At 71.7% G+C, this 193,681-nt stretch carries 165 protein-coding genes and 1 tRNA gene (1 of these 166 running past the window's edge); 106 read left to right on the forward strand and 60 right to left on the reverse strand.

The features are described 5' to 3' along the window. Window positions 1–1,103: the 3' portion of a sulfotransferase family protein gene (locus EMA17_RS25560; RefSeq protein ID WP_126639465.1), read on the forward strand. It extends 187 nt beyond the left edge of the window; 1,103 of the gene's 1,290 nt are visible here — the last part of the coding sequence; its start codon lies off the left edge, out of view; its stop codon occupies window positions 1,101–1,103. A gap of 52 nt (window positions 1,104–1,155) precedes the next feature. Next, window positions 1,156–2,322 carry a DUF1214 domain-containing protein gene (locus EMA17_RS25565; protein WP_126639466.1) on the forward strand — a complete coding sequence of 389 codons (1,167 nt, stop codon included), beginning with the start codon at window positions 1,156–1,158 and terminating at the stop codon, window positions 2,320–2,322. Window positions 2,323–2,815: 493 nt separating this feature from the next. On the opposite strand, the gene EMA17_RS25570 is transcribed toward EMA17_RS25565, so the two are convergent. From EMA17_RS25570 to EMA17_RS25585, 4 genes are all read right to left on the reverse strand, one after another. After that, window positions 2,816–4,285, reverse strand: coding sequence for an MDR family MFS transporter (locus tag EMA17_RS25570; RefSeq protein ID WP_126639467.1), 1,470 nt, complete (start codon window positions 4,283–4,285; stop codon window positions 2,816–2,818). A gap of 266 nt (window positions 4,286–4,551) precedes the next feature. Then, complete coding sequence (locus EMA17_RS25575) at window positions 4,552–4,875, reverse strand: DUF2470 domain-containing protein (RefSeq protein WP_126639468.1); 324 nt, start codon at window positions 4,873–4,875, stop codon at window positions 4,552–4,554. 47 nt (window positions 4,876–4,922) lie between these two features. Continuing rightward, window positions 4,923–5,561 (reverse strand): neocarzinostatin apoprotein domain-containing protein, encoded by a 639-nt coding sequence (locus EMA17_RS25580; RefSeq protein ID WP_126639469.1) that lies wholly within the window; start codon window positions 5,559–5,561, stop codon window positions 4,923–4,925. A gap of 56 nt (window positions 5,562–5,617) precedes the next feature. Further along, window positions 5,618–6,334 (reverse strand): neocarzinostatin apoprotein domain-containing protein, encoded by a 717-nt coding sequence (locus EMA17_RS25585; RefSeq protein WP_126639470.1) that lies wholly within the window; start codon window positions 6,332–6,334, stop codon window positions 5,618–5,620. 449 nt (window positions 6,335–6,783) lie between these two features. On the opposite strand from EMA17_RS25585, the gene EMA17_RS25590 reads away from it, so the two are divergent. From EMA17_RS25590 to EMA17_RS25615, 6 genes are all read left to right on the forward strand, one after another. After that, window positions 6,784–7,473 (forward strand): biliverdin-producing heme oxygenase, encoded by a 690-nt coding sequence (locus EMA17_RS25590; RefSeq protein ID WP_126639471.1) that lies wholly within the window; start codon window positions 6,784–6,786, stop codon window positions 7,471–7,473. Between the two features lie 148 nt (window positions 7,474–7,621). Next, a complete protein-coding gene (locus tag EMA17_RS25595; RefSeq protein ID WP_126639472.1) occupies window positions 7,622–8,605 on the forward strand; it encodes an ABC transporter permease in 984 nt (327 codons plus the stop codon). Further along, on the forward strand, window positions 8,602–9,543 hold the full coding sequence (locus EMA17_RS25600) for an ABC transporter permease (protein ID WP_160161548.1): 942 nt from the start codon (window positions 8,602–8,604) through the stop codon (window positions 9,541–9,543). Before EMA17_RS25595 ends, EMA17_RS25600 begins: the two co-directional genes overlap by 4 nt. After that, window positions 9,540–11,123: an ABC transporter substrate-binding protein gene (locus tag EMA17_RS25605; RefSeq protein ID WP_126639474.1), complete on the forward strand. Its 1,584-nt coding sequence runs from the start codon at window positions 9,540–9,542 to the stop codon at window positions 11,121–11,123. Before EMA17_RS25600 ends, EMA17_RS25605 begins: the two co-directional genes overlap by 4 nt. Then, entirely contained in the window at window positions 11,123–12,091 is a 969-nt protein-coding gene (locus EMA17_RS25610) for an ABC transporter ATP-binding protein (protein WP_246126888.1), read from the forward strand. The genes EMA17_RS25605 and EMA17_RS25610 overlap by 1 nt, the downstream gene beginning before the upstream one ends. Next, window positions 12,088–13,065: an oligopeptide/dipeptide ABC transporter ATP-binding protein gene (locus EMA17_RS25615; protein ID WP_126639475.1), complete on the forward strand. Its 978-nt coding sequence runs from the start codon at window positions 12,088–12,090 to the stop codon at window positions 13,063–13,065. The genes EMA17_RS25610 and EMA17_RS25615 overlap by 4 nt, the downstream gene beginning before the upstream one ends. Window positions 13,066–13,088: 23 nt before the next feature. Here EMA17_RS25615 and EMA17_RS25620 read toward each other — a convergent pair whose 3' ends face one another. Next, window positions 13,089–13,529 (reverse strand): pyridoxamine 5'-phosphate oxidase family protein, encoded by a 441-nt coding sequence (locus tag EMA17_RS25620; RefSeq protein WP_126639476.1) that lies wholly within the window; start codon window positions 13,527–13,529, stop codon window positions 13,089–13,091. Window positions 13,530–14,100: 571 nt separating this feature from the next. Between EMA17_RS25620 and hpnC the strand changes: the two genes are divergently transcribed. From hpnC to EMA17_RS25665, 9 genes are all read left to right on the forward strand, one after another. Beyond that, window positions 14,101–15,000, forward strand: coding sequence for a squalene synthase HpnC (hpnC, locus tag EMA17_RS25625; protein WP_371863039.1), 900 nt, complete (start codon window positions 14,101–14,103; stop codon window positions 14,998–15,000). A gap of 10 nt (window positions 15,001–15,010) precedes the next feature. Then, window positions 15,011–15,892: a presqualene diphosphate synthase HpnD gene (gene hpnD, locus EMA17_RS25630; RefSeq protein ID WP_126639477.1), complete on the forward strand. Its 882-nt coding sequence runs from the start codon at window positions 15,011–15,013 to the stop codon at window positions 15,890–15,892. Between the two features lie 90 nt (window positions 15,893–15,982). After that, the gene (gene hpnE, locus EMA17_RS25635) at window positions 15,983–17,356 is read left to right on the forward strand and encodes a hydroxysqualene dehydroxylase HpnE (protein ID WP_126639478.1); all 1,374 of its coding nucleotides are present in this window, start codon (window positions 15,983–15,985) and stop codon (window positions 17,354–17,356) included. Beyond that, entirely contained in the window at window positions 17,353–18,381 is a 1,029-nt protein-coding gene (locus EMA17_RS25640) for a polyprenyl synthetase family protein (RefSeq protein WP_078974790.1), read from the forward strand. Before hpnE ends, EMA17_RS25640 begins: the two co-directional genes overlap by 4 nt. 4 nt (window positions 18,382–18,385) lie before the next feature. Continuing rightward, window positions 18,386–20,299, forward strand: coding sequence for a squalene--hopene cyclase (shc, locus tag EMA17_RS25645; protein WP_126639479.1), 1,914 nt, complete (start codon window positions 18,386–18,388; stop codon window positions 20,297–20,299). 11 nt (window positions 20,300–20,310) lie between these two features. Further along, window positions 20,311–20,940, forward strand: a complete 630-nt coding sequence (locus tag EMA17_RS25650) for a phosphorylase family protein (protein ID WP_126639480.1) — start codon at window positions 20,311–20,313, stop codon at window positions 20,938–20,940. Then, entirely contained in the window at window positions 20,921–22,300 is a 1,380-nt protein-coding gene (locus EMA17_RS25655) for an aspartate aminotransferase family protein (RefSeq protein WP_126639481.1), read from the forward strand. Before EMA17_RS25650 ends, EMA17_RS25655 begins: the two co-directional genes overlap by 20 nt. 82 nt (window positions 22,301–22,382) lie before the next feature. Beyond that, window positions 22,383–23,258, forward strand: coding sequence for an amidohydrolase family protein (locus EMA17_RS25660; RefSeq protein WP_246126889.1), 876 nt, complete (start codon window positions 22,383–22,385; stop codon window positions 23,256–23,258). After that, on the forward strand, window positions 23,255–24,487 hold the full coding sequence (locus tag EMA17_RS25665; protein WP_246126890.1) for an amidohydrolase family protein: 1,233 nt from the start codon (window positions 23,255–23,257) through the stop codon (window positions 24,485–24,487). The genes EMA17_RS25660 and EMA17_RS25665 overlap by 4 nt, the downstream gene beginning before the upstream one ends. Before the next feature lie 54 nt (window positions 24,488–24,541). Here EMA17_RS25665 and EMA17_RS25670 read toward each other — a convergent pair whose 3' ends face one another. Both EMA17_RS25670 and EMA17_RS25675 read right to left on the reverse strand, forming a co-directional pair. Then, window positions 24,542–25,267, reverse strand: a complete 726-nt coding sequence (locus EMA17_RS25670; protein ID WP_126639482.1) for an SDR family NAD(P)-dependent oxidoreductase — start codon at window positions 25,265–25,267, stop codon at window positions 24,542–24,544. Window positions 25,268–25,381: 114 nt separating this feature from the next. Beyond that, window positions 25,382–26,272, reverse strand: coding sequence for an NAD(P)H-binding protein (locus EMA17_RS25675; RefSeq protein ID WP_126639483.1), 891 nt, complete (start codon window positions 26,270–26,272; stop codon window positions 25,382–25,384). A gap of 142 nt (window positions 26,273–26,414) precedes the next feature. Between EMA17_RS25675 and EMA17_RS25680 the strand changes: the two genes are divergently transcribed. Both EMA17_RS25680 and EMA17_RS25685 read left to right on the forward strand, forming a co-directional pair. Further along, window positions 26,415–27,335 carry a LysR family transcriptional regulator gene (locus EMA17_RS25680; RefSeq protein WP_126639484.1) on the forward strand — a complete coding sequence of 307 codons (921 nt, stop codon included), beginning with the start codon at window positions 26,415–26,417 and terminating at the stop codon, window positions 27,333–27,335. A 50-nt stretch (window positions 27,336–27,385) separates the two neighbouring features. Further along, window positions 27,386–27,871: a nitroreductase/quinone reductase family protein gene (locus EMA17_RS25685; RefSeq protein ID WP_126639485.1), complete on the forward strand. Its 486-nt coding sequence runs from the start codon at window positions 27,386–27,388 to the stop codon at window positions 27,869–27,871. A 124-nt stretch (window positions 27,872–27,995) separates the two neighbouring features. Here the strand turns inward: EMA17_RS25685 and EMA17_RS25690 are convergent, their stop codons facing one another. Then, entirely contained in the window at window positions 27,996–29,327 is a 1,332-nt protein-coding gene (locus EMA17_RS25690; protein ID WP_246126891.1) for an acyl-CoA synthetase, read from the reverse strand. Between the two features lie 508 nt (window positions 29,328–29,835). Here EMA17_RS25690 and EMA17_RS25695 point away from each other — a divergent pair. Both EMA17_RS25695 and EMA17_RS25700 read left to right on the forward strand, forming a co-directional pair. Next, the gene (locus EMA17_RS25695) at window positions 29,836–30,678 is read left to right on the forward strand and encodes a hypothetical protein (RefSeq protein WP_126639487.1); all 843 of its coding nucleotides are present in this window, start codon (window positions 29,836–29,838) and stop codon (window positions 30,676–30,678) included. 197 nt (window positions 30,679–30,875) lie between these two features. Then, window positions 30,876–31,457 (forward strand): TerD family protein, encoded by a 582-nt coding sequence (locus tag EMA17_RS25700; protein ID WP_126639488.1) that lies wholly within the window; start codon window positions 30,876–30,878, stop codon window positions 31,455–31,457. 54 nt (window positions 31,458–31,511) lie between these two features. Here EMA17_RS25700 and EMA17_RS25705 read toward each other — a convergent pair whose 3' ends face one another. Next, window positions 31,512–32,096, reverse strand: coding sequence for a sigma-70 family RNA polymerase sigma factor (locus tag EMA17_RS25705; RefSeq protein WP_126639489.1), 585 nt, complete (start codon window positions 32,094–32,096; stop codon window positions 31,512–31,514). Between the two features lie 380 nt (window positions 32,097–32,476). Beyond that, window positions 32,477–33,031: a DUF3558 family protein gene (locus EMA17_RS25710; protein ID WP_126639490.1), complete on the reverse strand. Its 555-nt coding sequence runs from the start codon at window positions 33,029–33,031 to the stop codon at window positions 32,477–32,479. A gap of 445 nt (window positions 33,032–33,476) precedes the next feature. Here EMA17_RS25710 and EMA17_RS25715 point away from each other — a divergent pair, with 445 nt between their 5' ends. Both EMA17_RS25715 and EMA17_RS25720 read left to right on the forward strand, forming a co-directional pair. Then, on the forward strand, window positions 33,477–36,851 hold the full coding sequence (locus EMA17_RS25715) for a pyruvate carboxylase (RefSeq protein ID WP_126639491.1): 3,375 nt from the start codon (window positions 33,477–33,479) through the stop codon (window positions 36,849–36,851). Window positions 36,852–37,164: 313 nt separating this feature from the next. Continuing rightward, window positions 37,165–38,052, forward strand: coding sequence for an RNA polymerase sigma factor SigF (locus tag EMA17_RS25720; RefSeq protein WP_126639492.1), 888 nt, complete (start codon window positions 37,165–37,167; stop codon window positions 38,050–38,052). 1,077 nt (window positions 38,053–39,129) lie between these two features. Here the strand turns inward: EMA17_RS25720 and EMA17_RS55430 are convergent. Next, window positions 39,130–39,921, reverse strand: a complete 792-nt coding sequence (locus EMA17_RS55430) for a PIG-L deacetylase family protein (RefSeq protein WP_126639493.1) — start codon at window positions 39,919–39,921, stop codon at window positions 39,130–39,132. Window positions 39,922–40,052: 131 nt separating this feature from the next. Beyond that, window positions 40,053–41,432: an MFS transporter gene (locus tag EMA17_RS25730; protein ID WP_246126903.1), complete on the reverse strand. Its 1,380-nt coding sequence runs from the start codon at window positions 41,430–41,432 to the stop codon at window positions 40,053–40,055. Window positions 41,433–41,812: 380 nt separating this feature from the next. Here EMA17_RS25730 and EMA17_RS25735 point away from each other — a divergent pair, with 380 nt between their 5' ends. Beyond that, window positions 41,813–42,274 carry a MarR family winged helix-turn-helix transcriptional regulator gene (locus EMA17_RS25735; protein ID WP_126639624.1) on the forward strand — a complete coding sequence of 154 codons (462 nt, stop codon included), beginning with the start codon at window positions 41,813–41,815 and terminating at the stop codon, window positions 42,272–42,274. A gap of 232 nt (window positions 42,275–42,506) precedes the next feature. Here EMA17_RS25735 and EMA17_RS25740 read toward each other — a convergent pair whose 3' ends face one another. Then, window positions 42,507–43,229, reverse strand: coding sequence for a hypothetical protein (locus EMA17_RS25740; protein WP_126639494.1), 723 nt, complete (start codon window positions 43,227–43,229; stop codon window positions 42,507–42,509). A 176-nt stretch (window positions 43,230–43,405) separates the two neighbouring features. On the opposite strand from EMA17_RS25740, the gene EMA17_RS25745 reads away from it, so the two are divergent. From EMA17_RS25745 to EMA17_RS25765, 5 genes are all read left to right on the forward strand, one after another. Next, window positions 43,406–44,425, forward strand: a complete 1,020-nt coding sequence (locus tag EMA17_RS25745) for a WD40 repeat domain-containing protein (RefSeq protein ID WP_126639495.1) — start codon at window positions 43,406–43,408, stop codon at window positions 44,423–44,425. An 81-nt stretch (window positions 44,426–44,506) separates the two neighbouring features. Further along, window positions 44,507–45,319, forward strand: a complete 813-nt coding sequence (locus tag EMA17_RS25750; RefSeq protein WP_126639496.1) for an ABC transporter ATP-binding protein — start codon at window positions 44,507–44,509, stop codon at window positions 45,317–45,319. Window positions 45,320–45,963: 644 nt separating this feature from the next. Further along, window positions 45,964–46,536 (forward strand): DoxX family protein, encoded by a 573-nt coding sequence (locus tag EMA17_RS25755; RefSeq protein WP_170222242.1) that lies wholly within the window; start codon window positions 45,964–45,966, stop codon window positions 46,534–46,536. Between the two features lie 136 nt (window positions 46,537–46,672). Beyond that, window positions 46,673–47,350 (forward strand): uracil-DNA glycosylase, encoded by a 678-nt coding sequence (locus EMA17_RS25760; RefSeq protein WP_126639498.1) that lies wholly within the window; start codon window positions 46,673–46,675, stop codon window positions 47,348–47,350. A gap of 195 nt (window positions 47,351–47,545) precedes the next feature. Continuing rightward, entirely contained in the window at window positions 47,546–48,208 is a 663-nt protein-coding gene (locus EMA17_RS25765; protein ID WP_160161550.1) for a hemerythrin domain-containing protein, read from the forward strand. Window positions 48,209–48,222: 14 nt separating this feature from the next. Here the strand turns inward: EMA17_RS25765 and EMA17_RS55435 are convergent, their stop codons facing one another. The 3 genes from EMA17_RS55435 to EMA17_RS25780 all read right to left on the reverse strand — a co-directional run bounded on the left by EMA17_RS55435 (window position 48,223) and on the right by EMA17_RS25780 (window position 51,435). Next, a complete protein-coding gene (locus tag EMA17_RS55435) occupies window positions 48,223–49,158 on the reverse strand; it encodes a TIR domain-containing protein (protein WP_160161551.1) in 936 nt (311 codons plus the stop codon). Window positions 49,159–49,228: 70 nt separating this feature from the next. Continuing rightward, complete coding sequence (locus tag EMA17_RS25775) at window positions 49,229–50,194, reverse strand: effector-associated domain 2-containing protein (protein ID WP_126639501.1); 966 nt, start codon at window positions 50,192–50,194, stop codon at window positions 49,229–49,231. A gap of 185 nt (window positions 50,195–50,379) precedes the next feature. Next, window positions 50,380–51,435 carry a toll/interleukin-1 receptor domain-containing protein gene (locus EMA17_RS25780; protein ID WP_160161552.1) on the reverse strand — a complete coding sequence of 352 codons (1,056 nt, stop codon included), beginning with the start codon at window positions 51,433–51,435 and terminating at the stop codon, window positions 50,380–50,382. Window positions 51,436–51,735: 300 nt separating this feature from the next. On the opposite strand from EMA17_RS25780, the gene fxsA reads away from it, so the two are divergent. The 9 genes from fxsA (at window position 51,736) to EMA17_RS25825 (ending at window position 62,742) form a co-directional block, all read left to right on the forward strand. Beyond that, on the forward strand, window positions 51,736–52,002 hold the full coding sequence (gene fxsA / locus EMA17_RS25785; protein ID WP_126639503.1) for an FxSxx-COOH cyclophane-containing RiPP peptide: 267 nt from the start codon (window positions 51,736–51,738) through the stop codon (window positions 52,000–52,002). A 14-nt stretch (window positions 52,003–52,016) separates the two neighbouring features. Continuing rightward, the gene (locus EMA17_RS25790) at window positions 52,017–53,174 is read left to right on the forward strand and encodes an FxsB family cyclophane-forming radical SAM/SPASM peptide maturase (RefSeq protein ID WP_126639504.1); all 1,158 of its coding nucleotides are present in this window, start codon (window positions 52,017–52,019) and stop codon (window positions 53,172–53,174) included. Then, the gene (locus EMA17_RS25795; protein WP_126639505.1) at window positions 53,171–54,532 is read left to right on the forward strand and encodes an HEXXH motif domain-containing protein; all 1,362 of its coding nucleotides are present in this window, start codon (window positions 53,171–53,173) and stop codon (window positions 54,530–54,532) included. The genes EMA17_RS25790 and EMA17_RS25795 overlap by 4 nt, the downstream gene beginning before the upstream one ends. A gap of 130 nt (window positions 54,533–54,662) precedes the next feature. After that, entirely contained in the window at window positions 54,663–55,421 is a 759-nt protein-coding gene (locus EMA17_RS25800) for a hypothetical protein (protein ID WP_126639506.1), read from the forward strand. 4 nt (window positions 55,422–55,425) lie between these two features. Further along, window positions 55,426–59,316 carry an FxSxx-COOH system tetratricopeptide repeat protein gene (gene fxsT, locus EMA17_RS25805; protein ID WP_126639507.1) on the forward strand — a complete coding sequence of 1,297 codons (3,891 nt, stop codon included), beginning with the start codon at window positions 55,426–55,428 and terminating at the stop codon, window positions 59,314–59,316. Window positions 59,317–59,666: 350 nt separating this feature from the next. Further along, window positions 59,667–59,861, forward strand: a complete 195-nt coding sequence (locus EMA17_RS25810) for a DUF2304 domain-containing protein (RefSeq protein WP_126639508.1) — start codon at window positions 59,667–59,669, stop codon at window positions 59,859–59,861. Window positions 59,862–59,993: 132 nt separating this feature from the next. Next, on the forward strand, window positions 59,994–60,866 hold the full coding sequence (locus EMA17_RS25815; protein ID WP_126639509.1) for a universal stress protein: 873 nt from the start codon (window positions 59,994–59,996) through the stop codon (window positions 60,864–60,866). Window positions 60,867–60,958: 92 nt separating this feature from the next. Further along, the gene (locus EMA17_RS25820) at window positions 60,959–61,573 is read left to right on the forward strand and encodes a TetR/AcrR family transcriptional regulator (RefSeq protein WP_126639510.1); all 615 of its coding nucleotides are present in this window, start codon (window positions 60,959–60,961) and stop codon (window positions 61,571–61,573) included. Beyond that, entirely contained in the window at window positions 61,570–62,742 is a 1,173-nt protein-coding gene (locus EMA17_RS25825) for an NADH:flavin oxidoreductase (RefSeq protein ID WP_218043025.1), read from the forward strand. The genes EMA17_RS25820 and EMA17_RS25825 overlap by 4 nt, the downstream gene beginning before the upstream one ends. Before the next feature lie 159 nt (window positions 62,743–62,901). Here EMA17_RS25825 and EMA17_RS25830 read toward each other — a convergent pair whose 3' ends face one another. Together EMA17_RS25830 and EMA17_RS25835 are read right to left on the reverse strand one after the other, a co-directional pair. Beyond that, window positions 62,902–63,360, reverse strand: coding sequence for a MaoC family dehydratase (locus EMA17_RS25830; protein WP_126639511.1), 459 nt, complete (start codon window positions 63,358–63,360; stop codon window positions 62,902–62,904). A gap of 95 nt (window positions 63,361–63,455) precedes the next feature. Continuing rightward, on the reverse strand, window positions 63,456–65,744 hold the full coding sequence (locus EMA17_RS25835; RefSeq protein WP_218043027.1) for a beta-propeller domain-containing protein: 2,289 nt from the start codon (window positions 65,742–65,744) through the stop codon (window positions 63,456–63,458). Window positions 65,745–65,970: 226 nt separating this feature from the next. Here EMA17_RS25835 and EMA17_RS25840 point away from each other — a divergent pair, with 226 nt between their 5' ends. Then, window positions 65,971–66,606 carry a DUF1707 and DUF4870 domain-containing protein gene (locus EMA17_RS25840; RefSeq protein WP_126639513.1) on the forward strand — a complete coding sequence of 212 codons (636 nt, stop codon included), beginning with the start codon at window positions 65,971–65,973 and terminating at the stop codon, window positions 66,604–66,606. A gap of 46 nt (window positions 66,607–66,652) precedes the next feature. On the opposite strand, the gene EMA17_RS25845 is transcribed toward EMA17_RS25840, so the two are convergent. Beyond that, the gene (locus EMA17_RS25845; RefSeq protein WP_126639514.1) at window positions 66,653–67,231 is read right to left on the reverse strand and encodes a hypothetical protein; all 579 of its coding nucleotides are present in this window, start codon (window positions 67,229–67,231) and stop codon (window positions 66,653–66,655) included. A gap of 149 nt (window positions 67,232–67,380) precedes the next feature. Next, window positions 67,381–69,195 (reverse strand): glycoside hydrolase family 3 protein, encoded by a 1,815-nt coding sequence (locus EMA17_RS25850; protein WP_126639515.1) that lies wholly within the window; start codon window positions 69,193–69,195, stop codon window positions 67,381–67,383. Window positions 69,196–69,468: 273 nt separating this feature from the next. Between EMA17_RS25850 and EMA17_RS25855 the strand changes: the two genes are divergently transcribed. Beyond that, window positions 69,469–70,083, forward strand: a complete 615-nt coding sequence (locus EMA17_RS25855; RefSeq protein ID WP_160161553.1) for a TVP38/TMEM64 family protein — start codon at window positions 69,469–69,471, stop codon at window positions 70,081–70,083. Window positions 70,084–70,163: 80 nt separating this feature from the next. Then, complete coding sequence (locus tag EMA17_RS25860) at window positions 70,164–71,405, forward strand: DUF418 domain-containing protein (protein ID WP_126639517.1); 1,242 nt, start codon at window positions 70,164–70,166, stop codon at window positions 71,403–71,405. On the opposite strand, the gene EMA17_RS25865 is transcribed toward EMA17_RS25860, so the two are convergent. Then, the gene (locus EMA17_RS25865) at window positions 71,398–72,807 is read right to left on the reverse strand and encodes a VWA domain-containing protein (protein WP_160161554.1); all 1,410 of its coding nucleotides are present in this window, start codon (window positions 72,805–72,807) and stop codon (window positions 71,398–71,400) included. The genes EMA17_RS25860 and EMA17_RS25865 overlap by 8 nt on opposite strands. Before the next feature lie 582 nt (window positions 72,808–73,389). Between EMA17_RS25865 and EMA17_RS25870 the strand changes: the two genes are divergently transcribed. Then, window positions 73,390–73,593: a cold-shock protein gene (locus EMA17_RS25870; RefSeq protein ID WP_078974744.1), complete on the forward strand. Its 204-nt coding sequence runs from the start codon at window positions 73,390–73,392 to the stop codon at window positions 73,591–73,593. An 84-nt stretch (window positions 73,594–73,677) separates the two neighbouring features. Here the strand turns inward: EMA17_RS25870 and EMA17_RS25875 are convergent, their stop codons facing one another. Next, the gene (locus tag EMA17_RS25875; RefSeq protein ID WP_246126893.1) at window positions 73,678–75,432 is read right to left on the reverse strand and encodes an MFS transporter; all 1,755 of its coding nucleotides are present in this window, start codon (window positions 75,430–75,432) and stop codon (window positions 73,678–73,680) included. 463 nt (window positions 75,433–75,895) lie between these two features. Between EMA17_RS25875 and EMA17_RS25880 the strand changes: the two genes are divergently transcribed. Next, window positions 75,896–76,534, forward strand: coding sequence for a hypothetical protein (locus tag EMA17_RS25880; protein WP_126639519.1), 639 nt, complete (start codon window positions 75,896–75,898; stop codon window positions 76,532–76,534). Window positions 76,535–76,635: 101 nt separating this feature from the next. Here EMA17_RS25880 and EMA17_RS25885 read toward each other — a convergent pair whose 3' ends face one another. Beyond that, window positions 76,636–78,981 carry a hypothetical protein gene (locus EMA17_RS25885; protein ID WP_126639520.1) on the reverse strand — a complete coding sequence of 782 codons (2,346 nt, stop codon included), beginning with the start codon at window positions 78,979–78,981 and terminating at the stop codon, window positions 76,636–76,638. Window positions 78,982–79,279: 298 nt separating this feature from the next. On the opposite strand from EMA17_RS25885, the gene EMA17_RS25890 reads away from it, so the two are divergent. From EMA17_RS25890 to EMA17_RS25905, 4 genes are all read left to right on the forward strand, one after another. After that, complete coding sequence (locus EMA17_RS25890) at window positions 79,280–79,978, forward strand: TetR/AcrR family transcriptional regulator (RefSeq protein ID WP_126639521.1); 699 nt, start codon at window positions 79,280–79,282, stop codon at window positions 79,976–79,978. Window positions 79,979–79,981: 3 nt separating this feature from the next. Beyond that, on the forward strand, window positions 79,982–80,575 hold the full coding sequence (locus EMA17_RS25895) for a TetR/AcrR family transcriptional regulator C-terminal domain-containing protein (protein WP_126639522.1): 594 nt from the start codon (window positions 79,982–79,984) through the stop codon (window positions 80,573–80,575). A 274-nt stretch (window positions 80,576–80,849) separates the two neighbouring features. Continuing rightward, window positions 80,850–81,173, forward strand: coding sequence for a hypothetical protein (locus tag EMA17_RS25900; RefSeq protein ID WP_126639523.1), 324 nt, complete (start codon window positions 80,850–80,852; stop codon window positions 81,171–81,173). A gap of 126 nt (window positions 81,174–81,299) precedes the next feature. Continuing rightward, window positions 81,300–82,046 carry a DUF7873 family protein gene (locus EMA17_RS25905; protein ID WP_126639524.1) on the forward strand — a complete coding sequence of 249 codons (747 nt, stop codon included), beginning with the start codon at window positions 81,300–81,302 and terminating at the stop codon, window positions 82,044–82,046. Between the two features lie 447 nt (window positions 82,047–82,493). Here the strand turns inward: EMA17_RS25905 and EMA17_RS25910 are convergent, their stop codons facing one another. Next, the gene (locus EMA17_RS25910) at window positions 82,494–83,234 is read right to left on the reverse strand and encodes a maleylpyruvate isomerase family mycothiol-dependent enzyme (RefSeq protein WP_126639525.1); all 741 of its coding nucleotides are present in this window, start codon (window positions 83,232–83,234) and stop codon (window positions 82,494–82,496) included. Between the two features lie 131 nt (window positions 83,235–83,365). Here EMA17_RS25910 and EMA17_RS25915 point away from each other — a divergent pair, with 131 nt between their 5' ends. Further along, the gene (locus EMA17_RS25915) at window positions 83,366–83,851 is read left to right on the forward strand and encodes a hypothetical protein (protein ID WP_126639526.1); all 486 of its coding nucleotides are present in this window, start codon (window positions 83,366–83,368) and stop codon (window positions 83,849–83,851) included. Window positions 83,852–83,912: 61 nt separating this feature from the next. Here EMA17_RS25915 and EMA17_RS25920 read toward each other — a convergent pair whose 3' ends face one another. Continuing rightward, complete coding sequence (locus tag EMA17_RS25920) at window positions 83,913–85,142, reverse strand: FAD-dependent oxidoreductase (protein ID WP_126639527.1); 1,230 nt, start codon at window positions 85,140–85,142, stop codon at window positions 83,913–83,915. 95 nt (window positions 85,143–85,237) lie between these two features. Between EMA17_RS25920 and EMA17_RS25925 the strand changes: the two genes are divergently transcribed. Beyond that, window positions 85,238–85,825, forward strand: coding sequence for a TetR/AcrR family transcriptional regulator (locus EMA17_RS25925; protein WP_126639528.1), 588 nt, complete (start codon window positions 85,238–85,240; stop codon window positions 85,823–85,825). A gap of 56 nt (window positions 85,826–85,881) precedes the next feature. Next, window positions 85,882–86,478 carry a pentapeptide repeat-containing protein gene (locus EMA17_RS25930; RefSeq protein ID WP_126639529.1) on the forward strand — a complete coding sequence of 199 codons (597 nt, stop codon included), beginning with the start codon at window positions 85,882–85,884 and terminating at the stop codon, window positions 86,476–86,478. A gap of 165 nt (window positions 86,479–86,643) precedes the next feature. Here EMA17_RS25930 and EMA17_RS25935 read toward each other — a convergent pair whose 3' ends face one another. The 3 genes from EMA17_RS25935 to EMA17_RS25945 form a co-directional block, all read right to left on the reverse strand. Then, window positions 86,644–87,417 carry a hypothetical protein gene (locus tag EMA17_RS25935; protein WP_126639530.1) on the reverse strand — a complete coding sequence of 258 codons (774 nt, stop codon included), beginning with the start codon at window positions 87,415–87,417 and terminating at the stop codon, window positions 86,644–86,646. Between the two features lie 53 nt (window positions 87,418–87,470). Then, entirely contained in the window at window positions 87,471–88,550 is a 1,080-nt protein-coding gene (locus EMA17_RS25940; RefSeq protein WP_160161555.1) for a DUF8094 domain-containing protein, read from the reverse strand. A 224-nt stretch (window positions 88,551–88,774) separates the two neighbouring features. Next, complete coding sequence (locus EMA17_RS25945; protein ID WP_126639532.1) at window positions 88,775–89,335, reverse strand: restriction endonuclease; 561 nt, start codon at window positions 89,333–89,335, stop codon at window positions 88,775–88,777. A gap of 561 nt (window positions 89,336–89,896) precedes the next feature. Between EMA17_RS25945 and EMA17_RS25955 the strand changes: the two genes are divergently transcribed. Continuing rightward, window positions 89,897–90,190 (forward strand): hypothetical protein, encoded by a 294-nt coding sequence (locus tag EMA17_RS25955; protein WP_126639534.1) that lies wholly within the window; start codon window positions 89,897–89,899, stop codon window positions 90,188–90,190. Here the strand turns inward: EMA17_RS25955 and EMA17_RS25960 are convergent. The 4 genes from EMA17_RS25960 to EMA17_RS25975 form a co-directional block, all read right to left on the reverse strand. Continuing rightward, a complete protein-coding gene (locus EMA17_RS25960) occupies window positions 90,159–90,404 on the reverse strand; it encodes a hypothetical protein (protein ID WP_078974732.1) in 246 nt (81 codons plus the stop codon). The two genes, EMA17_RS25955 and EMA17_RS25960, sit on opposite strands and share 32 nt — an antisense overlap. Continuing rightward, window positions 90,401–90,691, reverse strand: coding sequence for a DUF1759 domain-containing protein (locus tag EMA17_RS25965; RefSeq protein WP_126639535.1), 291 nt, complete (start codon window positions 90,689–90,691; stop codon window positions 90,401–90,403). The genes EMA17_RS25960 and EMA17_RS25965 overlap by 4 nt, the downstream gene beginning before the upstream one ends. 153 nt (window positions 90,692–90,844) lie before the next feature. Next, window positions 90,845–91,306: a hypothetical protein gene (locus EMA17_RS25970; RefSeq protein WP_126639536.1), complete on the reverse strand. Its 462-nt coding sequence runs from the start codon at window positions 91,304–91,306 to the stop codon at window positions 90,845–90,847. An 8-nt stretch (window positions 91,307–91,314) separates the two neighbouring features. Continuing rightward, window positions 91,315–91,824, reverse strand: coding sequence for a SigE family RNA polymerase sigma factor (locus EMA17_RS25975; RefSeq protein ID WP_126639537.1), 510 nt, complete (start codon window positions 91,822–91,824; stop codon window positions 91,315–91,317). 311 nt (window positions 91,825–92,135) lie between these two features. Between EMA17_RS25975 and EMA17_RS25980 the strand changes: the two genes are divergently transcribed. The 12 genes from EMA17_RS25980 (at window position 92,136) to EMA17_RS26035 (ending at window position 106,611) form a co-directional block, all read left to right on the forward strand. After that, a complete protein-coding gene (locus EMA17_RS25980; protein WP_126639538.1) occupies window positions 92,136–92,507 on the forward strand; it encodes a hypothetical protein in 372 nt (123 codons plus the stop codon). A gap of 274 nt (window positions 92,508–92,781) precedes the next feature. Further along, complete coding sequence (locus tag EMA17_RS25985) at window positions 92,782–94,071, forward strand: cytochrome P450 (RefSeq protein WP_160161556.1); 1,290 nt, start codon at window positions 92,782–92,784, stop codon at window positions 94,069–94,071. A gap of 519 nt (window positions 94,072–94,590) precedes the next feature. Beyond that, on the forward strand, window positions 94,591–95,343 hold the full coding sequence (locus tag EMA17_RS25990; protein ID WP_126639540.1) for an SAF domain-containing protein: 753 nt from the start codon (window positions 94,591–94,593) through the stop codon (window positions 95,341–95,343). Continuing rightward, window positions 95,340–96,320, forward strand: coding sequence for a CpaE/TadZ family protein (locus EMA17_RS25995; RefSeq protein WP_126639541.1), 981 nt, complete (start codon window positions 95,340–95,342; stop codon window positions 96,318–96,320). The genes EMA17_RS25990 and EMA17_RS25995 overlap by 4 nt, the downstream gene beginning before the upstream one ends. Further along, entirely contained in the window at window positions 96,310–98,217 is a 1,908-nt protein-coding gene (locus tag EMA17_RS26000) for a TadA family conjugal transfer-associated ATPase (RefSeq protein ID WP_126639542.1), read from the forward strand. The genes EMA17_RS25995 and EMA17_RS26000 overlap by 11 nt, the downstream gene beginning before the upstream one ends. 4 nt (window positions 98,218–98,221) lie before the next feature. Further along, window positions 98,222–99,193, forward strand: coding sequence for a type II secretion system F family protein (locus tag EMA17_RS26005; RefSeq protein ID WP_126639543.1), 972 nt, complete (start codon window positions 98,222–98,224; stop codon window positions 99,191–99,193). A gap of 8 nt (window positions 99,194–99,201) precedes the next feature. Further along, entirely contained in the window at window positions 99,202–100,065 is an 864-nt protein-coding gene (locus EMA17_RS26010) for a type II secretion system F family protein (protein WP_246126894.1), read from the forward strand. Between the two features lie 44 nt (window positions 100,066–100,109). Beyond that, on the forward strand, window positions 100,110–100,409 hold the full coding sequence (locus tag EMA17_RS26015) for a hypothetical protein (RefSeq protein ID WP_126639545.1): 300 nt from the start codon (window positions 100,110–100,112) through the stop codon (window positions 100,407–100,409). Window positions 100,410–100,506: 97 nt separating this feature from the next. Next, window positions 100,507–100,869 carry a TadE/TadG family type IV pilus assembly protein gene (locus EMA17_RS26020; RefSeq protein ID WP_160161557.1) on the forward strand — a complete coding sequence of 121 codons (363 nt, stop codon included), beginning with the start codon at window positions 100,507–100,509 and terminating at the stop codon, window positions 100,867–100,869. 2 nt (window positions 100,870–100,871) lie between these two features. Beyond that, window positions 100,872–101,321 carry a TadE family protein gene (locus tag EMA17_RS26025; RefSeq protein ID WP_126639627.1) on the forward strand — a complete coding sequence of 150 codons (450 nt, stop codon included), beginning with the start codon at window positions 100,872–100,874 and terminating at the stop codon, window positions 101,319–101,321. 5 nt (window positions 101,322–101,326) lie between these two features. Beyond that, the gene (locus EMA17_RS26030; protein WP_160161558.1) at window positions 101,327–101,794 is read left to right on the forward strand and encodes a pilus assembly protein TadG-related protein; all 468 of its coding nucleotides are present in this window, start codon (window positions 101,327–101,329) and stop codon (window positions 101,792–101,794) included. Next, window positions 101,791–106,611 carry a LysM peptidoglycan-binding domain-containing protein gene (locus EMA17_RS26035; protein WP_126639548.1) on the forward strand — a complete coding sequence of 1,607 codons (4,821 nt, stop codon included), beginning with the start codon at window positions 101,791–101,793 and terminating at the stop codon, window positions 106,609–106,611. Before EMA17_RS26030 ends, EMA17_RS26035 begins: the two co-directional genes overlap by 4 nt. A 78-nt stretch (window positions 106,612–106,689) precedes the next feature. Here the strand turns inward: EMA17_RS26035 and EMA17_RS26040 are convergent, their stop codons facing one another. Continuing rightward, complete coding sequence (locus tag EMA17_RS26040) at window positions 106,690–107,256, reverse strand: prepilin peptidase (protein WP_160161559.1); 567 nt, start codon at window positions 107,254–107,256, stop codon at window positions 106,690–106,692. Window positions 107,257–107,401: 145 nt separating this feature from the next. On the opposite strand from EMA17_RS26040, the gene EMA17_RS26045 reads away from it, so the two are divergent. Genes EMA17_RS26045 through EMA17_RS51960 form a run of 5 tightly spaced genes read left to right on the forward strand, consistent with a single transcriptional unit; the run spans window position 107,402 to window position 114,462 of the window. Then, window positions 107,402–108,343: an AAA family ATPase gene (locus EMA17_RS26045; protein WP_371863040.1), complete on the forward strand. Its 942-nt coding sequence runs from the start codon at window positions 107,402–107,404 to the stop codon at window positions 108,341–108,343. Next, entirely contained in the window at window positions 108,340–109,338 is a 999-nt protein-coding gene (locus EMA17_RS26050) for a hypothetical protein (RefSeq protein WP_126639550.1), read from the forward strand. Before EMA17_RS26045 ends, EMA17_RS26050 begins: the two co-directional genes overlap by 4 nt. Next, entirely contained in the window at window positions 109,335–112,223 is a 2,889-nt protein-coding gene (locus tag EMA17_RS26055; RefSeq protein WP_126639551.1) for a hypothetical protein, read from the forward strand. The genes EMA17_RS26050 and EMA17_RS26055 overlap by 4 nt, the downstream gene beginning before the upstream one ends. Continuing rightward, complete coding sequence (locus EMA17_RS26060; protein ID WP_126639552.1) at window positions 112,220–113,560, forward strand: toll/interleukin-1 receptor domain-containing protein; 1,341 nt, start codon at window positions 112,220–112,222, stop codon at window positions 113,558–113,560. Before EMA17_RS26055 ends, EMA17_RS26060 begins: the two co-directional genes overlap by 4 nt. Continuing rightward, window positions 113,557–114,462: a DUF4231 domain-containing protein gene (locus EMA17_RS51960; RefSeq protein ID WP_160161560.1), complete on the forward strand. Its 906-nt coding sequence runs from the start codon at window positions 113,557–113,559 to the stop codon at window positions 114,460–114,462. The genes EMA17_RS26060 and EMA17_RS51960 overlap by 4 nt, the downstream gene beginning before the upstream one ends. A gap of 54 nt (window positions 114,463–114,516) precedes the next feature. On the opposite strand, the gene EMA17_RS26070 is transcribed toward EMA17_RS51960, so the two are convergent. The 5 genes from EMA17_RS26070 to EMA17_RS51965 all read right to left on the reverse strand — a co-directional run bounded on the left by EMA17_RS26070 (window position 114,517) and on the right by EMA17_RS51965 (window position 118,247). After that, the gene (locus EMA17_RS26070) at window positions 114,517–115,632 is read right to left on the reverse strand and encodes a terpene synthase family protein (protein WP_246126896.1); all 1,116 of its coding nucleotides are present in this window, start codon (window positions 115,630–115,632) and stop codon (window positions 114,517–114,519) included. Window positions 115,633–115,799: 167 nt separating this feature from the next. Then, complete coding sequence (locus tag EMA17_RS26075) at window positions 115,800–116,945, reverse strand: FAD-dependent oxidoreductase (RefSeq protein ID WP_126639554.1); 1,146 nt, start codon at window positions 116,943–116,945, stop codon at window positions 115,800–115,802. Window positions 116,946–117,073: 128 nt separating this feature from the next. Continuing rightward, window positions 117,074–117,424: a hypothetical protein gene (locus EMA17_RS26080; protein ID WP_126639555.1), complete on the reverse strand. Its 351-nt coding sequence runs from the start codon at window positions 117,422–117,424 to the stop codon at window positions 117,074–117,076. Continuing rightward, window positions 117,421–118,083 (reverse strand): hypothetical protein, encoded by a 663-nt coding sequence (locus tag EMA17_RS26085; protein ID WP_126639556.1) that lies wholly within the window; start codon window positions 118,081–118,083, stop codon window positions 117,421–117,423. Before EMA17_RS26085 ends, EMA17_RS26080 begins: the two co-directional genes overlap by 4 nt. Then, the gene (locus EMA17_RS51965; RefSeq protein ID WP_160161561.1) at window positions 118,080–118,247 is read right to left on the reverse strand and encodes a hypothetical protein; all 168 of its coding nucleotides are present in this window, start codon (window positions 118,245–118,247) and stop codon (window positions 118,080–118,082) included. The genes EMA17_RS26085 and EMA17_RS51965 overlap by 4 nt, the downstream gene beginning before the upstream one ends. A gap of 242 nt (window positions 118,248–118,489) precedes the next feature. On the opposite strand from EMA17_RS51965, the gene EMA17_RS26090 reads away from it, so the two are divergent. Further along, window positions 118,490–118,573, forward strand: a tRNA-Leu gene (locus EMA17_RS26090). A gap of 189 nt (window positions 118,574–118,762) precedes the next feature. On the opposite strand, the gene EMA17_RS26095 is transcribed toward EMA17_RS26090, so the two are convergent. Continuing rightward, complete coding sequence (locus EMA17_RS26095) at window positions 118,763–119,485, reverse strand: TetR/AcrR family transcriptional regulator (protein WP_371863041.1); 723 nt, start codon at window positions 119,483–119,485, stop codon at window positions 118,763–118,765. Between the two features lie 531 nt (window positions 119,486–120,016). Between EMA17_RS26095 and EMA17_RS26100 the strand changes: the two genes are divergently transcribed. The 7 genes from EMA17_RS26100 (at window position 120,017) to EMA17_RS26130 (ending at window position 127,638) form a co-directional block, all read left to right on the forward strand. Continuing rightward, window positions 120,017–121,516, forward strand: a complete 1,500-nt coding sequence (locus EMA17_RS26100; RefSeq protein WP_246126897.1) for an MFS transporter — start codon at window positions 120,017–120,019, stop codon at window positions 121,514–121,516. A 39-nt stretch (window positions 121,517–121,555) separates the two neighbouring features. After that, window positions 121,556–122,563: an isopenicillin N synthase family dioxygenase gene (locus EMA17_RS26105; protein WP_126639557.1), complete on the forward strand. Its 1,008-nt coding sequence runs from the start codon at window positions 121,556–121,558 to the stop codon at window positions 122,561–122,563. 314 nt (window positions 122,564–122,877) lie between these two features. After that, window positions 122,878–123,873: an isopenicillin N synthase family dioxygenase gene (locus EMA17_RS26110; protein ID WP_078974705.1), complete on the forward strand. Its 996-nt coding sequence runs from the start codon at window positions 122,878–122,880 to the stop codon at window positions 123,871–123,873. A 91-nt stretch (window positions 123,874–123,964) separates the two neighbouring features. Then, window positions 123,965–124,729, forward strand: coding sequence for a class I SAM-dependent methyltransferase (locus EMA17_RS26115; protein WP_160161562.1), 765 nt, complete (start codon window positions 123,965–123,967; stop codon window positions 124,727–124,729). Between the two features lie 70 nt (window positions 124,730–124,799). Further along, the gene (locus EMA17_RS26120) at window positions 124,800–125,528 is read left to right on the forward strand and encodes an NAD(P)-dependent oxidoreductase (protein WP_078974703.1); all 729 of its coding nucleotides are present in this window, start codon (window positions 124,800–124,802) and stop codon (window positions 125,526–125,528) included. Between the two features lie 225 nt (window positions 125,529–125,753). Continuing rightward, window positions 125,754–126,638, forward strand: a complete 885-nt coding sequence (locus EMA17_RS56050) for a transposase (protein WP_160161563.1) — start codon at window positions 125,754–125,756, stop codon at window positions 126,636–126,638. After that, a complete protein-coding gene (locus EMA17_RS26130) occupies window positions 126,529–127,638 on the forward strand; it encodes an NsdA family TPR-like regulatory protein (RefSeq protein WP_503826238.1) in 1,110 nt (369 codons plus the stop codon). The genes EMA17_RS56050 and EMA17_RS26130 overlap by 110 nt, the downstream gene beginning before the upstream one ends. 80 nt (window positions 127,639–127,718) lie before the next feature. On the opposite strand, the gene EMA17_RS26135 is transcribed toward EMA17_RS26130, so the two are convergent. From EMA17_RS26135 to EMA17_RS26150, 4 genes are all read right to left on the reverse strand, one after another. Next, window positions 127,719–129,188 carry an FAD-dependent monooxygenase gene (locus EMA17_RS26135; RefSeq protein ID WP_126639562.1) on the reverse strand — a complete coding sequence of 490 codons (1,470 nt, stop codon included), beginning with the start codon at window positions 129,186–129,188 and terminating at the stop codon, window positions 127,719–127,721. Further along, window positions 129,185–130,771 carry a class I adenylate-forming enzyme family protein gene (locus EMA17_RS26140; protein ID WP_126639563.1) on the reverse strand — a complete coding sequence of 529 codons (1,587 nt, stop codon included), beginning with the start codon at window positions 130,769–130,771 and terminating at the stop codon, window positions 129,185–129,187. Before EMA17_RS26140 ends, EMA17_RS26135 begins: the two co-directional genes overlap by 4 nt. 53 nt (window positions 130,772–130,824) lie before the next feature. Then, window positions 130,825–131,364, reverse strand: coding sequence for an SRPBCC family protein (locus EMA17_RS26145; protein ID WP_218043030.1), 540 nt, complete (start codon window positions 131,362–131,364; stop codon window positions 130,825–130,827). A 77-nt stretch (window positions 131,365–131,441) separates the two neighbouring features. After that, window positions 131,442–132,464: a 3-oxoacyl-ACP synthase III family protein gene (locus EMA17_RS26150; RefSeq protein WP_126639565.1), complete on the reverse strand. Its 1,023-nt coding sequence runs from the start codon at window positions 132,462–132,464 to the stop codon at window positions 131,442–131,444. 264 nt (window positions 132,465–132,728) lie between these two features. Here EMA17_RS26150 and EMA17_RS26155 point away from each other — a divergent pair, with 264 nt between their 5' ends. Continuing rightward, window positions 132,729–133,745 carry an amidohydrolase family protein gene (locus EMA17_RS26155; RefSeq protein WP_126639566.1) on the forward strand — a complete coding sequence of 339 codons (1,017 nt, stop codon included), beginning with the start codon at window positions 132,729–132,731 and terminating at the stop codon, window positions 133,743–133,745. Further along, window positions 133,742–134,542: an arylamine N-acetyltransferase family protein gene (locus tag EMA17_RS53375; protein ID WP_218043032.1), complete on the forward strand. Its 801-nt coding sequence runs from the start codon at window positions 133,742–133,744 to the stop codon at window positions 134,540–134,542. The genes EMA17_RS26155 and EMA17_RS53375 overlap by 4 nt, the downstream gene beginning before the upstream one ends. 151 nt (window positions 134,543–134,693) lie before the next feature. Here the strand turns inward: EMA17_RS53375 and EMA17_RS26165 are convergent, their stop codons facing one another. From EMA17_RS26165 to EMA17_RS26175, 3 genes are all read right to left on the reverse strand, one after another. Continuing rightward, on the reverse strand, window positions 134,694–135,095 hold the full coding sequence (locus tag EMA17_RS26165) for a transposase (RefSeq protein WP_126639568.1): 402 nt from the start codon (window positions 135,093–135,095) through the stop codon (window positions 134,694–134,696). Between the two features lie 142 nt (window positions 135,096–135,237). Further along, window positions 135,238–136,026 (reverse strand): VOC family protein, encoded by a 789-nt coding sequence (locus EMA17_RS26170; protein ID WP_126639569.1) that lies wholly within the window; start codon window positions 136,024–136,026, stop codon window positions 135,238–135,240. Between the two features lie 60 nt (window positions 136,027–136,086). Continuing rightward, a complete protein-coding gene (locus EMA17_RS26175; protein WP_160161564.1) occupies window positions 136,087–136,755 on the reverse strand; it encodes a flavodoxin family protein in 669 nt (222 codons plus the stop codon). 200 nt (window positions 136,756–136,955) lie between these two features. Here EMA17_RS26175 and EMA17_RS26180 point away from each other — a divergent pair, with 200 nt between their 5' ends. The 9 genes from EMA17_RS26180 to EMA17_RS26220 all read left to right on the forward strand — a co-directional run bounded on the left by EMA17_RS26180 (window position 136,956) and on the right by EMA17_RS26220 (window position 149,063). Beyond that, on the forward strand, window positions 136,956–137,351 hold the full coding sequence (locus EMA17_RS26180) for a YybH family protein (protein WP_126639571.1): 396 nt from the start codon (window positions 136,956–136,958) through the stop codon (window positions 137,349–137,351). Between the two features lie 333 nt (window positions 137,352–137,684). Then, on the forward strand, window positions 137,685–138,926 hold the full coding sequence (locus tag EMA17_RS26185) for a 3-deoxy-7-phosphoheptulonate synthase (protein WP_126639572.1): 1,242 nt from the start codon (window positions 137,685–137,687) through the stop codon (window positions 138,924–138,926). After that, on the forward strand, window positions 138,923–139,693 hold the full coding sequence (locus tag EMA17_RS26190; protein ID WP_126639573.1) for a 2,3-dihydro-2,3-dihydroxybenzoate dehydrogenase: 771 nt from the start codon (window positions 138,923–138,925) through the stop codon (window positions 139,691–139,693). Before EMA17_RS26185 ends, EMA17_RS26190 begins: the two co-directional genes overlap by 4 nt. Window positions 139,694–139,706: 13 nt before the next feature. Further along, window positions 139,707–140,408, forward strand: a complete 702-nt coding sequence (locus EMA17_RS26195) for an isochorismatase family protein (protein WP_126639574.1) — start codon at window positions 139,707–139,709, stop codon at window positions 140,406–140,408. Next, entirely contained in the window at window positions 140,405–142,357 is a 1,953-nt protein-coding gene (locus EMA17_RS26200) for an anthranilate synthase family protein (protein ID WP_126639575.1), read from the forward strand. The genes EMA17_RS26195 and EMA17_RS26200 overlap by 4 nt, the downstream gene beginning before the upstream one ends. Continuing rightward, entirely contained in the window at window positions 142,354–144,339 is a 1,986-nt protein-coding gene (locus EMA17_RS26205; RefSeq protein ID WP_126639576.1) for an FAD/NAD(P)-binding protein, read from the forward strand. The genes EMA17_RS26200 and EMA17_RS26205 overlap by 4 nt, the downstream gene beginning before the upstream one ends. Next, window positions 144,336–145,721 (forward strand): nitrosuccinate lyase, encoded by a 1,386-nt coding sequence (locus EMA17_RS26210; protein WP_126639577.1) that lies wholly within the window; start codon window positions 144,336–144,338, stop codon window positions 145,719–145,721. The genes EMA17_RS26205 and EMA17_RS26210 overlap by 4 nt, the downstream gene beginning before the upstream one ends. A gap of 953 nt (window positions 145,722–146,674) precedes the next feature. Next, on the forward strand, window positions 146,675–147,811 hold the full coding sequence (locus EMA17_RS26215) for an IS701 family transposase (RefSeq protein ID WP_443093121.1): 1,137 nt from the start codon (window positions 146,675–146,677) through the stop codon (window positions 147,809–147,811). 271 nt (window positions 147,812–148,082) lie between these two features. Next, window positions 148,083–149,063 (forward strand): NADPH:quinone reductase, encoded by a 981-nt coding sequence (locus EMA17_RS26220; RefSeq protein ID WP_126639579.1) that lies wholly within the window; start codon window positions 148,083–148,085, stop codon window positions 149,061–149,063. 18 nt (window positions 149,064–149,081) lie between these two features. Here the strand turns inward: EMA17_RS26220 and car are convergent, their stop codons facing one another. Then, complete coding sequence (gene car, locus EMA17_RS26225; protein WP_126639580.1) at window positions 149,082–152,621, reverse strand: carboxylic acid reductase; 3,540 nt, start codon at window positions 152,619–152,621, stop codon at window positions 149,082–149,084. A gap of 67 nt (window positions 152,622–152,688) precedes the next feature. Next, the gene (locus EMA17_RS26230; RefSeq protein ID WP_160161565.1) at window positions 152,689–154,113 is read right to left on the reverse strand and encodes an MFS transporter; all 1,425 of its coding nucleotides are present in this window, start codon (window positions 154,111–154,113) and stop codon (window positions 152,689–152,691) included. Window positions 154,114–154,438: 325 nt separating this feature from the next. Between EMA17_RS26230 and EMA17_RS26235 the strand changes: the two genes are divergently transcribed. The 12 genes from EMA17_RS26235 to EMA17_RS26290 are packed head-to-tail and all read left to right on the forward strand — an operon-like array spanning window position 154,439 to window position 166,842. Next, window positions 154,439–156,115, forward strand: a complete 1,677-nt coding sequence (locus tag EMA17_RS26235; protein WP_126639582.1) for a 2-isopropylmalate synthase — start codon at window positions 154,439–154,441, stop codon at window positions 156,113–156,115. After that, window positions 156,112–156,615 (forward strand): MaoC family dehydratase, encoded by a 504-nt coding sequence (locus tag EMA17_RS26240; protein ID WP_126639583.1) that lies wholly within the window; start codon window positions 156,112–156,114, stop codon window positions 156,613–156,615. Before EMA17_RS26235 ends, EMA17_RS26240 begins: the two co-directional genes overlap by 4 nt. Continuing rightward, window positions 156,612–157,565, forward strand: coding sequence for an isopenicillin N synthase family dioxygenase (locus tag EMA17_RS26245; RefSeq protein WP_126639584.1), 954 nt, complete (start codon window positions 156,612–156,614; stop codon window positions 157,563–157,565). The genes EMA17_RS26240 and EMA17_RS26245 overlap by 4 nt, the downstream gene beginning before the upstream one ends. After that, window positions 157,562–158,410: an HpcH/HpaI aldolase/citrate lyase family protein gene (locus EMA17_RS26250; protein WP_126639585.1), complete on the forward strand. Its 849-nt coding sequence runs from the start codon at window positions 157,562–157,564 to the stop codon at window positions 158,408–158,410. The genes EMA17_RS26245 and EMA17_RS26250 overlap by 4 nt, the downstream gene beginning before the upstream one ends. 46 nt (window positions 158,411–158,456) lie before the next feature. Then, window positions 158,457–159,359, forward strand: a complete 903-nt coding sequence (locus tag EMA17_RS26255) for a hypothetical protein (protein ID WP_126639586.1) — start codon at window positions 158,457–158,459, stop codon at window positions 159,357–159,359. Then, window positions 159,356–160,276: an alpha/beta hydrolase gene (locus tag EMA17_RS26260; RefSeq protein WP_126639587.1), complete on the forward strand. Its 921-nt coding sequence runs from the start codon at window positions 159,356–159,358 to the stop codon at window positions 160,274–160,276. Before EMA17_RS26255 ends, EMA17_RS26260 begins: the two co-directional genes overlap by 4 nt. Next, a complete protein-coding gene (locus EMA17_RS26265; protein ID WP_126639588.1) occupies window positions 160,273–161,499 on the forward strand; it encodes an aminotransferase class I/II-fold pyridoxal phosphate-dependent enzyme in 1,227 nt (408 codons plus the stop codon). The genes EMA17_RS26260 and EMA17_RS26265 overlap by 4 nt, the downstream gene beginning before the upstream one ends. Continuing rightward, window positions 161,496–162,383: an ornithine cyclodeaminase family protein gene (locus tag EMA17_RS26270; protein ID WP_126639589.1), complete on the forward strand. Its 888-nt coding sequence runs from the start codon at window positions 161,496–161,498 to the stop codon at window positions 162,381–162,383. Before EMA17_RS26265 ends, EMA17_RS26270 begins: the two co-directional genes overlap by 4 nt. 45 nt (window positions 162,384–162,428) lie before the next feature. After that, window positions 162,429–163,904, forward strand: coding sequence for an aminopeptidase P family protein (locus tag EMA17_RS26275; protein WP_218043036.1), 1,476 nt, complete (start codon window positions 162,429–162,431; stop codon window positions 163,902–163,904). Then, a complete protein-coding gene (locus EMA17_RS26280) occupies window positions 163,901–164,095 on the forward strand; it encodes a hypothetical protein (protein ID WP_126639590.1) in 195 nt (64 codons plus the stop codon). Before EMA17_RS26275 ends, EMA17_RS26280 begins: the two co-directional genes overlap by 4 nt. Next, on the forward strand, window positions 164,088–165,602 hold the full coding sequence (locus tag EMA17_RS26285; protein WP_126639591.1) for an amidase: 1,515 nt from the start codon (window positions 164,088–164,090) through the stop codon (window positions 165,600–165,602). Before EMA17_RS26280 ends, EMA17_RS26285 begins: the two co-directional genes overlap by 8 nt. Next, on the forward strand, window positions 165,589–166,842 hold the full coding sequence (locus EMA17_RS26290) for a hypothetical protein (protein WP_126639592.1): 1,254 nt from the start codon (window positions 165,589–165,591) through the stop codon (window positions 166,840–166,842). The genes EMA17_RS26285 and EMA17_RS26290 overlap by 14 nt, the downstream gene beginning before the upstream one ends. On the opposite strand, the gene EMA17_RS26295 is transcribed toward EMA17_RS26290, so the two are convergent. Both EMA17_RS26295 and EMA17_RS26300 read right to left on the reverse strand, forming a co-directional pair. Next, a complete protein-coding gene (locus tag EMA17_RS26295) occupies window positions 166,832–169,699 on the reverse strand; it encodes a helix-turn-helix transcriptional regulator (protein ID WP_126639593.1) in 2,868 nt (955 codons plus the stop codon). The two genes, EMA17_RS26290 and EMA17_RS26295, sit on opposite strands and share 11 nt — an antisense overlap. After that, window positions 169,696–171,099, reverse strand: a complete 1,404-nt coding sequence (locus tag EMA17_RS26300) for an aminopeptidase P family protein (RefSeq protein ID WP_371863042.1) — start codon at window positions 171,097–171,099, stop codon at window positions 169,696–169,698. The genes EMA17_RS26295 and EMA17_RS26300 overlap by 4 nt, the downstream gene beginning before the upstream one ends. A gap of 345 nt (window positions 171,100–171,444) precedes the next feature. Between EMA17_RS26300 and EMA17_RS26305 the strand changes: the two genes are divergently transcribed. Next, the gene (locus EMA17_RS26305) at window positions 171,445–172,059 is read left to right on the forward strand and encodes a zinc ribbon domain-containing protein (protein WP_126639594.1); all 615 of its coding nucleotides are present in this window, start codon (window positions 171,445–171,447) and stop codon (window positions 172,057–172,059) included. A 64-nt stretch (window positions 172,060–172,123) separates the two neighbouring features. On the opposite strand, the gene EMA17_RS26310 is transcribed toward EMA17_RS26305, so the two are convergent. Continuing rightward, complete coding sequence (locus EMA17_RS26310) at window positions 172,124–172,975, reverse strand: acyl-CoA thioesterase (protein ID WP_126639595.1); 852 nt, start codon at window positions 172,973–172,975, stop codon at window positions 172,124–172,126. 1,089 nt (window positions 172,976–174,064) lie between these two features. Here EMA17_RS26310 and EMA17_RS26315 point away from each other — a divergent pair. Together EMA17_RS26315 and EMA17_RS26320 are read left to right on the forward strand one after the other, a co-directional pair. Beyond that, window positions 174,065–175,018, forward strand: coding sequence for an ATP-grasp domain-containing protein (locus tag EMA17_RS26315; protein WP_170222245.1), 954 nt, complete (start codon window positions 174,065–174,067; stop codon window positions 175,016–175,018). Between the two features lie 16 nt (window positions 175,019–175,034). Further along, window positions 175,035–175,901 carry an ATP-grasp domain-containing protein gene (locus EMA17_RS26320; protein WP_246126898.1) on the forward strand — a complete coding sequence of 289 codons (867 nt, stop codon included), beginning with the start codon at window positions 175,035–175,037 and terminating at the stop codon, window positions 175,899–175,901. 252 nt (window positions 175,902–176,153) lie between these two features. Here EMA17_RS26320 and EMA17_RS26325 read toward each other — a convergent pair whose 3' ends face one another. Next, window positions 176,154–179,306, reverse strand: a complete 3,153-nt coding sequence (locus tag EMA17_RS26325; protein WP_126639596.1) for an AfsR/SARP family transcriptional regulator — start codon at window positions 179,304–179,306, stop codon at window positions 176,154–176,156. Between the two features lie 354 nt (window positions 179,307–179,660). On the opposite strand from EMA17_RS26325, the gene EMA17_RS26330 reads away from it, so the two are divergent. Both EMA17_RS26330 and EMA17_RS26335 read left to right on the forward strand, forming a co-directional pair. Continuing rightward, window positions 179,661–180,884, forward strand: a complete 1,224-nt coding sequence (locus EMA17_RS26330) for a hypothetical protein (protein WP_126639597.1) — start codon at window positions 179,661–179,663, stop codon at window positions 180,882–180,884. Between the two features lie 164 nt (window positions 180,885–181,048). Next, window positions 181,049–181,351, forward strand: a complete 303-nt coding sequence (locus EMA17_RS26335) for a hypothetical protein (RefSeq protein WP_126639598.1) — start codon at window positions 181,049–181,051, stop codon at window positions 181,349–181,351. Between the two features lie 9 nt (window positions 181,352–181,360). Here EMA17_RS26335 and EMA17_RS26340 read toward each other — a convergent pair whose 3' ends face one another. The 5 genes from EMA17_RS26340 to EMA17_RS26360 form a co-directional block, all read right to left on the reverse strand. After that, window positions 181,361–183,502 (reverse strand): ATP-binding protein, encoded by a 2,142-nt coding sequence (locus tag EMA17_RS26340; protein ID WP_246126899.1) that lies wholly within the window; start codon window positions 183,500–183,502, stop codon window positions 181,361–181,363. A 174-nt stretch (window positions 183,503–183,676) separates the two neighbouring features. Next, window positions 183,677–184,633, reverse strand: a complete 957-nt coding sequence (locus tag EMA17_RS26345; protein WP_126639599.1) for an ABC transporter substrate-binding protein — start codon at window positions 184,631–184,633, stop codon at window positions 183,677–183,679. Between the two features lie 77 nt (window positions 184,634–184,710). Continuing rightward, on the reverse strand, window positions 184,711–185,508 hold the full coding sequence (locus EMA17_RS26350; RefSeq protein WP_126639600.1) for an ABC transporter ATP-binding protein: 798 nt from the start codon (window positions 185,506–185,508) through the stop codon (window positions 184,711–184,713). Beyond that, on the reverse strand, window positions 185,505–186,578 hold the full coding sequence (locus tag EMA17_RS26355) for a FecCD family ABC transporter permease (RefSeq protein ID WP_126639601.1): 1,074 nt from the start codon (window positions 186,576–186,578) through the stop codon (window positions 185,505–185,507). Before EMA17_RS26355 ends, EMA17_RS26350 begins: the two co-directional genes overlap by 4 nt. After that, window positions 186,575–187,546: a FecCD family ABC transporter permease gene (locus EMA17_RS26360; RefSeq protein WP_126639635.1), complete on the reverse strand. Its 972-nt coding sequence runs from the start codon at window positions 187,544–187,546 to the stop codon at window positions 186,575–186,577. The genes EMA17_RS26355 and EMA17_RS26360 overlap by 4 nt, the downstream gene beginning before the upstream one ends. 207 nt (window positions 187,547–187,753) lie before the next feature. Here EMA17_RS26360 and EMA17_RS26365 point away from each other — a divergent pair, with 207 nt between their 5' ends. Then, window positions 187,754–189,430: an amidohydrolase gene (locus EMA17_RS26365; RefSeq protein WP_126639602.1), complete on the forward strand. Its 1,677-nt coding sequence runs from the start codon at window positions 187,754–187,756 to the stop codon at window positions 189,428–189,430. 377 nt (window positions 189,431–189,807) lie between these two features. Here EMA17_RS26365 and EMA17_RS26370 read toward each other — a convergent pair whose 3' ends face one another. Next, window positions 189,808–190,557, reverse strand: coding sequence for a hypothetical protein (locus tag EMA17_RS26370; RefSeq protein WP_126639603.1), 750 nt, complete (start codon window positions 190,555–190,557; stop codon window positions 189,808–189,810). Window positions 190,558–190,722: 165 nt separating this feature from the next. On the opposite strand from EMA17_RS26370, the gene EMA17_RS26375 reads away from it, so the two are divergent. Next, a complete protein-coding gene (locus EMA17_RS26375; protein ID WP_126639604.1) occupies window positions 190,723–191,484 on the forward strand; it encodes a bestrophin-like domain in 762 nt (253 codons plus the stop codon). Window positions 191,485–191,572: 88 nt separating this feature from the next. Here the strand turns inward: EMA17_RS26375 and EMA17_RS26380 are convergent, their stop codons facing one another. Then, window positions 191,573–192,343 carry an ABC transporter permease gene (locus tag EMA17_RS26380; RefSeq protein ID WP_246126900.1) on the reverse strand — a complete coding sequence of 257 codons (771 nt, stop codon included), beginning with the start codon at window positions 192,341–192,343 and terminating at the stop codon, window positions 191,573–191,575. Beyond that, a complete protein-coding gene (locus EMA17_RS26385) occupies window positions 192,340–193,242 on the reverse strand; it encodes an ABC transporter ATP-binding protein (RefSeq protein ID WP_126639605.1) in 903 nt (300 codons plus the stop codon). The genes EMA17_RS26380 and EMA17_RS26385 overlap by 4 nt, the downstream gene beginning before the upstream one ends. Between the last annotated feature and the right edge of the window lie 439 nt (window positions 193,243–193,681).

Below are 193,681 nucleotides of genomic sequence, written 5' to 3' on the forward strand. Positions count from 1 at the left end.
ACACCGACCCGGTCTTTCGCGAGGGCCTGGACCGCCTCCTCCACTCCCTCGAACACGAGGCCGACCTGGACCGGGTCGGCCGCTGGTGGGCGTACACCTGGGTGAATCGGCTCCTGGACGTCCGGCTCCGGATCGCCCGCTACGTCCGCGACGACCCGGGCGTGCGCGACGAGCGGATCGAGCGCCCGATCTTCGTCACCGGCGGCCCCCGCACCGGCACCTCGATCCTGCACGCGCTGCTCGCCCGCGATCCGGCCAACCGGGTGCCCACCACCTGGGAGTTCCTGCGTCCCGTTCCGCCGCCGGAGCCCGCCACGCGCGACACCGACCCGCGCATCGGACTCGCCGAGCGGGAGATTCGCTTCGTCACCGCGGCCGTTCCGGCGATGGACGCGATCCACGAGAAGAGCGGCACGCTGCCCAAGGAGTGCATCAGCGCGCACGCGCTCGCGTTCCGTTCCGAGGACTTCACCGGGCAGTTCGCGATCCCGTCGTACGCCGCGTGGCTGGCCGACTGCGACATGCGGCCCGCGTACGCCTATCACCGGCTGGTCCTGCAGATCCTGCAGCGACGTACGCCGGGGGCGACCCGCTGGGTGCTCAAGTCGCCCGCGCACCTGCTGACCCTGGACGCGCTGGTCGACGTGTATCCCGACGCGCGCCTGGCGGTGACCCACCGTGATCCGCTCACCGTGCTGGCCTCGCTGAGCAGCCTGATCGCCACCATCCACCACGCGTACGGGAATCGTTCCGACATCCGGGACGTCGCGCGGACCCAGAGCGACCTGTGGTGCACCGCCTATGCCCGGCTCACCGCGTTTCGCGACGCGGGCCGGGTCGCCGAATCCGACTGGCACGACTCGACCTACGCGGACTTCATGCGCGATCCGATCGCGGTGGTACGGGAGTTGTACGCCGGGTTCGGGCTGGAATTCGGTGCGGAGGCGGAGGGGCGGATGCGTGCGTATCTGGCCGCGCGCCCGCAGGGGCGGCACGGGCGGCACGCCTACACGTTCGACGACCTCGGTCTGGATCGGGAGGACGTACGATCTCGACTGACGGACTATCAGAAGCGGTTCCGGGTTCCGACGGAAGAGATCTGACGTGCAACTGGACCCGAACGACCGTCCCCGGCCGGATACTTCCGCATCCGACGTGGTCGACGGCAGCGCCTGGCGCGCCTATTGCGAGCGGATGGCCGCGCTGGGCGATCGTATTCTCGAGGCCGACTTCCCGGGCGCGACCGACGCCGATCGGGCCGAGGGCATCCGGCACCTGGCCAATCAGGTCGCCTGCTGGCTGACCTACCAACTCGCCGCGACCGACCCGGAGAACCCGGCGTTCTTCACCCACAACGACCTGGCCTACCGCTGGGGCGGCCCGAACGTGGACCAGAACGCGCGTCGTGCGCCGATCGCCGGGGACGGCGTGTACCGGCTCACCGTGACCATGAACGCGTGCGAGAAGTTCGTGCTCCAGGTCAAGCCGGGGGACATGCACGCAGGGCGCACCGAGGTGTTGGCGGAGACCTCCTCCGCCGCGCTGGGCGTGGGGCCGGGCGATACGGTCGAGATCGTGCTGAGTGCCGACCGGCAGCCCGGCAACTGGATCGAACTCACGCCGGACGCGCGGGTGTTGCATGTGCGCGACTACTACTTCGACTGGACGCCGGAACAACCCGCGATGCTCGCTCTGGAACGCCTGGACACCCAGGGGCGACCGGCCGAGCGGGTCACCCCGGAGCGGGTCGCGGGCATGCTGGCCGGCGCGGCGACCTCGGTGGAGAACTCGATCGAGGTCTGGAACGACTGGGTTCGGGCGACGGGTGATCGGCAGCCGGTGAACACGTTCAGCACGCCCTCGACGGTGGCGGGTGGGGTCAAGGAGGTCGTCTACGGCTTCGCGCGGGTGCGGTTGACGGATGATCAGGTCCTGGTGGTGGAGACCGATCCCCGGGTTTCCGGGCAGTGGGACCTGCAGCTGTACAGCCCCGGCTGGTTCGAATCGCTCGACTTCGCCAACCGGCAGACCTCGCTGAACCACGTGCAGGCCGAGCACGATCCGGACGGGTGGATCCGGGTCGTGATCGGGGCGGTGGATCCGGGCGTGCCGAACTGGCTGGACACCGAGGGGCGGGCGGAGGTCTTCGCCACGCACCGGTGGCTCGACCCGTACGCGCAGCCGGGAGTCCGGGCGGTGGTGGTTCCGCACGAGTCGGTGCGGGAGTACTTGCACCCGGACACGCGCACGGTCGGGGCCGGGGAGCGGCACCAGTCCTTGCGGAGGCGCGCGGAGCACGTGGCGTGGCGGTTCCGGGCCTGAGCCCGGCCCCGGCGGCGGCCCGGGACGGGCGTCCTCGAACGCCGGACGGGCCGGGATCGGCCGCGTTCGGTGCCTCCGGTTGCGGCCCGTTGCGCCTGCGGCGGGCGTCCTCAAACGCCGGACGGGCTGTATGGATGCGGTTCCGTTTGGGGTGTGTGTTTCGTATCGGGTGGGTTGGGGTTGGTCGCGTTCGGTGCCTCCGGTTGCGGCCCGTTGCGCCTGCGGCGGGCGTCCTCAAACGCCGGACGGGCTGGATGGGTGCGGTTTCGTTTGAGGTGTGTGTTTCCTATTGGGTGGTTGGGGTTGGTCGCGTTCGGTGGGCCTGGTCGCGGTTCGTTGCGCTTGTGATGGGCGTCCTCAAACGCCGGACGGGCTGGATGGGTGCGGTTTCGTTTGAGGTGTGTGTTTCGTATCGGGTGGGTTGGGGTTGGTTCGTTGCGCCTGCGGCCGGTGTTCTCAGGCGTCGGACGGGCCGCGATGGTGCGGCGTCGTCTCAGACCTTGGCGGGTTCCGTCGACGGGTTCGTGGGTGTCGGCGTGACCTCGGTCTTCTTGCGGAGCGTGGAGGCCGCGTCGCCGTCGCGGATGGTCAGGGCGGCGACGGCGCCCAGGACTGCCAGGGCCGCGGCGACCAGGAAGGCCACGTGGTAGGCGTGCAGGTTCGGGCTCGGCGCGCCACCTCCGCCGGTGGTCATCGTGCCGATGCCGGCCAGGACGCTGGCCAGGAGGGCTACGCCCAGGGCCGAGCCGAGTTGGCGCTGCACGTTGAAGATCGTCGAGGCGCGGCCGTTGTCCGCCAGCGCGGTCCGCGCGAACGCCGCCGCCTGCATCGGGATCATCACGTGCGCCATCGAGGCGCCGGTGCAGAACATCAGCACCACGATCAGTACGGCCGCGGTGTCCCCGTCGACCAGCGCGAGCAACGCCGCACACGCGCCGATCCCGAGCAGCCCGCCCGCCATCAGCCGGCGCGGGCCGATCACCGGGTACAGGCGCGAGACCCATTGGGTGGCGATCACCACGCCGAACGCCTCCGGGAAGGTGAGCAGGCCGGTCTCCAGCGCGGACTTCCCGAACGCCTGCTGCTGCATCAGCGGGAAGACGTACAGCACGCCCAGGAACGCCGCCGAGTTGACCATCGACACCACGTTGGTGCTGACGAACAGCCGGTCCCGGAGCAGCCTCAGGTGCAGCATCGGCTCCTCGACCCGCAGCTCGACGAAGACCATCGCCACGCACAGGATCAGACCCGCGATCCCGGTGGACAGGATGATCGGCGAGCCCCAGCCCTTGGTCGCGCCCTCGCTCAGCGCGTACATCAGCAGTGCGAAGCCGGCCCCGGAGAGCACGAAGCCGGGCAGGTCGAAGCGGCCCGCCTTGGGGTTGCGGTACTCCTCCAGGAACATCAGGCCGAACACGAATGCGGCCACGCCCACCGGCAGGTTGATGTAGAAGACCCAGTGCCAGGACACCTTGTCCACGAGCAGGCCGCCGAGCACGGGGCCGAGCGCCGGGGCCAGCGCGGTGGGCACCATCAGGATGCGCGAGGCGCGGACCCGCTCCTCGGGCGGGAAGACCCGGAACATCATCGCCATGCCGACCGGCGTCAGCATGCCGCCGCCCGCGCCCTGGAGGATGCGGAAGAGCACCAGCTGGTCGATGCTCTGCGCCAGGCCGCACAGGGCGGACGCGCCGGTGAACAGGGCCAGCGCGATCAGGAAGATGCGCTTGGTACCGAACCGGTCGCCCAGCCACCCGGACGCGGGGATGAACACCGCGAGGCTGACCAGGTAGCCGACGGCGACCGTGGCCAGCGCCGCCTGGGACGCGCCGAGGTCCTTGCCGATGGCGGGCAGCGCGACGTTGATGATGGTGACGTCGAGGATGTTGACGAACATCGCGGAGACGAAGACGGCGCCGACCACGACCTTCTGGCTGAGACGTGACGCGGATATGGGCGGCATACGGGTGGGGCCTTCAATCGGGAGGCGCGAACTTATACTGAGCGAAGCTCAGTATATCTTTTCGTACGTGTGTAGCCGACAGGTTATTTGCGGCGTGCCCGCGTTCCCGGCCCCCCATGCGCCGGACACCACAACGCCGACGGTCCGGGAGACCTTCCTCCCGGGCCGTCGGCGTGACGTGTGTTACGTGATGCGTGTTGCGTGGTCTTGCGGGTGGTCGTCCTACAGGTGGTCGGGCCGCTCGGCCCGCCGGTTCCCGCTCGTGCTCAGTGCTCGCCCTCGCCCCGCGGCGGCAGGCCCAGGGCCTCACACGCCGCGTTGTACTGCGCGACGACCTCGATCCGGACGTCTCGGCGCTCGGTGATCGAGCGGCTCCACGGCACCCGGATCTCGACCGGCGCCCCGGCCACGATCGCCGAGTAGTAGGCCGCGTCGCCGTCCAGGCCGGTCATCGTCGCCGAGGTGGCCTCCGGCCGGCCGCCCAGACCGCGCGAGATCAGCAGGCAGTCGTCGGGGTGGTCGTCGTTCATGTGCTTGCAGACGGCGGTGATCGCGTCCGCTCCGAACGGGTTGACGCTCGCCTCGCTCATGCGGGTTCGCCTCCGGCGGTAAGCGGTGGGGTGGGGGTGGTGGGTGGTCAGCCGGACACGGAGTCGCGGCGCCGACGCGACGCGAACACCGCGCCCACGCCGACCACCAGCATGCCCGCGCCCACGTAGCCGAGCTGCGTGCTCGACGCGCCCGTCTTCGGCAGCTGCGGCTGACCGGCCTCGTTGGTGGTGCCGGTCTGCGGCGGGGTGCCGGTCGGGGCCTTGGCGGCGGGCGCGCCGGCCGCGCCGGCGAAGGACACCGGGAGCCACACGTCCTGGTCGCGGTTGGCGAGGTCGGTGTGGTCGTTGAAGGTGGCCACGAAGCACGCCGTGGTGGCGCAGTCGACCTTCGCCTTGTCCTTGCTCTCGAAGCTCTGCGTGGGCTTGAGCTTGACCGTGAACGTGCCGTCCGGGCCGACCTGCGGGACGTAGCCCGCGTTGCCGTACTGGGTCGGCACGCCGCCGGCCGGCTTGGCCACGGTCTGCGCGACGTACACGCCCTTGCCCGGCTTGTAGCCCTTGCCGGTGACGGTGATCTCCTCGCCGCCGGCGGCCAGGCCGGTCGACTTGGACAGGGTGATCGTCGGCGCGTCGGCGGCCGAGGCCGGAGCGCTCGCGAACGCGGTGAGGCCGAGGCCGGCGATCGTGGTCGCGGCGACGGCCGCGGCCGTACGGGACTTGTGCATGTGTACTCCGAACGAAGACTGGCGGGTGAGGGAGGTGCGGGAGCGGGGCCGGCGGATCAGGCGCTCGGGCGGCGGCGCTTGACCACGACGCCGGCGACGACCAGGACCACCACGACGCCGGCGACCACGCCGATGATCAGGCCGGTGTTGCCGCCGTCGTCATCGTCGTCCTTCTCCGCGGCCGAGGTCTTCGCCGGGGCGGAGGCGGCTGCCCCCGGTGCGCCGGCGGAGGCCGAGGGCTGCGCCGCGCCGCCCGCGCCCGGGGCGCCGGCCTGCGGTGCGGCGGTGGCCGGACCCGGCGTGGCCGGCAGGCCCGCGACCTCGCCCTCGAAGCCGATCGGCAGGTAGACCTCCTGGGTCCGGTCCTTGCCGTTGGCCGAGTTCGAGGTGGCGATCGCGCATCGTGTCTTCAGGCAGTCGACCGCGCCGAACTTGGCGGCCACCTTGATGTCGGTGCTGAACGAGCCGGTCGCGTCCGCCTCGGTGGGGCCGGCGAACGAGCCCATGTCGCACGCGCGGCCCGCGCCCTGGGCGGGGTCGCAGGGGAGGATGAACAGCCGTACGCCCGGCGTGAAGCCCTTGCCGACCAGCTTGACCACGTCGCCCGCCGGGTTCAGGCCGGTGGTCTTGACCGCGCTCAAGGTGGCCTTGCCCGCCGCCGGGGTACCGGTCGCGTGTGCCGGGCCCGCGAGGCCGAGGACCAGCCAGGCGAGAAGGAGGGTCGCGGTGGCGGCGACGGCGCCGCCGAGGCGTCCGGTGCGGGCTGGGCTCACGTTGTTTCCTCTGGGCCGACCGTACGCTTGCGTACGGAATGATTGGAGGTGAGGCTATCCTAAGACCGGGTCGGGTCGCCGGAAGGTTCGGGGGTGGCTCCGAGCCGCGTTCGAACGCGTTCCGGTGGGCCCTGTAGGCGCGTTGCCATGTTCCTCCCGGGTCGCCTCCGGGTTTCCCCCGGCCCGTCGACCCGTCGAATGTGACCCCGCCGACAACGTGCCGACAAGTTGTCGGTAACTTATTGACGACACCGTACGGCGCCGCACAGACTGCGGGGGCCGGCGGAAACGGGCGAAGAACCGATTCCCCGCAGATGCTTTGTCATGGGCTTCGCCATGGCCGAAGCGCCGACTCCGCACGGGCAATGGCGCCCGATCCTCCACAGTTCGCACCGTCCGCACCCATACGTGCGTGTCCGGTAGATCTTGTCGCACCTAGGGGAAACCTCATGACCACGACCGAGACCGCCGAAACCGCCGGTGCCACCCCGACCTTCGCCGAGACGCTGCGCAAGCGCTCGTGGGCCTTCCACCAGGAGGCCGAGGGCTCGGGCTTCCTGGAGGCCCTGATGAAGGGCGAACTGACCCGCGACGCCTACACCGCGATGGTGGCCCAGCACTACTGGGCCTACGTGGTGCTCGACGACGCCGCGGACACCATGCGCGAGCACCCGATCGGCGCCCCGTTCGCGGACGCGCGCCTGGACCGCCGGGCGATCCTGGAGGCCGACATGCTGTTCCTGGCCGGCGAGGGCTGGCAGGAGCGGTGGCCCGCCAACGAGGCGACCCGGCGCTACGCCGCCCGGATGCGGGAGAAGTGCTACGACTGGGCCGGCGGCTTCGTCGCCCACCACTACACCCGCTACCTCGGCGACATGTCCGGCGGCCAGTTCATCGCCAAGCAGATGCGCAAGCACTACGACCTGCCCGGCACGCGGGGCAGCGACTTCTACGTCTTCGACGGGCTGGGCGACCTGACCGCCTGGAAGGACGCGTACCGCGCGGCGATGAACGACGCCCCGTGGGACGAGGCCGAGCAGGAGCTGGTGATCCAGGAGGTGCTGTTCGCGTACGACATCAACAGCGCCGTACTGCGCGAGCTGGGCCGGGACCTGGACCGCTACCGCAAGGCCGCCTGACCCGGACGCGGCCCTTCGGACACCGGCCGGGACACCGCTCCCGGCACCGTCCCGAACCCGCCGCTCCGGACACACCGCACGACCCGGGGGCCCACCGTCCGATGCGCCGTCCGACAATGGATGGCGCATCGGATCGGCAGGGGGAGCAATGACGAACTACCTGGCACGGCGCGTCCTGGGCGTCGTGGTGGTGATGTTCGCCGTCCTGACCGGCCTGTTCCTGCTGCTGCACGCCTCCCCGGTCAGCCCGGTCAACCAGCTCGCGCCGCAGGTCGCGGCCGATCCCGCGGCCCGGGCCGCGGTCGAGCACCGGATGGGTCTGGACCGGCCGCTGGTGACCCAGTACCTCGACTACGTCGGCGACGCGCTGCGCGGCGACCTCGGCACCTCGCTCTACGACGGCACCTCGGTCGCCGACCAGATCGGCCGGGCGCTGCCCGTGTCGCTCGAACTGGGGCTGATCGCCTCGGTGTTCGCGGTGATCCCCGCCGCCGTCCTGGGCGCGTGGTCGGTCCTGCGCCGGGGCGGGGCGATCGACCACGGCACCCGCGTGCTGACCGTGCTCGCGATGTCCCTGCCCGGCTATTGGCTCGCCGTGGTCGCCCTCGTGGTGGTCGGCGACAGCCATCCCGAGCTGCTGCCCAACGCCGGCGGCTTCGTCACCTTCGGCGAGGATCCCGCGGCCAACCTCCAGGTGCTCGTGCTGCCCGCGATCGTGCTCGGCCTGGCCACCTTCGCGATGCTCACCCGCTCGCTGCGCGGCGGCCTCGCCGACGCGATGGCCTCCGACCACGCGATGTTCGCCCGCGCGATGGGCGGCTCGCGGCTGCTCACGCTGCGCCGGGTGGCGCTGCGCGGGGCACTGGTGCCGACGCTGACCGTGGCCGGCGTACTGATCGGCGGCCTGCTCTCGGGCACCGTGCTGATCGAGAACGTGTTCCAGATCCCCGGGATCGGCCAGCTCATGGTCACCGCCTTCCAGCGGCAGGACTATCCGCTCGCGCTCGGCGCGTGCGTCGCGACCTCGGCGATCTTCCTGCTGCTGAACCTGGTGGTCGACCTGCTCTACCCGCTCGTCGACCCGCGCACCGCCGCGGGCGTGACCGGCGACCTCGCGGGGCGGACCGCGTGAGGGCCCGGACAAGGCCGCCGCACCCGGGCGTGGCCGGGTGGATCGGCGTGGTCTGCGTACTGCTCTATCTCCTGGTCGCCACCGTCGGCCGGCTTCAGGGCGATCCCGCCGCGCTGGTCGCCCCCGGACCCGAGGCGCCCTCGCTCGGACACCCCTTCGGCACCGACCACCTGGGCCGCGACCTGCTGGCCCGGACCGCCGAGGGCGCCTGGACCTCGCTGCTGATCTGCCTGTCCTCGATCGGCTTCGCGATCGTGGTCGGGGTGCCGCTGGGCGTGCTGGCCGGGCGCCGGCACGGCGGCCGGCTCGACGGGCTGCTGATGCGCGCGGTGGAAACCCTCCAGGCGCTGCCGCAGTTCGTCTTCGTGATGTTCCTGATCGGTCTGATGGGCACGGCCGACATGCACTTCGGGCCGCTCACCGTGGGCAACGGGGCCCGGGTCGCGTTCGCCATCGGCCTCGGCTTCGTGCCCTACTTCGCCCGGGTCGCGCGCGCCGCGACCGTGGTGGAGATGCAGGAGGACTACGTGGCCAACCTGCGCGGCCTGGGCGTGCCGGAGCGGGAGATCCTCTTCCGCGAGGTGCTGGTCAACGTCTGGCCGCCGGTGCTCGGGCAGGCCTGTCTGGCGATGGCCATCGCGGTCTTCGCCGAGGGGGGCCTGAGCTTCCTGGGTCTGGGCGTGGCCCCGCCGCATGCCACCCTGGGCAATCTGATCGCCGACGCGGGCGGGCAGATCATCGGCGGCGACTGGTGGTACGCCACGCTGCCCGGCACGGTCCTGGTGCTCGGCATCCTGGGCTTCAACCTGCTCGGCGACACGGTCGGCGGCCGATCGGGCCGCCGCGCGCGACCTGCCCCGGGCGTCCGGCGCGTCCCGGGCCGGCGACCGAGTCCGTCCGTCCCGACCCCCACCCCCAACCCCAAGGAGACCCAGTGACCCCGGTGCGCAGAGTCGGCCTGAACCGTCGAGGCTTTCTCGGCCTCGCGGCGCTCGCGGCGGCCGGCGGCACCGGCGTGCTCACCGCGTGTTCCGGCTCCTCGGGCGACAAGCGGGTGGCCGATCGGCACAAGGACGGCATCCTGCGGATCGGCGTCGCCTCCGCGCCGAGCAGCCTCAATCCGCTCGACTCCGGCTCGGAGATCACCCGCTGGATCGCCGAGCCGATCATGGAGAGCCTGTACCGCTACGACGCCGGCCTCGCCTCGGTGCCGCTGCTCGCCGACGGCGAACCGCTGATCAGCGAGGACGGGCTGGCCTGGACCATCCGGCTGCGCCAGGGCGTGCTCTGGCACAACGGCACGCCGTTCACCGCCGACGACGTGGTGGCCACCCTCGCGCACATGCTCGACCTGTCGGCCGGCAGCGAGTGGATCACCTACATGCTCGGCTACCTCTCCCGGTTCGAGAAGGTCGACGAGCACACCGTGCGGATCGTGCTCGGCAAGCCGTACGGCCTGCTGCGTTCGCATCTGACCAACCTGCCGATCACCCACCGGGACTTCGTGGCCCGCAAGGACACGATGATGGGCACCGGCCCGTACCGGCTCGACACCTTCGTGGCCGGCCAGAGCTTCACCCTCTCCCGGTTCGACCGCTACCACGGCGGCCAGTACCCGGCCGGCTCCGCGCCCGCGTTCGCCGGCATGCAGTACACCGTCTTCACCGACGCCAACACGCGCGTGCTGAGCCTGCGTCAGGGCAAGGTCGACCTGATCACCGCGCCGTCCTTCGCCACCTTCGACACCATCCGCAAGGACCGCTCGCTCGCGCTGGTGCTCACCGAGGCGCCGCTGGACGTGCTCAGTTACGTGATGATGCGCAAGGAGCCGTTCAGCGACCCGGACTTCCGCAAGGCGGTCGCGCTGTCGATGGACCGCCAGGGCGTGTTGCAGCGGGTGTACGGCGGCGAGGGCACCATCGGACAGGGCCCGATCGGGCCCGCCGAACTCGGCTGGGACGCCGGGCTCACCCCGTTCGCGCCCGCGCCCGACCTCGCCCGGGCCCGCGAACTGCTGGCCCGGGCCAAGACCGGCAAGCGCTCGTTCACCGTGACCATCGGTACCAACCAGGGCATCCGCGATGTCGCCCAGGTGCTGGTCGCCGGCTGGAAGCAGGTCGGACTCGACGTGACCATCGAGCAGTTGGCCGGCGGTCCCTGGTCGAACAAGTGGCTCTCGCGCGACTACGACATGCTGATGAACACCTTCTCCTCCGGGTTCACCTCCGGCCCGGCGAACTACCTCACGCTCGCCCCCGCCGGGTCCACCAACGTGCTCTCCTGCGGCTACGCCAACCCCGAGGTGGACCGGCTGATCGACACCGTCTGGCAGACCTCGAACGACGCCGAGCGGGCGGCCGCGCTGTCCCGGGTGAACCGGCTGCTCGCCGAGGACGCGGTGATCACCCCGCCGGTCCACCCCAAGCTCGCGCTGGCCCAGCGCGCCGAGTTGTCCCCGCTCGACCCCACGATGTTGCGGATCAGCCGGCTCGACCCGCAGCACCTGCGGTTCGTGTGATGGCGGATCCGACCGCGGGCGCGGTGCCGCTGTTGCGGGTGCGCGACCTCGACGTCACCTATCCCGGCCCGGTGCCCGCGGTGCGCGGGGTCTCCTTCGACGTCGCGCCGGGCGAGATCCTGGGCCTGGTCGGCGAGTCGGGCAGCGGCAAGAGCAGCGTGTGCACCGCGCTGACGGGCCTGCTGCCGGCCGGTGCGCACCGCCGCGCCGACGCCATCGAGTTCGAGGGCACCGACCTGGCCGCGCTGCGCGAGCGCGACCTGCGCCGGGTGCGCGGCCGGCGGCTCGCGTTCGTGCCGCAACAACCGATGACCTCGCTGGCGCCGACCACCCCCGTCGTGCGCCAACTGCGCTGGTACCTGGGCGATCGGCTGACCGACGTCGAGGTCCGCGAGACGCTGACCGGCATCGGCCTGGGCCCGGTCCTGGACCGGCCGCGCGACCTGCCCGGCAGCTTCTCCGGCGGGCAACTCCAGCGGGTGGTGATCGCCATCGCGGCGCTCGCGCACGAACCCGCGCTGCTGCTCGCCGACGAGCCCACCACCACGCTGGACGCGACCGTGCAGGCCCAGGTGTTGCGGCTGCTGCTGACCCTGCGGGACAAACTCGGACTGGCCATGGTCTACGTCTCGCACGACCTCGCGGTGGTGTCCACGATCTGTGACCGGGTCGGGGTGATGTACGGCGGCCGACTGGTGGAGATTGCCCCCGTGCGGGAGTTGTTCGCCGCGCCGCGACACCTGTACACCCGGGCGCTGCTCGCCGCGATGCCCGCGACCACGCCGGCGGATCGGCCGCTGCGCGCGATCGAGGGCACCGCCGAGGGGGCGAACCTGCTGCCGGGCTGCCCGTTCGCGCCGCGCTGCCCGCAGGTGCTGCCGGTCTGCCGGGAGCGCATGCCCGAGCCCACCGCACACGGGCCGGGCACGGTGCGCTGCCACCTCGCGAGTGAGCGGGTCGGGGCATGAGCGCGCTGCTCGACGTACGGGGGCTGACCCGTCGGTTCACCCTGCCGCGACCGTTCGGCCGGCGGACCGCGCCGCGGGTGGTGCACGCGGTCGAGGACGTCTCGTTCGAGGTCGCGGCCGGCGAGGTGTTGGCCGTGGTCGGCGAGTCCGGGTGCGGCAAGACCACCGTCGCCCGGGTGCTCGCGGGCCTGGACACCGCGACCTCGGGCACCGTCGCACTGGCCGGCCGCGAGCTGACCGGCGGCCGAACCCCCGCCGATCAGCGGCTGATCCAGCTCGTCACGCAGAACCCGCGGGCCGCGTTCAACCGCCGCCGTACCCTGCGGCACGCCCTCGACCAGCCGCTGCGGGTGCACGGCCTGGGCGCCGGCCGCGCCGAACGGGACGCGCTGGTGGCCGAGATGGTCGAGCGGGTCGGCCTGTCGACGGAGCACCTGGACCGCCTCCCCGGCGAACTCAGCGGCGGCGAACTGGCCCGCCTGGTGCTCGCCCGCGCGCTGCTCGTGCGCCCGCGCGTGCTGGTCCTGGACGAGCCCACCGCGAGCCTGGACGCGAGTGTCAAGGCGACCGTGGTCGACCTGCTGCTGCGGCTGCGCGCCGAGTCGGACCTGGCGATCGTGGTGATCACCCACGAGATCGACATCGCCCGCCGGCTCGCCGACCGGGCCGCGGTGATGTACCTGGGGCGCGTCGTCGAGCTGGGGCCGGCCGCCTCGGTCCTGGCCCGGCCGCGCCACCCGTATCCGCGCCTGCTGCTCGCGAGCGTGCCGGTGCCGGACCCCGAGCGGATCGGCCCGGCGAGCGCGGCGGACTTCGGCGCGGGCGCGATCGGCGAGGTGCCCTCGGCGCTGGACCCGCCGTCGGGCTGCGCGTTCCATCCGCGGTGTGCCCTGGCGACCGAGGTGTGCGCCGAGCGGCGGCCGGCGCGGGAGGTCCTGGACGACGTCGAGGTCGCCTGCCACCACCCCGGCTGAGGTCGGAGCCGGCCCGGGCCCGCTCAGGCGGGAATCGGCCGGCCCGCCGCCCGGAGCAGCCGCCCGGCGACCACTTCGGGCACGATCCGGAAGAACCCGTGTGGGTGTTCCGACTCCCACATGGGCGGCAGCACCTCGGCCAGCCGGGCACCCTCGTGCGATTCGTCCACCCGCGACACCCGGCCGGTGACCGTGACGGTCCACCCGTCGTGCTCGCGCGGGTCCCAGGCGTCCGCCTCGAACGCGCACACACCGTCGTGCAGCGCCGCGTGTACCCGCCGGTCGGCGGCCAGTCGGAAGGCGAGCGTGCCCCGGTCGAGCCGGAAGCGCACCGGCAGGATCGCGGGCAGCGCGTCCAGGGTGAACACGACCCGCCCGATCGGCACGGAGGCCATCAGGCCGAGCGCGTCCTCGGGCGCGAGTTCGCGCGGGGCCCGCGCGTATCGATTCGTGTCGTCCGGCATGCCTCCAGCGTGCCCCGGGGCCGGCCGCGTGCGCAGGGGCAAAAGTCCCGGATGTGTGGACCGTCGGTCGGCCGGGTGGAGGCGGCTCGGCGAGGGGCGCGCATTCGGGTATCGATTCGGTGTACGGCGGCGTGTCGGCGCGCACCGCTATCCTCGGGGTATTCCGCAAATCCGGAAAGTTGATCAACATTTCGCCGAGCACTCGCTTTATCGACCCCACTTGGTCCATTGCGCACGGATAATCGCCGTACTCCTCATGCGGAAGGCGGAACTCCGCACTACTCCGCAAGGAGGGGATCGCGCGACGAAACCTCCTCAGGTGCCCGGAAACCACCGGGGCATGCCGGACGTCCTGAGTGGTACGGGGATCGGCGAGGGTGCCCCGGACGTTCGTGGTGATAACAAAAGTGTTTCGCGAAGGAAAAGTCCGGGTGAGCTATGACACGCGTGTTCTCGGTGCTTGATCGATCCGACTTCGATCGGGCAAGCTGAACCGTCAGACCGACCGGGACGGCACGAATTCCTGGCCAACTGTAATGTTGGGAATGTTTTCGGGGGTCCAGGGAGAGATATGGGGAGTGATTCCCGCGGTCTCGAGCGCGCGCCCGGCGCGAGCGACGACGACACGGCGGGCATCGACGCCGCGATCATCGACCCGGACGTCGTCATGCGTCAGGCCGGGCACGAGAACTTTCCCGTGGCGATGGGGATCCTGCGCCCCGATCACCGGCGACACCTGCTGGCCGTCTACGGCTTCGCCCGCCTGGTCGACGACATCGGCGACGAGGCCGAGGGGGACCGCGTCGCCCAGCTCGACGCGTTCGAGACGGACCTGCGTCGGGTCTTCACCGGCGAGCCGCGCCTCGAGGTGTTGCGCCGACTGCAACCGAGCGTGCGCGAACTCGATCTGCCGATCGAGCCGTTCCTGGGTCTGATCGAGGCCAACCGGCAGGACCAGGTGGTCCGCCGCTACGCGACCTACGACGACCTGGTCGCGTACTGCGCGCTGTCCGCCGATCCGGTCGGCCGGATCGTGCTGCACGTGTTCGGCCGCGCCACCGAGGAACGCGTCGCCCGCTCCGACGAGATCTGCACCGCGCTCCAGATCGTCGAGCACCTGCAGGACGTGGCGGAAGACCTCGACCGTGACCGGATCTACCTCCCGCGGGAGGACATGGACCGGTTCGGCGTCACCGAGGCCGACCTCGCCGCGCCCGCCGCCACGCCCTCGGTGCGGCGGCTGATCGCCTACGAGGCACACCGCGCGACGCGGCTGCTGCGCACCGGCGCACCGCTCGCGGGGACACTGCGAGGGCGCGAGCGCCTCGCGATCGCCGGATTCGTGGCCGGTGGAAGAGCGGCCCTGGCCGCGATCGGCGACGTCGGCTTCGACGTCCTGGCCCACCGGGCGAAACCCGGGAAGGCCGCCCTGCTGCGCGAGCTGTCCGGCGTACTGGTACGAAAGAGGTAAAAGGGGAACCATGGACGTCGACGCTTCGTATGCGTATTGCGAGCGCCTGACCCGCAATCAGGCGCGCAACTTCTACTACGGCATCAGGCTGCTGCCCGAGCCCAAGCGCCTCGCGCTCAGCGCCGTGTACGCCTTCGCGCGAGAGATCGACGACATCGGCGACGGCGACCTGCCCGCCGACCGCAAGGTCGCCGAGCTGGCCCGGATGCGCAAGCAGCTCAAGGACCTGAGCGCGGACCGCGATCCGGTCGCGGTCGCGCTCGCCGACGCCGCGACCCGGTTTCCGATCCCGCTGTCCGCGCTCGACGAACTGATCGACGGCGTCGAGATGGACGTGCGCGAGACCGAGTACGAGACCTTCGACGAGCTGCGGGTCTACTGCCGCTGCGTGGCGGGCTCGGTGGGCCGGCTCTCGCTGGGCATCTTCGGCTCCCGCGACTCGCTGCACGCGCCCGACCTGGCCGACACCCTGGGCATCGCGCTCCAGATCACCAACATCCTCCGCGACATCAAGGAGGACAAGGAAAACGGCCGGGTCTACCTGCCCCGCGAGGACCTGGCCAAGTTCGGCCTGGAGGACGCGTGGCACCGGGACGGCGGGTTCACCCAGAGCGCCGCGTTCGACGACATGGTCCGCTTCGAGGCCGAGCGCGCCGAACAGCTCTTCGAGCGGGGCCTGACCCTGCTCTCGCTGCTCGACCGGCGCAGCGCCGCCAGCACCGGGGCGATGGCGGGCATCTACCGCCGGCTGCTCACCAGGATCCGCGAGGAACCGGGCCAGGTGCTGATGGGCCGGCTCTCCCTCCCGGGTTGGGAGAAGGCCGAGATCGCCGCGCGCGCGCTGGCCGGAGTGCCGGTCGGCGCCCGCTCGCTGCTCGCGCGCGGGCGGTGAGACGTCGGGCGTTGACCGGCCCGGAGCCGGTGGGGCAAACCGGTCGCAGGGGCCGGTACAGGGATTGATCACGTGGGTACGGAGCAAGGCATGAGCGCACGCATGGTGGTGATCGGGGGCGGCCTGGCGGGCGTCACCGCCGCACTCGCCGCCGCCGACGCCGGCGTCGAGGTCACCCTCCTCGAGGGTCGGCCCAGACTGGGCGGGGCGACGTTCTCGCTGCGCCGCGACGACATGTGGCTCGACAACGGGCAACACGTCTTCCTGCGCTGCTGTACCGAATACATCGCGTTCCTGGAGCGCGTCGGCAGCGCCGACAAGGTCTACCTCCAGCCCCGGATGGACGTCCCGGTCCGCACCCCCTGGGGCACCCGGACCCGGCTCGCCCGCTCCGGCCTGCCCGCCCCGCTGCACCTGTCCTCGGCGCTGGCCCGCTACCCGCTGCTGACCATGGCCGGCCGGGCCCGGGTCGGCCTCGCCGCGCTCGCCCTGCGCCGGCTCGACCCGGCCGACCCCGCCCTGGACGAGGTCACCTTCGCCGCGTGGCTGGACCGGTTCGGCGTCACCGCCCGCGAGCGCGAGGCGATGTGGGACCTGATCGGCATCGCCACCCTCAACCTGCCCGCGACCGAGGCCTCGCTCGCCATGGCGGTCAAGGTCTTCCGCACCGGCGTGCTCGACCGCAACGACGGCGCGGACATCGGGTGGAGCCTGGTCCCGCTCCAGGAACTGCACGGCGACGCCTCGGCCCGCGCGCTGGCCAAGGCGGGGGTCCGGGTGCGGCTGCGGGCCCGGGTCGACGCGCTCGACGCCGGCGACGGCGGCTTCGTCGTACACGCCGGCGGCGAGCGGATCGAGGCCGAGGCGGTGGTACTGGCCGTGCCGCACTACGACGCCGCCCGGCTGCTGCCCGCGGGCGCCCTGCTGCTCGACGACGTGCTCGCCGACCCGAACCTGCTCACCGGCCTCGGCACCTCGCCGATCGTGAACCTGCACGTGGTCTACGACCGCCCGGTCCTGGACACTCCGCTCGCCGCCGGCATCGGGAGCCCGGTCCAGTGGATGTTCGACCGCAGCGCCGGCCACGGACTGGCGCCGGGCCGCTACGTGGCGGTGTCGTTGTCCGCGGCGGGTCGGGAAATCGACCTGACGAGCGCGCAGCTGCGGGATAGGTTCGTCCCGGAGCTGGCCCGCGTGCTGCCCGCTGCCCGGCAGGCCCGGGTGGAGCGGTTCGTGGTCACCAAGGAACGGTCCGCGACCTTCCGTCCCGCCCCCGGTTCGGGCCGGCTTCGTCCCGGCCCCCGGACCGCGATCCCCGGTCTCGCCCTGGCCGGGGCGTGGACCGCCACCGGATGGCCCGCGACGATGGAGGGCGCCGTTCGCAGCGGCCTTTCCGCCGCTCGCGAGGCCCTCCCGCATCTCGGCCGCACCCGTGCCATTCCGGAGAGGACGACGCCGCTATGACGCTCGCCGACGCATCGATCGCCCCCGCCGTGCTCGATCGCGCGCGCGAGGCGAGTCGCCCCGCGCTGCGGGTCGCGACCGCCCGACTCGAACCGCCCCTGGCCCGCGTGGCCGCGTACCACATGGGGTGGGCCGACGAGGCGGGCCGCGAACTGCCGGGCAACGGCGGCAAGGCGCTGCGCCCCGCCCTCGCACTGCTGTCCGCCGAGGCGGTCGGCGCGCCGACCGCCGTGGGCGTTCCGGGCGCGGTCGCGGTCGAACTCGTGCACAACTTCTCGCTGATCCACGACGACCTCATGGACGGCGACGAGGAACGTCGGCATCGGCCCACCGCGTGGAAGGTCTTCGGTCCGGGACTCGCCGTCCTGGCGGGCGACGGACTGCTCGTGTTGGCCGAACAGGTCCTGATGGACGCCGACGAGGCGGACGGCGATCGGGCCGCCCGCCTGCTCACCGAAGCGACCGCCAGGTTGATCGACGGACAGTCCCAGGACCTGTCCTTCGAGGCCCGACTCGACGTCACCGTCGAGGAGTGCCTGACCATGGCGGGCAACAAGACCGGGGCCCTGCTGGCCTGCGCGTCGGCGATCGGGGCGGCCCTCGCGGGCGCCGACGAGCGCACCGTGCAGGCGCTGTACGGCTTCGGGCACCATCTCGGCGTCGCCTTCCAGGCGGTGGACGACCTGCTGGGCATCTGGGGGCGACCCGAGGTGACCGGCAAACCCGCCTGGAACGACCTGCGCCGGCGCAAGAAGTCCGTGCCGGTCGTCGCCGCGCTCGCGAGCGACACGACCGCCGGCCGTGAGCTGGCGCGCATCTACACGGACGAAGGACCGCGCAACGAGGAGGGACTGGCCCTGGCCGCGCGCCTGGTCGAGGAGGCGGGCGGACGTGCCCGCACCGAGACCGAGGCGGCTCGGCGCCTGGAGCAGGCGATGGCCTGCCTGGACTCCCTTGACGTCCCGCAAGGTACCTACACGGACCTGACCTCTCTCGCGGCCTTCACCACCACTCGGGAGTTGTGAAGAGATGACAGTGACCGCCCAGCCGGGAATCGGCGATGTCAGTGATGACCGGGTCAGGGACGCGCTCGACAAGGCCGTCGCTCATCTGATGGACCTTCAGGACGATGCGGGCTGGTGGAAGGGGGAACTCGAGACCAACGTCACGATGGACGCCGAGGATCTGCTCTTCCGCGAGTTCCTGGGCATCCGCACCGAGGAACAGACCGCGGCGAGCGCCCGGTGGATCCGGGCCAACCAGCGTGCCGACGGCACCTGGTCGACCTTCTTCGGCGGCCCCGCCGACCTGTCGGTGACGGTCGAGGCCTACGTGGCGCTGAAGTTGGCGGGCGACGACCCCGACGCCAAGCACATGGCCGCGGCGGCGGAGTTCATCCGCGACGGTGGCGGCCTGGCCGAGACCCGGGTGTTCACCCGCTTCTGGCTGGCCTTCTTCGGCTGGTGGTCGTGGGACGAACTGCCGGTGTTGCCGCCGGAGATCGTCTATCTGCCCAAGTGGTTCCCGCTCAACGTCTACGACTTCGCCTGCTGGGCCCGGCAGACCATCGTGCCGCTGACCATCGTCAGTTCGATGCGTCCGGTCCGGCCCGCGCCGTTCGGGCTGGCCGAACTGCGCCCGACCAAGCCGGTGGTGGGCAAGACGGCCGCCGCCGACCCGTGGTCGCGGGTGTTCCGGGCGCTGGACGCCGGGCTGCACCAGTACCGGAAGCGGCCGATCAAGCCGATCCGGCAGGCCGCGATGCGCAAGGCCGAGCAGTGGATCATCCGCCGCCAGGAGGCCGACGGCGGCTGGGGCGGCATCCAACCGCCGTGGGTCTACTCGCTGATCGCGCTGCGGCTGATGGGGTATCCGCTCAACCACCCGGTGATGGCCCAGGGCATCAAGGGCCTGGACGGGTTCACCATCGTGGACACCGACGAGGACGGCGAGGTGCGCCGCCGGTTCGAGGCGTGCCAGTCGCCGGTGTGGGACACGGGCCTGACCCTGGTCGCCCTGCGGGACGCGGGGGTCCCGGCGGGCGACCCGAGGGTGGTCAAGGCGGCCGGGTGGTTGATGGACGAGGAGATCCGCGAGGTCGGCGACTGGGCGGTGCGCCGACCGCACCTGGAACCGGGCGGGTGGGCCTTCGAGTTCGCCAACGACTACTACCCGGACACCGACGACACGGCCGAGATCGTGATGGCCCTGCGTTATACCGACCACCCCGACGGGGCGCGCAAGGACGCGGTCCTGGACCGGGCCGAGCGGTGGACCGCAGGGATGCGCAGCAAGGACGGCGGGTGGGGCGCGTTCGACGCGGACAACGTCAGCATCCTGCCGCTGAAGTTGCCGTTCAGTGATTTCGGCGCGGTCACCGATCCGCCCTCGGCGGACGTGACCGCGCACATCGTGGAGATGCTGGCCGACGGCGGCGCCCGCTACAGCTCGTATGTGGCCGACGGCGTCAAGTGGCTGATGGAGCATCAGGAGGCGGACGGCTCCTGGTTCGGCCGGTGGGGCGCGAACTACGTGTACGGCACCGGCGCGGTGGTGCCGGCGCTGGTGACCGCGGGGGTCGACCCCCGGCACGCGGCGATCCGGCGCGCGGTGGCCTGGCTGGAGGCCCGGCAGAACCCGGACGGCGGCTGGGGCGAGGATCTGCGCAGCTACGACGAGGCCGACGCCTGGTCGGGACGTGGCGAGTCGACCGCGTCGCAGACCGCGTGGGCGCTGCTCGCGCTGCACGCGGCGGGTGAGTTCGGCGAGGTCGCGCAGCGTGGGATCGACTGGCTGACCGAGCATCAGAACGAGTTGGGCGGGTGGGACGAGCCGCAGTTCACCGGCACCGGCTTCCCCGGCGACTTCTACATCAAGTACCACATGTACCGGCTCGTCTTCCCCGTGATGGCGCTCGGTCGGTACGCCAGGACGACAGGCTGATCATGCCCTTGATGGTGGTCACTCCGCTTCGGATCGAGATGCGCGCGGTCGAGGCGGGGCTGATGGGGGCCTTCGACGTGCGTGTGGTGCGCGCGGGCATGGGAGCGGACAAGGCCCGTGCCCGTGCGCGGGCCCTGTCCGCGCTGCCGGCCGAGGAGTTCGACACCTTGGCGGTCGCGGGCTTCGGCGCGGGCGTGGGACCCGGGGTCGCGGTGGGTGACGTGGTGGTCGCCTCCGAGGTGCGCGGCCCGGACGGGACGGTGGTCGAACTGCCCACGTCCGGAGTGTTGGCGGAGTGGATGGGACGGGTCTCGCCGAAGCTGACCGTGCATCACGGCCCGATCGAGACGGTGGACAAGCTGGTCACGGGTCGCGCCCGGGGCACGCTCCGCGAGCGGGGCGTGCGGGCCGCCGACATGGAGTCGGTGCATCTCCTCGCGGCGGCGGGGGAGCGGCCGGCCGGGGTGATCCGGGTGATCACCGACACCCCGGAGCGCGAACTGCTCCGGCCCCGCCTGGTGGTGGACGGGTTCCGGGCGTTCCGCACGTTGCGCCACGCCACCCCGGCCCTGCTTGACTGGGCCAACGACGAGCGAACCAAGTCAGGAGGTACGGCGGGCGATGACGTTCGACCTGGGTGAGACGTACGAGGCGTACGCGGACCGCGGCTTCGAGCTGCACGCGAAGCACCTCAACCCGCAACTCCCGCGCGTGCTGCGGACGATCGGCATGGACCGCAAGTACGTCCGGGCCGAAGGGCCGTACCTGTACGACGACAAGGGCGACCGATACCTGGACTTCCTCTCCGGGTTCGGCACCTATGGGGTGGGCCGGCACCATCCCGTGGTGCGCAAGGCGATGCGGGACGTGATCGCGCTCGATCTGCCGGACATCGTGCACTTCCACACCCCGCCGCTGGCCGCCGCGCTGGCCGATCGGCTGCTCGCCCGGGCACCCGGGATGGATCGGGTGTACTTCTGCAACAGCGGGACCGAGGCGGTCGAGGCGGCGCTGAAGTTCGCCCGGTTCGCCACCGGGCGGCGGCGGATCGTCTACATCGACCACGCCTTCCACGGGCTGACCACGGGCGCGCTCTCCGTCAACGGCGCGGCCGAGTTCCGCAAGGGCTTCGAGCCGCTGCTGCCGGACGTGGGCATCAAGCTGGGCGATCTGGACGCGCTGGCCCGGGAGTTGAAGCGCGGTGACGTCGCGGCGCTGATCATCGAGCCGATCCTGGGCAAGGGTGTGCTCGCGCCGCCGCCGGGGTGGCTGGCCGCCGCGCAGAAGTTGTTGCGCGAGCACGGCGCGCTGCTGATCGCCGACGAGGTGCAGACCGGGATGGGGCGCACCGGCAGGTTCTTCGCGTATCAGTGGGAGGACGGCGTCGAGCCGGACATCGTCACGATCGCGAAGGCGCTGTCGGGTGGCTACGTGCCGATCGGCGCGACGCTGACCCGTGACTGGGTGTTCAAGAAGGTCTATTCGACGATGGACCGGGTGCTCGTGCACGACTGCACGTTCGGCGGCAACAACCAGGCGATGGCGGCGGGCCTGGCCACGCTGGCGGTGCTCGACGACGAGGACCTGATCGGGAACAGCGCGCGGATGGGCGACGCGTTCACGGCGGCGCTGACCCCGCTGATCGACAAGTACGAGCTGTTCGCGGAGGTGCGCGGGCGCGGCCTGATGATCGGCCTGGAGTTCGGCAAGCCGCGCTCGCTGAAGTTGCGGGCCGGGTGGACGGCGCTCCAGGCGGCCCGACACGGGTTGTTCGCGCAGATGGTGGTGGTACCGCTGTTCCAGCGGCACCGGGTGCTCACCCAGGTGGCGGGCGACCACATGGACGTGATCAAGCTGCTGCCGCCGTATGTGATCGGACAGGAGGACGTGGACCACTTCGTCGCGGGCTTCGTGGACGTGATGGACGACGCGCACAAGGGCACGGGGCTGATGTGGGACTTCGGTCGAACCCTGATCAAGCAGGCGATGACCAACCGCTGACGCGCTCGTTCGGCTATGGCCGTTCCCCCCTGCTGCTGTTAAGTTGATGGAGTCAATCAACTTTATGGGCAGGGGGTTCGCCATGTCCGAGGCCGGGTCCGCCGGCGCGTCGGGGGCGGTCGATCTGATGATCGGCTTCCCGAGTGCGCAGGCCAGGAGCCACTACGACTTCCTGAAGCCGCAACTGCGTGACGCGGAGAGCGGCGAGATGGAGTTTCCCGCCGAGTACATGTTCAAGGGTGTGCCGAACCGGCTGGACGAGGGTGCCGATCCGGTCGAGGTGACGATCGGGCGGATGGACGCGTGCGGCGTCGGGATCGGCCTGGTCGGGCTGAGCGAGACCGCGCTGCGCGCGATCGCCGCGCACCCGAAGCGGTTCCGGCCCACGCTGGAGGTGGACCCGAACGACATCACCAAGGCGGTGCGCCGGATCCGGGCGGCGTACGAGGAGCACGGGATCGTCGCGGTGACCACGTTTCCGGCGGGCTGCAATCCGCAGGTGCCGGTGAGCGATCGGCGCTACTACCCGATCTACCAGACCTGCGTCGACCTGGATCTGCCGATCGTGTCCAACGCGGGCATCGCCGGTCCGCGGGTGCCGTCCGCGTGTCAGGACGTGATGCACTTCGATCAGGTCTGCTACGACTTCCCCGAGCTGCGGATCGTGATGCGGCACGGCGCGGAGCCGTGGGAGGACCTGGCGGTCAAGCTGATGCTCAAGTGGCCGGGGCTGTACTACATGACCTCGGCGTTCGCGCCGAAGTACTACCCGAAGGCGATCGTCGACTACGCGAACACGCGTGGGGCGGACAAGGTGATGTACGCGGGCTACTACCCGATGGGGCTGTCCCTGGAGCGCATCTTCCGCGAGTTGCCGGATGTGCCGTTCAAGCCCGAGGTGCGGGCGAAGTTCCTGCGGGAGAACGCGATGCGGGTATTCAAGCTGGAGGAGCGATGATGGGCGGATCGGGCGGATCGGGCGGATCGGGCGGTTCGGAGCGGTACACCGTCATCTCGGCGGACGGGCACGCCGGCGCGGGCATGGACGTCTACCGGGAGTTCCTGGACCCGGCCTGGCACGAGGAGTTCGACGCCTGGCGGGGGCGCTACCGCAACCCGTTCCGCGATCTCCAGGGCGACGGGCGCACCCGCAACTGGGACGACGAGCGGCGGATCGCCGAACTGGCCGCCGACGGGATCGTCGCCGAGGTGGTGTTCCCGAACACGGTGCCGCCGTTCTTCCCGACCGGCCAACTGCTCGCGCGGCCCCCGTCGTCGGCGCACTCCTACGCCCGCCGGCTGGCCGGGATCCGGGCGCACAACCGCTGGCTCGCCCAGTGGTGCGGCGGGGCGAATGCCGTACGCCGGGCCGGACTCGCCCAGGTGTTCCTGAACGACGTCGACGACGCGGTGACCGAGGCGGTGTGGGCCAAGGAGAACGGGCTCGCGGGCATCCTGATCCCGACCACGCCGCCGGACGCGACCGGGATCCCGCCGCTGTACGCGCAGGACTGGGACCGGCTGTGGGAGGTGTGCCAGGACCTGGAGTTGGCGGTGGTCAACCACGGCGGCTCCGGCAGTCCGGACTACGGGGACCACCCGGCGGCGACCTTCCTGTGGATCGCCGAGGCGACGCTGTTCTCCCGTCGGCCGCTGACCCACATGTTGTTGTCCGGGGCGTTCGCGCGCTTTCCCCGGCTGAAGTTCGCGATCACCGAGCAGGGCGCCGCCTGGGTCCCGCCGCTGCTGCGGCAACTGGACGCCTACCACGCGCAGATGGCGTCGGGGCGGATCGGCGAACTCAAGTACACCGAGGCGGACCGGCTGCCCGAGCCGCCGAGCGCCTACTTCGCCCGGAACTGCTGGGTGGGCGCGAGCTTCCCGTCGCCGACCGAGGCCGAGGCGCGGCACGAACTGGGCGTGGACCGCTACATGTGGGGCGCGGACTACCCGCACGACGAGGGCACTTACCCGTACACGCGCGAGTCGCTGCGCCGCTCGTTCCACGACGCGTCGCCCGAGGAACTGCGCGCGATCCTGGCCGGCAACGCGGCCACGCTGTACGGCTTCGACCTGGCCGCGCTGGACGTGCTCGCGGCGGAGGTCGGGCCGACGCACGCGGAGGTGGCCCGGCCGCTGACGGCGGTCCCCGAGGACAGCAACAGCCCGGCGTTCACCCGATCCTGAGGGTGGGTCGACTCGGGGACACGGCGTGTCGCCGAGAAGCGGGCCTGTGGGCCGCTACCGGCCCAGTACGTGGCCGCCGCTGACGTTGACGAACTCGCCGGTCATGTAACCCGCTTCGGGGGAGGCGACGAAGGCGACCGCGGCGGCGATGTCGTCGGGGCGGCCGACCCGCTTGACCAGGGTGGCCTCCGCGCGGCGGGCGAGTTCGGCGGCGTCCTGGACCATGTCGAAGGCGAACTCGGTGTCGGCGACGTAGCCCGGGACGACGATGTTGGCGGTGATGCCGTCGGGGCCGACCCGGGTGGCGAGGGTGTGGTTCCAGGCGTGCACGGCGGCCTTGGCGGCGCCGTACGCGTTGTTCCCGCGCAGTCCGGCGGTCGAGCCGATCGACACGATGCGGCCGCCGGGGCGGGCGATGCGAGGGAGCAGGGCCTCGGTGAGCAGCACCGTGGGCAGCACGATGTGGTCGTACATCCCGCGCCAGTGGTCGGCGACGGCGGCCAGGTCGGGCTCGTCGAGCGCGGGCAGCCGCCGGCCGGCGTTGTTGACCAGCACGTCGACCCGCGCGGGCAGCGACTCCCGGGCCTGCTCCACCGCATGAGGGTCCGTCAGGTCGACGGCGACCGCGACCCCGCCGATCTCCTCGGCGACGGCGGCGATCGGTCCGGGACGACGGCCCAGCACGGTCACGTGGTCGCCCTGCGCGGCGAATCGGCGCGCGATGGCCCGTCCGATGCCGCTGCCCCCGCCGCTGACCACCACGAATCGCCGTGCGCTCATGCCCCGTTGTCCCCTCGTAGGATTCGTCGCGATCCTACGAGGGGGAAGGCGGCCCGACCCGCCCGTATCGGTGTGATCACAGGCACGTGCGCCGCGTGTGTGGGCCGGGTTCGGTCAGGCCCGCACGGCGGGCCTCAGCACCTCCTCGCACCACCGGCGGAACGTGGTGGGCGCGGTCTCGGGCGTGCTCGGTGCGTCGGCGCCGTAATAGCCCTGGGCGTCCAGCGAGTCCACCATGTCGGCGAGCCCCCGGGCCCACGCGTCGCTCGCGCCGAAGCCGACCAGGGTCGCCCTGTACTCGGCGCCGGTCGTGCGCCGGAAGCGCACCGGCCGGTCGAGCACCTCGGACAGGACGTCCGCCATGCCCTGGGGGCTCAGGTCGTCGGGGCCGACCAGCGGGACGTCTTCCGTGCCGGTCCACGCGTCGTCGAGGAGCAGCCGGACGGCCGTGGCGGCGATGTCCCCGGTGGCGCAGGTGCGCAGGACCCGGTCCTCGGTGGTGGCCAGGAAGAACATGCCCGTGCGGTGGATCGCCGCGACCTGGTGCAGCAGGTTCTCCATCAGGAACGGCGGACACAGGGCCCGGTAGTGCACGTCCATGGCGGCGATCGTCTCGTCCATGGCGAGCGAGGCGGAGATCTGCCCGGCGTTCTCGGCCACGCCGCGTCCGAGGGTGGAGACGCCGACGACGCGGCGGATGCCGTCGCCGCCGACCACGTCGCGCAGCGGCTCGGTGAAGTCGCGGAAGTGACCGTCGACGCTCGCGGCTCCGGGCGTCGGCGGCACCAGCCAGAAGATGCGGTCGGCGCCCGCGCACGCCTCCTTCAGCACGGCGGGGTCGGCGTGCGAACCCGCGACGACCTCGACCCGTGCGCGTACGTCCGCGGGAAGGCGGGCGGGGTCGCGGGCGATCACCCGGACCGACGGCGCGGTGCCCGGGGCGTCGAGGAGGCCGGCGAGTACCTGTGCGCCGATTTGTCCGGTCGGGGTGGTGACGACGATCACGAAAGCTCCATGGGAGGTGTTCGAAGGGATGTCGTCGAGCCTGGTGGCCGGCGGCCCCGAACTGAAGGATCGATCGGCTCCCGGTTGTTACCCTCAGGGCAATACCGAGTGGAGAGCGAGAGGGAGAGGGGAGGGGGAGTACGTGGAATCCCGCCCGCTGCGCTACTTCGTCGCCGTCGCCGAGGAACTGAACTTCGCTCGCGCCGCCGAGCGGCTGGGGATCTCCCCGCCGCCGCTGTCCCGCGCGATCCGCGCGCTGGAGACGGAACTGGGCGCAGTCCTGTTCGAGCGGACCACGCACAGTGTGGCGCTGACCCCGGCCGGGACGGTGCTCCTGGCGGAGGCGCGGCCCGCGCTGGACGCCCTGGAGGCCGCCGGGCGCCGGGCCCGGCGGGCCGCCGACGCCTCGCCGAAGCTGGTGCTGGCGGTCAAGGCGGACGGTGACGGGGACCTGCTGGAGCCGATGCTGGCGCACTACGGGGCCGAACCGGGGGCACTGCCGGTCCAGGTACGGCTGTGCGGGTGGCTCGAACAGCCGGACCTGCTGCGCCGGGGCGAGGCGGATGTGGCCCTGGTCCACGAGCCGTTCGACCGCGCCGGCCTGGACGCCGAGACCCTGATCGCCGAGCCGCGCATGGCCGCGCTGGCCGCCGGGCACCCGCTCGCGGCCCGCGAGTCGTCGACCCTCGCCGACCTCGGCCTGCGCCCCGAGGATGTGGACCGGTACATCGAGGAGAACCGCTGCGCGGGCCGCGACCTCGCCCAGTTGCTGATGCTCGTGGCCCTGGGCGGCCGAACCCCGCTGCTGCCGATGTCCGTGGCCGCCCGGTATCCCCGGCCCGGCGTGGTATTCCGACCGATCGTGGACGCGCCGCCTTCGGTGCTGGCCGTCGCCTGGCCCGAACGGTCCTGCTCGACGGCGGTGGCGGCGCTGGTCCGGGCGGCCTCGGCGGCGGCCTTTGCGGCGGCCTCGGCGGCGGTCGGGACGGGGGTCGGGAGCCGTGACGCGGGCCACGTCCGGATCCCGGAATCCGGCATTGATGGTTGGCGGGACCCCGACTAGAGTCGCGCAACCCAACTGCCGCGCGTGCCCTCCCTGGAGCGAGAACCATCATGGCGGAACAGAAGAACGACGAATTCATCGAGCCCTCGCCCGAGGAGATCGTTCTCTTCACCAAGGAGCACGTCTCGCAGATGGAACAGTCGGACGGTGACGACGTCTGGCTGCTCGCCGGGATGAACCACGTGCTCGTCCACACGGTCGGCCGCAAGAGCGGCCGGATGCACAAGGTCGCCCTCCCGTTCTGGGCGGACGCGGACGGCCACCGCGTCGTGGTCGGCTCCTTCGCGGGCGCCGCCAAGCACCCGTCCTGGTACGTGAACCTGTCCGACCGCACGGCCAACCCGCAGTTGCTGGTCCGCGTCCAACACGCCACGTACTGGAGCGTCCCGGAAATCCTCGACGGCGACGAGTACACGAGGACCTGGGCCGCCCTGACCGCCGACCGCGCCTACTACGCCAACTACCAGACCCGCACCGACCGCCGAATCCCCCTGATCCGCCTCCCGGAAACAAGCCCGATCGCCACCCGCTCCTGACGCGCAGTCAGGCAGGGCCGCCGGCAAGGCCGTTCGGCTTCCGACGGGCGGACCCGGCCGAGTGGCGCGCGCCATTCGTCGCGGCCCGACTCCCCTGCTCCGGGCCGCCCCCGGGAGCCGAGGGTCAATCCGTCAGCAGCTTCTTCTGGACCTTGCCCATCGCGTTGCGCGGGAGGTCGGCGACGAAGAGGACGCGGCGGGGGCGTTTGTGCACGGACAGGCCGGCCGCTACGTGGTCGACGAGTTGGCGTTCGGACACCTCGGCGCCCGGTGCCAGGACCACGAACGCGACGATCTCCTGGCCGAGATCGGTGTGCGGGGCGCCGATCACGGCCGCCTCGTGGACCGCCGGGTGGGCCAGGAGCGCGCCCTCGACCTCGCCCGCGCCGACCCGGTAGCCGCCGGTCTTGATCAGGTCCGTGCTCGCCCGGCCGACGATCCGGTGCCGGCCCTCGGGGTCGATCACCGCCACGTCGCCGGTGCGGAACCAGCCGTCGGTGGTGAGCGTCGCGGCGGTGGCCTCGGGGCGGTTCAGGTAACCCTGGAACAGCGTCGGCGAGTCGACCTGCAACTCGCCCACCGTCTCGCCGTCATGAGCACACGGCGACCCGTCCTCGCCGACCAGCCGGGTGCGCACGCCCGCGATCGGCCACCCGACGGATCCGGGCCGGCGTTCGCCGTCGGCCCGGGTGCTGAGGGTGATCAGCGTCTCGGTCATGCCGTACCGCTCGACCGGCCGGTGTCCGGTGAGTTCGGCGACCCGCTCGAACACCGGCACCGGCAGCGGCGCGCTCCCCGACACCAGCAACCGGGCGCCGGCCAACGCGCGCGCCGAGTCCGGATCCTGCGCGATCCGCGACCACACGGTCGGCACGCCGAAGTACAGGCTGCCCCCGGCCGCCGCGTAGCCCGCCGGGGTGGGCCGCCCCGTATGCACGAGCCGCGACCCGGTCCGCAACGCACCGAGCACGCCCAGCACGAGCCCGTGCACATGGAACAGCGGCAGCCCGTGCACGAGTACGTCGTCCGCCGTCCAGTCCCACGCCTCGATCGCCCCGTCCAGCCCGGCCGCGATCGCCGCGTGCGAGATCGACACGCCCTTCGGCGGGCCGGTGGTGCCGCTGGTGTACAGGATCAGCGCGGTCGCGTCCGGGCCCGGCTCCGGCAGCGTGCCGGCCGAGCGGGCAGCGGGGTCGACCGTCGTCGTGGGCAGCCCGATATCCGTCCACGCGCCCGGCGCCACCAGCAGCGCGGCCCCCGAGTCCGACAGGATGTGCGCCCGCTCCAACGGCCCCGAATCCGGCGGCACCGGCACGACCGGCACCCCGGCCAGCAACCCGCCCAACGTGGCGATCACCGTCCCCAACGACGCATCGGCCCGCACCGCCACGGCCGGCGCCCCGACAATCCGCTCCGCCAACGCCCGAGCCGCCCCGAACAACGCCTCCCGCGACATCGCGTCCCCACCGACGACAACCGCATCCCCACGATCCGTCCCAACCCCGTCGACAGACACGACAAGAGACACGCGGCACCCTCCACGAACGCGGCCCGGACAACCCACCGATGCTATGCGCCCGGACCCCAACAACGAGCGATCACCCACTCTTTCCAGCCGCGTCGCGCAAAGACACGCCCACACCCCCAGGACAAGAACGTGCCGTCGACGGCTGCGGGCCCCGCTCGCCGACGCCGGCGGCCCACCTCACGAGCCGGACCGGCCCCGCACCGGCCACTCGCCGCCGAACCGCAAGTCTCGCCGTGAACACCCGACCCACCCGGGGATGCCCCCGGCGGACCCGGCGGACCGCGAAGAGGCCGCGTTGCGTGAAAGTAAGGGGTTCCCCCAGGACAGGTTCGGGCGAGGTCCTTAGCGTGGCGGTGGGGAACCGGAAGGCCGGGTGGGTCGTCACAGGGGCAAGGTTGTCGGGTGGGGTCCGTGTTCGGTGGAGCAAGGAGTGGGCGTGCGTCGGAGTCGTGTGGGGAGACACAGGGTCGGGGCCGTGGTGGCGGTGTGCGTATCGCTCGCGGCGTTGAGTGCGTGTGGCAGTGAGTCGAGTCCCCTGTCCGCCATCGAGAAGAGCACGCCGACCGCGCCGGTCACCGGCAGCCCCACCTCCGGGCTCGACGAGACCGTGCGCAACGAGGACCTGGACGTCGGCGAACTCGCGCGCCGCGCCAAGCAGTCGGCCGCGAACATCAAGACCGTGCACGTCGTCGCGGACATCGTCTCCGACGGCAAGGGGACCAAGCTGGACCTCAAGGTGGACCGCGGCAGCGAGGACTTCCAGGGCACCATCGAACAGAACGGCGTACGCCTGGAGGTGCGCCGCGTCGGCGACGACATGTACGTCCGGGGCGACGAGCAGGCGTATCGCTCGCTGGTCGGCACGGTGGACGGCGAACTCGCCGCCAAGCTGCTCGCCGGGAAATGGCTCAAGGGCGACGCCAACAGCGAGAAGCTGCGCGGCGTACGCAGCATCACCACCGTCGCCGACCCGGGCGCGGCGCTCAAGGACTTCCCCGAGGACGGCGTCAAGCTGCCCGTCGAGACGATCAACAACCGGCGGATGATCCCGCTCACCGGCCCACCCGGACGCGACGACGGCAAGGTCTACATCGAGGCCCAGGGCGGCAAGCCCTACCCGGTGCTGATCGTGTCCAAGGGCAGCAAGAGCAGCGGCTCGATCAGCTACGGCGACTTCGACGTCCCGGTGAAGGTGACCGTCCCGGCCGCGGCCGACGTGATCGAGATTCCCGACCGGAGCACCACGTCGAGCACCCCGAAGCCGGGCAGTACGGCCTGACCACAGCCCCACCGCCGCCCGACCACGACCCGACCGACCCGCTACCGGAAATCCCTCGACAATCCCTCGACTCGGACCGAACGACACGGCCGCGCCGCCGCGCTGATCCACTCGCCCTAGGATGCTCTCCAGCCAGACGCGGCCCGTTTCGTGACGGGCCGGCGCAATCGGGGAACCACCGTAGAGGGGAGTTTGCGATGACGGTCGTTCTCGCACAGGGGGAGAGCGTCACCATAGGCAGCGGCGAGGCCGGTTCGGCCGCGCGGGTCCGGATGGGGCTGGGCTGGGACGCGGTCAAGCACAAGGGGCTGCGCCCGGGCCTGCAGGCGCTCACCGGCGTCGACCTCGACGCGTCCTGCCTGCTGTTCGACGCCGACCACCACCTCGTCGACACGGTGTGGCCGCGGCAGCTGGTCTCCAAGGACGGCGCCGTCACGCACACCGGCGACAACACCACCGGCGCGGGCGACGGCGACGACGAGTCGATCATCGTCGACCTCGCCGCGCTGTCGCCGCGCGTGACGGCACTGGTCTTCACGGTCAGCGCCGACTCCAGCCACGCCTTCTCGCGCGTCGCCAACGCCTACTGCCGGCTGGTCGACGAGCGGGACGGCAGCGAGATCGTGCGCTACGAACTGTCCGAACACGGCGGCCACGACGCGCAGATCATGGTCAAGCTGGCCCGCGCGGCCGACGGCTGGCAGGCCACCGCGATCGGCCGCGCCACCAAGGGCAACACGTACCACGACCTGCTGCCGGAGATCCTCAAGCACCTGTAGCCACGCCGGCCACCCATGGCCGCATCGGCACGAACCGGGCCCACACGAGGCGGACTACGCCGCGACGACGAACCCACGCTCGCGCGCGTAGTCCGCCAACGCCTCGCGCAACCGCCGCCGCCCCCGGTGCAGGCGCGACATCACCGTGCCCAGCGGCACCTTCGTGAACGCGGCGATCTCCTTGTACGGGTAGCCCTCGACGTCGGCGAGGTACACCGTCACCCGAAACTCCTCGGGCAGCGCCCGCAACGCGGCCACCACGTCCGAATCCGGCAGGCGGTCCAGCGCCTCCAGCTCCGCCGAGCGCAGCCCGGTCGACTCGTGCGAGGCGGCGCGGTACAGCTGCCAGTCCTCGATCTCCTGCGTGGTCGACACCACCGGCTGCCGCTGTTTCCTGCGGTAGGAGGTGATGAAGGTGTTGGTGAGGATCCGATACAGCCAGGCCTTGAGATTGGTGCCGTCGCGGAACTGATGGAACGACGCGTACGCCTTGGTGAACGTCTCCTGGACCAGGTCCTCGGCATCGGAGGCGTTGCGGGTCATCCGCAACGCGGCCGGGTAGAGCGGCTCCAGGAACGGCACGGCGTCGCGCTCGAAGCGGTCGCGCCGCGGGCGGGGGGTGGTCAGCAGATCACTCACGTCGTCGCTCCCGGTTCGAAGGGTGAGAGGGGTGGATGGCACGAGGGGCACGAGGGGTGCGAAGGACACGAGCCCGTCGGCGCCCGGCGTCCCCGTCGCGCCGGGGTCGTACAACTCCCCTGCCCACCATGTGCCCGTCGACGCCGGAATCAGCCGTGACCTTCGTCCCCCGCCGCCGGGTGCGAGGGTCCGGGCGCACCAACCGCGGCGTTCGCCGACGGGAGCCGGCCCACGAGGACGACGGAGGGTCGATATCCGTACACGATATGACGATTCGCCGCGTTCCCCGGGCCGGCCGCAACCCGTATCCTCGAACGATGGGTGACTGTGCGCGCACGATCGTGATCGCAGCGCGATGGCCGGCGGGCCGGCCCCGTCCCTCACATCTTCGCCACCGCGAGCTTCCCCAACGACACCAACTGCTCCTCGCTCGGCGGCGGGTCGCCGCCACCCGCGTTCAGCGAGAACACCGCCGTCTCGTCGCCACGCCTCGCCGCGACCACCAGCACACCGCCGATGGTGTCGGGCTGCACGTAGACCGCCGCGTCGCCCACCCCCGCCACCTTCTCGGTGCGCGCGTCGCCCAGCGTGCCCAGGTACACCTCCAGCGCCTTGTCCACCCCGCCCGCCTTGGAGCGGGTGGCGATCGTGCTGACCACCGGCGTGCCGTCGGCCGCCGCGTAGTCGCAGCCGAGCGGATTCTGCGCGGCCTTCAGACCCGGCAGCGCCAGCGCCTGCGAGACCTGGTCGGCGGTCAGGATCGAGCACGCGTCCACCGCCCGCAGGTCCCCGCTCGCGCCGGTCCCGTCGCTCGCGGTCGGACTCGCGCCGTTGTCCCCGGTCGCCTTCGTACCGCCCCCGTCGCCGTCGTCGCACCCGGCCAGCGGCAGCACGACGACCGCGACCGCGACCGCCACGCCCATCCGAACCCTCACGGCGTTCCCCGTTTCCCGGGTCGTCCCCGGCTCGATTCCCGGGTCGTCTCCCGGACTCCCGCATGATCCGACATTTGATCCGACATGTCCCGGCCGACGGGTGCGATCGAGCCGCGACGAGCCGCGACCGACCTGCGATCGTCCCCGCGTCGACGTGCTTGCGACCGCCGCCGTTCGGGTCGAAATGTCTCGCGATGCGGGCTGCGAGCAAGGTCACACCCGCCCCGATGAACCGGAAATTCCCAGGTGGGACGCGGAATCCCGGTCCGCCCGGTGTGCCCGGCATGTGGACCGGGCCTGCGGGGCACCTGCACACGTGTCCTAAAGTCACGCAGGGTTCGACCCGTTGCCGAGACTCCACCCAGGGCCCGGCACTTCGTCGTCTCGAGGTACCCGTCCGATTTCCCCCGCACCCGGACACCCCGGGCAAGGAGGTACGCAGCTCGTGATCCGTAAGCTGTTGGTGGCCAACCGCGGCGAAATCGCCGTACGCGCCCTGCGCGCCGCCACCGAGCTCGACATCACCACGGTCGCCGTCTACGCGTACGAGGACCGTCACTCCCTGCATCGGCAGAAGGCGGACGAGAGCTACGAGATCGGCGAGCGCGGACACCCGCTGCGCGCCTACCTCGACGTGGACACCATCGTCGGTGCGGCGATCGCGTGCGGTGCCGACGCGATCTACCCCGGCTACGGCTTCCTGTCCGAGAACCCGCTGCTCGCCGAGGCGTGCGAGGCCAACGGCATCACCTTCGTCGGCCCCTCGGCCGCGGTGCTCTCGCTCGCGGGCAACAAGGTGCGCGCGCTGGAGGCGGCCAAGGGCGCCGGGCTGCCCACGCTGCACACCGCGCCGCCGCAGGACGACGTGGACGCGCTGGTGGCCGCGGCCGACGAGATCGGCTTCCCGATCTTCGTCAAGGCCGCCGCCGGCGGCGGTGGGCGCGGGCTGCGCAAGGTGGACCGGCGCGAGGACCTGCGCTCCTCGATCGAGACCGCGATGCGCGAGGCGCAGACCGCGTTCGGCGACCCGACGGTCTTCCTCGAAGAGGCCGTCATCCGCCCGCGCCACATCGAGGTACAGATCCTGGCCGGCGCCGACGGCGGCGTGGTGCACCTGTACGAGCGCGACTGCTCGATGCAGCGACGGCACCAGAAGGTCGTCGAGATCGCCCCCGCGCCCAACCTCGACCCCGAACTGCGCGACCGGATCTGCGCCGACGCGGTGCGCTTCGCCGAGGCGGTGGGCTACCGCAACGCCGGCACCGTCGAGTTCCTGCTCGACGAGCGCGGTCGCTACGTGTTCATCGAGATGAACCCGCGCATCCAGGTCGAGCACACGGTCACCGAGGAGATCACCGGCATCGACCTGGTCCAGGCCCAGTTGCGCGTCGCCGCCGGCGCGAGCCTGACCGACCTCGGCCTGACGCAGAGCGAGATCCGGATCCAGGGCGCCGCGCTGCAGTGCCGGATCACCACCGAGGACCCCTCGGCCGACTTCCGCCCCGACACCGGCACGGTGTCCGCCTACCGCTCGCCGGGCGGCGCGGGCGTGCGGCTCGACGGCGGTACCTACACCGGCGCCGAGGTGCTGCCCTACTTCGACTCGATGCTGGTCAAGCTGACCTGCCGGGGCCGGACCTTCGGCGACGCGGTCAACCGGGCCCGGCGCGCGGTGGCCGAGTTCCGCATCCGCGGCGTGGCCACGAACATCCCGTTCCTGCAGGCCGTGCTGGACGACCCGGCCTTCCGCGACGGACGGATCACCACCTCGTTCATCGACGAGCACCCCGAACTGGTCCGCTCGCGCCCCGGCGCCGACCGCGGCACCCGCCTGCTCGCCTACCTGGCCGACGTCACGGTCAACCGCCCGTACGGTCCGACGCCGAGCATTGCGGTGCCCCGCACCAAGTTCCCCGAACTGCCCGCCGGCGAGCTGCCCTCGGGCAGCCGGGACCGGCTCCTGGAGCTGGGCGCGGCCGGCTTCGCCCGGGCCCTGCGCGAGCAGAGCGCGCTGGCGGTCACCGACACCACCTTCCGCGACGCGCACCAGTCGCTGCTCGCGACCCGGGTACGCACCTACGACCTCGCCGCCGCGGCCCCCTATGTGGCGCGCCTGACGCCGGAGTTGCTGAGCGTCGAGGCGTGGGGCGGGGCGACCTACGACGTCGCCCTGCGCTTCCTCAAGGAGGACCCGTGGCACCGCCTGGCGGCGCTGCGCGAGGGCATGCCCAACCTCAACATCCAGATGTTGCTGCGCGGGCGCAACACGGTCGGCTACACGCCGTACCCGGACAAGGTGTGCGTGAAGTTCGTCGAGGAGGCGGCCCGCACCGGCATCGACATCTTCCGCATCTTCGACGCGCTCAACGACATCGAGGCGATGCGGCCGGCGATCGAGGCCACCCTCGGCACGCACGCGATCGCCGAGGGCACGCTCTGCTACACGAGCGACCTGTCCAACCCGGCCGAGCGGTTGTACACGCTGGACTACTACCTGCGGCTCGCCGAGCAGCTGGTCGAGGCCGGCGTACACGTCCTGTGCGTCAAGGACATGGCCGGCCTGCTCCGCGCGCCCGCCGCCCGGACCCTGATCGGCGCGCTGCGCGAGCGCTTCGACCTGCCGGTGCACCTGCACACGCACGACACCGCCGGCGGCCAGCTCGCCACCTACCTGGCCGCGGTCGAGGCCGGGGTGGACGCGATCGACGGCGCCTCGGCCGCGCTGGCCGGTACCACCAGCCAGCCGCCGCTGTCCGCGATCGTGGCCGCGACCGACTACACCGAGCGGGCCACCGGCCTGTCCCTGGACGCGCTGTGCGCGCTGGAGCCCTACTGGGCCGCGGTGCGCGAGGCGTACGCGCCGTTCGAGTCGGGGCTGCCCGCGCCGACCGGGCGCGTGTACCGGCACGAGATCCCCGGCGGCCAGCTGTCCAACCTGCGCCAGCAGGCGATCGCGCTCGGCCTGGGCCACAAGTTCGAGGACATCGAGGACGCCTACGCGGCCTCGAACCGGATCCTCGGCAACATCGTCAAGGTCACCCCGTCCAGCAAGGTGGTCGGCGACCTGGCCCTGCACCTGAGCGCGGTGGGCGCGGACCCGGCCAAGTTCGAGGCCGACCCGGGCGCGTTCGACGTGCCCGACTCGGTGATCGGCTTCCTCCAGGGCGAGCTGGGCACCCCGCCCGGCGGCTGGCCCGAGCCGTTCCGCACCCGCGCCCTCGCGGGCCGCACCGCGAGCTCGACCCGCACGGTGGAGCTGACCCCGGAGCAGGACGCGGCGCTGGACGGCGACCGGCTGCGCGACACGCTCAACCGGCTGCTGTTCCCCGGCCCGGCCCGGGACTACGACGAGGCCGAGCGGCTGTACGGCGACGTCTCGGCGGTGCCGACCGTGCCGTTCCTGTACGGCCTGGTCCAGGGCGAGGAACTGGCCATCAAGTTGTCCACGGGCGTGTCGCTCTACCTCGCGGTCGAGGCGGTCGGCGACGCGGACGAGCGGGGCTTCCGCACGGTGTACTGCCGGATGAACGGCCAGCCCCGGGTGCTCTCGGTGCGCGACCGCTCGGTCAAGCCGGCCCGGCCGGAGAGCGAGCGGGCCAACCCGGAGAACCCGAAGCACGTGGCCGCGCCGTTCAGCGGCGTGGTCACCCTCCAGGTGGCCGTGGGCGACGAGGTCGAGGCCGGCGGCACGGTGGCGACCATCGAGGCGATGAAGATGGAGGCGTCGATCACGGCGCAGAGCGCGGGCACGGTGGCCCGGCTCGCGATCGGTCAGGTGTCCTCGGTCGAGGCGGGAGACCTGCTGCTCGAACTGGGCTGATCCGGTCCGGATCGGTCCGGAACGAACCACACGAACCACCACCCGAGCATTCGGGTGGTGGTTCGTGGCGTTTTACGGACACGTTTGGCAGACGTTTGATTACCGAATGTCCGCTTTCACTGCGCCGTATGGGCTGCTTTCGTGCGTTTTTTCCGTTTCGCCGGTCCGTCGTTTGCCGAGGTGAGGCCGCATGTCGCGATCCTGACCTCAGGACGTACCCCCGGAGGGCTCTTGATCTTCCTGTGCTTCAGGTCACAGACTCGATGTCGCTCGGGGTTATCGGTGTCCATCCATCCGGATTGGGAGACCCTGCATGGCCGTGCGCCTGAGCACCCTCGACACGACCGCGGAACCCCGCGTCGCGGCACCCCCGCCGCCGCCGACCGTGGATCTCGACGATCTGTTGGCCCACCCGCACCTGGTCACCCGGCTGCCCACGCCGATGGCCCGGGCGGCCGGCGATCTGATGCTCGCCCGGCTCGCCACGCTGGAACCGGGCACCGTGGACCACTCGTACCTGCGCGGACTGCTCGTCGAGCTGAACCTGCCGATGGTGCGGCACGCGGCCGGGCGCTACCGGCGGCGCGGTGAGCCGGTCGAGGACATCGTCCAGGTCGGCACGATCGGGCTGATCAAGGCGATCGACCGCTACGAGGCGGATCGTGGCAGCAGCTTCATGGCCTACGCGATGCCGACCATCATCGGCGAGATCAAGCGCTTCTTCCGGGACACCTCCTGGTCGGTGCGGGTGCCGCGGCGGCTGCGCGAGCTGCGCACCGAGCTGCTGCGGGCCACCGACGAGCTGACCGCGATGCACGGGCGTACGCCCACGCCGCGCGAGCTGGCCGAGCGGTTGTGCATCACCGAGGAGGAGGTGTTGGAGGGCCTGGACGCCTGCACCGTGTACACCGCGACCTCGCTGGACGAGACCGCCTACGGGGACGCGGACGGGCAGGAGACGGTCGGCGACCGGCTCGGCTCCGAGGACCACGCGCTCGACCTGGTGGAGTACCGCGAGGCGCTGCGCCCGCTGCTGGCCGAGTTGCCGCAGCGCGAGCGGGCGATCCTGGTCATGCGGTTCTACGGCAACCTGACCCAGGCGCAGATCGGCGAGCGGATCGGCATCTCGCAGATGCACGTGTCCCGCCTTCTCGCCCGCACGCTGGCTTCGCTGCGCGAACGGCTGATGATCCCGGGCTGAGCCGATGCCTGCCGGCTCCGGAAGGGGACGCGTGCGGGTCGGCGGGGCGGGCGGCTCGCGTCGCACGTGCGGGTGCGCGGTGCGCGGTGCGCCGTGCGGCCACGACCGGCCGCGCCTCCCGCGGCCGGTGCGGGACGCCGAGGCCGCCCGGGCCGGCCGGGATCGTCCGAGAATCGCCGGCGGGCCGACGCCACCGCCCGGCCGACCGCGACCTCCCGGGCCCGCATGGCTGCCGTGAGCACCCGGCCCGCCGCGACCGGCCGGGGCCGCGTGGCCTACGCGACCACCCCGGCCCGCGTGGCTGCCGTGAGCACCCGGATCACGGCGACCTCCCGGCCTCGCGTGGCTGCCGCGACCGCCCCGGCCCGCCGAGACTGCCCGGCCTCGCGTGGCTGCCGCGACCACCCCGGCCCGCCGCGACCGGCCCGGCCCGCGTGGCTGCCGTGAGCACCGATCACGGCGACTGCCCGGCATCACGTGGCTGCTGCGACCGCCCCGGCCCGCCGCGACCGGCCAGGCCCGCGTGGCCTACGTGACCGCCCCGGCCCGCCGTGACCGGCCCGGCCCTCGTGGCTGCCGTGAGCACCCGGGTCACGGCGATCGCCAGGCCTCGCGTGGCTGCCGTGACCGCCCCGGCCCGCCGCGACCGCCCGGCCCGGCGTGGCCTACGCGACCACCCCGGGCCCGCGTGGCTGCCGTGAGCACCCGGATCACGGCGACCGCCCGGCCTCGCGTGGCTGCCGTGAGCACCCTGGCCCGCCGCGACCGGCCCGGCCTGCGTGGCTGCCGTGAGCACCCGGATCACGGCGACCGCCCGGCCTCGCGTGGCTGCTGCGACCGCCCCGGCCCGCCGTGACCGGCCGGGGCCGGTGGCTGCTGCGACCGCCCCGGGGCACGGCGACCGCCCGGCTCTCGTGGCTGCCGTGAGCACCCGGATCGCTGCGACCGGCCATCGTGGCTGCCTCGCCCGCGTGGCCGTCGTGTTGCCCGGGTCCGCGATCGTCCGGGGGCGCTGCCCGTACGGCCGACCGCCTCGGGGGTGCCGCGGGCGGCGTGTGTATGGCGCGCCGTGCCGGGTCAGCGGAACAGGACCTCGAAGGGGCGGCGGAAGTAGGCCAGTTTTTCCGGCGGCAGGGGGATTCGGTCGTCGCGGCCCGGGACCAAGGGGGCTATCTGTGAGGCCAGGCACGACAACGCCCGTTCCTTGCGGGCCTGTTGCACCTCGGTCAGGTCGACCCGCAGTGCCCGGCTCCACGGCACCCGGGCGTCGTCCGGCCTGGCCCACTGCCACATCCGCAGTGGGAACTCGACCAGCCCGACGCCGGTTTCCCGGCAGGCCGCGTCGGCCGCGCGGCCGGTGCTCTCGTGATCCGCGAAGCCGTCCTCGCGCCAGTTCGTGGCGCACAGCGCGAAGCCCGCGACGAGCGGAATCAGCCGCTCCGCCAGGTCGCGTTCGTGGCTGCCGACCGTGCGGTCCGGGATGCGCAGCCGGATCACCTCGACCGGGGCCACGCCGCCGGGATTGCCGACCAGCGTGGCGAACGCCCGGTCGGATTCGCGGACGCGTCGGGCGGCCAGTACCGATCCGGGTAAGCGGCTGCCCGGATGGGAGGCGTCGCCGTCCGTCACGCTGACCACCCGGACCGGCGCGCCGCCCGCCACCGCCCGCGAGATGAATCCGCCCACCCCGAGCACCGCGTCCTCCGGGTGCGCGGCGACCACCACGAGGCCGCCGGCAAGGATCGGCCAATCCTCGGGCAGGGTCACCGGCAGCGGTTGCCGTCGCCATTCGGACGTGGTGGTCCACGTGCCTCCGGAGCCTGGATCGGGCACGGCCGTACGCGATCCGCGGAAGGTGGGAAGGCTCATCTGGACTCCCTGTCGAGTGGCGGAGTAGGGGTGACGATCTCCCGAAGGGGTGGTCGGCGCCTGGGTAAGACTTACGAGCATCCGTCACCCGAGCGGGTTTGACCATGCGCGACACGGGAATTGAGGTGCCGTCAGGTCGCCGTCGGCACGGCCTCGGAGTTCTCCGTGCGCTTGCGCGCCGGGATCTGCGCGGCTTCGACCGGTTTGCGTCCGGGGATGAACAACGCGACGCACAGGCCCACGACCGCCGCCCCGCAGCCCAACCACAGCGAGGTCGTGAACGCGGCGTGGGAGGGGAACTCCCGCCCACCCGAACGCATCGTCAGGTTCGCGACCACGACGCCGATCACCGCGCTGGACGTCGACGTCCCGATCGAGCGCATCAGCGTGTTCAGGCCCGTCGCCGACCCGGTCTCGCCGATCGGCACGGCCTGCATGATCAGCGAGGGCATCGCCGCGTAGGCCAGGGCCACACCGACCGCCGACAACACCGTCATCGCGACGATCTTCCAGATCGCGTCGAGCATGAACACCGAGCACGCGTAGCCGATCGCGATCACCAGGGTGCCCGCCAGGAGCGAGACCTTCGGCCCGTAGGCGGCGGAGAGTCGGGCGGACAGCGGCGAGATCAGCATCATCACGATCCCGGACGGCGCCATGCACAGACCCGCGACCACCATGCTCTTGCCCAGCCCGTAGCCGGTGCTCTCCGGATTCATCAGCACCTGGGGGAACACCAACGACTGGGCGAACATCGCGAAACCGACCACGACCGAGGCGAGGTTGGTGAAGAGCACCTGCGGGCGGGCCGAGACGCGCAGGTCGACGAGCGGCTGCGCGGTGCGCAGTTCGAGCCATCCCCAGCCGAGCAGGACCACGACCGCCAGGCCGAGCAGACCGAGCGTGACGGCGCTGCCCCAGCCCCAGTCGGCGCCCTTGGTGATGGCGAGCAGCAGGGCGACCAGTCCGACGGACAGGCCGCCCGCGCCCGCGAAGTCGAACCGTCCGGGCAGCCGGAGCGGCGACTCGGGCACCAGGAGCAGGACCAGGACGATGTCCAGCGCGCCGATCGCGCCGGCCGCCCAGAACATCATGTGCCAGTCGGCGTTCTGCGCGATCAGCGCGGCCACCGGCAGCCCGATCGCGCCGCCGATGCCGAGCGTCGCGCTCATCAGCGCGATCGAGGAACCCAGCTTCGCGGGCGGGAGTTCGTCGCGCATGATGCTGATGCCGAGCGGGATCACGCCGAACGACGCGCCCTGGAGCAGGCGGCCGCCCACCATCGGGAGCAGCGAGTCGGACAGCGCGCACAACACCGAGCCGGCGACCATCAGACCGAGGCTGACGACCAGGATCCGGCGTTTGCCGAACATGTCGCCGAGGCGCCCCATCACGGGTGTGCAGACCGCCCCCGAGAGCAGTGTGGCGGTGACCACCCAGGAGGCGTCGGCGGGCGAGGTGTCGAGCATCCGGGGCAGGTTCGGCAGCAGCGGGACGACGAGGGTCTGCATCAGCGCGACGACCACGCCGCAGAAGGCGAGTACGGCCACCACGCGACCGGCGCGGTCCACGGTGGCGGGCGGGTGGGGGAGGACGCCCGCACCCGCCGGGTTCGGCTCCGGTATGCCGCTCGAACCGGTCACTGACTGCCTCCTGGGGCTTGTGGCGTGGGGCTTGGGGTTTGAGGTCCGGGCGTGGGGCCCGGGCCCGGGGCTTGTGGCTCCGGTACTCGGATGCCGGCAACGTCGGGATGATTGCTGCGGTCAATGAATGTGCACGATACACATGATGTGTATCGTGCACATTGCCAGGGCCCGGCGCTAGGGTCGTACACGGCGCATCGGGTGTGAAGGCGGGAGTGGATGTGTTGGAAGGCATCGAGCGGGAGCTGATGCTGATCGCTCGGCACCACGTCATGGGCAAGCGGCGGGGCGACGGCATGGAGCGGTCGGCCTACCTGCTGCTGACCCGCCTGGAGGTCGAGGGGCCGATGACGATCGGCGCGCTCGCAGAAGCGTTTCGGCTCGACACCTCGACGGTGAACCGCCAGGTGGCCGCGCTCCTGCGGGCAGGCGACGCGGAGCGCATCGCGGACCCGGACGGCGGCCTGGCCCGCAAACTGCGGATCACCGAGGCGGGCACCGAACACCTGGCGGCGGAGCGTGCCGGCCACTGCCGGGGCCTGGAACGCGTGTTGGCGTCCTGGGACGAGGGCGAACGCCGCGAACTACTCGAGTCCCTGACCCGCTTCAACCGCGCGGTCGAGAGCACGGAGGGCCGGGAGTGGCCCCGCCGCGACACGGGTGACGCGACGGGCGACGTGGCGCGCACGGGCGGCGTCGCGCGCGGGTGAGTCGACGGGGCCGGGGCGTGCGGTGAGCCGAGTCGGGGTGGGCGGCGTGGCGGTGAGCGCGGTGAGCGCGGTGAGGAGGCTGCCGAGCGGGGGCCATGCCTCGGGGTGTCGACGGAGGGCCCGCGTGGAGGGTTGCTGTCGGGGGCGCTGTGGTGGCCGGCGCCGGGAGGGGTCTCCCGCTGCGGAGGTGGCGCGGGAGTTGTGGGGCTTGGTGGGGGATCGAAGGCCCGTTTCAGTGGCTCGGGTCGGGTTCCGTTGTGGGCTTGCCGGTCGCGTCGGGGGTGGAGTCCGGTGCCGGGCCGGGGGGTTCGGGAGTGGGCTTGGTGTTTGTCGCCGGCGCCGGCGCTGGGGGTGGCTTGGGGGCGGCGGCGGAGGCTGTGGGCGTGGTGGTGCCGGGCTCGGGCTTGGGTTCGGGCTTGGGCTTGGGTTCGGCGGCGGGCTTGGGGCTGGGCTCGGGGGTTGAGGGGGCCTTGCCGGTGGGCGCCGATGCCGGTTCGGGCGTGGTGGTTTCGTCGGGCGTCGGCTCGGGCTTCGGGCTCGGTTCCGTGGCGGTGGTGTCGGCCGTTGTGGCCTTGCCTGCCGGCGTGGTTTGGGCCGTCGGTTCCGTGTCTGTCGAACTCGGCGGGCTCGTCGGTGTGGAACTTGCCGCCGGTTCGGGTGAGTTCGGGGCGGCGTCGGGGTCGGCTTCGTCCGAGGCGGGGGAACTGTCCTGTGGGTGGGCCGTGTTCGGCGTCGCTTCGGGGGGTGTGGTTGTCGTGGCTGCCCTGGGCGGTATCGGACGCGTCTTGATCGGCTCCTCGTCGTACTCGTCCTCCGGGTCTTCCGCGTCGTCCGCGAATCGGCGGCGGCCCGCGAGTGCCAACAGGGCGCCGGCCGCGACGAGGACCAGGCCCGCGACGAAGATGGTGGGCTCGTTCCCACTGGCGCCCGCCAGGTCCGTCGCGATCGGCGCCATGTCTGCGAGGGTCCTCAACGGTGTGATCCGATCCATCGGTGAACAGGTCCGGTCGTCTTACTAGCAGACGCGGCGAACCCGGGGAAACCGGCGCCTCGCCGAGAGTTTCCCGGCCGAAAGTTTTCCTGGCCGAAACACGAGCGCGCGAGGATCGGCCCGCGAACAAGGGAGCCGCGATGACCGTCATGGCGACACGTACGGGGCTTGGCTGGGAGCACGGGATCGACGACGTACCGTCCGACGTCGCGATCGCGGGTGGATCGTGTGTGGTCGCGGGGGTCGCCGGCGGGGTTCGTCTCCTCGACGCGGCGACCGGGCGATTCCTGGCCCGGATCGTGGTGCCGGGCGGGGTGTACCGGACCGAATTCTCGCCGGACGGCTCCGTGGTCGCCCTCGCCGGGCCCACCGGCTACGCCCTGTGGCGGGTCACCGACGGTGCCCTGGTGGTGCGGACACCGGGCCTGCCCGCTCGCTGCGCGTGGTCCGCGGACGGCCGTTGCGCGGTGTCCTTCGGCGGCGTCGTGCGGGTGTACGCGCCCGGCACCGGGACCGAGTCGTGGCGCGCCGTGGACGGGCGGGTGCGGGTGGACGACGTGGTCTGGGTCGACGGGGGCGGCCTCGCGGTCGCGCTCGGCGGCGAGGTGCACATGTACGGACCGCGCGGCCGCACGCACGTATGGACCTGGCCGACGCCGGTGCGGCTGTTGGCCGGTACGCCGGGCGGGGCCTGGTTGTGCGCGGCGGGCGACGTGCCGGGTGTGCAGGTGCGCGGGGCCGGCGGGACGCACGAGGACCTGGACTCGGTCGGCGACCTGGCCGCCGTCGGGCTCGCCCTCGACGCGGGCGGCGGCCGGCTCGCGGTCGAGGACCGGGCCGGGCTGACGGTGTGGGATCTCGCCGCCCGAGGCGGCCGGGTACGCCCGCGCCCGCGTCGACTGCCCGCCCAGCCCCGGGCGTGCGCGCCTCGGTGGCGGCCGGCCGGCGGCGGTCTGCTGGCCACCTCGGGGGGTGACGGGATGCTCGTGGTGTGGGACGTACGAGCGGGGTCGGCGCGCAAGGCGGCGACCCCGCTCGTACGTCGGCACGTCTCGGCGCCGGTGGCCGCGCTCGCGTGGCACGGGAGGGACGCGCTGCTGTTCGCGGACCGCGCCGGACGGGTCGGTGCCCGGTGGTTCCCGGAGTTGACCGACCGTTGACCGGGGGCACCGGTGCCGCGACCGGGTTCGATTAGGTTAGCCTCGCCTTACATATGCTGTGTACGGCCGGGAGGTCCGCCCATGGAACTGCTCGTGGAAGATCTGCATGCCGGATACCCGGGCCATCGTGCGGTGTCGGGCGTCGACCTGTCCGTCGCCGCGGGCACGGTGGTCGCGATCGTCGGGCCGAACGGCTGCGGGAAGTCCACGCTGCTGCGCTCGATCGCGCGTCTGCACCGGCCGGAATCGGGTCGGGTCGCGGTCGGCGGCACGGACATTTGGGGGCTGAAGCCGCGTCAGGCCGCGCACCGTGTGGGCCTGTTGCCGCAGAACCCGCAGGCGCCGGAGGCGGTCACGGTGTCCGGCCTGGTGCGGTATGGGCGGCACCCGCACCAGGGTCTGTTCCGCCAGTGGTCGCGCGAGGACGAGCGGGTGTGTCGGGAGGCGTTGACCGCGACCGGCGTGCTCTCGTTGGCCGATCGGCGGCTCGATCGGCTCTCCGGCGGGCAGCGGCAGCGGTGTTGGGTCGCGATGGTGATCGCGCAGGAGGCGCCGGTGATGTTGCTCGACGAGCCGACGTCGGCGCTCGATCTCGGGCACGCGGTCGAGGTGCTGGGGCTGGTTCGGCGGGTGGCCGCGGGTGGGCGCACGGTGGTGATGGTGCTGCACGATCTGGCGTCGGCGGCGCGCTACGCGGACGTGCTGGTCGCGATGCGGGCGGGGCGGGTGATTGCGTCGGGGCCGCCTCGGGAGGTCGTGGACGCGGCGTTGGTGCGGGCGTTGTACGACGTGGACGCGGACATCCTGCGGGCGCCTGGGGACGGCACGCCCGTGGTGGTGCCGAGGTCCACGGCCGGCGAGCCCGCCGCGGCCGAGCCGGTCGCCTCCGGCTGAGCCCGGCTTGCCCGTCCTCAAGCGCCGGACGGGCTGATGCGCTCGGCCCCGTTCGCGGGTGGGCCTGGTGTCCGCTTGCCGTCCTCAAGCGCCGGACGGGCTGCTTGGGTCCGGCCTCGGTCGTGGGCTGACCGGGTGCCCGCTTGCCGTCCTCAAACGCCGGACGGGCTGTTTTTGGTGGCGTTCGGGGATTTGGTTGCGGGGCGGTTGTCGTCCTGAACTCGGCCCATCCACGGATGAGGCCGAGCGCATCAGCCTGTCCGGCGTTTGAGGACGGCGAGTCGAGATCGGCTCACTTGTGGATGTCGCCAAACACATCAGCCCGTCCGGCGTTTGAGGACGGTGGGCCGAGCTTGGCTCGGTTGCGGGTGTGGCCGAGCGCATCAGCCCGTCCGGCGTTTGAGGACGGCGAGTCGAGATCGGCTCACTTGTGGATGTCGCCGAACACATCAGCCCGTCCGGCGTTTGAGGACGGTGGGTCGAGATTGGCTCGGTTGCGGGTGTGGCCGAGCGCTTTAGCCTGTCCGGCGTTTGAGGACGGCACCCGCGATCCAGGCCGGACTCGGACCCGTTTTCGGCTCGCGTTTCGCGACAGGTAGGTTGCCTCGTGAGATGTGACGATGTGTCAGCTGATGAGGTGGGCTATGTTCGGCAGGAAGAAGAAGGCCCCGGTGGCGGCCGAGGGCCGGGATGTGGCGGCGTTGGTGCTTCGGGCGACGCTCGGCCCGATGTTGTTCGCGCACGGCTACAACAAGGTCGCCGGCCCCGGCGGCCTCGCGGGCACCACCGGCTGGTTCGAGTCGCTCGGCCTCCAGCCCGCCGAGGTGCACGCGCGCCTCGCGGCCGGGACCGAGATGGCGGCCGGCGTCGGCATCGTGCTCGGCGTGGCCAACCCGCTGCCGTCGGCGGCCACGGTGGGGCTGATGAGCGTCGCCGCCGCGACCGACCACAAGGGCAAGGGCTTTTTCGTGTTCAAGGGCGGCTGGGAGTACACCGCCGTGGTCGGCGGCGCCGCGGTCGCGCTGGCCGCGCTCGGCAACGGCAAGTACTCGGTCGACGCGCTGGTCGGCCGCCGTCGATCCGGCCTGCGTCCGGCGCTGTTCGCCGCCGGCGTCGGGGTGGCGAACGCCGCTCTGTTGCTGAAGCTCTGCTACAAGCCGGAGCCGAAGGCGACCGAGGCACCGGAGGCGAAGCCGGACGAGACGGTCGACGCGTAACACTTCGGACCGCCTCCGATCACCTCGGCCCGCCCCGAACCCCCGGGGGCGGGCCGAGGTGTCCGCGCGAGCGGCTACGTTGGGGTCCTCGTTGATCCATGGGCGTCTCGAACGCCGTCGTGTGGAGGTTCTTGCTGTGCAGACGTTGCCCGAGTCCTGGCGGCCCGTGCTCGCGGAGGAGTTGGCGAAGCCCTACTACGCCGAGCTGACCGCGTACGTGGACGCGGAACGCAAGGAACACCAGATCTTCCCGCCGGAGGACGAGGTGTTCGCGGCGCTGGAGGCGACGCCGTACCAGGACGTGCGGGTGCTGGTGGTCGGGCAGGACCCGTACCACGACGACAACCAGGCACACGGCATGTCCTTCTCGGTCCGGCCCGAGGTGCGCATCCCGCCGTCGCTGCGCAACATCTACAAGGAGATGAACGCCGACATCGGCCTGCCGATCCCCGACAACGGCTACCTGATGCCGTGGGCGCAGCAGGGCGTGCTCCTGCTCAACACGGTGCTCACCGTGCGGGCGCACGAGGCCGCCTCGCACAAGGGCAAGGGCTGGGAGAAGTTCACCGACGCGGTGATCAAGGCGGTCAACGACCGGGACGAGCCGGTGGTGTTCGTGCTCTGGGGCGGGCACGCGAAGAAGAAGATCTCGCTGATCGACACCGCCAAGCACACGATAGTGCAGGGCGCGCACCCCTCGCCGCTGTCGGCGAAGCTCTTCCACGGCAGCAAGCCGTTCTCGCAGATCGACGCCGCGCTCGCGGCCATGGGGCACAAGGCGATCGACTGGACGATCCCCAACGTGAAGAAGTAGCGGGAGGCGGCGAAACGGGGGGCGCAAGAAAAGCGACATCCGGCGTTCCGGTTCGGTATCGGCTCGACCGCTATCGGACCGGAAGCGGGCGCCATTCGGGAATGGCCGAAAATCTCCTTGCATCCGTGCGGAACACGTGCCGGATGCCCTTACGGTGTGGGGTTCCCCCATCCCGTGCCTCCCGAGGCGGCCCCCGTGTCCACGTCCACAGTTCGGCCCGTCACCCCCACCTCCACTCCCGTCCCCACCCTCGACCTGACTCCCGGCTATGTCGCGCACCGCGGCCTGCGTGAGGAGTTGGCCCGGCTGACCGAGGTGACCCGACACCTCGATCCGGTCGACATCCTGCGCGTCCGCGCGGTCGAGGAACATCTCGCGCTGGTGTTGCGCTTCCTGCGCGCGCACCATCGCGAGGAGCACATCGTCCTGTACCCGTCGGTGCGCGCCGGTTCGCCCCGGGCCGCCCGCACCGTGACCGCCTTCCAGGTCGACCACTCGACCCTGGAGGAGGCGATGCGCCCGGTCGCCGACCGGAGCGTGCCGTTGCGGGATCGTTCGCCCGCGATCGGTCGACTGTGCGAACTGGTCGCCCGGCACAGCCTGGCCGAGGAGCACGAACTGTTCCCGCTGATGCGCCGGCACGTGCGCGGCACGCCCGACGGGCGTATGCCGACCCGGACCGTGCGGGTCTGGGGCCGCGACCTCCCGGCGTTCGTGGCCTTCCACCTGCACCACGCCACCGGCGCCGAGCGGCGGCGGGTGTTGCGCTGGATCCCGCCGGGGACGGCGTTGCTGTGGCGGGCCGGTTGGCGGCGCGCCTACGAGCGGCGTCGGCGCGCCGCGTACGGCGGCTCCTGACGACCCGACGGGCCCTAGCCCCGGTCCGGAGCCGGGTCCACCGTGTCGCTCGGTGCGGTGAGTTCGGCCAGGAGTTCGCGGACCCGCTCGATCTCCGGACCGGTCGGCTGTACGTCGCCGAGCGCACGGACCAACGCGTCCAGCGCGCGGGCCGGTTCGGGCTCGGCGAGCGTGGACAGGTCGTGGATCAGCCGCAGCAGCATGATCCGCGGTGCGGCGATCTGCTCGCGGGGCAACGGGCGTTCGAAGTAGTCCTCGGCCAGATCCAGCCACAGGTTCCACAGGTCGGTCCGGGCGATCCGGGGCACCGCCATGATCGCGTCGGTCAGCGCCCGGGTGTGCCCGGCGGTGACGGTGCGGCGGATCACCGGCTCGGCGGGCAGGCGCGGCGCGGGCACCGGGCGGACGACCGGCGCGGGCGCCGGGCCCGCCGGCGCCGTCCCGTCCGACCCCGATCCACCGGCCCTCGCCCCGTCTCCCCGCGGCCCCGGGAACGGCGGTGGCTCCGTCGGCCGGGTCGGCCCGGTGATCGCCGCCATCAGTTCCGTCTGCGCGTCCGCCTCGGACTTGCCGTACAACGTCCGGCGCAACAACGGCCGCAGCACGGACGGGATCCGCTCGCGCGGGACCTCGTGCACCACCAGCGGGATCAGCCGCCGACCGCTGCCGCGCAGCGCGTCGGACATCGCGGTCCACTCGACCGTGGTCCAGCGCTCCGGTACGAAGTAGGCCGGGGAGAACAGCGCGATCATGTGCCCGGCGTTGTCCAGCGCGCGGCTGACCAGCGTGGTCAGGTTCTCGCCGGTGGCCCAGTCCCAGGCGTCGAGTTCGACGTCCAGACCGGCCCGGACCAGTTGCCCCGCGACCCACTTCGCCCAATCCGTGTCCGAACCGGCGTGACTGATGAAGTAACGCACCGTCTCGCCCCCGTACTCCCCGTCATTCGCCATACGCATCAGCATGGCGCACCCGCCGGCCGGAATCGGCCCCTTCGCCGGAAGTACCCCTCGTGTCGGCCGCTCACCCGGGCAGGTTGTCGATCGCCCGGCAGACCTCCTCCACGCCCTGGGTGTTGGGCAGTACGTCGTGCAGCGCACGGCACAGGCACTGCAGCGAGTGGATCGGCTCCGGACCGTTGACCAGGGTCCGCAACATGTGCAGCAGCATCGAGCGCGCGTCGGTCATGTGCCGGTGCAGCAACTGGTGTTCGAGGTAGTCCTCGGACAGATCCAGCCAGATCGACCAGGTGTCCGGCGCCCGCAGTCCGCGCACCGCGAGGAAGAGGTCGGCGAGGTAGACGACCTGGTTCTGCGGGATGGTCCGGGACAGCTTGGCCATGTTGCCGAAGCGCAGCAGTTCGAGGGTCACCTCCGGGGAGACCAGCCCCGTCGCGAACAGCTCCGCGATCCGGGCGATCGCGGCGGGTCGGTCGCCGACGAACGCGGCGATCGCCTCGGCGGTGACCAGTTCCAGCTCGAAGCCCCGGTGTGCGTCGAGGAGCATCAGTACGGACGACTGCCGGTCCAGCGGCGGCAGATCGACCGTGCTGCCCAGGTGCCGGGCCAGCGGATCGGTGCTGGTGATCAGCACGTGGCCGGGGCCGGTCGGGATCATCTCGCCGATCAGACCGGGCCGGTCCACCTCGTCGAAGATCAGCAACCAGCCCTCGCGCGAGCGCAGTTCGTGCTTCGGGCCGACGGTCTGGTCGACCCGCCCGCCGAGGTCGGCCAGTTGTTCGAGCACGCGGTGCAGGAAGGCGACGCCGCTCTCGGTGGGGCGGGCGGCGCAGTCGAACCACCACACCACGTCGTACAGGTGCCGGTGCCGGTAGGCGTATTCGCGGGCCAGGTGGGTGGTGCCCAGGCCGGGCAGGTCGTCCTGCGGACGCAGCACGACCCGATGTTCGACCTGCATCAGCGCGCGCAGGTCCGCCAGGGTGTTGTCGCGGCCGTAGAACCGCCCCCTGGTGCCCGGGACGCGCCACACCGGCGGGTTGTCGGTGGGCGAGCGCGGCGGAGGCGGAGGCGCGGCCCTGGGCGCCGGCGGGGCCACCGCGGGCGCCGGGGCGCTCGCGGGCGGAGGCGCGTTCGCGGGCACGGGCGCGGGCCCGTTCGTGGGCGGTCGGTCCGGCCTGGGCGGGCGCGGCGACGGGGTTATCGGGTCCGACACGGTCAGGCGAACCCCGTATTCCGCGCGGGCAGCGGTGCGAAGCGATGCACCGCGGCCACGAGCAGATCGCGTTGGCCGACCGCGTCCGCCTCGGTCAGGTCGACCGGTGGCACGCCGCGGAACATCGACGGCACCTGGGTGTGACCGACGACTATGGGCAGCAGTCGACCGCCCGCGTCCCCGTCGCCCAGCGCCTCCTCCCACTCGTCCATCGCCAATCGGCGCGCCTCGAAGTAGTGCTCGGAGAACAGCGCGAGCACGTGTTCGCCCATCCCGCGCGCGCGGGCCATCGCCTTGCCGAAGCTCTCGCCCGCGCTCCAGTCCCAGCGGCTCAGCGAGACCCGGTAGTCCTCGAACGTGAGCACCTCGCTGACCCAGTCGGCCCAGGCCAGGTCGTTGCCGACGTAGCTGATCACCAGGTCGGTGCGGGCCGGGGGGACCGGCTCCAGGATCGGCAACCGGCGCGGCACCTCGGGCATCGTGCGCGAGGCGCCGTCGTGGCTGCCGAACAGCGGCTCCACCTCGTCCGCCTCGGCGGCGTTCAGCGGCGCCAGGCGATGGCGCAGCGCCGCGGCCACCCGATCGGCCACGGCGCGAACCGCGCGGACGTAGCCGAGATCGCGGATGCCGCCGAGCCGCAACATGTCGAACACGCTCGGCCCGCGACCGGGCGCGGGGATCCCGACCGGCCACTGGATCGGGCCGACCGCGGGCGGCACGGGTTGTTCGATCGTGGTCCACTGGACGGCGATCAGGTTCGGCGCCGAGACGCCCACGATCGACTCGTGTCGATGCAACCGGTCGGTGAACACCGCCCAGTCGCGCCCGCAGTCCAGGTCCTCGAAGTAGTCGTCGGAACACAGCGCGACCATCGCGCGCGCCCGGGCGGGCGGATCGCCGTCGGGGATCTGGATCGGCCCGAAGGTCGGCTGCAGCCGGATCGCCGCCCGCACCCGGTCCATCCCGCGCCGCAGTTCCGCCTCGACGTCGTCGTGAAATCGGGCAGCCCACTTGGGATCACGGTCGGCGACGTGACTCGTGAAGAAGTCGTAGTCCACCAAGCGACCCCCGGATCGTGCACCGTACGAAAGGACGGCCCAGCGACACCCGCGACCGCGCCGCGGGTCTGGCAAGTGCCGCCCCCATGCCGGTCGTTCGCGTGTACGACTCTGCCCACAACAGAGCATCGCGCAGATCGACCCGGCCCGGCTAGTATAGGAAGGCTTGTGTAATCGTGGCGATACGTTCCGCACTCGAATGTACGGTTTTCACTCGGACGGCACGCCCGAACGCTACCGGGCCGGACGGGCGAGACGAACCCGGCATCCGGCGACGCGGGAGGAACGGGGGTCCTGCGGATGCAACGAGAGCGCGGTGACGTGGAGTCGGCGCTGCCCGACCTCGACGGGCTCTGTCTCGACGATCTGGATCACCTGCCGGCCTCGGTGCTGGCCTCGGCGCTGCGCCGACTGGTCCACGAGTCCGAGGAGCCCTCGGAGGCGGTGGTCGCGGGGTTCACGAGCGTGGTGGATCCGGTTCTCGTCGAGACGGAGTTCGATCCCCGGGGCGGAATCGACCGTGCCGGGGGTCCCCGGGCGGACGGGAGCGGCGCCGTTCGGGCCTGACCGTGGGAGGTCCGATGCACGAAGCGATTCCGTTTCGGCAATTCGTGGTCAAGATCGCGGCGAGATGCGATCTGGCGTGCGATCACTGTTATGTGTACGAACTCCGGGACCAGAGTTGGCGCGACCGCCCCCGAGTGCCGACCGACGCGACCGTCGGCGCGCTCGGCGCCTGGTTGCGCGCACACGCCGAGCGGGCCGGCCTGCGGGTGCTCGACATCGTGTTGCACGGCGGCGAACCGCTGCTCGCGGGACCGGAGCGGATCGACCGGATCGCGCGTGAACTGCGGGCCGCGCTCGCGGGTGTGGCCGAGCTGCGGATCACCATGCAGACCAACGGAGTTCGGCTGGACGAGCGCTGCGCCGAGGTATTGCTCGCGCACCGGATCCGGGTCGGCGTCTCGCTGGACGGCGACGCGCTCGCGCACGACCGGCACCGTCGACACGCGGACGGGCGCGGCAGCCACGCCGAGGCGGTCCGGGGCATCGCGCTGTTGCGCCGGCCGCGCTACCGGCCCTTGTACGGCGGCCTGTTGTGCACGATCGACCTGGGCAACGACCCGGTGGCCACCTACGAGGAACTGCTCTCGCACGCCCCGCCGATGCTCGACCTGCTGCTGCCGCACGCCACCCGGGAGTTCCCGCCGCCCGGCGCCCGGGATGGTGAAACCCCTTACGCGGACTGGCTGATCGCGGTCTTCGACCGATGGTACGGGGCGCCGGTACGGGAGACGCGGGTGCGGATCCTGGAGGACCTGGTGGATCTGATCCTGGGCCGGGAGGTGCACAGCGAGATCCTGGGCCTGGGCCCGCCGGGGTCCGTGGTGGTGGAGACCGACGGCACGTTCGAACGCGAGGACTCGCTCAAGTCCGCCTACGACGGTGCGGCGGCCACCGGGCTCGACGTGTTCCGGCACGACCCGGCGACCGTGCTGTCCGCCCCGGCGTACGCCCACGCGGCGGTCGGCGTGGCCGGGTTGAGCGCGACGTGTCGGCGCTGCCCGGTGGTGCGCACCTGCGGGGGCGGCCTGCGGGCGCACCGCTATCGCCCGGAGAACGGCTTCGACAACCCGTCCGTGTACTGCGCCGACCTGCGCGCGCTGATCGACCATGTCGGCGCCCGGGTGCGCGCCGACGTCCGTGCCCTGGTGGCCGATTCGAGGAGTCGCGGATGATCGGGACACATCGGCTCCAAGGCCCGGCCTTCGATCGACTCGCCGCCGGACAGGGCGACTTCGCGGCCGTGTCCGCGCTCGCCCGGGCGCAGGAGAGCCGCCGCCTGCTCCAGGTGTACGCGGTGGTCGCCACCGCCCGCGAGCGGCTGCCGAGCGCGCGCACCGCGCACCTCATCGACGCCCACGACCTGCTCGCGCACGTCCAGCGCACCGCGCCGGACGCGGCGCGCACCGTGCTGATGCACCCGTACACCGGCGCGTGGGCGATGCGCGGCCTGCTGCGCCTGGGCCGGACCGACCTCGACCCGGCCGCCCCCGATCTCGACGAACTCCTGGGCCACCTGGGCTCGATCGCGGCGGCCGCGGCACTGCGCGGGGATCCCGAGCACGGTCCGCCCGGCCGGGTCGAGCTGTGCGCGGTCGGCGGCTGGGTGTATCTGCCCACGCTGGGGCGGGTGCGGGTGGCGGCGGACGCGGGTCGGATCGCGCTGACCGGGCGACAGTGGTCGGTCGGCAGTCGGCTGGTCTCGCGCCGTCAGGCCAACCGCAGGTGTTCCGCCACCGCCGCCGGGCTGAGCGCGACGCTTGCCATCGAGGACGTCGACCTCTATCGCGACGTGCATCGCTGGCAGCCGAGCGCCCGGCTGACGGCTCGCCAAGTATCCTCGCTGCAACGGAATTTCGTCTGCGCCTGGGATCAGCTGGCACACTCTCACCGGGTCTACGCGGCCGGCTTGCCGGCGGCGTTGTCCACGCTGGTTCCGGTGGTGGGCGAGCCGGGCGTCAGTCTCAGTTCGTCGTCGCGGTACGCGTTCGGGGGTCTCGCGCTCACACCCGAGGTGGGCCCGACCACCCTGGCCGTCACGCTCGTCCACGAGTTCCAGCACAACAAGCTCGGCGCGATGCAGGACATCACGAATCTCTCGACGCGCTCGAGCGCCCGGTACCGGGCGCCCTGGCGGTTGGACCCCCGACCGGTGGGCGCGCTCTTGCAGGGCGCCTACGCGCATCTGGGGATCGCGGATTTCTGGCGGGTTCGCCGGCACGCCGTCACGGGAGAGGAGCAGGATCGGGCACAGGCCGAGTTCGCCGTACACCGCGAGCACGTGACCGAGGCGATCGCGACGTTGCGCGAGTGCGGTGAACTGACGCCGGACGGCGCACGTGTGGTGGATGCCATGGCGGGCACGGTGCAGTCGTGGTGGCGCGAGGACGTACCGGCCGACGCGGCGCGCCGCGCGGCCGAACGGGTGCGTTCGGGGCATCGGGCCTGGGTCGCGCGCAATGGCGACCGGGGCCGCCGCGGGCCCCGCGAGCGGGTCGTGGACGCGGGTGGAACGACACGAAACGAAAGATGAACATGAGATTACCTGATGTAACGAGGAGTAACGTCGCGTGATGGACTCGGGTAGCCTGGGAACAACGAGTGACTGCGGGGGAGGGCAAGCCCACGCGCGTCGCGACGAAGTGCCGACATCAGGGGTCGAGATGACACCAGTCTTCTTCACGAGTCGGTCGTGCGGCGATGAGCGGGCCTATGTCGAGCGTTTTCACGCCGATGTCGAACAGGCGGTCGCCGCCCGGCTGTCCCAGGGGGGCGGCGCCCGCGGTGTGCTGCCCTCGTGTACCGATTCCGGTGTGGGCGCCACGCCCGAGGCGCTGGCCTGCTCGGTTCCCGCGGCCGTCGTGCTGGCGTCGCCCGACTACCTCGCCGATCCGCGCGCCATGCGCGAATGGGCCGTACTGGCCGAACGGGTGCGCGGACACCGGGCGCACACCGGCCGACGGGTGGACGCGGTGGTCACCGTGCGCTGGCGTGCCACCGACTCCCGGCTCGACGGACAACCGACGCCCGACTTCGGCGCCGAGAACGACTACGGCCCGATCTACGCCCGCCAGGGGTTGTTCGACCTGATGCGCCTGGAGGGGCACTCGGCCGACTACCGACATCTGGTCGCCGAGCTGGCCCGCGTACTGGTCGCGGCCGAACGTGCCCCGCTGCGCCCGCTGCCGGCGGCCGAGGCACGAGAGTTGTTCCCGACCGTGCGCGTCGAGCCCAGCCCGAGTCCGCCGCCCGCGCGCACCGCGTTCGGGGCCTCCGCGCCGTTCACCACCGCCTTCCGGGGGCTGCCCGCCCGCGCTCGCGCCGGCTTGGACTCGGCCGCCCGACCCCGCTGGATCACGGCCCGACACAACCCTCGCCGCCCACTGTTGTGGGGACCCGGTGGCGACGTTGAGGAGCACTGAAGCGATGAGCGACAACCCACCCGGCCCATCGGGAACCGTCGTCACGTTCTACTCGTACAAGGGCGGCACCGGTCGCACGATGGCGTTGGCCAACGTGGCCTGGATCCTGGCTTCGCGAGGCAAGCGCGTGCTCGTGGTGGACTGGGACCTGGAATCCCCCGGCCTGCACCGCTACTTCCACCCGTACCTGATCGACAAGCGGCTCGAGGACACGCGCGGCGTGCTCGACATGATCCGCGCCTTCGCCAAGGTGGTCGGCTCCGAGGCCAGCACCGACGCGATGATCGAGGCGAGCCGCATCGCGGAGAGCCGGGTGGACGGCTGCGCGGTCAAGGTCGACCGCGACTTCCCCGACGGCGGTCTGATCCGCTTCCTCGGCCCGGGCCGGCAGAACCACGAATACGCGGCGACCCTCGCCGGCTTCAACTGGGCCGACTTCTGTGAGAGTCCGCACGGCATCGGCTTCCTGGACGCGCTGCGCGAGGACATGCGCGCGTCCTACGACTACGCCCTGATCGACAGCCGCACCGGCCTCAACGACATCGCCGGCATCTGTACCACCCTGCTGCCCGACACCGTGGTGGACGGCTTCACCCTCAACGAGCAGGCCATCGACGGCGGCGTCAACGTGGCCCGCTCGATCGCCCGGCAGGCCGAGCGTCCGCTGCGCATACTGCCCGTGCCGATGCGGGTCGAGGACGACGAGAAGGACAAGCTCGAAGCCGGCCGCGACCACGCGCGCGAGCGGTTCGCCGAATTCCTCGCGGAATACTCCGAGGCGGAGCGCACCAAGTACTGGGGCGAGGTGGAGATCCCGTACAAGGCGTTCTACGCCTACGAGGAGACCCTGGCCACCCTGGGCGACCGGCCGCTCCAGGAGGGCAGCCTGCTCGCCGCGTACGAGCGGCTGACCGGTGTGCTCACCGAGGGCGCGATCACCCGACTCGATCCCGTCGAGGAGGGCGAGCGCCGACGCGAGCTGCGCCGCTTCGAGCGGATCCGGTACACCGCCCCGGTCACCGTGCGCATCCTCTACAGCGCCCGCGACCGCATGTGGGTCGACTGGGTACGGGCCCAACTCATCGCCGCCGGCACCCAGGTGGTCGGCACCGGCGGCTGCGACACGCCGCTGGAGCGGTTGGAGGACGTGGACAGCGTCGTGGTGCTGTCCTCGCCCGACTCGCTGCCCAGCCGGGCCTGGACCGCGATGCGCACCGCGCTGCGCCGGCTCGTGTCGGCGGATCGGGTGGGCGTGGTGACGGTGCGGGTGGACGACGGGCTCGACCTCGACCCGGGCGTGGGCGAGACGGTGTCGCTGTCCGCGCTGTCCGAGGAGCACGCGCGCACCGCGCTGCTCGCCGCGTTCGGCCGCACCCCCTCGGAGGCCCCGCCGGCGGAGGGCCCCCGCTTCCCCGGCACCAAGCCCAGGGTGTCCCAACTGTTGCCCCGGCACTCGGCCTTCACCGGGCGTGACGACATTCTCGAACGCCTGCGCGACCAGTTGGCCAAGGGCGCCACGGCGGTGTTGCCCCAGGCCCTGCACGGTCTGGGCGGCGTCGGCAAGACCCAGGTCGCGCTGGAGTACGCGCACCGCTTCGCCGCCGACTACGACATCATCTGGTGGGTGTCCGCCGAGCAGGCACAGGGCGTCGCCGCGCAACTCGCCCGGCTGGGCGTGCGGCTCGAACTGTCCACCGGGGAGAACGTGGGCGACGCGGCGGCCACGGTGCTCCAGAGCCTGCAACAGGGCGAGCCCTACGACCGCTGGCTGGTGATCTACGACAACGCCGACGAGCCCGCCTCGCTGGCCAACCTGATGCCGCAGGGCAGCGTCAACGGACACGTCCTGGTCACCTCGCGCAACGACCTGTGGGCGCGCAGCGCCCGCCCGCTCGAAGTACCGGTGTTCCGCCGCGACGAGAGCGTCGCGCTGCTCCAGCGCCGGGTGCCGGCGCTGACCGAGGCGGACGCGCAGAAGGTCGCCACCGCGCTGGGCGACCTGCCGCTGGCGGTCGAGCAGGCGGGCGCCTGGCTGGCCGAGTCGGCGATGCCGGTCGAGGACTACCTGGAGCGGGTGAACACGCGGGTCACCGCGATCCTGGAGGAGGGCCAGCCGCCGGACTACCCGACCACCGCCGCCGCGACGTGGACCGTCTCGCTGGACGAGCTGAAGGAGCGGCAGCCGGCCGCGGTGCGCCTGCTGGAGTTGTGCGCGTACCTGTCGCCCGACTCCATCTCGATGCGGCTGCTGCGCTCGCGCGAGGTGCTCCAGGAACTGATCCGGGTGGACAGTTCGCTCGGCGACACACTGTTGTTGTCCCGGATCTTCCAGCAGCTCGGTCGCTACGCGCTGGCCCGGGTGGACCGGGGCGCGGACACCATCCAGGTGCACCGCCTGGTGCAGGCCGTGTTGCGGGACCAGATGCCGGCCGAGGACAACATCGCCCGGCGCGCCCGAACCCTGGAGATCCTGGCCGCGAACGCCCCCGGCGACGTGGACGACCCGGCGAACCAGGACGCGTACGAGGAGCTGTACAAGCACCTCGTGCCCTCGCGCGCCCTGGAGAGCGACTCGGAGGGCGTGCGCCGCTGGATCGTCGAGCAGGTCCGCTTCGCCTGGCGCTCCGACGACTGGGAATTCGCCCAGTACATCGCCGAGGTCGCGCTGGACCGGTGGCGCGCGCGATTCAGTCGGCACGACCCGCTGACGCTGCGCATGTGCACCCAGCTGGCGAACGTCTACCGGTCCCAGGGCAAGTACCGCAAGGCCTACGACCTGGACCGGGCCACCCTGGAGGCGCAGCGCGCGGCACTGGGCCCCGACCACCCGCACACCCTGATCACCGGGCGCGGGTACGGCGGCGACCTGCGCTCGCTCGGCCGCTTCCAGACCGCGCTCGAATCGGACCGGGAGAACTACCGGCGGTTCAGCGAGGTGTTCGGCGAGGACACCAACGACGCCCTGCTCGCGGCCAACAACCTCGGCGTCTCGCTGCGCCTGACCGGTCGTCTGGAGGAGGCGCGCGAGGTGCACCAGACCGCCTACGACTGGCGTCGGCGGATCCAGGGGGAGGACCACCCGCGCACGTGCTTCCTGGCCAACCAGGTCGGTCAGGACCTGCGGGAGCTGGGCGACTACGCGGGCTCGCGGGCGGTGCTGCAGCGCACGCTGGCCCTCGAGGAGGCCAACGGTCGGGTCCGGGACGCGCTGCGCACCTCCAAGAACCTCGCGGTGACGATCCGGCAGACGGGGGACGCCCGCTACGCCCGATCGCTGGACAGCGACACGCTGGAGAAGTACCGCGCCTTCCTGAGCCCGACCCACCCCGACATGCTGGCCTGCGCGCTCAACCTCGCGGCCGACCACCGCGCGATGGGCAACAACGAGCAGGCCCTCGAACTGGCCCAGGACACCTATCAGGGCTATCGCGAGCAGTTCGGGGGGCAACACCCGTTCACCTTCGGATGCGGGAGCAACCTGTCGAGCTACCTGCGGGCGGTCGACCGGCTCGAGGAGGCGCTGGCGCTGGGGCGCAGGTGCATCGAGGGGCTGCGCGAATCGCTGGGCGAGGAGCACCCGTTCACCCTGGCGGCGGCGGTGAACCACGCGAACAACCTCTATCGGGCGGGCGAGGTCGACGAGTGCGCCGAACTCGACCGGGTCACCTACGAGCGATACGAGGAGTTGCTGGGCGCGGAGCACCCGCACACCCTGGTCGCGGCCTGCAACCGGGTGCACAGCCTGGGTGAGATCGGCCGTCGGGAGGAGTCCCTCGACTGGTTCACCCGCACCGAGCGCGCGTGTCGACGCAAGCTCGGCGAGGAACACCCGATCTCCCAGGGGCTGCGCGAGCACCGCCGACTGGAGACCGACATCGAGGTGCCGCCGACCTGATCGGCGCAGCTCCCTCGGCCACGATCCGGGCCGGTCCGACCTCGTGTCGGGCCGGCCCGGACGTGTTCGGGGCCGGAGCGCGCCGGGCCGTTCGGGAGGGCGGCTCGGAGGGCGGTTCGGCGGGAGCCACGACACGCCGGGACACGCCGGGACACGCCGTCACGCCGCGCGACTCGCCTGGCAAGAATGTGACGATTTGCGCCTTTATCGACACTTTCTGTTAGTTTTTGTGCCGGTGACACATGCACGCACGTTCCGCCGTCCCACCGGCACTCTTCGCGCTGTCCCGAAATCGGCGCGGCCGTTCCGTCCCCTGCGCTCCCGAGCGCGCCTCCCGAGGAGTCACCCCCATGGCCTTGTCCATCTCCACCGTCGTCCTGCTGGGCGTCATCGTCTTCATCTTCATCCGCAAGGGCGGCATGCGAATCCCGCACGCCATCGTGTGCGCGCTGCTCGGGTTCTATCTGGCGAGCACCTCGATCGCGCCGAGCATCCACAGCAGCGGCAAGAGTGTCGCGAACCTGCTGAGCAATCTGAACTTCTGATCGCGGCGGTCACCCGAACCGGCCCGGCGGCAGCTCCGCCGGGCCGGTCTTCGCCGTCTCGGCGGGCCCTCGGGCGGTGGACGGATCTCGGGTCCCGGACGGACCTCGGGCGGTGGACGGAGGAGGGTGGGCATGGCGGACACGGGCGCGGTCGGGACACCCCCGGTGGTCGTGGGCATCGACGGTTCGGAGCACGGTGATCGGGCGCTGGCCCGGGCCGCCGAGGAGGCCACCCGCGCGGGGGCGCCGCTGCGGGTGGTGCACGCGATCCGGGTGCCGATGGCCACGCCCGGGTTCGAGCCGGTCGAGCCGAACGAGGACACCCGGCGCGCCGCCGAGGAGTTGGTCCGCGATGCCGCGGCGGCGGCGCTGCGCCGTTGTCCGAACCTGAGCGTCGACGCCCGGGTGGGCTACGGCCTGCCGGGTGACGCGCTGCTCGCGGCGGCCGAGGGGGCGATGTTGCTGGTCGCCGGATCGCGCGGGCGTGGCGGGTTCGGCGGCCTCCTGCTCGGCTCGGTGTCCCGGTACCTGGCGGCGCGTACCGAGTGTCCGCTGCTGATCGTGCGCGGCGAGCCCCGGGCGGGCGGCGCGGACGTGCTGCTCGGCGTCCAGGGCGACGGCGACGGCCGGGCGGTGTCGGCCGCGTTCGAGGCGGCCCGGGATCGGGGGTTGCCGGTGCACGCGGTGCACGCGTGGAGTTGGCCCGGATACGCCGGCCTCGCCGGGCCGAGCGAGGCGGACATGCGCGCGGTCGCCGAAGTGCACGCGACGGCGCTGGAGCAGGCGCTGACGGCGGCGCGCGAGCGGTTCCCCGACGTCGAGGTGCGCGCGGACTCGGTGATGGCGGACGCCGCGGCCACGCTCGTCGAGGCGTCGGCCGGCAGCGTGTTGGCCGTGGTCGGCGTCCGGCGCCGGCGCGGCCCGCTGCGGCACTGGGTCGGCCACGTCGCGACGACCACGATCGAGCACGCGCGATGCCCGGTCCTGGTGGTGCCGCAGCACTGAGCCGGTGATCCCCGTCGATGGTCGGGTCGCCGTTCCATCATTGATTCAATCAGTGATTGAAAATGCCGGCGGTTCGTGGTTTGGTGCCTGCCGTGACCGCACAATCCCGGGCCCGGCTGCTCGACGAGGCCGAACGGCTCTTCCTCGCCCAGGGCTACGACAGGGTCTCCGTGCGGGCGGTCAACGCCGCCGCGGGGATGAATCCGGCCGCCGTGCACTACCACTTCGGCTCCAAGCGGGACCTGGTGGTCGCACTGCTGCAGCAGCGTCTGGGCCCGCTGTGGGCCGAACCGCTGGCCGGGCTGGACCGGGCCCGGGCGGCCGGGTGGACGCCCACCGTCGCCGAGGTGGTCACGGTGATCGTCGAGCCGTTCGACCGGCTGGCCCGGGAGCCGAGCGGGCCGATGTTGCTGCAACTGCTCGCCCGGACCGTGCTGTCCGGGCGGGAACTGCCCTGGGACGACCCGTGGTTCCGGCACCGGCCCTGGCGCGAGCTGCTGGCCGGCGCCCGTCCGGACCTGAGTGAGCGCGAGATCGCGGACCGCTGGCGGCTCGCCTTCGACCTGCTGCTCCAGCTCTACGGCCAACCCGTGGCCGACGTGTTCGTCACCCCGCCCGCCGCCGCGGCCGTGGCCGCCTTCGTCACCGCCGGCCTGGACGCCCCGCGCCCGGCCAATCCGTCCCGTACCGAACGAGGTGCCCCGTGATACCCGACGTCTTCGCCCCCGCCAAGCTCGGCCCGCTCACGCTGCGCAACCGGATCCTCAAGGCCGCCACGTTCGAGGGCGCCACCCCGGACGCGCTGGTCACCGACGACCTGATCGAGTACCACCGCCGCCCCGCCGCCGGCGGCATCGGGATGACCACCGTCGCCTACTGCGCGGTGGCCCCCGAGGGCCGCACCGACCGGCACCAGATCTGGATGCGGCCCGAGGCGGTGCCGGGGCTGCGCCGGCTCACCGACGCGGTGCACGCCGAGGGCGCGGCGGTCTCGGCCCAGATCGGCCACGCGGGTCCGGTGGCCAACGCCGCCTCCAACGGTCGGCCCGCCCTGTCCGCGGGCCGGATGTTCAACCCGCTGGGCATGCGCACCACGCTGGCCGCCGGCGAGCAGGACATCGCCCGGATCACCCGCGCGCACGCCGAGGCCGCGCTGCTCGCGATCGAGGCCGGGTTCGACGCGGTGGAGATCCACCTGGGCCACAACTACTTCGCCAGCGCCTTCCTCAGCCCCAAACTCAACCACCGCAAGGACGCGTACGGCGGCTCGCTCGCCAACCGGGCCAAGGTCGCGCGCGGGGTGTGTCGCGCGGTGCGCGACGCGGTGGGCGACCGGATCGCGGTGACCGCCAAGCTCAACATGGAGGACGGCGTCCCGGGCGGGATCTGGCTGGACGAAAGCATCCGAACCGCGCGCTGGTTGGAGGAGGACGGCTCGGTGGACGCGCTGGAGTTGACCGCGGGCAGTTCGCTCCTCAACCCGATGTACCTCTTCCGCGGCGACGCCCCGGTGCCGGAGTTCGCCGCGACCTTCCCGCAGCCGCAGCGTACGGGGGTCAAGCTGATCGGCAAACGCATCCTGCGGTCGTACCCCTACGAGGAGGCCTATCTGCTGGCCTCCGCCCGGCAGTTCCGGGCCGAGTTGAAGCTGCCGCTGATCCTGCTCGGCGGCATCACCAACCGGGACACGATGGATCTGGCGATGGCCGAGGGCTTCGAGTTCGTGGCGATGGGCCGCGCGGTGCTGCGCGAGCCGGACCTGGTCAACCGCATCGCGGCCGAGCCGAAGACCAGGTCGTTGTGCGTGCACTGCAACAAATGTATGCCGACGATCTACAGCCGCACCCGCTGCGTGCTGATCGAGCCGGAGGCGTAGCCGGGGCGTGGTCGGGACTCGGCGGCCGTGCGTCCACTTCCGTGCTCGGCGGCGGGGCACACGTCGCCGAGCACGGCAGCGGAACGGCCGGACGGGTCGCGCACGCGCGCCCGTCCGGCGTTCGGGGACACCGACCGCGGTCGGTGTCGCGGCGGTCGGTCAGAGCAGGTAGCGGGTGACCGAGTCGATCACGCAGGCGGGCTTGGCCGATCCCTCGATCTCGACGGTGATCCGGTTGACCACCTGGACGCCCCCGGCGATGTCCGCGACGGCCACGATCTCCGCGCCGCCGCGGACGCGCGAGCCGACCGGGACCGGGGCCGGGAAACGCACCTTCTCCATGCCGTAGTTCACCCCCATCGAGATGTTGCGCACCTCGACGATCTGCGGCAGGAAGAGGTTGGACAGCGCCAGGGTCAGGTAGCCGTGTGCGATCGGCGCGCCGAACGGACCCTCCTTCGCCTTCTCCACGTCGACGTGGATCCACTGGTGGTCCCCGGTCGCGTCGGCGAACAGGTTGATCCGCTCCTGGGTGATCTCCAGCCATTCGCTGTGGCCCAGGTGTCTGCCCACCGAGTCCTTGATCTGCTGGAGGTCGGTGAAGACGGTGACCGCCATGTGCGCTCCGATCGTTTCTGATGGTCTGTCAGATCAGCTGCTCCGGGTATACCAGACCGCCTCCGACGAGGCGTTTCGGGGATACCCGGTGGTGCTCAGCCGATCGGGATCCAGGCCACCTGGCGTACGTCGGCGAGCCGGTCGACGGAGACGCCCGCGGCCGAGACGGTCCACAACTCGTCGCCCACCACCAGCGAGCGCAGGATCCTGGAGCCGGGGTGGGTGACCCGGCCCACCTCGACGATGCGGGTGCCGTCGACGCGCAACACCAGCGCGTAGGAGCCGCGCGTGCCCGGGTACTTCTCGCCGGGGGCGATCTGCGACCGGTCGGGTATGGAGTAGGCACCGGTCACCGGCACCACCACGGTGCCGTCCTTGGGCCAGTACAGGAACGCGTGCGCGTCCTGCTCCGCCTGCGAGCTGCCGTTCGGGATCGTGTACTGCGCGACCCGGGTCGGATCGGCCAGGGCGCGGACGTCGAACAGGGACACCTGGGTGCCCAGGCGCATGCCGCCGTCGGTGGCGTCCTGACCGACGCCGATCAGCCGGCCGTCGGCGATCGGGTGCAGGTAGGCCGAGTAGCCGTTGATCTTCAGTTCGCCGACGGTGCGGGGATTGCGCGGGTCGCTCAGGTCGATCGTGTACAGCGGGTCGGTCTGTCGGAAGGTCACCACGTAGGCGATCGGTCCGGCGAAGCGCACGCCCATGATCCGCTCGGTGCGGCCGAGTCCGCCCACTCGGCCGACCTGGGTCAGCCGGTCGCCGTTGCGGGCGAGCACGACGACGGCCGATTCGCTGCCGGAGCGCGGGGCGATCGGGGGCCCGGCGCTCGGGGGCCGAGTGCTCGGCGTGTTCGGACGGGTGTCGGTGCCGTCGCTCGGTGCGACGGCGGAGCCGGCCGAGCCGTTGGGCGCGCCACCGGGAGCCGAGTCGGCCGGGGCCGCGCTGCCCTGGGCGGTGCTCGGCGCGAGGGTGCCGGGCTTGGCGTTGCCCGGCGGGACCGGCACGGAGGAGCCCGGTGCGGTGGTGCTTCGGGTGGTGTCGCCCGGCGGGAGGTTGCCGGGGCCGCTCTGCGGGATCGTCGGGTCACCCGGGCTCAGCGTCGTCGCCACCCGCAGGTTGCCGCCGAGTTCGGACATCGCGTACTCGTTGATCATCGTGCCGGAGACCGAGCCGGTGGCGACCAGCCTCGGGGTGCCCTTGCCGGAGATGTCGAGCTGGGTGATCGCGGTGTTCGTGGTCGGCGGTCCGCCACCGATCACCTTCTCGTCGCGCGAGACCGCGCGCCGGGAGGACGAGATCGCCAGGTACAGATTGGACTGTGAGGCGTACACGTTGTTCACGTCGGCGGCCACCGTCACCGGATCGCCCTTGTCCAGGTCGCGGGTCAGGTCGAAGGACAACACGCTGACCGTCGCGGCGCCGGTGTGTCCGGGATCGCCCGCCCGGGTCGCCGGGCGGCTGACCCGGTCGCAGCCGACCAGGTTGCCGGTTTCGGTACGGCCGTTCGCGGCGAGCGTGAACTGCGGCAGCCAGTCCGCGGCGGTCGAGCGGCGGATCCGGTCCTTGGCCTTGTCGGGGGACCGGTCCGTCGTCATGCTCAGTCGCGGCCGTGAGCGCACCACGATGCGCGCGGTGCTGCCGACCTGTCGCGCGTCGGCGTAGGCGCCGTCCACGGTCAGGTCGCCCAGGATCCGCGGTGCCGCGGTGAGGTCGACCAGGACGAACCGCGCCTGCGTGTTCGTCCCCGGCAACATCGAACCGCCCGAGCCTCCCGAACCGCCGGGGATCGGCGCCATCTTGCCCGAACCGCCCCGGCTCTGCGGGAGGTTCGAGCCGGCGTCCAGGATCAGCAGGGCCCGGTCGCCGGACACCAACACCTCGGTCGCGCGTGCTCCCGGTACTTCCAGCGACCCGGTGACCCGATGGGATGCCGTGTCGAGCACGGTCAACCGTCCGTTGGCCACGGTCAGCACTCGGCGCCCGTCGCTCTTGACCAGGTCGGGCTCGTCGACGCCGACCTCCTGGGTATTGGTGGTCGAGTGCTCCGGCGCGGTGGGCGCCGCTCGATCCGCCGACATGCCCTCCGCCGACTTGGGCGCGGCGGCCGGTGCGCCGGCGTCCGGCGCCGCGAGGGGCACCCCATCGCTGTGCTCGGTCACGGTCCGCAGCGCAGCCGCGCGGAAGTCGTCGACCAGCGCACCGCACGAGTCGAACGCGGTGAGTGGCTTCTCCTCCGCGGTGAGGGCGGTCGTGCGCGTCGGGTCCGTCTTGTCGCGGTCCTGGGAAGAGGAAGCGGTGCAGCCGCCGACGACGAGTCCCGCCGCCAGCACGAATATCGGCAGGGCCGCGGCCCCGCGCGTGGAACCGTCGTGGATTCGCATGGCCCTGTGACGGGGCACGTCGCGGAACGGTTCCCTCGCCGCCGAACGGGTCGCGAACCGGCCCGGACGGGCGCGCCGTCGACCGCGGGACAGCCGCCGCGGGGCGGATGCGGGTCATCCTTGCGGCTGTTGTCTCGGGGTCGGGCCAAGGGTTATCCCTGATGGACCACGCTCCGTTCACGGCGCATGCTGTACGGAGCCGTGTGCACAGCGAGAGGAGCCGCGCATGCACCCGAATTCCGGTCCTCATCCACCCCATTGGTACGGCATGCCCCCACACATGCGGGTGGGCGACGCGGATCGTGAGCGCACGATCGAGCATTTGAAGTTCGCGTTCGGCGAAGGCCGGTTGACCGCCGACGAGTTCGAGGAACGGGTGGCCTCGGCGCTGGCCGGGAAGACCCGGGCGGACCTGGAGAGCCTGCTCGAGGACCTGCTGATGCCGATGCCGGTCGCACCGCCGCTGCCGGTGCCGCGCCCGATGCCCGGGCCGCCGCCGTGGTGGCTCGACCGGCCGATGGGGCCGTTCGCGCGCATGCAGCCGGGGCGCGAGCGGGGGTGGAGTGCGGCGGCGCACTGGAGCGGATTCTGTGCTCCGGTACTGGGTCCGTTCATGATCCGCCGGAGCGCGGGCAAGGAGTCGCCGTTCGTGCGGGACAACGCGACCGTGGCGCTCAACTTCCAACTGACCTGTCTGCTCTCGTTCGTGCTCGCCCCGATCCTGGCCCTGCTCGGCGACGTGGGCGGCGTGCTGATCGGCGCCATGTACTCGGCCATCGCGGTCTGCGCGGTCATCGGCGGGGCGCGGGCGGCGGGCGGCGATGTGATGCGCTACCCGATCAGCCTGCGGGTGGTGAAGTGACGCGGCCGGTCGGCGGTGGGCGGGGGATCGGATAGAGGGGGGCGGCTCAGGCTCCCGCCGGGTTCGCCCGGCGTGTGGGTCGGCTGCTGCGGCCGAGTCGGCTCGGCCGGGTCCACAGCAGGAGTTCGCCACCCGGCGGGGAGACCACGCCCCCGTGCGCGGGGTCGCCCGCGAACCACACGTCACCGCCGTCGCACTTGTGCAGGTGCCACCAGCGGTGCGACATGGACACCACGGTCAGCGCGTACTGCGTGCCGTCGCCGGCGCGGTCGCCGATCACCAGCGGCGGCCCCCACGCGCCGTCCCCGTCGGCCGGATCGCGGAACCGGCAGGAGCAGGTGACCCAGGGATGTCGGGCCAGCGTGCGCCGCATTCGCCGGGCCAGGACGAGCGCGCCGATTCCGATCACCAGGGCCGCCACCCCGACCACGAGCGGGACCATGCCCCAGCCGCCGAGGGCCGCGCCGTCACCCCCGTCGCCGCCGGCGGAAAGGATCGCGAACCACGCCCCGGTGCACGCCAGACCCACGACCGTCACCGCGACGGCGCGAAGCCGATACAGCCGCAGTGCCCGGGCGGTCGCGTGCAGGGAGAGGGCCACGCACTCCCACCGCTCGCTACCCATGGCAGCACCCTAAGCAGGCGCGGGCGGCAATGGTGAACCGGTGCGTGTCGGGCGTTTCCGGTACGGGTCGATCGGGGCGGGTGGGAGCCGGACGACGGGGGTGTGTCGGCCGGCTCCCGCGGGCGTCGGGACGGGTCGGGGCGGACGGTTCAGTAGCGCAGCCCGTGGCCGAACGGGAAGACCGGGTCCTTTCCGTCCCGCGGCACGTCCGAGCGCTGCGCGCGTACGTCGGCCATCGAGCGCGGCAGTTCGAACGGCAGGTTGCCCTCGGGTCGTACCCGACCGAACAGCGCGTCGAGCAGCGGGCCGTCGGCGCAGCCGTAGTTCGCCACCAGCGCGGCGGCGGCCTCGGCGATCTCCGGGAGCACCGCCGGGCGCTCCAGGTACACGTCCACGACGGTGGGCACCGTCGCGCACAGCTCCAGGACCGCGGCCAACTCGACCGTGTCGAACTCCAGCGAACCCGCGTGGAAGAACTGTTCGAATCCGCCCTCGCGCGGCTCGAACGGGGTCTTGACCCGGACGATCGCCACGTCGGCCTCCTCGGGCGTGGCCACGACCGTGCCGTAGCCGGCCGCCACCTCGGCGTCCAGGCCCCGGACGTACACGCGCGAGCCCTCGGCCAACGGCAGGATCGGCTCGGCGCCTCCGGTGTCGCTCTCGGGCGCCTCGTTCTTCAGTAGGGTGACCGACCGGCTCTGCGCGCGCAGCCCGGCGGCGACGCCGGCGGGCGTGCCGACGGACGCGGCGGCGCCGGCCGGGTCGACGAAGGGGTGGTCGAACAGGCCGAGCACGAACTTCTCCCGGAGCAGGCGCCGTGCCGACACGTCGAGCCGCTCCTCGGTGAGTCGGCCCGCCTCGACCAACGCGACGACCTGCTCGGGGACGTCCTCGCCGCCGAACTGGTCGCAGCCCGCCTCCAGGACGCGCAGCACCCGGTCGGGGACGGACAGATCCTCCACGCCCCAGGCCCGGGCGGGCATGCTCTGGCCCATGATGTTCGCGTCGGAGATCAGGCCCCAGTCGGTGCACACGATGCCGTCGAAGCCGAGTCGTTCCCGGAGCAGGCCGGTGATGATGCCCCGGTTGAAGCCGAACGCGACCTCCTCGTGCTCGGTTCCGATCGGCATGCCGTAGTACGGCATCATCTGCGACGTGCCGGCCGCGAGCGCCTCCTTGAACGGCGCCAAGTGGTAGTCGAAGTTGTCGCCCGGGTAGACCTGCTCGCGCCCGTACGCGAAGTGCGGGTCCTCGCCGTCGAGTTGCGGGCCGCCGCCGGGGAAGTGCTTGGTCATGCAGGCCACCGACGCGGTGTCGAGCGTCTCGCCCTGCGCGCCCCGGATGTAGGCGGCGACGAGCTTGCCGGTCAGTTCGGCGTCCTCGCCGAAGGTGCCGTTGATCCGCGACCAGCGCGGCTCGGTGGCCAGGTCGATCTGCGGGTGCAGCGCGAGCCGGATGCCGACCGCGAGGTATTCGCGCCGCATCAGGTCGGCGAACTCGCGGACCAGGTCCGCGTCGCCGATCGCGGCCAGGCCCAGCGTCTCGGGGTACTGGGAGAAACCCTCGGCGTACGCGGCGGTGCCCGGGTTGTCGGTGAAGTGGTGCCGGGGGTCCGTGGACAGCGTGATCGGGATGCCCAACCGGGTCTCCAGCGCCAACTCCTGGATCCGGTTGTGCCACCGCGCGATGTGCTCGGGGCGACCGCCGCCCATCAGGTTGAAGTGGTTCATGCCCTTGTCGGCGATCATCCGCCGGACGGTGACGTCGAACGGCAGCGTGTCCGGATCGTCGAGCAGCGTGCCGTCGGGGCCCATGACCGCGATGGTCTGGAACATCAGACCGGCCTTCTCGGCGACCGTCATCCGGCCGAGCAGGTCCTCGACCCGCTCCTCGATCGACAACGACGCGTCCTCGTAGGGGCAGGTCGCGGCCCGGAAGCGGGTGCGCGCGGTGGTCCCGGTCATGAGTCCTCCAAAAACCTAGTGGTCAGTAGGTTTTTAGCACGGGGGAGGCCGCGGACTCCAGTGCCCTCCGCGGTTCACCCGGGGGTCACCGACGCTCCGTACAATGGGCCGAATGCGCGCCGGGGGGCATCGGCGCGCCCGGCGGAGCCGCCGGCGATGCGCGCCGGATCGCCCGATCCGTCGGGTGTCGCGGCGCATCCGGCGCGGCCGGCGTTTCGGCGAATTCACACCATGGGCACGAGGGGCGGACGCAGGTTGGACACCGTGCGGGGCTTGCTCGACGCGCTCCGGGATTTCCTCGACCACGGCGCGTGGACGCAGTGGCCGCTACCGGCCTCGGTGGCGGTCTTCGTCCTCGTCTGCGCCGTGGGCGTCACCGCGCTGGTGCCCAAGTCGTTGTTCGCCCCGGTGGCGGGTGCCCTGTTCGGCGCGATCGGCGGCACGGTGGTCACCCTGGTCGGGGCCACGCTCGGCGCGCTGATCAGCCTGTACCTCGGCCGCCGGCTCGGCCGGGAACGGATCGGTGGCTGGCTGCACAAGCGCGAGGCCCTGGCCGTCCTCGATCGCCGGCTCTCCCGCAACGGGCTGGTGCCGATCACGGTCCTGCGGATGATCCCGGTCCTGCCCTCCTCCGTGGTCAGCTACGGCGCGGCGGCCACCCGGATCAGTACGAGCCACTTCACCATCGGGACGGCGCTCGGCATGTTGCCGATGACGCTCGTCCAGTGCGCCGCCGGGGCCTCGGTCCGACACGGCCTGTCCACGCCGGTGGTGGTCAGCGTGTTCGTCGGCTGCGTCTCGCTGGCACTGGGCATGGTCGCCGTACGGCGCCGGGGCGGCGAGCCGTCGGCGGCGGTGGCGCCGCCGGCATCGGACGGGGCCGAGTAGCGGGGCACCGGCGACGGCGTCGGCCCGGGTCGACCGCCGTACACCCACGCGTCGGTCGGACCGGAGCCTAGGGTGGGCCCATGTGGGCGAAGACGGGTCCGGAGACGGGGGAGCGGCGGGCCGCGCGGAGAGCGTCCCGGATAGTCGGCGTGGACGCCGCCCGCGCGCTCGCGGTCCTGGGCATGTTCGCCTCGCACGTCGGACCCGACCCCTACGACGGGGGCGTGGACACGCTGATCCAGGGCGCCACCGGCCGCGCCTCCGCGCTGTTCGCGTTCCTGGCCGGCGTCTCGCTGGTGCTGATGAGCGGCCGGGCGCCGCTGCGCGGCTGGGACCGGGGCAACGCCGCCGTGGTCACCCGCGTGCTGATCCGGGCCGTGCTGCTGCTCCCGCTCGGGATGTGGCTGGCCGACCTGGACACCGATGTCCTGGTCATCCTGGCCTTCTACGCCCTCTACTTCATGCTCGCCTGGCCCGCGCTGTGGCTGAGCACGCGCACCCTCGTGTGGGTCGCCGCGGGGTGGGCGCTGCTCGGGCCGATCGCCTCGTTCCTGCTGCGCCGGGCCCGCGACACCGGCGATGTTCGTTATGTCGCGCCCGGGTTCGCCGACTGGCGGCAGGGTCCGGGCCACATGTTCGAGACGTTGTTCCTGACCGGCAGCTATCCGGCGATCACCTGGATGCCGTTCGTGCTCGCCGGGATGGCGGTCGGCCGGCTGCGGCTGGGCGAGTTGCGGGTACAGCGCGCGCTGGTCGGGATCGGGGCCGCGCTGGCCGTGCTCGGCTACGGCGGATCCTGGGTCGTGGTCCGACTGTTCACCGGCGATCGACTGGCACGGATCGCCGAGCCGGACAGTGTGTCGGACGTGATCCGCGGCCGGGTCGGCTCGGTGCCGGTGTCCGACGCCGCCTGGCTCACCATCGCCGAGGGCCACACCGGTACGCCGTTCGAGATCGTCGGCGCGATCGGCGTCGCCCTCGGACTGGTCGGCCTCGCCCTGCTGGCCTGCCGCCCCTGGCTCGGCCGGATCCTGCTCGACCCGCTGATCTCGGTCGGCGCCATGGCGCTCACCGTGTACACCGCCCACCTGATCGTGATCGACCGCTGGTTCCCGCTCGCGTCCGGGGAGACCTGGCGGCGGCTGATCGGGTTCTTCGTGGTCACGATGCTGCTGTGCTGGACCTGGCGGCACACCCTGCGCAAGGGGCCGATGGAGGCCGCGTTGCATCTGCTCTCCGCGCTCCCCGCACGGTGGGTGCGGGGAGCCGCGGGGGGTGGGTCCGCTCACCCGGTCCCGGCCTCGGACGGGCCGGTCAGATGAGCAGGCCCCGCGCCCTGGCGCGGCCCAGCCAGGTCGGATACTCGTTGGTCATCAGCTCGTAGAGCTGCCCGTCGGGGACGTTGGCCGGGTCCTGGACCGAGAAGAAGTCGGCGTTGTCGACGTAGCGGCCGGTCAGGTCGTCCAGCTCCTCCAGGAACGAGAAGCCGCCCGGCCGACCCAGGCCCATGAACTGCCAGAAGATCGGCTCGAAGCTGGAGTGGGTGATCTGCTCGCGGGTCGCCTCGCGCGAGGTGGTCTGGCCGTCGGTGATGAACATGACGTATACGGGCAGGTCGTTCGCCAGCGGCTGGTGCCGGGGCGCGCTGCTGCCGAAGTAGTGCTCGCGGACCAGCCGCATCGCGCCGGCGTAGTCGGTCGAGCCCTCCAGGCCGGGGCTGCGCCGGATCCGCTCGGCCCAACCGTTGTACTGGCCGAGCCCGAGTTGCCCGGCGACGTGTCCCCGGGAGCCGAACAGGAACACGTCCACGGCCGCGTTGTCGTCGAAGCGCAGGCCGAGCGAGAGCACCCGCTCGGCGAGCGCCTGGACCTTGCCCTTCTTGAACAGCGACTGCATCGAGTAGGAGATGTCCAGGCAGAGCGCGACACGCGCGGTGTGCTCGCCGAGTCCGCGCTTCTCCAGGCTCACCGCGGCCTGCTTGGTCAGGTTGAGCAGTTGCGGGTGGCCCTCGTCGGCCAGCCGCTTCTCCATGTCGATCAGGGTCCGCTTCTTGAGGCTGATCGCGGGGGCGGCGGGCGGGGGAGAGGCGGGGCGCGGCGGGGATACGGGGGAGCCGGGCGCGGCGGCGGGTGGGGCGAACGCGGTCGGCGCGGGGGCGCTCGGGGCGGGCGGGGCGCTCTGTGGAGCGGGCGCGTCGTCGGCGGCGACCTCGATACCGAAGTCGGTGGCCAGTCCGGACAGCCCGGACGCGTAGCCCTGGCCCACCGCGCGGAACTTCCAGGCGCCGTTGCGCAGGTAGAACTCGCCGAACAGGAACGCCGTCTCGGTGGACGCCTCGTCGATGTCGAACTCGGCGATCGGCCCGCCCTGCGCGGTCACCACGTGCAACGCGAGCCCGGGCACCCCGCCGAAGCTGCCGCCGTCGGCGGACGCGCCGATCACCACCCGCTCGACGCCCGCCGGGATCGCCGCGAGGTCGACCCGGATGGTGTCCGTGACGACGCCGCCGGCGGTCGGCCGCTTCCCCTCGTGCCGTACCGCGCCGGTGGCGTCGGAGGGCTGGTTGTAGAAGACGAAATCGGCTTCCGTGCGCACCTTGCCGGCGGCGTTCAGGAGCAGCGCCGAGGCGTCCACGTCGGGGGCTCCCGCCGCGCGCCAGGTCAGGACCGCGCGCAACTCGGCGGTCGGTACCGGAGTGTTCCCACCTTTGCTTATCTTCGCCATGCCGCCCATCTTGCCCGCGCGATCCCCCTCCCGTGCGGGCTCACCCCACGAAAGCCCCCCGCCCCCCGCTCCCCACCCGCCCCACCGCCCCACGGACGCGCCCCCACCGTCTCGCCCCGCACTCGCCGCGCCGAGCCGGCACCGACCCGTGCGCCATCGCCTCACCCGGCTGGCGCCGCGTCCCACTCCCGCCCACTCGGCGGCGCCCCGCCGTCCCACGGACCGGCTCGCACCCGCCGCATCGCGCCTGGTCGCGATCCGCCCGCCCCGGGTTTCGTCCCCCGCGTTCCGCGCACGCTGGGGTGTGGGTGATCACAACCCGGTGTGGGGGCGGGCAAAGTGTGGCTTGGAGTGGTCGTGGGTGGGCGGGTTGTGGTGGGACTCGATCTCGGTCTTGTTCTGTGTTAGTCTGAAGCCTGTTGCAGTTGTGGTTCGCATCATCTTCTGAGTGCGCCTGTAGAGCTGTTCACTACGGGCGCATTTTGCATTTCGGTAGCTTCCGAAATGAGGGCGAAAAACGCGGCGACGCCCGGATTCACGAAGTGTGGATTCGTTCATCGGCCCACATGTAGGGAGAAAAATATGGCTACCGGAACCGTGAAGTGGTTCAACTCGGAAAAGGGCTTCGGCTTCATCGCGCAGGACGGTGGCGGCGACGACGTCTTCGCTCACTTCTCCGCGATCCAGGGCAACGGCTACCGTGAGCTCATCGAGGGCGAAGCCGTCGAATTCGACGTCGTGCAGGGCCAGAAGGGCCTCCAGGCGGAGAACATCAACCGCCTCTGATCTTCACCGATCGGCACGACCGAGGGCCGGCCGCCGCACTTCGTGTGCGGCGCGCCGGCCCTCGGCATGTCCGGCCTCGGCGGCTCAGGCCCGTCGCCGTGCCACCCCCGGCGCGCCGTCGGCGGCGAGTGCGGCCAGTTCCTCCTCCACCCGCCGCGTGTGCGCCGCCTCGTCCTCCCGCGCCCGGCGCGGACTCCAGCGCCCGGCCATCACGAGCACGCTCGGGACGAACAGCGCCTGGCACGCCAGGGTCAGCCACCACCAGCGCATCCACTCGTCGCTCGTGCGGTCCTTGGCCTTCCGCACCTCCTCGCCGTGGTCGATCAGTACGGCGAGCGACCGCTGCTTCTGTTCCACCAGATTCAGCTTGGCGAGATCGCCCCCGGCCAGTTGCAGCGCCTTGACCTGCAGCTCGATCGGGATCGCCGCGCGGTTGGGATATTCGGACATCCGGATGAAAAGCTCCGGGTCCTTCCGGACCAACTCCAGCGCCGCCCCCGCGTCGGCCTGCGCCGCGACCACCTCCTCGCCGTGGTTCACCAGCGGCGTCGCGGAGGTGACGATGACCGGTGTGAACACCGCGGACACCGACACCACGATCCGCACGATCCAGCCCCACACCGCCAGCCCCGTCGCGGTCGCCGCCGGGTTGTGCTTCTCGACCGTCTCCGTGTACCCGGCCATCCACGGCGCCCAGGCCATCCCGCTGCTCGCGCCGATGCCGACCAGGAGCCAGGCGAACGTGTAGTAGCCGGTGTCCGGGTGGTCCGTGGTCAGCGCGAACAGGTACGTGAACACCACCGTGCCCACGCCGCCCGCGATCATGAACGGCTTGCGCACCCGGGTCAGGTCGGACGCGACGCCCACCACGACGAGCGCGATCGCGTTCGCCCCCCAGTACCAGTTGGCGAGGGCGTTGGTCCGTTGCTCGGAGTACCCGTAGACGGTCGAGTAGTAGACGACCAGGTTGCCGACGACCGTGTAGTAGAACATCAGGTGCAGGCTGATCCCGAGCGCCGGCGCGAGGATGTCGAGCCGCATCATCTGCCGCCAGTGGTTCTTCTGCGCGGCCTCGACGTCCAGGCCGCGCGCCCTGGCCTCGATCAGCGCCTTGTCCCGCAGCGAGACCATGAGTTGGTCGCGCAGCGCCGGGGACAACTCGCGCAGGCCGAACAGCGCGACCACGAACACGACCAGGCCCGTGACGCCGGCGTACCGGAACTCGGTCTGCCAACTGCTGGAGTCCAGCGTGTTGCTGCTGACCGTGGTGACCACGAGGCTGCCGATGATCGGCCCCAGCGTCCAGAACCCCATCGCGCCGGCCCGGCCGACCTGCGGCGAGAAGTCGCGGATCAGCGCGGGCGTGGCGACCAGGGCCATGCCCTCGACCACGTTCACCAGGGCCATGTAGAACATGAACCAGCCCTTGCTCTGCGCGTTGGGCAGCGCGAAGAGGACGAGCACGCCGGTGAGCAGCAGGCCGTACACGACCAGGTTGGCCCGCCCCCACCGGTCGGCGAGTCCCGCGAGCAGCGAGGCGAACGCGCCGACCGCGTTGCCGACGACCGAGATCATCGTCGCGTACATGAAGGTCATGCCGTACTCGTGCATCAGCAGCGTGGAGACCGCGTACTGGATGTAGAGCTCGTAGTACAGGATCACCGACGCGACGACCACGATGGCCAGGTAGAGGATCCGCGGCCCGTTGGCCGGGTAGCGGTGCAACTGCCGGTACCACAGGCCGTGCACGATCGCGGGCAGCCGAGCGGGGGGTGCCGGGGGCGGGGCTTGGGGATCTCTGTCGGCGGGCGCGTCCGACGGGGACGTGCTGGAAGACATACGGCCTCCTCGACGAGCGTGGGTCTATCGAGGTACTGGGGTGCGGGAACACGGCCGTGCGCGGACGTCGGGCCAGGGGGAAGGGACGCCCCCCTGGGCCAACGCGTGGAGTGACCTTAGTACCGGCCGGTAGCGCGCTACCAGAGCGATCGGCAAGAAATGGAACGGGTTTCGATTCTGGGGCGGGGTGGGTGGCCGTACCTGCGCGGACGCGTCGGGCGGTGGGGTGCGACGGGGTGCGGGTGACCCCAACGTCGGATTTGCGGGGGGTGCCGGTGGCACGCGAGTGGCGGCGCGTGCGAGGTCTGATGCGCTTGGGGCGCGGTGCATGGGACAAAGCTGGATGATATTGCCGAACTTGGGTGATCGATTGGGAAGTACTTGCGCACCCGGTTCGGGCCCGTGGCTCGCGGTCGCGTTCTACGGTGGAGCCACCGTTATCGCCCGATGCAAGGGGTATCGCGTGGAATCGATCTCGGTGGACCTGCTCAGCGGGCTTGCCGCGGGGGCCGGCGGCGACGCCGGTCGACTGGCCTGGACACGCCTCGTCGAACTTGTCCGCATGCCGCTGCCGGACACGGGCGGGCCCGGCGGGTCGGGTGAGTCGGCCGCGTCGGGGGCTCGGGGCGAGGGGGACATGCCGCATCGGTCGGCGCCGGTGCCCACGGGGGAACTGGAGTTGACCCTGCTCGGACACGAGGCGCCGGGAGGGCTACGGGCGTACACCCGCGCGTACGCGCTCGCCGGGGCGCTGGCGTTACGGGCCGAGCGCGACCCGGACTTCGCCCGCTCGATCGCGCACTGGTACGCCGAGGCCCGGCGGATCGGCCTGGACGGCTCGGACGCGTCGGGCCAGGGCGCGGGCCCGGGTTCGGGTGGGCGCGGTGGGTGCTGTGGACGGGGCGGGCACGGTGTGATCGTGCTGGGGGAGGGGGTGGATGGGCTCGACGGTCCGTTTCGGCTCGGGCCGGCGGGGCACTCGGGCGGATGGGCTGCCGGGGGTGATCCCGAGGGGGCCGAGGGGGTGGGGCGGGGGCCCGGGTCGGCGTGGCCGGCGGATGGCGTGGGTGAGGACGGGGAGGCGGGCGCGGCGCCGGGCTGAGGCGCGGGGCCGGGCGGCCGGTGGGCAGTGCCGGCCCGCGTCGTTTCGGGCGACTTCGCGACGCGGGGCGGGTGGTCGGGGTGGGTCGTGCCCGGCCGTGTTCAGGTCTTCGCGTGCCTGCGGCGGACCGGTGCGCCCCGGACCGTGCTCGGCCGGCGATCCGGATTCGGCTCGGGGCGGGCCTCGAGGTGCGGGTCGGCCGGGGCCTCGGGGCGCGGTTCGGGGCGGGGGCGGGGCTCCGCCGCGGCCGGGTCGACGATGAAGCGCATCCGGTTCAGGTGCGCCCGCGCACTGTGGAGGCCGCGTTCGGCCGGGCCGGGGACGAGTTCGCGCATCGCCACCACGGCGGGCCCCAGGCGGACCGCCTCCCGGGCGTCGGTCACCCGCAGCCACACCTTGAGCGCGTTGTCGGCGGCGGCGATCGTACTCGGGTGTTGCGGGCCGACCGCCTCGGCGCCGCGCTCGGCGACCTGGCAGTAGATCAGGATCGCGTCCGCGACCCGGCCCAGACCGGCGCTGACGAACGCCAGCATCGCCTGCGCGTCCAGCGTGCCCGGGTGTGTCGCGCCGACCAACTTCTCCATGTGCATGCTGAGTTCGGCGGCCTTTTGCCACGCCTCCATGCCGTGCCCGGTGTCGGCCGCGTGCCGGATGGCGGCCAACTCGTTCCAGTACGTGGGCAGGATGTCCGCAGGCCGGACCAACGCCCCGGCGGCCGTGGCGCCCTGTGCCAGCGCGCGACGGGCGGGGGTGGGGCCGACGGCTCGGCCGCGTACCGGCATCGACACCGGTCGATTCGGCCCGATCCCGCGTCGCGGGGCCAGCGCCGGGGGCAGCTGGGTGGGACTCGTGGTCGGCGGGCGGCGCGCGGGAGTCGGTGTCAGGGCGCCCGCGTCGGTCTGGATCCGCACGGTTATCCGAGGCGGGAGCGGCGGGGGCGGTGCCTCGGGCCGCGGGTGCGGCGCGGGGTCCGTCCGGCGCCGCTGCGGCTTGACACCGGTCGCGGGGCGGGACAACGACGTCGTGCGGGGCGTGCCGGCGGTGGTCGGGCGGCGCGGCAGGCCGCCCGACGGGTCGGTGGTGCCGGGGGTGTGCGTGCCGGGGCCGGGTGGGGTGACGTCGTGGGTGCCGGTGCCATGGGTGCCGATGCCATGAGTGCCGACGCCGTGGGTGCCGACGCCGGTCGCTCCGGTGCGGGTCGAGCCGGTCGCCGGGCCGGGGAACTCCGGTTCGCGGTCCAGGAGGGCGGCGTCGGCCGGTGGGCGGGGCTGGGACCGGCCGGACGAGGCGCCGCCGGTGCGGGCGTTCGGTGCGGGCGTACCGTCCTTGCCGGCGGGGCGCCGCAGGGGTGGGCTGCCGGGTCGGGCGGCGCCGGCGCGGAGTGCGTCGCGCAGGCTGGTACCCGGGACCTCGGGCTCGTCGTCCGGCCCCGAGGACAGCGCCGAGCGGACCAGGCCCAGCGCCCGGCGGCCCACGCCCGGTTCCTCGCGCTGCCGGGCGGGGGTGGCGTCCGCCCCCGACGGCTCGCGGTGGGTGGGCTCGACCACACCGTCGCCGACGACGCCGCCGCCGACCACGCCCGAGCCGCGCAGGCCGGAACGTTGCGCCGGGGTCATCCCGTTCGGCGGCACCGCGGACAACGCCGAGACCCCCGAGCCGGCCGCGCCGGTGCCGCCGCTGCCGCCGCGCGGGGAGACCGCCTTCAACCGGCGAACGGCCGTACGCAGGGTGGGGGGACGGGCCTCCGGCGAACAGTTGGCCAGCGCGAGCGACCCGGCGGACGGCGCGAACTCGACCGTGTCCGGGGCCAGTCGGGCCCGTTCGGCGAGGAGCGGGTGGATCTCCTCGGCCGGTACGGGGTCGGGGAGTTCGGCGAAGCCCTGCCCGAGCGCGGCGACGAGGGTGCGGGTGAACGGATTCGGCGGACCCTTGACGTCCGGGGGGTTCACCACGCCCCACAGCGGAATGCCCGCGCACAGTTCGTGGGCCCGTTCGCGGATCGCCTCCCAGGCTTCCCGGCCGGCCGTCAGATCACAGATCACGAGGGTGTTCTCGGCCGGCCGCGGTCCGAGCAGTTCGACCACCCAGGACCAGGGAAGCCCGTCGTAGCGCACCGAGTTGGGCGTGGATTCGCGCAGCCCCAGGTGCAGTTCGCGACGGCGCCGGTCGATCAGGAGACGACCGGTCAGGTACACGATCACCGGCCCGTCCACGGCGCCGGCGGCCTGGAGGTAGGCGCGTACCGCGTGCGGTTGCACGGCGTCGGGCAGTTGGATCACGTCCGCGGCGGCGTCCGGAAAGAGTTGATGCGGCGTCAGCGCCGACATCGCGACCAGGTTCCCACCGCTGTCCGACCGCCGTCCGCGCCCGGCTCTTCCGCCCTCCACGAGCAGCAACTGGCCACGCTCGGACGGAACTCGGATGACCCGCCCCCCACGTTCGGTCATGTGTGCCTCCCCGGCCGAGCCTTGTTGGGTGGTCCACCACGCACCTGAAGATTAGGGCTATCGACCGACCATGGTCGACATATCGGACCGGTTGGCCGGTCGACCGCACCCCCACACGCAGTCGCAACGAAGCAAAACCGGGGCGCACGAGGGGCGCATCCTCGGTCGGTCGGCGGCGGAGGTCCGTGCGTTGTCGAGGGGGCGGTCGAGCGGGGGCGCGGCCGCGGGGTGTGGGCTATGCGGCGAGAGCGGTGCTCTTGTTTGGGTGCAGTGCTCTGGTGTCTGGCAGACTGGCCGCATGACCGCAGCTCCCCGTACCGCGCGTGATCGTGCCCGGGCCGAACTCACCCACGAGATCAAGGACGTCGCACGACGACATCTCGCCGCCGAGGGCGCCCAGCGGTTGTCGTTGCGTGCGGTGGCCCGCGAGTTGGGGATGGCTTCGTCCGCGCTGTATCGATACTTCCCGAGCCGGGACGAGTTGCTGACGGCGCTGATCGTGGACGCCTACGACGCGGTGGGCGAGCGGGTCGAGCGTGCCGTCGAGGCGGCGGGGCCGGCCGGGCATCCGCGTGCCGCCTGGCGCGGTCTGTGCGACGCGGTGCGGTCGTGGGCGCGGGAGCATCCGCACGAGTACGCGCTCATCTACGGCTCGCCGGTCCCCGGCTATCAGGCGCCGGACGACACTCTGGCGCCCTTTTCGCGGGTGCCGTTCGCGCTTCTCGGGATCCTTCGCGACTCGGGGCCGGATTTCGCCGGCCCCTTCGGGGAGGCGGATCTGCCCGGGCCGTTGGCGACGCAGTTCGAGGCCGTGGTGGAGGCGGGCGGTCTGGACGTACCGCCGGCGACGTTGGCGCGGGCGGTGTTCGCCTGGGCCGGCGTGTTCGGGATCGTGAGCTTCGAACTGTTCGGGCAGCTCGCCGGGAGTGCCGATCCCGCCGATCCGTTCTTCGCGTACGCCGTCGACCGGCATGCCGACCTGCTCGGGCTGGCCTGACCGATGGGCCGGCTTTCCCGCGCGCGGGTCCTGGACGCGGCACTCGCACTCGCCGATCGCGACGGCATCGCCAAGTTGTCGATGCGGCGGCTCGGTGCCGAGCTCGGGGTCGAGGCGATGACGCTGTACTACTACGTGCCGAACAAGGACGCCGTGCTGGACGGCCTGGTCGAGCGGATCGTGGCGAGTGTGGCGCCTCGGCCGAGTGGTCCGCGGGCGGTGTGGATGGGCGAGTTCGCCCACGCGTTCCGCGCCGAACTGCTGCGCCACCCGGCGGTCGTGCCGCTCGTCGCGACGCGCCCGGTCGCGACTCCGGAGGCGTTGGCCGCCGTGGAGCGGGCCGCGGCGGCGCTGGTCGCGGAGGGTCTGGCGCCGCTGCGGGCGTTCCAACTCCTCAACGCGGTCACCACGTTCGTGATCGGGCATACGTTGGCCGAGCTGGATCCCGAGGGTGCGCGGTCTCGGCACGAGCCACCGGTCGCGACGGCGGAACTGCCCTGCCTGGCACAGGCGTTGGCGGCGGGGCTGGGCACGCGGGCCGATCACGACGAGCGTTTCGAAGCGGCGATCAAGGCTTTGTTGGCGGGGATCGAGTAGGCGTTTCCGGGGGCGGGCGTCTGCGGGGCGGACGGTCCGGCGCCGTACCGGGGTCCTGGTGCGGCCGCGTGGTTCGCCGCCGACCATCGCTCCTGTCGGCAGGTGGACGCGTGGAGGTCGTCGCACACGTATGTCGCCGGTTCGGCGGATCGGTCCGAGGCCCGGCCCTTGACCATTTTTACGCTGTAAGACAAGCTGTGAACGCGCCGCTTCTTACACTGTAAGAGGCGGTCGGACCCGACGGCGAAAGCACGGAAACGAGGGGAACGCGGCGATGCTCATCGGTGCGATGGTGCGGCGGCTCAACGACGGCGTGGACTACGCGACCTTCCGCGACGCATGGCTCCCGGACGAGCGCTTCGAGGGCGACCCCCGACGCGTGCTCAGCGCGATCGACCTGGCCGATCCGCAGCAGTTGTTGACCATCGCCATGATCGACGCGACGCCCGAGGAGATCCCGGGATGGGTGGCCCGCATCGGGGCGAGCGAGCGGCGTCGGGCGGAGCGGATCAGGGGGCTCGTCGGTCCGTGGCAACTCGATGCCACCTACCGGGTCGTCGGCGACGACGACCTCGCCGCCGGGGCGATCGCGCGCTGACGGTCCGGCCCGGTCCGGCGCACCGCCCCGACGCACCGCGCCGACGTACCGCCCCGACGCACCGCCCCGGCACACGGACGCGAAAACTTTTGTGCCGTGGTCGTGTTCCCCTGCTAGCGTCGCGGCGTGGCGAAATTGAACCAGATCATCGCGGTGGAGAAGGGCGTCAAGACCAAGTCCTTCCAGGAATTGACGGATGCTCACCAGCGGGTCCAGAAGGGCGCGTTGTTGTCGGGTATCTCGCGCACCTACCAGCCCAAGGACGAGGAGGGCGAGCAACTGCCGCCCGAGTCGACCCGGGTGCAGGTCAAGGGCGAGGAGGTGCTGCGTTCCGTCACCGGCACGCTGACCCGCCTCTTCGACGTGACCGCGACCAAGGACTGGGCCAACTGCGAGGCGCGCGCCGACGTGGTCGTGGACGGTACGTCGTTGCTGCGCGACGTCCCGGTGTCGTACCTGCTCTTCCTGGAGAAGCAACTGGTCGACGTACACACCTTCGTGCGCAAGCTGCCGATCCTGGACGCCGCCGAGACGTGGACGCTCGACCCCTCCACGGACTCCTGGCGCACCGAGCCGGTGCGTACCGTGCGGACCAAGAAGGTCCCGCGCAACCACGTCAAGGCCGAGGCGACGGAACACCACCCGGCCCAGGTCGAGATGTACTTCGAGGACATCGCCGCCGGCTACTGGACCACCGTCAAGTTCTCGGGCGCGCTGCCCGCCCGCCGGGTGAACGAACTTGTCGAGCGGGTCGAAAAGCTGCAGCGGGCGGTGAAGTTCGCGCGCGAGGAAGCCAACGGCGCGGAAGTGACGGACCGTCGGATCGGCGACGCGGTCTTCGGCTACCTGCTCGGCAACGGCCAGGGCGAGTAGAATTCGAGAATCCCCCGACCGGAGGGTCGGGGGTGCGCGAGGAGCGCAAGCTGAAACTGAAGCTTGTCGTGACGAACGCGGGTAACGGTGGAGGTTCGAATCCTCCCCCTGGCACCACGAGCCGGGGTGGCCCAAGTCGGCAGAGGCAGCCCGCGATCAATCTCAGACTCTTGCTCCAGACTCGGCATCGCCGCCCATCGCCGGATCGACCGGACGGGGCTCCAGTCGTCGGTTGCTGGTTCGACTCCAGCCCGGGCCGCTCGTGGCCTGGTAGTTCAAAGGTAGAACGCGACGACTTTCAAGACGACCCCGGTCCTTAAACGTGCCGGCGTGCCCGATAGGGCGGCACAGCGGGCCTCCGCGGGCAGGCTAGCCCCGCGGAGGCCCACCCTCGATCACGGTTTCCCCGACCGCGCGTCGACGGCGACGGGTCGAGCCGATGTCGGCTCAGATCTTGGTCAACTCGCGCCAGCGGTTCAGGACTTCGGGGTCGCCGTCGAGGTGGCAGCCGGTGGTGTCGGCCCGGTTCCACAGCAGCAGGTACAGCCTTTCGGCCGGGCCGGACACCGTGAGGTCGGCGGGCTCGGCGGCGGCTACGACGCGTCGGTCGGCGGTGCCGATCCGCATCGTCCAGGCGGCCGAGGCGTCGTCCGGGGTGATCGCGATGCTCAGCGGCGGGTCGGCGACCGCCTTGTTCCGGACGTGGGTGAGGAATCCGCAGAGCAGTTCGTCGATTCCGTCGGCGGCGAAGTCCGCGGGCACGGTGGAGGGCAGACCGGCCGCGAGTTCGGCGTCGACGCGATGAACGGCCGTCTCGTGCGCCTGGCGTCGGGCCCAGAAGGCGACCGCGGACGGCGCCTCGAAGAAGGTCCACCCCGGGGCGTCGGGGGCCGCCGTGCCGAGCGCCTTCAGCAGGTCGGCGTGGGTGCTTCGGTACCACTCGAAGAGGTCCCGGTCGGTGGGGGTACGAAACAGCTCGGCGGTGTCCTCGCGGCTCGGCCGTTCGACGCTGCCGGACCCCACGACGTGCGCGGCCCATCGGTGCACGCCGCCCAGGTGTTCGAGGAGATCGTGCACCCGCCAGTCGGGGCAGGACGGCACCTCCGCGTCGAGGCCGGCCCGTTCGGCCGAACGGGCGAGCGACTCGCCGTCGGCGCGCAGCATGTCGAGGTGCGTGGCAATGTCCATTGGGCCACGTTCTCATGGGGGATCGGTGGGGGTACAGGTTCCTCCTCGGGTGGGATCGGTGGGCCGCGGGCAACCGGTCGCTCGGGGCGAATCGCGGTGATGCGTCGTCGGTGCGTCCTATGCTGGGGGTGATGGGTAACTTCGGTGTATATGTCGTCGCCCGATCGGCGTGGCCCCTGTTGGAATTGCCTGCCGTTCAGCAGGCCGGCGGCGAACCGCGGTGGTCGGCTCGCGACGGCGACTGGCAGGTGCTGTTGCTGTCGTCGGGATTGGATCCGGGGCCGACGTTGATGGCGGACACGGACGCGCCGGTGTTGACGGCCGACGTGGTGTCCGGCCACTTCGCGATGATCGACGCGCAGAGTCCGGGTGGCGGCGACGTATGGCACTGCGCGCTCGCGCCGCGCGCGGCCAGGTCGTACGCGTTGGATCCGGAACTCGGGCCGCCGCCGGAGCGGGTGTTGCCGCGCGCCGTGGGGTGGGCGCGCGAGGCCGGACTCACCCCGGACGAGGCGGCGTTGGACACCACGTTGCGCGCGGAGGGGACGCCGGACGACCTGCTGCGGGCCTTTCTGGATGCGTTGGGCTTTCGGTTCGTGGTGGTGGACGGGGGGTAGCGGGCGGGGTGTTCGTCGTCGGGGCGTCGGGGTGCCACAGTGTCGTGGAGCTGCGGGTGCGCTATGCGGATGCGGACGGGGATACGGCGTCGATCGTGGCCGGGCCGTCCGACAGGTAGGTGCTGATCTGCCGTAGCCAGCGGGTGTGGTAGCGGCTGATCAGGGCGTCGGGGGTCAGACGGGACAGGGTCGGCAGGTACTTGTTCGTCGTCTCCGCGCCGGCGCGGCGGGCGGTCAGGGAGGCGCGGCGGGCGCGGGAACTCCGGTAGTCCGCAAGCGCCTCGGGGATGTCGGTGGTGCGGCGCAGGGCGCGGGCCAGGGCCCAGGCGTCCTCCAGGGCCTGGTTGCCGCCCTGGGCGACGGTCGGCGGCATCGTGTGCGCGGCGTCGCCGAGGAGGGTGGCCCGGCCGAGGCTCCAGGTGCGCGGGACCTTGTGCCGGTGGTGGGCGAAGTACTCGACGTCCGCGTCCGTGACCGAGGCCAGCACGTGGGGGACCGGCGCGGCCCAGTGTCCGAAACGCTTGCGCAGTGCGGCGATCGGCGACGTCGGCGGTGGTTCGGACGGGTCGCGGCGGACGTCGAACCACCATTGGAGCAGGCCGTTGCCCGCGGGCATCAGGCCGCACATGCCCTCGGGGCCGACGATCATCAGGCCGCGGCGCCCGTGGACCACGTCGATGTCGACCGGGGTGAGCCCCTGCCAGGTGACCCAGCCGGTCGGGGTGGTGGGGTCGGAGCCCCATACGTGCCGGCGAACGACCGAGCGGGCGCCGTCGGCGCCGATGATCAGGTCGGCGGCCTCCGTGCTTCCGTCGGCGAAGGCGGCCCGGGCGTGGTCGGGGGTCTGGGTGATGGTGGTGCAGGGCTTGTCGAAGGCGATCGTGGTGGTCGCCGTGGTCGTGTTCGTGTCCGTGCTTTCTGACTCGGGCTCGGGCTCGGGCTTGGTTCGGGGCGTGGGCAGGGTTTCGGCCAGGCGGCGGATCAGGTCGCGGCGGGGCGTGGCGAGGTGGGGGTGGCCGTAGCGGATGGCGGCGAGCGATACGTCGATCCGCATCAGGACGCGTCCGTCGTAGTCGCGTTGTTCGAGCAGATCGATGGGTGCGCCGAGGCCTTCGGTGGGGATTCCGAGGTCGGCAAGGATGCCGGTGCCGTTGCTCCAGAGGGTGAGCGCCGAGCCGGAGGTGCGCAGGGCCGACGCACGTTCGTAGACCGTGACGTCGTGTCCGTCCGTACGCAGGGCGCGCGCCGCCGTGAGTCCGCCGATGCCCGCGCCGATGATCAGTATTCGCATGGTGCCACCTCGTGTGTGGGTGCGATGGGGTCGACCAGGGATTCCGGGATGCCACTACTGGGATAGTACTATCACGGCCTTGGTAATCTCCTCGCATGGCACCACCCCCCAACAGCGCCCGTCGGCGCGCCATCGCGGACGGCGCGATCGAGGTCCTGGCCCGAGCCGGCGTACACGGCTTCAGCCACCGCGCGGTGGATGAGGCGGCGGGGCTGCCGGCGGGCACCACGTCGAACTACTTCCGCAGCCGCGACGTCCTGCTGGGCGCCGCGGCGGAGCGTGTCCTGGAACTGCACCGCGCCGACATGACCGCCGCACACGAGGCGGTGGCCGGCCCGATCGACCGGGGCGGCCTCGTCGACCTGATCGCGATGTCGCTGGAGTTCTCGGCCACGATCCACCGGGCGCGCTATCTGGCCGTGTACGAACTGACCCTCGAGGCCACCCGCCGTCCCGAACTCCAGCGCACGCTGGACCACATGCAAACGGAAGCCGTGGACTTCACCCTGGCCCAGCACCGCGCCCTCGGCCTGCACACGTCACGCGCGGACGTCGCCACGCTGATCACGCTCTTCGCCGGCGCCCTCTACACCCTGGTCACCGGACAGGCCGGACCGGCCACGGGCCCGGCGGCCCGAGCACTGGCGCAGGGGATGGTCGCGGGGGTCGCCTCCCTGAACTGAGCGGGCTCGCGGCGCCGGGGCGGGCGCATGTCGGGGGCGGCGTGTTCAATGGAGAGATGGCCACCCCCGACGAGGCGCTCGTGATCCGCGACGAGGACTGGTACGGGAGGGAACTGACGGACACCGCGAAGTACACGCGCTCTTCGTTCCTGGACACGGACTGGACCGAGGTCGTCAACGAGGGCGCGGTGTTCGACGAGTGCACGTTCGCGGGCGTGCGATTCAACGCGTCGCGGCACACCGGAGCGGCATTCACGAACTGCACCTTCAAACGCTGCACGTTCTTCGACACCAGGTTCGTCGACTGCAAGCTGGTCGGCAGCGTGTTCCGGCAGTGCACCTACACGGTGTTCGAAGTAACGGGCGGAGACTGGTCGTTCGTCGGCCTACCGGGAGCCGACCTGAGCCGGGCAACCTTCACCGGCGTCCGCATGCGCGAGGCAGACCTGACGGCCGCCTGCCTGCGAAAGGCCGCGGTAACGGCCTGCGACCTATCCGGCGCGACGCTGCACGGCGCAACCCTCGAAAACGCCGACCTGAGAGGCAGCGACCTATCCTCCCTGGACCCCCGAACAGTCGACTTCCAGGGCGCCCAAATCACCCCCACCCAAGCCACCACAATAGCCAAAACCACCGGCTGGATCGTCACCTGACCACAGACGGGCGTTTCGCGGGCTGACAGTGGACGTTCGTCTATGCCATCAGGGCATCGGAGACCATTTCTCCCGCCCGTATAGCCACAGTTGAATTCCATCGGAAGTCGCTTCACGACTTATTGTAGATATCGACCAGGAGATCTTTTCGTGCCTGCCCGGATGTTAGTTGACGACCTGTAGTTCGCCGATACGAACCGTGGTTGAGTTGGCGCCGGTCATACCGGGGAGGTTATGACGGCCACTGGCGTCGACGTAGTAAGCATCCCAGAACACGGTTGCAGTGACGGTAAATTTGTCGTCGACTCCACCCTTCGATGTTGTCGTGTACTTGTGGCTGCATGGACCCATTTTGTTGAGATCGGAAGGCTGGTATGGCCTGCCGGGTCCGTCACACAGAATTTTGCTGCCGTCCCCCATATCCCATTCGATTTTGGCCGAACGTGCAAAGACGGTGACGCTGACGTCTCCTACTTTCAATTCCTTGGAAAGCCAGGCCGATGACCAAACGTTTGCCGCCGGGGAGTCGATCCACATCCACACCGGTAGGCCTACCAGACCAAGTTTTCCGTCGGCCGGATTTACTTTGATCTGTGGTCTCTCGAGCTTGAGTTGCGCGAGGGCCATGAGGGCCACGTCGGCGGGTGCGATCGGCGGAGGAGCATTGTTGCCCGTCTGGCCGGCAGTATTTCCCGCATTTCCGCCGATTCCGGAATCCGGCGGGAAGCCCACCTCTCCGGTGCCGCCTTCGGCCCCGCCGCCAGTGGCCCCTCCGGTTCCACCGCCAGTGCTTCCGCCCGGGACGCGGATATCAATGCAGATGATCAGGTTGCCGCATTGATTGACGTCTGCGTTTGCCGAGGGCAGGACCAGGAGCGCTGCTGAGACGCCAACAGTGCACGCTATGGCGGCACTGCGTAGGGCCCTACGAGTTGCCATGACATCTCCTTTTGGAATGTCAGCCATGCATCAGAAATTGATGTCTGTCGGAGCTATACCGAGGTTCCGTCGACGGAGAAGGGGCGACCTGCACTCGCCACCAGATCTGCGGACCCATTCCCCGATGCCGGAACTTTGAATACATACATGCCAATATTGGTGATTTCCAGGCTGCGCCATGTGGTGACTCGGCCGCTGAGATTCTCGTAGGTTGCGCTCTGGTCCACGTTGAATTTTCCGGAGGGCCCGGCCGTCATGGTCGACGTCAGCTTCACACTGCACATGACCAGTTTTTGCCCATCGGTGGTCTTCCACGCAGGGACATGGTTGTCGACCAGAGCCTCGGTCCGTACGGAGACGTTTCCCCCTTTGGTGACGCCAATCAGGCCCTGCTTATTTGCCTGCTCCGTCTGAATTGCCTTCTGCGCTGAGCTTCCCCACGTGATGGTGGTCGATCCCCCGGTCAAACCGGAAGCGAACTCTTTGCAGGTATTGTCGCCGTAGTCGATGCCCGAATTATCATCAAGGATGGCCATCTGTGTGACGCCCGGCAAGGATTTCTTGACTTCACCGAAGGCAAGGAAGGACATTTTCCAAGGCCCTGTGCCCTGGGCTTGGCGGAGGACCCCGAGGGACGATCGCGAATCGTTGCCGAGTTTCTGTGTGCCAATGGAAAGCAGCCACCTGTCGGTGCCGTCCGGGGAACCCTGAGGGGTGGCCACTTGGATGTCACCGGTTGCTGCCGCCTCTTCGGCCAACTGGATTTTGTTGCCGAATTTGACAATTCTTTGCTGCCGCGCCCTGGAGATATCCAGCAGCGTTCCCGTTTCAAGCTGATCGAGCCCAGAGATGTCATGGGCGGACTTCGTTTTCTTGCTCGCGTCGTAGTAGTTCTGCGCGATGGTTTTGGCTTCGCCCTCGCTGATGGGCGGTGCCGTTGGTGCCGGGCTCCGGGGTGACGCCGGTGGGGGCGGGAGGGGCGCGGCGGCGGTTTTGGGGGCGGCTTGGCTGATTTTGGGGGTTTTGGACTTGTTGTCCGAGGAGCAGGCCGTGGTCAGGAGGGTGAGTGTGGCCAGGGCTGCCAGCAGGGTTGCCGGGAGTTGGGTGTTGGTGGGTCGGGCCAAAACTGCCACCCCCGCAGCAGGTGCGATCTTCGGAGTTCGGTGCGCTATTGATCTGCCGAAGCATCATTGCACTTGATCGGGTGGGTCGTAAGCGTCTTCGGGAGATCACTGCGGGTAGCGGGATTCGGCCACTTGGCGGGGGTGGGGCCGGGGTTGTTCGGTGGAGGTGGGGTCGAGGGGATTCGGGCTGGTGGCAGGGGTGTTGGTGGGGGCTGGTGGGTGGCGGTATGGGGTTATGGGGTTGTGGTGACCAGAGTGGTCAGGCCGTGGCCCTGTTGCCATTGGTATAGGCGGGGCTGGTCGAGTAGGACGATGCCGTGGTGGCGGGCGAAGTGGCGGGCCTCGGTGGTGAATCCGTGGCGGGTGATGAAGACCGGGATGTCGGCCTGGTGGTTGTGGTGGGCCGTGCCGATGAAGGCGCGGAGGTCCAGGGGGCGGGCCTCGTGGGTGATGGGGGCGCAGCGGATGAGGACGAGGCTGCCGTTGGGGAGGTAGGCCTTGACGTTGGCGTCGGAGGCCACCTGGACGGCGAGGAGGCCGTCGCGGCGGCAGAGGTCGGCGATCTGGAGTTCGAAGTCGCGGTCGTCCGGGGGGTCGGGGCGTTGGTTGAGGGTTGATGCGGCGAGGTGGACGGTCGCGCACAGGAGGGCCAGGGCGGCGGAGGCGGCCGACCAGGCATTGATGCCGTTGATGCCGAGGGAGTCGAAGAGGTCGTGCAGCGCGATGGCCGGGACGGCGGCCAACGGGGCTATGGCCCAGCCGCGGAACTTGGCGCGAGTGCGGGTTCGGGGCATGTGGGTCCCTCCGTGGGCTGCCGACGGCGGAGCGGGCGGAAGCTTAGGCGGAGGGGTGGGCGGTCAACCACCCGACTGGATGGTGGATGTGGGGGAGGGCGGGACGGGGGCGGGGGTTGTCGCGGTGGGATCGCCGTTGTGGGTGCGGGTGTTGGGGTTGTGGGGTGGCGTTTGGGCGGGCGGTGGCGAGGTGCGTGGGAGTGGGGCCGTGTGGGTGATGCGGCGGTGGGGGCGCGGAGGGCGAGGTGCGGGGCGCAGGGCGGGGGTGTGAAGGTATGAGGGTGTGAGGGTGTGCGGATCGGATGGTTCCGAGGCATGGGGCTCTTGACACGGGGACCTCGTGGCTTTGCGATCCGACCGCCCGACCGCCCGACCGCCCGACCGCCCGACCGCCCGACCGCCCGACCGCCCGACCGCCGTTGGCGGCGCCGGTGCTGGGGGCTTGGTGGGCTGTGGTTTGTGGCCGGGTGTGGTGGGGCGGGGGGCCTGTGGGTGTGGTCGGGGGAATGGGATTCGGAACGTGGTTAGTGTGCCGGGGCCGGCTCCGCTATCTTCTGCCGAATGAGCAGGATCCGTAAGACAGCGATCATGGTTGTGGCATGTTTCGGCCTCGCCTTCGCGGGCGTGGCCTCCGCGTATGCGATTCCCGGTCAGCATCCGCAGGTGCGCAAGGTGTGTCGCGTCCTCGACCCCGAGGTCAAGCAGGCCAAGCGCGGCAACCACGTCGGCCGGACCGGTGAGCCGAAGGTTCACCGGCAGCGGCACGACGGCGTGATGGGCGAAGTGGCCGACCACTACTGCGTCCCGGGCGGGAAGCACAAGGTCAACCCAAGTGCACGACCTGCAACACGGTGACGGTTGTCGTCCCTTCGTTGAGCAGTACCACCACGATCAGGGGCCCCGCCGCTGCGGTGCGGACGATTCGGTCGTCCTCGCCGTAGCGGACGGTGGCCGTATACGGGTCGCAGACCAGTTTGTACAGCAGCATTCCCCAGTGGTTGAGCGTGGTTTCGGGGAAGCGGTCGATGACCTCTTGGTGCTCGATACCGATTCGCGGGCGCCACGTCACGCGGCACTGCTTTGCGCTCGGCCGCGGGAGATCCACTTGCGGACGATTTCCTCGTCCACCTCGTCGAGGTCCGGGTCCAGGCCCGTGGCCCGAACCTGCGCCGCGAGGGCGCGTGCGTGCGGCAGGCCGGCGATCAACTCCTCCGCCGCCTGTACGTAGCGGGCCAGCAGGCCGGGCAGATCGCCGATCGGCGTCAGATTCACCAGACGCAGGAATTCGTGGCGGGCTTCGGGGTGCGGGAGCGCATGCGCGATGCGATCCACGGTCCACGGGTCAGTGCTGTTCACGCCGGCCCTCTCCTCACTCCGGACGAATGATCCGGGATCAGATTAGGGGCCGAGCGCGGGTGTGGGGGCTACGACGTGATCACCGCATGACAATCCGCATTCGGAGGGCGGTGATCCGCATCGATAGGTGACAATCCCTCAATTTCCGGCCATTCACTGGCATTTGGGTGCCTTGACGGCCAGGCACTTGGCCTTGCGCTCGTCTTCGAGCGTGGTGGTCGGCGGGGTCGTGCGGCCGCCGCTCCTCGGCTGCGTCTCCGGAGGGATCTGCTCCTGTCGCGTCTCCGCTCGGGCCGTGGGCCCGTCGAGGGCGGACTGCGGTGCCGCCGACGCGGGTTCGGCGGAGGCCGGCGCGTCCACGGCGGGGGTCGGCAGGATCGTCCCCGTCGTCGCCGCAGGCGGAACGTCCGTCGCCGGCCGCACGGTTGCCTGCTGCGAGGGCGCCAGGAACAGCCCCGCGCCGGCGATCGCCAGTACGCCCACCCCGGTGCCGAGGACCGCCACGCGGCGGCGTCGGCGGATCCGCTTGCCACCCGCCACGGCCGCGTCCACCACGCTCGGGAAGTCGGGCTCGGGCTGATCGAGCATCAGCCGGAACAGGTCGCGATCGTTCATGGTCGGCCTCACCGTTCGGACAGCTCCCACATCTGCTCGCCGACGAGTTCGCGCAGCCGGTTCAGGCCGCGCGCGCTCTGGCTCTTGACCGTGCCGGTACTGATCCGCAGGGCCTCCGCCGTCTGTTCGATGCTCCAGTCCTCCCAGAAGCGCAGCACGAGCACGGCGCGATAGCGAGGCGGCAGCCGGAGCAGCGCCGCCTGGAGGGTCAGCCGCAGGTCCGGCGACGAGGACTCGTCGCTCGGCCGTTGCGGGAGTTCGTCGACCGGCTCCTCGCGCCAACGGCCCTTGCGGTGCTGGTCGATGTACGTGCGGGTGAGCACCACACGGGCGTACGCGTCCACATTGCCGTCGCGGTGCAGCCTGCCCCACGCCGTGTACATCTTCATCAGTGTGGTCTGGGTGAGGTCCTGCGCCTCGTACCAGTCGCCGCACAGCAGGTACGCGGATCGACGCAGCTGGGCCTGGCGGGCCTCGGCGTACTCACGGAACTCCCGTTCACGGGCTGCCTCCCTCACGCGGTCGGCAGCGGAGTTGCCAGGGGGTGGTCGCGGGAATCGCGCACCGTGATCTCCTCCTCACCGGGTCCCCCGCGGGCATGGCTCGAGAGCGCCCGGCCGTTGCCGGGCGTCTGTTTGCCTGCATTTCGAGGGGCCTGTCACAGGGGATACGCGTGCCGGCGGCCCCGGGTTGCACGGCGGTTCGGAGATGTTCCGCACGTGCGCGGCGTGGGTCGGCGGTGCAACGCGGCCCGGTCGGCGGGCGTATTTGTCTGTGTGGAAGGTCCGGGTCCGAACGGGACCGCCGTGTCCGGCGAAGGGGTACGCACATGACGAGTCGTCGAAGCCGGCCGCCCGGGCAGGCGATGAGTCCGGTGGGGCCGGTCGCCGCCGTGCTCGCCACCGTCGGGATCGCGGTGGGCTCCTGGGTGGGCGTCGCGTCCGCCTCGGGCGTCGGGGAGCCGAAGTCGGTACCCGCCTCGGTGACCTCGGTGGTCGAACCGACCGCGGACCCGATCGCGACGCACCGGCCGCGCGCGGCCACGGGCCGGCCCACGGTGGTCACGCCGGGGAAGCCGTACGTGGCCAGGAAGTCGGACCTGGAGCGGAACGCGCGTGTGGACCCGAAGCCGGTCACGGGCCGAAGGGGGCCCGAATCGGGCGTGCTCCCGCGCACGGGGCGCGAGCCGGACGCGAGGTAGTGAAGCGGGGGCGGCAGGCGGCGTACAGGCCGGCCGCGACCACGGCCGCCGGCGCGGCCCGGCGGCCCCGCCCCCGTCACCTCGCCCCCGGCCGATCCGGCCCCCCGCCGCCCCGCTCACCGTGTCGAATACGCTCGAACCCGCCGCGAGAACACGTCGGCGCACCGGCCCGGGACCAGCCCCGAACCGGCGCACGACGCGGATGCCGGCCGCGGGCCCCGGCCGCTTCGGGGACCGCGTCGTCTCGTCCCCGTCCCCGTCGAGGAGTTGCCGCGTGGTTCCGATCGCCCCGGGCGCAGTGCCGTTGCTCGGTCATACCCCGGCGTTGTTGCGCGGGCGGTGGGACTTCGTGTCCTCGTTGCGGGAGCACGGGCCGATCGTGCGGATCCGGGTCGGGCCGAAGGAGTTGTACGTCCTCAACGATCCCGCGCTCGTGCGCTGCGTGCTGGTCGAACACGCGGACACCGTCGAGCGGGACGGCTTCTTCAAGCAGGCCCGGCTGCACATCGGCGACGGGCTGGCCGCCTCCGACGGGCCCCTGCATCGGGCCCGGCGGCGTACCCTGCAGCCCGCGTTCCAGCGGTCCCGGATCGGCGGGTACGTCGATGTGATCCGGCGTCGGGCCGAGGACGCGAGCGCGCAGTGGTTGCCCGGGTCCACGCTCGCGCTCGATCGGGAGATGAGCGAACTCGGCCTGGCCACGCTCGGTCGGCTGATCTTCGGCGAGGATCCGGCCGCGGACGCCGCCGTCGCCGAAGTGCGGAGCTCGTTGCCGGTGTTCATCCAGGAGGTGTTCACCCGCACGGTCCTGCCGGAGTGGGCGCGGCGGTTGCCCACGCCCGGCAACCGGCGCTTCGCCGAGACCGGTGGCCGGTTGCGCGACACGATCGCCGCGGCGGTGGACGCGGGTTCGGGCGAGGGGCTGCTCGGCGAGTTCGTCGGGATGGGCATGTCGCCGGAGGCGGTCCGGGACGAGGTGGTGTCGCTGCTGATCGCCGGCAACGACAACACCAACGCCACCCTCTCGTGGGTCTTTCACGAGATCGGCCGGAGCGAGGACGTGCGCAAGCGGCTGCACGCCGAGCTGGACGAGGTATTGGCCGGCGGGCCGCCGACCGCGGAGAACCTGGGCGCCCTCGTATATACAAGGAGTGTTGTCGACGAGACGCTTCGGTTGTACGCGCCCTGGCTGGTGGTGCGCCGGGCCAATCGCGACGTCGACGTGATGGGGCATCACATCCCGGGCGGCGGTGACGTGTTGTACAGCCACCACGCGCTGCACCGGGATCCGGAGCTGTTCCCCGACCCCGAGCGCTTCGATCCGGACCGCTGGGCGGAGCCCGGCTTCCGGGGGCGTGCGCGCGGCGTGTACATGCCCTTCGGCGCGGGCGTGCACCGGTGCGTCGGCGAACACCTGTTCCTGGCCCAGATCGTGACCACGGTGGCGACGGTGTGTGCTCGGTGGCAACTGGAGCCGGTTCCCGGCAAGCCGTCCCGGCCGAGGACGAGCGCGCTCCCGCGACCGGGACACCTGCCGGTGCGGGCGATCCGCCGACGGGTGTGAACTCCACGGACGGGTCCGAGCTTTGCCGCCGCGACACCCGATCGTCACCGCATCGACATGACGACACATCCGCCGTTTTGCCGGATTGGCCCATGGGGCCCGGAAGTTCCTCGTACACCGGATCGAGCACGGTGCGCGGCGTCGGCTCGATCGTGCGATATCACGTTCGGGCGCGCGCGGCGCGGTCCGTACCCGGTCGGCCAACAATTGCCCGAAAGTGCTTGCGGCGGGGCTCGTTTCGGGACCATCGTGGGGCCCGTTCGGTGTCCGGAACGAGATGCTTGCCCGTGATCTTGGGTGGGGTCGGGTTCGTCACATGGCGTCCGCGATCGTGCTGGTCGACGGGGTGCGTCGAAGTCGCGGAATGCATCGAATGATCGACTTCGGCGGCGGTTTTCGAGCCGTTCACCATTCACCTGACAGTGTGTGTGGTGGAAGATACGAGCGGTAGCTCCGAAGTGGATCACGGTCCGCGCGGAACCTGGGTGGACCCGGCAGAGCAAGGGGGCGGAGCCGGTGGTGAAGGCAGCTACGGAACGGCCATCGGGCAACGGCGTCGCGACACCGGGCGCGACCGCCGGCGCGATGCCGGTCACGCCCACGCGCAGCCTCGGTGCCAGACGCCGGCGGCCCGCGCTCATCGCGCTCTCGGTCGCGCTGATCGCGGCGGGCGGACTGGGCTCGGCGGCGTTCTATCAGATGGGCGACAAACGGGTTCCGGTGCTCGCCGTGGCGCGCACGGTGCCCTACGGCCAGACGATCGCCGCCGAGGACCTGCGGGTCGTGGAGATCAACGACGCGCCCGGGCTGCGCCCGATCGGATCCGGCTCCAAGGGCCTCATCGTGGGCAAGCGCGCCGCCGTCGAGCTGCGCGCGGGCTCCCTGCTGACCTCGGATCAGGTCACCGAGAAGATCGCGATCCAACCCGGCGAGACGCTGGTCCCGATCGCCGTGGACGCCACCCGGATGCCGGTACAGCGGGTCACCCCGGGCACCCGGATCCTGGTCGTGACGGCGGTCGCCGCGCCCGCCGGGGCCAATGCCGTACCGGCCCAGCCCGTCACCGTCGCGGCCACCGTGATCCGAGCCGCCGCCGCCGACCCGAACTCCGGTTCCGGCAAGGCCGTCCTGGACGTGGCCGTGCCCGCCAAGGACGGCCCCACGCTCGCCCTGCAGGTGGTCGACGGTCGGTTCTCCATCGTGGTGCTCAACACCGGAAACGCGGACGCGGCGCCCAATCCCGCGCCGGGCAAGGCCGGAGGCACCCCATGACCGTCGTCGCGGTCACCGGCGGCACGGGCGCGCCCGGTGCCACCTCGACCGCGCTCGCACTCCTGCTCACCTGGCCGCTGCCCGCCGGACGCCGGGTGATCCTGATCGAGGCCGATCCGGACGGGGGTTCGATCCTCGCGGGCGCGCTCCAGGGTCGGGTTTCGGCCGAATACGGCCTGCACCAACTGGGCGTGGCACACCGTCAGGGCAATCTCGTCGACGCCTTCTTTCGGCAACTCGTCGACCTGTCCGACGGCCGCCGCGAACGCCTGTTGTTGCCGGGCCTGGTCGACCCGACCCAGGCCTCGGGCCTGGCCTACACGTGGGATCCGATCTCGCAACTCGTGGCCGGGCTGGGCAGTCAGCAGATTCCGCACGACGTGATCGTCGACCTCGGCCGGCGCGGCACCACGGGCGCGTCGGCGATCGTCGCGCGCCGCGCCGACCTGGTACTCCCGGTCGTCCGCGGCACGTTGCCCTCGCTGGCCCAGGCCCAGCCCCGGCTGACCGCGCTGCGCAACGACCTCGACACGCACGGGACCGGATCCGACTCGATCGCCCTCGTGGTGATCGAACAGGGGCGCTACTCCCGGCAGGAGATCGGCAAACACCTCGAGGCGCCCGTGCTCGGTCTGGTGCCGTTCGATCCGGAACGCGCGCGGGTGTTGTCGGACGGCGAGGGCGACACCGGAAAACGGTTCCTGCGTTCGAGGTTCATGCGGGCCGCGCGGACCACCGCGGACGCGGCGATCAACCTGGCCGCCCAGCGACGCATGCGGCTGGCCCCGCGGCCCACGTCCGGCGCGCAGTTGCCCGCCGGTCCCGAGGCGCCGGCGCCGAGCGACGGCTGGGCCCAGGCGGCGGCGTACATCCGCCGATCCGAGCCCGAGCCCCGGCCCGAACCTCGCCCCGAGTCACCCGCCGAGGCCGAACCGGCGCACCGCCCGGCCGGCGAGGAGGCCGGTCATGTTCGATAACGCCCGCCCCCTGCACCCGGACCCGCACAACAAACCGGAACCCGCGCCCCCCGCCGAGACCGCCGGCCCCCCGCAGATACACGTCGTTCCGGGACGTCCCGACGCGGAGGACGTGTTCTACGCGCCGCCCCCGCTGCGCACCTGGCCGGAGGGCTTCCAGCGGGCCGGCGCCGATCCCGGGACCGGCCCGGAGCACACGTGGTCGGCCGGCGCGGGCTCGCTGACGCCCGCCGTGGGCCACATCCCGCCGCCGACTCCCGCCAACGGCACGCCGGTTCCGCCGAGCGCGATGTCCGCGCCGACCGCCGTGCCGGCTCCACCGCACGTGGTGCCCGGCGGGAGCGGGCACGTGAACGGCGCGGCCCGCCCGACCGGATCGCGCGACGGCATGTTCACCGTGCCGCCGACCGCGAGCGTGAGCGCCAACGGCGTCGGCACGGTCAGCCGCCGCCCGTCCGCCGCGCCCGCGCCCACCGGCACCGGCCCACACGCCCCGCTCACCACCACGCCCAAGCCGCCCCGCAACCCGTCCGGGGAACCGGTCGTGGATCCGGCCGTGGTGCGGATACTGAAGGACCGGGCGGCCGAACAACTGCACGAGTTCGACAAGTCGGCGCCCGGCATGACCACCGGCGACCGGGAGCAGCGCGGTCGGGCCATCGTCGCCCAGGTGGTCGCCGAGTGGGCGGACATCACCGCCCGCGAGCGCGGCATCTCCACCACCCCCGCCGAGGACCGGGCGATGGCGCGCGCGGTGTGGGACTGGCTGTTCCGAGCCGGGCCGTTGGAGCCGTACCTGACCGATCCGGCCGTGGAGAACATCCTCGTCAACGGCTACGACACGGTCTGGGTCGACTACGCGGACCGCCCCCGCGTCCAGGTGCCCCCGCTGACCGCCTCCGACGAAGAGCTACGCGAGTTGCTGCGCGACCTGGCCCGCCGGCACGGCAGCGGCGAGCGCACCCTGTCCACCGCGCAGCCCACCCTGGCCCTGCGGCTGCCGGACGGCTCCCGGCTCCAGGCGATCACCGAGGTCACCCCGCACACCTACGTGACCATCCGCCGGCACCGGGTGCGTGACGTGCGCCTCGCGGAGTTGATCGGACTCGGCACGCTGGACCGCACGTTGGCCGCCTTCCTCGGCTCGCTGGTCCGGGCGAAGAAGAACCTGATCATCTGCGGCACCCAGGGTGTCGGCAAGACCTCGCTGCTGCGCGCGTTGTCCCACGAGATCCCCCGGGACGAGCGAATCGGCACCTTCGAAACCGAACTCGAGCTCTTCCTGCACGAGTTGGGCCACCTGCGCCAGGTCGTGGCGATCGAGGCCCGCGAGGGCAACGGCGAACGCGGCACGGACGGCAAATCGGCCGGCGAGTTGACCATCGGCGAACTGATCCCCTCCGCGCTGCGCATGTCGTTGTCGCGGATGATCGTCGGCGAGGTGCGCTCCAGCGAGATCGTGCCGATGTTGCGCGTGATGACCAACGGCGAGGGCGGCTCGATGTGCACCCTGCACGTGCGCGAGCCGGACATGATCTTCGACCGGATCGCCGAGCTCTGCCTGGAGTACGGCGCGCACATGAGTCCCGAACTCGCCTACCGACTGGCCTCCAACGCCGTCGACTACGTCGTCTTCGTGCGGATGATCGACGAGACGGCCATCGGCGGCAAACGACATCGCTTCGTCTCGCACGTCCTGGAGGTGACCGGGATGGGCGAACACCGCCGCCCGGCCGTGAACACGATCTTCGCGCCGACCGCCGACGATCCGCGCGCCACGGCCCGGATGTACCCCTCGGACATGCCGGATCTGATCCGGGCCGGGTTCAGTCCGCATCTGCTGGACGAACCGCACGGCTGGCGCCCGTTGCGGCTCAAGCTGCACCAGGCCGGGTGATCGTATGGGTGACGCGTTGTTGGTCGCGGTGTGCGGATGCCTGCTGGTCGGCGGGCTGATCGGGCTGATCGTCGGGCTCGTCGGCACCTACGACGACCCGACCTCCAAGCCGCCGGGCCGGCTGGAGTCGGCGATGCGCCGGATGCGGTCCGGACCGGTGACGGCCCGGCAGCGCACCACCCGCCGGATCCGCCTGTCCGTCGGCGTCGTGGTGGCCGCGCTGGTCTGGCTGTTCACCGGATTCCTGGGCGCCGGGCTCCTGGTGATCGCCGCGTTCGCCGGGCTGCCCTGGCTGCTCGCGCCCACCAGGAGCGACCACAGTGTGATCAAACGCCTGGACGCGCTCGCCGAGTGGACCCGACGGATCGCCGACCTGATCGAACTGGGCGCCGGACTGGAGAACGCGATCCTCACCTCACGGGCCACCTGCCCGGAGCCGATCGTCGAGGAGGTCGGCGACCTGGTCAGCCGATTGCAGTCGCGATGGCGCCCCGAGGAGGCGCTGCGGGCGTTCGCCGCCGATCTGGGCGACGCCACGGCGGACAAGATCGCGGCGGCGCTGATCCTGCGCTCCTCGGACCGCGGGCCGGGACTCGCCATGGCGCTCAAGGACCTGGCCACGACCGTGCGCGAAGAGGTGCGCCAGCGTCGGGCGATCGAGGCGGACCGGGCCGGCGCCCGGATGGCCGTGCGCTGGATCACCTACATCACCCTGGGGGTCACCTCCCTGGTCGTGGTGATCAACCGCGACTACGCCGCGCCGTACGGCACCGCGCTCGGCCAGATGGTGCTGCTGCTGATGGCGATCGCCTACGTCGGCACCCTGGTCTGGATGCGTTCGCTGGCCGCCGACCGGGTCAAGCCCCGCTTCCTGGTGGCGGATCCGCGCAGCGTGGTCAAGGCGGCCCGGGCGGTGGACGCACAGCAGGAGCAAGGTGTGCACACCGCGCCCGTATTGCGGGGTGAGTGGACATGATCCCACCCATGGTGATCGTCAGCGGGTGTGTGCTCGGCGCCGGAGTGGCCGTGCTCGTCCGCGAGTTGTGGCCCGCGCCGCCGGACCTGGGCAACGCGCTGCACCGCCTGTCCGGGATGCCGAAGCGGCGCACGGAGCAGACGGGCAGCAAGTACGACGACCGACTGGTCGCCATGGTCCGGCACATCCCGGGCTTTCGGGTGCCGCACCGCGAACTCGACCTGGTCGGCGAGACCGTCGCGCAGTTCGTGCGCACCAAGGCGCTGTTGGCCCTGCTCGGCCTGCTGTTGCCCGCGATGGTCTCCGCGGTGCTGACCGCCGCCGGGGTCGGGATCGCCTTCTACGTGCCGCTGTTCCTGTCCCTGGCGGTGGCCGCGGGAATGTGGTTCATCCCCGACTTCGCGCTGCGCGACCAGGCCAAGTCCGCCCGGATCGAGTTCCAACACGCGGCCGCCGCCTATCTGGACCTGGTGGCGCTGGGCCGGGCGGGCGACGCGGGCCCGGCGGAGGCGTTGGAACGGGCCGCGGCCGTGGGGGACGGCTGGGCCTTCGCCCGGATCCAGGACGCGTTGGCACGGGCCCGCGTGGGCAGCGCCGACCCCTGGGACGGACTGCGCGACCTGGCCAAGGACCTGGACCTGCCCGAACTGGCCGACGTGGCCGACATCATCGAGATGGCCGGGACCGAGGGCGCCGCCGTGTACGGCACGTTGCGCGCCCGGTCCCAGTCCCTGCGTGTGGAACTGCTCGCGAACGAACACGAAAAGGCGAACGCGGACTCGGAACGGCTCACCGTTCCGGGGACGATGCTCGTGGTGATCATGGGAATCCTGCTCGGATTCCCGGCAATTTCCCGGATGTTCTCGGTATGAACGACCTTCGGATTCCGAGCCGTTCTCCGGAAGGAGTACAGGCAATGTCAACCGGTTCCTCGTCCCCCGCGGTGCTCGATCGTGTCGAGACCGCCGTGCACAGAGTCGCCCCGGCTCCGATCGCCTTCGTGTTGGTCGTCACCGGTGGTCTGGTGGACCGCTATCGACGACTGCGCAGGGAACGCGACCACGGCGCGGTCAGCATCGAGACGGCGATCATCGTCGCGGTGCTGATCGTCGCCGCCGTCAGCATCGCGGCGGTGATCATCACGATGTACAAGAAGTATCGGGACGACCTGAAGACGTCCGACGACAAGTACGAGAAGCCGGATTCGGGTCAGTAGCGCGGACGACGTCTCGATGACCGACGCACGACGAAGCCGACCCATCGCCGCGATCCGACGCCGCCTGCGCCAGGCAGGCGGGTCGGATCGCGGCAGCATGTCCATTTCGATGGCGATCATCTTCCCGGTGTTCATCCTCGTGCTCTTGTCGGTGATCCAGGTCTGCCTGTGGTGGTACGCACGTGAAGTGGCGTTGCAGGCGGCCCAGGAGGGCGTCGAGGTGGGGCGTGCGACGGAGGGGGACTTCGGGAAGGCGGAAGAGCGCGGCCGAGAGGTGGTCAAGGACCTCGGCGGGGGAATGCTCAAGGATCCGAGGGTCGTTCCGGAACGACAGGACGGGGGACGGATCCGGGTGACCGTTCGGGGTACGTCGTTGTCGATAGTGCCCGGGATCGGGAGTCTGACCATCACGCAACACGCGGACGGCGTCTTCGAGCGGTGGACGAGTTCGGGCGGATGAACATGTGGGGGACGAGCGTGTACAGGGGGAGCCTGCGGGCGGACGAGGGGTCGTTCGCTCTCGAGGCGGCGATACTCACGCCCGTGTTGATCGCGTTCCTGTGTCTGATCATCGCGTTCGGCCGAACCTCGGTGGCCGGCAACGGCGTGGACGCGGCGGCCAAGGCGGGGGCCCGGGAGGCGTCGATCGCCCGGGACCCGGGGCATGCGGAGGTCAACGCCAGAGCGGCCGTGGCGAGTTCGCTCGCCCAGGACGGGATTCACTGCACGCCGTACACGGACGTCAAGCTGCCGGGCTTCGACACCGCCCCCGGTACGCCGGGAATCGTCACCGTCTCGGTCACGTGCACGGTGTCGTTGTCCGACGTGGCCTTCCCCGGCATCCCGGGTTCGAAGACCCTGCACGGCACCTTCACCTCGGTGCTGGACACCTACCGGGGGAGGAAGGGATGACATCCATGGCGCGCACACGTGTTCGCGGCGCCGACGTCGCTCCCGACCCCGGGGATCGCGGCAGCCTCGCCATCATGCTCGCGATCATGATGGCGGTGATCATCCTGCTCGTCGGCCTGGTCATCGACGGCGGCGGCAAGTTGCGCGCCGACTCCAAGGCCGACGCGTTCGCCCAGGAGGCCGCCCGGGCCGCCGGGCAGGCGATCGATCCGACCAAGGCCATCCCGGGGACGGCGATCGTGGTCACGAAGGCGGACGCCACGCGCGCCGCGGAGAGCTATCTCGACACCCACACCATGGTGAAGAGCCGACATGCCGTGGTCACCAAGGACGGTCGCCGGATCGACGTCTACGTGACCATCGAATACAGGACCAGGGTGGCCGCCTTCTTCGGCGTCTCCACCGTCACCGTCAAAGGCCATGCCCGTGCCGGGCTCGTCCATGGGATCCGAAACCCGGAGGACGCACCGTGACCGTTACCCAAGGCCCTCGTCCCGGCGCCGGTCCGGGCACCGGGGCACACGCACGAAATCGTGCCGACCGGGGCAGGCGTCGCGGACCCGGACGATTCCTGTTCGACCTGATACGGGGCCTGCTCAGCCTCGTGGTGCTGCTCGCGCTGCTCGTCGGACTGCCCGCCTCGCTCGTCGTGGCCACCACCGACGTGTTGCCGCACCGGCTGCCCGCGCTCGACGAGATCGGCAAGATCCTCACCCAACCCGACGACGGGCGCGGCTTCCTCGCGGCGCTCGCCCTCGTCTTCTGGGGCGCCTGGCTGTGTTTCGCCGTCTCGGTGATCGTGGAGATCCCGGCCCAGCTGCGCGGGTTGTCCGCACCGCGCATCCGCGGCCTGGGCTGGAGCCAGAAGGCGGCGGGCGCGCTGATCGGCGGCATCATGCTGATGCTGCCCGCCGGCACCGCGCTGGCCGCGGGCGAGGCGCAGGCCGCGCCGCAACTGCCGGAACACGTGTCGAGTGCGCCGAGTCGAGCCGTGGAGCAGGAAATCCCGGTCCGGGTACAGGATCCCGGGCCGACCGCCGGACCCACGCACACCGTGCAACGCGGTGACTCGTTGTGGACGATCGCGGAGGAACGGCTGGGCGACGGCAAACGCTGGAACGAGATCGCCAGGCTCAACGACGGCAAGACGATGGCGAACGGGCAGCGATTCGACTCGGCGGACTACGTCGAGGAGGGCTGGGTGCTCGCCCTGCCCGCCAACGCCGGGCCGCCCGCAGAGGTCAAGGCCGCGCACGCGCCGGAGTCGCCGGGGGAGGAGCACAAGGCGCTGCCGACGACGGTCACCGTCAAGCCGGGTGACACGTTGTCGGACATCGCCGAGGAACTGCTCGGCGACGGCGACCGCTACCCCGAGATCTTCGCCGCCAACAAGGACCAGCCGCAGTCGGGTGGCGCGGCGCTGACCGACCCGAACTCGATCCAGCCCGGTTGGACGTTGTCCATCCCGGGCGGAGGCGGCGCGGACCCGGCGCCGCAACAACAACCACCCCAGCAGCAGCAACAGCCACCCCAGCAACAACCGCCGCAACAGCAACCGCCGGCGCAGCAGCAGCCCCAGCAGCAGCCTCCCGTGCAGCAACCTCCCGCCGAACCGCAGAAGCCGTTCGTCGAGACCCCGCCGCAGATCGCCAAGCAGGACCCGATCGTGGTCCCGAACGCGCCCGCCGGCGCGGGCGCGCCCGGTGCGGCGTCGAGCGAGACACCGAAGAAGGCGGACAACACCAACCCCACCGGCAGCCGGGCCGAGGCACCGAGCCCGGGCGGGGACGAGAGTTCGGTACCGGTGGGCGCGCTCGCCCTGGGCGCGGTCGGCGCCGCGGCGGTGCTCGGCGCGCTGCTGGTGCGTCGTCGACTGCAGCAGTCGGTGCGTCGGGACGGGCGCCGGATCGCGATGCCCGTACCGGCGGCGGCCGACCTGGAGCAGCAGCTGCGGGCGACCGAAACGCCGGACGCGCTGGACCTGTTCGACCGCACACTGCGCACACTGTGTGCCCGGATGTCCGACACCGGCCGCACCCTGCCCCTGATCGACTCCGTGCAACTCACCGACCGACAACTCGAACTGCACCTGGCCGCGCCGTCGCCGCCGCTGTACCCCTTCGAGGCGGTACACGGCGACCACATGCACTGGACCTGCCCGGCCGACGCCGAGCTGCTGCACACCAGCGCGGCGGCCAACGTACCGGCGCCCTATCCGGCCCTCGCGGTGCTGGGTGAAACCGACGATGGACGCCAGCTGTTGGTCGATCTGGAATCGCTCGGCGTGATCGGCCTGACCGACGGTTCCGGGGAGGACAACCTCGCGGTGCTGCGCGCGCTCGCCGTCGAGCTGTTGTCCAACGTGTGGAGCGACGACCTGTGTGTGACGGTGGTCGGCTTCGGTCGCGAACTGCGCGACGTGGAACGCGAGGGGCGGCAACAACTCCGCTACGCCTACTCGCTCGACGAGGCGCTGAGCCGGCTGGCGACCTGGTCCGACGAGGTGGTCGGCCTGCTCGACGACGCCAAGCTGACCTCGCCCCGGCAGGCCCGGACCAAGGGCATCCTGCCCGACACGTGGCCGCCGGAGATCGTACTGTCCCTGGAGCCGCTGACCGAGGCGCACGTCCCGCACATCCAACGGCTGACCAACGCCTACCCGCGCGCCGCCGCCGCGATCGTCGCGCCGGTGCACTCGGAGCCGTGGCTCAGCGGACTCGGGGTGACCCGACTGCCCACCGTGCCGGGCGTGGTGACGCCGAGTCGGATCAACACCGACGTGCACGTCCAGCGTCTGGAGGACCCGCAGTACCAGGCGTTGGTGAGCATGTTCACCGTGTCCAAGGACCTGGACGGCGTGCCGGCCGACGAGGTGTTGATCCCCGGCCAACGGCCGGAGCGCGAGCCGGAGTCGGTCGAGGTGGGCGTCGGCGCCGGCGGCGGCAGCATGTCCTCCGCCGCGTGGTCCGCGGTCGGCGGGATGGAGCGACCGGCCCGGGTCGGCGGGGCGACGGTGGCCGACGTGGCGGCCGAGTTCGAGGTCTCGCCCGGGTACTACCAGCCGGATCCCACCGACCCCGAGCCCGACGAGCGTGTGTTCGGCGCACCCGGGTGGTCCGCGCCGACCCCCCGCCGGGCCGGTCGTGGCGGATCGGGGTCGGCATCCGACACCGGCTCGTGGGGGACCGCCGTGTTCCCCGTCGCGGGCATGCCGCTGGCCCCGCCGGAGCGGATCGAGCGCGGCGGTGGATCGCCGGAGGACACCGGCTCGTTGCCGCTGCCGTGGTTGCCCGACGACCAGCACGAGGACGCCGGACCCGGACCCGGTGACACCGCGCACGCGACCGCGGAGGCCGAACGGGCGGCCGAGCCGGAGCTGTTCCGGTCGGCGGCCGGCTCGGACGGCCCGCCCTCGGCGCCGACCCGGGAGTACGCATCGCCCCCCGTGGCCGGCCCGGAGTCGGCGCCGGCCGGGGAACCGGGACACGCGGTCGCCGCGGAAGCCGCATACACGCAACAGTCATATGCCGAACCGCCCTATGCGGAACCGCCGTATCCGCATCCGGCATATGGCGGAGAAGCCTCGGTGCCGCCATCCTTCGAGGAGCCGATCGCCGACGGATCGGTCCGTGCCGGGTCGGCCCATGCCGAGCCGATCGCCGACGAGGCGGTCGTCGTCGCCCCGGGTCACGAGGAACCGGCCCCCGAGTCGGCCGAGTTCGTGGCCCGTGCGGCGGAGGCGTCGGGGTTCGGGACACCGGACTTCGCGGACTCGACGCTCGGCGAGCCGGTCTTCGGCGCGCTCGCCGCGCCCGAGGCGGGCTCCGCACCGGGTCCCGCGACCCCGCCGGCGGAGTTCTCGTTCGGGGGCGACGGGCACGACGACACAGGACTCGAAGGGGTGGACGATCCCGAGGACCACCCCCACGCATCCGCCGGGGACGCCGGGCAGTCGGCCGAACCGACGGCGGCCGCAGAGGCCCCGGACGAGGGAACGGCAGTGCCGATCGACGCTCGGACCAGCACCGGTGAGCAAACTCCGTCGTGGGACGTCGCGGACGCCCCGGAGGGTACCTACGAGACCTACGCGGCACACGCCGCCAACGGGCACGGAGGCGTGCGGGCGGACGTGCTCTCCGGCGCCGGGGTCCATGTGTTGGGCCCGGACGACGAGGTCGACCTGATGGAGGGCCGCGGGCGCGAGCGGATCGCCCCGGCGCCGACGGAACCGGGCCCGGCGGCCGCGGGCCCGGCGGCATCCGGGCCGGCGTCGTCCGGTTCGGTGGCTTCCGGTTCGGCGGTCGCGGCGGCCGGCGCGGTCGGCGCCGCCGACGTGGTCGGTGGTGTCGAGATGCCGTCCGCCGAGTACTGGGGCGCCCCCGGGCAGGTGCACGAGGCCCCGACCGCCGCGGACTCCGGGATGTTCCCGGTGGTCGCGCCGGAGGTCGAACCGGCGGCGGACGCGCCCGAGGTCGGCTCGGCGTGGGATGTGGCGCCCCCGGTGGCCGCGTTGCCGGCCGAGGCACCGGCGGCGATCGGCCGGGCCGCCGAGGGCTTCGCGCCGACCTACCCGGAGATTCGGATACTGGGTCAGGTCGATCTGATCGGCGTCGGCGAGGAGGTCGAGCACGGCCGCCGGGCCCGACTGACCGAACTCGCCGCGTGGATCGCGCTGCACCCGGGCCGCCCGCTGACCGAACTCGACGCCGCCGTCTGGCCGCTGGGTGTCACCGCGACCGCGCGGAACTCGGCGATCAGCCAACTGCGTCGCTGGGTGGGCACGAGCCAGGACGGTACGAGCCACCTGCCCGCCGCGGCCGGCGCCGAGGGCTACGCGTTCGGGCCCGGCTTCGCCTGCGACTGGTTCCGCTTCCGCGAACTGGTCGCGCCCGGCCTGTACGGGAGCCACGAGGTGGCGATGGACTACGCACGGGCCCTGGACATAGTGCGCGACGCGCCGTTCGACGGGGTGGGTCCGCGCCGCTACGTGTGGGCCGAGCCGTTCCGCCAGCAGATGATCGCCGAGATCGTCGACGTGGCGGCCCGGCTGGCCGACTACCACCTGGACAATCACGACCCGCAGGCCGCCAAGCGGGCCTGCTCGGTCGGCCTGGTGGTGTGCCCGGAGTCGCAGATGCTCTACCGGACCATGTTCCGGGCGACGCACATAACGGGCGACCGCGCGGAGTTGGACTACTACGTGGACCGCCTGGACGGCCTGCTGGCCGGACTGGGCGCCGAACCGGAGCCGCTCACCGTGGAGTTGCTGCGAGACCTGTTGGACGACTGAGCCGCACCCGGCCGGGCGGGCACGAGCCCCCCGGCCGGCGGCGCGTCCAGCCGGACGAACACATGCCGTGACGACCCGTCATGCGCCGTGCAGCAGTATGACGACCAGTGCCGCGCCCAGCAGGAACGGCCCGAACGGCACCGAACCGCCGCGCCCGGCGCGCCGGGTGACCGCCAGGACGACCGCGAACAGGCCGACGGCGACATACGCGAGCACCAGCGCCTGGATCAGCGCCGCCCAGGACAGCCGGCCGACCACCAGCCCGACCAGGCCCGCCGCCTTGGCATCGCCCAGGCCCACCCCCACACCGGCCAGGGCGAGCACGAGGTGCACGAGGTAGGCGGCCGCCATCGCGATCAGTCCACGCCCATAGGCGTCCCCGTCGAGGGGGATCAGCAACAGTGCCGCGAGCAGCGGGTATCCGGGCAGGGTGAGGGCGTCGGGCAGCCGGAGCAACCGGATGTCGCACACCACGAGGGCGGCGGCGAGCAACCCGAAGACCAGCAGCGCGGGCAGCACCGCCTGCGCGCCGATCCGCCACACCAGCGCGGCGGCGTAGACGACGAACCCGGCCGTGATCGCGACCCGGTCGCGCCGCAGCACACCCGCGGTGTCCGCGTCGAGATGGATCGGAGATTTCCGCACGGCATCGGATCCTGTCAGACCGGCGACCGGCCCGGCACCGGATGAGGGCGAACCGGTGCCCGCCACCGGATCGAATCGGGCCCGGTCGGGCCCGCTTGTGCCGGAATCCCCACCCGGGCGCGGGGCCGGACGGCACACTGGACAGGTGCCCACAGCCATGGCGTTCGACCCCTCCCGCGCGCTTCCACCCGCGCCCGGCCCGGAGTTCGCGGGCGCGGGCGCCGTCCCGGACGACGGGGTATACGTGTTCGACGACGAGCGGATCGTGCTCGCCGTGAACGTCGCGCTCGCGACCCGGCGACCGCTCCTGGTGTTCGGGCCGCCCGGGTCCGGCAAGTCCACGCTCGCGCCGATCGTCGCCCGGCACCTCGGCCGGTTGTGCCACACCGAGGTGATCACCGCGCGGACCGAACCCGAGGACCTGCTCTGGCGCTTCGACGCGCTGCGCCGGCTCAACGACGCGCAGACCCGCGAGGTCGCGCCCACGATCGGCGCCTATTGCGCGTCGGGGGTGTTGTGGAGGGCTTTCGATCCGTACCGGACCCCGCCGGCACGGGACGGGCAGCCGACGGCGGCACCCGGAGCCGGCCGGGACGCCGGGCCCGCACCCGGGTCCGTGGTGCTGATCGACGAGATCGACAAGGCCGATCCCGACCTGCCGAACAGCCTGCTCGTACCGCTCGACACGCTGAGCTTCCCCGGGCCGGACGGCGAGGAGGTGCGCGCGCGTGCGGGCGTCGAGCCGCTGGTGGTGATCACCAGCAACAACGAGCGGGAGCTGCCCGCGCCGTTCGTCCGCCGCTGCATCGTGCTGTCGCTGGAAGCCCCGGACAGGGAGCACCTGTTGAAGGTGGCCCGCGGTCATCTCGGCGCCGACTACGACGAGTCGACGGCGGATCGGGTGGCGGAGCACCTGCTGAAGGTCGCCGCCGAGTCCGAGTGGGCCGCGGGGCCCAGCACGGCCGAGTTCCTGGACACCCTCCGCGCCTGCCGCGAACTCGGCGTCGAGCCCGGCGGCCGCACCTGGGACCTGGTCCTGGAGGTCGCCCTGGACAAGGGCCGAGGGAGCGCGAGGCCGCACGGGTGAGCACCGCACGGGGGCGGATCCATCTGGGCGACCTGGTCCGGGCGATCGTCGCGCTCGACGTGACCGACGTGGACACGGCGGCCGGGATCGCCCGCATGCTCGGCATCGCCGGGGACGCGGACACGCCCGAGTGGGCGGACGGGCCCGACGAGGCGCCGCCGGCCGACGAACCGGCCGGGCCGCCGGCCCCCGGGGAACTCGTCCCGATGTCGGTGCCGCCGGACGCCGGCTGCTCGTTGTTGTCGTTGCGCGGTCCCCACGCGCCGAACGAGGCGACCGGACCGGCCGAATCGTCGCAAGCGCCGGGGGAGGCGCCACCCGGCGAGATCGATCGCCTGCTCGAAGCGGGCACGGACGATCGGGCGGGCCCGCCGGAGCCGCCGTGGGTGGGGCGCTGGGCTCCGGGGGTGATGTTCGCGGTCGGCTCGACGGATGTGGTCGGTCGTTCCGTGGACGAGCGGGCCCTGGTCCGGCGCGTGGCGGCCCGATCGTTCCTGCGCGAACTTCCCCGACGGACCCGGCCGACCACCCGACTCGGCGTGCAACTCCTGCTGGACGCGGGCGAGTGCATGACGCCGTTCCGGGCGGATCAGCGCTGGCTGCGCGAGTTGGCCGCCGGTGTGGTCGGCCGGGACCGGGTCGAGGTGCTGCGCTTTTGGGGCACACCCGCGCGGGGTGTGCGGCGGGTCGGGCGGCGTGAGCGCGCGGCCTACCGGCCGCCGGCGGCCGGTACGCCCGTGGTGCTGATCTCGGACCTGGGGTTGCGCCGGTTGCCGTTCAGCGGGGACGCGGCGGCGGGCCCCGGCGAGTGGGGGGACTGGATCGACGCGGTCCGCCGGGCCGGTTGCCCGGTGGTGTGTGTGACGCCGTACCCGGCACGGGCCCATCCGTGGTCGTTGCGGCAACGGGTGTCGTTGGTGCCCCTGGACCGGCGAACCTCGATCCGCGCGGCCCGACGGGAGACCCGGCGGGTGCGGGGGGAGGTGCGGCGGTGACGGCCGGGTGGGACCGGCCCGATCCGGGACGGGACGGGTGGGCGGACGCCGCCGACGAGGCGTTCGGTGCCGAGGAGTTGCTGCGCACCGTGGCCGAACGCCGGCCGGCCCTGCCGCTGCTTGCCCAGGCGATGTGTCTGGCGCCGTACGCCACACCGGCGTTCGTACGACGTGCCCGGATCGAGTTCGCCCCGAACAGCACGGCGAGCCTGGAGGCGGACCTGTGGTTCTCCCCGCTCGTCGAGTCGGCCGACCCGAACGCCCTGGTCCTGGCACCGGACGTCGCGACGGTGTTGCGGAGGCGGCTGGCGCTCGATCCCGGGCGATGGGCGCGGGTACTGCGACTCACCGAGCGCATGCAGGAGCGATCACCCGAACTGGTGCGGCGATTCACCAGGTTGGCGGCGGCGGAGGCGATGGGCGCCGAGCCCCGGGACGTCGAGCCGGATCTGAAGGCCTTTCGGTTCGCGCTCGTGCCGGAGGGCACCACGGGCGACGACCTGGCCCGCTGGCTCGTGCACTTCCTGCCGAGGTTGCCGACGGTCCTCGAAACCAGCGCACTGGCCCGGACGTTGGTCGACACGGCGGCGGCACGGTTGCGTGTCGAGCCGCCGACGCGTGCGGGCGCTCCGCCGGGTTCGGGTGCGGCGGTGCGCCGAGGGGCACGACTGGGGGTGCGGTTCGACGAGGACGGCCTCACACTGAGTCGACCGCCGGAGCCCGGTGATCGGGTGCTCGAAGTACCGGGTGGGCAACGCGTGCGGGTGGAACTGGCCGCGCCGGGGGATCCGGCGTCCGGCGGATACCCGGTGGAGTTGGCGGCGGGCGAATCGGTACACGTGCCGATCGTGGTGATCGTGGACCTGGCCGCGGGTCGGGCCGGGCCGAAACCCCCGACCGAGCGGCGCCGATTGTTGCGCCCCCAGACCGTGTTCGGGGCCACGGCGGCGCTCGCGGACGGCAACGTGCGGGCGGCGGTGCGGCCGAAGGAGGGCGGGACGGAACTGCTGCGTTCCTTCCGCGGCGAGGTGTGGTCGACCGAGCGACTGTGGGAGACCGCCGAGTTGGCGAGTCTGGACGGCACTTCGGGAATCGTGTTGCTCCGGGTGGGCGACGAGGTGCTCATGGTGGAGCCGGAGCGGACTCCGCTCTCCGAGGCCCGTCGACTGCGTGCGGACGGGATCCGGGCGGTGGCGATCGTGGGCTTTCGGATCATCCTCGTGAGCGAACGCGGAGTCTGGGCAACCCCGTTCGGGGCACGGTCCGACCGGATGACGCAGCTGTCCCGGACCGCCGAGGCCGGCACCCGGATCCAGGCCGCGTACGGGCACGAGGACGTACTGATCGTGGCCCCCGGCGGAGAATCGGAGATCGTGCACCTCTCCACGGGCGCGCGGACCCGGTTCGACTCGCGCTTCGAGCCACGACCGATCACCGCGATCGCCGGCGGTGCGCCGGACCGGGCGTTGGTCCTGGCCCAGACCGGCCCCCGGCTCGTGCGCGTGCCGAGTTCGGGGCCTGCGCAGACCGTCGTGGGCGAGGCCCTGCGGGCCGACCTCACCTCGCTCGCGATCGTCGCCGACACGTCGCTGGCGGTGGACGCCGACGGACGCCTGTTGCGGTGGGACGGCGACCTGCCGATCGACCCGCCCGACGAAGTTCCGTTGCCGTTCCGTCCGTTGCGTGTGTCGCGGAGGGATCACTCGACGTTCACCGTCGTCGGCCGGGGCGGTCCGATCGAACTCCGCACCCGGGACGGCAGAACCGTCCTGGTCACCCCGCGGCGCGGGGACGACAAGGCGAACGATCGTGTGGCGGACATCCTCTTCGCGACGATGCCCCTCGACCCGGGATACGCCGACTTCGCCCGGATCCGTCGCTACGGGATCGGCTGCGTGTGTCTGCCGTTCCGAGCCGAGTCGATCGCCGCGGCCGATGGTGTGCCCGACGCCGAGGCGTGGGCGTGGATGCGCGCGGCCGGAGCGGCCGGGCTGCGGGTGCTGGTGGACGTGCCCACGGAGCACGTGGCGCGCGTCCGGGGCGAGATCGAGTCCGCGAATGTGCTGCGGTATTGCCGAGCGCTGTTGGCCGCGGGAGCCGTCGGTGTCCGGATCGTGCGGTCCAGGTACTGGTGGAGTGTGGTGGAGCGCGGTGAACCGCCCGTTGCCAGGGGGAGCGAACTGCTGCGCGTCCTTCGCGAACCGGTGGACGAGCACCCGGGACGGATCCTCGTGTTCGACTGGGATCTGCCACACGACCACACCGGGTGGAACGAGAACGAGGAATACCCGCCGGAGATGACCCGAAGTCCGCCACCGGGCGATCCGGTGGTTCGGGTTCCCCGGGCCTCGTTGATCCTGGACCCCCCGGAGGAGGACGTCCGCCTGCGCTCCATCGCGCCCTACGAAGGCCCGTTGGGCCGAAGCGTGTCGCTGTCCGCCCTGACCGAGGACGCCGCGCCGCACATCTGGGCGTGCGGGTCGATCCTGCTCGCCCGGTCCGGACTTCGCGCCGTGGCCACGCTGCCGCCCGGCCCGACCAACGCCCGTCTGGCCGCGATGTTGCGTGCCCACCGGGACCAACGCGCGTTGTCGCGGGGCTCCGCCACACGATTGCCCTCCCTCCACGAGGACGTCGTGGTGCTGCTGCGCCGCCACGGCCACGAGTTCGTGCTCTGTGCGGCCAATCTCGGCGACACCCGCCGCGCCGTCGCGCTGACCACCCCCAGCGCGCCGACCGGCACCCTGGTCGACCTCCTGGACCCCGACGCGCCGCGAACCGAGCCCATCCGTACGGGATCACCCACGATGCTCGTCCTCGGCCCCCACGAATACCGCTGGTTCCGCCTGCTCGGCCCCGACGAGCTGTATGCGAGCGGCGCATGACGATCCGGCACATCCCCGATCCGCGCGGCGCGTCGCCGACGCCGCCGCGGCCGCGGATCTTCGTCAGCCACAGCACCCGCGCCAGGCCCGACGCGGTCTGCTGTCGCTGTCTGGACGCGCGCGAGGCGCTGGTCGCGCAGCTGGCGGCCGAGGGCTTCGAGGCCGTCTACGACAAGGACTTCCTGCGCAGCGGCGACGCCTGGCAGCAGGAGATCGCCCTGGAACTGCACCGTAGTCAGGCCACCGTGCTGCTGCTGTCGCAACACGCGATGGAGTCGGCCAACGTCGGCTACGAGGCCGGCATCGCGGACGGCCGGCGGCGGGTCGACGCCCGATATCGGTTCATCGCGCTGAAGTTGCCGGATGTACGGCGCGCGGACCTGCCCACGAGCACGCTCAAGGCGATCCACCTCGGCGAGGTGGACATGTGCGACTGGGCCGACGACGAGATCACCGGAGGCCGGCTGCCCGCCAAGTTGCGCGCCGACCTCGACCAGATCCGGCTGTGGCACCTCGACCGGTCCTCGCCCACCCGATACGCGGTCACCGCCGCCCTGGACGGTGCCTACGAGGACCGACTGCGGGCCGCGGCCGACGTGTTGGGGGTGTGTACGCCGCCCGCCCCCGAGGTGCTGCGCGAGCGGCTGAGCGAGGCGCTGCTGACCGAGCGCGTCCCGGTGCCGCCGCCGCAACCGGACCCGCTGGTGCGGGCGTTGGGCGAGGTGTTGCCGGTGCTTCGACCGGATCCCGCGTACACGGTGGCCGATCTGAGCGTGGTCTACGCCCGGATTCCGGCGCTCGCCGCCGCGCAGCTGGGCGAGTTGGGGGCCTGTGCGGACGGGCGGGTCGCGGTGCTCGCGGCGACCCGGGACGGTACCCTGCGGGCCTACCTGCTGCGTGCCAGCGGTCGCCCGCGTCCCTGGCCGCACCTGGAGGTCACGGTGCCCGCCGGGGCACGGATGGCGGCGGACCTGGTCGCCGCGATCCGGGACGCGGTGGCCGACTATCTGGGCTACGACGGCTACGACGACCCGGAGTTGGCCGGCGAGGCCGGTTTCCGCGACGTGCTCGACGCGCACGGCCTGGAGACCGGGCCGATCGTGGTGGTCATCCGGCACCTGCCGGACGTGGCGCTGGTCCGCGAGTTGCGGGTGTGCTTCCCTCGCCTGCTGCTGCTGTTCCTCACCGATCGGACCGGTACCGGTGCGGCGATCGAGGCGATCGAGCTGGCACCGCTGACCCGGTCCGGCGAAGGGGAGTTGAAGCGTACGCACCGCCGCGCGATGCAGCTGGCCGGGCGTGCGGAGGCACCGAACCCGCCCTGGAGGCCCGCGTGACCGGTGGTACGGATCCGGTGCTGGAGCAGACCTGGCACGCACAACGACGGTGGTCGACCGCGGCCTCGGCGGCCAAGAACTCGGTGCGGCGCTGGCGCCTGTTCCGGTTGATCCTGGGTGTGGCGGGCGCGGTCCTGGTGACGGCCGGCACCCAGGCGTCGGGCGACCTCGGCACGGTGTTGTCGCTGATCGGCGCGTTGTGTGTGGGGCTGGTGCCGCTGGTGACGTCGCTGCGGCTGCAGCCGGAGCGGATCGAGGCGTGGACCCGGACGAGGTCGGTCAGCGAGGCGCTCAAGAGCGAGGTCTACCTGTATCTGACGGCGAGCCGGCCCTACGCCGGCACCGAGTCCGAGCGCCGGACGGCGCTGACCGCGCGGCGCGCCGCCCTCGAGGACGCGGCCGGCGATCTGCTCGCGTTGTTGCCGCAGGCGGCGCCGGGGGTGTACCCGTTGTTGCCGCCCGTGCACGACGTGGACGGCTACGTGCGGGAGCGGATCGACCACCAGGCGGACGTCTACTACGGCACGCAGGTGATCCGCATGCGGCGCGGGCTGGTCCGGATCCAGTTCGCCGAGTTCGTGTTGGCGATCACCGGCATGGCCCTCGCGGTGGTGGCGGGGACGGCCGGCGGCTCCGGGGCGGGGGCGTGGGTGCCCGTGGTGACCACCGTGTCGGCCTCGGTGATGTTGTACGGGTACGGCGTGCGCTATCAGGAGAACCTGATCTCGTTCGCCCGCACGGCCGAGCAGTTGCGCCGGTTGCGCGACGATCGTTTCGCGCGGATGCCGCTGGATCCGGCCGAGGAGGCCCGGTTCGTGGAGCGGTGCGAGAACGTCTTCTCGATCGAGACGCAGGGGTGGATGGCCCGGGCGGCGAGCGCGGATCCGGGACCGGTGCAGTGACCCGGGCGGACGGGGTGGGCAACCGGCCCGGCGGTGACGGTTGGTGACGGAGCGTCAGGCCGTCCGACTACGGAGCGGAGCGGTCGTCGGGTCGACCGACTCCTCGGCACGGCCGTGCATCGGTTCGTCCGGGAGGACGTCCGGCACGGCGTACGGACCCGAGTGCAGGCCCCAGTCGTAGTAGCCGCGGATCCAGTTGCGCATGCCCTCGACGCTCATCTCCACCGCGATGCGATCGGCGGTGCCCAGTCCGAGTTCGCCGCAGATCTGCGGCATGTACGCCTGGAGCGTCATGAACGTGTCGAGTTGTTCGTAGGTCATCCGGGTCGCCTCGCGCAGGGCGACGTCGTACGAGCAGTCGAGCCGATCGCGCAGCACCGCGACCAGATTGTGCGAGGCGACCCGGCGGCCGCGACGGCCGGGCGACTGGATGTCGTTGATGTACGCGATGGTGTCCGTCGCCGCCTCGCGCAGCCTGCGCATCAGCGGATGCGCCTGGATCTGCGGGGGTACCTCGAATCGGCGGCTGCGCTCGATCGCGTCGAGCGAGTGCGGGATCCCGGCGGTGTTGCGGCGCATCACCCGGTAGGAGTCGAGGTCGGGCACCGCGCGGGACTCGCTCATCCGCATCTCGGACGCGTGCGCGGCCAGGAATCTCGCCCAATTCGCCGCGAATCGGTTCTGCCAGGTCACCGAGGTGCCCTCGGACATCGAGGCCCACACCTCGGACCAGGCCAGCGTGATCGGGGAGACCAGGTCGGGCGGGGTGCCGGGTTCGCGGAACGGGATGGTGATCAACTCGCGGGCGATCTCGGCGACCCGGTCCGGGCGTTCGGGGGAACGGGGGCGCAGGACGGCGGCGCCGGCCGGGCTCGGCTTGGCGTCGGTGCGGGAGTATGCCTCGGTGCCCGGGCCGGTGTCGCAGTCGTCGTCGAACAGGAAGGCGAGCGCGAACCAGTTCATCAACAGGAACTGGTCGTCGGCGGACGCGTGCGGGTAGGTGCGGCCGACCGCTTCCGGCAGGTCCCACGCGATGTATTCGCGCATGCCGTCCTCGGTGCGGATCAGCCCGCGTTCGCGGACCCAGGCGAGGTGGCGGCTTCGGGCGTGGTCCAGGTACGGACTGATCGGGGCCTCGAACGGTATCGAGAACAGCACATCCTGCGGCACCTGGTCTCCCACCGGTTGCGTGATCATTGTTATGCCGCATCGGCGTCGCCGGCGCAAGATCCTTTGTGTGTGCGGAGGGTGACGTCGACGGGAGCTTCGACACGTACGGTGATACGTGTAGGGCACCTGTGCCGGCACGTGCCCCGGGCTCGCGGACCGGCTCCGGGTCAGGCCGCGATGTGAGCGGTGCTCTCGGTGGAGAGCAGTGCCTTCAGGTCGTGTACGGCGGCGCGGCCGGCCCGGTTGGCGCCGATCGTGCTCGCCGAAGGACCGTACCCCACAAGGTGGATGCGCGGGTCGCGCGCGGTGCGGGTGCCCTCCATGCGGATGCCGCCGCCCGGCTCGCGCAGGTCCAGCGGCGCCAAGTGCCGCAGTACCGCCCGGAATCCGGTCGCCCACACGATCGCGTCGGCGCGGATCTCGGTCCCGTCGGCCCAGGCCACGCCGAACGGGGTGACGCGGTCGAAGATCGGCAGCCGGGTGAGCACCCCGTGCTCGCGCGCGGCCCGCACCGCGGCGGTCGGCGGCAGCCCGGTCACGCTCACCACGCTCTCCGGCGGCAGCCCCGCCCGGACCCGCTCCTCCACCCGGGCCACCACCGCCCGGCCGACCTCGGCGTCGAACCCGCCCTCGCGGAAGACCGGCGGCCGTCGGGTCACCCACGTGGTGGTGCCGACCTCGGCGATCTCGGCGAGCGCGTGGATCGCCGACGTGCCGCCGCCCACCACGACCACGTGCCGCCCGGCGAACTCGGCCGGGCCGCGATAGTCGGCCATGTGCAGTTGCCGACCCCGGAACCCGCCGGCTCCCGGGTAGTAGGGGATGAACGGATGCCGCCAGGTCCCGGTGGCGTTGATCAGCGCCCGCGCCGTCCAGACGCCGCGATCGGTCTCGACCGTCAGCGACTCGGCGGGGAGGCCGGACGCGGAGCCGTCGGTGTCGCGGGCGTCGCCGGCCACGCCTGCGGATGCCTGTTCACCGCTCCCGGACGCCCCCTCGCCGCCCACCCCCGACCGCACCGCGCGCACCACCACCGGCCGTACGACCGCGAGCTCGAAGGCCGCCTCGTAGGCCGCGAAGTACTCCGGCAGCGCCTCGAACGCGGGCCGCGTCGGGTCGATGTCCGGCACCGCCATCCCCGGCAGCTCGTGGATGCCGTGTACGGCCTCCATCAGCAGGGTCGGCCAGCGGTGCCGCCACGCCCCGCCCGGCCCCTCGTCGGCGTCGAGCACCACGAACGACAGCCCCGACCGGCGCAGATGGTAGGCCGCGGCGAGACCGGCCTGTCCGGCGCCGATCACCACGACGTCCACCGCCGCGCGTCCCGTCCCGGCCGAAGCCCCGCCCCCGAGCCGAGGAGCCGGCCCGGTCGATGTCGTCGTCGCGTTCACCGTCTCGGTCACACGAGCGAGAACGGCCGGGCCGCGTGGTTGCTTCCCGATCAGCCCGTGGCGTCGACCACCACCACGATCCCGATCACCTGACCGGCCACGGTCACCAGGCCCAGCCACCGCCGTACCGCGCGCAGCGTCCACCCCGGCAGGGCCATCGACAGGGTGGCCAGAAGCAGCGCGAGCAGACTCGTGCCGAAGGCGACCAGCGAGCCGTCGGCCGGACCGACGGTCGGCTCCCGGCAGCCCCAACGCTCCATGCAGTCGTTCGTGGCGTTCCAGTACCCGGCGAGCACGACCGTGCAGTCGACCACGACCAGGAGCACCGTGCCGAGGAACAGCGCCCAGCCCACGAGCAGCGCGCGCACGTCGTGTTCCGGCGCCTCCTCGGGCCCGGTCACTCGGGGTCCGCCCCGAGCAGCCGGCCGAGTTGTTCCTGGCAGCGGTCGAGTCGGGCCTGGAGCAGGGTGACCTCGGCGACCAGCTGCGGGACGAGGTCGCCCTCGCCGCGCGGCACGTACGGGCTCGCGTCGGCGGCCACCGGCACGTCGGCCAGGCGCGCGTACGAGCCGAACGACAACCCCACCCGCCCGACCGCGCACCCGGTACAGCTGCCGATCAGACCGCGCCGGCCCACCACCCCGGTGCCGGCGTCGACGAGGAGTTCGGCCGGGTTGCCGCACCGGCACGCGCCCACCCACACCGAGGCGACCCGCTGCCGGCCGGATCGGAAGCCGCGCTCGTAGCGGATGTAGCGGCCGAGCACGTCCACCCGCAGCAGTGCCGCGTGCCGATACTCGGTGACGCACATCAGGGCGCGCGCCTCCGCCCGGTCCGCGAGGCTGTAGAACCCGCAGTCGCAGCGCGGCGCCGGCGGGGCGTGCCGCCGACCGTACGCGCAGTGCGCCTCGGCGTCGACCTCGTACGCCCGGCTCCGCCCGATCGACACCCCGGCGAACGCGGCTCGATCACCGTCCGCCGACAGCAGCAGTCCGGCGACCTTGTACCCCACGGGCGCGACGCCCGGGCGCTCCTCGGGCAGCCGCCGCCGGCCGATCATCGCCCGCCGGCCGCCGACGGCACCTCGGCCGGCGGCACCGGGAGGGTGCGTTCGCCGCGCTCCCGTCCGTCCCCGGACCCGGTCGCCGCCGCGCCGACCGCCTCCTCGTCCCGTCGTGTCCGCTCCACGACCTCACCCGTCGCCACCGGCCTGCCGAGCTGCATGGATTCCCCTCCCGGGATGAGTACCGCCCGTCGACACCGCCGGCGACCCGCCCGACGACACCGCTGTGCACGCTTCCCAGGAATGTTCACCCGCCGCGCCCGCACCCACACCCCGCGACCCGATCGGCACAAATCACCCATCGGATCCGGCCAAACCAACCAACAGGTAACCGTGTCGCAAAGCTCTCCCGAACCTTGCTATCCTTGCGATGCACGCGGGGCGCAACCCCCGCGCACCACTCGTCCGGGTGGCGGAATTGGCAGACGCGCTAGCTTGAGGTGCTAGTGCCCGAAAGGGCTTGGGGGTTCAAGTCCCCCCTCGGACACCGAGGAATATCGGCGAGCGTCATCGCCCACAGGCTGCATACGACACGTGCGGATCGAGACTCGTCTCGGTCCGCACGTGTCGTATACCCGTGTCGTATGCCCGGGGCCGGGTCGGGGGACGCCGGCTCGGGTGGGCCGCTCGTGGATGGGGGCGAGGGCGGCCGGGGGGACGGGCCGGCCGGTCGCGGTCAGGAGTCGACGTGGGTTGCCATTCCGTCGAGCAGGAATTCGAGGCCGACGGCGAAACTGTGGTCCCAGTCGGTGTCGGCGATGTAGTTGTGGGCGGCGACGGTCGGATAGCAGTCGCGTTGGCTTTCCAGGTATTCCTGGCCGATCCGGGTCTCCTCCGGCGAAAGCTGGAGGCTGGATTGGGTGGCGGTCGCGCCCATCACATGGTTATAGAGTGCCCAGGTCGCCGGGTTCAGCCGATTCTCGGCCAGTCCGGCACGGAGCAGTGCCGATTGCAGGAATTCCATCCAGGTCAGGAAATTCGGGCCTATCAGCGGGCGCTGCCGCGAAGGTACCGTGGCCGCCCACGGATGGCGCAGCATGGCCTGGCGCCAATCGTTGATCAGTGCCGCGATATCGTCCCGGGGGCTGGCGGTGTGTCCGGTCGGAACCGGTGCCTCGCCGAAGATCGCGTCCACGGCCAGGTCGATGACGTCGTCCTTCGTCGCCACGTGCCAATAGAGCGTGGTCGCGCCCACCTGAAGCTTTTCCGCCAGCCGACGCATCGTCAGCCGTTCCATGCCCTCTTCGTCCAACAGGGCGACGGCCGCCTGAATGATGCGGGCCCGGGTGAGTGGTGGCTCGCCGCTTTTGTTTCCGCGCGAGGGGCGCAGCCAGACATTGCCGACGCTCCGGCCGGCATGGCTACCCGAATTCTGCTCTTTATCTACGATGACCTTCACCTCCATATTCACGTGGCCGCCCCGATAAAGGTGCGCACAACGTATCACCGCGTGTCCCGCCCGAGTCTGGCATGACCCGTGGTCGGGTTAGTCCCGATCTCCGTGTGGTTCGTCGGGTCGGGGCCGATCCGTTTCCGTTCCGCTGTCGTGCATTTCGGGGTCGAGACCCCGGGAAACGGACGGCGTACCCCCGATTCGCGCCGCCGCCCGCCGTGGCCGCCCCGACGCGGGAGGGCACGGGTGCGGTGCCGGTCGGGACCGACCGCACACCGCCTCCCCATGGTGACGGCCCGCCACCGGCGGGCACGAACCGCCTCCCCACGAAGGGGTGACCCACGCCGCCGCCGGGGCGATTCGAAATTTGGTGTCGATTTCGAACTCCATTGATTTCAGGGGCAGTTGGTGACCTCGGACGGCTTCGCGCGGGCTGTCGAGCGCACGGATTCGGAGCGTTACCGCGCGTCGGGCTGTAGTACGCTCGTCGACTACTAGACCATCGTTCGAGTAACTAGACCGAAGTGCGAGTTGGTTGTGACGGACATTCAGCAGGAAGCCTTCGAGTCCCCAGCGCAGTCGAACAAGCGATGGTGGACCCTCCCGGTAATCAGCCTGGCCACGTTGATGATCGTTTTGGACGCGACGATCGTGAACATCGCGCTTCCTTCGGCACAGCAGGACCTGGGCATGTCGGACGCCAACCGACACTGGGTGATCACGGCGTACGCGCTGGCCTTCGGCGGCTTACTGCTCGTGGGTGGACGCGTGTGCGGCGTGCTCGGCCACCGCAGGTCGTTCGCGATCGGCCTGCTCGGCTTCGCGGTCGCCTCCACCGTCGGCGGCCTCGCCGAGAACGTGGGCACCCTGGTCGGGGCCCGTGCCGCCCAGGGGCTGTTCGCCGCACTGCTCGCCCCGGCGGCGCTCTCGCTGTTGACCCTGACGTTCACCGACGCGGTCGAACGCGGCAAGGCCTTCGGCGTGTTCGCCGCGGTCGGCGCGGGCGGCGCGGCCCTCGGCGTGGTGGCCGGCGGTCTGCTCACCGAATACGCCGACTGGCGCTGGTGCCTCTACATCAACATCCCGATGTGCCTGATCGCGTTGGCCGGCGTCCCGCTGATCCTGCGCGACGAACCCAGCGGCAGTCTGCGCACCATCGACGTGCCCGGCGTGCTGCTGAGCACCACCGGTCTGGTCGCGATGGTCTACGCGTTCACCCAGGCCGAGCCGCGCGGCTGGGACGACCCGCTGGTCCTGCTCCTGCTGTTCGGCAGCATCGTGCTGTTGGCCCTGTTCGTGGGCGTGCAGACGAAGTCGAAGAACCCGCTGATGCCCCTGCACATCGTCCTGCACAAGGTGCGCGGCGCGGCCTTCGTGTCGGTGTGGGTGATGTTCATTTCGATCTACGGCTTCTACCTGTTCATGAGCTACTACTCGCAGACGATTCTCGGGTATTCGCCGGTGAAGACCGGCATGTCGCTGCTCGTGAACGCGGTCAGCACGATCATCGGCTCCATGCTGATCGCCGCGAAGCTGCACAATCGGGTCGCCCCGCGATTCCTGATCGTGTTCAGCCTGCTCTCCGCCGCGGCCGGGCTGTTGATCCTCACCCAGCTCGAAGCGGACAGCTCGCACGTGTTCATGGCCTATCTGGTTCCCGCGCAGATCCTCACCGGGATCGGCCTCGGCTGCCTGCTCGCGGTGGCCACGAACCTGGCGATGGTCGACGTCGGTTGGCACGAGGCGGGAATCGCGTCCGCGGCGTACAACGCGGTCCAGCAGGTGGGCGCCGCGCTCGGTACGGCCCTGTTCAACTCGATTCAGACCAGCGTCACCTCGTCCTACCTGGACGACCACGGAAACGGTAAGGCCGCGGTGAAGTCCGGGATCGTGCACGGATATTCGGTGGCGCTCTGGGTGGCCTTCGGGGTGCTCGCCGTCGGCGCGCTCGCCGTGGGGTTGATTTCCCGCGGCAAGCAGGCGGCGCCGAGCGCCCAACCGGAGACGGCGGTCCCGAGCGTCGAAGTGGGTTCCTGAGGAATACCGAGAGAGCAGCGGCTGGGAAGGAGATTGGTCATGGACTGTGATCGGCCACCGGTCACCGTGGTGGACGGCTATGTGCCGCTCATCGACTTGTCTTCGAGGGACAGCGCCCGGGGGCGCGCCGCGATCGCCGACGCCATCGGCGGAGCGTGCGAGGATTCCGGGTTCTTCATAATCGTCAACCACCGTGTCCCGACGAATCTCGTCGACCGCATGTACACGGCGACCAACGGCTTCTTCATGTTGCCGGACGACAAGAAGAACCTGGTGGCGAATCGCCCCGGCGTATCCGGCTTCCGTCGGATGGGCGGCACGACCGCGCGCAGCATCGGTCGGGAGTCGCCTCCGGACCTGTGCGAGGCCTTCTCCGCGCACACCACGGGCGAGCTGGGCGACGAGGAGCGTCGTCGGCTCGGCGACCAGTGGGCGACCTGGACGCTGGCCAACATCTGGCCGGAGGAACCCGCCGACTTCAAGCCGGTCTGGCAGGAGTACATGGCGGTGATAGGGGAGCTGTCCGCGGACCTGATGCGGCTGTTCGCCCTGGCGCTCGGGTTGGCCGAGGACTTCTTCGAGGACAAGTTCGACCACCACGGTTCGTCGGTCACGGTCAACTACTACCCGCCGCAACTGGAGCCGCCGCTGCCGGGTCAGCTGCGCCGGGGTCCGCACACGGACTTCGGCGGGCTGACCGTGCTCTACCAGGAGGACGAGCGCGGCGGCCTCCAGGTGCTCCAGGGCGGGACGAGGTGGCGTGACGTGCCGGCGATCCCGGGCACGTTCGTCGTCAACATCGGCGATCTGATGGCCATGTGGACCGGCGGGCGGTGGGTGTCGACGATGCACCGGGTCGTCAACCCCGCGCGCGGGGACACCTCGTCCCGGCTGACCATCCCGTTCTTCTACATGCCCAACCACGACGCGCCGATCGAGCCGATGCGCCCCTTCCGGGAGACGCGCGCCATCGACCGATACGACACGGTGACGGCCGGGCAGTGGATGTCACGAAAAATACAGAAGTTGTTCGCTACCGACGCGTAGCGCATAGGAGGGGCCCATTCCTTCCAGCGGCCGATCCGCCGATGAACCGCTCCCTCGCGAGGGGGGTGTTCATCGTGCGGATCGGCCATCTGTCGTTGGCTTTTCACGAAATCGAGCGCGAAATTCGGCCGGGTCCGGATGAGTTGACAGATTCCGCCGCCGGACGTGGCCGGCGCCGACGACCCCGCCTAGTGTCAAAGCGTGGCGCCGGTCGCGGCCGAGTGTTCGGGAATGTCGGCGAAACATCTCGGAAACGTCAGGGATTCAGAGCGTCAGAGTCAGCAGAGTCAGCAGAGTCAGAGAGGAAGTATCCCGTGGGTAGTGACGAGTCGACCGTCACCGTGGCCGACGGTTTCGTGCCGGTCATCGACCTTTCGTCCAGGGACACGGCTCGCGGGCGGGCAGCCATCGCCAAGGCGATCGGCAATGCGTGTTCGAGTTCCGGATTCTTCATCATCGTGGGTCACGGGGTACCCCGGGAACTCATCGACCGGATGTTCGATCGAACAAATTCCTTCTTCAAACTTCCGGAGGAGGAGAAGGACCTCATCGCGAATCGCCCCGGGGTCTCCGGATATCGCCGCGCCGGCGGCACGCTCGCCCGCAGCCTGGATCTGCAGACACCCCCGGACCTGTGCGAGACCTTCGCCGCTCATGTCACCGGCGAGTTGAGCGACCAGGAACGCGGGCAACTCGGCGACGAGTGGGCGAGTTGGACCCACAAGAACATCTGGCCGGAGAACCCGCCGGACTTCCGGTCCACCTGGCAGGAATACATGCGGGTGGTCGGGGATCTGTGCGCGGACCTCATGCGGCTGATGGCCCTGGCCCTGGAATTGGACGAGGACTTCTTCGAGGACAAGCACGACCACCACGGTTCCTCGGTCGCGGTCAACTATTACCCGCCGCAAATCGAGCCGCCGTTGCCGGGACAGTTGCGCCGGGGTCCGCACACCGACTTCGGCAGCGTCACCGTCCTGCACATGGAGGACGACCGCAAGGGCCTCCAGGTGCTCCAGGGCACCGAATGGCGCGATGTCTCCGCCATTCCGGGGAGTTTCGTGGTGAACCTCGGCGACCTGATGGCTCTGTGGACCGGTGGCCGCTGGGTGTCGACGATGCACCGGGTGGTCAATCCGGAGCGTGGGGACACCACCTCCCGGCTGACCATGCCGTATTTCTACCTGCCCAACTACGACGCCTCGATCGAACCCATGCAGCCGTTCTCCGAATCGTCCGCGGTGGATCGATTCGACACCGTGACGGTGAGCGAATGGGTGTCCCGGAAGGTCCAGAAGATCTTCTCCTGATGTCCTCCGCGCCATGGAGGTCGCAAGCCCGACTCCGGTCGGTTCACCGTGCTGTTCCCAAGAACCGTGCTGTTCCCAAGAAAGGTCAGGGATGATGCAGAAGACCGTCCACCTCGACAGGATCAGCGAGCAGTACCAGGCCTCGAGCACCCAGTACGACAGCGTGAAGAACCTTCCTTACGCCTTCGTCGAACGGGAGACACTGCTCGGGGGCCTTCCCGATCTGACCGGGAAGTCGGTGCTGGACGTCGCCTGCGGCACCGGCTACTACTCGCGCCTGTTCAAGCGTCTGGGCGCCGAGCACGTCGTCGGTGTGGACATCGAGAAGAGCATGATCGACTGCGCCCGGGAGGTCGAGGAGAAGGACCCGTTGGGCATCACGTTCGACGTCTGGGACGCCGCGCAGCTGCCCGTGCTCGGTGAGTTCGACGTCGTCGCGCCGATCTGGGCGTTCGTGCACGCCAAGGACGTCGAGGAGTACTACGAGATGGTTCTGCGCTGCACCCGGAACCTCAAGTCGGGCGGCACCATGGTGGCGTTGTGCTCCAACCCGGACATCGACATCGAGAAGATGTCGGTCTACCCGCGTTACGGCCTGTCCATCACCCCGAAGGAAAAGCACGGGGACCTCCAGGTCATCCACATCGCGATGGATGTCGAACCGCCGGTCGGCTTCGACGGGTTCTTCTGGCCCGCGGGTATCACCGAGGAGGCCATGGCCCGGGCCGGTCTGGTCGACATCCGGCGCCGGCCGAATCTGGCCCCGGGACACGTCGCGGGTCTGTCGACGAAGGGCTACTGGGCGGACTTCGTGGCGAACCCGCCGTTCGGTCTGTTCACGGCCACCAAGCCGTAGTCCGCCGGCATCCGCCGGAAATCCACGAAAGTCGGAGCCGCGCCCACCCTGCTGAGATGGAGAAAAGCCTATGAAGATCGCTGTATTCGGAGCGAATAGTTCGACCGGACGGCGCCTCTCCGAACTGGCGATCGCCGATGGTCACGAGCTGACCGCCGTCGTCCGCCGGCCCGACAGTTTTCCGCTGAGCGATCCACTGTTGCGGACGGTCGGCGCGGACGTATTCGACAAGGACGCGGTCGAGCAGGCGGTGATCGGGCAGGACGCGATCATTTCCATCCTGGGAATACCCTATGGGCGGGAGCCCGTCACGGTGCTTTCCCGGGGGCTCACCAACATCACCGACGCGATGTCCGCGCACGGCGTCAAGCGGTTGGCCTGTGTGAGTTCTCGACTGCTTGCGGTCAGCTCTCCTCCCTCGGCCGGGGAAAAGCCGCTCCAGGAGTCCTTCCTCTATCGGCGGATGATCTATCCGACGCTGACCAGGATCGGTCGCACGCTCTACGCGGACATGCTTCGCATGGAGCAGATCGTGCGCGCGACCGACCTGGACTGGACGATCATCCGGCCGTCGGCGCTCTACAACACGGACACGCTCACCGAATACCACTTCGCCGCGCCGGAGACGCCGGGTCTGTATACCTCGCGCATCGACCTGGCGCATTCCCTCCTGCGCGAGGTGACCGAGAACGAGCATGTCCGAACGGTCACCGCGGTGTTCACCACGAAGGGTGTTCCGACCTTTCGTGACGTGCTCGTGAAGGAAGTTATGCGGATCGGTTCCTGGGGCAGCAAGTAGTCTCGGGAGCAGGCCCGTAGACGGGAGATGACGGCACCATCCGAAATGGATGGTGCCGTCATCTACCTATATGTGACATCGTCTCCGAAAATCACCCCCGGATCCCGAGGCGCCTGCGAACGGGCGGAGTTGCGTCCGTGACGGCAGGCTTGTGTCTCATATGGGGTCACCTGTCCGGTGGTGCGCCGACCCGTCGTGGTGGGTGATGCGCTGTCGGGACGGTTGGTGTCGGATCGTCTGTGGGAGTTGGTGGTTCCGTTGTTGCCGGGGTTCGGGGTGCGGCGGCAGGGGGCTGACCGGGCGCCGGTGGAGGAGCGTGCGGTGTTCACGGCGGTGGTGTTCGTGCTGGCCGGCGGGTGTGCGTGGCGGCAGTTGCCGGCGTGTTTCGGGGTGGCGTCGCCGACGGCGCATCGCCGGTTCACGGTGTGCCCGAACGCGGGGGTGTGGCCGCGGTCGCGTCGGGCGGTGCTCGACCACCCGCGGGCCCGCGAGCCGATCGCGCGGGGCGAGGCGGTTGTCCCGGTCGCCGGCCGGACCGGGGTGCGCGGATCCGGACCGGCGGGATCCGGCCGTTCATCTCAGAGCGAGAATGAGCCGGCGGCCCCCTCGGTACCCCTTCGCCGGCCCCGCTGGGTGACGTTCGCGAACCGCGCCGTCGAGCCCGATCGAGCTCTCGGGACTGCCGCGCACCGCCCTCGGGCGAGCCGACTCCCGTGCAGGTCAGTGGTGTTGCCGGAGCTCGGGAGAGTGGGCGGCGACCCCGCCCGGGCGGCTCTTCGTAGCGGGTCCCGGAGGTCGCGGCACACGCCGGTCGACCCGCTCTTCGCGACTCTCCGCAGGGGGCGCGGCCCCCCGGCGGCCCTCGGCGAGCCGGCCGAACCATATAAGACGCGGAAGCGCGCTGTGGCGTTTTGGTGCCACAGGTGTGACAATCTTGATCCATATCATGGCGGCATCCGGCCGCACACTCAAAGGAGCGTTTCAAGGGGGAGATGCACCGATGGGGAAAGATTCTCGACTTGCAATATCTCTGGAAATCCTGCAATGGACTCCGGAGCGTTTGGCCCGAGAAATCAATCGACGGTACGGGGATGGCACCGTCAGCCTTAAGGCGCCGTACGGTTGGATCAAGGGAGCATATCCGCGGGGGCGGGTACCCGGCTTCGTGGCAACCATTTTATCGGAGAGTCTCGGCCGAGTGGTCGAAATCCGCCATATCTGGCCGCAGCGTTTTCCCGAGGCGGAATCGACGGGAAACGACAACGACCTCCGACTGAGTCCGCCGTGGTCCGAGGAGCACGTCGACCGCATCCTCCGTCCGCTCGTCGAGCAGGACGACGAGGAACAACTGCAGGCGCCCTTCCTGGTGCCCGGCGCGGGCCTGGTCCTGCTCGCCGTGGACTGGCTGACCGCCGAGAGCAGGCCGGCTTCCGCCCGGACGGAGGGCGCCGAGCTGGACCCCGAGATGATCGACATGCTCTTCGGCCGGATCGCCCGGCTGCGCCGCCTCGGCGACGCGCAGAACTCCGCCCTCGTGCTGAACTGGGTGGTGCACGAGCTGCGTTGGGCCCGGCACCTGACCAGAAACGCGTCCTTCGACGCACCGACCGCCAGGCGGCTGTACGGGGCCATCGCCGAACTGGCCCAGCTCGCGGGCTGGTTGGCCGCGGATCACGGCAAGCGGGCGCAGGGCCAGCAATACCTGCTCGCCGGCCTGCGCGCGTCCGGCCTCGCGGGCGACCCGAACCTGGGCGCGTACATCCTGTCCTGCCTGAGCTACCACCTCATGCGCGGCGGCAACGGCCTGGACGCGCTGCGGCTGATCCGGCTCGCCGACGCCGGGGCGGACGCCTCGGCGCCGACCGTGCTGCGCTCGTTGATGGCCTCGCACGAGGCGCGCGCGCACGCCCAGTTGGGCGACGAGGCGGCCTGTAGACGGTTGTCGGCGAAGGCCGCCGCGCTGTTCGACGCGTCCGGGGCGGAAACGGATCCGCCGTGGGCCGTCGGACCCAAGCGGCACCTGGCCGCCGGCGCGGGGCGCGCGCAGTTGGCCCAACGCCGGAACAAGGCGCCCTACGTGTATCCCTCACAAAAGCGCGTCTCGGCCTGACCCGTGCGCTCGGCGGCTCCCCGGGCCCGCCGGCGCCGGGTACGGCCGCGGCCGAGGACGGATCGGGTGGATCACATGGATCACAGGGGCTTCGGCGACTCCTTCGTGCCCGCGTTTCGCGGGGGCGCGGGTGAGCCGGCCGCCGGGTTTCGACGCGACCGGGGCGGTGTTGCCGGTTGCGGGTCCTCGGCCGGTTCGAGCCAGCCGCCGAGGGTGTAGGTACCGGCACTTCGTGCGGACGCGGGCGAGCCGGCGGCCACGTGTCGGGGCGACCGGGGTGGTGTCCTCGACGGCGTTTCGGTCGGGTCCAACCGGCCGCCGAGGGTGTAGACGGAGTTCTCCGCGGGGTCCGGGACCGCCGGGGTGACCGACGGCGGGCCGGCGAACTCCCGGGTGCCGTGCAGCCAGGCGACGAAGTCGTACAGGTCGCTCGACGACATCGCGGACAGCGCCTTGTTGCGGGCCTCGGCCGCCGCGTCCGCGGCGTGCCACAGCGCGATGCTGTCCCGGGCCAGCCGGTGCACCCGCGCGGTGCGCTCCCGGCGGACGGCGTTGTACCGGCCCAGACGGGCCGCGAACCACCCCGGGGGGCAGTCCAACAGGTCGCCCAGGACCACGGCGTCCTCGAGGGCCATACAGGCGCCCTGGGCCGCGTAGTGGAGCATCGGGTGTGCCGCGTCGCCGAGCAGGGCGACTCGCCCGTCCGTCCAACCGTCGACCGGTTCCCGGTCGACCAGCACCCACGCCTTCCAGTCGGCGCCCAGTTCGAGCAACCGCCGCGCGCTCTCGCAGAGCGCGCCGAACTCGCCGAGCACCTCGGACGCCGGCACCGACACCCCCGAGAAGGTCTCGGCGGGCGCGTTCTCCGCGCTGGGCGCCAGGTTCAGATAGCGCCCGCCGGCGATCGGGTAGTGCACGAAGTGCCGCCCCGGTCCGGCCCACCACGTCACCGACGTGTGGCGCAGTTCCGACGGCACTCGCTCCATCGGCACGATCGAGCGGTACACGGTGATGCCGGCGTTGCGCGGCGCGCCGTCGCCGACCAGTTGCGCGCGGACCGCGGAATGCAGCCCGTCGGCGCCGATCAGCGCGTCGGCGCCCAGGCTCGCCCCGTCGGCGAGCGACACCCTTACCGCGTCCGCCTCGTGCGTGTAGCCGACCACCGCGTGCGAGGCCCGCAGTTCGATCCGCGCGTGGCTTCGACAGGCGTCGAGCAGCAGCCGGTACAGCTCGCCCCGGTGCACCACCACGTAGGCGTTGCGGAAGCGGTCGCGGTAGCGTCGGTCCAGCGGCATGGCCACCACGTGCTCCCCGGTGACCCCGTCCATGAAACGCAGTTCGCCCACGGGGACGGCGATCCGGCCGACCGCCTCGGCCAGGCCGAGGCGGTCGAGCGCGTGCATCCCGTTGGGGGCGAGCTGGATGCCGGCGCCCAACTCGGTGAATTCGGGGCTGCGTTCGCACACCACGACGTCGTGGCCGCGGGCGGCCAGGGCCAGCGCCGAGGCGAGGCCGCCGATGCCGCCGCCGGCGACGGCGATCGTACTCACGCCGGTTCCCCGGCCTGCGACCCGCCGGAGGTGCCGTCGAGCAGTCGGATCAGTTCCAGGCGCTTGATCTTGGTGGTGGCCGTCTGCGGCAGGTCGGCCTGTCGCCACTGCGTCGGCTCGGCCATCCGGGGCAGATCGGCCACCGCGGCCCGCCAGGCGGCGTGGTCCAGCGGCCGGTCGTCCTTGGTGCACACCACCGGTCGGGGCGGACCCTCCGGCATCGGCACGATGACCACCTCGGACAACTCGTCGAGCCGGGTGAACAGTCGGTCCTCCACGTCCAACGTGCTGCCGAAGCCGGGGATCTCGTCCACTTCCCGGTCCATCAGGTGCAGGCAACCCCACCGCGTGCGGTAGCCGAGGTCGCCCATCCGCCACCATTCCCGATCGGCCTGCCGGTGGAACCGCTCCTGCTCGCCCAGGTAGGTGCGGATGCGACCGTCGCTGCTGATCTCGATGAACCCGGGCGAGGTCGGGGAGGGCGGATTGCCGTCCCGGCTGATCACCCGGACGCCGGTCATCCCGGGGAAGGGGATGCCCACACAACGTCCGTCGGCCTCCGCCGAGCGGTTGCGGCCGTAGGAGCGCGCCACGCTGGGGCCGACCTCGCTCTGTCCGTAGATCTGCCCGAACTTCGGCGCGCGGCGCCGGGACGCGCCGATCAGGGTCCGTACGGTGCGCGGGTGCAGCGCGTCGAAGGTGCTGCTGAAGAACTTGACGTTGGACAGCGGCGCGCGCGGGTCGTCCGCGAGCCGTTCCCAACTGAGGTAGGTGTTCGGGTGCGCCTCCAGTACGGCCGGGCGCCAGCGCGCGAACAACGTCGCGGCGTGCTCCGGGTCCGGATTCGCCAGCACCGCCACCGGGAAGCCGCGAAGCAGCGAGATGGCCAGCGCGGTGAACAGCCGGGAGTGCACGAACGAGACGTGCATGGCCACCGTTTCGCGCCGGCGCATCAGCGTCGTCGCCAGCGCCTGCGGCCGGTAGCGGGCCTCCAGGCTGTAGCCGGTGTGCACGGCCAGCTTCGGGATCCCGGTGGTGCCCGAGGTGTGCGTCACCAGCGTCGGGTGCTCCGGCGGCATCCACAGCGCCGGGACGTGCGGGGCCGCGGCGGGCTCGGTCAGGCTCGTGGCGCGCGGGTGTTCGCCCGCGGCCAGCAGGACCCGCTCGGCGTGGGTGAACACCGTGTCGGGGAGCGCGGATTCGAGCTTGGCGGCGTCGGTGATCAGCACCGGCCGCTCGACCCGGTCGAGCAGCGCGGTCACCGTCTCGCCGTCCAGGTACGGGGACAGCAGCACCGGCACGGCGCCGATCCGCGCGGCCGCGACGGCCAGCAGGGTGATGTCGAACGCGTTGCTCTTGTACACCACCACGTGGTCGCCGGGCCGTACCCGTGCGCGCCACAGCCGGGTGCCGAGGTCGCTCACCAGTTCGGCGGCGTCCGCGATCGTCATGCTGCGGCCGCGTTCCGGGGCGATGTCCAGGTCGTGGTCGAGCATCAGGACGTTCGACGGGTACTTGGCGGCGGCCCGGTCGAACAGCGTGCCCAGGCGTATGCCGCGATTACCTATGCGCTGCAGAAGCATGTGTCATTCTCGATTCACCTGTGTCATATCGGCGCGGGCCGGTCGAGGTGCGCTCAGTCGGCCTCGATGACCTTTTTGAGCCGCGCCACGGTGGCCGCCATGTCCTTTTCGAGCTTCGCTCCCCATTCGGCGAAGAATCTCTTCTTCTCGTCCTCGGTCATCTCGGCGGTGATGCCCCGGATTCCCTCCGTGGCGGTGCCCATCCGGAAGGTGTGCACGAGTGTGGATCCGCCCGGGGCCGGGGCGATGTCGAATCCCCAGACGCTGTCCTGGGCCCGTCCGTCGTTGGTCCGCATCGCCCAGCGGAAGCGGCGCCCGGGTTCGGCGGCCACCACCTCGGCGTGTGTGTGCCAGACGCCGCGGACCACGGGGGCCCACGAAACCACGTCCGTACGACGGAAGTTCTCGCCGCGGAAGACCGATCCGACCGTCCCCGGCGCGCCCTCGACCCATTCCCCGCCGGTGCACTCCTCGCTCCACTCGCGGCAGCGCGGCAGGTCGCTGAGCACCGCGTAGACGGCCGCCGGCGATTTCTCCACGCGCGTTTCGAAATCGACCTCGAACAGGGGGGTGGTAACGCTGCTTTCAGTCATGGATGAAATCATCCCGGGCGCCGACCACCCGGTACAACGAAACGGTGGTCGGATTCGTCAGGTGTCGTGGGATGTCGTCAATCCGCGCCGCGTGGCCCGTCCCATTCGACGAGTGCCAGACCGACGGCCATGCCCCCGCCGAAACCGGCGAGCAGTACCGAATCGCCGGCTTCGAGGCGGTCGGCGGCGGCGTCCAGGGAAATGGGTATGGACGCCGCGCCGGTATTTCCGAAGCGTTCCACGGTGGTGTGCGTGCGCTCGATCGGGAAGCCGAGGTCGTCGGCGAGGGCCTCGATCATCCGGCCGTTGGCCTGGTGCGGCACGAAGTGCGGTGCTCGCGCGGGGTTCGGCGCGTGCTCCGCCAGGAAGGCGCGGATCAGCGGGCCGACCTGCTCGGCCACGAAGTCGCGGACCGCCCGCCCGTCCATCCGGAAGTAGTGCAGTCCCTGGTCGAGGGACGCCGCCGAGGCCGGGATCCGGGAGCCGCCCGCGGGCACCCGGATCAACTGGCGCTCCGCCGGATAGGTGGCCAGTCGGGTGGCCAGCACCCCGCGACCGGCACTGGGGCCGAGGACCACCGCGCCCGCGCCGTCGCCGAACAGCACCGAGGTGCGGTGGTCGCTCGGGTCGAGGGTGCGCGAGTAGATGTCGGCGCCGATCACCACGGCGTGGCCGCCGGTGCCCCGGATCATCCGCTCCGCGGTGGTGAGCGCGAAGACGAAGCCGCTGCACACGGCGTTGAGGTCGAACGCGGGCGTGCCCGCGGGGACGTCGAGTTCGGCCGCGACGGCGGCGGCGGTGGGGGGTTGCGGCGAGTCCGGCGTGGACGTCGCCACGATCACGAGCGAGACCTGCTCGGCCCGGACGCCGGCGTCGCCGAGGGCGGCTCGCGCGGCCATCGCCGCCAGGTCCGAGGTGGCTTCGTCGGCCTTGGCCCAACGGCGCTCGCGAATCCCGGTCTTGCGGGTGATCCACTCGTCGGTCACTCCGGCCGGTGTGCCGACGTCGGTATTGGTCACCACGTCGCCGGGAAGGTAGGAGCCGGTACCGAGGATCCCGACCGCGTCCCCACCCGGGGCTCCGACTGCGTGCGTAGTCATATTCACCCATCTCGTGTCGGCGCGGAACAGCAATCCGGGCCGACGACACGATCGCCGCCCGGTGCGGCTGCTCTGCCCGGAAAGATTGGCAGCGGTGTCGCGGGATTTCCAGACAATGCATCGGGAACTGTCATCTCGGTCCGCGGCGCGGATACCGACCGGTCCGCAGAAGGTGACAGACTCACCGCCGGCACATCGACACTCCCCGAGACCGAAAGTAGGGTCGAGTATTGCTGTGCCGGACCGTCTGGACGAAGGAAATTCATGCGGACAAGCGCTTCCGTGGCCGTGGGCACGCCTTGGTCGAACGCCATCGACGTACATCACCACATCGTTCCCGAATTCTATGTCGAGGAACTGCGGAGACTCGGGTTCGCATCGACGTTGCCCGGCGTCGACAAACCGGCGTGGAAAATCGAAACCAGCCTGGACATGATGGACCGGCAGGGAATCCGGGCGGCCGTGGTCAACATCTGGCCGGGGGTGCCGGCGGTGGACGCGGACACCGGGGCCCACCTGGCCCGGTGGATCAACGAGTTCATGGCCGAGCTGGTGTCCCGGCATCCGGGTCGGCTGGGCGCCTTCGCGGTGCTGCCGCTGCCGCACGTGGACGCGGCCCTGGCCGAGTTGGAGTACTGCCAGGACGTGCTCGGCCTCGACGGCGTCGGGCTGATCACCAACTACAACGGGGTCTACATCGGCGACCCGTCGCTCGACGAGTTCCTGGCCGAGGCGGCGCGCCGTCGGGTGCCGATGTTCGTGCACCCGACGGTGCCGCCGTCCACCGGCCAGCCGGCCTTCGGACTCCCGGCCTCGCTCTGCGAGTTCCCGTTCGAGACGGTTCGGCTGACCGCGCAGCTCCTGTACAACCGCACGCTGGAGCGGCACCCCGGGCTGCGGCTGATCCTGTCCCACGGCGGCGGTGGCATGGCGTACTTCGCCGGCCGCCTCGCGCTGGGCCCGCTGATCGTCTCCGACCTCGCCGAGCGGCTGCCCGAGGACCCGATCGGGTACCTGCAAAAGCTCTACTCGGACACCGCCATGATCGGCGATCCGCACGCGTTCGCCTCGGTGCGCTCGTTCGCCCGACCGGACCGGATCCTGGTCGGCTCCGACTTCCCGTTCATGCCGGAATCGTTCAGCGCGGAGAACGGCCGATTCATCGTCGACCACGGCGCGTTCTCGCCGGACGAGCTGACCCGCATCCAGTTGGGCAATGCGGCCGAACTCTTCCCGCGATTCGCGGACCATTCGGAATCAGAAAGGGGATCGCTGACGTGATCGACGACGCCATGGTATCCGCATACCTGGATCGCATCGCCGCGGAACGGCCGGAGCGGGCCGACCTGGAGTCGCTGCGCGAGTTGAACCGGAGGCATCTCTTCGCGGTTCCCTTCGAGAATTTGAGCTATCACCTCGGCGAAGAGATCCTGATGGACGAAAGGGTGGTCGCGAAGGTCGTCCACGAGCGTCGGGGCGGCGGTTGCTACGAGGTAAACCCGGCACTTTCCTTCCTGCTGCAAAGCCTCGGCTACGAGGTTTCGATAATGCCCGGTCGAGTGTGGATCAAGGGCAATCTCACCGCCCCGCTGTGCCATCTCGCGCTCAAGGTCCGGATCGACGGCGGGGAATGGCTCGTCGACGTCGGCTTCGGTCGCAACAGCAGGTATCCGCTGTCCCTGGACACCGACGCGGTCCAGGAGGACCCGAACGGCGCGTTCCGGATCGAGCGGGCCGACGACGGCGGCATCGACGTCGTGGCGAACGACACGGCGCTGTACCGGGTCTACGACGTGCCGTGCGAGCTGTCCGACTTCGCGCCCACGCTGTGGTGGTATCGCACCGCGCCCGACTCACCGTTCCTGCAGAACCTGTTCTGCTCGCTGCCGACCGAGACCGGCCGGGTCACCCTCAAGGAGGACCGGTTCAGCCGGGTCGAGGGCGACCGACGGGAGAGCGTGACGATCACCGACGAGCAGGAGTTGTTGACCGCGTACGACAAGTGGTTCGGCATCAAACTGGACCGGCTGCCGGTCAAGGTGATCACCGACGGCACGGTGCAGATCGCGTTCGACTAGCGACGCGGATCGGAACGTGGTGCGGGGCCCGGGCGAGCGTTTCGGCGCGCGGGCCCCTCGTCGCGTCCGCGCGCGGTCGTGTGTGCCGGCGGACTCCGCGGGTGCGTCCGGGGTGCTCACGCGTGTGCTCGCGTGTGTGTTCGCGCGCTGCTCACGTGTCGCGCGTGCGGCGGGCGGTGGCGGCCAGGGCGATCGCCTCGCCCCATTCGATCTCGTCGCGGGAGTCCGGGTGGTCGAGTACCGCGCGATGCAACCGCGGCCACACCCCCGCGTTCGTCCACACCGTGAACCGGCGATGCGCCGTCGGCGACGCCACCCCGAAACACGCCGGCAACTGCCGCCACGCACACCCGCTGGTCAGCACGAACACCACCGCCGTGAACACCGCACGCTCCTCCACCGGCGCGCGACCACCCCCCTGCCGCCGCACCCCGAACCCCGGCAACAACGGAACCACCAACTCCCACAGACGATCCGGCACCAACCGTCCCGACAGCGCATCACCCACCATGACGCGCAGCATGCCATGGCACGCGGCCGCGAATGTGGGCAACTCCCTTACTCCCACGCGTCGTTCACGCTTCGTGCCCGGGTGTGGACACAGCGGTTGGAAGCACCGTCGAACCCCGGACACGACATCGTCCCGGAGCCCGCGCGAAGCGGACTCCGGGACGATGTCCCGGGAGTCGTCCCCGTCAGGTCGCCGCGCTCACCGCGACCACCTCGAACGGGGTGCCCTGCTCGTCGGCGACCAGGACGCTCGGGCCGCGCGGCGTGTCGTAGGGACCGGTCACGACGGAACCACCCGACGTGGCCACCTTCGCCACCGCGGTCGCCAACTCGGCGACCCCGAAGGTGACCAGCCAGTGCGACACCGCCCCCGCACCGGCCTCGGCGAGGCCGGCCACGGGATTGCCGTCGAGCCGCAACACGGCGCCGGCCGCCGCGTCCGGGCCACCGCCCGGTCCGCCCGGCGCGGGTGTGACGGTGTAGCCGAACACCTCGACGTAGAACGCCTCCGTCGCGGCCGGGTCCCGGGTCAGGCACCGGTGCCACACCGCCGCGCCGGGTACGTCCGCGACCTCGGCGCCGAAGTACTCGTCCGCCTGCCAGATCCCGAACACCGCCCCACCCGGGTCGGCGGCCACCGCGAACCTGCCGTGCGTGCCGACGTCGGTCGGCGCGACCGTCAGCGTCCCGCCCGCCCGGACGATCCGCTCCGCCACCGCGTCGGCGCTCTCGACCGCGATGCAGACGAGCCACGCCGACGGCGCGTCCGCCGGCCCCTCGAACCGAGGGCCGATGTCGGCGACCGTGCGACCGGCCAGACTCGCCGTCAGATAGTGGTCGTACTCCTCGCCCCGGTCCAGGAATTCCCACCCGAACAGGGCTCCGTAGAACTCGCTCGTGTGTTTGGGATCCAGGACCCGGACCTCCACCCAGCAGGGCGTACCCTCCGGCCACGCGGTGTCGCGAAATGTCATGCGGGGTTCCTCGGTTCGTTCGTGTCGCCGGAAGGCGCCCGTCGCCGGATCGTGCTCGCCTCAGATGTCGAGGCCGAATTTCCGCAGCCGTTCCTCGCTCACCAGGGTGATCCCCGGCTCCGGTTCGAGTCCGCGCTTGAGCGCGCCCGCGACCTGGAGGGTGCGCAGCGTCTGGTACTCGATCGCGCCGAGGTTGTCGTCGGTGACACTGTTGGCCTCGTGCCGCGAGATGGTGCCGGTGCCGTACGGCGCGCCGTTGCCGGGCTGGTGCAGCACCGCCGCGGCCGAACCGTTGGAGACGATCACCGAACCCCAGTGGCAGAACGCGTTGTGCAGCGCCAGGATCGTCGCCTGCTGACCCGCGTGCGGCATCGACCCGGAGGCGAACGCCGAGACCGCCTTGTTCATCAATTTGCCCGGAATGGCGACCGGTCCGGTGTGGTCGAAGAAGTTCAGGATCTGCGGCGCGGGCAGTCCGTAGTGGACCGGCGTGCCGATCATGATCGCGTCGGCCCACACCAGGTCGTCCAGGCCCGCCTCCGGGATCTCCGCCGTGGCGGTCGCCAGATCCTGATATGCCTGCTTGTCCAGGATCATCGGATCGGGCAACTCGGCCACCTTGCGCACGCGCACCTCGGCGCCCGCGGCCCGAGCCGTCTGCGCGGCCTTTTCGACGAGCTGGTAAATGTTACCGCTGCGCGAATGGAAGATGATGGTGATGTTGGTCAAGGGGTACGCTCCCGGTGAGCCGATATCGTCTCGGCGTATGCAGATATCGCCGACATCATGCCGGGTCGGCAAAAGGTCGGCCCAGATATGATTTCGGGATCTGTCAGGTCCGCCGGGGTAAGCCGGGGCGAGAAAATCCGAGGTGACAGACATGCCCCTCGGTTCTGTCCGACTCCGCCGCCTGATGCTGTACTCGAACCATGTCTGCCATTCGAAACGACGTACGCCTTCCCGCCGAACCGGCCGAGCTCCTGCACACCTTCGTGGGCGCCTTCAACGACCGGAACCTCGAACTGCTCCAGGAGCTTTTCGAACCGGAGGGCATGCACGTGCGCGAGCCCGGGGTCACCACGGAGGGCGAGCGGCGGCGGGCCGCGCTGCCGACGGTGTTGCGCCATCGCATCCCGATCGCCGTCTCGCTGCGCAACGTCTACGTGGTCGGCGACATCGCCCTGGTGATCAACGACTACGTACACGACGGGGTGGGCCCGGACGGCGTGCACGTGCACATCGAGGGCACCGCGACCGATGTCGCCCGGCGGGGGGCCGACGGCTGTTGGCGGTACGTCATCTCCAACCCCTCGGGTACGAGCTGAACGTCCCGACGCCGGGTTCGAATTCATTTCCCGGCACGCGTCCTCGCCCGGTTTTCGATCCGGGATTTCCGCCCCATACCGGCACCCTCGCAGACGGTAAATCCTCGGCCAAGCCGATTTCGGCGAATCTGTCAGATGTCCGGCCAGCTGACAGACTCGCATCGACCTGACGAACCGGAACCCTCGCCCTTGGCGCGCTCGGGCAAAAGAGCGAGGGTGGGGGCGTGTTCTCTTCAGTCGTTTCGGATCACCGTCCAAGTAAATTCCGAGACCGGACGGCCGCGCCGAATAGCCGCGGCCGTCCGGGTGGGCATTCAATCGCTGGAGCCGGCATTGACCAGTGACCTGCTGTCAATTCTGCGGCAACCGGCCGCGCAACAGCCGGACTGGGAGGACGACGCCCAGATCCACAGTGTTCGACAAACGCTGACGGGCCGCCCCGGCCTGGTCGGGGAAACCGACGTGCGTACGCTGCGCCGCGGCCTCGCGCAGGTGAGCGCCGGCGCGGCCGAGTTGATCCAGGCCGGCGACTGCGCCGAGGATCCCGGGGAGTGCGGCGAGGCCGATGTCGCCCGCCGGATCGCCGTCCTCGACCTGCTCGCCGGTGCGATGGAACGGCTCGGCCGCCGCCCGGTCGTGCGCGTCGGACGGATCGCGGGCCAGTTCGCCAAGCCCCGATCCCGGCCGACCGAGTATGTCGGCGGCATCGAACTTCCGGTCTATCGGGGTCACTTGGTCAACGGTCCGAAACCGGTGGCGGAGGAGCGGCGGCCCGATCCGCTGCGCCTGGTCACCGGCTATCTGGCCGCGTCCGAGATCATGGGACACCTGGACCGGCACCGGGCCGCCCACCCGAGGGTGCCGGTGTGGACCAGCCACGAGGCGCTGGTCCTCGACTACGAACTGCCCCTGGTACGGCGGACCGAGTCCGGCGACCTGCTGCTGACCTCGACGCACTGGCCGTGGATCGGCGAACGTACCCGCCAGGTCGACGGTGCGCACGTGGCGCTGCTCGCGAAGGTGGTCAACCCCGTCGCGGTCAAGGTCGGCCCGGACATCGATCCGGCCGAACTGATCGAGCTGTGCCTGCGGTTGGACCCGGACCGGACGCCGGGCCGACTCACCCTGATCATCCGGATGGGCGCGGACACCATCGCCGAACGGCTGCCCGCCCTGGTCCGCGCGGTGCGCTCGGCCGGGCATCCGGTGGTGTGGCTGAACGACCCGATGCACGGCAACACCGTGGTGACCGAACGCGGCTACAAGACGCGCTACGTGCGCACGCTCCGCCGCGAGGTCGCCGCGTTTCGGGCGGTGCTCGCCGAGGCCGGCGAACACCCGGGCGGCGTGCACCTGGAGACCACCCCGGATCAGGTCACGGAGTGCGTGTTCGACACGTGGGAGGCCGACCGGGTGGGCGAGGTCTACACCAGCTTCTGTGATCCGCGCCTGACGGTGGAGCAGGCACTGCTCGTCCTGGCCGCCTGGGACGCCGAGGTCGCGCCCGACGCGTGGACGGCGGCCGAGGCCGGGTCGGGCTCGGCACATCAAGCGACAGGAGGGCAATCGACATGACGAACGAGGTCGCGGTGGTCACCGGCGCCGCCGGGGGGATCGGCGGCACGGTGGTGCGCGCGCTCGCCGAGCGCGGCACGACGGTGGCGGCGGTGGACCGGGACGCGGACCGGCTGCGCAAGTACGTCGCGGAGCTGGTCGCGGCGGGCCTGCCCGTGACCGCCTTCCCCGCCGACGTCACCGACGCGGACGAGGTCGAGGCCACCGTGGCGGCGGTCGAGGCGCAGCTGGGTCCGGTGCGGTTCCTGGTCAACGCGGCCGGCGTGTTGCGGCTGGGCCCGGTCCGTGAGATGTCCGACCGCGACTGGGCGGACATGTTCGCGGTCAACGTCGGCGGGGTGTTCCACATGTCCCGCGCCGTGGTCGACCGGATGGCGTCGCGCGGCGACGGGGCGCTGGTCACGGTGTCCTCGAACGGGGGCAGTACGCCGCGCGCGAAGATGGCCGGCTACGCCGCCTCCAAGGCCGCGGCCACGATGTTCACCAAGTCGCTCGGCCTGGAGGTGGCCCGCTACGGCATCCGCTGCAACGTGGTCGCGCCCGGGTCGACCGACACGCCGATGTTGTGGTCGATGTGGCACGACGACAGCGGACGTACGCACACGTTGGAGGGCGACCCCGACGCGTTCCGCGTCGGCATCCCGCTGGGCAAGCTCGCCCGGCCCGAGGACGTCGCCGCCGCGGTGCTCTTCCTGCTGTCCGACCAGGCCGGGCACATCACGCTGCACGAGCTCACGGTCGACGGTGGCGCCGCGCTCGGCGCCTGAGAGGAAAGCGATCATGCCCGGTATCCCGGACATTGCCCCATATCCGCTGCCCGGCGAGAACGATCTGCCGGCCAACACCGCCCGGTGGACGGTGGATCCGGACCGCGCGGTCCTGCTCGTGCACGACATGCAGCGCTACTTCGTACGGCCGTTCGCCGCCGCCCAGCGCCGCGAACTGATCGACAACATCGCGCTGTTGCGGGAGCGGTGCGCCCACCTCGGGATGCCCGTCGCGTTCACCGCCCAGCCGGGCTCCATGACCGCCGAACAGCGCGGCCTGCTGATGGACTTCTGGGGTCCGGGCATGCGGGTGTCCGCCGAGGACCGGGCCGTGGTGGACGAGTTGGCCCCGCGCCCGGACGACTGGCTGCTCACCAAGTGGCGCTACAGCGCCTTCTTCCGCTCCGACCTGCTGGAGCGCATGCGCGCGTGCGGCCGCGATCAACTCGTCGTCTGCGGGATCTACGCGCACGTCGGCGTGCTGATGACCGCCGTGGACGCGTTCACCAACGACATCCGCACGTTCCTGGTCGCCGACGCGGTCGCCGACTTCTCCGCCGCGGACCACACCCTCGCCCTCGAATACGCCGCCCTCCAGTGCGCGGTGGTCGCCACCACCCGCGGGCTGCGCACCGACGACGGCCCGCTCGTCCCGGTCGCGGAGGACGCGGCGCCCGCCGGGGTCGAGGCGACGAGGATCGGAGCCGCGAGATGAGTCGTACACCCCCGGCCGAGACCTCGGCCCGGGCCCTCCTGGAACGGGTCCTGGCCGCCGACCCGCCGCCGTTCGCGCTCCTCTACCGCCCCACGGTCACCGCCGGCGACCGGGTGGAGATCCTCACCGGGGACATCGGCGTGGTGGACCGGGTCGCCGACATCCCCGTCCCCGACGCGCCGCACGGGCCGGCGGGCCCGGACGTGCTGGCGCTGCTGCCGTACCGCCAACTCGCCGAACGCGGCCTGCCCGCGCCCGACGACGGCGCACCGCTGGTGACGCTGACCGTCCGGGAGCAGGCCACACTCGCCCGCGCCGACGTGCTCGACCGGCTGCCGGACGCGGAGATCGACTGGAGGGACGGGCACTTCGACATCGACGACGACGCCTACGCCGCGTTGGTCGCCGACGTGCTGACCGACGAGATCAGCGCCGGCGAGGGCGCGAACTTCGTGCTCAAGCGCCGTTTTCTCGCCGACATCACCGACTACACCCCGGCCACCGCCGCCGCGTTCCTGCGTCGCCTGCTCGCGCACGAATCCGGCGCCTACTGGACGTTCCTGGTGTACACCGGCACCCGCACCCTGATCGGCGCCAGTCCGGAACTGCACCTGAGCCTGCGCCAGGGCGTCGCGGTGATGAACCCGATCAGCGGCACCTACCGGTATCCCACGACCGGGCCCACGCTGCCCGGCGTCATGGACTTCCTGCGCGACCGCAAGGAGACCTACGAGCTGTACATGGTCGTGGACGAGGAACTGAAGATGATGTCCCGGGTCTGCGACCGGGGCGTGCGGGTGGTGGGTCCGTTCCTCAAGGAGATGGCCCGGCTCGCGCACACCGAGTACTTCATCGAGGGGCGCACCGACCGCGACGTCCGCGAGGTGTTGCGCACCACGCTGTTCGCGCCGACCGTCACCGGCAGTCCGGTGGAGAGCGCCGCCCGGGTGATCGCCCGGTACGAACCGGAGGGCCGCGGCTACTACTCCGGGGTGATCGCGCTGTTCGGCCGGGACGGCGCCGGCCGGCACACGCTGGACTCGTCGATCCTGATCCGCACCGCCGACATCGACGCCTCCGGGCGGATGGCCATCGCGGTCGGCGCCACCCTGGTGCGCGACTCGCAGCCGGCCGCCGAGGTGGCGGAGACGTGGGTCAAGGCCAACGGCCTGCTGGGCGCTCCGCGTTCGGCGGTCGCACCGGCACGCTTGCTGGGCGGACACGCACGGGTGCGGGCCGCGTTGCGCGAGCGCAACACCGACCTGGCCCGCTTCTGGCTGGACGGACCCGGGAACGACGCGGGGGAGTTCCCGATCCTGGCCGGCCGGCACGTCCTGGTGATCGACGCCGAGGACGCGTTCACCGCGATGATCGCGCACCAACTGCGCTCCCTCGGACTGCGGGTGAGCGTGCGCAGCTACGACGAGCCGTACTCGTTCACCGACCACGACCTCGTGGTGATGGGCCCGGGACCCGGCGATCCGCTGGACCACGGCGATCCGCGGATCGTGCGCCTGCACGACGGCATCAAGCAACTGCTCGCCGAGCGGCTCCCGTTCCTCGCGGTGTGTCTGAGCCACCAGGTGCTCAGTCACCAACTGGGCCTGGATCTGCGCCGCCGCGCGACGCCGCATCAGGGCGTACAGAAGACCATCGAACTGTTCGGCCGCACCGAACGGGTCGGGTTCTACAACAGCTTCGTGGCCCGCAGCGCGTTCGACCGGGCGTATCTGCCCGACGTCGGCCCGGTGGAGATCTGCCGCGAGGACGGCGTCAACGAGGTACACGCCCTGCGCGGACCGCACTTCGCGGGCGTGCAGTTCCATGCCGAGTCGGTGCTCACCCGCGACGGCGCGCGAATCCTGGGCACCTTGATCGCGGACGTGCTCGACGCCGGGCGACGCCGCGCGACCGTGTCGGCCCGAGGCGCGGAAGGAGGGCATCCGTGAACACCACGCCACACGAGATCGCCATCATCGGCACCGGTCCTCGCGGACTGTCCGTGCTGGAGCGGCTGTGCGCGAACGAACGTGCCCGGCCGACGCACGAGAGCCTGGTCGTGCACGTCGTCGACCCGGCGGCACCCGGCGCCGGCGCGGTCTGGCGGATCGAACAGTCGCGGCATCTGCTGACCAACACGGTCGCGTCGCAGACCACCGTGTTCTCCGACGCGGCGTCGCGGATCGACGGGCCGATCGAGCCGGGCCCGAGCCTGTACGAATGGGCCGCCGACCTCGCGGTGCGGCACGCGACCGGGGGCGTCGAGGCGGACCGATACGACCCGGCCACGCTCGCCGAGGCGGGCCGGCTCGGGCCGAACGACTACCCCACGCGGGCCCTGTGCGGCTGGTACTTCGCCGACTGCTTCCGGCGGATCCGGGACGGCGCGCCCGCGCACGTGGAGATCCGCGAGCACCGCTCGCGCGCCGTGGCCATGGCCGACACCCACGGATTCACCGGCGGGCCGCAGGGGGTGCGGTTGGCCAACGGGACCCGGCTGAACCACCTGGACGCGGTCGTGCTCGCCCAGGGACACGTCGCGGCGCGGCCGACGCCCCGGGAGGAGCGCACGGCCAGCCTGGCGCGGATCAACCACCTGACCTACCTCACCCCGACCAACCCGGCCGACGCCGACCTCGACGGCGTCGCGCCCGGCCGGCCCGTACTGCTGCGCGGCCTGGGCCTGTGCTTCTTCGACTACCTCGCGCTGTTCACCCTGGGCCGGGGCGGCCGGTTCGAGCGGGTCGACGACCGCACGGTGTACCGACCGAGCGGCAACGAGCCGATCCTGTACGCCAGTTCCCGACGCGGCCTGCCCTACCAGGCGCGGGGCGAGAACGAGAAGGGCGCGCACGGCCGCTACTTCCCGCGGCTGCTGACCCCGGACTACGTGGCCGGGTTGCGCGCGCGGTCCCGCCAGGGCGCGCCGATCTCCTTCAAGCAGGACCTGTGGCCGCTGATCGCCCGCGAGGTGGAGACGGTCTACTACGAGACGCTGCTCCTGCGGGGCGGGCGGGGCGAGGAGTGCGCCGAATTCGCCGAGCGGTATCTGACCGCCGGGCCGGCCGAGCGCGACACCGTCCTGGCCGACCGGGGCATCACGCTCGCGGATCGCTGGAGCTGGGACACCATCGCCGACCCGCTCCGGGGACGGGAGTTCGCCGATCGGGACGCGTTCCGCAAGTGGCTCCTGGAACATCTCACGGAGGATGTGCGCCAGGCCCGCCAGGGCAACGTCAGCGGCCCGTTCAAGGCCGCCCTCGACGTCCTGCGCGACCTGCGCAACGAGGTCCGCCTCGCGGTCGATCAGGGCGGCCTGGACGGGGCGTCGCACCGCGACGAGCTGGAGCGCTGGTACACCCCCCTGAACGCGTTCCTGTCGATCGGCCCGCCACCACGACGGATCGAGCAGATGATCGCGTTGATCGAGGCCGGCGTGCTCGAATTGACCGGCCCGGACACCCGGATCCGGATCGACACCCGCACCCCCTCTTTCATCGCCGACTCCACCGCGGTCCCCGGGCCCACGGTGCGGGCGCAGATCCTGATCGAGGCGCGGTTGCCGGAACCCGACCTGCGGCGCACGGCGGATCCGCTGCTGCGCCATCTGCTGCACACCGAGGCGTGCACGACCTTTCGCATCCCGAGTTCGGGCGAGGACGAGTACGACTACGAGACCGGTGGGCTGGCGGTGACCGAGCGGCCGTACCGGGTGATCGACGCGCACGGCCGGGCGCACCCCAGGCGCTTCGCGTACGGCGTGCCCACCGAGGCGGTGCACTGGGTCACCGCGGCCGGGATCCGGCCCGGCGTGGACTCGGTGACCATCGCCGACGCGGACGCGATCGCGCGCGCGGTGCTCGCGCTCGGCCCGAGCCGGGTCGAGATCGACGCGGCGACCGAGGGCGACCACATCGAGGTCGTGGTATGACCGACGCCGAACCGGGGCGACTCGCGCTCGCGGACGCCGGGTTGTTGTCGCCGGTGCGGGCGGGCACGCCGGTGGAGGCCGAGGTCTGCGACGCGGCGTGGTTGCAGGCGATGCTGGACGCGGAGGCCGCGTTGGCCCGGGCGCAGGCCGCGCTCGGTCTGGTGCCGGCCTCGGCGGCCGAGGTGATCACGGTGGCCGCGCGCGCCGACCGGTTCGACCTGCGGGCCCTGGCGGTGGACGCGCGCGAGAGCGCCAATCCGGTGGTCGCCCTGGTCCGCGCGCTGACCCGGGCGGTGGCGGCGATCGATCCGCACGCCGCGCGCCACGTGCACCTGGGTTCCACCAGTCAGGACATCTTCGACACCGCCGCGATGCTGGTGGTGCGACGGGCGGCGACGCTGCTGCGCGCGGATCTGGCCCGGGTCGCGGCGGCGTTGGCCACCCTCGCCCGGCGCCACCGCGACACGCCGGTGGCCGGGCGCACGCTCGCGCTGCACGCGGTGCCGACCACGTTCGGGCTCAAGGCCGCGGGGTGGCGGCGGCTGGTCCTGGACGCCGACCGACGGGTGGCCGCCGTGTCGGGCGGGCTGCAGGTCTCGCTCGGCGGTGCGGCCGGCACCCTGGCCGGATACGTCGAGGCGGGCGCCGACCCGGAACGGCTGGCGGCGGCGTTCGCCGCGGAAACCGGGCTGTGCGTACAGGTGTTGCCGTGGCACGCGTTGCGTACGCCGATCGCCGACGTCGGCGCGGCCTGGGCGCATGCCGCCGGTGCCCTGGGCAAGTTCGCGGTCGACGTGCAGTCGTCGACCCGGACCGAGGTCGGTGAGGTGGTCGAACCGCACGTGCCCGGGCGGGGCGCCTCATCGGCCATGCCGCAGAAGCGAAATCCGGTACTGGCCACGCTGATTCGCAGCGCCGCGCTGCAAGTGCCGGCGCAGGCTGCGGTGTTGGCGCAGTGCATGCTCGCCGAGGACGAGCGCTCGGGCGGTGCGTGGCACGCGGAGTGGCAACCGCTGCGCGAGTGCCTGCGGCTCACCGGCGGCGCCGCGCACACCGCGGTGGAGTTGGCCGAGGGCCTGGTCGTGCGCCCCGAGCGGATGCGCGCCAATCTCGCCCTCACCGGCGGCGCGATCGTCGCCGAACGGGTCGCGGGCGTGCTGGCCGCGTACCTGGGCAAGCCCGCCGCCGCGGCGCTGCTCACCCGCGCCGTCGAGGCGGCCGACCGGCTCGGCCGCCCGCTCGCCGACCACCTCGCGAGCATGCCCGAGGTGGCGGAGCATCTCGACCCGGTCGAGCTGACCCGGCTCTGCGACCCGGCCGGCTACACCGGCGCCGCCGCCGACCTGGTCGAGCGGTCCCTGCGAGCGGACCCCCGGGACTGAGGGGGCCGGGCCGGTCGGCGCCCCCCGCCGACCGGCCGGTACCCGGTATCGTCCGCGCGACAAAATTCCCGGTTTCCCGGTTCTCGGCTCGCTTGTTTCGGGAAAATTACAGGTCGTGCACTATCGGCGCGCATCCGACCGCAACGCTGACCGGGCTGACCCGGTGATGACCCTCCTGACCGCGCCCCGGCCTTGCCGGCGAACGATCGTGCGATTAAATTCGAACCGCATTGACCTGAAAACGGCAGCAGGTCGGGTGCGGCGGATGCGGGTCCGCGTCACCACGGCTTTGTCGTGAGTCCCGGTGCGGCCCTCGATCGGTCGATCGGATGAAGGGGGATCAATGAATAAGAGCGGACGGCTCCACGATCCGGAAAGGCCGTCGGGCCCGATCGTGGCGGCGGGGCCGAGAAACCCGTCGGTTTATTGCCCCCAACGATCCGTATTGGTTGTCGAGCCATGATCGCCGGAAGAATTCGGACGCGCTAGCCGGTCCCACCCCGGGCCGAGTCCGCGCACCGCCCCGGACTCCGTACGCCGCCGGTGCCGCCACCGGTGGGCGTACCGCCCGACGATCCCGTACCGCCTGACGTGCAGTCCGCCGCAGCGGCCCGGGTGCCCGGCGACCCCGACGCGCGCCGCCGGGGTCCGCGTACGCCGGGATCACGGTCGGCCGAATCCCGGTATTCCGCGGAAACCACTCCTCCACCCCACCCCCGCTCTCGCTTTTCGCGTCCGATATCGCACCCACCCACCACGCCCATCGCGCGGCGTGTCACCGCCATGCCCGATCGCTCTTTTCCATGCCGCCGTTTTTCATTGCCGATTTCTTTTGGAAGTGAACTGCCCGCCCGACAACAGGAGTGGTAATGGCGCTCGTCAACGGCAGCCCGAATCATGCATGCCTGCCAAAATTCGCCGACGGTCGCGCGGATTCCGAGGCGGCCAGAAAGGTGACCCTCGACCGCCTGGTCGCCGAGGTTTCCCCCATTGTTTTCGCCTCCCTGCCGAGGGCGGATCAACGGCGTAAAGGCGTCATGTATCTCCGTGGGTTGCTCGGTGCCCCCGGACGGAAGTCCGTACGCAATATCGCCGCTTTTCTCGGAAAGCAGGTGAACGACCAGGGACTGCACCACTTCATCAACGACTCCACCTGGGACTGGGAGCCGATGCGGGAGGCACTCGGCCGATATCTCGCCCGGCACACCTCACCCCACGCCTGCGTGTTGCAGCCGATGATCATCCCGAAGTCGGGCACCCACTCCGTCGGGGTCGCCAGGACCTTCTCCTGGGAGCGGGGCCAGGCGGTGACCGCGCAGCAGGTGGTCGGCGTGTGGGCGGTGTCCGCCACCACCGCGAGCCCGGTCAACTGGCGGCTGCACCTGCCTCCCACGCGGCCGCGCGGCCGGGGCGAACGGGATCCGTCCGGGCCCGAGACGGGCTACGACACGCCGGAGGATTCGATGGTCCGGGCATATCTGGAAACCGCCATGCGGCACCGAATACCGGATTGTCCGGTGGTGTTGAATGCGGAGCGGCTGGACGGCATCGGGGTCGTCTCGAAGCTGAGCGCGGCGGGCGTGTCGCACATATCCAAAATCGCCGACGACACCTGGCTGCTCCCCGCCGACCCGGCTTTACCCGGATGGGGCGACGAACCCCTCCAGGCAAGCCGGATCGCGCGGCTCGTCAAGGTCGGCCGGAAGCGCATGTTCCTCATTCCGTCGGGTACCGACGAGGCCGCCGAACTCGTCGCCACCGTCCGGGTCCGACTGCCCGCCGTCCCCGACGGAACCCGTCGTTCCCGCAGCGGAATCGGTGACTTCCTGTTGTTGGGCGTCGGCGGAATCGGCGGACAGTGGCCGGCGGAACTGTGGCTGACCGATCTGACCAACGCCGACCACGCCTCGTTGTTGCGGCTGATCCGGCTCAGCCGGCGGGTGGAGAGCCTCGGCATGCCGCGCGCCGAGCAGGTGGGGATCCGGGACTTCGCCGGACGATCGTTCGCGGGCTGGCATCGACACGCCACGCTCGCCTCGGTCGCCCACGCGGTCACCGAACTCGCCGAGCACAAGCTGAGCATCGCCTGACGTACGGCCGATCCGCCGCGCGCCGCCGGCGCCGGTGCTCCCACGCGTTCGCTCCCGAGGCGGCCACGCGGAAGTCACTGGCGCCGCCGGCGCGCAGGCGGCCACGGCACAGGCTCCGCCGCCGGCGCCCCGGCATGGAACGGCGCGCGGGTGGACACCAGGCGAGCGGAACCACCGGGCGAACCCCGACACCGGACGAGCCCGGACATCAGGCGAGCCCGAAGACCGGGCGAGCACGAACCACCCCGACCGGACCGGAGAATTCGAGCACATGCGCGCAGCCTTCATCGACTCGCTGGGGCCGGCGGAGAACATCCGATACGGCGAACTCCCGGCGCCCACACCGGGACCGACCGATGTCCTGGTGGACGTCCTCGGCACCACCGTGAATCCCGTCGACATCCTGCTTCGTTCGGGGGTCTTCCGTACGCCCGTCGGGTTTCCGCTGGTGATCGGCCGTGATCTGGTCGGCACCGTGGCCGCGGCCGGGCCGGGAGCGCCGGGCTTCGCCGTCGGCGACCTCGTGTGGGCCAACAGCCTCGGCCACGGCGGTCGGCCGGGCGCGGCGGCCGAACAGGCCGTGGTGGCCGCCGACCGGCTCTACCATCTCCCGGCGGGCGTCGATCCGACGGCGGCGGTCGCGGTGGTACATCCCGCCGCCACCGCGTATCTGGCCCTGTTCACCCACGGCCGGGTCACCGCCGGGGACACGGTCCTGGTGCTCGGCGCGGCGGGGAACGTCGGCAGCGCCGTGGTGACCCTGGCCGTCGACGCCGGGGCCCGGGTGATCGCCACCGCCGCCGCCGCGGACCTCGACCACTGCCGGGCCCTCGGCGCCGAGGCGGCCTTCGACTACCGGGACCCGAAACTCGTCGACCTGATCGCCGCCGCCCGCCCCGACGGGGTCGACGCACACCTGGACTGCTCCGGCCGCAACGACCTGACCGAGGCGGTCGAACTGCTCGCCCCGCGCGGCCGGATCGTGGTCCTGGCGGCGACCGGCACCGATCCGGTGTTGCCGGTGCGCCGCCTCTACATGAAGGACTGTTCGATCGCCGGCTTCGTCATCTCGCACGCCACGTCCGGCGAACTCGCCGAGGCGGCGGGCACCATCAACCGCCTCCTGGCGAACGGCCGACTCCGGGCCCGCACGCTCGAACGACAGCCGCTGAGCGCCGCCGCCGAGGTGCACCGGCGGATGGAGCGGGGCCGGCTGCACGGCAGGCGGGTGGTGCTCCTGCCCGGCGGCTGAACCGCACGCCGCCCCACCTCACAGGAGATCGAGGCCGCGCAGGTCGGCGACACACTTGGCAAGGTAGTCCGGCGTGATGGACGGGACGGGCTCGCCGCCGACGGCGGCCAGCGCGGCGGTGAAACGGGCGTTGGGGACGGCCCCGGCCGGACGCGGTTCGCTCGGTCGGGCGTAGGCGGGCAGCAGCGGGAGCAGCGAGCCTCGGCGCCGCTGTTCGGGCAGACCGCGCAGGGCCGCCTCGAAGCGCATGCGCCACTGCTCGTAGTCGGCGAACCGGGTGATCGGGTGCCCGGCGGCGATCAGCCAGTCCACCATCTCGTCCAGGGAGACGCCGTCGTCGTTGGCGTTGACCGCGTGGTACGTGCGGTATCCGTCCGAGGCGTCGGCGCCGAGCGCGGCGATCGCCGCCGCGGTGAAGTCGACGGGCAGGCCGCTGTAGTGCGCCCGGCGGCGCCGCCCGTCCGCGTCGAGGTGGTGGAAGGACAGCGGCGCCATGCCGGTCGCGACCACGCTGAGGATCAGCCGGGTGAACCGGTCGGGCAGGTTGACCACGCCCGGCAGTCGGCGGTGGGCCAGGATCATGTCCGGCCGAAATACCGTCACCGGCAGCCCCGTTCGCTCATGGGCGGCGCGCAGCAGCACCTCGGATGCCCACTTGCCGGCGGCGTATCCGTTCGCGTCGGAGTCGTCCAGCCGGCGGACCGGTGCCGCGGTGCGTACGTCGACCGTCTCGTCGAGCACCGATCCGTCGGGCTCCAGCGCGGCGGCGATGGTGGACACGAAGGTGAACGGCTTCGCCGGGCCGGTCAGCGCGAGTTCGATCAACTCCGCCGTGCCGACCACGTTCGGGCCGAACAACCGGCCGTACGGAAGCACGTGGTTGACCAGGGCCGCGGCGTGCACGATGCGATCGGTCTCGGCGGCCAGCCGCCGCCAGGTCGACGCGTCCAGGCCGAGGCGCGGCGCGGACACGTCGGCGGCCGGCACCTCCAGATGCCGGGCGGCGACCGTGTCGAACCAGCCGGGCCGATCCGCCGACGCGGCGCGCAGACAGCGCACCACCCGCTCCCGGGCCGCCGCGTCGTCGTCCGCGCGGGCCGGACAGATCAGCCGGCCGCCGGTGTCGGCCACGCGTCGCAGCCACTCGACCGCCAGGAACGCGCCCAGATAGCCGGTCGCGCCGGTGAGCAGGACGGTTCGGGCCGGCGCCCCCGATGGCGGGCTCGCGGGGCGGCGGAGCAGTCCCGCGTCCATGAACCGGTCCGGGGTCAGCTCGTCCGCCCGCACCTCGACCGCGTCGCGGCCGTGGATCGAGGCGAACGTGGGCCGGGCCGGGTGCGGCTCCCGGGCCGCGCCGAGATGTTCGGCGATCCGGGCCGGGGTCCCGGTGGGGCCGAGGACGAGTTGTACCGGGACCTCCACGTCGAAGATCTGCTCCAGCACGGTCGCGAAGGTGTGCGCGGACAGGGAGTCGCCGCCCAGTTCGGCGAATCCGACGTCCGGGCGCAGGGCCGACGCGGGATGCCCGAGGGTGACCTGTACCGCGGCGAGGACCGCGTCCAGGGGCGCCGCGTGCGGCCCGGCGGCCCGGAGCGCGGCGAACCGACCGGCCCGGCCCGCCGCGATGTCCGCGTACAGCCCTTCCAGACGGGCGCCGTAGCGGGCGACGAGGGCGGGACGCAGCGGCTTGCCGATTCCCGACAGCAGCCCGTTGGCCACCGTGAACGGCTCGGGTTCGAGGATCACGTCGTACGGGATCTCGTACGCCGCCAACCCCGCGTCGCGGGCGAGTTCGCGCATCGCGTCGAGGATCCTCGTCCGCATCGTGTCGTCGTCCGCAGGCGCCGCTCCGCTGCGGGCGGGGACCACCACGGCGAGCAGGAAGGCCTGTTCCGGGCTGCCGTGTACGTGGATCTGCGCGATGTGCGGGCTGGTCGCGTACAGCGCCTCCAGCCGGGAGACGGCCACGAACTCGCCCTGGGACAACTTGACCACGTTGTTCGTCCGGTCGACGTAGACCAGGTGATCGGGGGCGAGTTCGGCGAACACGTCGCCCGTGCGGTAGTAGCCGTCCGCGTCGAACGCGCGGGCGTCGACCTCGGGTTGCCGGTAGTAGCCGGGTACCAACCCCACGGACTTCAGACGCAGTTCGCCGCGCGGGTGAGGCTTGTCCGTGCCGAAGTAGCCCAGTTCCGGGACGTCCACCAGCCGGTAGTCGAGCACCGGTGGCCTGCGTACCCGCCCGTCGACGACCACCGCCCGGGTGGTCTCCGTCGAGCCGTAGCAGTCCACGATCCGGGTGCCGAGAACCTCGGCCATGAACGTGTGCATCGCGGCCGACAGCGGCGCGCTGCCGCACAGGGCACTGACGATCCGGCCGCCGAGCATGCCGTCCCGGATCCGGTCGCGCGCCGTCGTCTCGGCGGTCGACGCGTCGGTGTCGGCGGGTGTTTCGGTCGCGGCGCGCGTGACGCGGTCGACTTCGAGGAGGTAGCGCTGACGCACCATGTCGCAGATCCTCGGCACCAGGCTCAGCACGGTGGGCCGGGACAGCCGGATGTCGTCGAACAGGGTGGACATGTCGCCGCGCGCGGCGAAGAACCCGATGCCCCCCGAGGACAGCCCGGAGATCAGCCAGGCCCGGCCGTTCACGTGGCTCATCGGCATGTAGTGCAGGACGATCGTCGGCAGCGGGGTGTCGGGGCTCGCCCCGGCGTTGGTCATGCCGCCGCGTCCGTTCTGCCACATCCGGGTGATCATCGACGCGGTGTAGATCGCGCCTTTCGGCGTGCCGGTGCTGCCGGACGTGTAGATCAGGCCGACCAGCCGATCCGGATCGCCGTCGTCCCGGGCCAGCACGGTGGGCAGCTCTTCCCCGCGCCGCAGCTCGTCGGCGAGCGAGACCACCTCGGCGCGCCCGGCCAGCTTGTCCGCGGCCGCTCGCAACACCTCCCGATGCGCGTCCACGCGGGCATCGTGGTCGAAGACCACCAGGCGCTCGACGGAGGCCGATCGCAGCACGGTCTCGACCGCCACGTCGATCGCGTCGAGGTCGGCCGCGAGGATCCGGGGCGCCGTCTCCGCGACGATCGGCGCCAACCGCGCGGCGGGGGAGCCGGTCGGCAGCGGGACCGCGACCGCGCCCAGGTACATGCAGGCCAGGTCGATCGTGGCATGGTCGACGCCGGTGAACCCGACCACCGCGACGAAGTCGCCCATGCGCAGGCCCCCTTCGACGCATTCGGCCCACGCGCCGGCGAGCGCGACCACCCGCCGCCACACCTCGGCATAGCCGAACATCTCGAATTCCGGCAGCAGTTCGAGGGTGACGCGGCCGGTGTCCGGATCGCGGACGACGCGTTCGGCGCGTCTGGCCAGCGCCGGTCGGTCCGCGTAGCCGCGCATCGCGGCGACGATGGTGCCGACGAGGCTGCCGTCGCGTCCGGCGATGGCGTCGGCGACGCGCGACGAGGGGATCGCGCGGGCGAATTCGGGGTCGTGCGCCCGAAGTGCGGTGACCCGGGCCGCGAGGTCGTGATCCGGCTGAGGCTCAGGCATGAGTGCTCCGATGGGTGACGAGTCGGATGAATCGGCGGCCCGAGAGGCGGGGAGGACGCGGTTTCGGCTAGCCGGTGCGCGCGGGCAGTCGACGCCCGCCGACGACCGTGGCCACCGCCATCAGCAGGTAGACCACCACGGCCGCCGTCGCCGGCCCGGCGATCGTGTCGCCGGACCGGAGACCGCCGATCAGCGCGACGCCGATCATGGTTCCCGAGCTCCGCGCCGCCGAGAGCAGTCCACTGGCGATCGCCGTGCGGTGCTCGGGAGCGGTCGCCATGACCAGGGTGATCTGCGGCACGGTCGCCAGACCGAAGCCGAGCCCGATGAAGGTGAGCCCGACACCGACGCCGATCGGGGTCTCGCCGCCGAGGAGGATCAGCAATACGCCGCCGATCGTGGTCGACACGGTCGCGACGGCCAGCACCCGGAAGGCGCCGAGCCGGGCATTGACCCGCCCGGCGACCAGGGGCATGAAGGTGATCGGCAACGCCGACGGCAGGAAGCACAGTCCGGTGGTGACCGGTCCGTAGCCGTGCACCTGCTGGAGGAACACGCTGATCGCGAAGACCAGTCCGTAGTAGCCGACGAACAGCAGCAGACCCACCAGCACGAACTCGCGGAACCCCGGGGCCCGGAACAGATCGCCCGGGATCATCGGGAACGCGCACGCCCGCTGCCACGGTACGAAGGCGACGAGTCCGACCAGGGCGGTGCCGGCCGCGGCCAGGGGCAGCGGATGGCTCCAGCCCAGTTCGTGCCCCTCGGTCAGCGCCAACGCGATGCCGCCCAGTACGACGATGGCGAGCAACTGACCGGGAAGATCCTGGGGTTCCCGAGCCGCGGGCGCCGGTTCGGGCCCGTTCCCGCGCCCGGGCATGTGGCGGGCCGCGAGCCACAGGGTGATCACCACGATCGGCGCATTGACCAGGAAGATGCTTCGCCAGCCGATCGCGCCGACCAGCGCCCCGCCCAGAACGGGCCCGAAAGCGACCGGACTTCCGGCCACCATCGCCCAGACGGCGACCGCCTTGGCCCGCTCGTTCGGCTCCTTGTAGGTATCACTGAGCATCACCAACGACGCGGGCACGAGCAACACCGCGCCCAGCCCCTGGCCGGCCCGCATCGCGACCAACACCGCGCCGTTCGGGGCCAGTCCGCACAACACGGAGGCCACCCCGAACACCGCGGTGCCCACGCGGAACACGGACACCGACCCGTAGCGCCCGACCGCCGCGGCGCCGGCCAGCACCAGACTGGCCAGCACGATCACGTACGCGTCGACCACGAGTTGCATCGTGGCCAGGCTCGCGTGCAGGTCGGTGCGGATCGCCGGGATCGCGACGTTCACGATGCTGATGTCGATGACCATCATCCCGTAGCCCAGGCTGACCACCGTCAGTACCCGCCCGGGACGCGGCGACGCGTGCCCCGCCGTGGGCGTGCGGTGGTCGGAACCGGTCGAGTTGGCCATGAGGTTGCCGTTTCGCATGAGGCGACGAGTGCGGGCGTGCGAACCGACGCGGTCTCGCGGACCGCCGAGCGGTGCCGGGCAGGGTCGATCGGTGCGCCGAAATCCTAGCCGGGGGCAAACCGGGGGCGTCAACCGGGAAATCTGTCGGACCCGCCCGAATGCGCGCCATTGATCCGATTCCAGGGTTGGCTCTAGAGGTTCCTCTGATTTCCGCAGGGCCTGCCGCCGGCTACGTTCGGGGCGCCGCCAACTGCGAGAGGAATTCATCGTGGGAGTGAGTGGAACGGGCTCACCATTTTCTGCGCCGAGACGGAACCCCGGCTTTTTGCAGCGCCCCTCGTCGATGCCGTTTCACCGCTACACGCGAGACGATCCGGTGTTGCCGACGGGCCGGGACGGTGGGTCGAGGGCGTGGCCGGACCGGGTGCTCGACCGTGCGCCGAGGTGGGCGTCGGTCGACCTCAGGGACGGGAATCAGGCCCTGGCCGAGCCCATGGACCTGCGCCGGAAGAAGCGCATGTTCGACCTGCTGGTCGGGCTCGGTTTCAAGGACATCGAGATCGGATATCCGGCGGCGAGCGTCGACGATTTCGACTTCGTCCGCGAGTTGGTGATCAAGAACGGAATTCCGGACGACGTCACCGTATCGGTTTTCACCCCGGCCAGAACCGAACTCATCGAGCGCACCTTCGACGCCATTCGCGGCGCCGAACGCGCGGTGGTGCATTTGTGCCACGCGACCGCGTGCCTGTGGCGCGACGTGGTCTTCGGCATGTCGCGCAGCGAGGTCTTGCGGATGGCCGTGGCCGGCGCGGAGGACCTGGTGCGGCTCGCGGAGCGGGAGACCGGCGCGGACATCCGCTTCGAGTACTCGCCCGAGACGTTCAACGTCACCGAGCCGGACTTCGCCCTGGAGATCGCCGACCGGGTCGCGGCCGTCGTCGACGCCTGTCCGGACCGGCCGCTCGTGCTCAACCTCCCGACCACCGTGGAGACCCACTCGCCCAACGTCTTCGCCGACCAGATCGAGTGGATGCACCGCAACCTCGACCGGCGCGACTCGATCGTGTTGTCCGTGCACCCGCACAACGACCGGGGCACCGCCGTGGCCTCGGCCGAACTCGCCCTGCTGGCCGGGGCGGACCGGGTCGAGGGCACGCTGTTCGGCAACGGCGAGCGCACCGGCAACGTGTGCCTGGTGACCCTCGCGCTGAACCTCTTCGGCCGCGGCGTGGATCCGGAACTGGAGCTCTCCGACATCGACGCGGTCCGCGAGGTCGTCGAGGACTGCAATCGCCTGCCGGTGCATCCGCGACACCCGTACGCCGGCGATCTCGTCTACACCGCCTTCTCCGGTACCCACCAGGACGCCATCGCCAAGGGCCTGGCGGCACTGGCCGAGCGGGCCGGCGGGGATCCGGCGAACGCGCCGTGGCAGGTCCCGTATCTGCCGATCGACCCCCGGGACGTCGGTCGCGACTACGAGGCGATCATCCGGGTGAACAGCCAGTCGGGCAAGGGCGGCATCGCCTATGTCCTCAAGGCCGGTTGGGGACTGGACCTGCCGGTCGGGTTGCGCCGCGACTTCGCGGGCGTGGTGCAGGACGTCACCGACGCCACCGGGCGCGAACTGGACCCGCGGGACATCTGGCGGCTGTTCCGGGAGACCTACTGCGCCGACCGGGCCGCCGTCTCGCGGGGCGCGGCCGACGAGCACGAGGTGATCGAGGAACTGGCCGCCGCGTACGGCGTCGAGTTCACCCGGGTGCTGGTCGCCGACGCGAAGGACGCGACCGCCTGCTTCGTGGAACTCGCCACGGCCACGGACGTGTTCTGGGGCGTCGGACTCGCCGCCGGGGCCACGGACGCGGCACTGCGCGCGGGCCGTTCCGCGCTGCGCCGCGCGGGCGCGGACACGGGCGCGGACACGGGCGTGGGCGTGGGAGTGGGCGTCGACGCGGGCCCGGGAGCCGGCGTCCACACGGGCGGCACCGAGAGCGGACGAGGAGGATCGCGATGAGGACGAACTCCTTCCACACCGTCGCCCCCGGGACCTACCGGGAGGACGGCGGCCTGGAATACGAGGACTTCGTCCCCGACGAGGTGGTCGAACACCGACCCGGCCGGACGATCACCATGACCGACAACGTGTGGAGTTCGCTGCTCTGCCTCAACCAGCACCCGCTGCACATCGACGCCGTCTACGCCGAACGGACCGGTTTCGGCCGCATCGTGGTGTCCAGCCTGGTCACCTTCGGCATCGTCAACGGGATGACCGTGGCCACGATCAGCGCGAAGGGCGTGGCCAACCTCGGCTGGGACAAGGTGCGGCTGTCCGCGCCCGTGTTCGTCGGCGACACCCTCTACGCCCGGACCCGCATCCTCGCCAAGCGCGAGTCGAGGACCCGACCCGACGAGGGGATCGTCACCGTGCACACCACGGGTCTGAACCAGGACGGCGTGACCGTGATCGCCTTCGACCGCACCATCCTCGTCCCCCGACGGAAGGAAGACCGATGATCCCGGTCGTCGACCTGACGGCAGCCCGCACGGACGCCGACGCCGAACGCGCCGTCGCCGAGGAGATCTCCCGGGCCTGCCGGGGTACGGGGTTCTTCATCGTGCGCGGCCACGGCATCGCCGCCGACGTGTTCGCCGACGCCTACGCCTCCTCGCTGCGCTTCTTCGGGCTTTCGCTCGACACCAAACACGAGTTCGCGATGCGGACCGGCACGGTGCGCGGCGACAACGACTACAGCCCCTACGGATACAGCGCGCTGTTGTCCGAGAACGCCTACGCCTACACGGGCCGGGCCGGCATGCCGTCGGACTACGTGGAGAAGTTCAGCGTCGGCCGGCTGATCCTGAACGACGACGAGGAACTGCCGTTCCCCACCGACCCGGACGGCGCGGCCCTGCGGGGCGCGCTGAAGCGGTACTTCGCGGCCTGCGAGACGGTGTCCGACCGGATCGCCGAACTCCTCGCGCTGGCCCTGGACCTGCCCCGCGACTTCTTCGCGGTCCGCACCGACACCTCCAACGACTCGCTCCGCTCACACCTGTACCCGGGCATCGCCCCGGAGTTCGTCAACGACCAGGGCATGGGACAACACACCGACGGCACGCTGATCACGCTGCTCACCCAGGACGGCCCGGGCCTGCAGATCCGCGACCGCGCGGGCGAGTGGCTGGACGTGGACGTCCGCGAACAGGACACGTTCATCGTCAACATCGGGGACCTGATGGCCCGGTGGTCGAACGACGAGTACGTCTCCACGCCGCACCGGGTCCGGCTCGACGTGCGCCGCAGGCAGTCGATCGCGTTCTTCAAGCTCGCCAACGACGACACCGTCATCGACTGCTTCCCCGCGTTCGTCAAGGACCGGCCCGCCAGGTACGAACCGATCCGCTACGAGGAGTTCTCGCTGCGGAAGATGAATCTGCTGTTCGGAAGGGAGAGCGCGCGATGAGAGCCCACGCGAGCCTGCTCTACACCCCCGCACTGCGCGTGGCGTCGGTGGCCGAACCCGGTCGGATGCGCGCGGACATGCTGGTGTTGGACCTGGAGGACTCCATCCACCCGGCCCGCAAGGTCGAGGCGCGCGAGGCCCTGGCCGACGCCGACCTGACCCGGGCCGAACTGCCCGCCCTGGGACTGCGGGTGAACACCATCGCCACGTACGACGGCCTGGAGGACATGCGGTTCCTGCTCGACGCGGACGCGATGATCGGCGGCGTCCCGGTCGACGTGGTCTTCATCCCGAAGATCGCCGGGGCGGGCGATGTGGCGGTGTACCGCTCGTTGCTCTCGCGCACCTCGCGCCCACCCGACGTGTGCAGCTTCATCGAGACCGTCGACGCGGTGGAGAACGCCCTGGAGATCGCCGAGGTCAGCGACGGACTGTGCTTCGGACAGGCGGACCTGACCGCCGAGTTGTACGCCCCCAGCGAGGTCTACCTCGACCACGCCCGGGCCCGGTTGTGTGCCGCTGCGTCCCGGTACCGGGTGCCCGCCATCGACACCAACTCCTTCGAACTGCACGACCTGGACCTGGTCGAGGCCCAGTGCCGGGCCGCCCGGAGCGCCGGATTCACCGGCAAGGCGGCGATCCACCCCCGCCAGGTGGACGTGATCGCCGCGACCTTCGCCGTGGGCGCGGACGAACTCGCCGAATATCGGCGCGTGGTCGCGGACTACGACAGCACGCCCTACGGCTTCGCGGTCGAGAAGGACCGCGTGCTGGCCCCGCCGTTCGTGCTGCGCGCCCGCCGCATGCTCGCCCTGCACACCGCCGACGCCGACACCGTGTCGTGACCCCGGCGTCGCCTCGCAACCCGCACTCGTGAATCGGGAGATCCCAGTGAAGATCCTGCCGCAGGACACGATCGTCGACGTATCGGCCTACCGCACGCGGTACGTGGACGGCCGACTGTCCGCCGTCGGCGACGAACTCGTGGACGCGATCGTGAAGTTGGTGGCCGAGGGCCACGGTGTCGCGGTCTGCCGCGGCGTCGCGCGCACCCTGGCCGGCCACGGTCTGGACGTCCACGACGAGCACGCCGCCGCCGTGGCTCGCGACTACCTCGAATCGTTGTTCCGCGCCTTCGGCGAGCGGGTGGACGTGGCCGCGTTCAGTCCGGTCGCCATCGGCTACGACCGGATCGCCGGGATGGACGTCGACGGATTCAACAAGAACCGGCACTTCACCCCGAACGACGACCACACCACCGCCCGAGAGTTCCTGACCACCAAGTGTGTGCACTTCGACGCCGCGACCCCGCTGATCGCCAACATCTACGGGCCCAACCTGAACATCGTGGGTGGTCTCCCGGTGATCTGTGACACCCGCGCCTACCTCGACGACGCCGGGGTGTCGCCCGCGGATCTGATCGAGTTGATGCCGCACAGCTTCAACGTGGCGGTCAAGGAGGAGCACGCCGAGCGCATCCTCGCCGAATACGCCTCCGCGGCGGACGTCGACCTGGACGCCGACCTGGTGATGATCGTGCTGTTCAACGAGGTGGACGGGGGACTGGCGCACGCCGGTTCGGCCCCGCGACCGGTCGACGCGCGACAGCCCTCGCGCCGTCCTATCAGGCACCTGGAATACCAGTTCCCGGACGCGGACGAACTGGCGAAGTGGTACGCGCACTACCGCCTGGAGGTGCCGGCACCGGGGCTGGAGGTCCCCGACGAGGCCGCGCACGAGCGCTACCACCGGGGCGTGGATCCGGTCGGCGCGGACGGCGGGAACCCGCGATGACCGCCGAGCGGACCGCGACCGGCGTGCCCACCATGTCGGAGCGGGACACGAGCGAACTCGACGCGTTGCTCGCGGAGCTCAACGCACGCGCCTGGCCCGAGGACATCGACGAGGCCCGGGTGCACTACGACACCTGGGGCACGCCGATCGCCGACGACGTCGAGGTGTCGGTGCGCGCCGGCGGATACCTGCTGACCCCGCCGAACGCGGAGGGCACCCGCACCGGGCTGTACCTGCACGGCGGCGGCTACGTGTACGGATCGTTGCGCAGCCACGGCGGCATGGTCGCCGAGCTGGCCCGGGCCATCCGGTGCCGGATGTTCTTCGTCGACTACCGACGTGCCCCCGAACACCCCTATCCCGCCGCGCTGGACGACGCCGTGGCGGCCTATCGCGAACTCCTCGCCGACGGCGTGGCGCCCTCGGACGTGGTGTTCGCGGGCGACTCGGCCGGCGGTGGGCTGACCCTGGCCACCCTGCTCAAGGCCCGTGACCTGGGCCTGCCGCTGCCCGCCGCGGCGGCGTGCGTGTCGCCGTGGACCGACCTGACCGCCTCGGGGGAGAGCCACCGGACCCTGGCCGCCGAGGACCCCCTGGTCAGCGCGGACGTGGTCGCCCTGGTCACCGGGTCCTACCTGGCGGGCGCCGCGCCCACGACCCCCTACGCGTCGCCGCTGTACGCCGATCCCGGCGGACTGCCCCCGATCCTCGTCCAGGTCGGCAGCCGGGAGATCCTGCTCAGCGACGCGGAGCGCTTCGTCGCCGCGCTCGACCGGGCCGGATCCACCGGGGTGCTCGAAGTGTGGCCCGGCATGGTGCACGTGTGGCACCTGCACTACACCCGCCTGGCCAAGGCGCGCGAGGCCATCGACCGGCTCGGCGAGTGGCTTCGCTCCCGAAGCGGGGCGGGCCGGTGAGCGAGGACGTGGTCGGACCGCACCGCTTCCGCAACAACCGCACGATGGTGCCCGCCGCCGAGGCCGCGTGGGGGTTGTCCGCGAAGAACGGCATGCTCGGCCTGGTCGTGGAGGCCGTCGACGGTCAGAACCGGCTGCGCGAGCTGAGCACCGGGCACGAGTTCGCCAACCTGTCGTCGTGCTCGTACCTGGGGTTCAACAGCCACCCCGCGGTGATCGAGGCGGGCCGCGCCGCGCTCGCCGAGGAGCGCGTCACGGGCCTGTCCATGGGCGAGTTCCGCATCCGGCTCGGCATCCTGGAACGCCTCGAAGCGGAACTGGCCGAGCACTTCGGGGCACACGTGTTGCCGTCGGTGTCCTGCGGCGTGCTCAGCGCGGCGATCCTGCCGCTGCTCGCCTCCGGGCATCTCACCGACGGTGAACCGCTGGTCGTGGTCTTCGACCGGTTCGCGCACTTCTCGATGAACTTCCTCAAGCCCATCGTCGCCGACGAGACGCTCGTGCTCACCTGCCCGCACAACGACACGCAGTTCCTGGAGGACGTCTGCAAACGCCACCCGCGCGTGGCCTACGTCTGCGAGGGCGTCTACTCGGTCGGCGGGCAGGCCGACCTGGCCGGCATTCGCGAACTCCAGGACCGCTACGGCATGTTCGTCTACCTCGACGACTCGCACGCGCTGTCCGCGCTGGGCGATCGCGGTGCGGGTTACGCGCGCCCGGTGTTCGCCGAACTCGGCTCCCGGACCCTGATCGTCGCCTCGATCGCCAAGGCGTTCGGCAGCACCGGCGGCATCGCGATGATCGGCGAGCGCGACGTCTTCGAATTCCTCTACCGGTCCGGACCGCTGGCCTGGTCCCAGGGGCTGCGCACCGCGGCGGTCGGCACCACCCTGGGCGCCCTGGACCTGCACCGGGGCCCGGAACTTCGCCGTCGACAGCGACAACTGGCGCGCAACATCGCGCTGTTCGACGAACGCCTGCGCGGACACGACCTGCGGGGCACCGGATCGCACATCAAGTTCGTCACCGTCGGCGACAACGACCGGGCGGTACGGCTGTCCACCGAGCTGTACCGGCGCGGCTACTACTGCTCGGCGATGTTCTTCCCGATCGTGCCGCGCGACCAGGCGGGCGTGCGGATGATGCTGCGCGGGGACATGCCGACGGCGCTGACCGAGCGGTTCGCCGACGACCTCGCGGACATCCTGGCGGGGCTGGGATGACCCGCGTGGACGCCGACGTCGCGACCGCCGACGTCACCGCCGTGGCCGGGCTGATCCGCGAGGCGCTGCACAGCGGCGCGGTTCGGCGGATGAGCGTACCGCTGCGGCAGACCGTCGAGGACGCACGCGGTGTGAAGTACCTGTCCATGCCCGCCGTCTCCACCGAGCTCGGCCTCTACATCGCCAAGGTCGCCACCATCGCGCACGGACCCGGATCGACCGTGACCTCCGTGGTCCCGGTCTTCGCCACCTCGACCGGCGCACTGCTCACGGTCCTGGACGGCGCGCTCGTCACCAACCTCAAGTGCGCCGCGGTGACCGCCGTGGTCACCGATCGCTGCGCCGCTCCCGACGCGGCCGTGCTCGGCATCGTCGGCGCCGGCGTCCAGGCGTGGCAGCAGTACCTCGGCGTGTGCGCCGTACGCGACATCGCACACGTACGGGTCCACTCCCGCACCCCCGCGCACGCGGAGGCGCTGTGCGCGCGGATCCGGGCCGCCGGGCGGGCCCGGGCCCTGGTGTGCGCGTCGGCGGCGGAGGCCACCTCGGGGGCCGACGTCGTGGCCACGGCGACCACCTCGGTGGATCCGCTGCCGATCGCCGCGGACCTCCCGGAACATGTGCACGTCAACTGCATGGGCGCGCACACCACGACCTCGCGCGAGGTGTCCCGCGAACTGCTCTCCGCCGCCACGCTCGTCGTCGAATCGATCGAGACCGCCATCGCCGAAGCCGGCGACATCCACCGAGCGGCGCTCGACCTGGAGGCCCTGGAGACCGGCGACCATCCCGGCCTGGCCGGCCGCCCGACCGTGTTCAGCTCCACCGGCCACGCCGCACTCGACCTGATCACCTGCGCCCATCTGGCGCGCCCGTACCGCTGATCGCCGATCATCGATCGCCCGATCGTTTCGAAGGGAAGACCGCACGTGGGAAACGTCGGCAAGGAAGAACTCACCGGGGCGCACGACAACGACATCCCCGCCGCGTTCGTCGACTACATGACGGGCGACCGGCGCGAGCAGGAGACGACACTCGTCCCCGTGCCGCAGGCCGAGCGCACGGCCGCCCGGCGCGCCGCGCTGTCGCACGCCTTCCCGGGCGAGACCCTGGTGGTGCCGACCGGGCGCATCCAATGGCGCAGCTACGGCGCGCCCTACCCGTTCCGGGGCGGCAGCGACCTGATCTGGCTGACGGCGGACCAGGACCCGAACTCGGTACTGGTCCTGCACCCGATCGCCGGCGGCCACGACGCGGTGTTGTACGTCGATCCCCGGCACGGACCGGCGTCGGGCGCCGGCTACCTGGACCGCATCCTGGGCGAGGCCTGGCAGGGGCGCTGCCTGTCGCCGGAGGAGAAGTCCGCGGTGCTGGGGGTGCGGACGGGTTCGATCGGCGAACTCCCGGCGGTGCTGGGCCGGATCACCGGACCCGTGCGGGTCCTGCGCGGCTACGACACCGGCATCGACCGGGAGTTGTTGCCCGCGACCGCCGAGAACGCGGTCCGGGACGCGCTGTTGGCGAGCGTGCTGGCCGAACTGCGATTGGCCAAGGACGACTGGGAGCTGGCGCAGCTCCAGGAGGCCGTCGACATCACCGTGCGCGGCTTCGAGGACGTGGCCCGCGTCCTGCCGAGCGAACGTGTGGTGTCGGAGCGGCTGTTGGAGGCCGTCTTCGCCACCCGGGCGCGACACGACGGCAACGGCGTGGGCTACGCCTCCATCGTCGCCGCCGGCGCGCACGCCACGACGCTGCACTGGGTCCGCAACGACGGCCCGGTCCGGCCGGACGGGTTGCTGCTGATGGACATGGGCGCCGAGGCGCGCAGTTGCTACACGGCCGACGTGACCCGGACCTGGCCGGTGTCGGGCGGGTTCGGTGCCGCCGAGCGGGACGTCTACGACATCGTGCACGCGGCGCGCGACGCGGGCCTGGCGGCGATCGCCCCCGGGGTCGCGTTCGAGGACATCGACCTGGCCTGCAAGCGGGTACAGATCGAGGGGCTGCGCGACCTGGGCCTGGTCAAGGTCGGCGTGGAGGAGGCGCTGGCGGACGAGCGGCAGCCCCACCGGCGGTGGACGCTGGCCGCGTTCGGCCACATGCTCGGCCTGGACGTGCACGACTGCGGACACGCACGGCCGGAGCACTACGCCCGGGGTGTGCTGCGCGAGCGCCACGTGCTCACCATGGAACCGGGCATCTACCTGCAACCGAACGACGAACTGGTCCCGGAGGGACTGCGCGGGATCGGCGTGCGCATCGAGGACGACGTACGGGTGACGGCCGACGGCGCGCGGGTGATGTCGGACGCGCTACCGGTCGCGGCGGCCGACGTCGAGTCGTGGCTGGCCGCACAACGCGAGGCGGGCCCGCGCCTGCCCGGCGACGACGGCCGTGCGGCGTGAGCGCCGACTCCGCCGCGAGCGGCGCCGCGAGCGCCGCCGAGGCCGCCGACCGGGAGTTCGCCGTCGTGCTCGCACGCCTCGGCATCGACATGCCGCCGGACCTGGCCCCGGGCGTCCTGGCCGGATACCGCTCGCTGCGGGCGCAGATGGAGCTGCTGCGCGACGGCGAAAGGGGGGGCACGGATGTCTGAGCCCGACGCCGCGCCCGACACCGTCGCGTCCCGGCCCGGCGGGCTCGCCGCGCTCTCCGTCGCGGAGGCCGGCGCGCTGCTGCGTGCCGGGCGACTCACCTCCGTGGACCTCGTGGAGCACGCGCTGAGTCGGATCGAGGCGCACGACGCGACGCTGCACGCCTTCGTCCTGGTCCTGCGCGAGCAGGCGCTGCGCCGCGCCCGGCAGGCCGACTCGGACCTGCGCGCGGGCCTCGACCGCGGCCCGCTGCACGGCATCCCGTACGCGCTCAAGGACATCTTCGCGGCCGAGGGAGTGCCGACCACCAACCAGTCGTGGCTGACCGTGTCCGACACGGCCGCCGAGGACAGCGCCGTCGAGGGCCGGCTGCGGGCCGGCGGCGCGGTACTGCTGGGCAAGCTGGCCACCTACGAATTCGCGCTCGGCGGACCGAGCCGGGACCTGCCCTTCCCGGCGGCGGTGAATCCGTGGAACCCGGAGCACATCCCCAGTGGGTCGTCCTCGGGCGCGGGGGTCGCGGTGGCCGCCGGGTTCCTGCGCGTCGCGTTCGGATCGGACACCGCCGGCTCGATTCGCGGTCCGGCGTTCCACTGCGGGGTGGTCGGCCTCAAGCCGACCTACGGCGGCGTCTCCGGCCACGGCGCCACCCCGCTGTCCCACACCATGGACCACTTCGGGCCGCTGGGTTGGACGGTGGCCGACACCGCCGCCGCGTTCCGGGTCGTGGCCGGCCCCGACGCCCGCGATCCGCGCACCCGCGACGCGCCGGTGGGGGAGGGGCCGGATCGACTCACGGGTGACGTGCGGGGGTTGCGGGTGGCGTACTCGACCGCCTGGTACGCCTCCGACCCGGCGACCCGTCCGGAGATCGTCGCGGGCATCGAACGTGCCCTGACCCACCTCGACCGGCTCGGCGCGATCGTCGAGGAGTGCGAACTCCCGCCCTACGAAACGCTGAACGCGTGCGGCCGGATCATCCTGGCGGCCGAGGGCTTCGCCGTACACGAGCGCGATCTGCGCGGCTTCCCCCGGTCGTTCGGGCGGTACACCTACCAGAAGCTGATGCCCGGGGCCGGGATCGGGGCGAGCGACCTGCTGCGTGCCCTGGCGGTGCGCGGGCGACTCGTCGAGGACTTCCGGCACCGGGTGTTCGCCGAGCACGATGTGCTGATCACCGCCTGCGGCCAGGCCACCGCGTCCCGGTTCGACGACTTTCCCACCGACTGGCCGCCGCCCAGGCTGGCCAACGACATGCAGACGATCCCGTTCGCGGTCACCGGACATCCGGCCATGTCGCTGCCGATCGGGTTCGCCGGCGACGGCCTGCCGATCGGATTGCAGCTCGTGGGACGCGAGTTCGGCGAGGCGAACCTGTTCCGGGCGGGCGCGGCCATCGAGGCCGAATTCGGCCGCCGCGACGTCCGGCCGCCGGCGTTCGGGACCGGCCCGGACGCCACGCGCCGTCGATCCGACCCCGATGCGGAGGCCGCCGATGTTCGCCGCTGAGAACCGTCCCTTCCTGACCGAGTTGTCCGCCGCCCACAAACCCGACGAACTCGCCCTGGCCCGCGCCGCCTCGGACCGGCACCTGCGCGATCTCGGCTTCCTCTTCCCGACCCTGCCCACACACTTCCGGATGGACCGCGGCACGCACGACGAACTGCACACCGCCACGGCGCGGTTGGTCTCGGCGCACGAGAAGGTGATGCGGCACGTGTGCGCGACGTCGTCGCCCACCGAACTGGCCGAGACCTTCCACATCCCGGCGGCGATGGCCGGATACATCGACAGCGCCCGGATGGGGCCGGGCCTCGCGCTGGCCCGCGCCGACATCATCCCCACCGAGACCGGCTACGCCTTCTGCGAGTTGAACACCTTCTCCGGCGTCGGCGCCGGCGAGTGCCACCACAGCGCGAAGTTGTACGCCGACCTGCTCGGCCGCCCGGTCGCGGGCGGGTCGCCGTTCCTGGACCTCGCCCTGCACTACGTGGACCGGTGCGACCGGCTGGGCCTGGAGCGCCTGGTCGTGCTCGACTCCGTGCGGCACGCCCGACGCGGCTACGGCCGGGACCAGCCCCTGGTGGACTATCTGCGGCTGCTCGCACCCGACCTCGATGTCGCCTACCGCGACGAGACCACGTATCCGGCGCAGTGGCTGCGCCCGGAGCAGGCCCGGAAGATCCTCGTACACCGGCTGATCACCTTCGGCGACACCGACGACGAGGGTGCCTTCCTCAGGTCCGTCGCCGACAGCGGCGCCACCGTCTCGTCCCTGTTCGAGGCCGAACTCGGGATGCACCGACGGTGGTTCTCGCTGCTGTGCGATCCCGACCTCGCCCACCTGCTGGACCCCGAGGAACGCGAGACGGTGCGCCGCTACGTGCCCACCACGTTCGACCTCGACCCGGACGGTCTGGACGACGTGCTGGCCGACCGCGCCGAATACGTCTTCAAGCACAGCTACAGCTATGGCGGCGACGGCGTGCTGATCGGTGCCGAACACTCCACGCCCGCGCTGCGCGCCCGCATCGTGGCCGACGGCATCGGCACCTGGACCGCGCAGCGCATGGTGCGCGCGGCCACGCTGGACCTGCCGACCGCCGACGGCACCACCGCCGCACACCGGTTCGTGCTCGGCGTCTACGCCTACGGGGACCGGACCAACGGGGCGCTGGTCCGGGCCTCGGCCGCGTCCACGGTGGTCAACGCCTCGCGGGGGGCGGTCTCCTGGGCGTTCACCGACTGACGGCGGGCGGCGGACGGGCGTCCGAGGTCGGGCGCCCGTCGCGGTGGACGAGCTCCCTGTGCACGAGCGCCACCAACTGGACCCGGGAGCGCACTCCGAGCTTGCGGTAGATCCGGGTCAGCATCGCCTCCACGGTCTTGACGCTGACGTAGAGGGAGTTCGCGATGTCGCGGTTGCCGCGGCCGTCGGCGACCAGGTCGGCGATCCGCTGCTCCGCCTCGGTCAGTCCCGCGAGCCCGGCCGGCGCGCCGGCCCGTTCCGGCCGGGCGGGCGCCCACAGCGGCGCCCCCGCGGCGCGGAAGACCGCCTCGGCGGCGGCGTACGACTCCCGGGCCCGGGCCGGGCGGCGGCGCCGGTGTTCGACGGCCGATCGGGCCAGCAGGACCCGGCCGCACTCCAGCGGATACGCCAGACGCTCGAAGGCGGCGAGCGCCGCGGTCAACAACTCCTCGGCGGAGGTGAACCGGCCCGCCGCCGCGTGGCACAGCGCCTCGGCCCGGTCCAGCGCGGCCAGTACGCTCCGCCGTGCCAACTCCGCGGCGCGACCTCGCCCGTCCGCCACCGTCCGGGTCGCGGCCTCGACGTCGCCGGCGGCGACCAGGGCCTCGGCGAGATCGGCGTGGTAGGGGATCGCCGCCGGGTCCCCGATGCACAACTCCCGGGTCAGATCCCGGACCCGGAGCAGGTCGGCCAGTGCCCCGGCGGTGTCCCGCCGGAACAGGCGCACGGCGCCGGACAGGTGCAGGCAGTGCGCGGCGAACACCGCATCCGTTTCCTCCTCCGACGCGGCCAACCCCAACTCGGCGTAGCCGAGCGCCTGTTCCAGGGTGCCGCCGGCGAGTTCGGCGGTCGCCGCCGCGTACCACGGCGGGCCGGGGGAGGCGCCCACGTCCCGGGCCAGCGCCACCAGTCGGGCGGCCTCCTCGCGGGCGGTGCGGCCGTCGCCGGTGTGCGCGTGGAGTTGCACCGCGCTGCCGAGCAGGCGGACCAGGTCGGCGGGGCCGGTGCCGTCGCCGACCAGGGGGCGGAGTTCGGCGAGCAGGCGTTCGGCTTCGGCGGGGCGGTCCTCCAGAAGCGCGAAGCAGAGGGCTACGCGACGCGGGTCGTGGATGATGCGGGCCCCGGCGGTGGTCGGGTCGGGCTCCGGGGCGGCTTTCGCACCCGGGCCCGCCTCGGCTTCCGGGCCGGCCTCGGCTTCCGGGCCCGCCTCCGTGCCCGGGACGGCCTTCGCTCCCGCCTCCGCCTCCGCGCCGGCTTCCAGGGCGCGGCGCAGGGTGCGGGCGTGGTCCGGGGTGCCCCGGCCCTGTTGGATCCGGGCCGCCATGGTCAGTGCGGCGGCTCGGCCCGCCGGGTCGCCGGCGCGTTCGGCCCACGCCACGGCGTGTTCCGCGTGGGTGAGGGCGTCGGCGGGATATCCCCGGTCCAGGTGCGCGTTCCAGGAGAGCCGCAGGTGGGCCGCCGAGACCAGCGCGGGTTCGGCGGCGGCGGTGGCGTCGGCCAAGGCCTGGGCGGCGACGTCGGCGAGCAGGGCGGCACCTCGCCCGGCGGCGTCGAGGACGGCGAATCCGGCCCGGGCGCGTGCCGCCGGTCCGGCCCGGGTGCGTACCAGGCGGTCCAGGGCGGTCCGGGCCAGGTCGAAGCGCCCGGCGGCCTCGGCGTCCCGGGCGGCGGTGACGAGCAGGTCCGGACGACCGCCGCCGGCCCGGTCGACCGCGAGGAGCGCGAACTCGGCGGCCCGGATGTGGTTGCCGCGCCCCCGGGCGCTCGCGGCGGCGTCGGCGAGGCCCGGCACGAGTTCCGGCGCGGTCTCGGTCGCGCCCAGCGCGCACGCCGCGTGCCAGGCCCGGTCGTCGGCGGCGAGCGAGGCCGCCGCCAATACCCGGTGCGCCCGGCGTACCGCCTCGCCGCCCGCCTCGGCGACGATCCCCTCCCGTACCACCGGCGCGGCGAAGACCACCGCCTCGGCCGTCACCCGGACCACCCCCGCGGCCTCGGCGGCGGCCAGCGCGGCCTCGGCCGACGACCCCGCGGCGCGACGCACGCCGGCGGGCGTGGGATCCGCCGCGAGCGCGGCCAACAGCAATACCCGGCGCACCGGTTCGGCCAGATCGGCCAGCCGGGCGCGCATCGCGTGGCGCGCGTACGGGGCCAGCGGGGTGGCGTCCAGGGCGCTGATCGGGATCCCGGCACGGGCCAACCCGGCGGCGATGTCCGAGACCAGGCGCGGACTGCCGCCGGTCGCCGTGTGGATCCGGGCGGCGGCCCGCAGCGGAATGCCGAACGAGCGCACCACCGCGACCGATTCCTGCGGTCCCAGCGGCGGGATGCCGATCTCGACCGCGCCGCCGCCGAGCACGTCGTGCGGCGACGGCCCGTCCGGGCGTAACGCGGCGAGCAGCGACACGCTGCCCCGGCTGCGCCGCGCCGCGAAGCCGAACACGTCCAGGCTGCCCGGTCCCCACCACTGCACGTCGTCGGCGGCGAGCAGCGGCCGGGCCCGCCGCCCCCAGGCATGCAGGCAGGACAGCACGGTGACCCGGAACGTGGTGGTGTCCGGCTCGGGCCCGCCCACCCGACGCAGCACCCAGTCCATCGCCGACCGCTGGAGATCGGACAGTTCGCCGCGCACCTCGGCCGGACACGCGGAGAACAGGTCCATCAGCGGCGCGTAGGCGATCTGTGCGTCGGCGCGGGCCGAACTGAGCCGGACCACCGGATCCCCGGCCGCCTGCCACGCGGTGCAAACATCGTCCAGGACCTGCGATTTGCCGAATCCGGTCGGCCCGACCACCGCCACCGCGCCGGCCCGCCGTAACTGTCCGCCTACCTGATCCACCAGCGGGCGGCGCGTGGTCATCGCAGCGACGCCATCCAGGCCTCGACCTCGTCCGCGCCGCGCGGCAGCCCGGCGGACAGACAGAGCGCGCCGTCGGCCGTGATCAGGAAGTCGTCCTCGATCCGGACCCCGATGCCGCGCAACTCCTCCGGGACGGTCAGATCGTCGGGCTGGAAGTACAGACCGGGCTCGACGGTGAGCACGTGGCCGGCCTCCAGGGTGCCACCCGGGTAGTGCTGCCGGCGGGCCGCGGCGCAGTCGTGGCAGTCCAGGCCGAGCATGTGGCCGGAGCCGCAGATGGTGAAGCGGCGGTACAACCCCGAACCGGGCGCGAGCGCCGCCTCCGCGCCGCCCGGCAACAGGCCCCAGTCGTCCAGCCCTTCGGCGACCACGCGCATCGCGGCGTCGTGGAAGTCGCCGAACGGCGCACCCGGGCGCAGTGCCGCGATGCCGGCCGACTGCGCGGCGAACACCAGGTCGTAGACCCGGCGTTGTGCGTCGCTGAAGCGTCCGTTGACCGGCAGGGTGCGGGTGACGTCGCCGGTGTAGAAGGAGTCGGCCTCGATCCCGGCGTCCAGGAGCAGTAGTTCGCCGTCGCGCACCGGGCCGTCGTTGTGCATCCAGTGCAGGACGCACGCGTGCGCGCCGGCCGCCGCGATGGTTTCGAAACCCAGGCCGTAACCCTCCAGGCGGGCCCGCCGGTTGAACGTGCCCTCGACCCAGCGCTCGCCCCGGGCGAGGGTCGTGGCGTGCCGCAACTCGCCGACCACGTCGTGGAATCCGGCGACCGTGTAGTCCACGGCCGCGCGCATCTGTTCGATCTCCCACTCGTCCTTGACCAGTCGCGATTCCGAGAGCCAGGTGAGCAGTTCGGCCTCCGCCTCGGCCGGACGCGCCGCCGGGACCAGCGCGTCGACGAGCGTGTCCTCGCCGCGTACCACCCGGGTCGGCACGTCGGCGCCGAGGGCGCGCTCCAGGTTCTCGCGCGGGGCGGCCTCGATCCCGAGCGCGTCCGAGGTCTCCGACAGCGTGCGCCGGCGGCCGACCCAGAACTCGCCGTGATGCCGGTCGCTGTACAACTCGGCGCCGTTGGGTCCGCCGCGCGGGGAGCGCTGTCGGGTGAACAACACGACCGAGTGCCCGGTCCCGGTGGGCTCGAAGACCAGCACGCTGTCGGGAACGGCCTGGGTGCCCTGCTCGGCGGTGAGGTGTACGAACGCCGAGTGGGGGCGGAACGTGTAGTCGAAGTCGTTGCTGCGGGTCTTCAGCCCGCCCGACGGGACGACGATCCGCTCGCCGGGAAAGCGCTCGGACAGCGCCGCGCGCCGCTTGGCCGCGTACGCGGCCCCGGGCAGGGGAGGCAACTTCCGGCCGGTATCCGCCCATCCCTGCCGGAAGGACTCGGCCAGTGCGGCCGACACCTCACGGTCGTGACTTTCGATCCCCTCGGTTTGCTGCTGCCGCTCCACCGTGTGCCCCGAATCGTCGTAGCCTGGTTTCGAAGGACGGTACCATTTCACATGTGACACTTCTATGGTCTTGACGGCTTTACCGGGAGGCCGTGACGGCGGTCGATCGGGGGCGGTGCGTCGGGCGGCGGAGCGGTTGCCCGGGTCGTCGGGCGCGCGGGCGCGTGGCCGCGCGGGCGCGCGAGTGCGCGTTCGGTCCTCGCGGGCCGGTCCGGCGCGCTCGTATACCCGTCGGAGACCTGTCGTGGCGGTGTGGGAGCATCGTGCCGGCCAACGCGACGACGGGGAATCGAGAACATGCTCATCTGGGGTTTCAAGACCATATTCAGAACACTTTCGGGGGGCGTCTTCCACTGCCCGCAGTGCGGAGGTGATCGGCAGTATCACCTCAAGCAGGCCCGCCGCTGGTTCACGCTGTTCTTCATTCCGATCTTCCCGTACAAGCAGCAGGGCACCCACGTCGAGTGCGCGACGTGCGGCGGCACCTTCCACGACACCGTGCTGCAGGGCGCGACCAGCGCCCAGATCTCCGCGCAACTCGCGCAGGGCATGCGGGCGTTGGCGGTTGCCGTGGTGCGGGTGACGGGCCTGCCGTCCACCGCGGCCCGCACCGCGGCCGCGGGTGCCGTGGCCGAGGCGGGCGTGGCCGGGTACACGGTGGCCCAACTGGACGCGGACCTGGCCGGCGCACCGGTCGACCTGCCGCCGATCCTGGTCCCGCTCGGCGACCAACTCCAGCCGCAGGGCCGGGAATGGCTGCTCTCCCGGGCGGCCATGATCGCCGCGGCCGACGGCGGCATCGGCTCCGCCGAGCGGGCCCTGCTCGACCAGGTCGGCGGGCTGCTCCAGATGACCCCGGCCCACGTCACCGGCGTCGTCGAGACCGCGCAGCGCAACGTGCCGCGAGGCTGACCGTACGCGCGTCCGACCCGCCGAGATCCCGCCTGCCCCGAACGGGCCGGCGGGATCTCGGCGTTCAACGGGACCGCGGCGCCCGGTCGCGCCCGTCGGCGGGATCCGGCGCGCCCCGATCGGCCAGGACCCGGCGGGCCTGGCGGCCCAGCGCCAGCAGGCGCCCGTCCGCCGTCCACACCGCGCTGTCGTCCAGGGCCCAGCCGTTGCCGGCGTGCTCGGTACGCATCCGGACCAGCGCCCAGTCGGATACCGGGCCGTCGTCCGACGCGTTGCCGAAGTGCACCGTCAACTCGGCCGAGGGAGCCGGCCTGGGCCGGGTCCACTTGGCGAACAGCGCGGGCGGCAGGGCGTCCGCCAGGATCACCACGGCCGCCGCGTCCGGTGCGCGCCGGTCGGCGAACCGGATCCACGCCACCAACTCCGGGTCGGCGGCGCCGGACAGCGGGAGGTTCGGCCCGGCCGGGCGGATCTCCAGGTGATCCCCGAACGCGACCGGGCCGGCCGGCAGATCGAGCGGGTCGCAGTGGTCCGGCGGCGGCACGGTGGGCGCGGGGGAGCCGTCCTCGTTCGGCCCGGGCCGCCCGGCGCCGAAGACGGCCGAGCCGAACAGCACCGGGGCACCCTCCTGCGCGGCGCGGAACGAGGCGACCGAACTGCCCCGCCCGGCATGCTCCACCGTGCCGGTCAGCCGGAACGGACGCTCGTCCACCGGCCTGAGGAAGTGCGCGTTGATCGTCCGCACCGAGCGATCCGCGCCCGACCGCGCGACCACGTCGTCCCGCATCGCCTCCAGTGCGAGCGCCACCAGGCTTCCGCCGTGCGCGCCTTCCCACGACCACCACGACCGGTCCACGGTGAACTCGCGCACCGACGAGGGGGCCGCCTGCGCCTGCGCCGTCCCTGCCTGCTCCATACCGGCACCTCCCGATAAGTGAGTTGGAAACTCAAACTCACTATATCCATCGCCGCGCCCACCGGGTCGGATCGGGGTCGTACGCTGCTCACCACCCGTCGGAGCGCCACGAACTTCCGTCCTTCGCGGCCGAGTTCTCCGGATCGGCCGGCTGGAGCGTGCCGCCGGCCCGGTTCGACGACCCGATTTCACGCTCCGGGCCGGGGAATTGGGGTCGCGGTGGGCAAAGTGACGGGTTGTTCGCCGTCGGCGAAGGGTTCGGGGCGTCCGGGTGGGTATCGAAAGAGCAGGTGGCGCGCGTCGCGACACCGCGGCCTCTGCGCCGGACCGGGAACGACCAGGAGGACGCGGCCATGACACGGATCAGGATCGTCAAACGCCCCGTTTCCCCGCGGCCGCAGCCGCCGGCGGATCTGCGCACACCATCCGGGCGCCCGATGCCCTATTGATCCCGATGCCGACTCGGCGAGGGCCGCCGGGTGTGGTGATCACGACCGTCGCGATCACCACACCCCATCGACGGGCGCCCGCGCGGCGGCGCCCACACCCGTGCGTCCCGCGTGACCGTCGCGGCCACGGATACCGCCGGCCCCGATGCACCCCCGAGCCCCGGCGCCTCTCGCGCCCGCCGCTCCCGTGCCCGCCGCTTCCGTGCCCCCGGTGTCCCGTCCCGCCTTCGACGACGTACGGCGCCCGCCGGCGGCCGGACCGATCGACGTAGGGGCTTCGGCTCGCGCGGCTCGGCTTCGCGTATGTCCGGTGACGCCCTCGACCGGCCGCTCGACGGCCGTACCGGCTCGTGATGAGCGTGTCCGTGCGGTCGGGCCGCTTCGGCGGTGCTCTCCTGCGCGAATCGGGCGGTGGGTGTTCCGGTCGTGTGGTTTGACCTGCTCTATGCCGGGGGGCGAGCGGAGGGCTTGATTCCTCTCTAGTCTGGGGCGATGACGAATCGTCCCCCAAATGGCCCATGATGGTGGTCGCGCGCGGCGTTTGGTGGGGTGTGTGCCGGTCGTCCTCGGCACGCGTGGCATGCTGTGCCGTCAAAGTTCTGCCGGCTGGGGGAACGGCGGCCGTCCCGGGGGGAAATCGATGAAACTGGCCTTCCTGGTCGAGGAGCACTACCGCCATGACGGCATGCCGCTCGACGTGGTCCGACAGCTCGACGCGTGGGGGCACCACGTCGACATCGTGCGTCCCGGCAGTTCGTTGATCGACCTGTCCGACCTGATCCGGGCCGGTTCGCACGACGCGTGGGTGCTCAAGACCGTTTCCGGCGGCCCCGGCCTCGGCCTCCTCGAAGCCGCGGCGGCGCTCGGGCTCACCACGATCAACGACGCGCGTTCGATCCGGTCGGTCCGGGACAAGGCGGTGGCCGCGGTGATCGCGCGCGCACACGGGCTGCCCATGCCGGACACCTGGTTCGCCGCGATCCCGGACCTGCTCGGCGCGATCCCCGCCGACCGCTACCCGCTCGTGGTCAAGCCCGCCGACGGCAGCTCCGGGCGGGCCGTGCACCTGGTGTCCGGCCCCGAGGACCTGGCCGACCTGGCGACGGAACTGGTCGACGAGGGGCCGCTGTTGGCCCAGGAATACGTACCCAATTCCGGGCAGGACCTGAAGGTGTACTCCGTCGCCGGCGAGCTGCACGCGACCGTGCGCCGCTCGCCGCTGCATCCGCAGCAGCCCATCCGGGAGAGCCGGGTGCCGCTGCCGCCCGGAACGGCCGCGCTGATGCAGCGAATCGGCGCCACCTTCGGCCTCGACCTGTTCGGCGTCGACATCATCGAGGGGCCGGACGGTCCGATGGTCGTGGACGTCAACGACTTCCCCAGCTTCCGGTGCGTGCCCGACGGCGTCGCCCGAGTCGCCCGCGCGGTACTCGACCTCGCGGCCGGAGGCACCGGCGTGGGCGCCGGTACGGCCCACGGCACCGGCCTGGTCGCCGCCGCGCGTCCCCCGCTGCGCGCCAGGTCCGTGGTCACCCCCGCCCGCGCCGCCGCGAGCCCGATCGTGGACGCCGCGCCGGCCGCGTACGTCGGCTGACGGGGCGCGTGCACACGTGCGGATCTGCCTCGTCACCGACCGCCCCGACCACCCGCTTCTCGCGGACGCGCGCGCCCTGTTGACGCCGCGTCACGAGGTCGTCGCGATCGACCCGGACACCGTCACCGTCGACCACCCGATCACCGCCGACGTCTACCTGCTCAAGGCCCGTACCGCCCGGGCGCTCGCGTTCGCCGAACGGGCCGAGCGGCACGGCGCCCGGGTGCTCAACTCGGCGGCGGCCACCCGCGCCTGCCAGGACCGGGTCCGGATGGCCGAACTCGCCTGGGCCGCCGGACTGCCGTTCCCGGACACCACCGCCTTCGCCTCGCCCGCCGAACTGCTCGGCACCGGACCGGTGTTTCCGCTGATGGTGAAGAGCCGACACAGCCGCAGGGACGACCTGGTGGCCCGCGTCGACGACGCGCGGGCGCTGCGGGAGATGGCTCGGGAATGGCCGGACGAGCCCATCGTGGCGCAGGAGTTCGTCGACAACGGCGGCTGGGATCACAAGTTGTGGGTGGTCGACGGCCACGTCTTCGCGGGCCTGCGCCGCACCGCGCTCGACGGCCCCGCCGAGACCAAGCCGATCGCCCCGCAGGACCTGCCGACCGGCTGGGCCGCGCTCGCCCGCCGGGTGGGCGAGGCGTTCGGTCTCGACGTCTACGGCGTGGACATCCTCGAGGTCGACGGCGTTCCCTCGATCATCGACGTGAACGCATTCCCCGGTATGCGCAACATGCGCGGAGCGCCCGAGGCGCTGGCGGAATTGGCCACCGGATCCCGGATGCCGCCGGCTACCCGAATGTCGGCCGAGGCGGAATTGTCCGCCTCCTGTCCGACCGGCGCAATGCGAGCGGAACGGGCAAAACCCGTCCGCTGATCCCCGGCACTGCACACGTGTCGAAGAAGATGCGCCTCGACTGCGGCAATCGACTGCGAAGATCGCGGCCGGGCCGATAGGTTACGGATCCGTCGCCGATTCGGCGATTTCCGCCCCGACCTTTTGCGGAAAGGCTGCACCATGTCGTTTTTTGATTTCTTTGCCACGTTCATGATGGGCGCCGGCGAATACCTGGATTCGTCCACCCTGCTCCTGCTCTTCGCCTGAACCCACGACCTCGCACCACCCCCGTCATCCGTCACCGTCGATGCGCCGCAGGGCGGCCCTGACCTCGTCCGCCTCGGCCGACGCGGACGAACCGGCCGCCCCCAGGCGCTGATAGCCCGCCAACGCGGACGACCAGTACGCACGGGCGGCGGTCGCACCGTCGATCGCCTCGGTCGTGCGCGCCAGCCCGGCCAGCGCCCGTGCCTCCTCCAACGCCGTGCCCATCCCGCGGGCCAGGTCCGCGCTCGTGCGGTACTGCGCCCGCGCCTCGACCACGTCGCCCAGGTCGAAGTACGCCTGCGCGAAACCCGCGGCGGCCCGCTGCCGGTGCAACCGGTCGTCGATCCGCTCGGCGATCCGGCGCCCCCGGGCGAAGTGCGCGAGCGCCTCGCTCGGGTCGCGCATGGCCAGATGCGCGAGACCGACATTGATCCGGGTGTCGGCCTCGGACCGCAAATCGCTGATCTGCCCGTAGACGTGCAGTGCCTGCGCGTAACGGTGCAACGCGGCGAGCGGATTCCCGCGCGCCAGTTCCACCTGGCCGAGATTGTTCATGAGGATCGCGTATTCGGCCCGCGCATTGCTCCGGCGGGCCACTTCCAGAGATTCCAGGTAATACCGCTCCGCATTGTCCGGATCATCCCGCAGAAGAAAGATCTCGCCGATATTGTTGAGTACCTTCACCAATTCGCGCCGCTCGCCCAGCCACTCATGGATGTCCCGCGCCGCGAGCAGTAGACCCGTCGCCTGCTCATATTTCCGCAGATGTCCGTTGAGCACACCGAGGTGCAGCAGAATTCCGGCCCGGCCATGCGGACTGTCGATCACCCGATGCATCTCCAGGGCGCGATCCAGGTGATCCTGGGCGGCCGGGAAACGGCCCGCCCGCAGGTGCGTGGCGCCGATCTCGGCCAACGCCTCGGCCTGACCGCGCCGATCCTCCGCGCCCTCGGCGAGCGCGAGCGCCTCGCTCGCGTCCAGGAACGCGGCCTCGTGCGCGCCCAACCGCCACTGGATCGACGCCCGCTCGATCAACAGGTGCGTCGCGGCCCGCGCCTCGCCCGGACCGGCCGCGCGCCAATCGGCGAGGGCGGCGGTGTACAGATCGCGCGCGAGGCCCCACGAGCCCCACTTCAGCAGCGACCGAGCCAACACCTCGGCGAGGTGCCGTGCGTGCTCGGACGCCACGCCCGCGACCGGCCGCGCCGCCGCGACCAGGTTGAACCGCTCCCGATCCAGCCACTCCTCGGCCTCCTCGGGCGTCCCGAACGGGACTTCCGCCCGCCCTGCGGGGGCCGGAACCAGGCCCGACCGCCGCCCGTGCGGGTAGGCCAGCCGGTCCGCCCGATCGGCGAGATCCAGATACAGATCGAGGACCCGGGTGACCGCCTGCCCCCGCTCGGCCGCGGACTCCTCGCGGTGCGCCGTGTGCAGCGCGAAGTCGTGCACGAGGTCGTGGAAGCGATATCGATCGTGCGCCGGCTCCTCCAACAGATGCGACTCGACCAACTCGTCGATTCCGTGGCGTACTTCGTTCGCGCCGAGACCGCATATCGCCACCGCCGCGGCCCGGCCGACATCCGGTCCCGGATGCAGGGCCAGGCGCCGGAAGACGAGCCGCGCGACCGAACCCAGTTCCGCGTAGGACAGATTGAACGCCATCGAGATACCCGGCGGCGCGTCGATCACATCCAATGTGCGAGGCGACTCGGCCAGTCGGGCCGCCAGATCGCGGACCCGCCCCGCGCGATGACGAAAACGATTCGCGGTGAGCTGGACGGCCAGCGGGTGATTGCCGCACCGCTTCACGATCTCGGTGACCGGTGCGTGATCGGCGTCGGCCAACTCCCTGGATTCCTCGGCGATCCGGGTGAACAGGGCCGCCGCGTCGGCGGTGTTCGGCACCCGCAGGGACAACGAGCGCGCGCCTTCGAGATCGGTGAGCCGGCGCCGACTGGTGACCAGGACCCGGCAGCGCGGACTGCCCGGCAACAACAGCCGTACCTGCGCGGCGTCGCGAACGTCGTCGAGCACGATCAGCGCCCGCCGATCGGCCATGGTCCGGCGCCACTGCGCCGCCCGCAGATCCGGGGTGGCGGCCAGCTGCGAGCTCGGCACACCCATCTCGACCAGCAACGAGCCCAGTGCCTCCGCCGGTTCGATCGGCGATTCGTGCGCGTCGTGTGCGTGCAGGTGCAGATACAGGCGCCCGTCCGGGTAGTTCGCCCGCATCAGGTGCGAGGCATGGATGGCCAGACAGGTCTTCCCCACCCCGGCGAGGCCGGAGATCACCGTGACCGGCAGCGCCGTCCCCACCTCGTCCTCGCGCAACAACTGGGCCAACTCGGCCCGGCGGCCGATGAAGTGCCGGGTGTCGCGCAGCAGCGTGTCGGGCGCGTTCGGATCCGGTCGCTCGGACAGGGTCTCGCGCGTCGCGGATCCACCGGGCGTGCGGGCGGGGATCGCCAGTGCCGGATCCCGGCGCAACAACCGGGTGTGCAGCCGCTCCAGATCCGGTCCCGGATCGGCCCCGAGTTCGTTGCTCAATCGGGCCCGGGTCCGGCGGTAGGTCTCCAACGCCTCCCCGTAGCGCCCGCATCGGTACAGCGCGAGCATCAAATCGGCCACCACCGGCTCGGCGACCGGATGCTGCGCGGCCAAGTCCCGTAACTCGACCACCACTTCGGCATGGCGACCGAGCCCGAGCTCCAGGTGAACACGTCGCTCACGGATCTGTCGACGCTGCTCCTCGAGGCCGCCCCGGATCGTCTCGATCCACAGCCCCGGCAGGCCGGCGAACGGCTGGCCGCGCCACAGGCGTTCGGCCTCGCGCAACAACTCCGCGGCCAGCGCCGGATCCTCGGTGTCGTTGGCCCGCTCGCGCAGCAGCCGAAAGCGGCGAAAGTCGACCTCCTCGGGCTCCACCTGGAGCCGATACGTGCGGGAATCCGAGGACAATCGGGTCGCGTGGCCGGTGTCGCGCAGACGCCGGCGCAGCCGGGACACATACGTGCGCAGCGTGTCGAGGGAGGTGGGCGGCGGCTCGTCGTCCCACACCCGGGCGATCATCGCGTCGGTGGAGACCGCGGCGCCCTCCGCGCCCAACAGCACGGCCAATACGCATCGTTCCTTGATCGATCCCAGGGGCCGCCGAGCGTCGTCCACCCACAGTTCCATCGGGCCCAGTGCCCGGATCGATAGCACCGCGTTATCCCCCCGCCCCAGTCCCTCCTGGCCAACGCGCCCGGTGCCGAGGTGTCGTGTGACAACTGTGGCACGTCCTGCCACAGGGCCACCAGAAGTCGACGGCCGCGATCCGTCCGGAAATCGCCCTTCCGCAAGCGCGCATTCCGGTTGCGCTCGGGTGATGCAACGTGACTGCCGGCAACCTGCAAGGAATTCACCCCACCGGTCGGGGATGTCCCGGTTGTCGGCGGCAACGGCCGTTTCGACCCCACAGATCCGCACAGATCCGCCCGGCCACGGGGGAACGGGGCCCGTCCGGTGGTGACGACGCTCATGGAGGCGCGAATGACGATCCTGTCCGGCAGCGAGCCCAGACCCGTACCGGTCCGACCGGACGCGGCGCGGTGGACGACCCGATCGGCGGAGCGGGGGGTTCTGGTCGTGGTGCACAACGTCACATCGGGACAACGCCTGATCGACGCGGTCAGTCTGCTCGAAGGAGACCTGCGGGTCCAGGTCTTCTTCACCATGGCACCGACGATCTTCACCTCCGGAGTCGCCGAGTTCCTGGACCGGCTCGGCGCCACCACGGTGCCGTGGCAGCGGGCCGTGGACGTGCGTTTCGACCTCGCGTTGGCCGCGGGGCACGAGGGACTGGCCGAACTGGACGCGCCCGTGATCGTGATGGCGCACGGCGCGGGACACAACAAGCTGGTCCCCGCGCCGCGCGGTGGACGGATGGTGGCCGCCCGGGGTACGTACGGACTGGCCCCGCAGGATCTGATCCGGGACGGCCGGTTGGTGCCGGCCACCATCCTGCTCGCGCACGCCGAGGAGTTGGCCCGGCTCGGCACGACCTGTCCCGAGGCGGTGCGCGCGGCCGTGGTGGCGGGGGATCCCAACTACGACTGCCTGCTGGCCAGTCGGGCGCATCGGGCGCGCTACCGCGACGCGCTGCGGATCGCGCCCGGGCAGCGGCACATCGTGGTCACGTCCACGTGGGGCGGCAACTCGCTGCTCGGCCGTACGCCCGAGCTGCTGCACCGGATGACCACCGAACTGCCCCGGGACGCCTACCGGGTGACCGCGCTGATGCATCCGAACGTATGGAGCGGCCACGGCGCGTGGCAGGTGCGGGCCTGGCTGGCCGAGGCGTTGCGCGAGGGCCTGGTGCTGATCCCGCCGGAGGACGACTGGCGGGGCGTCCTGGTCTCCGCGGACTGCGTGGTCGGTGATCACGGTTCGCTGAGCCTGTACGCCACCGCCACCGACGCACCGGTGGCGCTGGCGACCTACCCGGAGGCGGACATCGATCCGGCCTCCCCGCTGGGCGACTTGGCGCGCTTCGCGCCGCGGATCCGCCACCGGCGCTCGATGCTCGCCCAGTTGTCCCGGATCCCGGCGGACCACCGGCGCGCGGACTACGCCCGGGTGGCCGCGCGGATCACCTCCCAACCCGGCTCCTTCGCGGGAAACATGCGCCACCTGATCTACCGTCACCTCAAGCTCAAGGCCCCGGCCGCGCGCCCGAGGGTGCGGATCGCCGACCTGCCGGGGGCGCCGCGATGACGGGGTGCGTGCCGGGCGGGGGTCGAAGCCCGAGCCCGCGCGGGCCGGGCGGGGGCCCGGACCCGTCCTCGTGCCGGCCGGGTCGGGGCTCGGGTTCGGCCCGGTCGGTCCGGGCCGGGGCGGTTTCGGTGACCGTGGTGATGCGTGGCGGTGACGGAAGCACGGTGGTCGACGAGCACGTGCGGGTCGAACTGCCCTCGCCCCGTGCGGCACTGGCCGATGTGCTGGTGGTCGCCGAGTGCGGGCGGTCGTCGTGGGCGGGGCTGGGCGAGCGGGATCGGGAGTTGGCGGCGGTGCACCCCGGCGCCTTGGTCACGCTGATCGTTCGCGGGCCGAACCTGGCCCTGGTCCGGATCGGTGCGGCGCCGCCGGGGCGGGTGCGGCGCGGCGACGCCGATCCGTCCTGGCCGCGCTACGCGTCGATCCTGCACGCGTTGACCGTCCTCGGCGCGGCGGGTCCGGGCTGAGCCGGAGCGTCACCCCGGCGGATCGAGGCCGCGCAACCGCGCGCGTACCGTCTCGGCCGCCGGGGCCCGCACCGCGTCCAGCAGGCCGAGCGCCTCGCCGTACCGGTCCCGGGCCTCGTGGGGACGTCCCCGCCGCTCGGCGGACTCGCCGAGCGCGGTGAGCACGTGCGCCACCTCCACGCTCGCGTTGTGTCCGCGCAACACCCCGAGCGCGGCGAGCAGGTGCGGTTCCGCCCGATCGGGTCGGCCGTCGGCCACCAGCCCTCGGCCGATCAGGGCCCGCGCCCGCGCGGCGTTGTACGTGTCGTGGACCCGCTCCAGCCCGGCATGTGCCGCCTCGGCATGGGCGATCGTGTCGGCGGCCCGGCCGGCGCGCAGCGCCACATCCCCCCGATTGAAGCGCGCCAACGCGGCGGGTCGCGGGTCGCCGAGGGCCAGACACCGGCCCTCGGCCTCGCGAAACGCCGCGTCGGCCTCCTCCAGGCGGTCCAGGCCGAGCAGCGCCAGACCGGTGTAGTTGCGCGCCCTGGCCGCCCCCACCGCGTCGCCGGACCCGGCGCACACCTCGGTCGCGGCGGCGAACATCTCCAACGCCCGGGCATGGCCGCCACAATCCAGCTCGCACAACCCGCCCGAGGTCAACATCCGAGATTCCGCCGCCGGATCGGCACAGGCACGGGCGGCGTCCAACCCCAACTCGTGCGCCGCGCGGGCCTCGTCGAAGTACTTGCCGCGCAGGAACAGCGGCCACAGCGCGTCGGTCAACTGCCACACGACGGTGTGCAGTTCGGCGGCGGCGGCGGTGCGGATCGCGGCGACGAGGGTGACCCGCTGCCGCTCCAGCCAGGCCAGCGCCTCCGGGCCGTCGGCGAAGTCCACCCGGGGCACCTCCGCGGCCTCGTAGTCCCGGGCCAACGACCGGTGTTGGGGTTCGAGCAGTTCCTCCGCCCGGGTGGCCGTGGCCAGGTAGTGGTCCAGGATCGCGCGCAGGGTGTCTGTGCGTTCGGAGTCCGAGCGTTCGGACATCTTGTCCACCGCGTGTAGTCGGATCAGGTCATGGAATCGGTAACGCTCGTCGGCGGTCTCGGTGAGCAGATTGCGATCGAGCAGGTCCTCCAGGACGGCCGGCGGCCCGTTCCCCGTCCGTCCCCCGAGCACCGCCGTTGCCACCACCGGTCCGAAGTCCGGGCCCGGGTGCACGCCGAGTCCGCGATACAGGCGCGCCGCCGCGGCCGGCAACTCGCGGTACGAGACGTCCAACGCGGCCCGGACGGTGTGGTCCCCGTCCAGGGCCAACGCGTCCAGGCGCCCGCGCTCGTCGGCCAGGGCGCGCACCATCGTGGTGATCGGCCGGGTCGGCCGCGAGGCCAGCCGGGCGGCGGCCACCCGTACGGCGAGCGGGAGTCGGGCACACAGCTCGACCAACTCGGCGGCCTCGGCCGGTTGCTCCCGGACCCGGTCGTCGTTCATCGTGTCCGCCAGGAGCTGCACCGCCGCGGTGTGGTCGAGCGGTTCCAGCGGCACCGGCACACCGCCGTTCACCAGCAGCCCCGACAACCGGCCGCGGCTGGTGACCACGGTGAGGTTGGCGCCGGCCGGCAGCAGCGGGCGGACCTGGGCGGCGGTCGTCGCGTCGTCGAGCAGCACGGCCAGTCGGCGGCCCTCGGTCAACGAGCGGTACAGGCCGAGTTGTTCGGCCGGGTCGCGCGGCACCCGATCGGCCGGGACCCCGAGTCCGCGCAGGAAGCCGCCGACGATCTCGCTCGGGACGGCCGGGGCTTCGCCGCCGTGCCCCCGCAGATCGGCGTACAGCCGGCCGTCGGGAAACGCGGCGTGCGGCCGACGCAGCCAGGTCAGCGCGAGCGTGGTCTTGCCGACTCCGGGCTGCCCGCCGAGCAGCACCAGCCGCGTCCCGTTCGCGCACAACCGGTCGAGCGCGTCCAGTTCGCGCACCCGATCGACCATCGGTGGGGCCGGCGGCAGTTGCCACGGCACCACGGCGGTGTCGGCGGGGCCGATGGAGACGTGGATGCCCCCGTGTACCGTGCCCGCCTGCACGCTGGGTCCGTGTACCGTCCCGCCGAGTTCGTTGTGGCTGCCCACCGCCTCCGGCGACGGGCCGCTCCCGTGCCGATCGTCGACGCCCGACACGGTCCCCCCGTTCGTCGCGGCCGAAACCGCCCGTACGCGTGGCCGAATCCGGCCCCCGGCGGACGGGCGGGCACACTGGATGTTTGTCGCCCGACGAGGCCGTGAAACATTTCGCGACGGTTCGAGGGGCTTCGTTCCGGTACCCCGAGGGGCGAGAACTCCGCCCCGGAGGTCTCAACCCCGCTTCGGCAGCAGGCGTTCCAGATCGGTCAGCACATGGTCGGCGGCCGTGTAACCGGTACCGACCATCCAGTATTCGTCGTCCACCTCGTGCGCCCGACCGGACTTGACCGCGTTCAGCGTCTTCCACAGCGGGCCGCCGGTGACCTTGTCGTGATCGGTCTTGTCCTTCGGACCGTATGTGGCCACGAAGATCACGTCGCCGTCCGCCTGTTCGATCCGCTCGGCACTCACCTCGACCATGAACGTGTCGACGTTCTGCGCGGTCGGACGGCCGAGGCCGATCTCGCTCAGGATGTCGCCGATGAACGTGGCCTTCCCGTACAGCCGGTTCTGGCCCGCGACGAAGCGCAACACGCTCACCCGCACGGCGCCCGGGTCGCCCAGCGCGCCGCCGAACGCCTTGGCCCGGGCGGTGAACGCGGCCACCACCCGGTCGCCCTCGGCCTTCTTGTTCAACGCGTCGGCGTCGAGCAGGAAGTTCTGCCGCCACCGGGTGCCGGCCTGCTCGGAGAAGACCACCGGAGCGATCCGGCTCAGCGCGTCGTGGCGATCGGCGTCGCGGACCAGGTTGCCCAGGATCAGATCCGGCTTCAGCGACTCGATCACCTCCAGGTTGGGCGCCCCGATCGCGCCGACCTCCCTGATCCCCGCCGTCTTGTCGCCGTGATACCTCGGGAACCCGGCGCCGGGACTGCCCACGACCGAGCCCACGGGTTTGACGCCCAGGGTGAGCGCGGTGTCCAACTCGCCCATGTCGAGGGTGACCACACGCTTCGGCGCGACGGGGACCTTGACCACGCCCTTGGCGGTGCGCACCTCGCGGGTGTCGGCCGAACCGGACCCGGCGCCCCTGGCGCCGTCGGCACCCTCGGAGGAACACCCGGTCAGGACGAGCGCGGCGACCACGCCCAGGGTCGCGGCCACGCGGGACAGGGAGGCGAATCTCATCGGGACTCCTCGAAGGACGCCGGCGGGCGGCGACCGTGATCGCGCACGACCGGCGGGCCGAACGGGAAGCGCGTTCGCTACCCGATCTCTCGGGGTTGCCCCGGAACGACCATCGGCGCACCCGTCACCGGGCACGGGATGACCACGCAGTCGAGCCCGAAGACCTCGCCGACCAGATCGGCCGTGACGATCTCGCCCGGCGCGCCCTGCGCCACGATCGCGCCGGAGCGCATCGCGATCAGGTGATCCGCGTACCGGCACGCCTGGTTGAGGTCGTGCAGCACGGCGACCACCGTGCGCTCGCGCGTGACGTTGAGCTCGCGGACCAGGTCGAGCACCTCCACCTGATGCGCGATGTCGAGGAACGTGGTCGGCTCGTCGAGCAGCAGGATCCCGGTGCCCTGGGCGAGCGCCATCGCGATCCACACCCGCTGGCGCTGCCCGCCGGAGAGTTCGTCCACGTAGCGGTCGGCGAGTTCGACCACGTCGGTGCGCCGCATCGCGTCGGCCACCACGTCCTCGTCCTCGTCCGACCACTGCTGCCACCAGCGCTGGTACGGCTGCCGGCCGCGCGCGACCAGGTCGGCGACGGTGATCCCCTCCGGCGGCACCGGGCTCTGCGGCAACACGCCGATCCGCCGGGCGATTTCCCGGGTGGGCAGGTCGCGAAGCGCCGCGCCGTCGAGCAGCACGCTGCCGCCGACCGGCTTGAGCAGGCGACCGAGCGAGCGCAACAGGGTGGATTTGCCACAGGCGTTCGGACCCACCACCACGGTGACCTTGCCCGCGGGCACGTCCAGATCCAGGTCGCGGACCACGATCCGGTCCTCGTAGCCCAGGGTGAGCTCCCGCGCGGCGAGCTGATGGGTGGTCACGAGGCGCCTCCGGAACGGGATCGGGTCAACATCCACAGCAGGTACGGGCCGCCGACCGCGGCGGTGAGCACGCCCACCGGCAACTCGGCGTCGGAGATCAGCATCCGCGCGCCGATGTCCGCGATCACCACGATCAGCGCGCCGAGCAGCGCCGAACACACCAGCGGCACCTGGGGGGTCCGGGTCAGTCGGCGGGCCACCTGCGGCGCCACCAGGGCGACGAAGTCCACCGGCCCGGCGGCGCCGGTGGCCACCGACGCGAGCAACACGCCGACCACGACCAGGCCGAGTCGGATCCGGCCGAGCCGGATGCCGAGGGCGATCGCGGTGTCGTCGTCGAACCCGGCCGACCTGGCCGCCCGCGCGGCCCACACGATCGCCGGGGTCAGCGCGAGCAACACCCAGAACAGCGGCTCGCCCTGGGACCAGCCGCGCCCGTTCAGGCTGCCCGACATCCACACCTTGGCCTGCTGGGCGAGGGCGATGTCGGCCTTGGTGAGCAGCAGGTTGGTGACCGAGTACAGGGCCACCGAGACACCCACGCCGATCAGCACGAACCGCTGCGCGTTCAGCCCGCGACGCCAGGCCAGCACGTACACCAGGAAGGCGGCGATCGTGCCGCCCGCCACGGCGGTGAGCGGGGTCGCGGTGGGCCCGCCGTAGCCGAAGACCAGGCCGAACACCACGGCCGCGGCGGCCCCGTGCGAGACGCCGATCACGTCCGGACTGGCCAGCGGATTGCGCGCCACGGTCTGGATCAGGGCGCCGGCGATGCCGAAGGACAACCCGACCAGGAGCCCGACGGTGGTGCGCGGCAGCCGCAAGGTCTCGACCACGAAGCTGTCGTCGGCGCCGACGAGCACCTTGAGCACGTCGCCGGGAAGAATGAAGCGCTCGCCCACACACAGGCCGAGCAGGAATGCGGCCGCGAGCAGCACCGCCACCACGCTCGTCACCACGACGGAACGGCGATGCAGCAGGAACGAGAAGCTCGGGCGACGGACCAGGATGTGACCGTACGGGCGGTGGCTCGCGCGGCTCGGGTGGCCCGGGTTGCTCGGCCGGTTCATCCGGACACCACCGGCTTGCGGCGCACCAACGCGACCAGGATCGGCACGCCGATCAGCGCGGTCATCGCGCCCACCTCGACCTCGGCCGGCGGGAACAGGACCCGCCCCAGCACGTCCGCGACCAGCAGCAGGATCGGCGCGAGCAGCGCGGACATGGCCAGCACCCATCGGTGATCGGTGCCCACCAGGGCCCGGGCGGCGTGCGGAACGGCCAGGCCGACGAAGGAGATCGGGCCGGTCGCGGCCACCGCGACGCCGGTCAGCACGGTCGCGCCGAGGCCGCCGATCACCCGGATCCGGTTCACCTTGTGTCCCAGGCCCTTGGCCACGTCGTCGCCGAGCGCGAGCGCGTCCAGACCGCGCGCGGTGGCCGCCACCAGGAGCACGCCCACGCCGAAGAACGGCAACATCTGCCAGGCCACCTCGTCGGTGCGTCCGGACAGCGAGCCGACCAGCCAGAACCGGTACTGGTCCAGGGTGCCCTGATCGGTGGTCAGCACCATGGTGATCACCGCGCCGAGCGTGGCGGCCAGCGCCTGCCCGGACAGCGCCAGCTTCACCGGGGTGGCACCGCCGCGCCCCCGCGCCGCGACCGCGTACACCAGCACCCCCGTGCACAGCGCACCGGCGAAGCCGAACCACACGTAGCCGGTCAGGCTGCTCACCCCGAACACCGCGATCGCGGTCACCACGCCGGCGGCGGCACCGGTGCTGATGCCCAGGATCCCGGGCTCGGCGATCGGATTGCGGGTCAGCCCCTGCATGCAGGCCCCGGCGATGCCGAGGGACGCGCCGACGAGCAACGCCACGACGGTGCGCGGCACCCGCATCGAGTTCACCACGATGGCGTCGGTGGAGTCGCCGCCGTGCACGAGCGCGTCGAGCACCACGCTCGGGGCGATGCCGCGACTGCCCACGGCGAGGCTGAGCAGACACGCGGCGGCCAACACGAGCAGCACCGAGACCATCAGGAGGGCTCGGCGCCGCGTTGTTCGACCCCGCGTCGGGAGGACGTTCACTGGAGCAGGTTAGGCTGACCTAATATGTCCGGCTCAGTCGGGGGGCGGGTTCGGTACGGGTCTCACGCAGGGTCGCCGCACGACTGCGCAGGCCGCTCGCGCAGACCGCGGACGAGGGGTCGTGTCGAGCGGTACGAACGCCTGGGAGCGAGCACCATGACCACCACCCTGTTCCGCGGCACCATCCGCACCGGCGCGGGCATCGGCGCGGGCGCCGGTGGGGGCGTCGGCACCGGTTCCGGCAGCGGTTCCGGCACCGGCTCGGGTTCGGGTTCGGGCTCGGGTGACACCGATGCGCTGGCGGTGCGGGACGGCCGGGTCATCGCGCTGGGCGCGGACGCGCTCGACCTCGCGTCCGTCGCCGACGAGGTCGTCGACCTCGGCGACGGCCTGCTGCTCCCGGCCTTCGGGGACGGACACGCGCACCCCCTCTTCGGCGGCCTCGAACACTTCGGGCCGCGGATCAAGGGGCTGACCGATGTCGAGGCGATCGCCGCCGAGGTGGGGCGCTGGGCCGCCGAACACCCGGACGAGGAGTGGATCGTCGGCGCCAGCTACGACCCGACGCTGGTTCCGGACGGCGAGTTCGACGCCCGCTGGCTGGACGCGGCGGTGGCCGACCGGCCGGTGGTGTTGCGGGCGTACGACTATCACACGGTGTGGTGCAACACCGAGGCGCTGCGCCGGGCCGGCGTCGGGAGCGCGACGCCGGAGCCGCGACTGGGCTGGATCGTACGGCGCCCGGACGGCTCGCCGATGGGCACGCTGCGCGAGTGGCACGCCTGCGACCTGGTGCTGGATCGGGTGCCGGGCCGTCCTCTGGACGAACTGGTCGACGCGCTGCGGGTGGCCGGCGAGGCGTACGCGGGTGCGGGGCTGACGTGGGTTCAGGACGCCTGGGTGGAACCGGAGATGGTGCCCGCCTATGTCGAGGCGGCGCGGCGTGGGGTGTTGGCGTTTCGGGCCAACCTGGCGTTCCGGGCCGATCCGGACCGCTGGCGCGCGCAGCGGGCCGAGTTCGTCGCGACGCGGGCGACGGTGACGGCCGAGGGCGGGCCGCTGTTGTCCGCGCGGACGGTGAAGTTCTTCGCGGACGGGGTGATCGAGGGCGGCACGGCGGCGATGTTGGCGCCGTACTGCGACGCGCCGCACAGTTGCGGGATGCCGGTGTGGGCGCCGGCCGCGTTGGCCGAGGCGGTCACCGCGTTCGACGCGGACGGGTTCCAGGTACACATCCACGCGATCGGCGACGCGGGGGTGCGCGCCGCCCTCGACGCGATCGAGGCCGCCGCGTCGGCCAACCCGGAATGGGACCGGCGGCCGGTGATCGCACACGTGCAGATCGTCGACCCGGCCGACCTGGCCCGGTTCGGCCGGCTCGGGGTGATCGCCAACTTCGAGCCGCTGTGGGCCCAACTCGACGCGCTGCAACTGGAGTTGTCGATTCCGCGCGTGGGCGCCGAGCGGGCCGGACGGCAATACCCGATGCGCGGCCTGCTCGATTCGGGCGCGCCGGTGTCGTTCGGCAGCGACTGGCCGGTGAGTTCGCATCGGCCGATGGAGGGCATCCAAGTCGCGGTCACCCGGCGGACGTTCGAGGGGCTGCCGGAGCAGGGCTGGGCACCGCACGAGCGGTTGACGGTGGATCAGGCGCTGGACGCGTACACCGACGGGGTCGCCTATCAGGCGTTCGCGGACGACCGGCGGGGCCTCGTGGTGGGCGCGGCGGCCGATGTGGTGTGGCTGAGCGCGGACCCACGTGAGGCGGATCCGATGACCCTGCGGGAGGTGGCGGTGCGGGGCACGTGGTTGGCGGGAACACGCACACACTGAGCGAACCACCCCACCACCAACAGCACCCACACCCCATCCCACACCCCGACTTCCACGCCACCCCACGTCCCACCCCCGACGCCGCGCCCCGCCTCCCGTCCCGCGTCCGGCTTCGCGCCCCGCCCCGCGCTGCATCCCGACTCCCGTCTCCCGCCCCGCCGCGCCTCGCCCCGCCGCGCCTCGCCCCGCCGCGCTCCGCGTCCCGCCTCACGTCTTGCGTCGATTCCCGCGTTCCGCGCCCCGCTGTGCGTCTCCCGCTCCGTGCTGCGTCCCAACTCCCGCGCCGCGTCCCGCGCTGCGCGCCCCGTCCCGCGCTGCCCCGCGCTGCGCGTCCCGACTCCCGCCTTCCGTCCCGCGCCCGGCGTCGCGTGTTCCGCTCATCTCCCACCTACCGGTTGTTGGGTAATGTTCGGGTGGCTGTGCGTATTTGGTCGGCCGGTGACCCGTTCGAGTGAATCGAAGGGCCATTCGGGCCAAAGCCGGTGATTTGACGAGACGATCGCTGCCATGAGCGCATGGGGTCGGGCGCGCCGGTGGGGGTGCGCGGTCGGGGCGGGGGCCTTGTTGGCCGCTCCGACGAGTGTCGCGTGGGCGGGGTCGGGTTCCGGCGGTGGGCATACGCCCGGCGCGCACGTGGATGTGTGCGTTTCGATCGGTGGGTCGCCCGGGGCGAGCGTTCGGGTCGACGTGACGCCGGCCACCGGGCCGCCGACCGGGGGGATCGGGCTCACGGTCGATTTCCGCTTGGTGCGCAACGGGTCCTGTCGGCCCACGTCCAGCCCCAAGCCGTCTCCGACGCCCACGACGCCCAGGCCCACCACGCCCAAGCCGACGCCGCCTTCGACACCACCTCCGACGCCGCCTCCGACGAAGCCGACACCGGTCCGGAGCACGCCACCTCCGCCGATGGTGCGTGAGACGCCGATCGCGGTGGTCGTACCCAAGGCGACGCCGCCTCCGGTGCGGAAGACACCACCGCCACCGCCGACCACTCCGCCGCCGACGCCGCCGGTGGTGACGCCGCCGCCGCTGCAACCGATCGCGGTGCGGCGGCCGGTGGCCCGCCCGGCTCCGGCGCCGCCTCCGGTGCGCGGGAACTCGCTCGTCACCACGACGTTGCTGATCACCGCGCCCGCGATTCTGGCCGGTGCCGCGCTCAAGCCGCGCGGCCGCGCGGGGGCGCGCGGATCGGGCGGCGGTGGTGGCGGCGGGCGTGGCTGAGGCGCCGAGTCAATCGCCTCCTCGGTTTCCGACTCCCTGGATCCTTTGCCTTTTTGCCCCGGAGGTCATCCGTGACGCATTGGGTTGTACTGGCACTCGCGATGGTCGCGGTGTGTGCGGTCGTCCTCTCCGTCGTCGTGCTCAAGCAGCGGCGGTTGCCGGACGACGACGACCCGTCGGCCACGCCGGACGTGCTCGAATACATGACGATGATGATCGGCGTCGTCTACGCGATCGTGCTCGGCCTCGCGATCGCCGCCGTGTGGGAGGGGCGGAGCGCGGCCGAGGACGAAGTGCGGCACGAGGCACAGGCGTTGCACGAGGTCAGTGAGCGGGTTCGGGTCTATCCGCCGCAGGTGCGCGATCAGATCCGAGCGGACATCGACGCCTACGTGAAGTACGTGGTCAAGACCGAGTGGGGCTACATGGCCGACCACGGCGAGTTGTCCCCGCGTGCTTCGAAGCTGTTCGAGACCGTACGCAACGAGGTGACGGACTATGCGCCGCAGGGCGACCAGGAAACGCAGATGTACCAGCCGATCCTGGACCAGATCGCGATCGCGGACGACGCGCGGCAGGCGCGCGGCGGGCAGGCGGGCGCGTCGATGCCGGGGCTGGTGTGGTTCGGCCTGATCACCGGCGCCGTCGTCACCGTCGGGATGATCTTCACGCTGCAGATCCGCAGATCCGCACCGGAGTTGATCGTTGCCGGGTTGTTCAGTGCGTTGATCGCGTTCCTGTTGTTCCTGATCTGGGACTTGGACGCGCCCTTCGGGCAGGGGATGACGGCGGCCTCGGACGCGTTCGTGTCGTTGTTCTCGGGGGCGCGGTAGGGGCGGCGGCGGAGGAGAAGCGGCTTGATAACGGGCCTGCCGGGCGGCGAGATCACCCACCCGGCGGGCCCGTCGATCGTCCGGCGGGTCAGTGCACCTCGGTACGGATGACGCGACACGTGCCGACGGCCAGTGGGATCAGCAGCCAGATGGTCATCGTGGTGGCCAGTCTGGCCCATTCGGTGCCGGTGATGCCGGTGTCGTAGAGCGGGTCGAGGGCCGCGCCCGGGTTGATCCAGCGATTGACGGACTCCATCGCGGAGACGAGGCCGGCCAGGATCCCCAACACGCTCGGCACCATGAAGAAGGCGACGATCGCGAGCGGGGCGTTCAGGAACAGGACGCCGAACGCCACGCCCACGGTGATGCTCAGGATCGCGGCGAGCAGTACCGAGGCGAGCATCGGGCCCGGGATGGACCAGTTTCCGGCGCCTCGGTCGGTGAGGCTCGCGACCACCCGACCGAGCGTGGCGCACAGCAGCCCGAACACGACACCGAACAGGGCCAGGACCGCACCCGCGGCGACCTTCGCGCCGAGCACGCGACGGCGATCGGGGACCAGGGCGAAGGTGGTCAGGGCCGTGCGCTGGGACCATTCGGCGGTCACCGCCAGGATCCCGACCACCGGGAACAACACCGCCACGCCGGCCTGGGAGGAGGTGAGGAACGACGGCCAGGTGCGGTCCTCGCGGGGAGCGGCGGTCAGGGTCACGACGACGAGGGCGACGGCGGCCGACGCGACCACGGCCAGCAGCCAACGGCCCGCGCGGGTGTCGGTCATCTTGCGCAACTCGACCTCGGTCAGTCGGAGGAGGGTCGGTGCGGCGATGGTCACGGTAACGGGTGCGGCGACGGTCACGACCCGACCTCCTGCGGGGAGGAGCCGAGTCGGCTCAGGAACATCTCCTCGAGTCCTTCGTGTTCGGCGGGGCGCAGTTCGCGCAGTACGACCCCGGCACCGGCGGCGGCCCGGCCGACCGCTTCGGCCGAGGCGTCGACCAGGAAGGTGCCGGCCGAGTCGGTCGGGTGGTGGGACAGGCCGGCCGTGGTGAGCGCGGCGTGCAGCGCGGCCGGGTCGAGGGCGGCGACCAGGGTGCCGGCGGGGGCGGTGAGGAGTTCGCTCTTCGTGCCGTCGGCCACGACGCGGCCCTTGGCGATCATCACGATGCGATCCGCCACCGCCTCGATCTCGCGCAGTTGGTGCGAGGACAGCAGGACGGTGCCGCCGCGGTCGGCGAAGTCGCGCAGGAGGGTGCGCATCTGGAAGACCCCCTCGGGGTCCAGGCCGCTGGTGGGCTCGTCCAGGATCAGGACCGCCGGGTCGCCGAGCAGGGCCTGGGCGACGCCCAGCCGCTGACGCATCCCGAACGAATAGCCGCCGACCCGACGCCGCGCCGCGGGCCCGGACAGGCCCACCAGGGCGAGCAGTTCGCCGACGCGGGCCTGGTCCACGTCCAGGATGCGGGCGCACAGGGAGAGCGTCTCGCGCCCGCTGCGCCCCACGTGCTGGGCACTGGCGTCCAACAACACGCCGACGTGGCGTCCGGGATTGGCCAACCGCCGATACGGCACCCCCTGGATGGTCGCGCCGCCCGCGCTCGGCGGCGTGAGCCCGCAGATCATCCGCATCGTGGTGGACTTCCCCGCCCCGTTGGGCCCCAGGAACCCGGTCACGGTCCCCGGCTCACACCGAAAGGAAACCCCGTCGACGGCAACGTGCTCCCCGTAGCGCTTGGTCAACTGCTCGACACTGATCATGCCCCCAGCCTGACCACCCCAGGCGGCCCCCCACAGCGCCCAACGGTCCACAGTTGGCAGCCTTGGTCTACGCCTCACCCGACCAAGGACACCCCGGAAACCTTCGAACGACGCGGCCGGTTACCCCCGAAGGATGGGGCGGGTCGGCATGTTTCCGGCGGGCGTCGCGCGGTTGGTCGCGGGTGGCCGGTGCGGGGCCGGCCGGGGTCGTGGGGTGGGCCGCCGGCGGGCGGCGTGCGGGGCTTCGAGCCCTGAAGCTCTCGGCGAGGCGAGCGTGTTGCTCGGCAAAAACCGACCTGCAGCGGCGGACGAGGAGGGCGGTCGGGTCGGGTTCCCGGGGGTGCCTTTCCGAGTGGGCCGGGTGCTTCCGGCGCGCGTTGCGCTTGTGGCGGGGGGCCGGCCGGTGCGGGGCTGGTCCGGGTCGTGGGGTGGGCCGCCG

It is taken from the genome of Embleya hyalina, assembly GCF_003967355.1.
GTDB lineage: Bacteria > Actinomycetota > Actinomycetes > Streptomycetales > Streptomycetaceae > Embleya > Embleya hyalina.

What these genes read in the sequence shown, in the direction of transcription:
- EMA17_RS26180 (WP_126639571.1), top strand. Translation starts at nt 136,956, where the DNA reads ATGTCTGCCATTCGAAACGACGTACGCCTTCCCGCCGAACCGGCCGAG.
- EMA17_RS26315 (WP_170222245.1), top strand. Translation starts at nt 174,065, where the DNA reads ATGAAACTGGCCTTCCTGGTCGAGGAGCACTACCGCCATGACGGCATG.
- EMA17_RS26250 (WP_126639585.1), top strand. Translation starts at nt 157,562, where the DNA reads ATGAGAGCCCACGCGAGCCTGCTCTACACCCCCGCACTGCGCGTGGCG.
- EMA17_RS26085 (WP_126639556.1), bottom strand. Translation starts at nt 118,083, where the DNA reads ATGATCGGCCGGCGGCGGCTGCCCGAGGAGCGCCCGGGCGTCGCGCCC.
- EMA17_RS25815 (WP_126639509.1), top strand. Translation starts at nt 59,994, where the DNA reads ATGGCGGACACGGGCGCGGTCGGGACACCCCCGGTGGTCGTGGGCATC.
- EMA17_RS25610 (WP_246126888.1), top strand. Translation starts at nt 11,123, where the DNA reads ATGGCGGATCCGACCGCGGGCGCGGTGCCGCTGTTGCGGGTGCGCGAC.
- EMA17_RS25955 (WP_126639534.1), top strand. Translation starts at nt 89,897, where the DNA reads ATGAGCAGGATCCGTAAGACAGCGATCATGGTTGTGGCATGTTTCGGC.
- EMA17_RS25980 (WP_126639538.1), top strand. Translation starts at nt 92,136, where the DNA reads ATGACGAGTCGTCGAAGCCGGCCGCCCGGGCAGGCGATGAGTCCGGTG.
- EMA17_RS26195 (WP_126639574.1), top strand. Translation starts at nt 139,707, where the DNA reads ATGCCCGGTATCCCGGACATTGCCCCATATCCGCTGCCCGGCGAGAAC.
- EMA17_RS25830 (WP_126639511.1), bottom strand. Translation starts at nt 63,360, where the DNA reads ATGGCGGTCACCGTCTTCACCGACCTCCAGCAGATCAAGGACTCGGTG.
- EMA17_RS25895 (WP_126639522.1), top strand. Translation starts at nt 79,982, where the DNA reads ATGGGCCGGCTTTCCCGCGCGCGGGTCCTGGACGCGGCACTCGCACTC.
- EMA17_RS26145 (WP_218043030.1), bottom strand. Translation starts at nt 131,364, where the DNA reads ATGACTGAAAGCAGCGTTACCACCCCCCTGTTCGAGGTCGATTTCGAA.
- EMA17_RS25590 (WP_126639471.1), top strand. Translation starts at nt 6,784, where the DNA reads ATGACCACGACCGAGACCGCCGAAACCGCCGGTGCCACCCCGACCTTC.
- EMA17_RS26150 (WP_126639565.1), bottom strand. Translation starts at nt 132,464, where the DNA reads ATGACTACGCACGCAGTCGGAGCCCCGGGTGGGGACGCGGTCGGGATC.
- EMA17_RS25655 (WP_126639481.1), top strand. Translation starts at nt 20,921, where the DNA reads ATGACGTTCGACCTGGGTGAGACGTACGAGGCGTACGCGGACCGCGGC.
- EMA17_RS26260 (WP_126639587.1), top strand. Translation starts at nt 159,356, where the DNA reads ATGACCGCCGAGCGGACCGCGACCGGCGTGCCCACCATGTCGGAGCGG.
- EMA17_RS25935 (WP_126639530.1), bottom strand. Translation starts at nt 87,417, where the DNA reads ATGGCAACTCGTAGGGCCCTACGCAGTGCCGCCATAGCGTGCACTGTT.
- EMA17_RS25570 (WP_126639467.1), bottom strand. Translation starts at nt 4,285, where the DNA reads ATGCCGCCCATATCCGCGTCACGTCTCAGCCAGAAGGTCGTGGTCGGC.
- EMA17_RS25735 (WP_126639624.1), top strand. Translation starts at nt 41,813, where the DNA reads ATGCTGATCGCTCGGCACCACGTCATGGGCAAGCGGCGGGGCGACGGC.
- EMA17_RS25795 (WP_126639505.1), top strand. Translation starts at nt 53,171, where the DNA reads ATGATCGGGACACATCGGCTCCAAGGCCCGGCCTTCGATCGACTCGCC.
- EMA17_RS25875 (WP_246126893.1), bottom strand. Translation starts at nt 75,432, where the DNA reads ATGTCTTCCAGCACGTCCCCGTCGGACGCGCCCGCCGACAGAGATCCC.
- EMA17_RS25835 (WP_218043027.1), bottom strand. Translation starts at nt 65,744, where the DNA reads ATGCGAATCCACGACGGTTCCACGCGCGGGGCCGCGGCCCTGCCGATA.
- EMA17_RS25620 (WP_126639476.1), bottom strand. Translation starts at nt 13,529, where the DNA reads ATGCCGGACGACACGAATCGATACGCGCGGGCCCCGCGCGAACTCGCG.
- EMA17_RS26015 (WP_126639545.1), top strand. Translation starts at nt 100,110, where the DNA reads ATGTCAACCGGTTCCTCGTCCCCCGCGGTGCTCGATCGTGTCGAGACC.
- EMA17_RS26000 (WP_126639542.1), top strand. Translation starts at nt 96,310, where the DNA reads ATGTTCGATAACGCCCGCCCCCTGCACCCGGACCCGCACAACAAACCG.
- EMA17_RS26025 (WP_126639627.1), top strand. Translation starts at nt 100,872, where the DNA reads ATGTGGGGGACGAGCGTGTACAGGGGGAGCCTGCGGGCGGACGAGGGG.
- EMA17_RS55435 (WP_160161551.1), bottom strand. Translation starts at nt 49,158, where the DNA reads ATGGCGAATGACGGGGAGTACGGGGGCGAGACGGTGCGTTACTTCATC.
- EMA17_RS25670 (WP_126639482.1), bottom strand. Translation starts at nt 25,267, where the DNA reads ATGAGCGCACGGCGATTCGTGGTGGTCAGCGGCGGGGGCAGCGGCATC.
- EMA17_RS25615 (WP_126639475.1), top strand. Translation starts at nt 12,088, where the DNA reads ATGAGCGCGCTGCTCGACGTACGGGGGCTGACCCGTCGGTTCACCCTG.
- EMA17_RS26115 (WP_160161562.1), top strand. Translation starts at nt 123,965, where the DNA reads ATGATGCAGAAGACCGTCCACCTCGACAGGATCAGCGAGCAGTACCAG.
- EMA17_RS26190 (WP_126639573.1), top strand. Translation starts at nt 138,923, where the DNA reads ATGACGAACGAGGTCGCGGTGGTCACCGGCGCCGCCGGGGGGATCGGC.
- EMA17_RS26020 (WP_160161557.1), top strand. Translation starts at nt 100,507, where the DNA reads ATGTCCATTTCGATGGCGATCATCTTCCCGGTGTTCATCCTCGTGCTC.
- EMA17_RS25730 (WP_246126903.1), bottom strand. Translation starts at nt 41,432, where the DNA reads ATGCAGACCCTCGTCGTCCCGCTGCTGCCGAACCTGCCCCGGATGCTC.
- EMA17_RS26345 (WP_126639599.1), bottom strand. Translation starts at nt 184,633, where the DNA reads ATGAGATTCGCCTCCCTGTCCCGCGTGGCCGCGACCCTGGGCGTGGTC.
- EMA17_RS26105 (WP_126639557.1), top strand. Translation starts at nt 121,556, where the DNA reads ATGGACTGTGATCGGCCACCGGTCACCGTGGTGGACGGCTATGTGCCG.
- EMA17_RS26245 (WP_126639584.1), top strand. Translation starts at nt 156,612, where the DNA reads ATGATCCCGGTCGTCGACCTGACGGCAGCCCGCACGGACGCCGACGCC.
- EMA17_RS26230 (WP_160161565.1), bottom strand. Translation starts at nt 154,113, where the DNA reads ATGCGAAACGGCAACCTCATGGCCAACTCGACCGGTTCCGACCACCGC.
- hpnD (WP_126639477.1), top strand. Translation starts at nt 15,011, where the DNA reads ATGGACGTCGACGCTTCGTATGCGTATTGCGAGCGCCTGACCCGCAAT.
- EMA17_RS25970 (WP_126639536.1), bottom strand. Translation starts at nt 91,306, where the DNA reads ATGAACGATCGCGACCTGTTCCGGCTGATGCTCGATCAGCCCGAGCCC.
- EMA17_RS25810 (WP_126639508.1), top strand. Translation starts at nt 59,667, where the DNA reads ATGGCCTTGTCCATCTCCACCGTCGTCCTGCTGGGCGTCATCGTCTTC.
- EMA17_RS25840 (WP_126639513.1), top strand. Translation starts at nt 65,971, where the DNA reads ATGCACCCGAATTCCGGTCCTCATCCACCCCATTGGTACGGCATGCCC.
- EMA17_RS26365 (WP_126639602.1), top strand. Translation starts at nt 187,754, where the DNA reads ATGACCACCACCCTGTTCCGCGGCACCATCCGCACCGGCGCGGGCATC.
- fxsA (WP_126639503.1), top strand. Translation starts at nt 51,736, where the DNA reads ATGCAACGAGAGCGCGGTGACGTGGAGTCGGCGCTGCCCGACCTCGAC.
- EMA17_RS25750 (WP_126639496.1), top strand. Translation starts at nt 44,507, where the DNA reads ATGGAACTGCTCGTGGAAGATCTGCATGCCGGATACCCGGGCCATCGT.
- EMA17_RS26130 (WP_503826238.1), top strand. Translation starts at nt 126,529, where the DNA reads ATGGGGAAAGATTCTCGACTTGCAATATCTCTGGAAATCCTGCAATGG.
- EMA17_RS26200 (WP_126639575.1), top strand. Translation starts at nt 140,405, where the DNA reads ATGAGTCGTACACCCCCGGCCGAGACCTCGGCCCGGGCCCTCCTGGAA.
- EMA17_RS25575 (WP_126639468.1), bottom strand. Translation starts at nt 4,875, where the DNA reads ATGAGCGAGGCGAGCGTCAACCCGTTCGGAGCGGACGCGATCACCGCC.
- EMA17_RS25925 (WP_126639528.1), top strand. Translation starts at nt 85,238, where the DNA reads ATGGCACCACCCCCCAACAGCGCCCGTCGGCGCGCCATCGCGGACGGC.
- EMA17_RS25860 (WP_126639517.1), top strand. Translation starts at nt 70,164, where the DNA reads ATGTGGGCGAAGACGGGTCCGGAGACGGGGGAGCGGCGGGCCGCGCGG.
- EMA17_RS25945 (WP_126639532.1), bottom strand. Translation starts at nt 89,335, where the DNA reads ATGCCCCGAACCCGCACTCGCGCCAAGTTCCGCGGCTGGGCCATAGCC.
- EMA17_RS25915 (WP_126639526.1), top strand. Translation starts at nt 83,366, where the DNA reads ATGGGTAACTTCGGTGTATATGTCGTCGCCCGATCGGCGTGGCCCCTG.
- EMA17_RS26060 (WP_126639552.1), top strand. Translation starts at nt 112,220, where the DNA reads ATGACGATCCGGCACATCCCCGATCCGCGCGGCGCGTCGCCGACGCCG.
- EMA17_RS26240 (WP_126639583.1), top strand. Translation starts at nt 156,112, where the DNA reads ATGAGGACGAACTCCTTCCACACCGTCGCCCCCGGGACCTACCGGGAG.
- EMA17_RS25660 (WP_246126889.1), top strand. Translation starts at nt 22,383, where the DNA reads ATGTCCGAGGCCGGGTCCGCCGGCGCGTCGGGGGCGGTCGATCTGATG.
- EMA17_RS25755 (WP_170222242.1), top strand. Translation starts at nt 45,964, where the DNA reads ATGTTCGGCAGGAAGAAGAAGGCCCCGGTGGCGGCCGAGGGCCGGGAT.
- EMA17_RS26325 (WP_126639596.1), bottom strand. Translation starts at nt 179,306, where the DNA reads ATGGAACTGTGGGTGGACGACGCTCGGCGGCCCCTGGGATCGATCAAG.
- EMA17_RS26170 (WP_126639569.1), bottom strand. Translation starts at nt 136,026, where the DNA reads ATGACATTTCGCGACACCGCGTGGCCGGAGGGTACGCCCTGCTGGGTG.
- EMA17_RS55430 (WP_126639493.1), bottom strand. Translation starts at nt 39,921, where the DNA reads ATGAGCCTTCCCACCTTCCGCGGATCGCGTACGGCCGTGCCCGATCCA.
- EMA17_RS26295 (WP_126639593.1), bottom strand. Translation starts at nt 169,699, where the DNA reads ATGACCACGCGCCGCCCGCTGGTGGATCAGGTAGGCGGACAGTTACGG.
- EMA17_RS25720 (WP_126639492.1), top strand. Translation starts at nt 37,165, where the DNA reads ATGGCCGTGCGCCTGAGCACCCTCGACACGACCGCGGAACCCCGCGTC.
- EMA17_RS25850 (WP_126639515.1), bottom strand. Translation starts at nt 69,195, where the DNA reads ATGACCGGGACCACCGCGCGCACCCGCTTCCGGGCCGCGACCTGCCCC.
- EMA17_RS26385 (WP_126639605.1), bottom strand. Translation starts at nt 193,242, where the DNA reads ATGATCAGTGTCGAGCAGTTGACCAAGCGCTACGGGGAGCACGTTGCC.
- EMA17_RS26330 (WP_126639597.1), top strand. Translation starts at nt 179,661, where the DNA reads ATGACGATCCTGTCCGGCAGCGAGCCCAGACCCGTACCGGTCCGACCG.
- EMA17_RS26270 (WP_126639589.1), top strand. Translation starts at nt 161,496, where the DNA reads ATGACCCGCGTGGACGCCGACGTCGCGACCGCCGACGTCACCGCCGTG.
- hpnE (WP_126639478.1), top strand. Translation starts at nt 15,983, where the DNA reads ATGAGCGCACGCATGGTGGTGATCGGGGGCGGCCTGGCGGGCGTCACC.
- EMA17_RS26290 (WP_126639592.1), top strand. Translation starts at nt 165,589, where the DNA reads ATGTTCGCCGCTGAGAACCGTCCCTTCCTGACCGAGTTGTCCGCCGCC.
- EMA17_RS26010 (WP_246126894.1), top strand. Translation starts at nt 99,202, where the DNA reads ATGGTGATCGTCAGCGGGTGTGTGCTCGGCGCCGGAGTGGCCGTGCTC.
- EMA17_RS26285 (WP_126639591.1), top strand. Translation starts at nt 164,088, where the DNA reads ATGTCTGAGCCCGACGCCGCGCCCGACACCGTCGCGTCCCGGCCCGGC.
- EMA17_RS26235 (WP_126639582.1), top strand. Translation starts at nt 154,439, where the DNA reads ATGCCGTTTCACCGCTACACGCGAGACGATCCGGTGTTGCCGACGGGC.
- EMA17_RS25700 (WP_126639488.1), top strand. Translation starts at nt 30,876, where the DNA reads ATGACGGTCGTTCTCGCACAGGGGGAGAGCGTCACCATAGGCAGCGGC.
- shc (WP_126639479.1), top strand. Translation starts at nt 18,386, where the DNA reads ATGACAGTGACCGCCCAGCCGGGAATCGGCGATGTCAGTGATGACCGG.
- EMA17_RS26305 (WP_126639594.1), top strand. Translation starts at nt 171,445, where the DNA reads ATGCTCATCTGGGGTTTCAAGACCATATTCAGAACACTTTCGGGGGGC.
- EMA17_RS25800 (WP_126639506.1), top strand. Translation starts at nt 54,663, where the DNA reads ATGACACCAGTCTTCTTCACGAGTCGGTCGTGCGGCGATGAGCGGGCC.
- car (WP_126639580.1), bottom strand. Translation starts at nt 152,621, where the DNA reads ATGCCTGAGCCTCAGCCGGATCACGACCTCGCGGCCCGGGTCACCGCA.
- EMA17_RS25900 (WP_126639523.1), top strand. Translation starts at nt 80,850, where the DNA reads ATGCTCATCGGTGCGATGGTGCGGCGGCTCAACGACGGCGTGGACTAC.
- EMA17_RS25910 (WP_126639525.1), bottom strand. Translation starts at nt 83,234, where the DNA reads ATGGACATTGCCACGCACCTCGACATGCTGCGCGCCGACGGCGAGTCG.
- EMA17_RS25665 (WP_246126890.1), top strand. Translation starts at nt 23,255, where the DNA reads ATGATGGGCGGATCGGGCGGATCGGGCGGATCGGGCGGTTCGGAGCGG.
- EMA17_RS25640 (WP_078974790.1), top strand. Translation starts at nt 17,353, where the DNA reads ATGACGCTCGCCGACGCATCGATCGCCCCCGCCGTGCTCGATCGCGCG.
- EMA17_RS25885 (WP_126639520.1), bottom strand. Translation starts at nt 78,981, where the DNA reads ATGACCGAACGTGGGGGGCGGGTCATCCGAGTTCCGTCCGAGCGTGGC.
- EMA17_RS25930 (WP_126639529.1), top strand. Translation starts at nt 85,882, where the DNA reads ATGGCCACCCCCGACGAGGCGCTCGTGATCCGCGACGAGGACTGGTAC.
- EMA17_RS26310 (WP_126639595.1), bottom strand. Translation starts at nt 172,975, where the DNA reads ATGGAGCAGGCAGGGACGGCGCAGGCGCAGGCGGCCCCCTCGTCGGTG.
- EMA17_RS25845 (WP_126639514.1), bottom strand. Translation starts at nt 67,231, where the DNA reads ATGGGTAGCGAGCGGTGGGAGTGCGTGGCCCTCTCCCTGCACGCGACC.
- EMA17_RS25690 (WP_246126891.1), bottom strand. Translation starts at nt 29,327, where the DNA reads ATGTCGCGGGAGGCGTTGTTCGGGGCGGCTCGGGCGTTGGCGGAGCGG.
- EMA17_RS26210 (WP_126639577.1), top strand. Translation starts at nt 144,336, where the DNA reads ATGACCGACGCCGAACCGGGGCGACTCGCGCTCGCGGACGCCGGGTTG.
- EMA17_RS51965 (WP_160161561.1), bottom strand. Translation starts at nt 118,247, where the DNA reads ATGCAGCTCGGCAGGCCGGTGGCGACGGGTGAGGTCGTGGAGCGGACA.
- EMA17_RS25995 (WP_126639541.1), top strand. Translation starts at nt 95,340, where the DNA reads ATGACCGTCGTCGCGGTCACCGGCGGCACGGGCGCGCCCGGTGCCACC.
- EMA17_RS25870 (WP_078974744.1), top strand. Translation starts at nt 73,390, where the DNA reads ATGGCTACCGGAACCGTGAAGTGGTTCAACTCGGAAAAGGGCTTCGGC.
- EMA17_RS25580 (WP_126639469.1), bottom strand. Translation starts at nt 5,561, where the DNA reads ATGCACAAGTCCCGTACGGCCGCGGCCGTCGCCGCGACCACGATCGCC.
- EMA17_RS25740 (WP_126639494.1), bottom strand. Translation starts at nt 43,229, where the DNA reads ATGGCGCCGATCGCGACGGACCTGGCGGGCGCCAGTGGGAACGAGCCC.
- EMA17_RS25650 (WP_126639480.1), top strand. Translation starts at nt 20,311, where the DNA reads ATGGTGGTCACTCCGCTTCGGATCGAGATGCGCGCGGTCGAGGCGGGG.
- EMA17_RS26355 (WP_126639601.1), bottom strand. Translation starts at nt 186,578, where the DNA reads ATGAACCGGCCGAGCAACCCGGGCCACCCGAGCCGCGCGAGCCACCGC.
- EMA17_RS25790 (WP_126639504.1), top strand. Translation starts at nt 52,017, where the DNA reads ATGCACGAAGCGATTCCGTTTCGGCAATTCGTGGTCAAGATCGCGGCG.
- fxsT (WP_126639507.1), top strand. Translation starts at nt 55,426, where the DNA reads ATGAGCGACAACCCACCCGGCCCATCGGGAACCGTCGTCACGTTCTAC.
- EMA17_RS25685 (WP_126639485.1), top strand. Translation starts at nt 27,386, where the DNA reads ATGGCGGAACAGAAGAACGACGAATTCATCGAGCCCTCGCCCGAGGAG.
- EMA17_RS26005 (WP_126639543.1), top strand. Translation starts at nt 98,222, where the DNA reads ATGGGTGACGCGTTGTTGGTCGCGGTGTGCGGATGCCTGCTGGTCGGC.
- EMA17_RS25595 (WP_126639472.1), top strand. Translation starts at nt 7,622, where the DNA reads ATGACGAACTACCTGGCACGGCGCGTCCTGGGCGTCGTGGTGGTGATG.
- EMA17_RS26030 (WP_160161558.1), top strand. Translation starts at nt 101,327, where the DNA reads ATGGCGCGCACACGTGTTCGCGGCGCCGACGTCGCTCCCGACCCCGGG.
- EMA17_RS25865 (WP_160161554.1), bottom strand. Translation starts at nt 72,807, where the DNA reads ATGGCGAAGATAAGCAAAGGTGGGAACACTCCGGTACCGACCGCCGAG.
- EMA17_RS25745 (WP_126639495.1), top strand. Translation starts at nt 43,406, where the DNA reads ATGACCGTCATGGCGACACGTACGGGGCTTGGCTGGGAGCACGGGATC.
- EMA17_RS26155 (WP_126639566.1), top strand. Translation starts at nt 132,729, where the DNA reads ATGCGGACAAGCGCTTCCGTGGCCGTGGGCACGCCTTGGTCGAACGCC.
- hpnC (WP_371863039.1), top strand. Translation starts at nt 14,101, where the DNA reads ATGGGGAGTGATTCCCGCGGTCTCGAGCGCGCGCCCGGCGCGAGCGAC.
- EMA17_RS26140 (WP_126639563.1), bottom strand. Translation starts at nt 130,771, where the DNA reads ATGCTTCTGCAGCGCATAGGTAATCGCGGCATACGCCTGGGCACGCTG.
- EMA17_RS25890 (WP_126639521.1), top strand. Translation starts at nt 79,280, where the DNA reads ATGACCGCAGCTCCCCGTACCGCGCGTGATCGTGCCCGGGCCGAACTC.
- EMA17_RS25920 (WP_126639527.1), bottom strand. Translation starts at nt 85,142, where the DNA reads ATGCGAATACTGATCATCGGCGCGGGCATCGGCGGACTCACGGCGGCG.
- EMA17_RS26120 (WP_078974703.1), top strand. Translation starts at nt 124,800, where the DNA reads ATGAAGATCGCTGTATTCGGAGCGAATAGTTCGACCGGACGGCGCCTC.
- EMA17_RS26220 (WP_126639579.1), top strand. Translation starts at nt 148,083, where the DNA reads ATGCGCGCAGCCTTCATCGACTCGCTGGGGCCGGCGGAGAACATCCGA.
- EMA17_RS26360 (WP_126639635.1), bottom strand. Translation starts at nt 187,546, where the DNA reads ATGGTCTCGGTGCTGCTCGTGTTGGCCGCCGCGTGTCTGCTCAGCCTC.